The 176,030-nt window shown below is 42.6% G+C and carries 157 protein-coding genes, 11 tRNA genes, 1 rRNA gene and 3 pseudogenes; 65 read left to right on the forward strand and 107 right to left on the reverse strand.

Annotated elements, in window-relative coordinates; translation table 11 throughout:
• Window positions 1-200: 200 nt before the first annotated feature.
• From EAE89_RS06820 to EAE89_RS06830, 3 genes are read right to left on the reverse strand one after another with little or no spacing between them, the layout of a single operon-like run.
• Window positions 201-1,346: an ABC transporter permease gene (locus EAE89_RS06820; protein ID WP_214085590.1), complete on the reverse strand. Its 1,146-nt coding sequence runs from the start codon at window positions 1,344-1,346 to the stop codon at window positions 201-203.
• Window positions 1,346-2,491, reverse strand: a complete 1,146-nt coding sequence (locus EAE89_RS06825) for an ABC transporter permease (RefSeq protein WP_214085591.1) — start codon at window positions 2,489-2,491, stop codon at window positions 1,346-1,348. Before EAE89_RS06825 ends, EAE89_RS06820 begins: the two co-directional genes overlap by 1 nt.
• Window positions 2,492-2,498: 7 nt before the next feature.
• Entirely contained in the window at window positions 2,499-3,470 is a 972-nt protein-coding gene (locus EAE89_RS06830) for an HlyD family secretion protein (RefSeq protein WP_214085592.1), read from the reverse strand.
• A gap of 234 nt (window positions 3,471-3,704) precedes the next feature.
• Between EAE89_RS06830 and EAE89_RS06835 the strand changes: the two genes are divergently transcribed.
• The 3 genes from EAE89_RS06835 (at window position 3,705) to EAE89_RS06845 (ending at window position 8,101) form a co-directional block, all read left to right on the forward strand.
• On the forward strand, window positions 3,705-5,390 hold the full coding sequence (locus EAE89_RS06835) for a sensor histidine kinase (RefSeq protein WP_054480205.1): 1,686 nt from the start codon (window positions 3,705-3,707) through the stop codon (window positions 5,388-5,390).
• 15 nt (window positions 5,391-5,405) lie between these two features.
• Window positions 5,406-6,122, forward strand: coding sequence for a two-component system response regulator BtsR (btsR, locus tag EAE89_RS06840; RefSeq protein WP_054480206.1), 717 nt, complete (start codon window positions 5,406-5,408; stop codon window positions 6,120-6,122).
• 176 nt (window positions 6,123-6,298) lie between these two features.
• Entirely contained in the window at window positions 6,299-8,101 is a 1,803-nt protein-coding gene (locus tag EAE89_RS06845; protein WP_054480207.1) for a carbon starvation CstA family protein, read from the forward strand.
• A 66-nt stretch (window positions 8,102-8,167) separates the two neighbouring features.
• Here the strand turns inward: EAE89_RS06845 and EAE89_RS06850 are convergent, their stop codons facing one another.
• The 17 genes from EAE89_RS06850 to rlmE form a co-directional block, all read right to left on the reverse strand.
• Window positions 8,168-10,084 (reverse strand): DEAD/DEAH family ATP-dependent RNA helicase, encoded by a 1,917-nt coding sequence (locus tag EAE89_RS06850; RefSeq protein WP_054480208.1) that lies wholly within the window; start codon window positions 10,082-10,084, stop codon window positions 8,168-8,170.
• On the reverse strand, window positions 10,074-10,154 hold the full coding sequence (gene yrbN, locus EAE89_RS24350) for a protein YrbN (RefSeq protein WP_110882688.1): 81 nt from the start codon (window positions 10,152-10,154) through the stop codon (window positions 10,074-10,076). The genes EAE89_RS06850 and yrbN overlap by 11 nt, the downstream gene beginning before the upstream one ends.
• Before the next feature lie 103 nt (window positions 10,155-10,257).
• A complete protein-coding gene (gene nlpI / locus EAE89_RS06860; protein ID WP_054480209.1) occupies window positions 10,258-11,142 on the reverse strand; it encodes a lipoprotein NlpI in 885 nt (294 codons plus the stop codon).
• A 125-nt stretch (window positions 11,143-11,267) separates the two neighbouring features.
• On the reverse strand, window positions 11,268-13,397 hold the full coding sequence (gene pnp / locus EAE89_RS06865; RefSeq protein ID WP_149617247.1) for a polyribonucleotide nucleotidyltransferase: 2,130 nt from the start codon (window positions 13,395-13,397) through the stop codon (window positions 11,268-11,270).
• A gap of 246 nt (window positions 13,398-13,643) precedes the next feature.
• Window positions 13,644-13,913: a 30S ribosomal protein S15 gene (gene rpsO, locus EAE89_RS06870; protein WP_021323310.1), complete on the reverse strand. Its 270-nt coding sequence runs from the start codon at window positions 13,911-13,913 to the stop codon at window positions 13,644-13,646.
• A 124-nt stretch (window positions 13,914-14,037) separates the two neighbouring features.
• Window positions 14,038-14,985 carry a tRNA pseudouridine(55) synthase TruB gene (gene truB / locus EAE89_RS06875; protein WP_214085593.1) on the reverse strand — a complete coding sequence of 316 codons (948 nt, stop codon included), beginning with the start codon at window positions 14,983-14,985 and terminating at the stop codon, window positions 14,038-14,040.
• Window positions 14,985-15,395, reverse strand: coding sequence for a 30S ribosome-binding factor RbfA (gene rbfA, locus EAE89_RS06880; RefSeq protein ID WP_054480212.1), 411 nt, complete (start codon window positions 15,393-15,395; stop codon window positions 14,985-14,987). The genes truB and rbfA overlap by 1 nt, the downstream gene beginning before the upstream one ends.
• 66 nt (window positions 15,396-15,461) lie before the next feature.
• On the reverse strand, window positions 15,462-18,191 hold the full coding sequence (infB, locus tag EAE89_RS06885) for a translation initiation factor IF-2 (protein ID WP_054480213.1): 2,730 nt from the start codon (window positions 18,189-18,191) through the stop codon (window positions 15,462-15,464).
• A 24-nt stretch (window positions 18,192-18,215) separates the two neighbouring features.
• Complete coding sequence (gene nusA, locus EAE89_RS06890; RefSeq protein WP_214085594.1) at window positions 18,216-19,724, reverse strand: transcription termination factor NusA; 1,509 nt, start codon at window positions 19,722-19,724, stop codon at window positions 18,216-18,218.
• A 21-nt stretch (window positions 19,725-19,745) separates the two neighbouring features.
• The gene (rimP, locus tag EAE89_RS06895) at window positions 19,746-20,198 is read right to left on the reverse strand and encodes a ribosome maturation factor RimP (RefSeq protein ID WP_023043415.1); all 453 of its coding nucleotides are present in this window, start codon (window positions 20,196-20,198) and stop codon (window positions 19,746-19,748) included.
• 210 nt (window positions 20,199-20,408) lie between these two features.
• Window positions 20,409-20,485: transfer RNA gene (locus EAE89_RS06900), tRNA-Met, on the reverse strand.
• Window positions 20,486-20,543: 58 nt separating this feature from the next.
• A tRNA-Leu gene (locus tag EAE89_RS06905) sits at window positions 20,544-20,632 on the reverse strand.
• A gap of 58 nt (window positions 20,633-20,690) precedes the next feature.
• On the reverse strand, window positions 20,691-21,035 hold the full coding sequence (gene secG / locus EAE89_RS06910) for a preprotein translocase subunit SecG (protein ID WP_054480215.1): 345 nt from the start codon (window positions 21,033-21,035) through the stop codon (window positions 20,691-20,693).
• A gap of 177 nt (window positions 21,036-21,212) precedes the next feature.
• Entirely contained in the window at window positions 21,213-22,550 is a 1,338-nt protein-coding gene (glmM, locus tag EAE89_RS06915) for a phosphoglucosamine mutase (protein WP_214085595.1), read from the reverse strand.
• On the reverse strand, window positions 22,543-23,391 hold the full coding sequence (folP, locus tag EAE89_RS06920; RefSeq protein WP_054480217.1) for a dihydropteroate synthase: 849 nt from the start codon (window positions 23,389-23,391) through the stop codon (window positions 22,543-22,545). Before folP ends, glmM begins: the two co-directional genes overlap by 8 nt.
• A 76-nt stretch (window positions 23,392-23,467) precedes the next feature.
• Window positions 23,468-25,429: an ATP-dependent zinc metalloprotease FtsH gene (ftsH, locus tag EAE89_RS06925; RefSeq protein WP_054480218.1), complete on the reverse strand. Its 1,962-nt coding sequence runs from the start codon at window positions 25,427-25,429 to the stop codon at window positions 23,468-23,470.
• A gap of 48 nt (window positions 25,430-25,477) precedes the next feature.
• Complete coding sequence (gene rlmE / locus EAE89_RS06930; protein WP_054480219.1) at window positions 25,478-26,107, reverse strand: 23S rRNA (uridine(2552)-2'-O)-methyltransferase RlmE; 630 nt, start codon at window positions 26,105-26,107, stop codon at window positions 25,478-25,480.
• A 137-nt stretch (window positions 26,108-26,244) separates the two neighbouring features.
• On the opposite strand from rlmE, the gene yhbY reads away from it, so the two are divergent.
• Window positions 26,245-26,538, forward strand: coding sequence for a ribosome assembly RNA-binding protein YhbY (gene yhbY / locus EAE89_RS06935; protein ID WP_054480220.1), 294 nt, complete (start codon window positions 26,245-26,247; stop codon window positions 26,536-26,538).
• Window positions 26,539-26,674: 136 nt separating this feature from the next.
• On the opposite strand, the gene greA is transcribed toward yhbY, so the two are convergent.
• Window positions 26,675-27,151, reverse strand: coding sequence for a transcription elongation factor GreA (greA, locus tag EAE89_RS06940; protein ID WP_036770424.1), 477 nt, complete (start codon window positions 27,149-27,151; stop codon window positions 26,675-26,677).
• 275 nt (window positions 27,152-27,426) lie between these two features.
• On the opposite strand from greA, the gene dacB reads away from it, so the two are divergent.
• Window positions 27,427-28,860 carry a serine-type D-Ala-D-Ala carboxypeptidase gene (gene dacB, locus EAE89_RS06945; RefSeq protein WP_161804236.1) on the forward strand — a complete coding sequence of 478 codons (1,434 nt, stop codon included), beginning with the start codon at window positions 27,427-27,429 and terminating at the stop codon, window positions 28,858-28,860.
• Between the two features lie 56 nt (window positions 28,861-28,916).
• Here dacB and cgtA read toward each other — a convergent pair whose 3' ends face one another.
• The 3 genes from cgtA to rplU form a co-directional block, all read right to left on the reverse strand.
• Window positions 28,917-30,092, reverse strand: a complete 1,176-nt coding sequence (gene cgtA, locus EAE89_RS06950; protein WP_054480222.1) for an Obg family GTPase CgtA — start codon at window positions 30,090-30,092, stop codon at window positions 28,917-28,919.
• Between the two features lie 252 nt (window positions 30,093-30,344).
• Window positions 30,345-30,602 (reverse strand): 50S ribosomal protein L27, encoded by a 258-nt coding sequence (rpmA, locus tag EAE89_RS06955; RefSeq protein ID WP_214085596.1) that lies wholly within the window; start codon window positions 30,600-30,602, stop codon window positions 30,345-30,347.
• Between the two features lie 19 nt (window positions 30,603-30,621).
• A complete protein-coding gene (gene rplU, locus EAE89_RS06960) occupies window positions 30,622-30,930 on the reverse strand; it encodes a 50S ribosomal protein L21 (protein ID WP_054480224.1) in 309 nt (102 codons plus the stop codon).
• Between the two features lie 251 nt (window positions 30,931-31,181).
• Between rplU and ispB the strand changes: the two genes are divergently transcribed.
• The gene (ispB, locus tag EAE89_RS06965; RefSeq protein WP_054480225.1) at window positions 31,182-32,153 is read left to right on the forward strand and encodes an octaprenyl diphosphate synthase; all 972 of its coding nucleotides are present in this window, start codon (window positions 31,182-31,184) and stop codon (window positions 32,151-32,153) included.
• A gap of 22 nt (window positions 32,154-32,175) precedes the next feature.
• Here ispB and EAE89_RS06970 read toward each other — a convergent pair whose 3' ends face one another.
• Together EAE89_RS06970 and EAE89_RS06975 are read right to left on the reverse strand one after the other, a co-directional pair.
• Window positions 32,176-32,556, reverse strand: coding sequence for a DNA-binding protein (locus EAE89_RS06970; RefSeq protein ID WP_054480226.1), 381 nt, complete (start codon window positions 32,554-32,556; stop codon window positions 32,176-32,178).
• Window positions 32,557-32,632: 76 nt separating this feature from the next.
• Complete coding sequence (locus EAE89_RS06975; protein WP_054480227.1) at window positions 32,633-32,980, reverse strand: DNA-binding protein; 348 nt, start codon at window positions 32,978-32,980, stop codon at window positions 32,633-32,635.
• A gap of 185 nt (window positions 32,981-33,165) precedes the next feature.
• Here EAE89_RS06975 and EAE89_RS06980 point away from each other — a divergent pair, with 185 nt between their 5' ends.
• Window positions 33,166-33,432, forward strand: coding sequence for a helix-turn-helix domain-containing protein (locus EAE89_RS06980; protein ID WP_054480228.1), 267 nt, complete (start codon window positions 33,166-33,168; stop codon window positions 33,430-33,432).
• A 99-nt stretch (window positions 33,433-33,531) separates the two neighbouring features.
• Here EAE89_RS06980 and mdh read toward each other — a convergent pair whose 3' ends face one another.
• Window positions 33,532-34,470 carry a malate dehydrogenase gene (mdh, locus tag EAE89_RS06985; protein ID WP_054478315.1) on the reverse strand — a complete coding sequence of 313 codons (939 nt, stop codon included), beginning with the start codon at window positions 34,468-34,470 and terminating at the stop codon, window positions 33,532-33,534.
• A gap of 456 nt (window positions 34,471-34,926) precedes the next feature.
• Here mdh and argR point away from each other — a divergent pair, with 456 nt between their 5' ends.
• Window positions 34,927-35,397, forward strand: coding sequence for a transcriptional regulator ArgR (gene argR / locus EAE89_RS06990; protein WP_054478317.1), 471 nt, complete (start codon window positions 34,927-34,929; stop codon window positions 35,395-35,397).
• A gap of 44 nt (window positions 35,398-35,441) precedes the next feature.
• Here the strand turns inward: argR and mpl are convergent, their stop codons facing one another.
• Window positions 35,442-36,812 carry a UDP-N-acetylmuramate:L-alanyl-gamma-D-glutamyl-meso-diaminopimelate ligase gene (gene mpl / locus EAE89_RS06995; RefSeq protein ID WP_054478318.1) on the reverse strand — a complete coding sequence of 457 codons (1,371 nt, stop codon included), beginning with the start codon at window positions 36,810-36,812 and terminating at the stop codon, window positions 35,442-35,444.
• Between the two features lie 165 nt (window positions 36,813-36,977).
• Between mpl and fbp the strand changes: the two genes are divergently transcribed.
• A complete protein-coding gene (gene fbp, locus EAE89_RS07000; RefSeq protein WP_054478320.1) occupies window positions 36,978-37,982 on the forward strand; it encodes a class 1 fructose-bisphosphatase in 1,005 nt (334 codons plus the stop codon).
• A 789-nt stretch (window positions 37,983-38,771) separates the two neighbouring features.
• A complete protein-coding gene (ppa, locus tag EAE89_RS07005) occupies window positions 38,772-39,302 on the forward strand; it encodes an inorganic diphosphatase (protein ID WP_054478323.1) in 531 nt (176 codons plus the stop codon).
• Between the two features lie 102 nt (window positions 39,303-39,404).
• On the opposite strand, the gene EAE89_RS07010 is transcribed toward ppa, so the two are convergent.
• Genes EAE89_RS07010 through tamA form a run of 3 tightly spaced genes read right to left on the reverse strand, consistent with a single transcriptional unit; the run spans window position 39,405 to window position 45,267 of the window.
• Window positions 39,405-39,752, reverse strand: a complete 348-nt coding sequence (locus tag EAE89_RS07010) for a gamma-glutamylcyclotransferase family protein (protein WP_054478325.1) — start codon at window positions 39,750-39,752, stop codon at window positions 39,405-39,407.
• Between the two features lie 2 nt (window positions 39,753-39,754).
• On the reverse strand, window positions 39,755-43,528 hold the full coding sequence (tamB, locus tag EAE89_RS07015; protein ID WP_214085597.1) for an autotransporter assembly complex protein TamB: 3,774 nt from the start codon (window positions 43,526-43,528) through the stop codon (window positions 39,755-39,757).
• Window positions 43,525-45,267, reverse strand: coding sequence for an autotransporter assembly complex protein TamA (gene tamA, locus EAE89_RS07020; protein ID WP_054478329.1), 1,743 nt, complete (start codon window positions 45,265-45,267; stop codon window positions 43,525-43,527). The genes tamB and tamA overlap by 4 nt, the downstream gene beginning before the upstream one ends.
• A 115-nt stretch (window positions 45,268-45,382) precedes the next feature.
• Between tamA and msrA the strand changes: the two genes are divergently transcribed.
• Both msrA and paeA read left to right on the forward strand, forming a co-directional pair.
• The gene (msrA, locus tag EAE89_RS07025; protein WP_054478331.1) at window positions 45,383-46,030 is read left to right on the forward strand and encodes a peptide-methionine (S)-S-oxide reductase MsrA; all 648 of its coding nucleotides are present in this window, start codon (window positions 45,383-45,385) and stop codon (window positions 46,028-46,030) included.
• A 156-nt stretch (window positions 46,031-46,186) separates the two neighbouring features.
• On the forward strand, window positions 46,187-47,509 hold the full coding sequence (paeA, locus tag EAE89_RS07030) for a polyamine export protein PaeA (protein WP_054478333.1): 1,323 nt from the start codon (window positions 46,187-46,189) through the stop codon (window positions 47,507-47,509).
• Window positions 47,510-47,625: 116 nt separating this feature from the next.
• Here the strand turns inward: paeA and EAE89_RS07035 are convergent, their stop codons facing one another.
• Window positions 47,626-47,832 carry a DUF1107 domain-containing protein gene (locus EAE89_RS07035; RefSeq protein WP_015836134.1) on the reverse strand — a complete coding sequence of 69 codons (207 nt, stop codon included), beginning with the start codon at window positions 47,830-47,832 and terminating at the stop codon, window positions 47,626-47,628.
• 289 nt (window positions 47,833-48,121) lie between these two features.
• Between EAE89_RS07035 and EAE89_RS07040 the strand changes: the two genes are divergently transcribed.
• Window positions 48,122-48,676: a YtfJ family protein gene (locus EAE89_RS07040; RefSeq protein ID WP_054478334.1), complete on the forward strand. Its 555-nt coding sequence runs from the start codon at window positions 48,122-48,124 to the stop codon at window positions 48,674-48,676.
• Window positions 48,677-48,757: 81 nt separating this feature from the next.
• Here the strand turns inward: EAE89_RS07040 and cysQ are convergent, their stop codons facing one another.
• Together cysQ and bamJ are read right to left on the reverse strand one after the other, a co-directional pair.
• Window positions 48,758-49,501, reverse strand: a complete 744-nt coding sequence (cysQ, locus tag EAE89_RS07045) for a 3'(2'),5'-bisphosphate nucleotidase CysQ (protein ID WP_214085633.1) — start codon at window positions 49,499-49,501, stop codon at window positions 48,758-48,760.
• Window positions 49,502-49,765: 264 nt separating this feature from the next.
• Entirely contained in the window at window positions 49,766-50,386 is a 621-nt protein-coding gene (gene bamJ / locus EAE89_RS07050) for a BamJ family beta-barrel-assembly machinery protein (protein ID WP_054478337.1), read from the reverse strand.
• A gap of 324 nt (window positions 50,387-50,710) precedes the next feature.
• Here bamJ and EAE89_RS07055 point away from each other — a divergent pair, with 324 nt between their 5' ends.
• Entirely contained in the window at window positions 50,711-51,421 is a 711-nt protein-coding gene (locus tag EAE89_RS07055; RefSeq protein ID WP_054478339.1) for a helix-turn-helix domain-containing protein, read from the forward strand.
• A 232-nt stretch (window positions 51,422-51,653) separates the two neighbouring features.
• Here the strand turns inward: EAE89_RS07055 and EAE89_RS23520 are convergent, their stop codons facing one another.
• The 20 genes from EAE89_RS23520 to tsaE all read right to left on the reverse strand — a co-directional run bounded on the left by EAE89_RS23520 (window position 51,654) and on the right by tsaE (window position 72,717).
• A complete protein-coding gene (locus EAE89_RS23520) occupies window positions 51,654-51,824 on the reverse strand; it encodes a hypothetical protein (RefSeq protein ID WP_235525437.1) in 171 nt (56 codons plus the stop codon).
• Between the two features lie 331 nt (window positions 51,825-52,155).
• Window positions 52,156-53,853 carry a carbamoyltransferase family protein gene (locus EAE89_RS07065; RefSeq protein ID WP_214085598.1) on the reverse strand — a complete coding sequence of 566 codons (1,698 nt, stop codon included), beginning with the start codon at window positions 53,851-53,853 and terminating at the stop codon, window positions 52,156-52,158.
• 511 nt (window positions 53,854-54,364) lie between these two features.
• Window positions 54,365-55,555 carry an argininosuccinate synthase gene (locus EAE89_RS07070; protein ID WP_054478342.1) on the reverse strand — a complete coding sequence of 397 codons (1,191 nt, stop codon included), beginning with the start codon at window positions 55,553-55,555 and terminating at the stop codon, window positions 54,365-54,367.
• On the reverse strand, window positions 55,545-56,216 hold the full coding sequence (locus tag EAE89_RS07075) for a pyridoxal-phosphate dependent enzyme (RefSeq protein ID WP_235525438.1): 672 nt from the start codon (window positions 56,214-56,216) through the stop codon (window positions 55,545-55,547). Before EAE89_RS07075 ends, EAE89_RS07070 begins: the two co-directional genes overlap by 11 nt.
• Before the next feature lie 756 nt (window positions 56,217-56,972).
• Window positions 56,973-57,425 carry a 50S ribosomal protein L9 gene (gene rplI / locus EAE89_RS07080; RefSeq protein ID WP_054478344.1) on the reverse strand — a complete coding sequence of 151 codons (453 nt, stop codon included), beginning with the start codon at window positions 57,423-57,425 and terminating at the stop codon, window positions 56,973-56,975.
• Between the two features lie 38 nt (window positions 57,426-57,463).
• Window positions 57,464-57,691 carry a 30S ribosomal protein S18 gene (gene rpsR / locus EAE89_RS07085; RefSeq protein ID WP_000135199.1) on the reverse strand — a complete coding sequence of 76 codons (228 nt, stop codon included), beginning with the start codon at window positions 57,689-57,691 and terminating at the stop codon, window positions 57,464-57,466.
• Window positions 57,692-57,695: 4 nt separating this feature from the next.
• The gene (gene priB / locus EAE89_RS07090; RefSeq protein ID WP_214085599.1) at window positions 57,696-58,013 is read right to left on the reverse strand and encodes a primosomal replication protein N; all 318 of its coding nucleotides are present in this window, start codon (window positions 58,011-58,013) and stop codon (window positions 57,696-57,698) included.
• Between the two features lie 5 nt (window positions 58,014-58,018).
• Window positions 58,019-58,414, reverse strand: a complete 396-nt coding sequence (rpsF, locus tag EAE89_RS07095) for a 30S ribosomal protein S6 (RefSeq protein ID WP_015836147.1) — start codon at window positions 58,412-58,414, stop codon at window positions 58,019-58,021.
• Window positions 58,415-58,570: 156 nt separating this feature from the next.
• Window positions 58,571-59,308, reverse strand: coding sequence for a 23S rRNA (guanosine(2251)-2'-O)-methyltransferase RlmB (gene rlmB, locus EAE89_RS07100; protein ID WP_054478347.1), 738 nt, complete (start codon window positions 59,306-59,308; stop codon window positions 58,571-58,573).
• 116 nt (window positions 59,309-59,424) lie between these two features.
• Window positions 59,425-61,866 carry a ribonuclease R gene (gene rnr / locus EAE89_RS07105; RefSeq protein WP_054478405.1) on the reverse strand — a complete coding sequence of 814 codons (2,442 nt, stop codon included), beginning with the start codon at window positions 61,864-61,866 and terminating at the stop codon, window positions 59,425-59,427.
• Between the two features lie 47 nt (window positions 61,867-61,913).
• A complete protein-coding gene (nsrR, locus tag EAE89_RS07110) occupies window positions 61,914-62,339 on the reverse strand; it encodes a nitric oxide-sensing transcriptional repressor NsrR (protein ID WP_054478350.1) in 426 nt (141 codons plus the stop codon).
• Between the two features lie 191 nt (window positions 62,340-62,530).
• The gene (locus tag EAE89_RS07115) at window positions 62,531-63,829 is read right to left on the reverse strand and encodes an adenylosuccinate synthase (protein ID WP_054478407.1); all 1,299 of its coding nucleotides are present in this window, start codon (window positions 63,827-63,829) and stop codon (window positions 62,531-62,533) included.
• Between the two features lie 148 nt (window positions 63,830-63,977).
• Entirely contained in the window at window positions 63,978-64,988 is a 1,011-nt protein-coding gene (gene hflC / locus EAE89_RS07120) for a protease modulator HflC (protein ID WP_054478353.1), read from the reverse strand.
• A 2-nt stretch (window positions 64,989-64,990) separates the two neighbouring features.
• Window positions 64,991-66,205 (reverse strand): FtsH protease activity modulator HflK, encoded by a 1,215-nt coding sequence (gene hflK / locus EAE89_RS07125; protein WP_054478355.1) that lies wholly within the window; start codon window positions 66,203-66,205, stop codon window positions 64,991-64,993.
• Window positions 66,206-66,310: 105 nt separating this feature from the next.
• Window positions 66,311-67,591, reverse strand: coding sequence for a ribosome rescue GTPase HflX (gene hflX / locus EAE89_RS07130; protein WP_214085600.1), 1,281 nt, complete (start codon window positions 67,589-67,591; stop codon window positions 66,311-66,313).
• A 97-nt stretch (window positions 67,592-67,688) separates the two neighbouring features.
• Window positions 67,689-67,997, reverse strand: coding sequence for an RNA chaperone Hfq (gene hfq, locus EAE89_RS07135; protein WP_054478358.1), 309 nt, complete (start codon window positions 67,995-67,997; stop codon window positions 67,689-67,691).
• A gap of 110 nt (window positions 67,998-68,107) precedes the next feature.
• On the reverse strand, window positions 68,108-69,049 hold the full coding sequence (gene miaA / locus EAE89_RS07140; RefSeq protein WP_054478360.1) for a tRNA (adenosine(37)-N6)-dimethylallyltransferase MiaA: 942 nt from the start codon (window positions 69,047-69,049) through the stop codon (window positions 68,108-68,110).
• Complete coding sequence (gene mutL, locus EAE89_RS07145; RefSeq protein WP_214085601.1) at window positions 69,042-70,943, reverse strand: DNA mismatch repair endonuclease MutL; 1,902 nt, start codon at window positions 70,941-70,943, stop codon at window positions 69,042-69,044. The genes miaA and mutL overlap by 8 nt, the downstream gene beginning before the upstream one ends.
• A gap of 11 nt (window positions 70,944-70,954) precedes the next feature.
• A complete protein-coding gene (gene amiB / locus EAE89_RS07150) occupies window positions 70,955-72,256 on the reverse strand; it encodes an N-acetylmuramoyl-L-alanine amidase AmiB (RefSeq protein ID WP_244866256.1) in 1,302 nt (433 codons plus the stop codon).
• A complete protein-coding gene (gene tsaE, locus EAE89_RS07155; protein WP_054478364.1) occupies window positions 72,253-72,717 on the reverse strand; it encodes a tRNA (adenosine(37)-N6)-threonylcarbamoyltransferase complex ATPase subunit type 1 TsaE in 465 nt (154 codons plus the stop codon). Before tsaE ends, amiB begins: the two co-directional genes overlap by 4 nt.
• Window positions 72,718-72,888: 171 nt before the next feature.
• On the opposite strand from tsaE, the gene queG reads away from it, so the two are divergent.
• Window positions 72,889-74,046: a tRNA epoxyqueuosine(34) reductase QueG gene (gene queG, locus EAE89_RS07160; RefSeq protein ID WP_214085635.1), complete on the forward strand. Its 1,158-nt coding sequence runs from the start codon at window positions 72,889-72,891 to the stop codon at window positions 74,044-74,046.
• A 643-nt stretch (window positions 74,047-74,689) separates the two neighbouring features.
• Here queG and EAE89_RS07165 read toward each other — a convergent pair.
• Window positions 74,690-75,145 carry a hypothetical protein gene (locus EAE89_RS07165; protein ID WP_214085602.1) on the reverse strand — a complete coding sequence of 152 codons (456 nt, stop codon included), beginning with the start codon at window positions 75,143-75,145 and terminating at the stop codon, window positions 74,690-74,692.
• A 239-nt stretch (window positions 75,146-75,384) separates the two neighbouring features.
• A complete protein-coding gene (locus EAE89_RS07170) occupies window positions 75,385-76,302 on the reverse strand; it encodes a LysR family transcriptional regulator (protein ID WP_054478368.1) in 918 nt (305 codons plus the stop codon).
• A gap of 145 nt (window positions 76,303-76,447) precedes the next feature.
• On the opposite strand from EAE89_RS07170, the gene EAE89_RS07175 reads away from it, so the two are divergent.
• From EAE89_RS07175 to EAE89_RS07190, 4 genes are all read left to right on the forward strand, one after another.
• Complete coding sequence (locus EAE89_RS07175; protein WP_054478371.1) at window positions 76,448-77,638, forward strand: tetratricopeptide repeat protein; 1,191 nt, start codon at window positions 76,448-76,450, stop codon at window positions 77,636-77,638.
• A gap of 18 nt (window positions 77,639-77,656) precedes the next feature.
• A complete protein-coding gene (locus EAE89_RS07180) occupies window positions 77,657-78,652 on the forward strand; it encodes a DMT family transporter (protein WP_214085603.1) in 996 nt (331 codons plus the stop codon).
• 333 nt (window positions 78,653-78,985) lie between these two features.
• Window positions 78,986-79,261, forward strand: coding sequence for a type II toxin-antitoxin system Phd/YefM family antitoxin (locus EAE89_RS07185; protein ID WP_214085604.1), 276 nt, complete (start codon window positions 78,986-78,988; stop codon window positions 79,259-79,261).
• Entirely contained in the window at window positions 79,261-79,593 is a 333-nt protein-coding gene (locus EAE89_RS07190) for a type II toxin-antitoxin system RelE/ParE family toxin (protein WP_054478377.1), read from the forward strand. The genes EAE89_RS07185 and EAE89_RS07190 overlap by 1 nt, the downstream gene beginning before the upstream one ends.
• Before the next feature lie 12 nt (window positions 79,594-79,605).
• On the opposite strand, the gene EAE89_RS07195 is transcribed toward EAE89_RS07190, so the two are convergent.
• The 4 genes from EAE89_RS07195 to orn all read right to left on the reverse strand — a co-directional run bounded on the left by EAE89_RS07195 (window position 79,606) and on the right by orn (window position 80,708).
• Window positions 79,606-79,681: transfer RNA gene (locus EAE89_RS07195), tRNA-Gly, on the reverse strand.
• A gap of 69 nt (window positions 79,682-79,750) precedes the next feature.
• Window positions 79,751-79,826: transfer RNA gene (locus EAE89_RS07200), tRNA-Gly, on the reverse strand.
• A gap of 50 nt (window positions 79,827-79,876) precedes the next feature.
• Window positions 79,877-79,952, reverse strand: a tRNA-Gly gene (locus EAE89_RS07205).
• 210 nt (window positions 79,953-80,162) lie between these two features.
• Window positions 80,163-80,708: an oligoribonuclease gene (orn, locus tag EAE89_RS07210; protein ID WP_054478379.1), complete on the reverse strand. Its 546-nt coding sequence runs from the start codon at window positions 80,706-80,708 to the stop codon at window positions 80,163-80,165.
• 94 nt (window positions 80,709-80,802) lie between these two features.
• Between orn and rsgA the strand changes: the two genes are divergently transcribed.
• The 3 genes from rsgA to mscM all read left to right on the forward strand — a co-directional run bounded on the left by rsgA (window position 80,803) and on the right by mscM (window position 86,187).
• Window positions 80,803-81,858: a small ribosomal subunit biogenesis GTPase RsgA gene (rsgA, locus tag EAE89_RS07215; RefSeq protein ID WP_214085605.1), complete on the forward strand. Its 1,056-nt coding sequence runs from the start codon at window positions 80,803-80,805 to the stop codon at window positions 81,856-81,858.
• 76 nt (window positions 81,859-81,934) lie between these two features.
• Window positions 81,935-82,828 (forward strand): archaetidylserine decarboxylase, encoded by an 894-nt coding sequence (gene asd, locus EAE89_RS07220; protein ID WP_054478383.1) that lies wholly within the window; start codon window positions 81,935-81,937, stop codon window positions 82,826-82,828.
• A 26-nt stretch (window positions 82,829-82,854) separates the two neighbouring features.
• A complete protein-coding gene (mscM, locus tag EAE89_RS07225) occupies window positions 82,855-86,187 on the forward strand; it encodes a miniconductance mechanosensitive channel MscM (RefSeq protein ID WP_214085606.1) in 3,333 nt (1,110 codons plus the stop codon).
• Between the two features lie 79 nt (window positions 86,188-86,266).
• Here the strand turns inward: mscM and EAE89_RS07230 are convergent, their stop codons facing one another.
• Window positions 86,267-86,530, reverse strand: coding sequence for a PAAR domain-containing protein (locus EAE89_RS07230; protein WP_054478389.1), 264 nt, complete (start codon window positions 86,528-86,530; stop codon window positions 86,267-86,269).
• A gap of 277 nt (window positions 86,531-86,807) precedes the next feature.
• On the opposite strand from EAE89_RS07230, the gene EAE89_RS07235 reads away from it, so the two are divergent.
• From EAE89_RS07235 to EAE89_RS07330, 20 genes are all read left to right on the forward strand, one after another.
• Entirely contained in the window at window positions 86,808-88,541 is a 1,734-nt protein-coding gene (locus EAE89_RS07235) for a type VI secretion system baseplate subunit TssF (protein WP_054478391.1), read from the forward strand.
• A 14-nt stretch (window positions 88,542-88,555) separates the two neighbouring features.
• Window positions 88,556-90,532 (forward strand): type VI secretion system tip protein TssI/VgrG, encoded by a 1,977-nt coding sequence (tssI, locus tag EAE89_RS07240; RefSeq protein ID WP_214085607.1) that lies wholly within the window; start codon window positions 88,556-88,558, stop codon window positions 90,530-90,532.
• Entirely contained in the window at window positions 90,529-91,020 is a 492-nt protein-coding gene (locus tag EAE89_RS07245) for a DUF4123 domain-containing protein (protein WP_149617184.1), read from the forward strand. Before tssI ends, EAE89_RS07245 begins: the two co-directional genes overlap by 4 nt.
• 2 nt (window positions 91,021-91,022) lie before the next feature.
• Window positions 91,023-91,367 (forward strand): hypothetical protein, encoded by a 345-nt coding sequence (locus tag EAE89_RS07250; RefSeq protein WP_149617173.1) that lies wholly within the window; start codon window positions 91,023-91,025, stop codon window positions 91,365-91,367.
• A gap of 1 nt (window position 91,368) precedes the next feature.
• Window positions 91,369-92,001 carry a restriction endonuclease fold toxin 5 domain-containing protein gene (locus EAE89_RS07255; RefSeq protein WP_214085608.1) on the forward strand — a complete coding sequence of 211 codons (633 nt, stop codon included), beginning with the start codon at window positions 91,369-91,371 and terminating at the stop codon, window positions 91,999-92,001.
• 31 nt (window positions 92,002-92,032) lie between these two features.
• Window positions 92,033-92,788 (forward strand): immunity 52 family protein, encoded by a 756-nt coding sequence (locus EAE89_RS07260; protein ID WP_214085609.1) that lies wholly within the window; start codon window positions 92,033-92,035, stop codon window positions 92,786-92,788.
• Between the two features lie 2 nt (window positions 92,789-92,790).
• On the forward strand, window positions 92,791-93,054 hold the full coding sequence (locus EAE89_RS07265; RefSeq protein ID WP_214085610.1) for a PAAR domain-containing protein: 264 nt from the start codon (window positions 92,791-92,793) through the stop codon (window positions 93,052-93,054).
• Between the two features lie 162 nt (window positions 93,055-93,216).
• Window positions 93,217-93,825, forward strand: a complete 609-nt coding sequence (locus tag EAE89_RS07270) for a restriction endonuclease fold toxin 5 domain-containing protein (protein ID WP_214085611.1) — start codon at window positions 93,217-93,219, stop codon at window positions 93,823-93,825.
• A 23-nt stretch (window positions 93,826-93,848) separates the two neighbouring features.
• The gene (locus EAE89_RS07275; protein ID WP_214085612.1) at window positions 93,849-94,571 is read left to right on the forward strand and encodes an immunity 52 family protein; all 723 of its coding nucleotides are present in this window, start codon (window positions 93,849-93,851) and stop codon (window positions 94,569-94,571) included.
• 2 nt (window positions 94,572-94,573) lie between these two features.
• Window positions 94,574-94,753 (forward strand): PAAR domain-containing protein, encoded by a 180-nt coding sequence (locus EAE89_RS07280; RefSeq protein WP_214085613.1) that lies wholly within the window; start codon window positions 94,574-94,576, stop codon window positions 94,751-94,753.
• Window positions 94,754-94,915: 162 nt separating this feature from the next.
• Window positions 94,916-95,542 (forward strand): restriction endonuclease fold toxin 5 domain-containing protein, encoded by a 627-nt coding sequence (locus EAE89_RS07285; RefSeq protein WP_214085614.1) that lies wholly within the window; start codon window positions 94,916-94,918, stop codon window positions 95,540-95,542.
• Window positions 95,543-95,589: 47 nt separating this feature from the next.
• Complete coding sequence (locus tag EAE89_RS07290; RefSeq protein WP_149617171.1) at window positions 95,590-96,324, forward strand: immunity 52 family protein; 735 nt, start codon at window positions 95,590-95,592, stop codon at window positions 96,322-96,324.
• Window positions 96,325-96,326: 2 nt separating this feature from the next.
• Entirely contained in the window at window positions 96,327-96,590 is a 264-nt protein-coding gene (locus tag EAE89_RS07295; RefSeq protein ID WP_113041686.1) for a PAAR domain-containing protein, read from the forward strand.
• 30 nt (window positions 96,591-96,620) lie between these two features.
• Window positions 96,621-98,516 carry a hypothetical protein gene (locus EAE89_RS07300; protein WP_214085615.1) on the forward strand — a complete coding sequence of 632 codons (1,896 nt, stop codon included), beginning with the start codon at window positions 96,621-96,623 and terminating at the stop codon, window positions 98,514-98,516.
• Window positions 98,513-98,836 (forward strand): hypothetical protein, encoded by a 324-nt coding sequence (locus tag EAE89_RS07305; RefSeq protein WP_214085616.1) that lies wholly within the window; start codon window positions 98,513-98,515, stop codon window positions 98,834-98,836. Before EAE89_RS07300 ends, EAE89_RS07305 begins: the two co-directional genes overlap by 4 nt.
• On the forward strand, window positions 98,833-99,801 hold the full coding sequence (locus tag EAE89_RS07310; RefSeq protein ID WP_214085617.1) for a hypothetical protein: 969 nt from the start codon (window positions 98,833-98,835) through the stop codon (window positions 99,799-99,801). Before EAE89_RS07305 ends, EAE89_RS07310 begins: the two co-directional genes overlap by 4 nt.
• On the forward strand, window positions 99,798-100,766 hold the full coding sequence (locus EAE89_RS07315; protein ID WP_214085618.1) for a hypothetical protein: 969 nt from the start codon (window positions 99,798-99,800) through the stop codon (window positions 100,764-100,766). The genes EAE89_RS07310 and EAE89_RS07315 overlap by 4 nt, the downstream gene beginning before the upstream one ends.
• Entirely contained in the window at window positions 100,763-101,731 is a 969-nt protein-coding gene (locus EAE89_RS07320) for a hypothetical protein (RefSeq protein ID WP_214085619.1), read from the forward strand. The genes EAE89_RS07315 and EAE89_RS07320 overlap by 4 nt, the downstream gene beginning before the upstream one ends.
• Window positions 101,728-102,696 carry a hypothetical protein gene (locus tag EAE89_RS07325; protein WP_214085620.1) on the forward strand — a complete coding sequence of 323 codons (969 nt, stop codon included), beginning with the start codon at window positions 101,728-101,730 and terminating at the stop codon, window positions 102,694-102,696. Before EAE89_RS07320 ends, EAE89_RS07325 begins: the two co-directional genes overlap by 4 nt.
• Window positions 102,693-102,989, forward strand: a complete 297-nt coding sequence (locus EAE89_RS07330) for a hypothetical protein (protein WP_214085621.1) — start codon at window positions 102,693-102,695, stop codon at window positions 102,987-102,989. The genes EAE89_RS07325 and EAE89_RS07330 overlap by 4 nt, the downstream gene beginning before the upstream one ends.
• A gap of 778 nt (window positions 102,990-103,767) precedes the next feature.
• Here EAE89_RS07330 and yigL read toward each other — a convergent pair.
• The 3 genes from yigL to recQ are packed head-to-tail and all read right to left on the reverse strand — an operon-like array spanning window position 103,768 to window position 107,429.
• Window positions 103,768-104,568: a sugar/pyridoxal phosphate phosphatase YigL gene (yigL, locus tag EAE89_RS07335; protein WP_054480805.1), complete on the reverse strand. Its 801-nt coding sequence runs from the start codon at window positions 104,566-104,568 to the stop codon at window positions 103,768-103,770.
• A 21-nt stretch (window positions 104,569-104,589) separates the two neighbouring features.
• Window positions 104,590-105,588 (reverse strand): lysophospholipase L2, encoded by a 999-nt coding sequence (gene pldB / locus EAE89_RS07340; RefSeq protein ID WP_149616834.1) that lies wholly within the window; start codon window positions 105,586-105,588, stop codon window positions 104,590-104,592.
• A 14-nt stretch (window positions 105,589-105,602) separates the two neighbouring features.
• Complete coding sequence (gene recQ, locus EAE89_RS07345; RefSeq protein ID WP_054480809.1) at window positions 105,603-107,429, reverse strand: ATP-dependent DNA helicase RecQ; 1,827 nt, start codon at window positions 107,427-107,429, stop codon at window positions 105,603-105,605.
• Between the two features lie 413 nt (window positions 107,430-107,842).
• Between recQ and EAE89_RS07350 the strand changes: the two genes are divergently transcribed.
• The 3 genes from EAE89_RS07350 to EAE89_RS07360 all read left to right on the forward strand — a co-directional run bounded on the left by EAE89_RS07350 (window position 107,843) and on the right by EAE89_RS07360 (window position 109,626).
• Window positions 107,843-108,313, forward strand: a complete 471-nt coding sequence (locus EAE89_RS07350; protein ID WP_054480811.1) for a thioesterase family protein — start codon at window positions 107,843-107,845, stop codon at window positions 108,311-108,313.
• A 120-nt stretch (window positions 108,314-108,433) separates the two neighbouring features.
• Window positions 108,434-109,324, forward strand: coding sequence for an EamA family transporter RarD (rarD, locus tag EAE89_RS07355; protein ID WP_054480813.1), 891 nt, complete (start codon window positions 108,434-108,436; stop codon window positions 109,322-109,324).
• An 8-nt stretch (window positions 109,325-109,332) separates the two neighbouring features.
• Window positions 109,333-109,626: a GNAT family N-acetyltransferase gene (locus EAE89_RS07360; RefSeq protein ID WP_149616833.1), complete on the forward strand. Its 294-nt coding sequence runs from the start codon at window positions 109,333-109,335 to the stop codon at window positions 109,624-109,626.
• Between the two features lie 365 nt (window positions 109,627-109,991).
• Here the strand turns inward: EAE89_RS07360 and EAE89_RS07365 are convergent.
• The 8 genes and pseudogenes from EAE89_RS07365 to lptM all read right to left on the reverse strand — a co-directional run.
• Window positions 109,992-110,713: pseudogene (locus EAE89_RS07365) on the reverse strand (IS630 family transposase); the annotation flags it as partial.
• A gap of 227 nt (window positions 110,714-110,940) precedes the next feature.
• Window positions 110,941-111,891, reverse strand: coding sequence for a magnesium/cobalt transporter CorA (corA, locus tag EAE89_RS07370; RefSeq protein WP_054480821.1), 951 nt, complete (start codon window positions 111,889-111,891; stop codon window positions 110,941-110,943).
• 95 nt (window positions 111,892-111,986) lie between these two features.
• Entirely contained in the window at window positions 111,987-114,149 is a 2,163-nt protein-coding gene (gene uvrD, locus EAE89_RS07375; RefSeq protein ID WP_214085622.1) for a DNA helicase II, read from the reverse strand.
• A 66-nt stretch (window positions 114,150-114,215) separates the two neighbouring features.
• Complete coding sequence (yigB, locus tag EAE89_RS07380) at window positions 114,216-114,932, reverse strand: 5-amino-6-(5-phospho-D-ribitylamino)uracil phosphatase YigB (RefSeq protein ID WP_054480823.1); 717 nt, start codon at window positions 114,930-114,932, stop codon at window positions 114,216-114,218.
• Entirely contained in the window at window positions 114,932-115,843 is a 912-nt protein-coding gene (gene xerC / locus EAE89_RS07385) for a tyrosine recombinase XerC (RefSeq protein ID WP_214085623.1), read from the reverse strand. Before xerC ends, yigB begins: the two co-directional genes overlap by 1 nt.
• Window positions 115,840-116,544 carry a DUF484 domain-containing protein gene (locus EAE89_RS07390; RefSeq protein ID WP_054480827.1) on the reverse strand — a complete coding sequence of 235 codons (705 nt, stop codon included), beginning with the start codon at window positions 116,542-116,544 and terminating at the stop codon, window positions 115,840-115,842. Before EAE89_RS07390 ends, xerC begins: the two co-directional genes overlap by 4 nt.
• A gap of 33 nt (window positions 116,545-116,577) precedes the next feature.
• On the reverse strand, window positions 116,578-117,402 hold the full coding sequence (gene dapF / locus EAE89_RS07395) for a diaminopimelate epimerase (RefSeq protein WP_054480829.1): 825 nt from the start codon (window positions 117,400-117,402) through the stop codon (window positions 116,578-116,580).
• 45 nt (window positions 117,403-117,447) lie between these two features.
• Window positions 117,448-117,633, reverse strand: a complete 186-nt coding sequence (lptM, locus tag EAE89_RS07400; protein ID WP_149616829.1) for an LPS translocon maturation chaperone LptM — start codon at window positions 117,631-117,633, stop codon at window positions 117,448-117,450.
• A gap of 78 nt (window positions 117,634-117,711) precedes the next feature.
• On the opposite strand from lptM, the gene cyaY reads away from it, so the two are divergent.
• A complete protein-coding gene (cyaY, locus tag EAE89_RS07405; protein WP_054480833.1) occupies window positions 117,712-118,032 on the forward strand; it encodes an iron donor protein CyaY in 321 nt (106 codons plus the stop codon).
• Window positions 118,033-118,061: 29 nt separating this feature from the next.
• On the opposite strand, the gene EAE89_RS07410 is transcribed toward cyaY, so the two are convergent.
• Window positions 118,062-120,644, reverse strand: a complete 2,583-nt coding sequence (locus tag EAE89_RS07410) for a class I adenylate cyclase (RefSeq protein ID WP_054480837.1) — start codon at window positions 120,642-120,644, stop codon at window positions 118,062-118,064.
• A gap of 596 nt (window positions 120,645-121,240) precedes the next feature.
• Here EAE89_RS07410 and hemC point away from each other — a divergent pair.
• Genes hemC through hemY form a run of 4 tightly spaced genes read left to right on the forward strand, consistent with a single transcriptional unit; the run spans window position 121,241 to window position 125,285 of the window.
• Window positions 121,241-122,182, forward strand: a complete 942-nt coding sequence (hemC, locus tag EAE89_RS07415) for a hydroxymethylbilane synthase (RefSeq protein WP_054478941.1) — start codon at window positions 121,241-121,243, stop codon at window positions 122,180-122,182.
• Window positions 122,179-122,919 carry a uroporphyrinogen-III synthase gene (gene hemD, locus EAE89_RS07420; RefSeq protein ID WP_054478940.1) on the forward strand — a complete coding sequence of 247 codons (741 nt, stop codon included), beginning with the start codon at window positions 122,179-122,181 and terminating at the stop codon, window positions 122,917-122,919. Before hemC ends, hemD begins: the two co-directional genes overlap by 4 nt.
• Before the next feature lie 20 nt (window positions 122,920-122,939).
• The gene (gene hemX / locus EAE89_RS07425) at window positions 122,940-124,073 is read left to right on the forward strand and encodes a uroporphyrinogen-III C-methyltransferase (protein ID WP_054478938.1); all 1,134 of its coding nucleotides are present in this window, start codon (window positions 122,940-122,942) and stop codon (window positions 124,071-124,073) included.
• Between the two features lie 3 nt (window positions 124,074-124,076).
• Window positions 124,077-125,285 carry a protoheme IX biogenesis protein HemY gene (gene hemY, locus EAE89_RS07430; protein WP_054478936.1) on the forward strand — a complete coding sequence of 403 codons (1,209 nt, stop codon included), beginning with the start codon at window positions 124,077-124,079 and terminating at the stop codon, window positions 125,283-125,285.
• A 93-nt stretch (window positions 125,286-125,378) separates the two neighbouring features.
• Here hemY and EAE89_RS07435 read toward each other — a convergent pair.
• The 20 genes and pseudogenes from EAE89_RS07435 to trxA all read right to left on the reverse strand — a co-directional run bounded on the left by EAE89_RS07435 (window position 125,379) and on the right by trxA (window position 143,918).
• A pseudogene (locus tag EAE89_RS07435) lies at window positions 125,379-125,682 on the reverse strand (NINE protein).
• Between the two features lie 766 nt (window positions 125,683-126,448).
• Window positions 126,449-126,525: transfer RNA gene (locus EAE89_RS07440), tRNA-Pro, on the reverse strand.
• Window positions 126,526-126,542: 17 nt separating this feature from the next.
• Window positions 126,543-126,629, reverse strand: a tRNA-Leu gene (locus EAE89_RS07445).
• A gap of 15 nt (window positions 126,630-126,644) precedes the next feature.
• Window positions 126,645-126,720: transfer RNA gene (locus EAE89_RS07450), tRNA-His, on the reverse strand.
• Between the two features lie 71 nt (window positions 126,721-126,791).
• Window positions 126,792-126,868, reverse strand: a tRNA-Arg gene (locus EAE89_RS07455).
• A gap of 153 nt (window positions 126,869-127,021) precedes the next feature.
• A complete protein-coding gene (thrP, locus tag EAE89_RS07460) occupies window positions 127,022-128,401 on the reverse strand; it encodes a bifunctional threonine/serine APC transporter ThrP (protein ID WP_054478934.1) in 1,380 nt (459 codons plus the stop codon).
• 242 nt (window positions 128,402-128,643) lie between these two features.
• On the reverse strand, window positions 128,644-129,381 hold the full coding sequence (gene wecG, locus EAE89_RS07465; RefSeq protein WP_054478932.1) for a lipopolysaccharide N-acetylmannosaminouronosyltransferase: 738 nt from the start codon (window positions 129,379-129,381) through the stop codon (window positions 128,644-128,646).
• Between the two features lie 15 nt (window positions 129,382-129,396).
• Window positions 129,397-130,752 carry an ECA oligosaccharide polymerase gene (gene wzyE, locus EAE89_RS07470; protein WP_214085624.1) on the reverse strand — a complete coding sequence of 452 codons (1,356 nt, stop codon included), beginning with the start codon at window positions 130,750-130,752 and terminating at the stop codon, window positions 129,397-129,399.
• Window positions 130,749-131,834 (reverse strand): TDP-N-acetylfucosamine:lipid II N-acetylfucosaminyltransferase, encoded by a 1,086-nt coding sequence (locus EAE89_RS07475; protein WP_054478928.1) that lies wholly within the window; start codon window positions 131,832-131,834, stop codon window positions 130,749-130,751. The genes wzyE and EAE89_RS07475 overlap by 4 nt, the downstream gene beginning before the upstream one ends.
• A complete protein-coding gene (gene wzxE, locus EAE89_RS07480; RefSeq protein ID WP_214085625.1) occupies window positions 131,831-133,081 on the reverse strand; it encodes a lipid III flippase WzxE in 1,251 nt (416 codons plus the stop codon). The genes EAE89_RS07475 and wzxE overlap by 4 nt, the downstream gene beginning before the upstream one ends.
• Before the next feature lies 1 nt (window position 133,082).
• Complete coding sequence (gene rffA / locus EAE89_RS07485) at window positions 133,083-134,213, reverse strand: dTDP-4-amino-4,6-dideoxygalactose transaminase (protein WP_214085636.1); 1,131 nt, start codon at window positions 134,211-134,213, stop codon at window positions 133,083-133,085.
• Complete coding sequence (gene rffC, locus EAE89_RS07490) at window positions 134,200-134,940, reverse strand: dTDP-4-amino-4,6-dideoxy-D-galactose acyltransferase (RefSeq protein WP_214085626.1); 741 nt, start codon at window positions 134,938-134,940, stop codon at window positions 134,200-134,202. Before rffC ends, rffA begins: the two co-directional genes overlap by 14 nt.
• Window positions 134,918-135,799 (reverse strand): glucose-1-phosphate thymidylyltransferase RfbA, encoded by an 882-nt coding sequence (gene rfbA, locus EAE89_RS07495; protein WP_054478920.1) that lies wholly within the window; start codon window positions 135,797-135,799, stop codon window positions 134,918-134,920. Before rfbA ends, rffC begins: the two co-directional genes overlap by 23 nt.
• 17 nt (window positions 135,800-135,816) lie before the next feature.
• The gene (gene rffG, locus EAE89_RS07500) at window positions 135,817-136,887 is read right to left on the reverse strand and encodes a dTDP-glucose 4,6-dehydratase (RefSeq protein WP_149616821.1); all 1,071 of its coding nucleotides are present in this window, start codon (window positions 136,885-136,887) and stop codon (window positions 135,817-135,819) included.
• On the reverse strand, window positions 136,884-138,146 hold the full coding sequence (gene wecC, locus EAE89_RS07505; RefSeq protein ID WP_214085627.1) for a UDP-N-acetyl-D-mannosamine dehydrogenase: 1,263 nt from the start codon (window positions 138,144-138,146) through the stop codon (window positions 136,884-136,886). The genes rffG and wecC overlap by 4 nt, the downstream gene beginning before the upstream one ends.
• Window positions 138,147-138,150: 4 nt before the next feature.
• On the reverse strand, window positions 138,151-139,272 hold the full coding sequence (wecB, locus tag EAE89_RS07510) for a non-hydrolyzing UDP-N-acetylglucosamine 2-epimerase (RefSeq protein ID WP_054478914.1): 1,122 nt from the start codon (window positions 139,270-139,272) through the stop codon (window positions 138,151-138,153).
• A 126-nt stretch (window positions 139,273-139,398) separates the two neighbouring features.
• Entirely contained in the window at window positions 139,399-140,454 is a 1,056-nt protein-coding gene (wzzE, locus tag EAE89_RS07515; RefSeq protein ID WP_054478912.1) for an ECA polysaccharide chain length modulation protein, read from the reverse strand.
• A gap of 26 nt (window positions 140,455-140,480) precedes the next feature.
• Window positions 140,481-141,566 carry a UDP-N-acetylglucosamine--undecaprenyl-phosphate N-acetylglucosaminephosphotransferase gene (gene wecA / locus EAE89_RS07520; RefSeq protein WP_054478911.1) on the reverse strand — a complete coding sequence of 362 codons (1,086 nt, stop codon included), beginning with the start codon at window positions 141,564-141,566 and terminating at the stop codon, window positions 140,481-140,483.
• 291 nt (window positions 141,567-141,857) lie between these two features.
• Window positions 141,858-143,117, reverse strand: a complete 1,260-nt coding sequence (gene rho, locus EAE89_RS07525) for a transcription termination factor Rho (protein ID WP_015836218.1) — start codon at window positions 143,115-143,117, stop codon at window positions 141,858-141,860.
• 474 nt (window positions 143,118-143,591) lie between these two features.
• Window positions 143,592-143,918 carry a thioredoxin TrxA gene (gene trxA / locus EAE89_RS07530; protein WP_054478909.1) on the reverse strand — a complete coding sequence of 109 codons (327 nt, stop codon included), beginning with the start codon at window positions 143,916-143,918 and terminating at the stop codon, window positions 143,592-143,594.
• Window positions 143,919-144,036: 118 nt separating this feature from the next.
• On the opposite strand from trxA, the gene rhlB reads away from it, so the two are divergent.
• Together rhlB and gppA are read left to right on the forward strand one after the other, a co-directional pair.
• Window positions 144,037-145,323, forward strand: a complete 1,287-nt coding sequence (gene rhlB, locus EAE89_RS07535; protein WP_054478907.1) for an ATP-dependent RNA helicase RhlB — start codon at window positions 144,037-144,039, stop codon at window positions 145,321-145,323.
• An 8-nt stretch (window positions 145,324-145,331) separates the two neighbouring features.
• Complete coding sequence (gppA, locus tag EAE89_RS07540) at window positions 145,332-146,834, forward strand: guanosine-5'-triphosphate,3'-diphosphate diphosphatase (protein ID WP_214085637.1); 1,503 nt, start codon at window positions 145,332-145,334, stop codon at window positions 146,832-146,834.
• Between the two features lie 60 nt (window positions 146,835-146,894).
• On the opposite strand, the gene rep is transcribed toward gppA, so the two are convergent.
• Both rep and ilvC read right to left on the reverse strand, forming a co-directional pair.
• Window positions 146,895-148,922 (reverse strand): DNA helicase Rep, encoded by a 2,028-nt coding sequence (rep, locus tag EAE89_RS07545; protein ID WP_149616820.1) that lies wholly within the window; start codon window positions 148,920-148,922, stop codon window positions 146,895-146,897.
• Window positions 148,923-149,109: 187 nt separating this feature from the next.
• Complete coding sequence (gene ilvC, locus EAE89_RS07550; RefSeq protein WP_054478903.1) at window positions 149,110-150,588, reverse strand: ketol-acid reductoisomerase; 1,479 nt, start codon at window positions 150,586-150,588, stop codon at window positions 149,110-149,112.
• 190 nt (window positions 150,589-150,778) lie between these two features.
• Here ilvC and ilvY point away from each other — a divergent pair, with 190 nt between their 5' ends.
• Window positions 150,779-151,660, forward strand: coding sequence for an HTH-type transcriptional activator IlvY (gene ilvY, locus EAE89_RS07555; protein ID WP_054478902.1), 882 nt, complete (start codon window positions 150,779-150,781; stop codon window positions 151,658-151,660).
• Window positions 151,661-152,248: 588 nt separating this feature from the next.
• A complete protein-coding gene (locus EAE89_RS07560; RefSeq protein ID WP_054478900.1) occupies window positions 152,249-153,085 on the forward strand; it encodes an AraC family transcriptional regulator in 837 nt (278 codons plus the stop codon).
• 230 nt (window positions 153,086-153,315) lie between these two features.
• On the opposite strand, the gene EAE89_RS07565 is transcribed toward EAE89_RS07560, so the two are convergent.
• Window positions 153,316-154,392, reverse strand: a complete 1,077-nt coding sequence (locus EAE89_RS07565) for a flavin-containing monooxygenase (protein ID WP_244866263.1) — start codon at window positions 154,390-154,392, stop codon at window positions 153,316-153,318.
• Window positions 154,393-154,789: 397 nt separating this feature from the next.
• Between EAE89_RS07565 and EAE89_RS07570 the strand changes: the two genes are divergently transcribed.
• From EAE89_RS07570 to EAE89_RS07610, 9 genes are all read left to right on the forward strand, one after another.
• Window positions 154,790-155,968, forward strand: coding sequence for a LuxE/PaaK family acyltransferase (locus EAE89_RS07570; RefSeq protein WP_214085629.1), 1,179 nt, complete (start codon window positions 154,790-154,792; stop codon window positions 155,966-155,968).
• 25 nt (window positions 155,969-155,993) lie between these two features.
• Window positions 155,994-156,350 carry an iron-sulfur cluster assembly scaffold protein gene (locus EAE89_RS07575; RefSeq protein ID WP_054478896.1) on the forward strand — a complete coding sequence of 119 codons (357 nt, stop codon included), beginning with the start codon at window positions 155,994-155,996 and terminating at the stop codon, window positions 156,348-156,350.
• The gene (locus tag EAE89_RS07580; RefSeq protein ID WP_214085630.1) at window positions 156,347-157,531 is read left to right on the forward strand and encodes a cysteine desulfurase family protein; all 1,185 of its coding nucleotides are present in this window, start codon (window positions 156,347-156,349) and stop codon (window positions 157,529-157,531) included. The genes EAE89_RS07575 and EAE89_RS07580 overlap by 4 nt, the downstream gene beginning before the upstream one ends.
• 122 nt (window positions 157,532-157,653) lie before the next feature.
• Complete coding sequence (locus EAE89_RS07585; protein WP_054478893.1) at window positions 157,654-157,890, forward strand: acyl carrier protein; 237 nt, start codon at window positions 157,654-157,656, stop codon at window positions 157,888-157,890.
• 154 nt (window positions 157,891-158,044) lie between these two features.
• Window positions 158,045-159,310, forward strand: a complete 1,266-nt coding sequence (locus tag EAE89_RS07590) for a beta-ketoacyl-[acyl-carrier-protein] synthase family protein (RefSeq protein WP_054478891.1) — start codon at window positions 158,045-158,047, stop codon at window positions 159,308-159,310.
• Complete coding sequence (locus tag EAE89_RS07595) at window positions 159,307-160,125, forward strand: MaoC/PaaZ C-terminal domain-containing protein (protein ID WP_054478889.1); 819 nt, start codon at window positions 159,307-159,309, stop codon at window positions 160,123-160,125. The genes EAE89_RS07590 and EAE89_RS07595 overlap by 4 nt, the downstream gene beginning before the upstream one ends.
• Before the next feature lie 55 nt (window positions 160,126-160,180).
• Window positions 160,181-160,924, forward strand: coding sequence for a 3-oxoacyl-ACP reductase FabG (fabG, locus tag EAE89_RS07600; RefSeq protein ID WP_054478887.1), 744 nt, complete (start codon window positions 160,181-160,183; stop codon window positions 160,922-160,924).
• A 329-nt stretch (window positions 160,925-161,253) separates the two neighbouring features.
• Window positions 161,254-162,426, forward strand: coding sequence for a multidrug efflux MFS transporter periplasmic adaptor subunit EmrA (emrA, locus tag EAE89_RS07605; protein WP_054478885.1), 1,173 nt, complete (start codon window positions 161,254-161,256; stop codon window positions 162,424-162,426).
• 7 nt (window positions 162,427-162,433) lie between these two features.
• Window positions 162,434-163,951 (forward strand): DHA2 family efflux MFS transporter permease subunit, encoded by a 1,518-nt coding sequence (locus EAE89_RS07610; protein ID WP_214085631.1) that lies wholly within the window; start codon window positions 162,434-162,436, stop codon window positions 163,949-163,951.
• Window positions 163,952-164,065: 114 nt separating this feature from the next.
• Here the strand turns inward: EAE89_RS07610 and ilvA are convergent, their stop codons facing one another.
• The 6 genes from ilvA to ilvL all read right to left on the reverse strand — a co-directional run bounded on the left by ilvA (window position 164,066) and on the right by ilvL (window position 170,656).
• A complete protein-coding gene (gene ilvA / locus EAE89_RS07615) occupies window positions 164,066-165,640 on the reverse strand; it encodes a threonine ammonia-lyase, biosynthetic (protein ID WP_214085632.1) in 1,575 nt (524 codons plus the stop codon).
• Window positions 165,641-165,644: 4 nt separating this feature from the next.
• Complete coding sequence (gene ilvD / locus EAE89_RS07620) at window positions 165,645-167,495, reverse strand: dihydroxy-acid dehydratase (protein WP_054478880.1); 1,851 nt, start codon at window positions 167,493-167,495, stop codon at window positions 165,645-165,647.
• 71 nt (window positions 167,496-167,566) lie between these two features.
• Window positions 167,567-168,493 carry a branched-chain-amino-acid transaminase gene (locus EAE89_RS07625; protein WP_149616815.1) on the reverse strand — a complete coding sequence of 309 codons (927 nt, stop codon included), beginning with the start codon at window positions 168,491-168,493 and terminating at the stop codon, window positions 167,567-167,569.
• A 24-nt stretch (window positions 168,494-168,517) separates the two neighbouring features.
• Window positions 168,518-168,775, reverse strand: a complete 258-nt coding sequence (ilvM, locus tag EAE89_RS07630) for an acetolactate synthase 2 small subunit (protein WP_054478877.1) — start codon at window positions 168,773-168,775, stop codon at window positions 168,518-168,520.
• Window positions 168,772-170,418: an acetolactate synthase 2 catalytic subunit gene (gene ilvG / locus EAE89_RS07635; RefSeq protein WP_054478876.1), complete on the reverse strand. Its 1,647-nt coding sequence runs from the start codon at window positions 170,416-170,418 to the stop codon at window positions 168,772-168,774. Before ilvG ends, ilvM begins: the two co-directional genes overlap by 4 nt.
• Window positions 170,419-170,557: 139 nt before the next feature.
• A complete protein-coding gene (gene ilvL, locus EAE89_RS07640) occupies window positions 170,558-170,656 on the reverse strand; it encodes an ilv operon leader peptide (protein WP_072161874.1) in 99 nt (32 codons plus the stop codon).
• Between the two features lie 638 nt (window positions 170,657-171,294).
• Between ilvL and EAE89_RS07645 the strand changes: the two genes are divergently transcribed.
• Complete coding sequence (locus tag EAE89_RS07645) at window positions 171,295-172,818, forward strand: YifB family Mg chelatase-like AAA ATPase (protein WP_149616813.1); 1,524 nt, start codon at window positions 171,295-171,297, stop codon at window positions 172,816-172,818.
• 47 nt (window positions 172,819-172,865) lie between these two features.
• On the opposite strand, the gene EAE89_RS07650 is transcribed toward EAE89_RS07645, so the two are convergent.
• Window positions 172,866-173,204, reverse strand: coding sequence for a MaoP family protein (locus tag EAE89_RS07650; protein ID WP_054478872.1), 339 nt, complete (start codon window positions 173,202-173,204; stop codon window positions 172,866-172,868).
• Window positions 173,205-173,329: 125 nt separating this feature from the next.
• Between EAE89_RS07650 and hdfR the strand changes: the two genes are divergently transcribed.
• The gene (gene hdfR, locus EAE89_RS07655; protein ID WP_054478870.1) at window positions 173,330-174,166 is read left to right on the forward strand and encodes an HTH-type transcriptional regulator HdfR; all 837 of its coding nucleotides are present in this window, start codon (window positions 173,330-173,332) and stop codon (window positions 174,164-174,166) included.
• A 940-nt stretch (window positions 174,167-175,106) separates the two neighbouring features.
• Here hdfR and EAE89_RS07660 read toward each other — a convergent pair.
• The 4 genes and pseudogenes from EAE89_RS07660 to rrf form a co-directional block, all read right to left on the reverse strand.
• Window positions 175,107-175,476: pseudogene (locus tag EAE89_RS07660) on the reverse strand (IS630 family transposase); the annotation flags it as partial.
• Between the two features lie 223 nt (window positions 175,477-175,699).
• Window positions 175,700-175,775, reverse strand: a tRNA-Trp gene (locus EAE89_RS07665).
• A gap of 8 nt (window positions 175,776-175,783) precedes the next feature.
• Window positions 175,784-175,860 (reverse strand) — tRNA-Asp (locus EAE89_RS07670).
• Between the two features lie 50 nt (window positions 175,861-175,910).
• Window positions 175,911-176,026: ribosomal RNA gene (gene rrf, locus EAE89_RS07675) — 5S ribosomal RNA — on the reverse strand.
• Window positions 176,027-176,030 lie beyond the last annotated feature (4 nt).

Consider the following 176,030-nt stretch of genomic DNA (forward strand, 5'->3'; position numbering starts at 1 on the left):
ACGCCCGGTGTGAACGGAAGGCATCAGTTGTCGTAGGAATGTGGTCATAATAGAAGTTCTGAATTTGGAATGGGAACCAAGATATTAACTGATAAGGGATAACTTTTGCGACACCCTCGCACTGGGCGAGGGTTTACGGCGTTTTTCGCTAAGCGATATTTCAATGGAATTGAATCAGATTACAAAGGAAGCATAAACCATCACTTAAACATCCTGCGCAAATAATAAGTTATTCTCCTGAATCCACCATTACGCACCCTCCCGATCAGAATCCCCAGCAACGTATAAACCACGCCAAGGATCAGCATCATGGCAATATCTCCCAATACATTCTGTAATGGCAGCCCCATTTGGTTAACACCTGCAATCGCTTTTGTCGCCCAAGTAGACGGTAAAGCAAAAGAGATTGCCCTTACCCAATCAGGCATTGCCTGTACCGGCCAAATGGTGCCGGAAATATAGAATACCGGCGTTGTAAGAAGAGAGAGCGTTAAATAGATCATTTCTACGCTGCGCATACATTCTGTCACCAGTTTCCCCAATCCAAACACCGACAACATAAACAGGAAAGTCAGCATTAATAACAGAGGAATAGACGCTTCCTGACGGTATCCCAATACCCACGGCCAAAGAACAAAAAATATGATGGAGAGAAAAAGCCAGATGGGTAATAGCGCCGATAATGCCCCTAAATAGACGGGTAATGGTGGTTTACCTTTCGGCGTACTACGCATCGTAATACTAACCCGCACACAAGATATCAGCAAGGAGTGTTGCAACAACATCACCAACAAACCAGGAAAGGTAATTGCAGCAAAGCTAACACCTGGGTTGAACAACCCAACAGTTTCACTACGAATTGGCATCAGTAATAGCTTTACCTGTTCAGGACTGAAACCATATTTCAGTAGTAATTTGCTGTTATATTCACTCAGCAATTGCCGGTGGGCTGAGGTCAACTCTTGTTGAATTTGTCCATTGGCAAGACGGCTTGTTGCATCTCCATAAATCGGGAAGGTGATATTTTTTCCAGTAAGGATATTTTTCTCCAGATCCGCCGGTATGATGATGATCGCAAAAATTTCACGTAATAGCAGATCGCGACGGGCATCCGCCAGATTGTCATAGCTGTAGGCAGCAATTTTAGCCGTGGAATTAAGCTGACGTATCAGAGCACGACTGGCGAAGCTGTGATCCTGATCGATCACGGCAACGGGTAGATCCCATACTGTTGGCCGAACATACACCAAACTCATCAGACACAGGGAAGCCAGCATCAACATCCACATAGGTTTTTCCAGCATTCCCATTAACACCCGGCGAAAAGTCTGCCAATACATCCGCATCATTCACCACCTTGTGGCAGTCTAAGCCGTTTCAATAACCGGTTACGCACTAGCAGGGAACAAACGAGCGGATAAATCAGTAACGAAGCACAAACAGATAAAATACCCAGTAAAGAAACCTCACGCAGAAAAATATCAAACATTGCATTCAAGGCGTGGGTCAAAGGCTCAAGATTGGCAATTATCCTCGCCGGCAATATCATTGATAATTCGGGTACTGACATACCTGAAAAGGTCATCGCGATACTTACCAGCACCCCAATCAGGCTATAAGCTGTCAATGCGCTATTGGTGAAAGTAAATAGCAACAGACCAATACTTTGAGCGGCAATCACATAGAAGAAACCTACTATCACCATATATATTGGATTACCATTCACTTTTGCATCAAATACTCCAATCAGCGCCGCCAGTTCTACAATTAACAACAGAGTAAAAAACAGGGTATAAGGCGCCAGTTTTCCCAACAAGGCGAAGGTAAACGGTTTCATTGTCATCAGCGTACTGCTACGGGCCATACTGTAAATCGTACAAGTCACAACAAAAAGCTGTAACAAATGGATAGTGGCCGCAAACTGCTGATAATAAATGTAACTACCACTGGCATTGAAAAGACTGTCATAAGCGAGTGTGACATTGGCTAACGGAGGTAACTGGCGCCCCATCTCCGCTGCCAGTACGGAACGGTATTTCGCATTAATCTCCGCCATTACTCCACTGAAATCCTGAATAGAATAACTTCCGGCACCATAAAACAATGCGTTGTAATACATACGAACTGTTGGCTGGTACCCCTGGAGAGCATCAGCCTCAAAATCATTCGGGATATAAAGCAGAGAGTAATCCTTAGCGTTGCCAAGCCGTTCAAGAGATTCATGCAATCCACCATCGTAGGATTTAATCTGCGCATGAGAAGCGGCATCTAGGTTACGGATCAAACTACGTGACAATGGACTATGATCATTATCTACCACCGATACTGGCAAATTGAGCAACGTCCCTTCTGAGAAATTAGCGCTGATCAGCACAAATAGCATCAAAGGGAATAGCCAGCTTAGCCAGTGAAAAACCGGACTAAGGATCGTAGCCCGAATCTCTTGACTAAAAGCGCGTTCGAAACTACGCCATGCAACTTTGCTTCGCATCAATCACCTATTCATCCCAACGCCACAAGGCACTCATGCCAGGACGCAAACCTTCAATAGGCTGTACGGGATACAAGCGAACTTCAAAAGTTCTTAAATCGAAATCACCAGTCGCACGAGTTGCTCGTTTGGTCGCATAATCTCCCATCGAGGAGATATAACGAACTTCTGCTTCAATCTCTTTATCTCCCAACGCCGGAACACGAAGTTTGAATTTATCCCCTTTATGTACTTTTGCCAGAATATCTTCCCGCAGGTTATAAACAAAATAAGCTTCTGGTACACGGACTAACGTCACCAGCGGGCTGTTGGCATTAAATAATTCACCCACTTCTGCCGGAATCGGCCCAACTTCACCCTCGACTGGCGCTTTAACCTGTAAATCATCCTTCTGGGTTTGTAACTCAATGAGTTGCTGTTCAGCCTGACGCAGAGCCGCCGCATATTTCTGGCGTAGCTCAATCCTGTCACCATGCACACCTTCATCTAACGCGGCTTTTGCTCCCTGCATTTTTTGATAGGCAACATCCCTGTTTCTGCGGGCGTTATCCAGTTCATTTGGTGAAACGTAGCCTTTAGATGCGATGTTCTGGATACGGTTATATTCACGTATCGCATTATCATATTCAGCCTGAGCTTGCGCTAAAACCGCCTCCAAATTTCGAATACTTTCTTCACGCGTACCATGCAAAGATTGCTCTAACTGGGCCTTAGCCTGATCACGGACAGCTTCCAATGAAGCGACTTGAGCCAGTAACTCAGGGCTTTCAAGTGTGATCAGGAGCTGACCGATTTTAACATCATCTCCCCGCTCGACATGACGTTCAATCACCCGGCCCTTGGCTTTGGATGCCACAATCACTTCCGGCGCATCAACTTCACCTTGCAACAACAAATATTGGTTATGAGAACGAAATAACACAGCCATTGCTGTGAGCAGAATAACCAGTAAGATCGTAAAAAGTGTTCTTTTTTTCATTATGTCTTACACACCCAAAATTGCTCAATCTGAAACTAATAGCATCTTCACATTATTCTATAGAAAATTTCTTATATATTTGTGCGTATAATTACTGGCAGAAAGAATAAGTCTTTATAATAGTGTAGTGGTTTATGATTCTTGTCAAATATTGCTCTACTTAAACCAAATTGTTAATAATATCATTAACGATTTCTGTAAACTGGTAGCACTAACAATCTTCCCAGAAAGCCTATGTACGAATTTAACCTCGTGTTGTTATTACTACAGCAGATGTGTGTCTATTTAGTCATTGCCTGGCTGCTAAGTAAAACACCCCTATTTATTCCACTCTTACAAGTCACGGTGCGCTTACCTCACAAGTTATTATGCTACGTCATTTTTTCCATTTTCTGCATTATGGGAACTTACTTTGGTCTACACGTAGGTGATTCAATCGCCAATACCCGTGCTATTGGTGCTGTCCTTGGCGGACTGTTAGGCGGGCCAGGCGTTGGCGCGCTGGTTGGGTTAACAGGTGGGCTACACCGTTATTCTCTTGGTGGGATGACTGCTTTCAGCTGTATGATATCAACAATTGTTGAAGGTTTGATCGGTGGGGTCATTCACAGTTACCTAATAAGGCGTGGTCAAATAAATCGGCTGATTAATCCCTGGACCGCCGCTGTCGTAACGTTTTGTGCTGAAATGATACAAATGGGAATTTTACTCTTACTTGCCCGTCCATACAGTGAAGCATTAGCGTTAGTCAAAAATATCGCCGCCCCAATGATGGTCACCAATAGTATCGGCTCAGCAATGTTCATACGTATTCTGCTCGACCGGCGCGCTATATTTGAAAAGTATACCAGTGCATTTTCTGCTCAGGCACTGAAAATTGCTGTCTATACTGAAGGTATTCTGCGGAAAGGATTTAATGAAAATAACAGTATGCGAGTAGCAAAAGTTATTTATCAGCAATTGGAAATTAGCGCAGTTGCCATTACAGATAGGGAAAAACTGCTGGCATTTATTGGTATCGGTTCAGATCACCATCTTCCCGGAACACCTATTGCCTCAGCGCTATCCCGTCGGGCAATTGAAAATAACGAAGTAGTTTATGCCGACGGCAATGAAATACCTTACCGCTGTTCAATCAACCCAACCTGCAAACTAGGCTCTACCTTGGTCATTCCACTACGGGGAGAAAATCAACAAGTGATCGGAACGATTAAACTTTACGAAGCTAAAAATCGTCTGTTCAGCTCAATCAACCGAACTCTAGGAGAAGGTATTGCCAGCCTACTATCTGCCCAAATCCTCGCCGGACAATATGAACGGAATAAACAATCACTTCTCCAATCAGAAATTAAGTTGCTTCACGCGCAAGTGAACCCTCACTTTTTATTCAATGCCCTAAATACACTGCAAGCCGTGATCCGCCGGGACAGTCATCAAGCCGGTCAGTTAGTTCAATATCTCTCAACCTTCTTCCGTAAGAATTTGAAACGATCGGAAAAAATTGTCAGCCTGACTGATGAAATAGAACATGTGAATGCTTACTTACAAATTGAGAAAGCTCGATTTCGTGATCATCTGCAAATACATATTGAACTGCCGGATGCTCTACTTCACGCCAAACTACCGGCTTTTTCTCTCCAGCCGATAGTAGAAAATGCCATCAAACACGGCACATCACAATTGCTGGAAACCGGCAGAATTACTATTCGTGCTCATCAGCAGGATCAATTGCTGATACTGGAAGTGGAAGATAATGCGGGTCTTTATAAACCCGCTTCCATAGGGGATGGATTAGGCATGAGTTTGGTAGATAAACGGCTGCGACTTCGCTATGGTGAAAATTATGGAGTGCAAATAGATTGCCAGCCAGAACAATCTACCCGCGTAATTTTATGCTTACCACTAGAATACAGAGGCTGATCAAACTGTGTGAATATGAATATATTAATTGTTGATGACGAACCGCTAGCGCGAGAGAATCTGCGTTGTTTGCTAGAAGAAGAGCAAGATATCCAAATTATTGGCGAATGCCCCAACGCCATTGAAGCTATTGGTGCCATCCATCGTCTAAAGCCAGATGTTGTGTTTTTGGATATCCAGATGCCACGTATTACCGGATTAGAAATGGTTGGGATGCTCGATCCAGAACATCGTCCCAATATTGTTTTCCTGACGGCATTTGATGAATACGCAATACAGGCGTTTGAAGAGCACGCATTCGATTATTTGTTAAAACCACTGGAAAAAAACCGGCTGACCAAAACCTTACAACGATTACGCCAAGGGTATCAGAAACAGGATATTTCAGTACTAAAAGCCGAAGAGCCTTTGAAATATATTCCATGCACAGGACACAGCAGAATCTGGCTTGTTCAACTGGATGAAATACTTTATGTCACCTCCCGCCCAAGCGGAGTCTATGTTATGTGTACCAGCGGACAAGAAGGATTTACTGAACTGACTCTTCGCACACTGGAGACCCGTACTCCACTGATGAGAAATCATCGTCAATATTTGGTCAATATGTCCCATCTGCGTGAAATCCTGTTTGGTGATAATGGACAAGCTGAACTGGTGTTACGTAATGGTAAAACTATTCCTGTTAGTCGCCGCTATTTGAAACCGCTCAAAGAAGCGTTAGGGTTGAAGTAATGCGTGATATTCATCACATTTTTAGCAGGTTAGTGAATTTTTGCCGACCACTTACCTGCTAAATCTAACCACTTAACTCGCCATATAACCACTCACACACTCACACCCCTATTAGCTTTCTTTACCTGTGACAAGATAGGCGTAAAAACTTATCGATCTCACTCAGGAGAAAAGAAATGCAACACGCTCTCACATTTATTATTGCGACGTTGTGTATCCTGGTTATCTGCTACCGCTTGTACGGTGTATTTTTCGTTAAAAAAGTACTGAAAGCTGATGACAGTGAAGTTACACCTTCGCATTTACTGGAAGATGGCAAAAATTATGTACCCACAAAGAAATGGGTCAATTTCGGCAGCCACTTCGCTGCAATTGCGGCGGCAGGTCCGTTGGTCGGCCCCGTATTAGCAGCTCAGTACGGTTATCTGCCCAGCATGTTATGGCTATTAATCGGCTGTGTCATTGGCGGTGCGGTACATGATACCGTTATTCTGTTCGCTTCAATGAAACATAGCGGCAAATCTCTGTCAGAAGTTACCAAAGCAGAGCTTGGCCCGATCGCTGGCTGGTGTACCGGTCTTGCTATGTTGTTCATTATCACTATCACTATGTCAGGTCTTTGCATGGTGGTAGTTCACGCTCTAGAACGTAACCCCTGGGGTACATTTGCAGTACTTATGACCATTCCGGTAGCGATTGGTGTCGGTCTTTGGGAACGCTTTACCGGTAATATGCGGGGTGCAACCTGGGTAGGTATTATCACCATTATGGTATGCGTGATCGCCGGTCCTTACATTCAGACATCCGCTTTCGGTGAATGGTTAAGTCTGCGTACATCAACCGTCAGCATGGCATTACCAATCTACGCATTCTTTGCAACTGCTCTGCCAGTATGGATGCTACTGACTCCACGAGGCTATCTTTCCAGCTTTATGAAAATCGGTGTATTCGGTGCGTTGGTTATAGGTGTGATCTTTATTAACCCAGAGATACAATTCCCAGCAGTCACTGAATTTATTCATGGCAATGGCCCTGTACTGGCAGGTCCAGTATGGCCGTTTATCTCTATCACTATCGCTTGTGGTGCAATTTCTGGTTTCCACGCATTTATCGGCTCTGGTACAACGCCCAAACAGATCGATAAATGGAGTGATATCCTGCCAGTTGGCTTCGGTGCAATGCTAGCAGAATGTGTCGTTGGTGTAATGGCACTGATCGCTGCCACTTCCCTGTATCCTGCTGACTACTTCGCGATTAATGCCTCTCCAGAAGTCTTTGCCACATTAGGTATGGATGTTGTCCACCTACCCGCACTGAGTCAGGAAATCGGCCTCGATCTGAATGGCCGTACGGGTGGTGCAGTAACGCTGGCAGTGGGTATGGCTGATATATTCACTCGTATTCCTTGGTTCAACCAGTTAACGTCCTACTTCTTCCAGTTCGTTGTCATGTTCGAAGCGGTATTTATCCTGACAGCTGTTGACTCTGGTACACGTGTTGCCCGTTACCTGCTACAAGATTTCCTAGGTGATATCTGGGCACCTCTGAAACGCATCGACTGGTTACCAGGTTCCATTGGTTGCAGTATTGTCGCCTGTTTACTGTGGGGCTACCTATTGAATTCCGGCGATATCAACTCAGTCTGGGCGCTATTCGGTGTATCCAATCAGCTAATGGCGTCTATCGGTTTGATGATTGGCGCAACAATTATTCTGCGCCTGTCTGAAAAACGCTGGTATATGCTGACTTGCCTGATACCACTTGCTTACCTGTACGTTACCGTGAACTACGCTGCTTACTGGATGGTGAAACATGTTTACTTCAACTCCGCCGCAAAAGGTTTCAACATCTTCAACGGTACTATTTCCATTGTGATGGTTATCCTTGGCGCCGTAATTCTGGTTTCTTCTATTATGCAATGGCTGAAACTGTGGCGCACACGCAGCGTAAGCAATCCAGTTAAGGTACTAAGCAATTGATCTATTCCATAGATCAAAAACGGCTCCTGTAAAAAGGAGCCGTTTTATCACTTAAATATCAGTCAATTACTGCGCGTTACTATTGCTATAACGGCGGCGTGGAGCAGCAGATGGACCATGGTCATCACTACGGCCACGGAAACTACTACGGCTTTGGCCTTCACCACCGCGACCTTCACCACTGCGGCGCTCGCCACTGAAGCGACGACCACCACCAAAGTTTTCACGATCACGGCGAGGGCCGTTACCGTTACCATTACCGTTATTACGACCACCACCACGACGCTCCCGGCGTTCAAATGGCTGTGCATCACCCAATAACTGCATATTCATTGGCTTATTTAGAATGCGGGTACGGGTAAAGTGAGACAGCAAGTCGCCAGGCATACCTTTTGGTAGCTCAATAGTAGAGTGAGTTGCAAACAGTTTGATATTACCAATATAACGGCTACTGATATCACCCTCATTAGCAATCGCACCAACGATATGGCGAACTTCAACACCATCATCACGGCCCACTTCAATACGGTACAACTCCATTTCACCAACATCACGGCGTTCACGACGAGGACGATCACCGCCACGTTCGCCACGATCATCAAAGCTATTACGACGACGATCATCACGTTCGTTGAATTCACGGCGAGGACGACGAACCGGATCTGGTGGCAGAATCAACGGACGTTCACCCTGTGCCATTTTCAATAATGCTGCCGCCAGCGTTTCTATATCCAGATCTTCCGCCGGTTGCAATTTAGACAATAGAATACGGTACTGGTCCAGATCGCTACTTTCCAATTGCTGCTGTACATTAGCTGCAAATTTCTCCAAACGACGCTGACTCAACAACTCAGCATTTGGCAATTCAACTTCTGGAATAGTCAACTTCATTGTACGTTCAACGTTACGTAACAAGCGGCGTTCACGGTTTTCTACAAACAACAACGCACGACCAGCACGCCCCGCACGACCAGTACGACCAATACGGTGAACATAAGATTCTGCATCCATTGGAATATCATAGTTAACAACCAAGCTGATACGTTCTACATCCAAGCCACGCGCAGCAACATCAGTTGCAATCAAAATATCCAAACGCCCATCTTTCAAGCGTTCCAGAGTCTGTTCACGCAGAGCCTGGTTCATGTCGCCGTTCAAGGCTGCGCTGTTGTAACCATTACGCTCCAGTGCTTCTGCCACTTCCAGAGTTGCGTTTTTGGTACGCACGAAAATAATCGCAGCATCAAAATCTTCAGCCTCAAGGAAACGCACCAGTGCTTCATTTTTACGCATACCGTAAACAGACCAGTAACTCTGGCTGATATCAGGACGAGTAGTTACGCTAGCCTGAATACGCACTTCCTGCGGATCATTCATAAAACGGCGAGTAATACGGCGGATAGCTTCTGGCATAGTTGCAGAGAACAACGCAGTTTGGTGCTCAGCCGGAATTTGACTCATGATGTTTTCAACATCTTCGATAAAGCCCATGCGCAGCATTTCGTCAGCTTCATCCAAAACCAAGCCGCTCAGGTTAGACAGATCTAAAGTACCACGCTTCAGATGGTCCAAAAGACGACCTGGTGTACCCACAACAATTTGTGGTCCCTGACGCAAAGCGCGTAATTGAACGTCATAACGTTGTCCACCATATAGTGCAACAACATTCACATTACGCATATGTTTAGAAAAATCTGCGCATGCTTCAGCTACCTGTACCGCCAGTTCACGGGTCGGTGCCAGCACAAGGATCTGCGGAGCTTTCAGCTCAGCATTAATGTTATGCAATAAGGGCAAGCTAAATGCTGCCGTTTTACCACTACCAGTCTGTGCCATACCCAGCACATCACGACCGTTTAATAAGTGAGGAATACATTGTTGCTGAATTGGAGATGGCTTTTCATAGCCAAGATCTTCCAGTGCAGAAAGAATAGGTGCTGATAAACCCAGATCAGCAAAAGAGATTTCAGTCTCAGTGGTCATGTAATGGTGCCTCATTAGTTATGGCGGCCAGTCTACATAACGCATCGAAAAGAATTTCGGTCATTTTCATTTAAAATGTGAACTGGCTCAAAGTATGTAATTAAACGAACAAATAAGCCCTCATCGGTCAAGATGATGGACTTTGTTAATCGATCTCGAAAAATGTTCGTCAGCTATTGCTGGTCCGATTCTGATAGGTCGTCTTGTTCCTGGCCTAACAGCGCCAACTCCAACAATGCATAGCGGTGCTCAACAAAGTTATGTGCATTATTAGCTACCGTCAGCTTGAATAACGCAGATGCGCTATCCTTGTCCCCCAGACTTAGGTAATGTTTACCTAAATAGAAGTCAGTTTCACTGAGATGCTCAGCGAGCGAAGTGTTATCCGTTGCATTCTCTTTTAAGCGATCCATCAATGTATATTCACTGATTTTACCTAAGTAGAATTCAACTATATTCCAGCCCCATTGCCCCCGGTTCGCTTTTTCGTAGTGTTGCGACAAATTTACCATCGCTCCTTTAGGATAAAATTCTTTTTCCACTAGGTACAACCACAACGAACGAAAAGGATCATTTGGATCGTCTTGATAAAACGCCTGCAGATCATCCTGCGCTAACTTATACCGGCCACCGTAATACAACGCGATGCCGCGGTTCAGACGCGCGTAATTGTAAGTTGGATCAAGCTCTAATACAGAATCAAACGCTTCATAGGCGGCATCAAAATTGCCAGCCTGCGTAAAGTAAATCCCCAGATAATTAAAAATCTCTGGAATATTAGGGCGAATAGATAAGGCAATAGAAAAATCATTCCGTGCCAAAGCCCTCAGCCCGAGACTATCATACAGCACACCTCTCTCATATAAAAGCTGTGCGTACTCATCTTCTGTCAATGACCGACTCGCGAGAATCTGTTCCATACGAGCCAGAATAACTTCCTGCTGCAATGAAGGTTGTAACGGAATAGCAAAAACTTCGTTTTTACGCCAATCCTTGCTGCTGCATCCTGTTAAAATAAGTATTGCTACAGCATAACACCAGCGCAGAAAAAAATTCATTTCCTACTCCCGAAAGTCAGACATTGATAAGAATGACCTATCACCCATCTTGCATTTATTGGGCCTCCTGCCCTCGAGTCTATTAAACGGCGCTTTTTTACAAGACACCGTTTATGACATCAAATTTATTCTGCTGATTGTGGTACCTGTGATGCTTCCTCAACAGTTGTACCCGCTGTTGCTTCTTTAATGCTCAAACGAACACGGCCCTGGCGATCAACTTCTAGTACTTTAACTGATACTTCCTGACCTAGCTGCAAATAATCAGCCACTTTCTCAACACGTTTATCCGCAATCTGAGAAATATGTACCAGACCTTCTTTACCACCACCGATAGCAACAAATGCGCCGAAATCAACGATACGGGTTACTTTACCAGCGTAAACACGCCCAACTTCAATCTCCGCAGTAATTTCTTCAATACGACTGATTGCATGTTTTGCTTTTTCGCCATCAGTTGCAGCAATCTTCACTGTTCCATCATCTTCGATTTCAATAGTAGTACCGGTTTCTTCAGTCAGCGCACGGATAACTGAGCCTCCTTTACCGATAACATCTTTGATCTTGTCAGGATTAATCTTGATAGTGTGAATGCGTGGTGCAAATTCAGAAATATCATTACGTGGGCAATGAATTGCCTGCTCCATTACACTCAGGATATGCAAACGTGCACCTTTTGCTTGATTCAGAGCAACTTGCATAATTTCGCGAGTGATACCTTCAATTTTGATATCCATTTGCAGAGCACTAACACCTTCACGGCTACCTGCTACTTTAAAGTCCATGTCTCCCAAATGATCTTCATCACCCAGAATGTCAGACAGAACAACAAAGTTATCCCCTTCTTTCACCAGCCCCATTGCAATACCAGCAACAGCAGCTTTAATCGGTACACCTGCGTCCATCAGTGCAAGAGATGCACCACAAACAGATGCCATTGAAGATGAGCCGTTTGATTCAGTAATTTCAGAAACTACACGAACAGTATATGGGAATTCATTAGCTTTCGGCATGACTGCCAATACACCACGTTTAGCCAGACGGCCGTGACCAATTTCACGACGTTTTGGCGAACCAATCATACCCGTCTCACCAACAGAGTATGGAGGGAAGTTATAGTGCAGCAGGAAGCGATCTGTGCGTTCACCCATCAGCTCATCAATGATTTGTGCATCACGTTCTGTACCCAAAGTCGCAGTAACCAAAGCCTGAGTTTCACCACGAGTAAACAGTGCAGAACCGTGGGTACGAGGCAGAACACCAGTACGTACGTCCAACGCACGAATCATATCCTTTTCACGACCATCAATACGTGGTTCACCACGTAAAACACGACTGCGAACAACATTTTTCTCTAAGCTACCCAAAATCTCATGGATTTCGGCTTCATCCAGAGTTTCATCCTGTTCCAACAATGCTGCTGAAACTTCATCTTTGATAGCATCAACTTGAGCATAACGCTCTTGTTTCTCAGTGATACGATAAGCATCACCCAGACGGCTTTCTGCCAATGCGGCGACCCGATCATGTAATTCTTGGTTAACAGGTTCTGGTGCCCAATCCCATTTTTCTTTGCCCGCTTCCGCAACCAATGCATTAATGTTATCAATAACCACCTGTTGTTGATCATGACCAAACACCACCGCGCCCAGCATTTGCTCTTCAGTTAACAGATCCGCTTCAGATTCAACCATCAGTACAGCGCCAGCAGTACCTGAAACCACGAGATCCAAACGGCTATTTTTCAGCTCATCACTAGTTGGGTTCAGTATATATTGATCATTGATATAACCAACACGAGCAGCGCCAATTGGACCATTGAATGGAATACCAGAAAGTGCTAGTGCAGCAGAAGCACCAATCATTGCAACAATATCAGGATTAACTTGTGGATTAACAGAAACAACAGTTGCTACAATCTGAACCTCGTTCAGGAAACCTTCTGGGAATAGAGGGCGCAGAGGACGATCAATCAAACGAGCTACCAGCGTTTCACCTTCTCCCGGGCGGCCTTCGCGACGGAAAAAACTACCTGGAATACGGCCAGCAGCGTAAGTACGCTCCTGATAGTTAACAGTCAGTGGAAAGAAATCCTGACCAGCTTTTACTTTCTTCTGACCAACAACAGTTACGAATACAGCAGTGTCATCCATATTTACCATAACAGCAGCTGTGGCCTGGCGAGCCATCATACCTGTTTCGATAGTAACGGTATGTTGACCATATTGAAATTTACGAACAATCGGACTCAGCAAAATAATATCCTTTCGTTAACATTGCCTTTTATATTCAGCAGGCAACAATGAATGATCTCTTCATGCCACATCCTCGCGACTAATGACAGCTCTTACTCCATTAAAAACTCTCATTAGCCGCGCGAACCTCTGTAACCGAAGAGCCTTACCAAAAACCACCATCAGCATTCTTATACTGTTACATAATGATGGCTTTTCAGAAGAAAAGGGGCCATATATGGCCCCTTTCCGCTGAAACTTGCTTGATTAGCGACGCAGGCCGAGACGCCCAATCAGCGCAGTGTAACTTGTTACATTTTTACGCTTCAGATAGTCCAGCAATTTGCGGCGCTGAGAAACCATGCGCAGCAGACCACGACGGCTGTGGTGATCTTTTTTATGCTCTGAGAAATGGCCCTGCAAGTGATTAATCTGCGCAGTCAGCAGAGCAACCTGTACTTCACTAGAACCACTGTCATTCGCATCACGACCAAATTCCGCAATAATTTGCGCTTTTGCTTCAGTACTTAGAGACATATTATAACTCCAAAAAAATATATAAATTAAAATCACGGGTGCCGATCTCTAATTCAGCCGCCCAACATATAGCTGCGCCATTCTACGCCGCAAATAAGTTAAGCGCAAGATGACCCCAAATACCCTAGTCCCTGATTTCAACAACCAAACGACGGGGAGCAACAAGCCCATCATCATTAATAGCAGCAATGCCGATGAATTTCCGCTCATCACCTTCAGTTACGCGTACCATACTTTCAACCAGTGCCAAAGATTTGGCACTTCGCACTGCTTGGCCTTGTTTAAAATAAGACGCAACGACTGGAAGTAAATTAACTTCTGGAAAATGAGCAACTGCACTATCCATTGGCAATAACAATGGATCAATTAATTCGCCCACAGGTATTTCCCGATCTTCGGCCTGCTTTTGCAATTCATATAATTGCTCAAGTGTCACCATTCGATCATTTGGGTAATTCGCTACCTGCAAACGGCGTAAATAAATAACGTGAGCACCACAACCTAATAACTCGCCTAAGTCATCAATAATGGTACGAATATAAGTTCCTTTCGAGCAGTGTATCTCCAATTCCAGCTCATCCTCTTCCCAACGGATAAACTGTAATTCATAAACCGTAATTGGCCGAGCTTCTCGTTCTACGTCAATACCCTGACGGGCATATTCATACAATGGTTTTCCCTGATGTTTCAGTGCAGAATACATGGAGGGAATTTGCATGGTATTACCACGGAATTTATTCAAAGCATCATCAAGCTGAGCTTGATCTAGCTGAATTGCTCTCTCACTAATGATCTGCCCATGTGAATCAGATGTGTCAGTTCGCTGACCAAGACGGGCCACTACCCGGTAACGCTTATCGGAATCAAGTAAGAACTGGGAGAATTTAGTCGCTTCACCGAGACAAACCGGTAGCATACCCGTTGCCAATGGGTCCAACGCACCAGTGTGGCCAGCTTTGCTGGCATTAAAAATACGTTTTACTTTTTGCAGTGCATCATTAGAAGAAATATCTTGCGGCTTATCCAGTAACAGCACACCATGTATATCACGACCGCGACGACGACGCCCCATTAGTTCTCCTCTTTGCGATCCGCAGAAGCCCGACGTTGTTCATCATCCTTCACGACATTAGTAACCAGATTAGACATTCTCATCCCCTCTACCAAGGAATTGTCATAGGAAAATGTCAATTCCGGTACAACACGCAAACGCATTGCTTTACCCAACAGAGAACGTATAAAACCAGATGCTTCATTCAATGCCTTAATACCATTTTTCACCACATCAGAATCATGCTCTTCAGTTAGCACATTTAGAAAAGTGACGAAAACTTTGGCATAAGCTAAATCACGTGAAACTTCAACACCAGAAACAGTTGCCATACCGATCCTTGGATCTTTTACTTCTCGCTGCAAAATGATGGCAATTTCTTTTTGCATTTCCTGTGCAACACGCTGAGTACGACTGAATTCTCTTGCCATTTTGTTGTATCTCCTGACATTGGGGGGCATAAGCCCCCCAACAATGAAATTAACCAGCGGTAGGAATTAAGCGATAGAACGTTTCACTTCAATTATTTCAAATACTTCTATCATGTCACCAACACGAACGTCATTGTAGTTCTTAACACCAATACCACATTCCATACCATTACGAACTTCGTTAACGTCATCCTTAAAGCGGCGCAGGGATTCCAGCTCACCTTCGTAGATTACCACGTTATCACGCAGTACGCGGATTGGGTTATTACGCTTAATAGTACCTTCAGTCACCATACAACCGGCTATCGCACCGAATTTCGGTGACCTAAACACATCGCGAACTTCTGCTAAGCCCATGATCTGCTGTTTATATTCAGGTGACAACATACCACTCATCGCCTGTTTAACTTCATCAATCAGGCTATAGATGACAGAGTAATAACGCAGATCCAGGTTTTCATTTTCAACGACACGGCGCGCAGAAGCATCGGCCCGAACGTTGAAACCTAGAATAATTGCATTAGAAGCAGCTGCCAGTGTTGCGTCAGTTTCTGTAATACCGCCTACACCAGAACCAATAATTTTTACTTTCACTTCATTAGTAGACAGTTGTTCCAATGCTTCGCGAATTGCTTCACATGACCCCTGAACGTCAGATTTCAGAACGATATTCAGCTCAGAAACCTCACCTTCTTCCATGTTAGCAAACATGTTTTCCAGTTTAGATTTCTGTTGACGAGCCAGCTTAACTTCACGGAATTTACCCTGACGATACAGAGCCACTTCACGGGCTTTTTTCTCATCACGTACAACGGTTGCTTCATCACCAGCCGCAGGTACGTTGGACAAACCAAGGATTTCCACTGGAATAGATGGACCCGCAGAAAATACTTCACGACCCAGTTCATCGCGCATTGCGCGAACTCGTCCATATTCAAAACCACAAAGTACGATATCGCCTTTGTTTAAAGTACCTTCTTGAACTAGTACTGTTGCAACTGGACCACGACCTTTATCCAGGAATGATTCAATGACAACGCCGCTAGCCATACCAGAACGAACAGAGTTCAGTTCAAGAACTTCAGCCTGCAATAAGATTGCGTCTAGCAGCTCATCAATACCGATACCGGCTTTAGCAGATACATTGATAAACTGAGTTTCACCGCCCCACTCTTCAGGTTGAACACCATGCTGAGAAAGCTCGCTTTTCACACGATCTGGATCAGCTTCTGGTTTATCGATTTTGTTAACCGCAACAACCACAGGAACATTCGCGGCTTTTGCGTGCTGGATAGCTTCAATAGTCTGAGGCATCACACCATCATCAGCAGCAACAACCAGAACCACGATGTCAGTAGCTTTCGCACCACGTGCACGCATTGAAGTAAATGCAGCATGCCCCGGAGTATCTAAGAAAGTGATCATGCCGCTTTCAGTCTCAACATGGTAAGCACCGATATGCTGGGTAATCCCGCCGGCCTCACCAGAAGCAACCTTCGTAGAACGAATGTAATCCAGAAGAGAAGTTTTACCGTGGTCAACATGACCCATGATGGTCACAACCGGTGCTCGAGGTTCAGCGACAGCTTCACCTGTATCACGATCGCTCATCAGCGCTTCTTCCAGCTCATTCTCACGACGCAGGATGACCTTATGGCCCATTTCTTCAGCAACCAGTTGTGCAGTTTCCTGATCAATCACCTGGTTGATAGTTGCCATTGCACCCATTTTCATCATGGCTTTGATGACCTGAGAACCTTTAACAGCCATTTTGTTAGCCAACTCAGCAACAGTAATCGTTTCACCAATCACAACATCACGGTTAACAGCTGCTACAGGCTTGTTGAAACTCTGTTGTAATGTACTGGTTTTGCGCTGCTTGCCTTTTGTACGGCCAACTGCACGGGCTTCCTCGCGATCTGCTTTAGATTCTGAATGTTTATTATTTTTCTTCTGACGGGTAGTTTTACCACTACGGCTACGAGCACGACGATCGCCTTCAACTTTGGCATCGTTTTCATCCTCAGCAGCACGAGCATGGCGAGAGGTAGTCACATGATAATCATCGTTATCGCTGGAATCTGAATCACTTGACCATTTATCCTGATTCTCCTCAGCCATACGACGAGCTTCCTCAGCAACACGTTTAGCTTCCTCTTCTACCTTACGGCGCATCTCTTCTTCTGCTTTACGCTTAAGATCAGCAGCTTCTGCTTCGCGACGCGATTTTTCATTTTGAGCTGTTTTATCAGTCTGAGCTGGTTTTTGTCTATGTTCGGTATGTTGATTGGTCACTTTTTCATTTTCCGCTGCCTGGCGTTTAGCTTTTTCAGCTGCTTCACGTTTGGCGTTTTCTTCTGCCTCACGTTTAGCCTGATCATCAGCAAGTTTCCTTGCTGCTATTTCGGCTTCGCGTTGCACTTTTTCTTCTGCTTCACGCCGTGCTTGCTCTTCCGCTTCACGCTTCGCTTGTTCTTCCGCTTTAGCCTGTTCAATTGCATCGCGGTTCACATATGTGCGCTTTTTGCGGACCTCAACGGCTACCGGTTTGCTTTTACCATCGGTGCCTGAAACATTTAGTGTACTACGTGTTTTACGCTGTAATGTTAGTTTATCGGGTTTACCAGCTGAACCACCTTGCTCACGATTCAAATGTGCCAGTAAAGCTTCTTTTTCTTTCTGAGAGACAAAATCAGCTTCGGTTTTTTTAATCCCTGCATCAGCAAATTGCTGTACCAGACGATCAACCGAAGTCTGGATCTCTTCTGCCAGTGATTTTACGGTTACATCTGTCATGCTGTTCCTTCCTGCTACAGTTTATTACGCATCATCGCCAAACCAACAGATATTGCGGGCAGCCATGATGAGCTCGCCTGCTTTCTCATCATTCAAACCTTCAATATCAGATAGGTCGTCGATACCCTGCTCGGCAAGATCTTCCAGCGTACAGATGCCACAGGCAGCTAGGTCAAATGCCAAAGTGCGGTTCATACCAGTCAGATTTAACAACTCTTCAGTTGGTTGTTTATCACTGAGGCTTTCTTTCTGAGCCAGTTCCAGAGTAGTTAAAACAGCTTTCGCACGTTCACGCAGGACTTCGATAGTTTCCTCATTAAGGCCCTCAATTTCCAGAAGCTCATTAATTGGTACATAGGCCAATTCTTCTAGAGTTGAGAAACCTTCTTCGACCAGAACAGTAGCGAATTCTTCATCAATATCGAGATGCTTAGTGAATGTATCAATAGAAGCGTGAGCTTCTGCCTGATGTTTTGCTTGCAGCTCCTCAGCAGTCATGACATTCAATTCCCACTTGTCATCACCACGGTGTTTTTTCAGCAACTGCGCAGCTAGGCGTACGTTTTGACCATTACGACCAATAGCCTGAGCTAAGTTATTGCTTTCCACGGCAACATCCATCGTGCACTTATCTTCATCAACAACAATAGATGCAACATCAGCCGGAGCCATCGCATTAATGACGAATTGAGCTGGGTTATCATCCCACAGTACAATATCAATTCGTTCGCCGCCCAGCTCGCTGGAAACGGCTTGTACCCGCGCGCCACGCATACCAACGCAAGCACCAACTGGATCGATACGCTTGTCATTAGTTTTTACTGCGATCTTAGCGCGGGAACCCGGATCACGGGCAGCAGCTTTAATTTCGATAAGCTCCTCACCAATTTCCGGAACCTCGATACGGAACAGTTCAACCAGCATTTCCGGACGGGAACGGCTGACAAACAATTGCGCACCTCGTGCTTCAGGGCGAACATCATACAGTACACCACGCACGCGGTCACCTGGACGGAAATTTTCCCTTGGTAACATATCTTCGCGAAGGATAACTGCTTCAGCATTATTGCCCAAATCAAGAGTGATATTCTCACGATTTACTTTTTTAACCACACTGGTGATGATCTCACCTTGCTGCTCACGAAACTGGTCAACAACCATAGCGCGTTCAGCTTCACGTACTTTCTGTACGATAACCTGTTTAGCCGTTTGTGTTGTAATACGATCAAATGTTACTGATTCAATTTGATCTTCGGTATAACTACCCAAATCAATTTCAGGCTCTTCAAATCTAGCCGCTTCCAGCGTAATTTCACGAGTCGGCTGAGTTACCTCTTCAACAACTAACCAACGGCGGAAAGTATCAAAATCGCCAGATTTACGATCAATACTGACACGAACATCAATATCTTGTTCATATTTTTTCTTGGTGGCTGTGGCCAGTGCTGTTTCCAGCGCCTCGAAGATTTTTTCGCGTGGAAGGGATTTTTCGTTGGAAACCGCTTCCACAACAGCCAGAATTTCTTTATTCATCCTAGTTGCCTCATCCGAACTTTAAAAGTGGGGTACCAGGTTCGCTTTCTGGATGTTGCTCAGTGCGAACACTTCATCTTTTCCATCCACCGTAACCGTGATCATTTCTCCGTCGACAGTTTTGATAATGCCCAGCCATTTCCGACGGTTTTGCATTGCTATACGTAAAACCAGACTGACTTCCTCACCAATAAAACGCTGGTAATGTTCAGCAGTGAACAACGGGCGCTCCAAGCCAGGTGAAGAAATTTCCAGGTTATAAAGCACTGAGATAGGATCTTCGACATCCAATACCGCACTGACCTGGTGGCTAACATCAGCACAATCATCAACAGTGATACCATTTTCACTATCAATATAGATCCGCAGTGTAGAAACACGCGCACGAATAAACTCTAAGCCGACTAATTCAAAGCCTAAAGCTTCAACTGGTGCTGAAATCATCGCTGTTAATTTTTGTTCTAATGTGGACAAGCCCACCCCCAAGACATAAAAAAAGGGCTTATTAGCCCAGTAGTTCTGTTGTCAAATAACAAAAAACCCCGAAATTCGGGGCTTTGTGCAACTGGACCCTGTTTGCTGCCAGCGGCTTCAACCACTCATTCCACGCACCTTTCAAATCAGGACCAATATCTTAAATATTGCTGAATTATTTCATTTTAAAAGGTGCATCTTATTAAGAAGTGGTTGCGGGAGCCGGATTTGAACCGACGACCTTCGGGTTATGAGCCCGACGAGCTACCATGCTGCTCCATCCCGCGTTCGAAAACGTGGCAAATATTACGCTGATAACTGCGAAAACGCAAGCTATCTGAATAATGGTACCGAGGACGGGACTTGAACCCGTAAGCCCTAGTGTGGGCACTACCACCTCAAGGTAGCGTGTCTACCAATTTCACCACCTCGGCACTGACATGAGGCAATCTACCAACTGACAACCTCACCTTTAATTCTCTTCTGTGACGATTACTGGGGAATGTCACTATTTGGCGTTGCTGGCGCTGGCGCTGTCGGAATTTCTGTTGATTTCTCGACTTTAGCGGGCTCACCAATATTTTCCCACTTACTGCTTGTACCAGTTTGATTGCTAGTCATATTACCAAGCACCAAACTAATAATGAAAAACAGAGTGGCAAAAATTGCGGTCATACGGGTCATGAAGTTACCTGAACCCGACGAACCAAACAGTGTTGCAGATGCACCCGCACCGAAGGAAGCACCCATATCAGCACCTTTACCCTGCTGTAGCATAACCAAGGCAACCAGCCCGATAGCAACTAGCAAGAAAACAATTAAAAGAGCTTCATACATATGTTGTACCTGTATCCTCGTGGGGTTTACCACAATCTAGGTGGTTACCTTAATACTGCATCACCCACTCAAACAGGTTAACCGCCTGACTGAGTGGGTCTGAATACTAACCAAACCACACCTGATACGCAAGGTTAATTTCAATAATCAGAATCACTTGAAGAAAAAAACAACAAATTAACCGGCATGTTTCACTGCATCAGCAATACGATGCGCCAGAGCGGTTACCTGCTCATTATCTTCACCTTCTACCATGACGCGAATCAATGGCTCAGTGCCAGACTTACGTAACAATACTCGTCCACAGCCATTTAATTCAGCTTCAACAGACTTGGTGACATTAATTACATTTTCTGATTGAAGTGGATCATGTGAACCGGAGAAACGAACATTCACCAACACCTGCGGTAAAAGTTTCATACCACTACACAAATCATGCAGGCTCATATGGTTGCGCACCATTGCGCTCAGAACCTGAAGGCCAGCAACAATACCATCACCTGTAGTGGTTTTATCAAGCAGGATAACATGACCAGAGTTTTCAGCGCCTAAACGCCAACCTTCTTCCTGTAGTTTTTCCAATACATAGCGGTCACCCACTTTAGTACGCAAGAATGGGATACCAAGCTGTTTCAATGCCAATTCCAATCCCATATTACTCATCAGCGTACCAACAACACCACCACGCAGTTGTCCCAGTCTCAATGCTTCACGAGCAATAATATAAAGGATCTGGTCGCCATCAACTTTCTGCCCTAAATGGTCAACCATAATAACGCGATCACCGTCACCATCGAATGCCAAACCAACGTCTGCTTTTTCCTCCACAACACGTTGCTGCAACAAACGAACATCGGTAGCGCCACATTTTTCGTTAATATTAATACCGTTTGGCTCGCAGCCAATCGTCACAACGTTAGCCCCCAATTCTCTAAGTACATTTGGAGCAATGTGATAAGTAGCACCATTAGCGCAATCAAGCACAACTTTCAATCCATTGAGACTTTGCTCACTCGGAAATGTGCCTTTACAGAATTCAATATAGCGACCTGCAGCATCGACAATACGGTTTGCACGTCCCAATTCAGCAGATTCTACACAAGTCAGTGGTTTTTCCATTTCAGCTTCAATAGCTTCTTCCACATCATCTGGCAGTTTTGTGCCGTCGATAGAGAAGAATTTAATACCATTATCGTAATAAGGGTTATGAGAAGCAGAGATAACAATGCCAGCTTCAGCGCGGAAAGTACGGGTCAGATAAGCAACAGCAGGTGTTGGCATAGGACCTGTGAATGAAGCTGATAAACCGGCAGCTGCCAAACCCGCTTCTAAAGAAGACTCCAACATATAGCCAGAAATACGGGTATCCTTACCGATAATGATCTTACGAGAACCATGACGGGCCAATACCTTACCTGCAGCCCAACCGAGCTTTAACACAAAATCCGGCGTAATCGGACTGTCACCCACTTTGCCACGGATGCCATCAGTACCAAAATATTTACGGTTACTCATAATTTTTCTCTTCCTTTGCTGAAAGTGTTGCTTCGACAATTCGCATTGCCTGCACAGTTTCTCTAACGTCATGTACCCGGATAATCTGCGCTCCTTGCATAGCAGCAATAACAGCACAGGCCACACTACCGGCAACCCTTTCTTGTGGCGGCACATTAAGCAACTGACCTATCATAGACTTACGAGACATTCCTGCTAGCACAGGCAAGCCAAATTGATGAAATTCGTTTAAATACGCCAATAATTGATAATTATGTGTCAAGCTCTTACCAAAACCGAAGCCAGGATCAAGAATAAGTTTATTTTTTTCTATCCCTGCCGCAACACAACGTTCAATTTGTTTAGTAAAAAATTGTTTCACTTCACCCAATACGTTTTCATAATGTGGCGCATCCTGCATAGTCCGTGGCTGCCCCTTCATATGCATCAAACAAATAGGTAAGCCAGATTGAGCAGCGCTTTCTAAAGCACCAGGCTCTTGCAATGAACGAATATCATTAATCAAACAAGCGCCAGCTCTTGCCGATTCACTCATAACCAATGCTTTTGATGTATCAACAGAAATCCAGATATCAAAGCGCTGAGCTAAAGCCTCAACAATCGGTACAACCCGATCTACTTCTTCCTGTTCACTGATTTCATCAGCGCCCGGACGGGTAGATTCTCCACCGATATCAATGATCGCAGCTCCTTCAGTAATCATCTCTTCCGCATGTCGTAAGGCCATATCAAAAGTATTGTAAGTACCACCATCAGAAAATGAATCTGGAGTAACGTTCAAAATACCCATCACTTGTGGGCGAGAAAGATCGAGAACACTACCTCTGGCTATGAGTTGCATGTTGGTCTGCCTTTAATGTCAAAACCCCAGGGCTTACCTGGGGTTTGATGAGTATATCTGCCAGACTCAGGAACAATTACCGATCATTGTTTCCCGGCTTCCCTGGCTGTTCGCCACTTTGTACCGATGTATCGATATCACCAGTTGGTTTTACAGGCTGTGGCGGAGATGTATTATCTGCTGGACGGCTGTTATTGTTGCTACCATTACCATTTTCCCATCCTGCTGGCGGTCGCACATTTGTACGATTCATTAAATCATCAATCTGAGGTGCATCAATAGTTTCATACTTCATCAATGCATCTTTCATTGAATGCAGGATATCAAGGTTATCCATCAAAATCTGGCGGGCACGTTGATAATTATTATCGATAATTGCCTTAACTTCCTGATCAATCAAACGAGCTGTTTCATCAGACATATGTTTAGCTTTAGCAACTGAACGCCCAAGGAACACTTCACCTTCTTCTTCCGCATAGAGCAATGGGCCAAGCCTTTCCGAGAACCCCCACTGCGTCACCATATTTCGGGCGATTGACGTCGCTACTTTGATATCGTTAGATGCGCCAGTAGAAACATTGTCCGGACCGTAAATAATCTCTTCTGCCAGACGACCACCGTACAGAGTTGAAATCTGACTTTCCAGTTTCTGGCGGCTGGCACTAATCTGGTCACCTTCCGGTAGGAAGAAAGTCACGCCCAAAGCTCGGCCACGCGGAATAATGGTAACTTTATGAACAGGATCATGCTCAGGAACTAGACGACCGATAATTGCATGGCCTGCTTCATGATAAGCAGTTGATTCTTTTTGCTCTTCCGTCATCACCATGGAGCGGCGTTCTGCACCCATCATGATTTTGTCTTTCGCTTTTTCGAATTCAACCATAGACACCACACGTCTGTTGCCACGGGCAGCAAACAGAGCAGCTTCATTCACCAGATTCGCCAAATCAGCACCAGAAAATCCTGGAGTACCACGTGCAATAACCGAAGCGTTAACATCAGTATCCAAAGGTACACGACGCATATGAACTTTTAAAATCTGCTCACGACCACGTACGTCTGGTAGGCCAACAACAACCTGACGGTCAAAACGGCCAGGACGCAGTAACGCTGGATCAAGGACATCAGGACGGTTGGTCGCAGCAATAACGATAATACCTTCGTTACCTTCAAAACCATCCATCTCAACCAGCATCTGGTTTAAAGTCTGCTCACGTTCATCATGACCACCACCCAAGCCAGCACCACGCTGGCGACCCACTGCATCAATCTCATCGATAAAAATGATACAAGGTGCAGCTTTCTTCGCCTGCTCAAACATATCACGAACACGGGATGCACCAACACCAACAAACATTTCAACAAAGTCAGAACCAGAGATTGTAAAGAATGGCACTTTCGCCTCACCAGCAATTGCCTTTGCCAGTAAGGTCTTACCGGTACCCGGTGGCCCGACCATCAGAATACCTTTCGGAATTTTCCCACCCAATTTCTGGAAACGGCCTGGTTCACGTAAGTATTCCACCAGTTCACCAACTTCTTCTTTTGCTTCATCACAACCAGCAACATCAGCAAAAGTGGTTTTAATCTGGTCTTCTGTCAGCATACGGGCTTTGCTTTTACCAAATGACATCGCCCCCTTACCGCCACCGCCTTGCATCTGACGCATAAAGAAAATCCAGACCCCGATAAGCAGTAGCATCGGGAACCAAGAAATAAAAATAGAGGTTAGCAGGCTTGGTTCTTCGGGCGGCTCACCAACTACTTTTACATTCTTATTTAGCAAGGTGTCTAACAGCTTTTCATCCTGCACTGGCAGGTAAGTGGTATATCTACTGTTATCTTTCTTACTAACATTAATCTCACGACCTGAGATACGAACTTCGCGCACCTGATCCTGGGCTAACTCATTGATAAAGGTAGAGTAATCCACCCTACGACTATTGGAATCGCTGGGACCAAAACTCTGGAATAACGACATCAGCACAACTGCGATAACTAACCAGAGAATCAGGTTTTTCGCCATGTCACTCAAGGGATTAACCTCATATTACAACTGTGTTAACAAATAGCATTCAGGGTACTATAGTTTCCGCCCTGTCGCTACAATGTATACTTCACGCGATCGTGCCCGCGAAGCGTCTGGCTTACGAATTTTCACATTCGTAAACAGGGAGCGAATTTCCCTCAGGTATTCATCAAAGCCTTCTCCCTGAAATACTTTGACGATGAAACTCCCCCCGGGGGCCAGCACATCACGACACATATCTAACGCCAATTCAACCAGATACATGGATCGAGGAATATCGACCGCAGGTGTTCCGCTCATATTGGGTGCCATATCCGACATGACTACCTGGACTTTGTTATTACCAACTCGTTCAAGCAATGTTTTCAATACAAGTTCATCACGAAAATCACCCTGAAGGAAATCAACTCCAACAATTGGGTCCATCGGTAAAAGATCACAAGCAATGACCCGCCCATTCTCATTAATTTGACTCACTGCGTACTGAGACCATCCACCAGGGGCTGCGCCTAAATCGACAACGGTCATGCCGGGCTTAAAAATTTTGTCACTTTGTTGAATTTCATCAAGTTTAAACCAAGCGCGAGAACGCAGCCCTTTTTTCTGTGCCTGAAGAACATATTTATCACTAAAGTGTTCTTGTAACCAGCGACTGGAACTTGCCGAACGTTTTTTATTGGCCATTGTCCTTTCCAACTATACTAATAAAGAGCCAGATATCTATTGCTCGACACACCAAAACCACAACACACTATTTATGGTGATAGATATGAGATGGCGGTAGAATGTCCCGTTTTCAATCCTAACTAAGCAAAAAAACAATGACTCTTAACAAAAAACAAGTACAACACCTAAAAAGTCTCGCTCATCCGTTAAAACCTGTCGTTATGATCGGTAACAACGGTCTGACTGAAGGCGTGTTAGCTGAAATTGAACAAACGCTGACACACCATGAGCTTATCAAAGTCAAAATCGCAGGCGAAGATCGTGAAATCAAAAGTTTGATCGCCGATGCAATTGTCCGCGAGACCGGCGCATATAATGTGCAAATTATCGGGAAAATTCTGGTTCTTTACCGCCAATCGGAAGAACGCAAAATTATTTTACCTAAATAATCAAATCACATTTATATAAAAATGCCATGCGCATTATTATGATAAAAAAGGCCGAATCTGGCCTTTTTTACTTTCTATACAATTCTAGTGTAACTTTACCTAACGGAAATCGACAGCAACAAGCTGATCCTGAAGTTTAAATATATTCAACTTTCAAGATTTCATATTCAACTTCACCACCAGGCGTCTTGATAGTCACAACGTCATCAACCTCTTTGCCAATCAGGCCACGAGCAATCGGTGAATTCACGGAAATTAAATTTTCTTTAATATCAGCCTCATCATCACCTACAATCCGGTAAGTCTGCTCTTCGTCAGTATTTACATTCAAAGCTGTAACTGTAGCACCAAAAATAACACGTCCAGTCTTGGGCATTTTTGTAACATCAATCACTTGTGCATTAGAAAGCTTAGCTTCAATTTCCTGGATACGACCTTCGCAGAAACCTTGTTGTTCACGAGCTGCATGATATTCAGCGTTTTCTTTCAGATCACCATGTTCACGCGCTTCAGCAATGTCTGAAATAATTTTTGGACGACGTACGTTTTTCAGATAATCTAACTCTTCGCGCAACTTATCCGCGCCACGTACCGTCATTGGAATCTGTTTCATTATATTAATCCTCTAAATCTTTCCTGAGCAAAAACCAAACATCATCCTGATGTTTTCAGATAACAGCACAATGAGCACACCTTGTCGGGCGGGCTTCCAGACAATAAACAGTAATGTAAACCTCAGGATTACCCAGAGTTCACAATCATTTCTACATATTAATGTGTCATTCTAACGTAGACTTGATGATGGGTCATCGTTTACTTTTCCCCACTTTGCACCTTAGTATTGTGGTATGTCCACATCCACATGTGAAATTTATGTCCCTTTTTAAAATGGCCAGCAGATTAGTTTGCGTTACCACGCTGTATTTGACTATCACCAACGCAAATGCCACACCTGTTGAGGAATATGCACAATATTTGCCTGACGGTACCAATCTGGCGTTAATCGCCCAAAAAGTTGGCGCCAATACACCGTTACTTGATTATCACGGCCAGCAAATGGCTCTACCAGCAAGTACTCTAAAAGTTGTCACGGCCCTTGCAGCATTATTGCAACTAGGCAAAGACTATCGCTTTATCACCACACTAGAAAGTAATGGCAAAATTTCAAATGGTGTTTTAAAAGGGAATTTGACTGCTCGTTTTGTTGGAGATCCAACACTGACCCGTCAACAACTTCGCAATATGGTTACTGTTCTACAACAATCTGGTGTGAAAAAAATTGACGGGGATCTTCTGATAGATGTTTCCGCTTTTGCCAGCCACGATAAAGCTCCCGGTTGGGTATGGAACGACATGACCCAATGTTTCAGTGCTCCACCTGCTGCCGCAATTGTGGATCGAAATTGTTTTTCAGTTTCACTATATAGCGCGGAACGTCCCGGTGATACTGCATTTATCCGTGTCGCATCCTTTTATCCAGTGAATATGTTCAGTGAAGTTAAAACCCTAGCAAAAGGATCACCTGAAAGCCAGTACTGTGAGTTGGATGTGGTTCCCGGAGAACTTAACCGTTTTACGCTAACCGGATGCCTTACCCAACGCAGTGAACCATTACCACTGGCTTTCGCTATTCAGAATGGTGCCAGTTATGCAGGGGCAATTCTCAAAAATGAACTGCAAATTGCAGGAATTGAAATAACAGGCAATCTCAAACGCCAAAGCTTACCAACTGAACCCGGTAAAGTCCTAGCTCTGAATCAATCAGTACCATTACATGATCTGCTGAAAGTCATGCTGAAAAAATCTGACAATATGATCGCTGATACTGTATTCCGAACAATAGGCCAACAGCACTTTAATATACCAGGAACCTGGCGTTCAGGCTCTGATGCTGTGCGGCAAGTATTAAAACAAAAAGCCGGTATCGATTTGGGAAATACCGTTATGGTGGATGGTTCAGGATTATCCCGCCATAATCTGATCACCCCAGCAACCATGATGGAAGTATTACAGTTTATTGCTCAACATGATCAAGAATTAGACTTTATTTCTATGCTGCCATTAGCGGGTCATGACGGCACGCTGAGATATCGGGGAGGGTTAGATGAAGCAGGAGTAAATGGGAAAGTTTCAGCTAAGACCGGTGCCCTGCAAGGAGTTTATAATCTCGCTGGCTTTATAACCACTGCCAATGACCAGAGAATTGCCTTCGTACAGTTTATTTCTGCCTATGCCGTACCACCAAAAGAATATCGTAACCGCCGAATTCCTCTAGTGAGATTTGAAAGCAGGCTATATAAAGATCTATACCAATACAACTAATACAATGAGCGCCACAAACATGTGGCGCCCTTAACTATAATGAAAGAAGGGAAGAATCAGCGTTTATAAATAAACTCAACACCTTCGTTGTCATCTTCGTCCCAATCGTCATCCCAATCATCGTCTGCTTCCGAAACCTGATCCAATTGCTCTTTATGGTAATCATCCCACATGAATTCAACTTTCTCAGGCTGAGCTTCACCTTCTATTGTACTCATATTACGCGGTTGAGTTTTCATAAACTCCATGATATCCCAGCAAAGCTCTTTAACGCCCTGACGATTTACCGCAGAGATCATATAGAAGCCACTTTCCCAACCCAATTCATCAGCAATGGCTTGTGCACGCTGTTTAGCTTCTTCAGGCTCCAACAGATCAACTTTGTTGAATACTAACCAGCGGGGTTTTTGTGCCAGTTTTTCACTGTATTGCTGTAGCTCGTTGACAATAATTCGAGCATTTTCGACAGGATTCGATTCATCAACAGGACAGATATCGATTAAGTGCAGTAATACTCGGCAACGTTCCAAATGCTTCAAGAAACGGATTCCCAAGCCAGCGCCATCAGAAGCTCCTTCAATAAGTCCTGGAATATCAGCGACAACGAAACTCTGCTCGTTATCCATCCTTACTACACCCAAGCTTGGTACCAGAGTTGTAAACGGATAATCTGCAACTTTTGGTTTAGCAGCAGAAACAGCGCGGATAAATGTGGATTTGCCCGCATTTGGCATCCCCAACATACCAACATCCGCTAACAACATCAGTTCCAGCATCAGTTCACGGGTTTCACCTGAAGTTCCCATCGTTTTTTGGCGAGGAGCCCGGTTGACAGAAGATTTAAAACGGGTATTACCGAGTCCGTGAAACCCACCTTTAGCTACCATCAAACGCTGTTCATGGCGCGTCATATCGCCAAGAACCTCACCAGTTGCCACATCGCGCACACGCGTACCTACAGGCACTTTGATAGTGATATCCTGACCACGCTTACCTGTACAATCTCGGCTTTGACCATTTTGCCCACGTTCTGCCCGAAAAGATTTTTCAAAACGATAGTCAATCAATGTGTTGAGATTTTCATCTGCCAATAGATAAACATCTCCACCATCTCCACCGTCACCACCATCTGGCCCACCTTTCGGAATATATTTTTCACGGCGGAAGCTGACACAACCATTGCCACCATCCCCCGCAACAACCAGTATTCTGGCTTCATCTACAAATTTCATATCTTTTCTCCGTATGAGAGCCATATAGTGCTGGACGGCTGTTTTACCCAGAGATGGCGTATTGAGAATAATAAAAAGCCCCGCAACACATTGCAGGGCTTCTGATTCGGTTTATACCCGTTATCTTTCAAGTTGCCTCTTTGTTGGCTGCACTCACTCACCCCGGTCACAGAGTTATCTATGCTCCCGGGAATTCGCTCCTTTGCCGTCGCGATGCATCTTGAAATCCATTAGGTATATAACTCGAAAAACTTATTCAGCTTCGATGCTGATAAATTTGCGGTTTTTCGGGCCTTTAACTTCGAATTTAACTTTCCCGTCAGTCAGTGCGAACAGGGTATGGTCACGACCACAACCAACGTTATTGCCAGCGTGGAATTTAGTACCACGTTGACGAACAATGATGCTGCCTGCTAATACAGACTCGTCACCAAAACGTTTTACACCCAGACGTTTACTTTCAGAATCGCGGCCATTACGAGTTGAGCCGCCAGCCTTTTTGTGTGCCATTAATCTGCTCTCCTAAATCTTAAGCGATGCCAGTGATTTTAACATCAGTGAACCACTGACGGTGGCCCTGCTGCTTACGGCTGTGTTTACGGCGACGAAACTTAACAATTTTAATTTTCTCGCCGCGACCATGAGCAACCACTTCAGCTTTGATTTTAAAGCCTTCAACGACAGGAGCGCCGATTTTGATGTCATCACCATTAGCGACCATCAGAACCTGGTCAAACTCAACAGTTTCACCCGTTGCGATGTCCAGCTTTTCCAGGCGAATTGTTTGACCTTCGCTGACTCGGTGTTGTTTACCACCACTTTGGAAAACCGCGTACATATTAACTCCGCTTTCCGCACGCCCCCTATATATCATTCCAGAGCGCGCTATAAATATTCATAATAGGGCGCGAATTCTACGCAAAAAAGCCCAAGAAGACAAGAGCAGAATTAGAGCAGAAGATAAAAAAACGTAGTTTCTGAATTGTCATTTATTTGAACTGTTTTTCGAGTACAATCAAGACACAGCGATAACTATTGTAATATTAATATGAACACAGCTCTGCATTAGAACCCATAGCCGAAAAAAACATGAATTTAGAATCTATTATCAAGCTAACCGCTGATGATATGGCAGCGGTAAATGAAGCCATTCTTAGTCAGTTAAATTCTGACGTTACCCTTATAAATCAACTGGGCTACTACATAATTAGTGGAGGAGGAAAGCGCATTCGCCCAATAATTGCCATTCTAGCTGGCAGAGCATTGGGTCACCAGGGTGATAAGCATATTACTGTTGCTGCATTAATTGAATTCATCCATACAGCTACCCTATTACATGATGATGTTGTGGACGAATCGGATATGCGACGCGGTAAAGCAACCGCCAATGCCACTTTTGGTAATGCGGCAAGTGTACTGGTTGGTGATTTTATATATACTCGTTCTTTCCAGATGATGACAGCCCTTGACTCTATGCGGGTTCTCAAATTGATGTCAGAAGCCACCAATGTTATCGCTGAAGGTGAAGTTTTGCAGTTAATGAACTGCAATGACCCCAATATCTCCGAAGATGATTATATGCGGGTAATTTACAGTAAAACAGCTCGGCTATTTGAAGTTGCCGCTCACTCTTCTGCAATTCTTTCTAACGCCACACCAGAACAAGAAACCGCTTTACAAAATTACGGACGTTACTTAGGCACTGCATTCCAGCTAATTGATGATTTACTTGATTATGATGCTGATAGCAATACATTAGGCAAAAATACCGGCGATGATCTTAATGAAGGTAAACCTACATTGCCATTATTGCACGCTATGAATCATGGTAATCCAGAACAATCGGCACTTATTCGTGAAGCAATTGAAAAAGGTAATGGTCGCCATTTACTGGAAACCGTACTGACAACAATGAAACAATGCGGCTCGCTGGAATACACCCGTAAACGAGCAGAGGAAGAAGCAGATAAAGCAATTGCTGCTTTGCAGGTGCTAGAAAGCTCCCCATACAAGCAAGCACTTGTGGGGTTAGCTCATATTGCTGTACAACGTCTTTCTTAATTAATAATAACAAAACCTGGAATTAATCTGACTCCAGGTTTTTCTCTATGTCTTCAACACCTACATCAATATAACCAATAAGTTTTGCCAGCCCTTCCCGCAGAATGAATTTCACAACTTTTTCGCGCTCAACTTTCGTCAGTTGATAATAAGCCTCGACCCAAATTAAAAATGGGTCCTGCCTTTTATTTGTGTAATCAATAGTACTTTCCCCTACGGATAACACATTAAGTACATCTTCAGGCAAGCTGTTCATATGATATTCAAGAGCCTTGCCTTGAACACCCCGTTTACGTCTATATTCCCATCCTTCTCGTCTTGCCATCAGGTTTATCCCCTGTGGCGAAGAAGGAAGTCCGGCAATACCAACCAGCTCTTTAGCTGAGTACCATTCTTTTTTCATACTTTTCTTCTCACTTTGCACCGGGATAATGAAGAAGAAGCCAAGTTAGTTGGCATTTTTACTTTCCCAAAATAGGTCAAACAACAGAAAGTTTTTCTAAAAAGCTTCTGATCCCATCCCGTAAAATCATGGCTGTTACTGCCTGTTTCTCAGATTCTGACAACTGGTGGAACGCACCAACCCAAACCGATAACGGATCTTGCTTTTGCACCTGGTATTCAGAAGGTGATTCATGAAGTTCCAGTGCTGCGATAGTCTTTTCCGGAAAACAGGAATAGTGATACTCAACTGCTTTACCTTGTACGCCCCGTCTTTTCTGACGTATCCACTCTTCACGTTTTGCTCTGGCATTAATTCCTTGTGGTGATCCAGGTAACTCACCCACGCCGATTAATTCCTTGGCCGAATACCACTCTTTTTTCATCGCGTTTCTCTATTTTTGTAACCAAGTTCAAAAAAGAAGCTTTTAAGAAAAAATTTGGAAATATTTTCAGAAAAATAATGCTATTTTATTTCCAAATAACAGGTTTAAGTTCGTTATTGCTCTCATGCAGACCCGTTATTTATACCACTAACATAGCATCAAATTTAATAAAAAAAGGATTAAAAATGATTTCAAGGAAATCTGATTGGCATCCTGCTGACATAATTGCAGCTTTACGCAAGCGGGGAACAACCTTAGCTGAAGTATCACGCAAGGCGGGGCTTAGCTCATCAACACTGGCTAATGCACTATCACGCCCATGGCCAAAAGGGGAATGGATAATTGCGAATTATCTGGAAATACACCCCTCAGAGATTTGGCCGAGTCGTTATTTTGATCCAAACACTGGAGAATTATTAGAAAGGAAAACACGCGAACAAACAAATAATTAGCTAACGAATTATATTAGTTAAATAAAAACCGCCGGTAATTGTCATACCAGCGGTTTTTATTGTTTCACGGATATATTTTTTATTTATAAAATATATTAATTAGTTATTAATAAAATTTTCACCTAATTCTATATCTTTTCTCAATACATCCAACATATCTTCCAATGCTTTCTGTTCAAAATCGCTCAGCTTACCGATGTCCAAATGCTCTTCTACACCATTTTTGCCCAAGCGAACCGGCTGAGCGAAGAAACGGGCATACTTGCCATCACCTTCAACGTAGGCACATTCCACAACATTACTTTCGCCTTGTAAGCCACGGACCAAAGAGAGGCCCAGACGAGCAGCAGCTTGTCCCATAGACAAAGTTGCAGATCCGCCACCTGCTTTAGCTTCAACAACTTCAGTACCTGCATTCTGAATACGCTTAGTCAGAGCGACCAACTCTTCATCAGTAAAATTCATACCAGGGATCTGAGACAACAGAGGAAGGATCGTCACACCAGAATGACCACCGATTACCGGCACTTCAATCTCCTGTGGCTTCTTACCTTTCAATTCAGCAACAAAAGTATTGGAGCGGATAACATCCAAGGTTGTTATACCAAACAGGCGGTTTTTATCATATACACCTGCTTTTTTCAGCACTTCAGCCGCAATAGCTACAGTTGTGTTAACTGGATTAGTAATGATACCAACCAATGCCTTCGGACAAGTTTTAGCCACTTGCTCTACCAGGTTACGAACGATACCCGCGTTAACATTAAACAGATCTGAACGATCCATACCTGGTTTACGAGCAACACCTGCAGAAATCAACACAACATCCGCTCCTTCCAACGCTGGAGTAGCATCTTCACCTGCAAAACCTTCAATTTTTACTTCCGTTGGAATGTGGCTCAGATCAACAGCCACCCCAGGGGTAACTGGAGCGATATCATATAAAGAGAGTTCTGAACCTGAAGGAAGCTGGGTTTTTAACAGAAGAGCAAGAGCCTGACCAATACCACCGGCTGCACCGAGAACTGCAACTTTCATCCTGATACTCCTTAAATCGTTTATACTTTAAAATGCTGTGAATTCATCTGGTTACAAACCATAGATTACTACGTTTTGAAAAACAATCTATTAACAGCCAAATTGTGGACTTATGCTCTAATCATGGGACGTCAAAGTCGCGGTATTCTAGGCAAAATGCTTATCTGTTAATGAGATAACGGACACTATTTTAAGAATTGCCCTTTGATTTTATGAAAAAATCGGTTAAATACCTTACATCCAACAACAATACCAAACAACATCATTTGATTAACAATACATTCACCAGATAACCAACTGTAGAAAACAAATTCATCATATTCATATTTTGTGAATTTCTATTTATCATAAGACTAATTTATTCTTCATAACTTAAGTCTAACAATCATTTTGATTGCATAAAAATTCACTAATATGCATAATGCAACTTTCATAATTGATTGAATATGGTGGAATATGCGTACTCCCTCTAAGCAGGAAGATTTAATAAAAGCTTTCAAAGCGTTATTGAAAGAGGAAAAATTTAGCTCTCAGGGCGAAATCGTCACCGCTCTACTGGAAGAAGGTTTTGAGAACATTAACCAATCCAAAGTCTCCAGAATGCTCACTAAATTTGGCGCTGTTCGCACCCGCAATGCTAAAATGGAGATGGTTTACTGCCTGCCTGCCGAGCTTGGTGTTCCTACTGCTACTAGCCCAATAAAAAATCTAGTATTAGACGTTGATCACAACCATTCCATAGTTGTCATTCGCACAAGCCCTGGTGCTGCTCAGCTTATTGCTCGTCAGCTGGATTCTCTTGGCAAGGCAGAAGGTATACTCGGCAGTATTGCAGGTGATGACACCATTTTCATTACACCTGCCAGAGATTTCACCGCAGAACAGCTGCGAGGAACCATCCTCAGATTTTTCGAACAAGAGCTTTAAATGAACGCGCCAACATGGCGCGATTCATTTTCCTGCTGCCATTTTCAGGATTGATAAGCTTTTTGACTCAACTTAGAGAGTAATTTTTCATGAATATCACCAAACCCGCCATTGCTCATAACCAAAATATGATCCCCCTGCTGCGCCTTATCAACAATCATATGTACCAGTGAATCGATATCAGCACTCCAATACGCAGGCTGAACACAATGATCTGCAATTTCTGATACATGCCATTTAATATTCGCTGGCTGGAATAAGAACACTTCATCAGCACGTCCCAACGCTGGTGCGATCTCATTCTTACTTATCCCCATTTTCATCGTATTTGAACGCGGTTCCAGTACGGTAATAATACGGGCAGTTCCTCCAACCTTACTACGCAGGGCCTCGAGTGTTGCCAGAATTGCTGTCGGGTGATGGGCAAAATCGTCATAAACCGTAACGCCGTTTTCCTGACCACGTAGTTCAAGACGACGACGGGCATTAATAAAATCGCTCAAAGCACGACAAGCATCAATTGGTTGGACACCAACATGGTGTGCAGCTGCAATCGCAATCAGCCCATTACGCATATTATGTTCGCCAACTAACGACCAATTCACCTCTCCGACAACTTCACCACAATAAAACACCTGATAATCGCTGCTGTCTGTACTTACCTTTTTTGCCTGCCAGTTACCGGTTTCACCCATCTGTTCCAATTCGCTCCAGCACCCCATAGACAAAACCTGCTTCAGGTTAATATCGTTATCTGGGACAAAGATCTTGCCACTACCGGGAACGATCCTAACAAGATGATGGAACTGTTTTTGAATAGCAGCCAGATCTCCGAAAATATCTCCGTGATCGAATTCCAGGTTATTCATGATCAGAGTGCGTGGGCTGTAATGAACAAACTTAGATCGTTTATCGAAAAAAGCACTGTCATATTCATCGGCTTCTATGACGAAAAACGGGCTTTCCCCGATCTGAGCTGATGTTTCAAAATTACCCGGGACACCGCCGATCAAAAAACCCGGTTTATAGCCACAAGCTTCCAAAATCCAAGCTAACATACCCGCAGTTGTTGTCTTGCCATGAGTACCTGCAACTGCCAGAACCCAACGCTCTGGCAAAACATAGTCATGTAGCCATTGTGGGCCAGAAGTATAAGGAAGACCACGTTCCAACACAGCTTCTACACAAGGATTACCGCGGCTCATAACATTACCGATGATGACCATATCTGGCGCAGGCTCCAACTGTGCCGGGTCATATCCCTGAATCAGACTAATCCCATATTTTTCCAGTAAGGTACTCATTGGTGGATAAACATTGGCATCTGAACCCGTCACTTCATGGCCAAGAGAACGTGCCAGAATTGCCAGTCCACCCATAAAAGTGCCGCAGATACCAAGAATATGAATACGCATTGATTTCCCATTCCATAGCATGAAGTTAATCACTATTCTAACCATCAAAAGCAAGATAAGAAATGGAAGAGCCTATGAATCATCCCTTTCTTTGGCTAAACTGCCCGCGCAAGAGTGCAATGGACACTCAGAAACCACTATCAAATCACATTCAGGACTTTCGTCATGAAAACATTAGGCGAATTCATCGTCGAAAAGCAGCACGATTTTTCTCATGCCACAGGTGAACTCACTGCATTGCTTTCCGCTATTAAGCTCGGAGCAAAGATTATTCACCGTGATATCAATAAAGCCGGTTTAGTGGATATCTTAGGAACCAGCGGCGTATCCAACGTCCAGGGTGAAGTGCAGATGAAGCTGGACCTGTATGCTAACGAAAAACTCAAAGCAGCACTAAAAGCACGCGGTGAAGTTGCCGGTATCGCTTCAGAGGAAGAAGACGATATCGTTATTTTTGAAGGCGACCGCGCTGAAAATGCAAAATATGTTGTTTTGATGGACCCACTAGATGGTTCTTCCAATATTGATGTAAACGTTTCCGTTGGTACTATCTTCTCTATCTATCGCCGTATTACACCTATCGGCAAACCTGTTACTGAAGAAGATTTCCTGCAACCGGGTAACCGCCAAGTCGCAGCCGGATATGTTGTTTATGGCTCTTCAACTATGCTGGTCTATACAACTGGTTGCGGTGTGCATGCCTTTACTTACGATCCATCTCTTGGGGTATTTTGCTTGTCCCATGAAAAAGTACAGTTTCCGCCAAGAGGCAATATGTACTCCATCAACGAAGGGAACTACATCAAATTCCCTATGGGGGTAAAGAAATACATCAAGTATTGCCAAGAACAGGATGAAGCGACTCAGCGTCCTTATACCACTCGTTATATCGGCTCATTGGTTGCTGATTTCCACCGCAATTTACTGAAAGGCGGCATCTACATCTATCCAAGTACCGCCAGCCACCCATCAGGAAAATTGCGCCTGCTGTATGAATGTAACCCAATGGCATTTCTGGCTGAACAAGCCGGAGGCAAAGCTAGTGATGGTGCCAACCGCATTCTGGATATTGTCCCATCCAAACTGCATCAGCGCGTACCTTTCTTTGTTGGCAGTAAATCCATGGTAGAGAAAGCCGAAAGTTTTATGGCTGAATTTCCAGATGAATAATTTCATCTGGAAATGAAGAATTAAGAGGCGGAATTCCGCCTCTTAATTCTATGCCAGTATCTTGAAAAAGAATTTCTACTTACAAACCCCAAACGAGAGTTTTTCTTCGGTAACTCTTCTCGCGAGAATTAGAAAACAGCTAACTTCTTGGAGCGTGCAAAAACATCTTGCCAAGAGAGAATTAGTAAATATTTTGTCAGAATGGCATGAACCAATACACCCGATACAAATAATTCGAACCAAAAGAAATCCAATACCTAGACGTATCTCAATGTTTTCAAATTTTCTTATAGAATATTTCCAATGTAGAATAAGTGATTTTATATAAAATAAATTTCAACGAGTGATAATAATTTAATTGGAAATTTTTACCGAACAAGCAATAATATCATTTTGGAGATTATTACTGCCATAACATATCCATTATTTGGTAATGTAATGTGCAGTTCACTTTACTGGAATTAGTAATTCCATTATTAGTAAAATCGAATTCGTGATAATCAGATTGCTACCAAAAACTTGATAATATCCTTCCACAAAGCAGTTATTCCCCCAGGCTGTAACTCCTACCTTTTCTACACAAATTCCCTATCGAAAGATAGGGAATCAGATTGCTGACAAAGCATTAACTAAAAAACAGCACCTTGTCAGCAATCTACAACGGGATTCCCTCACCTTTCTTATTTTGGAGATTTTTACAGATTAAGGCCATAGAGATAGTGAGATTTCATCACTATTCTGGCTATAATAGCCTCTACTCCATTCTGGTTTGAAATAAAGGAAACTTTCATGAGTCTGAACTTAGTACCGGCAGGGAAAGAACTGCCTGAAGACATTTACGTCATCATTGAGATCCCTGCAAACGCAGATCCAATTAAATATGAAGTTGATAAAGAATCTGGTGCATTGTTTGTAGATCGTTTTATGTCTACCGCAATGTTCTATCCATGCAACTATGGTTACATCAACAACACTCTGTCTCTGGATGGAGATCCAGTTGATGTTCTGGTTCCAACTCCATACCCGCTGCAACCAGGTTCTGTGATCCGTTGCCGTCCGGTTGGCGTTCTGAAAATGACTGATGAATCAGGTGAAGATGCGAAACTGGTTGCGGTTCCACACAGCAAATTGACCAAAGAATATGATCACATTAAAGATGTGAACGATCTGCCAGAATTGCTGCGCGCTCAGATCACTCACTTCTTTGAGCGCTACAAAGATCTGGAAAAAGGTAAGTGGGTTAAAGTTGACGGTTGGGATAATGTCGAAGCTGCTAAAGCAGAAATTATCTCCTCTTTCGAACGTGCTGCTAAGAAATAATTTTTCTCTGCCTGCATAGTTAAAAACCTCTGCCAGAAGATCTCTGACAGAGGTTTTTAATATCACAGCCCCTTTACCTTCAGTATAAAAGGGAACCTCGCTTTACTCTTTTTCGTGGCGTTTCAGCCAATCGCCGCTTTTTATCCGTCGTAAACCCGCTACTGGAAACTGATAAAGATATATCCATGCACTGCCATACGGAGTCTGAATCAATTCCCTTACATATTCCCGAGAATTATCTTTCAAATCATCTAACTCTGTCAGGATAGTAGAATTGATACGATATACCTCACACTCAATACTCCCGTCACCACGGACTACCGCAGGATAATGCCCAAGGTCGTACAACTCATAGCCTTCCAGCTTATGATCCCCTAACCATTGAGCATCAGTCATCCAGTGATGATTGCCCTGTTTGCGCCGTAAGCTGCCATAAACAATAATTCGCATTTTTAAAACTCAAACTGATAGAGCAAATCCAATGCCTGATCAATACCAGACATTGCTTCCAGATACAATCTAGGCATTAACCTATAGCGTAAGGTTAACGTTGCCAGCGAATCAAATATACCAACACCATACTTAACTTGCAGATCTTTTGTAATCCTTCCGCTAACAACCACCTGTGATTTATCGCCAGCCCCTTGTGTATCCAGTGCCAAATCGGAAACACCGAATGTTTCACCGATTTTACCCACCAGCTGACCACTCTGTGCAATTCCTAAGCCTATCAATACTGCCCTCATTTGTGAGTCGTCAGAACCACTGTTCTCTAATCCTTCACCACGCAATAAGTAAGAAAGCACTTCCTGTTGTGATTTAACAGGTTCTGAAAAAATTGCCACTTTGGGTTTATCTGCCAGACCAGTCACTCTTACCCCAGCAATAACACCCCCATCAGTTGACTCTGGGTTACGGATAGCCTCAATGTTAAGCAATGGCTGATCCGGTGGACCAGAGAACATAATCAGCCCTTTACGAACGATCAAATCCTGCCCATAAGCATGAAAACGACCATCAAGAATATCAACTTGTCCATTCAAGCCCAGACCTTGCTTATCTTGAGCAACTTTCAGATCACCTTTAAGTTGAGCTTTGAGGCCAAAAGCACTGAAGCGAACATCCTCCCCTATGTGAATCGTCAAATTGCTTTGAATCGGAATGGATGTTTTTTTCTCTTCTAATGGCTGAAAATTCTCATTCAATATAACCTCATCCGATGAAGCTTCAACCGCCGATTCTGGTAATTCCTTAACTGTAATCAGCGCCCAAGGAATATCAACATTACCATCTAGTTTCAACAACTGAGGTGAAGCCTCAAATACCAGATCAGGGCTAACATCAATTTTTACCATTGGAGGAAAAGTTACCCTCAGCTTATTACCGTTAGCGGCAACTCTTGCATGCCATGTATCCAAATCATGCCAGTCAGCATCACCACTCAGGTTAAGTTGCCCTTTTGGAGTTTTGATAACCCCCTCAAGGGCAGAGCGCACTCCATCAAAATTCACCCCAAGTTGCCCTTGAGTAATATCAAATGGAATCCAATGACCCGAAGCTTGCAGTGAACTTAGAGCCAGTCGGCCAAACAGTAATGGATTTTTGGCATTTCCCCCCAAGCGCAGATTAGCATTCAAATGACCTTCAGCTTTATCGCCTTTATCAAGGATTGGCTTAATCAATGCCAGTGAGATATCCTGAATACCTACATTGCCAGATAGTTTGCGGCGCCCTTCAAGATCTGCAATCTGTACGTCACCGTTAAACTGACCATTTCCCATGATTTTAAACAACCAATCTAGCTCCGCGGTACCATTCTTCAAACCAGCCTTGAGTGTCAGTGTCTGGAAATCTACGGGTAATGCGACGCCATCGACCATCTGTTTAACCTGTACCTCGCTACCGCGCAGATTAACATTAGCTTGAGGCAATCCATGTCCCGCACTCCATTTAACATCTGCGTTACCACTAAATACGCCTTTCAGTTGTGTTTCAGGTCCCAGTAATGGTTGAATCATGGCGAGATCAAAACGTTCAAGAACAACAGATGCGCTGCCGTTAGTACCAGCTTCAATCGGTTTAGGTACGCAGAGTTGCGCATGTGGATTCAGCCAGCAATGAGTACCCACAGTCACTTTCTGCTGCGGGTTGAGGTAATCGATAATAATAGGTTTAGTTAAACGCCATTCTCCAACCGGAGTGTCAAAACGAGTATTATTGATATTACCTTTCCATCGTTGTTGCTTGCGATCAAAACTACCATTAAGTGCAAGCTGACCGGAAACAGGTGCCCCATCGATCTTCAGCTGCAAATCATGCTGCTTTTCATTGCCTTTAGCATTCAGCGTTAGATTACGGATGATCAAGTCAACCTGTTTTAACTGACGGACATTGACAGCAAGATCACCCTGGATCTGCTCAGCAGAACGCACATTCCCTTTCACATTTACGCTATCAATGCGCAAATCTTGCCATTTCAATCCATTAGCATTCAGATCCGCCAAAAGCTGCGGTGCTTGCATACTACCACGTAGTTTCAGTGTTCCATTAACCACACCGCCAAGCCCCGGCAATAGACCATCCAGTCTCGGTGCATTGATATTGCCATCAAGTTTCCATTGTTTGGACAACTGCCCCTGGAAATTCATTTTATTACGCCCCAAAGCCAGCTCAAACTGAGGAATATTCCACTGACCAGCAGCATTACCAGAAACCTTACCTCTGGCTTTTACCAAGTTCTGTTTTACATTGCCATCCAGTGTGATTTCCGGGATCTGGAGCTGCCAACTACCACCGTGCAAACTACCACGGGTAACAATTTTGCCATCTATTCTGGCAGGCCATTCCGGCCACTGTTTCGCAGTATTGATCCCAGAGAGTGTCAGCACCGTATTCCAACTTACCGCTTTACTCCAATCTGCCACACCGGTTAATTCAGCCCTTCCCTGTAAAGCAGACAGACGTAAACGAGTCAACCTGAACTGTTCTTCATTACCTTTAGCATCCAGAACCAGTAATGCCGGTGGAATTTCATTACCTTTAATATCGGAGCGTAATGACAAATCATAACCACTAGCCTTACCATTCAACCGCATTTTTATACTATCAAGCTGATACTCAGGCTCTCCGGTTAAAGGCCAGCTAAATTGCTGGCTTTCAAGCGTTACACGCATCGGCAAACCTGCCCGAGCCAACTCTGCTTGAGCATCAAGTTTAGCACTGACAGGACCAGACAAATTTAGACCCAAGTTGAGTTGTTCCAGCAAGGCACCATCAAGCTTCAAATCAACTTTTTGCCCTTGTATCTCTTGCCGATTCAATTCACCTTTTATTGTCAATTTTACTGGCCATTGCTGTGCCAGAGTCGCTGAGCCATTAATAGCTAAAGAACCTTCCGGCGCATTAATATTCAGTTTATTGAGCTGAATCTGCTGCCCCTGATTGCTCAATTGCAGTAATAAGTCATTGATGGTGATATTGGTATCACTGATCAGCTGTAATTGTTTACCACTGATCTCTTCAACAGTAATATCCAGTGGAATAGGCACTTCCGGTAACTTTGCCAGCAACGGCTGAGAAAACAATTCTTTCAGGATTTCTCCCAGCGACTTTTCCGGTTCAACCTCCTGTTTGACTTTCTTTGCTGCTTCCGCAATTTTCAATTGTTCAGGGGTAGTTTTTGGCAATCCAACTAACAACTTATTAATTTGAGTTGGCTTAAAAGTTAACACCTTTTGCTGCCACTGAGCCGCTGTTCTGAATTCATCAAGGGCAATCACCATATCATCTACGGTAACAGTGGCATTTTTAACAGATAGCAAATCAAGTGAAATCGGATACGGAGTCCTTAGCTCAGTCAGAGGTTCTGATTCTGGTGATGGTTCCTCCGAAACAGGAAATTGTTTAGTGTTAATCGCAACTTTCACTCCTTCCGTCGTCAATGCATTAATACATAAATGACTGTTTTTCAAACAAGAAAGACGTAACGAAAGGTGGAATTGATCCACATTGACATCAACACCGGGCACCTGATACCTAACTTCTTTCAGGGTTAAATCACGCCAACCACCACTAACGCTAGCTATATCCAGCCCCGGAACCCAACGGGCAGCACTGTTAATCATAAAATGCAAGCCAGATTGCGTTCCTATCAACCCAGCCGCAGTAATGACCAACAGAGTAACCATCAGTAAAAAAGCAATACTGATCTTTTTAATCCATCTCATAATTCAGATCCTAATCCAATATAAAACTGGATATCATGGGATTCTGAATCCCCTATTGGCTTGGCAAGATCAAACTTAATTGGCCCGACAGGAGAGGCCCAACGCACACCAATTCCTGCGCCGGTTTTGAAGTCACTGTTTTTAATATTATTGACTGCTTCACCTGTATCAACAAAAACCGCGCTCCACCAATCACCCGTTACGTTATATTGATACTCAAGAGAACCCACTATCAACGCGGATGCCCCCGTTAATTTTCCTTTATCGTCTTTAGGAGAAATTTTCTGGTATTTGTAGCCACGAACACTGTGATCACCACCAGCAAAGAAACGTAAATCAGGTGGAACTTTCTGGAATTCATTAGTTTCTATCCAACCCAGATTACCTCGAACAACAAAGCGATGATTATCCCAGTAAGTTCTTATCCAAACGTTTTTCGCCTGTAATACCAAGAAATCCACATCAGAACCCCAAGTAGTATCAGAAATATCAATGGAATAGCGCTGACTATCGCCCCAAGAAGGCATCGTACCACCACGCTGACGGATACGGCTGACATTCACTCCCGGATACAACAACATCGTGGTGTTAGTGACATCCGCCTGAGTAAAGTGGCTGAGACTCCAACGCAGATTGATTCCATACTGCCAGCCAGTAGAAAGATCCCAATTACGAGAAAGATTCACCGTCGCAGTATCTGATACGGTATCGTTGAGATCCTTGCGTTTATAACCGGTCTGCAACGCATAATACTGCTCCAGAGGGTTCGCTTTTAGCGGCATTTTATAGCTGGCATCAATAATCTGTTCGGGTGCAGAAAGGTTGACGCTGGTGTTAAGGCTGTGTCCACGGGAATTAAGCCACGGTTTTGCCCATTTAGCCTTCACCCGTGGCCCCACATCTGAGCCATAGCCGCCCCCGAGTTCAACATAATTTCCGGAACGTGGTGTTAAGACCGCATCAAGAGGGAGAGTCCTATTACCACTTTTTCTGGCCGGAGCAAAATCAGGTGTCACTAGTGCCGAGTTAAACCAGCCGGTCTCTGCCAATCGCCGGTTCAGCTCTGCCAATTGCTCTGAGGTATAAAAATCCCCTTCTTTGAACGGAACTAAGTTACTCAGATAATCTTCGCGAATCTGTGAGCCTTGATAATGTACCGGACCAAAGCGATAACGTTCCCCACTGTCAAAATCAAAATCCCAGAATGCCTCATGCCGCTCTTTAGAAACACCTAATTGGTTCTTCTTCATGACGGCGTCAAAGTAACCTTTTCTAATAGCAAGTCCAGTTAAAGAGCTTTTGAAGCTTTCATATTCACCATGATTAAGAATTGTCCCCTTTGTCGGACTTTTGCTTTTGACAAGTTTGGCATAATCTCCATCTGTCTTAGCTCCACCTGCCAAAACAACATTAACACCGGCAATCCGTACAGGCTCACCCACGATGACTTTTGCTGTTAATACCGAACGAGTGGGAGGTTTATTTTCCTGATAGGTAAATTCAATGATAGGTTCATAATAACCAAGAGGGCGCAAACCTTCACGAATCGCTTTATCTACGCGAGAGCGGAAACGACCATCAGCAGCAACTTCGTCAGTGCTGATAGTTGAAAGATGAACCCGAGCATTTTTTTCTAAATTGCCTGTTAATCCTTCCATTTTCAGGCGAAGACTAGCACTATGAACGATGGGAGTTGCGACAGACACACAAAGAAAACATAAAACGGGGTATCTCGACACGCGAACTCCTAACCTGATCGGAATAATTTGACTATAATGAAATTTATTTTGATTAAAGTTTATAATATATACAATCTATTAATATCTGAAAACCTAATAATTACGAGAGGGAATTTTGCCAACTTCAACTAACAAGATCCAATCTGTTGATTCTCAACACATACTGTCAGGCAAAACAGAACCACTTAAGGTTTCACCAGGCCATATTGTCACCAATCATGCGATAAAACCTGTTCCAGAAAATATGGAAGTTGCCTATTTTGGTATGGGATGCTTCTGGGGCGTAGAGCGTCTATTCTGGCAGCAACCTGATATTTACACAACCTCCGTGGGTTATAGCGGTGGCACAACACCGAACCCAACTTATGAAGAAGTCTGTAGCGGTCTGACTGGACATGCTGAGGTTGTCAGAATTGTTTATGATCCGGCAACAAATAGTTATGAAAACCTATTAAAGCTTTTCTGGGAAAACCACGATCCGGCTCAGGGAATGCGCCAAGGCGGGGATATTGGTACTCAGTACCGCTCCGCAATTTATACTGTGTCACCTCAACAACATGAACTGGCATTAGCTAGCCGTGAACGTTTCCAAAAGGCAATGCAACAGCAAGGAGATAACCGTGCTGTTACGACAGAAATCACAGAAGCTGGGCCATTCTATTTTGCAGAAGACTATCACCAGCAATATCTGTTTAAAAATCCTGAAGGGTATTGTGGGTTAGGTGGTATTGGTGTTTGCTTGCCACAAATGGATAAAAACTAGTCGATTTATTTAAGTTAATGTTATAATTATTACGATAACAAATAGTTTATCTCTGTATTTATTTCAACTTTTTGTTTTATACGATTTTTACTGTTTCCTCCGGTGTTCTTTCAATGACAATCTACTCTATCACCGGAGGTAAAACATGGATACTTTATGTTAAATAGTCTATTAGTGGTGTTTTTATTGTGTGCAATAAGCGCCTTTTTTTCGTTATCTGAAATTTCTCTTGCCGCCTCAAGGCGGATCAAATTAAAGCTGATGGCAGATGAAGGTAATATCAACGCAGCTTATGTCCTCAAACTACAAGAAACGCCAGGAATGTTTTTCACTGTCGTACAAATCGGCTTAAACGCCGTTGCCATTCTGGCAGGTGTTGTCGGTGAATCTGCATTCTCTCCTTCACTAAAAGCTTTTTTCATTAAATTTATGAACCCAGAATGGGCAGAACAACTCGGCTTTATCTGTTCATTTGCTATCGTGACAAGTCTGTTTATTTTACTTGCTGACCTGACACCAAAGCGTATTGGCATGATCAAACCAGAAGCTGTCGCAGTGAAAATCGTTAACCCAATGCGTTTTTGCCTGGCAATTTGCCGCCCATTAGTCTGGCTGTTTAATGGCCTGGCTGATCTTATCTTTAAGATCTTTAAAATTCCGATGGCTCGAAATGAAGACATCACATCTGATGATATTTTTGCTGTTGTAGAAGCAGGCGCAGTTGCGGGTATCCTTCGTAAACAAGAACATGAACTGATTGAAAACGTATTCGAGCTTGAATCTCGTACTGTTCCTTCGGCCATGACCTCACGAGAAAGTGTCATCTATTTTGATAAAAATGAAAGTGAAGAAAGTATCAAACAACAGGTTTCCACCCAACCCCATTCCAAATATCTGATATGTGATGGAGATATCGATCATGTTATTGGTTATGTGGATTCAAAAGACCTACTTAACCGTGTCCTAAGTGGTCAGAGCCTGAGCTTCAATAAAGGTGTCCAGATCCGCAATGCTCTAATCATTCCAGATACCCTGACGCTCTCAGATACACTAGAAAGTTTTAAAGCTGCTGGTGAAGATTTCGCTATCATCTTGAATGAATACGCACTGGTGATGGGTGTAATTACTCTCAATGATGTTATGACCACACTAATGGGCGATTTAGTTGGTCAGGGACAGGAAGAACAGATTATCGCCCGTGACGAGAATTCATGGCTAGTTGAAGGCGGCACACCTATTGATGATGTGCAACGGGTACTGGATATCGATGATTTCCCTGACTCCAGCAACTACGAAACTATAGCGGGTTTTATGATGTTTCGGCTGCGAAAAATTCCAAAACGTACCGATTCTGTCAAGTTTGCTGGTTATAAGTTTGAAGTTGTCGATATTGATAACTACAAAATCGATCAGCTATTAGTCACAAAAATCACAGATACATTAACCACAGCTCCAATACAAGAATCGCCCATTCGGTGATAATCAATAAGTAAAAACGGTTCATCTATCTAAACCGTTTAATATTTCTATATTAAGCGCCACTTAATTTGTGGCGCGGATTATTCAGTATGCTATTGCTCGGCTTTTCTCGTTATCTATCCTATTTCGGCCTGCAAACGTAACACCTGCTGATTAACTTCGCTCATCACACTAAAATGGCGCTTATCTCTCACCTTCGGTGGTAAAATTTTACCGCAGTCGAACTCAAAAGCCCCCATATCTTTAATGTATAAACGTCCACGGAACAAGGTTTTAACATAGAGAGCAATTTTCAGTGGGTTATATTGGTGAAAAATTTTCATCTCTGCTTTTTTCCTCTTAATGCTTCTTACGGTTACATTTGGTGAACCAATTACATACACCACACCGTTATGTAGAATAATAGACTGAATTTATCGAATTTTGTTCCTCCTATTTTGAGTTTTACTCACTGAATTTACATAAAATGACAGATATTTAGATATACATAACTATGTAACTTTATGTCTTACTTAATGTTAAAAAATTGATCTTCTTTAAAGGGATAAATCCATTAATAACCGCTATGCTAAAAACCCGTGCATCGTCACATTAACCTACAAAGGAAAAATTATGATAAAGAATTTCATGTTATATGCTGCGCTACTTTGCTCTCCCACTTTAGCATTCGCTCACAACATTTCCCTGGAACAACAAGTTCCTGCGGTCAGTATTTCTGATAAAGGAGAATTGCTACTCAATAATAACAAGTTTAGCTACCAAAATTGGGATAGTGAAAAACTGATTGGAAAAGTGAGAGTCATACAACATATTGCAGGTCGCAGTGCAGCTAAAGAGATGAATGCTCCATTGATAGAAGAGATAAAACATGCTGATTTTCCAAAGGAAAAATATCAAACAACCACTATCATCAATACTAATGATGCAATATTCGGTACTGGGCCATTTGTCCGTAGCAGTATTGAAGACAGTAAAAGAGAGTTTCCATGGTCCCAATTTATCGCTGATAGCAATGGCGTAGCCAAAAAATTATGGCAGTTGGAGCCTAAAAGTTCTGCCATTATTGTCCTGGATAAAAACGGCGTAGCGAAGTTTGCCAAAGAAGGGGCATTAAGTGGTAGCGAAGTCAAACACGTCATTGAATTAGTTCGTAAAGAATTACAATAAAAACATTCGTGGTGATAACGACGTGCAGATACGTTTCGATTTGCAATTATCACCACGATCTTTACTAAAAAACCGCCGCAGCTAAAAAATTGTTACTCTAAATCCCGGATTCAAAAATGATTCACGAGGCGTATAATCCAGAGTTTGGCCTTTCCAGTTTGTCACATGAGCACCAGCAGCAATTGCTACAGCATGGCCCGCCGCGGTATCCCAGATATGAGTTGGTCCAAAGCGAGGATAAAGTTGTGCCTTTCCTTCGGCCACCAAGCAGAATTTCAATGAAGAACCAACAGAAACCGTCTGATGTTCACCTAACTGATTGAGATAATCTTCCAATTCTGTATCCCTATGAGAGCGGCTAACAACCACCATCGGGGGATTGGCATCACGAATTTTAATCGGTAGCCACTGACCACCACCGGTTTTTTTCCATGCCTGCCGCCCCAGCCCTGAATAAAGGGTATCCCGCACAGGAGCATATACCACCCCCATCACCGGGATTCCCTCATCAATCAAAGCAATATTAACCGTGAACTCACCATTACGATTAATAAACTCCTTAGTCCCATCCAGAGGGTCAACTAACCAATAACGCTTCCAATAACGCCTTTCTTCCCAAGCAGGCGGCTCTTCTTCCGACAACAGCGGAATTTCCGGTGCAATGAGGGATAATCCAGCTTTAATTATTTTATGAGCCGCAATATCAGCCACAGTAACCGGTGAATCATCCTGCTTATGCTCAACTTTCAAAGGATGTTCATCCTGATAAATTGTCATAATAGCCGCGCCAGCTTCCCGGGCCAGTTGGCAGATTTGTTCTAGCATCATACACCTCTGCGGTTAGTTATCATTTTATACCCGTTATCTTTCAAGTTGCCCTTTGTTGGCTGCACTCACTCACCCCAGTCACAGAGTTATCTATGCTCCCGGAGATTCGCTCCCTTGCTGTCGCGATCCATCTTGAAATCCATAAGGTATAGACTATATTACTGATTGAGCTTTTCTGGAATTGTAAGAATTTTATTACCATCATCAAAACAAAAACAGCCGGATATACCGGCCATTTTTAAGTCATATTCCTGGATAAAATTATAGAATATCCAGTAACTCCACTTCAAAAATCAGCGCGCTGTATGGAGGAATCGATGCACCAGCACCATTCTCACCATAAGCCAAATTATGTGGGATATAAAGTTCCCATTTAGAACCAACAGGCATCAAGGTTAATGCTTCGATCCATCCGGCAATCACACCATTTACTGGAAATTCAGCAGGTTCACCACGTTGAATTGAACTGTCGAACACAGTGCCATCAATTAAGCGGCCAGTATAATGAACACGTACATGGTCAGTACGGGCAGGAATTGCACCATCACCCTGTTTCAGTACAGAGAACTGCAAACCAGATTCTGTCGTACTTATACCATCACGCTGAGCGTTTTCTGCCAGAAACTTCTGACCCTCTTCTGCCATAGCCTGCTGACGTTCACGGCGCACACCATCCGCACGTTCATGCATTTCACGTAAAGCACGATGCAGTGTTTCAACTGGCACCGCTGGAGACTGACTTTCCAACGCATCACATAACCCTGCTAACAGTGCTTCCGGCTCCAGACCTTGCAGGCCAGATTCCAATAATTGCTGACCAACTTGCAAGCCAACCCCATAACTTGCTTGTGCTTCGATAGAGTCAAAAGAAAGTTTTGCCATGAAAATACCTGTGATTAAATCAAATTAGGCTTGCAAGCATAGCAGTGCTATGTAACAGGGTAAACTGTAGATATCATCAGAGGGAAATATTCAAGCCACGATTTTTCACTCTCTGGAGGTAGAACAAAGGATTACGGTAGTTTTTTCACTAAAAAATATAGAGTTCAATTAAGAATATTGCTCAAGATTAGCGTCTTTACTTCTTAAAATTTCAATATAAATACTCTCTTTAAAAATATTTTTACTTATAATTGATTATATGAATAAAATATTACTGATATAAAATTAGTTTTATTGAAAATATTGTTTAATGGGAGAAATCTTATGAATACTTTATTTAATGAAGCCTTATTGGAAATTCAGAAGACCAAAACCATACCAGAATTAGAAGATAAGGTACTAAATGCTATAAATTATCTTGACTTTGAATTCTACTCAATTTATCAAGAAGAAAAATACCCATTCACGACAAAAAAATATGTTCTAATAACCAATTTAAACACAGAATCCATGGGTGGTTATAATAGAAATGACCATCATGACAGTGATCAACTAATGAATGGTGATTTTATTTTCTCTATCCCTTCAATTTGTAATGATAAAACATCAGAGCATACTGATTTCATGATTAAAAAAACCAATCAAAATGAGATTAGAAACAGTATTTCAATTAAAATCAAAGGCTACCATGGAGAAAGATCAATTTTTTCAGTGTCCAGAAAAGAAGGCGCTATCTCCCACAATGAAATACTTAACAAAGCAGGAATGTTAGGAATATTAGCGAATGAATGCATAAAAACGTTTAATAACTTAAAAAATAAAAAGGATAAGATAATCGTTCCAACACTGTCCACAAGAGAAGTCGAAGTAATAAGATGGACTTGCGAAGGAAAAACATCTGCTGAAATAGCCAATATACTGGATATATCAACAAGAACAGTTAATTTCCACATTAATAATGTTATGGAAAAATTAGTTGTCCCCAACAAAGTTGCTGCGGTTGCCAAAGCAATAGCGTATAACCTGATTATATAATAATTATAACCAAATTGAGGCTCTAATCAGATGGAACTATGAAATATAGTTCGCCAAAATGCTTTGACAACCATCATTAATCTCATTCACCAGGGATTCACATTTGATATATTCATCATTAATATGCACACAAATATAATCACAGAAATCATTATTACTCTTAAGTATTTATTAAGTGTATGAATTCTTATCCAAATTAATTTTCATTGCAATTATTTCATAATCTAAATGATCAACCAAAATTTCCTACAAAAATTTGATTGCCGCCACGCTGCGTAACCGATTGAGCAAAAACAACAGGAATTTTACTTCTACCTTTGACAGCCACGACACCAAGATTTCCCCGACCGCAGTTAGGTTTAATCATCACACCATACGGAACAAAATCATAAAACTCTTCCAACTACTGAACTTCATTAAAGATAAAAATGAAGCACTATTGGTCGAGGTATACACTATACAAGCACAGTAAACATAATAATTTTATGAAAATTCTGTGTATCATTAGTATTACCTCAACCTTATTATCTATCCCATTAAGCTATACCCTTCATCCTTCAAGTTACTGCTTTGTTGGCTGCGTTCACTTACCCCGGTCACAAAGTTATCTATGCTCCCGGGGATTCGTTCCCTTGCCGTCGCGATCCATCTTGAAATCCATAGGGTATAACAAATAATTCTCTAATTAACTGAACCAATTACGCCTGCTGGGATAGACTTTTACCACTAAAAAATTAATGAATAGATTTAATCAAATAATTGCCCAGAACTAAATAATCAATATTTGTTTTCATGAAAGTTTTAATAGCATCATCAGGAGAACAAACGATTGGTTCACTATCGTTATAAGAGGTATTCAGCAACATAGGAACACCTGTTTTCCGATAAAATTCTTCAATCAACTGAGCATAACCTGAATTTGACCCGCTATCTACAACCTGAACTCTAGCAGTACCATCCTCATGAACGACTGCCGGAATTTGCAATGCTTTATCTACTTTAGCATCCATCGCCAACAGCATATATTTTGCAGCTTCAGGTAATTCTTTCCGAACATGGAACCAATCAGCCACATGCTGACGTAGTACGCTAGGCGCAAACGGTCTGAACATTTCACGATGTTTAACTTTACGATTCATCAAATCCCGAATATCTTTATTTCTCGGATCTGCCAACAAACTACGATTACCAAGCGCTCGCGGCCCAAACTCCATTCTCCCCTGGAACCAGCCAACCACATTATTTTCAGCCAATAAACCTGCCACTACTTCATAAATATTCTCTTCATATGTCCACTCCAAACCATAGGCTTTCAAACTACGCTGGTAATCATCTTCACTATATTCAAGCCCCCAATATGTGTGAGTCAAAGGATAACGTTGATTATTTCCAAGAATCTGATGCCAAATAAATAATGCGGCACCTGTAGCAGTCCCTGCATCATGTGCGGCAGGCTGAACAAAGATATCTTCGATATCCAATTCCTCATATAATCGTTTATTCGTTATGCAATTTAATGCAACACCACCCGCAAGACAGAGTTTATTCGTTGCTGTTTCCTGCAAATAATGACGAGCCATATTTAAAACTATCTCATCAGTTATTTGCTGAAGAGATGCAGCAATATCATAGTATTCCTGTGCAACTTCTCCACCAGGCACTCTTTTCTCAATACCAAACAGGGATTCTAATTTAGAAAATTCTTCGATGCGGAAATCAAGAATGGTGTGGTCGATAGTAAACTCGCCTTTCTCACCAACCTTAACTAATTGTCGAAACGCCGGCATAAAACCTTCAGGTTTACCATAAGCGGACATTCCCATCACCTTACAAGCATCGTATACAGAGAAACCCAGAAATTCTGCCAATTTCTCCCACATAAAACCGATTGAATTAGGATATTCAATGGTTTTAATTTTTTTCATGCTATTACCATCGCCCAGATATACCCCTGCGGTATTATCCTCTCCAACACCATCCAGTGATAATGTTAGCGCTTTATCAAATGGCGAAACAAAATAAGCAGATGCCGCATGGGCGGTGTGATGTGGAACCCAATGAAATTGACCACGAAATCCCATTGATTGTAAAATCTCTGGCACTGAAGTGATTTTACGATAGAAAATTGATTCACCTGATTCACTTCCCCAGCTTCCTTCATTCGTTACTTCATCAATGAAGATTGACTTTCTTCGTTCTATCGGATCAATAGAATATCCGATATGGCTCACATCTTCCAAACTAATACCTGCAAAGTTTAATGCAACTTCAATGGAAGCTAATGGTAATTCATCTGGATTATCAATATTTGCTGGTTTACCGTGTTTCCTCCTATTCAATCGCTCCTCTTCAATAGCAAAAATAGTTTTTCCATCTTTTAATAAACAAACTGCTGATTCATGGTAAACAGAATTTATACCTAAAACATACATGGCCTATTATCCTCATAGTTATTTTATCTTGAATATCAAGCAGCACAAGCTACCACCAATCGCTAAGAATTTAATCATATTGCATTTGACGAAATTGTAACCATAACGTTCAACATTTACAGAACAATCATGCATTAGAGTATGTTTACCTATTGAAATGTTATTACATGAAAATAATTATTTGGCATCATATTATGACATTGATATTCTTCGTTCAAATGTTTCAGCAATATAATATTAGTTTTCTTTAGTAAGTATTTCTGGGTAATAAATGACAGTGCACTCATCAATAAATTGAAATTCTATGACCATATAAAAAAACATTATCCTGAATATGCAACTAAGATTTATCCCTCAGCTCTGGATACCCTTTTTTATTTATTACTTCTTTATATGATCCAAGACTATAACCCAATTTTTCCAAATAATCTATAGTACTGACTTTCACCCTAACGATCAGCATACCGGAAACTACTGGCAAAAAATTTGTTATTAAGATTCATCAAAAAATTCATCTCATTTTAGGTTTAGCGCTTTGTTTATTATAGATATTAAATTTCTTTTCAAATACCTCGGTATGATTTTGACTATATAACCCTCCCCGGTTATATATTGCTAGATTATGACCATAAATACGGGTCTTTGAAGTACGAAAGCAAACATTGACATACTTATAACCTAACTCAAGCGTAACCTCACCATTGACATTTTGGTTCATGCTATCAATAAAATGGTTTAAATGAGTTAATAAAGGATTATACCAAAGGCCAGAATAAACTAGTTCACCCCATTTTTTATCGATTATCTCTTTAAACCAATTTTCGTTACAATTACTACAATAGCATTCCAAATCACGGTGAGCGGTAATTAAGATATGTGCAGCAGGTGATTGATAAATTGCACGTGTTTCCAAGCCAACAACACCATCTTCAACAATTTCAAAAATACCAATTGATAGTCTTTTACCAATTTCATTTAATATTTCAATAATTTCATATAATGATTTTTTTTCACCATCAAGTGATATAGGTATACCATTCTCAAAATCTAATGACAAAAATATTGGTTCAGTAGCTGATAGTGCACGCTCAAATAATTTCTCTTTGATATCTTCAGGAAGTAACATTTCTGAATTTTCCAACGGACTACACTCGATACTGAATCCGCCTATATTTTCATGGATAGAATAAGGGTTATTACAATCAGATTCTTGAGGAATACCATACCGCATAGCATAATTATATACGATATTTTCATCGTATTTAAACTCTCTCAATGCAGCAATAGGTATTTTATTCAGAATTTCTATATTCATATCTATTCTGACTTGATCATTACCACTGAATTGATGTGCAATATAATCAATATTAAGATCATTTGCCACTTCAACTGCCGCTTCAGCAATTGCTGATCGGGAAAGTTCAGTACTAAGAAAACAACCATTTTGATAAGTAGCATTCGCTTTTATCGCTTTTGAAATAAAATTTTCAACATATTGTATTCTATAATCTTTATAAATAAATTTATCAGCACCCGCAACCATGCACTCCAATTCAATGTCTTCAATATCCTCAATATCTCTTACTTTACCCTCATCAATATAAAGAGAAATCACCTCTTTAAATTCATACTTAAGACTTCTGATGATAAGAGGATTGTAGCGGCGATTATAATAAATCACCAAAACACTATTAGAATTCATTTAGCGAGTCCCCCTCTCTTATAATAATTTCTTCTAAGCCAGGCTCCATTGTGCTTTGCTGAATTAATTCTGAGAAATTACTTTCAGATAACCAGGCGTTGTTATAAATGGTGTCTATGTAACGTTCCCCACCATCAGGAATAATGACAACAATATTATCTCCAGGATTAAAATCATCTAAAGGATCTAATGCAGCATAAACCGAACACGCTCCCGTTTCTCCAATCAAAATGCCTTCACTTCTAGCTAATTTTTTTGCCTTCCCGAATACATCAATATCTGCAACCTTTAAAGTAAAATCGATGTGATTGATATCGAGAATAGAAGGTGTAAATGGCAGCCCCGCTTCCTGTACCAAAAATTTTCCTTGTTCACCACCGAAAATAATAGATCCAACAGGTTCAACACCATAAATTCGCACTTGTGGGTTTTTCTCTTTCGAATAACGGGAGACCCCAGTAAGCGTTCCACAACCTCCTGCCGTCGTAAAACAAGCTGCCAAATTATCACCAAAGGTTTCACACAACTCACGTCCTGTAGAGTGATAATGTTCATCGGGATTAACCGGATTCTCAAATTGCATGGGACTGAACGCATTTGGATATGTTTTTACAATATTTTTGGCTAAATCTATAATATTTCTACCTGTCTTCATACCCATTTTGTCTCTCATTTTCTGACTAATGTGAAAAATATACAACGATGACAAGGTATTTTTATTCTAAAATAAGCAAAGTACTTTTATGTTTCATTAATAGATTAATTCATCAATGAAATTACCTACTTTAGAAATAATCCCATAAAATAATATCATTCCTATTATAAGTAATTTCATTTATCTACGCTCTTATAAAATAATTAATTAACATAGATAATGATTATAAATTCCCGCCCAGAAGTCTACTGTCAATATTGACAGTTTAGTCTAAAAAACCATATAAGTCTTTAAAATTATTATTGGAATATAAAGATTATTAATTTTCTTATTTCTATATAATTATATAAAAATCGATTATTATAAAGATAATAGTAATAATCATATAAAAAAATATTACTAATTAATCTTATATAATAAGAATATAAATTATATTTTCAAGCAGGTAAATTAGAAAATATCCAGCAATAAATCCCCATATTACAATTGGATTGGTAATACCATATTATTAGAGAAGGGAAAAATCAATTCAATTATTACCCACTAATCAACGGTTTTTTTACTAATACCAAGAAATAAAACGAACTAAAAGGTAAAACAATAGTAGAATACTCTGGAAAAAGCATAGGCAGAATAGCAATCAGATTTAACGGAAACTATCAGAGAAAATCTTATAGCCGAATAAGGTAATATTGAATTGGCAAAACAAAAAACGCCAGCATTGCCAGCGTTTTTTACTTGTTTGCATCCGTTAATTAGATATTAAGCTTCAGCAACAATGTTAACGTTCAGTTTCGCGAATACATCGCTGTGTACCTGGAAGTGAACTTCATGTTCACCAGTGGTACGCAGAACACCATTAGGCAAGCGAACTTCGCTTTTAGATACTTCAATACCTGCCGCAGTAACTGCATCAGCGATATCACGAGTACCAACAGAACCAAACAGTTTACCTTCGTCACCTGCTTTAGAAGCAATAGTAACAGAACCCAGCTCACTGATTTTCTCAGCGCGAGCTTCTGCTGCTGCCAGAACATCAGCCAGTTTAGCTTCTAGTTCAGCGCGGCGAGCTTCGAAGAATTCGATGTTTTTCTTAGTCGCAGGAACAGCTTTTCCCTGTGGTACTAAGTAGTTACGGGCATAGCCCGGTTTAACGTTAACTTGATCACCCAGGCTACCCAGGTTAGCTACTTTATCAAGCAGAATAATTTGCATTACCTTATCCTCTCAGAGTCGTTAATGGACTGTGCCGATTACTGATGACGATCAGTGTAAGGCAACAAAGACAGGTAGCGTGCGCGCTTGATAGCACGAGCGAGCTGACGCTGATATTTTGCACGGGTGCCAGTGATACGGCTTGGTACAATTTTACCACTCTCGGTGATGTAATTTTTCAGCGTAGCGATGTCTTTATAATCAATCTCTTGAACGCCTTCCGCGGTGAAACGGCAGAACTTGCGACGACGGAAATAACGTGCCATTTGGCTAGTCTCCAGAATCTATCAATTCAATCTGCTCGGCATGAAGAACCAGTTTGTTAAGACCATTGCGACCTTGATGGCAACTAATGAATCCTGAAACGGTTAATCGACTGCCGACCGTTATACTGTGAATTAAAACTTGTAACGCTTGTCCGCTGGCAATGACTGGCATTCTGCACCATGCTTGCCTGCTTAGACCGGCTTCCTGTTGCTGTGAACGATGCTCAAGTACAAACTGGCAATGAGGGATGCCGGCTGGACTGACTTTTCGAATAGGGGCTTTGCACACTATGCCAGAAAGCACCAAACGATTAGTTGTCACAGTTATTACTCTTCAGAATCCCCAGCTTCTTCAGCATCAACGCCGGCGTCTTCCAGAGAGTAATCGCGGCTGCGACGTTCATCTTTGGCTTTAACCATTGGAGATGCTTCAGTTACCGCGTGCTTAACGCGCATAATCATGCTGCGGATAACGGCATCGTTGAAGCGGAAGTTAGTTTCCAGCTCATCAACCGCTTCCTGCGGAGCTTCAACGTTCATCAGAACGTAGTGGGCTTTGTGCAGTTTGTTGATTGGATAAGCCAGTTGACGGCGACCCCAGTCTTCCAGACGGTGAATCTGACCTTGCGCGTTAGTGATAGTCGCACTGTAACGCTCGATCATGCCCGGAACCTGTTCGCTTTGGTCAGGATGGACCATAAAAACGATTTCGTAATGACGCATTAGTATTGCTCCTTACGGATTATTCAGCCTCCTGTCAGGGTCAACCGCGGCCCGTGGAGGCAAGGAACTTGTTTAAGTGCGGCTGAAAAATTGACGCGTAACTATACCCGCCTCGCATAAAAAACTCAAGGAGCGAACAACGCTTTATATTTTTCGTTACTGCGAACTACGCTGACGCATCGCTTCAAACAGGCAAACACCCGTTGCAACAGACACATTAAGGGATGAGACAGAACCCGCCATAGGAATACTAATCAATTCATCACAGTGTTCACGGGTCAAACGGCGCATACCTTCCCCTTCCGCCCCCATCACCAAAGCAATGGGGCCTGTTAGTTTGCTCTGATATAGCGTATGGTCAGCTTCCCCAGCTGTACCAACCACCCAAATATTATGTTCCTGCAACAAACGCAGAGTTCGGGCAAGATTAGTTACACGAACAAGTGGTACGCTCTCCGCAGCGCCACATGCCACCTTTTTCGCCGTAGCATTAAGCTGAGCGGAACGGTCTCGGGGAACAATAACCGCATGCACACCTGCCGCATCAGCACTACGCAAACAAGCGCCCAGATTATGTGGATCTGTCACACCATCAAGCACCAGCAAAAAAGGCGTTTCCACCTGTGCCAGTAAATCTGGTAAGTCATTTTCCTGATATTGACACCCCGACTTCACTTTGGCGATAATCCCCTGATGCACAGCACCTTCCGTTTGATTATCCAGCCACTGACGATTTGCCAATTGGACAACTATCCCAATGTTTTCCAGTTCATTAATCAGAGGCATCAAACGACGATCTTCGCGCCCTTTCAGTACATAAACTTCTATAAAACGCTGAGGATCGCGCTCCAGTAAAGCTTTAACGGCATGAATACCGTAGATAATTTCACTCATAATCTTCTTATTTCACTGTTATACAGTACTGACTGATACTTTGAGCCTATCCATCAGGCTCTCTGTATTCAAGACACTAAAATATTCAGGCTACCTCGGAAGGAATAGCCCTTTGATTACTTCTCTGCACTTTTCTTAGCCCGTTTCGCTTTGAATTTAGAGGCAATTTTTTGTGTTTCGGCTGAAGGTTTTTTCTTATCTTTTTTCTTATTCCCTTTCGGCTTATCCGCAGGTTTCTTTTTACGGAAAGCACCATCAGGTTCAAAGCGAGTCTCTTTGCTATAACCACGCCCTTTCTTACCGTCCCTACGGCCAGGCTCTGCTTTTTTCAGCTTGTCACGCGTTGTTTTACCTGCATTCCGGGCTTTGCGGGTAGTGGAAAGCAATTTAAAATCAATATTACGCTCATCCATATGGACAGCTTCCACTCGGATTTCAACTTCATCCCCCAACCGGTAAGTTTGACCAGAAGATTCACCAATTAAACGCTGCCCCACATTATCAAAGCGATAATAATCATTATGCAGTGTGGAAACATGTACTAAGCCGTCGATAAACAGATCATTCAAGCGAACAAAGAAGCCGAAGCCTGTCACACTGGTGATAATTCCGGTAAAAATATTGCCCACCTGATCCTGCATGAAATCACACTTAAGCCAATCAGCAACATCTCTCGTCGCTTCATCTGCACGGCGCTCAGTCATAGAACAGTGTTCGCCCAGTTGCAGCATATGCTCCACATCGCTATGCCATCCACCGGTTGCTGTTCCGCACTGCTCAACAATACCTTCCTGTTTTGCCAACAGATATTTTATCGCCCGATGCAGTACCAAATCAGGATAGCGTCGGATAGGTGAAGTAAAGTGCGCATAAGAGTTTAATGACAGGCCAAAGTGACCTCGATTTTCCGGGTCATAAATTGCCTGTTTCATTGAACGCAGCAACATGGTTTGCAGTAATTCACGATCGGGACGTTCCGCCACTTGATGCATCAGTTGTGCATAATCCTTCGGCGTTGGCGTCATGCCACCCGGCAAAGTCAATCCCAATTCGCTAAAAACAGAACGCAGGTTAAGAATGCTTTCTTCTCTTGGTCGATCATGAATACGGTAAAGCACCGGTTCTCTGTTTTTCTCTACGAAACGCGCAGCAGCAATATTCGCCAGAATCATGCACTCTTCAATCAGTTTATGCGCGTCATTGCGAACAACTGGTTCAATCCGCTCAATTCGGCGTTCAGCATTAAAGATAAACTTCGCCTCTTCCGATTCAAAAGAGATCGCACCACGCTGCTCCCGGGCACTTTCCAATGCCTGATAAAGTTCATGTAAGTGCTCAATATGCTGAACCAAAGGCTTATATTGCTCACGCAACTCTTCATCTCCCTGCAACATACGCCATACTTTGGTATATGTCAGGCGGGCATGAGAATTCATGACTGCTTCATAAAATTTATAAGATGACAATTTTCCTTGAGCTGAAACTGTCATCTCACACACCATACAAAGACGATCAACCTGTGGGTTCAACGAACAAAGGCCATTGGAAAGCACCTCTGGCAACATAGGAACAACCTGAGACGGGAAGTAAACCGAGTTACTCCGGTTACAGGCTTCTGTATCCAATGCCGTTTGTGGGCGAACATAGTAACTGACATCAGCAATAGCAACCCATAAACGCCAACCACCGCTTCGCTTCCTCTCGCAATAAACGGCGTCATCAAAATCACGAGCATCTTCACCATCAATAGTCACCAATGGTAGAGCACGCAGATCAACACGGTCTTCTTTCGCAGATTCAGGCACCTGTTCATCCAGAGATGCCACCTGATTTTCCACTTGTGGTGGCCAATTGTGTGGAATTTCATGAGTACGCAAGGCAATTTCCACTGCCATATTCGTTCCCATGGTTTCACCCAACACTTCAACAATTTTACCAACCGCTTTTGTGCGGCGCGTTGGGCGTGCAGTTAATTCCACCACGACCACGTTCCCCATACGAGCACCACAACTCTCATCTCTCGGGATCAAGATATCGAAGCTCAAGCGACTGTCATCCGGTACGACAAACCCCATGTCAGAGTCAAGAAAATAACGGCCAACAATCTGACTGGTCTTAGGTACCAATACACGAACAATACGCGCTTCACTGCGCCCTTTACGATCTGAAGGCAATGGCTGCGCCAATACGACATCACCATGAATAGCCATTTTCAACTGCTCAGCAGAAAGATAAAAATCGTCTTTGTATCCTTCCACCCTTAGGAAACCATAACCATCCCTGTGACCAATAACGCTACCTTTTAATAAATCCAGTCTTTCTGGCAAGGCGTAACATTGACGGCGGGTGAAAACCAGTTGACCATCACGTTCCATTGCCCGCAAACGGCGACGTAATGCTTCAAGATCCTCATCATTGGTCAGATTCAGCTCTTGTGCCAGTTCCTGGCGACTTACAGGTACAGCACATTTAGAGATAATGTCTAAGATGTACTCACGGCTTGGAATAGGCGATTCATATTTTTCCGCTTCTCGTTTCTGAAAAGGATCTTGTGACATGGTAGTTGTTCCTCCGTTGTCATCAGCAAGCTGCTTACGCCATTTCTTCATTCGGTCAGAAGCAGCTTATAAAGGGGGATATTGCCTTCAACCATATCAGCTAAAGTATGCTTATCCAGTTCTTCTAAAAACTTCTCTATTGCCTGATTTAATACCATCTTCAGACGACATGCAGACGTAATATGGCAAGATTCCTGGCTACAGTTAACCAATGACAATGGTTCTAGCGCACGAACTACATCACCAATTCTGATATCTTTTGCCGGTTTACCCAGACGAATGCCGCCGTTTTTACCACGGACAGCGTCCACTAATCCTAAATGGCTCAATTGGTTAATGATCTTTACCATGTGGTTACGAGAAACACCATAAACATCAGTAACTTCAGAAATACTGGTCATCTGGCTTTGCGGTAAAGCAGCCATATAAATTAGCGCGCGCAAGCCATAATCTGTAAAACTCGTTAACTGCACATCAACCTCTGGATAATGAGATATAAGTTAATATATCCGAGAACAAACTGAAAAAATAAGTATTTGTTCAAATTATATACCATGAATTGGCCAAAATTCTGTTGATCTTCTGGTAGTTAAGCAAAAAAGGCCATAATAAATAGCAAAAAACCGGGCTGAAAAGCCCGGCTTTACCTAATTATCTCACATAATCAGGCATCAAACGGATCACGCAGAATCATTGTCTCTGAACGATCTGGACCTGTAGAAATAATATCAACAGGAACACCAGTAAGCTCTTCTACACGTTTGATATAGTCCAACGCTGCCAGAGGCAATTTGCTATGCTCTTTCACACCGAAAGTACTTTCGTCCCAGCCAGGCATTGTCTCATAAACGGGTTCAATACCTTCCCAATCATCTGCTGCCAAAGGGGTCGTTTCAACCACTCGGCCATCAGGCATACGGTAGCCAACACAAATTTTTACTTCTTTTAAGCCATCCAGCACGTCTAACTTGGTCATACAGAAACCTGACAGCGAGTTGATCTGTACCGCACGGCGGATAGCAATGATGTCCAGCCAACCGGTACGACGGCTACGGCCAGTAGTCGCACCAAACTCTTGACCCTTTTCACGCAGGTAGTTGCCAGTTTCATCAAACAACTCCGTTGGGAATGGGCCAGCACCTACACGGGTAGAATAAGCCTTAATGATCCCCAGAACATAATCAACATAGCATGGACCTAAACCGGAACCTGTTGCAACGCCACCAGCCGTAGTGTTGGAAGAGGTCACGTATGGATAGGTACCGTGGTCGATATCCAACAAAGTGCCTTGTGCTCCTTCGAACATAATCAATTCACCTTTCTGAGTTGCTTTGTACAGCAGGTCAGAAACGTCAACGACCATACTCGTCAGGATATCGGCAACAGCCATGATTTCGTCAAGAGTTTTTTGGTAATCAACCGCAGGTTCTTTGTAATAATGAACCAGTTGAAAGTTGTGATATTCGATAATTTCTTTTAGTTTAGCTGCGAATGCTTCTTTATCAAACAAGTCACCAACACGTAAGCCGCGACGTGCAACTTTGTCTTCATACGCAGGACCGATACCACGACCAGTCGTACCAATAGCTTTCGCACCACGGGCTTTCTCGCGGGCATTATCTAATGCAACATGGTATGGAAGAATAAGCGGACAAGCTTCTGAAATAAGCAGACGTTCGCGAACAGGAACACCACGGGACTCTAATGCGTTCATCTCTTTCATCAGTGCATCAGGCGCTAACACGACCCCGTTTGCAATGATGCTAATAACATTTTCACGCAAGATCCCGGATGGGATTAAGTGGAGAACGGTTTTTTCACCGTTAATAACCAGTGTATGACCAGCATTATGGCCACCTTGATAACGAACAACATACTTAGCTCGTTCAGTCAGCAAGTCGACGATCTTGCCCTTGCCCTCGTCACCCCATTGGGTGCCCAATACGACAACGTTCTTACCCATTTCAAAATTCACTCGGTTGCTTAAAAATGGATTCTAACATCTCATTCCACACCTTTCAGTAATTTTTATCACATCGGTTATCTTTGTTAACCACCTGACATGACAAGGCCCGCCTAATGCGGGCCTTACTTATAGATTCAAAAATCTATCAGCGCTGAACTGCACGTTTTTCAGGTGCCTTCATATAACGGAAGAAATCAGTATCTGGACTTAACACCAGAACATCTTTTCCATCTTCACTGAAGCTTTTCTCGTAAGCACGTAAACTACGGATAAAAGCATAGAAATCCGGGTCCTGACTGAATGCATCAGCAAACAGTTTAGCCGCCTCTGCATCACCGGAACCACGCAAAGTACGGGCTTCACGCTCCGCTTTTGCCAACGTTTCGGTGACCTGCTTATCCGCTGCTGCGCGCAATTTCTCTGCTTCTTCCAGGCCCTGAGAGCGATGACGACGAGCTACCGCTTCACGTTCCGCACGCATACGCTGGAAAATAGCTTCTGAAACTTCTAACGGCAGGTTGATCTGCTTGATTCGCACATCAACAACCTCAATACCCAGAGCTGCCATACTGTTCGGATTAATAGCCGATTGTTTACCCGCCGTTTCTTTCTCTACTCGAGCTACAGCAGATGCGATAGCATCATCCGCTTCACTGGTCGTTGCTACTTCACTGTCAGTGGTACCTTTATTCAACGCATCACGAACATCGGTAGTCAATTTGCCACGTGAATCAGTAACAATACCGCGAACATCCAAACGACCAATTTCAGAACGTAAACGGTCACTGAACTTACGTTTCAGCAAAACTTCAGCCTGAGAAATATCACCATTACCAGTAGCCAGATAATAACGGCTAAAATCGATAATGCGCCATTTCAGGTAAGAATCGACAATCAAGTCTTTGTTTTCACTGGTCAGGAACCGATCCGCCTGAATATCCATAGTTTGAATACGGGCATCAAGGGTTTTCACTGTTTCAATGAATGGCACTTTAAAATGAAAACCAGGTTCATACACAATCGGTTTATTTTCCGCATCACGGACAACCTTACTAAAACGTAGAACAATACCGCGCTGTCCTTCATGCACGACAAACACTGAGGTATATAAAACTACCAGTACAGCGACAATAATAACAATGAATGGCTTACGCATGATTATTGTCTCCCTACTCTAACAGTGTCATTACGCAGATTATCTGTCCGGTTCGAACTTAACGGTATTGTCGGACGAGTAACTCGTGGGCTGAGACCTGCTGAATTACCTGGCTGGCTTTCCACGCCCGTTTTACCTTTACCGCTGGCTGTATCGCTGCGGAACATTTGATCCAATGGCAGGACCATCAGATTATTATTATTCTCACTAGCAATAACCTTACGAGTATGACTCAGCACCTTTTCCATAGTCTCAATGTACAGACGCTCACGAGTAATTTCTGGGGCTGCTTTATATTCAGGCAACATTTTGGCAAAACTTGCTACCTCACCCTGTGCCTCCAATACCACTCGAGCTTTATAAGCTTTAGCATCTTCAATTAGCCGCTGAGCCTGACCATTTGCACGTGGCTGAACTTCATTAGCGTAAGCTTCCGCTTCACGAATGTATTGCTGTTCGTTTTCACGGGCGGCAATCGCATCGTCAAATGAAGCTTTTACTTCCTCTGGTGGACGGGCAGTCTGGAAGTTAACATCCAACAGAGTAATACCCATGTTGTATGGACGAATAGTTTCTTCCAGTACCCGTTGGGTATCGCTACGTACAATAGTACGACCTTCAGTCAGAATTTTATCCATGGTGTATTTACCTATCACACCACGCACTGCGCTGTCTGTTGCCTGACGCAAGCTGTTATCAGGGCTTGTTACGCTATAGAGATAAGCAGCTGGATTAGTCACACGGTATTGAACGTTCATTTCTACACGAACAACGTTCTCATCAGAAGTCAGCATCACACCAGATGCCGCCAGCTCACGAACAGACTCTACGTTAACTGGAACAACTTCATCAATGAACGTTGGTTTCCAGTTCAGACCTGGCTGCACAATATGGCTCAATTTGCCCAAACGGGTAACAACGCCACGTTCTGTTTCTTTAATCGTATAGAAACCACTAGCGGCCCAAATAACGACTATAGCAACAGCAGCAAGGCTCATAATACGCCCGCCAAATTTTGTTCCTTGGTCAGAACCATTACCGCCCTTATTCCCACCGAAACCACCAAGTTTACTACTCAGCTTACGGAACAGATCGTCGAGATCAGATGCCCCACGGTTTCGACCACCTTTGTTCCCGCCAGAGTTGCCGCTATTATTATTGCTGCTCCCCCACGGGTCGCGGTCCTGTCCGTTGTTCCCGGGCTGATTCCACGCCATGTTTTAGCTCCATTCTTTTATGATTGGTTTTTCAGGCTAAGAGCTGCTTGTAAACAAGCTAACTCTCAATCACACAAGTTTTCTGATATTCATCTGCCAGACAAATCAGACGATGTAATCAAGCAAATCCTGTTCTTGTTTGCACAGACGGCGCCAGTCAACAATCGGCATTCTCACTTCGATACCAACTTTGCCGCCCTCTTCTATCCACTCTTTCTCTATTGCCTGAAGTTGATAGAAGCGGCTGCGTAAACGGCCCGCCTCTGGCGGCAAGCGCAATTCGTAGTGTGCGATTTCACCCGAAAGGCGCTCCGTCAACGCTTGTAACAACAACGGGATACCTTCACCGGTTTGCGCAGACAACCAAACTCTGACCGGTAAGTTATCTTCGTTGCGATCAATACGCGGTGTAAAATCTCCCAACATATCAATCTTATTCATCACCAGCAGTACCGGAATTTCATGAGCGTCTATCTCTTCCAGTACGCTGTCAACTGCGGCAATATTTTCGTCTATACGACTATCCGCAGCATCAACGACATGCAGCAATAATGTTGCCTGCCGGGTTTCCTGCAATGTGGCTTTAAATGCCGCAACCAGATCATGAGGCAAATGACGGATAAAACCAACAGTATCAGCCAACACAGCAGTGCCAACATCATCAACTTCAATCCGCCGCAGCGTTGGGTCCAGAGTAGCAAATAATTGATCAGCCGCATAAACTTCAGCGGAAGTCATACGGTTAAACAAGCTCGATTTACCGGCATTGGTATATCCCACCAGTGAAATCGTCGGTATATCCGCTTTATTCCGCGCCTGACGCCCCTGCTCTCGCTGTTTCTCAACCCGGTTGAGACGGCTCAAAATCTGGCGAATTTTATCCCGCAATAAACGCCTATCCGTCTCAAGCTGAGTTTCCCCAGGCCCTCTTAGGCCAATCCCACCTTTCTGGCGTTCAAGGTGAGTCCATCCCCGAATAAGACGGGTAGAAAGATGGCGTAACTGCGCCAATTCTACCTGTAACTTCCCTTCGTGAGTCCGTGCCCGCTGGGCAAAAATATCTAGAATCACGCCGGTACGGTCGATCACCCGACATTGACAGAGCCGTTCAAGATTGCGCTCCTGTGCAGGACTGAGTGCATGATTAAACAACACAACATCAGCACCACTGGCCTGTACAGCCTCAGCAATCTCCTCAGCCTTACCTTCTCCGACAAAATATTTCGGATGAGGGGCTTTTCTACTCCCCGTGACAATCTGTACAGGAACTACACCAGCAGAAGTTACCAGTGATTCAAACTCACTGAGATTATCGGTGTCTTTATCCTGCGAGAAGAACACATGCACCACAACGGCTTGTTCACCGCCTTCATAACGCTCAAACAAAGGTGCGACCTCTCAGGCTGAGTCAAAAATTACAGGAAAAAACATAGGTAAAACCTCCCTACCTATGTTTTTCTTCATTCAGTCACTATTCTCAAGCTTATTCAGCGCCATCACTGTCCTGTTGTGCGGCTGGAGCTGAGGCTCCCCCGGAGTGATAATTACCTACACTGGCCCCTACACCTGTATTGCTACTGTGATGAGAAACCGGACGAGAAGGTACAACAGTAGAGATGGCATGTTTATAAACCATCTGGCTAACCGTATTTTTCAGTAAAATGACAAACTGGTCAAAAGATTCAATCTGACCCTGCAATTTGATGCCGTTGACCAAATAAATAGAAACCGGGACCCTTTCACGCCGTAATGCGTTCAGGAACGGATCTTGCAAAGATTGCCCCTTAGCCATTCTATATTTTCCTTATTTTGTTGTTTTTAACTAAGAACCTGGAGGTTCGAAAAAATGAACTACTCAAAAATTGCGCTTTGGTACTCATCAATTGTACACAATCAATAAACCTATGCACTAACAACCTGCATTACTGTGCTTAAAGCCTGTTCAGGTTGGGAACTATCCAACCAATGAACCGACTTCCAACCTCTGAGCCAAGTTATTTGACGCTTTGCCAACTGGCGCGTCGCACAAATACCGCGATAAACCATTTCATCATAGTCAATCTCGCCGGAAAGGTAGGACCACATCTGGCGATAACCAACACAACGAATAGAAGGTAAGTCCACATGCAGATCATTACGAGCATAAAGTGCTTTAGCTTCTTCTTCAAACCCTGATTCAAGCATTTGATGAAAACGCGCTTCAATACGTTGATGAAGGATCTCACGCTTTGCGGGAGCAATAGCAAATTGATGGACACGATAAGGAAGCTCTTCACCTGACAATTTAGTCAGTTCAGTAAGCGTTTTACCTGAAATAAGAAAAACTTCCAACGCCCGGGAAAGTCTTTGCGGATCATTCGGATGAATTCTTAATGCAGCCACAGGATCAATCTTCTGTAATTGTTGATGTAATATATCCCATCCTTGTTCTACCGCCTGTTGTTCTATCTGCGCCCGAATAACCGGATCAGCAGAAGGCAACGGTGATAAACCTTCAAGTAATGCTTTGAAATAGAGCATAGTTCCACCAACCAATAGAGGAATACGGCCGGAAGCTGTAATTTCTGCCATTTCTCTCAACGCGTCACGACGGAAATCAGCCGCAGAATAGGGTTGAGAAGGGTCCAAAATATCGATCAAACGATGAGGTGCCAATGTTTGCTCTTCCGCTGTCGGTTTAGCCGTGCCGATATTCATTCCATGATAAATCAGCGCAGAATCAACACTGATAAGTTCCACAGGAAGATGCTGGCGTAAAGCAATAGATAAGGCTGTTTTGCCAGAAGCCGTCGGGCCCATAACAAAGATTGCCGTCGGCAAATGTTGAGTTTTCTGATCACTCATGAGTAAGGGATGCCACCACTGCTTGTAAATCAATTAATTGTAATAACCCACCTGGCGGAGATTTCACCAGTTGTGGGCAAAGCCGCTCAACATCAGCCAACAACTGTACTGCCTGAGCAACATTCCACGTTTCATGCTCACTACCAATATGGCAAGCAAGCCAAGTTACAACCTGTTCTGCCGATACTGATGGCTGCTGTGCCAAGTAACCCAGCAACTGAGGAATTAATTTAGGCAAATTTTGCTGACGCAATGGTAACGATACCGCACGTAGTGTTGCTTTTCCATGAGATACAGATGCTTCAACACCAAAAGAGCCTAATAAGTCACTATAACGATTTAAAGCACCAGCTTCTTCTTTACTGAGAGAAAGTTTTAGCGGTATCAAAAGTGGCTGTGATTTCAGTCCTTGCTCCGTTGGTGTTAACTGTACTTGTTTTAACCAACGTTCAGCAACTGGTAAGGATAACAAGCCAATGCCTAATGGAGATTCAATCAGAGCATAACATGGCGGATATATGCTTAACACTTTACCAAAACTATGGCTGTTATTTCTAACCGAAACAGGAGCAGAAGTCACCTTTTCCGCCATAACAGGAACGGTTCTTGCCGGAAACAACTCTCTTTTCTCTTCAGTCTCCGGTGCAGATTGCATCATCTTTTGATACAACTCACCCTGACGTTTCTGATAAACGTTCCCATGATACTGGTAGTTTTCACCACTACGAGAAAAACCCGAGCTCCCCTTACCTGACGGAGCTTCTTTTGGTAATGAAGTTGCCACAGATGCAGCGTTATTCTGCCGGGAAAAATGATTTTCTCCCGCTGATGGGCGGTTTTCCGGCTCCCAAACCGGTGCAGGCTCACAGCATGCCATATCCAGTTCAGCACTGCCGCTGCGTTGTTTTAATACGGCTGTCACACCCTGATAAATAAAATCATGTACCAAACGGGCTTGATGGAAACGAACTTCATGCTTTGCCGGATGCACATTAACATCCACCTGATGCGGATCAACTTCCAGATACAAAACATAAGCCGGCTGTTGTTCTCCCCGTATCAAATCTTGATAAGCTTGGCGAATAGCATGATTGATCAAGCGATCACGCATCATGCGTCCATTCACATAACAGTACTGAATATCTCCACTCGCAGTAGCATTCATTGGGTCAGCAACCCACCCTTTGATAGATAAATCTCCGTGTTGCCACGAAAGAGAAAGCGCCTGCTGCATAAAAGCGGTACCACAAATAGAAGCCAACCGCCGTTCATGCTGGGATTCATCTTTTGCTGGCCGGTACTGGCGAACCAGTTTGCCGTTATGATGCAGATTGACTGATACATCCAGACGTGCCAACGCAATACGTCTGATAACTTCGTCAATATGACCAAATTCCGTTTTCTCTGTTCGAAGGAATTTGCGTCGTGCCGGTGTGTTATAAAACAAATCCAACACTTCGACAGTACTGCCCACCGGATGCGCAGCCGGCTTCACAGCCACTTCCATATCCCGCCCTTCAGCGTATGCTTGCCAGGCTTCATTCTGTTCTTCTGTACGAGAAGTTAATGTCAAACGCGATACTGAGCTGATACTGGCCAGCGCCTCTCCACGAAATCCCATACTAATAATAGCTTCCAGATCATCCAGTGTTGCAATCTTACTGGTGGCATGACGAGCCAGAGCCAGAGCAAGATCCTGGTGATTAATTCCACAGCCATTATCACGGACACGAATAAGCTTTACTCCACCGCGCTCAATTTCAATATCAATGCGGCTAGCTCCAGCATCAAGGCTATTCTCCACCAACTCTTTTACTACTGATGCAGGACGTTCTACTACTTCTCCTGCAGCAATTTGGTTTGCTAATTGAGGAGGTAAGATCTTGATCGCCATATTTTTAACCTTTACTTCCCAGCTGTTTTAGGTGCAGCCTGTAATGGATTTTCCAGAAAATAGTTACGCAATCCTCTGTGGATAGCACTTGCCAGCTTATCCTGAAAATCACTAGAACCAAGTAATGTTTCTTCAGCTGAGTTACTGATAAATCCTGTTTCTACCAAAATTGAAGGTATATCCGGTGAACGTAATACACCCAGACTAGCATGTTCTGGCAAACGTTTATGTAATGAACCAATTTTACGCAATTCGCTCAAAACCTGTACAGCAACATTATAACCCACCCGTTGAGAGTGACCGAATTGCAAATCCAACACAGCTTGGCTCAGATAAGGATCAGCCCCATTTGCCAATGCATCACCTGCCCCTCCCAATAACTCAGACTGTTTCTCATGCTGTTCAAGCCAATTACCCAATTCACTGTTTGCACGTTTGTTTGACAATACCCACACCGAGGCACCACGCGCACTGTGATTAGGTGCAGCATCCGCATGAATAGAAACCAGCATATTTGCACTATGCTTACGCGCAACCTCGGAACGACCAACGACAGAAATAAAATAGTCTCCGTTACGGGTCAGAACAGGTTTGAACATAGGATCATTGCGTAACAACATTTCAAGTTTACGCGCTACACTGATAGTAACGTTCTTCTCTTTCAGTCCACGCTGTCCAATTGCTCCAGGATCTTGCCCGCCATGGCCTGCATCAATAGCAACAACGACCTGCTGACGGCCTTTAGGTATTATTTGTGGAGCTGCCTTTTTTGTCGCAGGCAATTTATTGTTAGTAAGTAACGGCTTACTTGCTGCCACCTGTGAACTTTCTCTGAAAACAGGATTGCTAACAGACATGCCGGAAGCCCGTAAGGTAAAGATAACTCGATGTTCACTCCCCGATTTCTGCACTATAGAGTTGACTTTAACTTTATGATTTAGTTCAAGCACGATACGTTTTTTTTGTGGCACTGGTGATTGACTGGATCGGATTTTCCTCACTAAATCCTGTCCCGGCAAGCTCATTGGCAAGCCAATAATATTTCCAGACTGGTGGATATCTACGACTAAACGTTCCGGTGAATGTAGTGGGAAAAAACTATAATCAGGGCGACCACCTGAAAAAACCATGGTCACTTTAGATTCACTTCTACTATTACTGACGTGAATATTGGATAACGTTGCCGCTGTTGCTGTTGTCACCACTAAACTGCTCATCATGACAAATAACCAGCAAATCATCATAAAACGAATTTGCCATCTCTTTATCATTTTTGCGACTAAAGCACGCATCATACTCGGGTGATCTCTCATAAATATTTCAAATTATCTAACAGGCTCTCACCATATTCAGACAAAGCAATAAAATGCGCCTGCCGCCCCTCAGACTGGTAACTCAAATATAATTTAATATCTGCATCCGGTAACACGCCTTCTCCTTGCTGAGGCCATTCAACCAGACAAATAGCATCCTGATGAAAATAATCACGTATTCCCATAAATTCTAATTCTTCTGGATCAGCTAATCGGTAAAGATCGAAATGGTAAACCGGCCTAGGCGTTAAAGCATAAGGTTCAACCAAAGTATAAGTTGGGCTTTTTACATGTCCTTTATGACCCAAAGATTGTAAAAAACCACGACTAAATGTGGTCTTACCGGCACCTAAATCACCATACAAATAAATTACACTGCCACGATTACAGACAACCGCAACCGCACGCCCAAGAGAAACAGTCGCATCTTCATTTTGAAGTGACAAAACAAGTTCTTTCATCGAATAATATCTGCTGTTTTATTAACTCATCAGTTAAAACGATAACCCTAACACAGCCCTATTATCAACATCTAACGTCTTCTACTCAGTTTCATTACCAAACTCATTATTTTTAGCCTGCAACAGATCATGCTACACTGTGGCTCCTTGCAGCATAAACTAATTTCCACCATGGCAACTCCTCTCGACCTCAATCTCCTGACCACAAATATCAAACAATGGGGCCTCTCTCTTGGTTTCCAGCAAGTTGGCATTTGCGATACTAATTTATCAGTGGAAGAGCCAAAATTTCAGGAATGGCTGGATAAGCAGTATCACGGCGAGATGGCATGGATGGAGCGCCACGGTATGATGCGTACACGTCCTCATGAACTACTACCAGGGACATTGAGAGTTATCAGTGTAAGAATGAATTATCTTCCTGCCAGAGCCTCTTTTGCTAGCACGTTAAATGATCCCGAACTCGGCTATGTAAGCCGCTATGCCTTGGGAAGAGATTATCACAAACTACTACGCCAACGCCTGAAGAAATTGGGTGAACAAATTCAAGATTATTGCCATAATTTTGAATATCAGGGAATCCTTAATTTCCGGCCTTTTGTTGATTCAGCGCCGATAATGGAGCGTCCACTAGCCGCTAAAGCCGGATTAGGCTGGGTTGGCAAACACTCACTTATCCTTAATAAAGAAGCTGGCTCATGGTTTTTTCTTGGTGAGCTGCTGATTAATCTTCCCCTGCCTGTAGACGCTCCACAAGAAGAACATTGTGGCCGCTGTGTGGCCTGTATGACAACCTGCCCAACAGGTGCGATTACCGCCCCTTATATCATTGATGCCCGCCGTTGTATTTCCTATCTCTCGATTGAACTGGAAGGTGTTATTCCTGAAGAATTACGCCCACTAATGGGAAACCGCATTTATGGTTGTGATGACTGTCAGATTATCTGCCCATGGAACCGCTTTTCTCAGTTGACAGATGAAGATGATTTCAGTCCACGAGCAGCACTACATGCACCGAAGTTATTGGATTTATTTAATTGGAGTGAAGAAAAATTCCTTCGGATAACGGAAGGTTCCGCAATCCGCCGTATTGGTCATTTACGCTGGTTACGTAACATTATTGTTGCTTTAGGAAACGCGCCATATCAAGACGATATCGTTCTATCTCTACAACAGAAATTAGGATTAAACACCATGCTTGATGAACACATTCATTGGGCTATTGAACAACAAATGACTCGCCGCAAAGCTAACATTATCAATGTACAGACTTCACAACAAAAACGGCTTATTAAAGCGATAATCAAGGGCCTGCCCAGAGACGCTTAATTATTAGCCATTTATCTAATATACAAAAGAGTCAGATAATTCTCCTGTGAATAAAATAAAAACCCCTTGCTGATCAATGTGCAAAAAAAGCGCAAGTGATCAATATGTCATTTCTTAACAAAGGAGCATTCCGAAAAATTATCAATAGGTTACAGAAGAAACATCTGTTTTATAAAATTTAGAATAAGAAAAATCTAAAGGAAACAGCCTGTGGATAAGTCTGTGTGATAATTTTAAGGTGTCGTACTTAGTTATCGGGCAATGACTTTCCACTCTGTGGATAAAAAACAGGAACCTGCACCGAACGGGATAGCCCCAAAATCGAATCAAAATAAGCGAGTATTGTCATTGAGGAAGAAACTTAGGACGAGAGGCAAACCTATCAAATCCCATATAACTCATTGATTAAAAAGATATTTTTATTACTAACAAGCAACGAAAGGAGTGCATTATGTACTACCTTGGAAAATTTGGCAAGCAGAAGTTGAAAAAATCTTTTGGAATTAAGCATAATACCCTTCCCTATACTCTCTACACCAAACAACAATAAACCAAAGTTAATTCCCTCCATTGACAACCTCTTGATATCAGCCCCATAGTAAAAGGGCTGACATTTGTTGTTCAAACTATCTCAGATACACAATTAGTAACTGTAAGTGAACGATACCTGCTCCTGCCCAGCTGGGCTGTGATAATATGAAGGTGTGCCGTTTGTCACCACATGCCGGATGATGACTCTAACGCCATTGTCAAACCGATAGTTGTTGAATACATCCGTACTTCCCGCCGAATTAAGCGCAACGGGAATGCAAAGAATCTCTGTCGAAGAGTAAGGTTGAGAATAACAGAGTTCCGCTCGTTCTCCAGTTGTAGTGGGATAGGACGAAGTCCTCCAGTTAACTGATGATAACTTTTTGGTTGCGTTCAATGTCCCAGAAGGGAAATCTGTCGATAACAATGAAAACTGACTAAGAGAAGAACCGGTACCCGTTGAGAACACCATTAGAATAGGTGGATTCACAGTCTTAACAATAGTGTGTGACACAGCTAATACAGGAGATACTGCCCCCAATAATACTAGGAAAAATAGTTTTTTCATTTCTTACCCCTATTGCTCTTTATTGAAATTAAGTTAGTTACTTTCGAACAAACAACCTTCAACCGAACAACATCTACCTGAAAAAACACAAAACTTCGGCGCACCTAATTTCCACCGAGAATACTCCATACACAACTTCCCGCTTCTTAGCTTATACGTGCGCCTTCAACTAATTATCAACGAAACGATCGATTCCGGCAAAACCTGAGCCATTAGCAACAAAATGACACCACCCGCGCTCATTCGTTGACGAGCACCCTAGAAATTAAAGAGGAAGTCGGACTCGCTACACGAAATTTTTTAGTCATCAATGTGATAAATGCTTTAGTAGCTGGTGACGATTGACGTTCATCAAACACAGCTAATCCAACGCGTCGTTTCACTTTTGGATTCAGAGCTTTCTTGACATAGCGAGCTTCGATAGTCAGCGGCAGAGATGACTCAGCAACAATCGTCACCGCATCCCCACGTGCAACCGTGGCCAAGGTGCTTAACAATTGAGACGTTCGATAACGAATATTGGGTTGCAACTTTGCTGATAAAAAAAGTCTGGAAACCAGTTCAGCCGATCCCGCTTCTGTCAACACGAATGGACCGATACACAGATCCTTCAACGTCACGGCATCTTCCAATGCCAAAGGATGATCTGTCGGCAGCAACGCCACCATCTGATCTTCAAGAATCGGATAGGTATCGAATTGATCTTCCGGTAGCGTCACGAATCCCACATCTACTCGCCTATCCATAAGCCATTGCACAACTTGCCTGTCAGGTCCCTCATCAACATGAATCTCAATACCGGGATAAAGCCTGCGATAGTCAGCTAGTACCTCTGGCAACAGTCGTAGAGATGAGGTTGGACCAAACGATCCGATCCGCAACGTCCCCCACTTCATTCCTCTTACATCAGATGCTTCTTGCTGCATAGTCTCCGCCAGACCAAGAATTGCCTGGGCTTTCCGAAGCAAACTTTCCCCTATATCTGTCAGTTCAATAATTCCTTGATATCGATGAAACAGCTCTACGCCAAGCTCCTGTTCAAGGACTCTGATGGCATGGGAAACCCCAGACTGAGAGATCTTGAGCTGAGCTGCTGCTAAGGTAAAGCCCTTCCGTTCGGCAACAACAGCAAAAATTTCGAGCTGAGTTAAAGTCATTATCTCCCCCTTGAGTAATCACTCATTTCCTCATGATCATACATCTGAATAAGTATATGCAATGCGGGTATAAAGCAATAGGCAAGGCATGCTCGCCAGCACTCAACAGAGTTTCCAAACCATAATTAATTAAAAAGGGGATTTTATGAGTTACCAATGGCCTCCAGACGGAATATCTTCCATATGGCCGGAGATCAACAGAACATTCTTATCTCTCCGTGGATTTTCAGACGAACTCATTCCAATGAATGAGACTCAGAGAACCTACAAAAAACTCCTGATGGGACTTGATGCAATCACCACTTGCGAAATGAAAGAACTTTATAGATTCAAAATCATATTAGCTCAAATGGACGAGCAAGAAATCTCTCGCCCTGAGCTTTGCCTTATCCATAAAGCATTCACTGCCTGGGTGAAATTTGATTACGAGAACGCGAGATCGCTTCTGACACAGCATATTCGAGCATACCCATCGGATATTGTTGCGATCTTCTTTATTCATATGCTTGATTTTTGTACAGGAAAAACAGCCAAACTGAAACCTCTTCTGCTTTATTGTGACGAATACATTCCTAAAACTTATTACCTCTATCCATACTATCTTTCCATAAAATCCTTCGTCCTTTGTGAAGATCAATGTCTTAATGATGCCTTAAAGATTGGTATTGAATCTGTTAAATTAATGCCAAACAACATATATGGCATTCATGCTGTCGCACATGCCTTGCATGAGCTAGGTCGCTGGAAAGACCTTTGCCACTTCCTGACTGACTGCAAAGAGAATTGGATAACCAACGCAGGGATGCGAATGCATGTGTACTGGCATCTGGCTATTGCTTACGAACGATCCAATGAAATCACACTGGCGCTGCAAGCTTTTGATGAATTATATGCGCTAAAAGACAATCCATTCGCCAAACAAGACCTGGACGCCGTAGGATTCTTATGGCGGCTCAGACTCAAATCTGCTGACACCAAGTTCCAACCAATATGGGAGCACCTTGCCATCCTTTGGACAGGAAGCATCAGCGCATCCACATCTTACTTCCACAAGATCCATGCAGCATTAGCTTTTTCTGCAACAAACCAGTCTTTTCTTATCGAGAAGCTAATCGCAGAAAGTGATGGATTTGGCATCGAACCAGACACACATTCCACAGGTATAGACGTCCTTAAAGCGATCTTACTATTCACAGCTAAACACTACGAGGAGTGTCTAAACAAACTCTACCTCAGCCATGAGAAGTGGCCATTATTAGGAGGTAGCCGTGCTCAACGTGAAATATTGGACCAGACCATGGAATACGCTGCCTTAAAAGCATCTCCCATCATATAAATTTCGACACTGACAAACATGAAAAGCAATCACACATTAACGCAGTCGGTCAACAACCATTCAACCTATATCAAGCTGTCTCTTGTCGCTATTATCTGGGGCGGGACATTTGTTGCAGGTCGATATATTTCTGCCGAAACGCCCCCTTTACTCTCAGCGAGCCTGAGATTCATTCTTGCGGCCATGACACTAATCATCTTCCTTATTCTATCGGGAAAAATGTTCGTCAAGATTAATCGACATCAGCTATTGAAAATCATTGGGCTTGGCTTCTGCGGGATATACACCTACAGCCTTTTCTTCTTTTATGGTCTGCATCACACCACCGCATCCAGAGCTTCACTTATCGTAGCGCTGAATCCAGCAATAATGGCGATTTTTTCATATTTCTTTTATAAGGAAAGGCTATCGCCATTAAAAGCACTGGGAATTACGCTTTGCCTGCTTGGTGCAATGATCGTGATCCTCAGTAAAGCACCGCAATTTACTGTTGGAAAAGGGAGCAACTGGTTAGGTGACGCGTTGATCTTCGGCTGTGTTTTAAGCTGGGTTGCTTATAGTGTCTTCTGCAAGAACATCGTAAACCAAATTGGCCCACTACACACAGTGACATACTCCATTCTGGCGGGAGCAATCATGCTGACAGCAACTGCCATTTTCACCGAGCAAATGAATTTATCGGCAATACATGCATTATCCATTACCGATCTCTACAGCGTACTTTATCTTGGCGTAGTGGGTTCAGCAGTAGCCTACATCTGGTATTACGACGGAATCCAAAGAATTGGTTCCACTCGCTCTGGCGTATTCATTGCGCTTAATCCTTTCACTGCGGTATTGCTTGGCGCAGTACTATTAAATGAAGGATTAACGTTCCCAATGTGCGTCGGAGGTGCCCTCGTTATTGGCGGTATCCTGATCTGCAATAAGACATCAACCGAGAAGAAACTTATTCCACCCAAATCTAAACCTAGGATCGGCCATATAGTGAAAACAAAGAATTACAAAAAATAAGCCAGAATCTTACCCTATCGACGCTTTGGTACAGAACAAAAGCGTCGATCTTACAAAGACTGATAGCAAACCTGATTTCTGGACTTAAAAACCGTGAATGTAAGAAACTTCAACGGACATTTGCATATCAAAAATTGGAACGGAGCAATGCAATGTACAACCTCTCTCTAACAAACTCCAAAATAATAATTTTTCCTACATTACCTTATGTCAATAGACTTGTTTGTTCCACTTTTCCAGAATCGGCATTTGCTTAATTGATTAAGTCATTTTATAATCAATTAATTGACTTTTTATAGTCTATATTTAGTCTTTTTTGATATGAGGGATTCTATGCGTTATTCAGAACAGATTAAGCCCATTAGTTACCTAAAAGCCAATGCAGCTACGGTGATGACGACACTCGCTGAGTCCCGCTCACCGATGATTATTACGCAAAATGGCGAGGCAAAAGCGGTGATTCAAGATATCGCCTCTTATGAGCAGACTCAGGAAACTATAGCGTTGTTAAAGATTTTAGCTTTAGGACAACAACAAGTTAAAGCAGGTGAAGTCACACCAGTAAAGGATGTGGTTCAACGTTTAAAGAACAAGAAGAAGTTCTCCTAATGCCATATCATATAGCGCTGACTAAAAATGCCGAAGCGGATTTAGAGGATATTTACGATTACATTGTCGAAAATGACAGTTCAGAGAAAGCCGATTATGTATTGGATCAGTTGCTGAAAACAGCAGACAGTCTGGCTAACTTTCCTGAAAAAGGCAATTATCCCAAGGAGTTGCAGGAGTTAGGGATTCGTGACTTCCGCCAAACATTTTTTAAACCTTACCGGGTCATTTATCAAATCACAGATCAACAGGTGGTCATTTTTGTGATTGCCGATGGTCGACGGGATATGCAAACCCTGCTTACGCATCGGTTGCTAAGTGTATCTGCATGATTAAGGAAGGATTGGAGCGGGAAACGAGATTCGAACTCGCGACCCCGACCTTGGCAAGGTCGTGCTCTACCAACTGAGCTATTCCCGCATTACTGACTGGCTGGTGATAACTTGAGACAAGACATTAATCTCACGATATCGATTTCAGGCTTGAACTTGGAGCGGGAAACGAGACTCGAACTCGCGACCCCAACCTTGGCAAGGTTGTGCTCTACCAACTGAGCTATTCCCGCGTCACTGATGGGCTAATGACAGCCTGAAACAACATACTAACGTCTAAATTTGGAGCGGGAAACGAGATTCGAACTCGCGACCCCGACCTTGGCAAGGTCGTGCTCTACCAACTGAGCTATTCCCGCAATCTTTTTTAGTATGCCATCATACCTTATGAAATTCTTCATCGGTACGGGGAGCGCATTATACGAGAAATCCTTGCGCTCGCAAGCCCTTCAACACAAAAAAATAAACTTTTCGGTTAAATGGTGATTTAAACACCAATGCGGATTAATTAATCATCATACCGGGCTTGCATTATCATACCAGCAAAGGACAAAAATCAAACGTTCTTGTTACGATTGAATAAAATGTTCCCGATAATAAGCCAATTCAGCAACTGATTCGCGGATATCATCCAGTGCCTGATGAGTATTTTGTTTTTTAAATCCAGTCAGGATCTCTGGCTTCCAGCGACGGGCTAACTCTTTCAATGTGCTGACATCCAGATAACGGTAGTGGAAATAGGCTTCCAATTCTGGCATATAACAGAACAGGAAACGGCGGTCCTGACCAACACTATTACCACAAATGGGTGAAACACCCGCCGGAACCCATTTTTCCAGAAATTCAATCGTCGCCTTCTCGGCGCCACGCGCATCAATTTTGCTTGCTTTAACACGTTCAACTAACCCACTGCCAGTATGAGTACGCACGTTCCATTCATCCATCAGAGCAAGTTGTTCATCAGACTGATGAATCGCAATGACAGGTCCCTCAGCCAAGATATTCAAATTTGCATCAGTGACAATTGTCGCAATTTCAATAATGCGATCCCGCTCTGGATCTAAACCCGTCATTTCCAAATCTATCCAGATAAGATTGTGCTCACTTTTTGACATGTTATATCCTAGGTTAGAGAGATAATTCTCATTAATGGTGTATCATAACGCTTTTAAGAAATAGCAGCGATAAATGTGGAACAAGTGAGGTTTGGTGGCTAAACATAAACTATCCAAAGGCCAACAACGGCGGGTACAGGCAAATCATCAGCGCAGACTGAAAACACAGGATAATAAACCTGAAATGGATGACAGCCAGTTAGGTGAACCCCAAGAAGGTCTGGTCATTAGCCGTTTCGGTCAACATGCTGACGTAGAGGCAAAAAACGGTTCTATACAACGCTGTAATATCCGCAGAACTATTCGTTCACTGGTAACCGGTGATCAAGTGGTATGGCGTCCTTCACTACAAACACAAACGGATGTTAAAGTGAATGGCATTGTTGAAGCGGTTCACGAGCGTATTTCCGTACTTACACGCCCTGATTACTATGATGGCATCAAACCTATTGCCGCCAATATTGACCAAATAGTCATCGTTTCGGCAATTCTTCCTGAGCTTTCACTCAATATTATCGATCGTTACCTTGTTGCCTGTGAAACACTGGGTATCGAGCCATTGATTGTACTGAATAAAATCGATCTACTGGACGAAGAAAGCCGTGAGTGGGTCAGCGAAGTGATGTCTACATACCATAATATTGGTTACCGAGTATTACAGCTATCAAGCCATACTGGTGAAGGTATGGAAGAGTTGGTAAAAATGCTCGCTGGCAGAATCAGTATTTTTGCTGGTCAGTCCGGTGTGGGTAAATCAAGCTTACTCAATACACTCCTGCCGGAAGATGAAGAAGAAATATTGGTCAATCAGGTTTCCGATGTTTCTGGTTTGGGTCAGCACACGACGACGGCATCCCGCCTTTATCATTTTCCACATGGCGGTGATGTTATTGATTCTCCCGGTGTACGGGAATTTGGGCTATGGCATTTAACACCAGAACAAGTCACTCAAGGTTTTGTGGAATTCCGTGATTATCTGGGAAGCTGTAGATTCCGTGATTGTAAACATCGGGATGACCCAGAGTGTGCGTTACGAAAAGCGGTAGAAAATAATGAAATAGCTGAAGAGCGTTTTGAGAATTATCACCGTATTCTCGACAGCATGGACCAAATTAAACCACGCAAGACATTTACAAACAACAATAGCTAACTGACATCAAATAAAAGGGCAGGTACAATAGCACCCTTTTGTCTAATTTGCCGATAATAAAATCCAAGAGGTTGACGTGCTGGATAACATTAAAATCAGGTTGCATTATTTACTCCCTAAACAGGGAATTACTAATCTGGCAGGCTGGTTTGCAAACAAAAAGGCTGGCTGGCTCACCCAACTAGCAATCAAGGCGTTTGCCCGTGTTTATAAAGTGAATATGAATGAAGCGAAAGCGCCTGAATTTTCAGCCTATACTACATTCAATGAATTCTTTATCCGTCCGTTAAAAGATGGTATTCGCCCGATTGTCAGCGAAGAACATCAATTAGCGCAACCTGCTGATGGTATCATTAGTCAGTTAGGTAATATCCAATCAGACCAAATTCTCCAGGCCAAAGGTCACCACTATACACTTGAAGCCTTGCTAGCCGGAAATTACCAGTTAGCAGAAATATTCCGTGATGGGCAGTTTGTAACTACTTACTTATCACCTAAAGATTATCACCGTGTGCATATGCCTTGTGATGGATTGCTAAAAGAGATGATCTATGTTCCAGGTGATCTATTCTCTGTAAATCCACTGACTGCCGCCAACGTGCCAAATCTGTTCGCTCGTAATGAAAGAGTTATCTGCCTGTTTGATACTCACTTTGGACCAATGATACAGATTCTGGTTGGTGCAACCATCGTCGGCAGTATTGAGCTGACTTGGTGTGGTACAGTGACACCACCACGGGAAGGCATCATAAAACGTTGGACTTACCCTGAAGCCGGTGCAACTGGCGCGATTTCTTTCAAGAAAGGCGAAGAAATGGGGCGTTTCAAATTAGGTTCTACCGTTATTAACCTGTTTGCACCAAATCAGGTACAGTTAGCCGGGAACTTAAGCAGTGGCTCAACAACCTGTATGGGTGAACTGTTAGCCCAAGCTATCATACCTAACAAACCCACTGACAACATAAGCTAATCCCCTTCCAAGGAGAGCCCTCTATCGTGCGCCTGATTATCTTATTGCTTAGCCTGCTCATTATTGGTCCGGCTTTTGCTGCTATTCAGCTTGATGAAAACCAGCTCAAACAAGAACTGCAACAAATTGAATCCAGCAAAAATCCGCAGGATGCAGAAGTTGCTCAGGCGCTGCAAGGCGCTCTCAGTTGGATTGCCGATACTAAATCTGCTAATGACAGAATGCAAAAGTATCAGACTGCCATCGATGATTTCCCTAAAATAACTAAAGAACTTCGTCAAAAATTACTCTCTGAAAGTGATACTCCCCGTCCAATTCCTGCTAACCAACCCATCGCAAACATTGAGCAACAGATTATTCAGGTCAGTAGCCGGTTAATAGAACAAGGGGGACAATTACAGCAAGAGCAGGATAAAGGACGGGAAATCAGCGACTCTCTGGTACTATTACCACAACAACAATCAGAAGCGCGACGCCTGCTAACTGAAGCATCCTCTCGCCTGCAATCATTAGGAACACCATCCACTCCATTAGGAGAGGCTCAATTTGCCTTTGCTCAAGCCGAAGTTAATGCCCACAAAGCGACAGTCAATGAACTCGAAATAGCTCAACTTTCTGCTAATAATCGGCAGGAAATTTCCCGTATGCGGGTTGAGCTATTCAAAAAGCGGTATCATCGACTTGATCTTGAGCTTCAACAACTCCGCAGTCAACTCAATGCACAACGCCAGCAAAAAGCAGAATTAGCACTGGAACATACAGAGATGCTGGCAGAACAAAGTGATCAACTACCCAAATTTCTGCTTGATGAATTACAACTAAACCGAAATTTATCTCAGGAGCTCAATCAGCAAGCCCAACGAATGAACATCATAGGCTCAAAACAACGCCAGGCAGCCAGTGATATTATTCAGGTTCGGCAGGCATTGAGTACCATTCGAGAACAAGCACAATGGCTTGGTGGCTCCACAACGCTTGGAGAAGCACTCCGAACCCAGCTTGCCCGCTTGCCTGACATGTCTAAACCCCAACAACTTGATCGGAACATTATCAAATTCAGAGTCGATCGACTGAAATACGAAGATATGCTGGAGCGATTACAAAAAGAAGCAAAACCAGCGCTGGGAAATAACACTGCACTGACAATCGAACAAGAACGGATTTACGACTCCCTTATCCGCACCCGTAAAGAATTACTTAATTCATTATTGTCTGGTTATGACAGTGAAATTCTTGAACTGACCAAACTCAAAGTGGCGACCAACCAGTTAAATGATGCACTGACAGAAGTAAAAGAAGCCACACACCGCTACCTATTCTGGGTCGCAGATGTTAATCCAGTTTCTCTCGATTACCCTATCAGTGTTGTGCATGATCTCACCCGTTTATTATCTCTGGATACTTTCTCTCAGTTAAGCGGCGCCCTGATAGTCATGCTGACCACTCAAGATACATTGTTATATCTGCTTGGAACACTATTTCTTGTCATATTCAGTGTCAGTTCTCTCCGCCATTACCACGCATTTCTTGAACGCTCGAGTAATCGCATTGGCAAAGTAACATATGATCACTTTTCCCTCACTTTACGCACTGTGTTCTGGTCGATTATTGTTGCTCTACCTTTGCCAATGCTCTGGTCCGCGGTTGGCTACGGGTTACAAAGCGCCTGGCAATACCCTATGGCAACCGCCATTGGTTATGGTGTCAGCGCGACAACTCCCGTCTTATGGATCTTTATATTAAGTGCCACTTTTGCACATCCAAACGGATTATTCATTGCTCATTTCCGCTGGCCAGAAGAGCGGGTCAAACGGGCACTACGATTCTACCAACTCTCTATCTTTGCTATTGTGCCATTAGTGATGGCATTGATAACTTTCGAACATTACAGTGATCGAGAATTCTCCTCCACACTTGGCAGGCTCTGCTTCCTGGTATTGTGTGTATCATTAAGCCTGATTACCAATAGCCTGAAACGAGCAAAAGTCCCACTTTATCTGGATAAAAACGGTTCTGGTGAAAACGTTATCAATACAGCTCTCTGGTGGATTTTACTCTCTGCTCCGATAATCGCGGCTCTAGCTTCCATCCTAGGATATTTCAATACATCACAAGCATTGCTGGGGCGTTTGGAGACCTCTGTTGCTATCTGGTTCTTCTTACTGGTTATCTACTATATTATCCGTCGCTGGATGTTAATTCAGCGACGCAAGATCGCCTTCGAACGGGCAAAACAGCGACGGGCAGAAATTCTGGCTCAACGTGCCAAAGGAGAAGATGATTCAACGGGGTCAAGCAGCATCGAAGGCGCCATTGAAGTTGACGAACCGATTATTGATTTGGATGCAATTAGTGCTCAATCATTGGGACTGATACGTTCAATTCTAACCATGTTTGCACTGGTTTCATTGATTTGGCTCTGGTCAGAACTCCATTCAGCTTTCTCATTCCTGGAAAACATCCGTTTGTGGGATGTCACCACCACAATGAACAATATAGAAACTATCCAGCCCATCACCATGGGTTCTGTATTGATTGCCATACTGGTCATTATTATCACAGCTCAATTGGTACGTAACCTGCCCGCACTACTTGAACTGGCCTTATTGCAGCATTTGGAACTGACTCCAGGTACTGGCTTTGCCATTACCACACTGACTAAATACACCATTACCTTAATCGGGAGCTTAGTAGGTTTCTCGCTGATTGGTATTGAATGGTCAAAACTGCAATGGCTTGTTGCTGCGCTAGGGGTTGGGCTTGGTTTTGGTTTACAAGAAATCTTCGCCAATATCATCTCTGGTCTGATGATCCTATTTGAAAAACCCATCCGTATTGGTGATACCGTCACCATCCGTAACCTGACCGGAAGCATCACAAAGATCAACACCCGGGCAACAACACTCTCAGATTGGGATAGAAAAGAGATTATTGTTCCCAACAAAGCATTTATCACTGAGCAGTTTATTAACTGGTCATTGTCTGACACGATCACCCGTGTCGTACTGACAATCCCTGCACCGACAGAAAATAACAGCGAAGAAGTCACCCAAATCCTGTTAACTGCGGCTAAGCGCTGCTCTCTGATCCTTGATAACCCTGCACCTGAGGTGTATCTGGTCGACCTACAGCATGGCATTCAGATATTTGAACTCCGAATTTATGCTGCTGAAATGGGGCACCGAATGCCTGTCCGCCATGAAGTCCACCAGCTTATTCTGCAAGAGTTTCATCAACATGGTATTACTCTGCCATTCCCGCCATTTCAGGCTAGCATTGATATAATTGGTCAAAATATCCGCAGCGCTACAACCAATATGTCAGGCCGAAATCCACCACGTCAACCGGGTAGTTTGTAAAAAAATGATGAAGCACTGAACACCCGTACTTGAATCAACCCGCTCTATTTCAGGCAGAATATTACCTTTTACCGCCATCCTATGCCTGAAATAGACTTTGCGAAGCAATCAGTGTCGCCCCACAAGAGGTTTTCATTCCCTCCAGAGCATAGGTTTGCCCATTAGAGCCGACTATGCCAGGCGTTCCTTCCACAATGGTTTGATTGCCACCACATTTTGGACAGGATACCGCATCCCCAACCCGAGCCGCTTTCTTCCCTGACACATCCAAATCGCCATCACCTGTCAGCACCTTGCCACCATGCGAAGTCGAATCTCCAACCAAAATAATGGAACGTAACATATTTCACCCTCTTAACTATTAATTGAATATTAATTTCAGCTTCCGACATCTGGCTATCAAGACGTCATCACTTCTTAATTAAGATTAAGGCAAACCTCCCCCAATCAAATTCATCAAAATAAACTACACAATCAAGTTACCGGAACACCTATAAAATTTACATCACCAACTGTTTTAAACCACAATTTTCATACATTAAAACAATCAACCTTGATATTCATCAGATTGAAATATAAATTTACATTAATTGTTGATCACAAAAGAGACAAGCATAAGTATGAAAAATTTTGAAGACTTCTATCGGGAAGCACTTTCACAAATAAAGCATGATATGCAGAACGCGGCACAAGAGCATCCACACCTTGCCCCATTTACCGCCGAATCGGGTGATCCTGATATTCTCCGATTACTGGAAGGGTTCGCGCTGATGACTGCCGGAATTCAGCAGAAAATTCATGATGGTTTCCCTGAAGTGATTAATCCTCTTTTACGAAAGGTCTGGCCGATACCGCTACATCCTATTCCTTCAACCAGTGTTATTCAGTTAGATATTCAACCTGGCAGCATAACTGAAGCCACACATATTGCCAAAGGCAGTGAAATTTCCGCCATACAGCATAACCAGACCATGACGTTCAGAACCACCCAGGATGTCAGCATTGAGCCGGTCACTCTGCTTCATAAAACTCTGGCGCACAACGAAAACAAAAGCCTTATATCACTGACCTTTCAATATCATGGGCAAACCCGCAACTGGAAGACAGGAAAAATCATGCTTTTTCTGGGAGCAGATCAAAAACTGGCGTCTTTGCTGACGAAATACACCGATCAATCGCTAAATAACACGTATCTAAAAACATCCCTTGAAGAGAAAAACATGTGTCTGGCTATCGAGATCGCTCCACGTCTGAAGGAAAATCTTGTATTGCCGAGACCACATGACTATTTCTGGCCGTTACAGGCACTATACGAATACCTTTATCTCCCACATGTTAATGACTTTATGTCATTTGACTTATCAGAGGAAATCTCTCAGCTCCGTTTGGGGGATGACAAGCAATTTACCCTCATTTTAGAATTCGACAGCAACATTCCTATAGAGGATATTACCCCCGCATTTATTCCCCACTGCGTACCTGTTATCAATCTGGTGTCGGCAAGAACAAAACCGATAGTATTTGAAAAGGGCAAATCGCGTTACGTATTGCCGGCAGATGAAATCTTTAGTCTTGACAGTGTTAAACTCAAATACGAACCTGAGGCAATATCGGGCGGAACTGACCACCGGGTTCCCCTTATCGACAGTGCGCAACTGGCAACTCACCATTTCGCCGAGCCGAGTGACAGAATATTACTTTTTAACCCTATACGGGAAGCAGTGCCATTTGGTGGCAGTCAAATTAATCTCACCTTTTACGATCATCAGGCAAAACCCGTAACGGAACACGATTACCGCGACTTTTACTGCCAATATCAGCGATTTCATCAGCAAGCACGGACACTGGGCATCGGGCAAATCTGCATACCCAGTGAACAGATACCCAGCCATATTCAGGTCAGGAATATCGTGGCCGCTTCAAAAGATTTTCCTGCCATCGTAGACAGTCATCAACATTGGCCGATACTCTCCTTGCTGTCTCTCGGGCCATTTTTTTTCAGTCATATTGACATGGTCAAATCGCTGGTCAAACAACTTGATACCTTTGCCCATCTGGACGCCCCACGTAGTCGGCATATTCAGCGTATGGCCGACGGCCTCAGTCGTATCCGCACCGTTCCATACGACTATCTGGTCAAAGGTATCCCCGTGCGAGGCCAGGAAATCACGCTGCATATGACCCCCGAACATTATGAACATGAAGGAGAAATGTATGCTTTTGCCAAAACATTACACACCGCTTTCTCCCTCTGCCTGGTTGAAACCAGCTTTCACAAATTAACCGTCATCAATAACGACACCAATGAAAACTGGGAATTTTACAACATGCCTGGGCATCAGAAGCTCATGTAACTTAAGGAAACATCATGAAAACCGGACTCTGCTTTTCCTGCACTATCGGCAACCTGGCACCTAAAACGTTTGCGGTCGTTGATTTTACGTTAGATGAGGCGCTTTCATCGTTATTTACCTTATCCCTGACATTGGCGGCCCCGCGTTCAGATATTGATACGGATACACTTCTGCTCCAAACCGCACGGTTCACCGTCACTCGTAACGACATTCTACAACGTGAAGTGAAAGGGGTAATTGAAAGTGCAGTTGTTGGGACCACCAACCGGCATCAAACCCAGTATCATCTGACCATCAGACCAGAAATGTGGCTTCTGACCCTCGACCAAGACAGCCGTATCTATCACCAGACCAGCATTCCCGACATCTTGCAGCAAATCCTGCAACAAAAAAAACTCCGGGCTAATATGCATTTAAATCACGTACATTCAGTGCGGGAATACGTCACCATGAAAAGGGAATCCTCCTATGATTTCTTTACCCGCCTCGCGGCTGAAGAGGGGATTTTCTTCTGGTTCGCCGATGACGGGCTCTATGTGAGTGATAGCCACTTAAATATGAGAGCGCCTGATACGTTGATGTATAACCCGGATGTCACCAGTGCAATAGAAGAAAATGTTATCTACAAATGGTTACTTGGCTCCCACATGCGCCCCGAATCTATCGCCCAGAAAGACCGGAATTATCACAACCCCAATTATGCTTTACAGCATAACGCAACGGATTTTGCGGCAGAGAGCAACACACCCTTTCGTATTTTCGAAAGTTACGGGCGTTTTCTGAAAGATAAAGAGGGCATGCCCTTTACTCAATACAGGCTGGAAGCTTTGCGGGCTGACAGCAAATCAGGGCAAGCGGCCAGTAATTGTATTCGATTAATGCCGGGCAGAATCTTCACATTAACTCACCACCCTATTGACACCATGAATGACCGCTGGCAAGTCATCTCCTCTCAACATAGCGGGCATGTCCCTGCTGTTTTAGGTGATGGCGGAACCGGCACTACGCTACATTCACAGACCCAATTTATTCCAGGCCGTAACGACTGGCGTCCCCTCTACCGTTATAAGCCCCTGGCTGATGGAGATGAAGTTGCCACCGTTGTCGGCCCCGACACAGAAGAAATCTATGTCAATAAAGATGGCGCGGTTCGTGTTCACTTCCACTGGAACCGGTATGATGCCCCCAACGATCAAGCGTCTTGCTGGGTTCGGGTGGCACAAGGTTGGAATGGTAACGGATTTGGCTTTCTGGCGACACCGCGAGTCGGTCAGGAAGTGATTATTTCCTACCTCAACGGGGATATTGACCGTCCGATTATTACCGGATGCACGTACAACGGCCTTAACCGCCCACCGCTGAATTTACCGGCGGAAAAAACCCGTACTACGTTTAGAACCAAAACACATAAAGGTCATGGTTTTAACGAATTGCGTTTTGAGGACGAGAAAGGAAGCGAAGAAGTGTTTATTCATGCTCAGCAGGATATGAATACGCAGGTTCTGAATGATGAAACCCGTAATATCGGGAATAACCAGACACATCATATCAAACATGATGCCCATTTACGCATTGATAATGAGTACCGCGTACAGGCGGGCAATGATATTTCCCTATCTACGGGGCAAAAACTCCATATTAAGGCAGATGACGCCCTGTTAACTCAAAGCGGCAATGAAATTCACCTGAGTTCCGGCGCTAAAGTCGTGATTGATGCCAGCAGTGAACTGACCCTACAGGCCGCTGGGCACTTCCTTAAAATCGATGCGGGCGGTATTACCAGCAGTGCGGGCATTAACTTTGGCAGTGGATCACCCGGCAGCGGCTCAGGTTGGGGTGGCAAACTGCCGGATAGGCTAGATAAGCTGAAACAAGCGAGTGTCGTACAGGCAGAAAAAGCCTTGACGGCACCGTTGAAAGAAATTTGTCTGACCTGTCTGATAAAAGCAGAGCTGAATGGCACGGCAATGGTTATCAGGGGGCAATCATGACACCGGAATTACAGAAAAAATGGAGTGAATACAGAGAAATACATCCCGAAATGAAATGGTATGCCTTAGTCAGTGGCCTACAATATGAACGTCATTTTGCTGAGGAGATTAAGTATATCGCCGACACGAATAATCCCCTGTTCCGGCAATACCCGGATGCCAAAATTGCATTCGCGGGACCATGGTTGTTTGATATGGCTTATGCGAAATCATGGGAAGAAAAGTTATCTACGCTGGAAAAGGTTGCACCTTCGGTGTCCTGGCTACACACCACGCTGTCTTTGGACAAACTGACTCGTCACCTTGAAAACTACCTGAATGTTGAGCTGGAAATGGGAGAAACAGCATTGCTGCGTTTTTACGATCCCCGCATTTTGCATCAAATTCGGGATATTTTCAGCCCAGAGCAATTGGCGGCATTCACTGACGGTATTCATGAGTGGGTGTATTCATTTGATAATAATGATTATTTTGTAAAAGGAGCCTGACGATGATAAAACTCAGCAAGGAGCAGGTCGCTAAATTTATTGATGCGGAAGATGAGGCTTATGTGACCCAGATCCGACAACGTATTCTGGCTGAGCATAGTGAATCAGTCGAAAATGAAAGTGAACACAGCCTGCACAAGCGGTTAAAGAAAACTTATCTGGATTTGATTGTGATGAGGTTTAAAGATGAAGCTTTGATCCGCTCTTATTTATACTTCGTTGCATTTAACCGTGATTTTCACGGCTCATCAGAAATCCAGAACATGTTAAACGCGGGAGATAGCCCGGAACAACAATACCGTGATTATTTGCAGGTCATGGAGAATTTATTGAACAGGAGAAATTGATATGCCATTACCACTTCTTGCGCCAGCGGCTCCTGCTCTTTTAGCTGCCGCTGAATGGACTCTTGCTACCTGTGCAGCAGGATTAGTCGCCATTGGTGTGATGGAAAGCACCAAAGATAAAGAAGGTGAACAAGACAAGGCAAAAGCGGGTACACAAACAATTACGTCATCCCGTACCGAATGTGAAAAATGTCCGGCAATTGGGAAAGTGATGATGGTTTGGGAAAAGACCACATCGTATTCAGAAATAACCATTGCTTATCAAACAAAAATTGCCGGGACGATATACAACCCTGAATTAAACCTAATTGAAACCTGGTTATGCATGGATACAAGTTTTGATGGTTGGAAACCTGCAAAGTGCTTATTTCTTGAGGCTAAGGCGAATTACGATCAATTTTTTAAAAATGGGGAACCTAATGGTTTTTATCGTAAGGTAAAGTTAGGTAAGAAAAAACTGTCTGGACATGATAGCATGTTGAAGCAAGCCAGAAAACAAAACGAAGTATGTATCGCATTAAATAACATTCCAAAATCTCACTGGCATTTTCTACAACCTGTATCTTATTCATATTTTACAGAGGCTTTTGCTCCATATCTCAATATTAAAACTTTTAATACTATGATGTCTTAATAACCAGAATAACTTATAGGAGAATTGAAATATGTTCATTATACACCCAAGAATAAAATTATTTTATGATCTTAGAGAAGCCATCACACCGGAATTAGCATTAGCCGATACGTATCAGTTAATGAATCATATCAATAACCTCAGTAACAATTCAAGTGGTTGGCATTTACCTGGATATAGTGAAGAAGAAATGAGAGAAAATAACGTATTTAATGAAAATGGCATTACTGAGTATGCTTTAAAAGAATTCAGGGGGATTTATGAGGATGACGGAAGATCTATTATAGTGTCACTATTTGATAACCCTATAATTGATAATTATGAAAGTGTAAAATTAGAAAATAATATTACATATATTGGTCAGGATGATATTCATTCCAATCCTAATAGATTGGGGAAAACTAATATATCTATTGACCTTGCACTTGAAAAAGAAAAATTCAACCTTAAAAACTTTATCGGCTTTATTAAACATTTGGTTTCTCATAGATATTCTCCATTTATTATGACAGATACTAGAGGTTATAGATTAAATCAAAAACAAATTTTCCCAGACCGCCTAAGTGCTGGCTGGATGCTCTATTTACCAATAGAAATAGATCCAACTTTAGTTCCAATGGCGGAAGAAATAATACCTGTTTCTGATAAAAATGACAAAAAAGGCTCATTGATTATCACGACAAAAGATATTTTTGATATTGAAAACCAGGAGCATATCAATAAAGCCAATGATATTGAAATCTGCTTGCGGGATCTACAAATACTACCATTGATGACAGAGTTATAAATATGACAAATCGAGCCGTAATCCGATTAAACGACCTCACCGATCATGGTGGTCAAGTCATTACTGCCATTGATAATTACGTGTATCAAGGCGTGCCTGTTGCCGCTAAAGGTGATTTAGTCAGCTGCCCTAAATGCAAAGGGGTTTTCCCTATTGTAGAAGGGAGCAATGACTTAAAGCATCAGGGAAAACCTGTCGCATTAGAAGGTATGCATACGGCATGCGGCGCAAAACTGATTGTCAGTCAGAAAGATTTTCTCGCTTAATGAGACGACAATCATTTTGGCCTATTAGGACAACACTGACGCACTACGCTTGTCTTCTCCATTGTACCGGGCTAATACATGAATCCGGTAAAACGGAGAGCCGAGAAAAACACCGTGATTATTTACAGGTCATGGATAACTTATTGAACAGGAGAAATTAATATGCCATTACCACTCCTTGCGCCAACGGCTCCTGCTCTTTTAGCTGCCGCTGAATGGACTCTTGCTACCTGTGCAGCAGGATTAGTCGCCATTGGTGTGATGGAAAGCACCAAAGATAAAGAAGGTGAACAAGACAAGGCAAAAGCGGACACACAAACAATTACATCATCCCGTACTGAGTGTGAAAAATGTCCGGCTATCGGGAAAGTGATGATGGTTTGGGAAAAAACCACATCGTATTCAGAAATAACTCTTGCTTATCAAACAAAAATTGCCGGGACGATATACAACCCTGAATTAAACCTAATTGAAACCTGGTTATGCATGGACACAAATTTCGATGGTTGGAAACCTGCACAATGCTTATTTCTTGAGGCCAAAGCCAAATATGATCAATTTTTCAAAGATGGAATGCCTATAAGTTGGTGGAAAATAAGTAAAAGCGGGGATAGATCCATGACGACTCAAGTAGAAAAACAGCAAGAAGTATGCACTACATTAAATGGAATCCCAAATTCTCACTGGCATTTTATGCAACCTATAAGCTATGCCTATTATTTAGAGAAATTTTCTATTTATCCCAATATTAAAGTATTTCACACTATTTAACATCTAAGTAAAGGTGAAAAAAAATGACTACATTATCATTAAACATGAAATTATATACAGATTGGAAAGAACCATTAACTCCAACAATAGTTCTTACCGATTTATATAAAATCACACAACAAGTAGATATATTTTTTAGACTCCATAAAACTTGGTATTTACCAGGAGATACTCGTCAAGAATCTTTACAACATATTGCTTTTGATCAGCAAGGAGCAACAAAAGAAGCAATAAAAGAGTTTGAAGAAGATTATACAGAAGAAAATCCTATAGTTATTAAAGGGATTTGGGATGGTGAAGATGATGACCATTCATGTTCAATTTGTTATATGAATTATCGTCGAGATCGGTTAGGACAAACCCAAATAGATTTTCATATATCTATTGAAGAAAATGAATTTCAGCTATCACGATTAATCAACTTTATTAATTTTCTGATTTCTACTCATAATGCACCTTACATTATGGTAGAAAACAATACATATAGAATAAAAAGAAAACACGTTTTCCCAGATCGTTTAAGTGCTGGCTGGATGCTCTATTTACCAATAGAAATAGACCCGGCTTTAGTTCTAATGGCAGAAGAAATAATATCTATTTCTGATAAAAATGACAAAAAAGGTTCATTGATTATTACCACAAAAGATATCTTTGATATTGAAAACCAGAAGCATATCAATAAAGCCAATGATATTGAAATCTGCTTGCGGGATTTACAAATACTACCATTGATGACAGAGTTATAAATATGACAAATCGAGCCGTAATCCGATTAAACGACCTCACTGATCATGGTGATCAAGTCATTACTGCCATTGATAATTACGTGTATCTAGGCGTGCCTGCTGCCGCTAAAGGTGAATTAGAAGGTATGCATACGGCATGCAGAGCAAAACTGATTGTCAGTCAGAAAGATTTTCTCGCTTAATGAGACGACAATCATTTTGGCCTATTAGGACAACACTGACGCACTACGCTTGTCTTCTCCATTGTACCGGGCTAATACATTAATCCGGTAAAACGGAGAGCCGAGAAAAACACCGTGATTATTTACAGGTCATGGATAACTTGTTGAACAGGAGAAATTAATATGCCATTACCACTCCTTGCGCCAGCGGCTCCTGCTCTTTTAGCTGCCGCTGAATGGACACTGGCTGCTTGTGCAGCCGGATTAGCCGCCGTTGGTGTGATGGAAAGTACCAAAGGTAAAGAAGATGAACAAGACAAGGCAAAAGCGGACACACAAACAATTACATCATCCCGTACTGAGTGTGAAAAATGTCCGGCTATTGGGAAAGTGATGATAGTTTGGGAAAAAACCACATCGTATTCAGAAATAACTCTTGCTTATCAAACAAAAATTGCCGGGACGATATACAACCCTGAATTAAACCTAATTGAAACCTGGTTATGCATGGATACAAGTTTTGATGGTTGGAAACCTGCACAATGCTTATTTCTTGAGGCTAAAGCTAAGTATGACCAATTTTTTAAAAATGGAGAGCCTAAAAATTTCTATAAAGATGTAAAATTAAAAGGCGATATGTCTGGGCATGACAGTATGATTTATCAGGCTAAAAAACAAAATTTAGTATGTACAACTTTAAACAATGTACCGAAATCATATTGGCATTTTTTGCAACCTGTATCTTATGCATATTTCTCTAGAGCATTTACTAAGTTTAATAACATTAAAATATTTAATACTGTAATTTGATAGTTGTTTAATTATATTAATTTTGCTTTGCGTAAAAAGGTAAAGATATGACAACAATATACCCAAGAATAGAACTATTTCACGATCTAAACGAGAGCATAACACCTAAGGTGGCATTGAGTGATTTATATCCGGTGGTGCAGCAAGTAAATAAATTATCAAATAAGCAAAGTGGTTGGCATTTACCTGAGAATTCTTTGGAGGAGAGATTGCTGTACCGAGCATTTGATGAAAATGGACCTACTGAGTACGCATTAAAACATTTTGAAGCAACTTTTGATGAAAAGTTTAAACTTATTGTTAAATCTTTATCAGATGGAAATAATGAAGACAATAATAGTATTTTATATACAAGCGAAGATGAAATTCATAATAATCCTGTCCGGTTAGGGAAAACCAATATATCAATTAACATTAGTCTTAAAAAAGAAGATGTTAACTTTGAGAAGTTCATAGTATTCATTAAAAATTTAATATCTAATTGTAAATCTCCATTTGTTTTAGTAGATACAAGAGGTTACTCGTTAAAACAAAAACAAGTTTTTCCAGATAGAGCTTATGTCGGTTGGATGCTCTATTTACCAATTGAAATAGATCCGACTTTAGTTCCAATGGCAGAAGAAATAATATCTATTTCTGATAAAAATGACAAAAAAGGCTCATTGATTATCACGACAAAAGATATTTTTGATATTGAAAACCAGGAGCATATCAATAAAGCCAATGATATTGAAATCTGCTTGCGGGATCTACAAATACTACCATTGATGACAGAGTTATAAATATGACAAACAGAGCCGTAATCCGATTAAACGACCTCACCGATCATGGTGGTCAAGTCATTACTGCCATTGATAATTACGTGTATCAAGGCGTACCTGTTGCCGCGAAAGGTGATTTAGTAAACTGCCCTAAGTGCAAAGGAGTTTTCCCTATTGTGGAAGGGAGCAATGACTTAAAGCATCAGGGAAAACCTGTCGCATTAGAAGGTATGCATACAGCATGTGGTGCAAAACTGATTGCCAGCCAGAAGGATTTTCTCGCTTAATTACAGGAAAGCTATGAAATGGATGCCGACATGATTATCAAGAACATCAATGAATACCTGCACCTGAATGAACAATCGCGGATTGTTATTCTGCACGATCCGGTAGGCCGTCAACGGGATATCGCGGAAGCTTACTCCATCCTGAATCTGTGGCAACAGAGCTATCACGCTTCCAATATCTACCCATTAACCATTGGCTTCTATGTCGAAAAGCTCAAAGCGACGAAAAACCCGGAGCTGAAAAAGAAAATAGATGACAGTATCCATCAGGACCGCTGGAACAACGACTGGCCGAAACTGAAAGAAACCACCGAAGACTTTGAAGCGCGTCAGGCAAAGTTGATGAAACTGTTTGAAGCTTTCGCGGATAACCCGGACCTCAGTTATCAGGTCGGCGGGCTGAAAAATTACTTTCATTACTTCTTTTCATTGCAAGATAAAAAAGAGACGCTGGAAGAAGAGGACGCGCTGGAGTTTCAGTTTTTCAGTGAAATCCTCTCTGGTCTGCTTGGCAATCTGCAATCCTCCCTGCCCGGCCAACAGGTTTTGGCAAAGCTTGCCGCCAAAGCATCAGACAGTGACGGAGACGGTAACTTCTGGCGCACCATTACCACCGGGGTTATCGCCGTGCTGAATAACGACAAAGTAAAATCACCGATGCTTAAGAGCCAGTTTATTCGCGGAGTTGATAATATTTTGCAGGGTATGGGGACCTTTCTGGCCACCGTCTGCGCTAACCCCGATCAGGCGATTTCTCAGGGAGCAAATTATCTCCACCAGCTTCCCCAGAAAGCCATTGACCAGATAACCCAACAATTTGTCCCCGCCCTGTTATCTACGTTGGGTGTAGTGATTGAATCGGATGGCCGGGTGGCACTCAGTGAACAAAGCTATCAGGAAGTGCTCAAGCGACTGGAATCGAAAGCAAATCGTCACCTGCCAGATCCAGCGGTGCGGACACAGGCTATTGGGGAACGGATTATTAACTGGAGTAAACGCCTGGAATCACTTGGCAATAAACCGGTGATGACCCTGCCCGCGGTTAAAACCAGTGCAGACTCGCCGGTTCAGCTTTTTACCTTAGACGGAGCCGGTAAACCATCCATTGGCTTACTGTTTGACTCTTCACTGACTGGTGTCAGCCTATTTTTGAATGCGTTTACCCTATCGGACGTGCTCAAACAGACAGAATATGCCCGCAACAACCCGTTACAACCCGGCCCGACCTATATGAATCTGCTACGCTTTAGTACCGCGGTGATTGGTATGAGTGCTGATTTGGCTTCTATCAGCTCGACGCTGGCGAGCAAAGTGAACTCCCCGATAGTAAAAGCGCTGATGAATGGGATAAAAGTGCCCGCTATCAATGCGGCTATGGTCAGCCAGTTCTCCCGTGTTGCTGGTAGCATAGCGGGTTATTTAGGGGCGCTGGTTTCCTTCTATGATGCGAGTAACGCCTTTAAAGTGGGTAATAGTGTGGAAGGTTATAGCCAAGTAGCGATAGGGACAGGTACGATTATCCTAACAACAGTAGGATTAATATTCTTTGCCGCTGGCTCTGTCATGACAGCAGGCTTGCTAGCATGGCTGGCTGCGGGAATCAGTTTGCTTGTCGGTGGCAGTATTGGACAGGCCACCAGTGCTTGGTCAGATCTCGAAAAAGTGCTGAATAACTGTTTTTGGGGAGCTGGGAAAAAGTATAATTTTTGGGGAGGAAAAGGAAGACCTGACATATCTAGTCAATTCGAAATAGTCAGAGAAATGAATAATGACACACAAAATCATTTTGTTATCGAAAACCAGGAGTTTTTAAATCTGTTTATTCAGCCACAACTGAAAATACATCAGGGTTTGGTGTCACGACCTATTGTTTTACCCTGCCTGCTTTTCAGATGGGTCTCTCAGATATTCGCGGGATCTTTGTGACTCCATTCAGAACTCCCCACTACTGGGAAGGAAAAATAGATTATGTTGAAATTAACCACCGCAAATATATTCCTGATACCTTCCGTAGTACCAAATTCAGGGAAGCTAAGGAGCAGGCCAAACTTACCTTGAATGGCGATACGGCAACGCTGGAAGTAGTCATCGCAGAAACAATGGGCGTTTATCCCCGCAGTAGCGAACTGTACTGGTATTATGAGCAATCAGAAAATGTCATTGCCCCTATGCGTTATATCTTGGGAGAAAAACCCACAGCAGAAAATACCATTAAAGGCAGTTTTGACGGAGAGCGTATATTATGAAGCAACGACTCAAAAATCTACTCAAAAAATGGTTTTCCACTATTCATCCACTGCCAGCCAAACGGCTGGCACGCTGGGAAAAAGAACTTCTGACAGCGCCACCGGATATTAAGGATGTAGAAACTATTAAACATGTAGAAATACTGGATTATCTTGATAATAAGGAATGTCATATCCGTAATCCACAACGCCGTTTTAGGAGTATTAATCTAATCCCAGTAACATTAGGGATTATTAGTAGCCTTATTCTAAATATTAACGGATTTATCGAAGATCGTAAAAATGATGAAAAAGGGATTCATAGTTGGGTGGTATTAGTAAAGAAAAAGTACGGCGAAGAATTTTATTTACGCGATGATCTACCCGATTATATGGAAAGTGCCCGCTATATCGGCAACGATAAAGAGATCTCCCTGAGGAAATACCTGCACTATCGCTATAATTTTTATGAGTATAGCAATGATTTTTTGATAACTGATATGATATTTTTACTGCTTTACCTACTGATTATTCCACCTTTTGTTTATTGTGTATTTTTCTGGCAGAGACAGGCACCATTAATTATCGACCGTGAGCGACAGATTTTTTACACCTGGTATAAAGGCAAAGCCTATACCGCCCGTTATCCACAATTAGGCATGCTGGAAAAAACTAATATTCTGTATCTCAAAGTCTACGGACTAGACGAAAATAATAACCTTATCGAGCGAGTATTTATCCCTAACGTCAGCAGCTATACTTTTGCCTTCTTAAGCAGTGGCAATGATAAAGCGCTGGCAGTCGCCTTTATGGTGAAGTTTTTATTAAACGGTAAAGAAGCAGTCAGTAAAGTAGATTATAAACGTCGTGGACCGCTTATCTGGTGGAGTAAAGATAAAAGACCCGCCGATTTAGACGAACAGATTCCGTTGATTTTGGCCGAACTGGATCGCTTAGGTCCCCCTGATGAAGATCTTTCCGAATGAAAGTGAAATTAAAAAATTTACTTAAAAAATGGTTTCCTACTGTTCATCCACTGCCAGCCAAACGGCTGGCACGCTGGGAAAAAGAACTTCTAGCCGTACCACCAGATATTAAGAATGAAGAAACTATTAAACATGTGGAAATACTGGATCTCCTTAATGATAAGGAGTGCTGGGTTAGAAGTCCCCAGCGCCGTTTTAGAAGTATTACCCTGATCCCGGTAACATTAGGATTAATTACTAGTCTAATATTAACAGTGAATGATTTTATGAAAGAACGAAAGAGTAATGAATCAGAAATTTATCATTGGGTTGATATAGCTAAAAAGGAGTATGGTAAAAAATTTTATTTACGCGATGACCTTCCTGATTATTTGAATGGTATGAACTATATTGGTGATGATAAAGATCTCTCTCTGAAGAAATACCTGTATTATCGATATAACTATTATCTATACAGCGACTACCTTTTAAAAGTCGATATAGGTTTCCTACTACTCTATCTGCTGATTATTCCCCCTTTTGTATGGGCTATATTTTTTTTACGCCGTCAGGCGCCACTAATTATCGATCGTGAACGACAGATTTTCTACACCTGGTATAAAGGTAAAGCCTATGCTGCCCGTTATCCACAAGTGGGTATGGCAGAAAAAACTAATATTCTGTTCCTCAAAGTCTACGGTCTGGACGAAAAAAATCAACTTATCGGACGTGGTTTTATCCCTAACGTCAGCAGTTATACTTTTGCTCTTTTAAGCAATGGCAATGATAAAGCGCTGGCAGTCGCATTTATGGTGAAGTTTTTATTAAACGGTAAAGAAGCAGTCAGTAAAGTAGATTATAAACGTCGTGGACCGCTTATCTGGTGGAGTAAAGATAAAAGACCCGCCGATTTAGAGGATCAAATTCCATTGATTTTGGCCGAACTGGATCGCTTAGGTCCCCCTGATGAAGATCTTTCCGAATGAAAGTGAAATTAAAAAATTTACTTAAAAAATGGTTTCCCACTGTTCATCCACTGCCAGCCAAACGGCTGGCGCGTTGGGAAAAAGAAATTCTAGCCGTACCACCGGATATTAAGGATGCAGAAACCATTAAGCATGTGGAAATATTGGACTACCTTGATAATAAAGAATGTCATATTCGCAATACCCAACGCCGCGCCCGGAGTATCGCTTTAATCCCGGTTACACTGGGAATTATTAGCAGTTTGGCGTTAAACGTTAACGATTTTATAGAGTCACGAAAAAATAATGAAGTATGGATACATGGTTGGGTAAATTTGGCGAAAAAAAAATACGGGGATAAATTCTACCTACGTAATGATTTACCAGACTATATGGAAAATGCCCGCTATATTGGTAACGATAAAGAAATTTCGCTAAGAAAATATTTATATTATCGTTATACTTTTTACCCAAGTAGCACTAAACTTCTCATTATTGATATAAGCTTCCTACTGCTCTATCTGATAATTATTCCACCTTTTGTATGGGCTATACTTTTTTTACGCCGTCAGGCACCATTAATTATCGATCGTGAACGACAGATTTTTTACACCTGGTATAAAGGTAAAGCCTATGCTGCCCGTTATCCACAATTAGGCATGGGGGAAAAAACTAATATTTTTTATCTCAAAGTCTATGGACTGGATGAAAATAATCAGCTTATCGGGCGTGGTTTTATCCCCAATGTCAGTAGTTATTCCTTTGCTTTCTTAAGCAGTGGCAATGATAAAGGGCTGGCAGTTGCCTTTATGGTGAAGTTTTTATTAAATGGCAAAGAGGCGGTCAGTAAAGTAGATTATAAACGTCGTGGACCGCTTATCTGGTGGAGTAAAGATAAAAGACCCGCCGATTTAGACGAACAGATTCCATTGATTTTGGCCGAACTGGATCGCTTAGGTCCCCCTGATGAAGATCTTTCCGAATGAAAGTGAAATTAAAAAATCTACTCAAAAAATGGTTTCCCACTGTTCATCCACTGCCAGCCAAACGGCTGGCACGCTGGGAAAAAGAAATTCTAGCCGTACCACCAGATATTAAGGATGCAGAAACCATTAAGCACGTGGAAATACTGGATCGCCTTAATGATAAGGAGTGCTGGGTTAGAAGTCCCCAGCGCCGTTTTAGAAGCATTACCCTGATCCCAGTAACATTAGGGATTATTAGTAGCCTTATTCTCAATATTAACGGATTTATCGAAGACCGTAAAAATGATGAGAAAGCTATCCATCGGTGGGTCAATCTAGTAAAAGAGGAATATGGCGACGAATTTTATCTGAGAAATGACTTACCAGACTATATGGAAAATGCTCGTTATATTGGCAATGATAAAGAGATCTCCCTGAGAAAATATCTGCATTACCGCTATAATTATTATCTATACAGCGACTATTTCTTTAAAGTTGACATGGGGTTCCTGTTGCTCTATCTGCTAATCATTCCACCATTCATCTGGGGTATTTTTTTTTCACGCCGTCAGGCACCATTAATTATCAATCGTGAACGACAGATTTTTTACACCTGGTATAAAGGTAAAGCCTATGTCGCCCGTTATCCACAAGTGGGTATGGCAGAAAAAACTAATATTCTGTATCTCAAAGTCTACGGACTAGACGAAAATAATAACCTTATCGAGCGAGTATTTATCCCTAACGTCAGCAGCTATACTTTTGCTTTCTTGAGCAGTGGCAATGATAAAGCGCTGGCAGTCGCCTTTATGGTGAAGTTTTTATTAAATGGCAAAGAGGCGGTCAGTAAAGTAGATTATAAACGTCGTGGACCGCTTATCTGGTGGAGTAAAGATAAAAGACCCGCCGATTTAGAGGATCAAATTCCATTGATTTTGGCCGAACTGGATCGCTTAGGTCCCCCTGATGAAGATCTTTCCGAATGAAAGTGAAATTAAAAAATTTACTTAAAAAATGGTTTCCTACTGTTCATCCACTGCCAGCCAAACGGCTGGCACGCTGGGAAAAAGAGCTTTTGGCAGCACCACCGGATATTAAGGATGTAGAAACCATGAGGCCGTTTATCAAACTGGAACTAATAGAAACCGATTTGCTGGAAGCCCCTGAACCACGTGATATTCGATCGTTCGTAACAGAGTTAACACAGGAAGGAAAGATTATTACGGGTTTTCCCTGCGCTACAGTTGTCAGCCTCAGGCTGAAAAACTGGTTGCTATAATGAGAAGGACAGCGGCTGCAATGCGTCATGTTGAGCGAAAAGATGATGAGTCATTGAATAGCTCATTGTATTCATAGTCATTACCTCCCAATGTTGTACCCATAGCTGTACTTGTACAAATATAAGTACGCGAGTGTTGTACTAATGATATTTCTGTGACTCCAATTCAATCTCATGGAGAAAATGACTGAGTGGGAATTTTCAATGATAATTTCATGTTTTCCACCCGGACTTTTCATCTGACAAAACCGACAATAAACTTAAACAGTAAAAAAATAAGAGGTGTTTTTAGGGCTTAAATGACCCTGAAAATTAACTTTTTTATCCATTAAATCGTGCTTAAACACCCGTATTTTCAGATAATTTTTTTACGGGATAATTTCTTTTCAACTTTCTATTAATAGTTGATGGTTTTAATTAAGTCTAAATTAATCACCGATAAAAATAAATTTGTGATTGATATTCTTGTTAGTTAATTCGTCATTTTTAAATAAACTTAAAAACCGCATTTTCTATCTACTTAAAAAACTTTAATCATTTCTATTTTACCTTTAATGATTAAAGCTTTTACCTGTTTCTTCGTGATACGCTTACCCTTTTTCCAGATTTTAAAACCATTCTGATTTTTCCTCAGGACAATAGTAAAAACAAAAAAACCGCGGGATACATCTATCCGCACGGCTTGACTTGAAAAGGCAGTTAATCATTAAGTACCAATTAAAGAACTCACATTTTCACCAGTAATCTGAGTCAATAACGCTTAATGATGACTAACCAATTAAACCTGATACATTTTGCATAAATAGCGGGAAACAGCATCATCCGCATTTGAGCCAATCACATCCATATCTGGCAGGATATCTTTCAAGCGCTGGTGAGCATCCCGCATAATACATCCCTTACCTGCCGCCATTAGCATTTCCAGATCATTCATCCCATCACCAAAAGCTATGCAATCACTTAGTTTATAACCTATAGATTTAGCAACCTGTTCAAGTGCATGACCTTTGGAAACACCACCAGCCATAACCTCCAGACAATTACGCAATGAAAAACTCACATTTACTCTGTCACCCCAACGTGCGTTAATTGCCTCCTCCAAAGTGATCAATAAATCATGATCTTCACAGGTAAAGTAAACTTTGCACACCCCATCAGTCTTAAAACTATCACGCTCAAAAAGCTGATAATGGAATACTGACTCCTGGAAAAATTCTTCCTGCTCAGGGCTTTCACGATTTATATACCAGTCGTCATTACAGTAATAATTCGTCAAAATATTGGGGTTATCAAACTCCATTAAACATAAGTCATGCACAATATCAGGATCAACGTTGTGGCTGAAAACCAGTTCACCCGCAGTGTTGTGTACCCGGGCACCATTGGAAGTAATCATATAGGCATCAATACCAAGACTGTCACGGATTTGCGCAACATCCACATGATGACGGCCAGTAGCAAAAATAAAATGAATGCCTTTGTTTGTCAGTAAATTAAGTGTTTCCTTGGTGTAAGAAGTTAATTTGTGATCAGGAGACAGCAAAGTGCCATCTAAATCTGAAGCAACAATGTGATACATAGTTATGGTTCCTAAATTAAATCAATTTTGATCAAAAAAATCACAAATGGCGTTGAGTGCCTGGCTACGTAATTTATCTTTTTCAAACAGGATTTCATGATGTGCCCCTTGTATAATCAAAGGTAGCTGCTCTTGAACAAGAATCTCTTTTTTCTGACGTGATTTACAAAAAGCCCGTAGTTTCTGATTATTAATGACCTTATCTTCACTGGCTTTTAAAACCATCAGTGGTGTCTCAATTTTTCCTGCTTTTTCTATCAGCATGTCGCCAACTAACATACTTTCCCGCATCCAATGATATGTCGGGCCACCGATACGTAATTCTGGGTCATCCGCGTAATAACGAAGGTAGCGGCAATAACGTTCCTGGCTATGTGTCAGAAGGTTGATCAAATAAGGCAACGGGCGCCATTTCCCGGTTAATACGGCGTAATTGTTGCGTATATCCGGGTGCTTTTCTGCCCGGTTTACCAGAAAGGTTGCCAACCAACGTGGCATGGGTAAGTTAATACCAAACATTGGAGCGCACAGGGCCGCTGCATCAAAAACCTGGCTATGACGTAATAAAAATCCCCCTAATATTGCCGCCCCCATGGAATGAGCCAGCGCATAACAGTGGGAATAGTGACGAGGAATAATTTCTCTTTCTATAAACGTTTCAACATCATCAATATAGTCATTGAATTTTTCTACATGCCCTTTTTGCGGATCTTCAAGCATCCTGCTGGATCGCCCCTGCCCACGATGATCAATAATAAAAACATCGTAACCTAGGTGATAGAAATCAAATGCCACTTCCGGGTATTTGACATAACTTTCACTTCGGCCAGGCAAGATAACAACCGCTCTATGATTCTTTGTGGTTGTACAAAAACGGACATAGCGTATCAGCACATTATCAATACCAATAAACTCATGTTCTTCTCTGATTTGCCAGAAATCTAGCAGAGGCCCGCTAGCAAAAGCAGAGAACTGTATCTCACGATTGAGCCAGCTTTCTTTCAATCTTTCGGGCATCATAAATTATCCTCAAGCTATTCGAATTCCTCCAAATGTTCATGGATCAAAGCCATAAAGACATCACCAAAACGTTCAAGTTTTCGTTGCCCTACTCCGTTAATTAATAACATTTCATCCGCTGTGACCGGGCATTGCTCTGACATTTCAATCAAGGTGACATCGTTAAATACAACAAAGGGAGGGATATTATTTTCGTCAGCAATCGATTTTCGCAATTTACGCAGCTTAGCAAACAGCTTGCGATCGTAATTACCACTATACGATTTACTTTGCTGACTGCGCCCTTTCAGGCTCTGTATTCGTGGAACAGCCAGTTTTAGCGGAACTTCACCACGCAATACTGGCCGCGCAGCTGCTGTTAATTGTAATGCAGAATAATTGGTGATGTTTTGACTAATAAAGCCTAAGTGAATAAGTTGCCGCAATACACTGATCCAATACTCCTGGCTTTGTTCTTTACCGATACCATAAACGGGCAAACGGTCATGCCCCATATCACGGATACGCTGATTATTCGCACCTCTGAGCACTTCAACGATATAACCGATACCAAAGCGCTGACCAACCCGGTAAACACAAGAAAGCGCTTTTTGTGCATCCACCAGACCATCATAATTTTTAGGTGGATCAAGGCAAATATCACAGTTGCCGCAAAGGTTTTGCTTATTTTCACCAAAATAATTCAGCAATACCAGACGGCGGCAAGTTTGTGCTTCGGCAAAAGCGCCCATTGCATTAAGTTTATGCCGTTCAATATCCTGTTGCGTGCCAACAGGTTTTTCTTCCAAACAACGGCGAAGCCATACCATATCAGCCGGATCATAGAATAATACCGCTTCCGCAGGTAGGCCATCACGTCCGGCACGCCCTGTCTCCTGATAATAGGATTCAATATTACGTGGAATATTAAAATGAACCACAAACCTGACATTGGGTTTATTAATTCCCATACCAAACGCGACTGTTGCCACAACAACCTGCAAATCATCACGTTGAAATGCATCCTGTACCCGAGCACGTTGGCTGTTATCTAACCCGGCATGATATGGTGCAACACTTAAGCCACGTTTTTGTAAGCGCTCTGACGTTTCTTCAACTTTGCTGCGGCTGTTGCAATAAATGATGCCACTTTTACCTTTTTGAGCGCGGATAAATAACCATAATTGATCTAATGGCTTGTATTTTTCTATCAAGGTATAACGAATATTCGGACGATCAAAACTGCTGATATGAATAAGCGGATTATTAAGATTTAGTAGACGGACAATATCATTGCGGGTAGTTTCGTCAGCGGTCGCAGTCAACGCAATGACCGGTAATGTTGGAAACCGTTGCCTGAGCTGCCCCAACGCCCGGTATTCAGGCCGAAAATCATGGCCCCACTGTGAAATACAATGTGCTTCATCCACCGCCAGCATAGCCGGTTGCCATTCCAGAAGTTGCTCAAGGAAGTTATCCATCATCAAGCGTTCAGGAGCGATATACAGCAATTTGATCATTCCCTGACGACAACGCCGGATCACATCAATCTGCTGTTCGCGAGCCTGAGTTGAATTCAGGCAATCAGCCGCAACACCATTTGCCTGCAATTGATCCACCTGATCTTTCATCAAAGAGATCAATGGGGAAACAACCAACGTGATCCCATCCTGTACCAGTGCCGGGATTTGGTAACACAACGATTTACCACCACCCGTCGGCATAATGACCAAACAGTCACGCCCTTCAAGAATGGTATTAATGACTTGTTGCTGACCAGACCGAAATTGCTGATAACCAAAGGTTTCCCGCAATACCTGCTCTGTCAGTGATATCGTATTGATGACTTCTGCGGTAGACACGCTTTTCCTCAACCATTAAAAAATCACAGACATTATTCAATAAACGTCTGGGCATTATGCTATCTCACTCTTGGAATAATTACAGCATGTCATTGAACAATCAGTCCGATACCAACACAGTCTGGACAAATCTTTGACTATTTCCTTTCCCCAAAGTTAATCAGTTGACCTCAATACTTTTAAATGTGAAATAGTCTATTTTCAGTCAGTTAAACCCAATATCTGGGTTTCTATCTGCTTCAATTTGCTATGGTGACATCCAATCATATTATTTAGTAATTTGATTTTTTTCAGGTGATTACTCTATATTCCCGGTAAACTGGCAAGGTTAGCAACAAAAGCATAATATTAACAATTAATTAACTATATAAAGTAATGTTAATAACACATACCTTAATTTGGGATTAAATTAAATGCCTACAACTGAAATAACCCTAGAGGAAGCCCGCCAACTGATTGGGGATGCTTTTGTTCATCATATGCCATTTAACCAGTTATTAGGGCTTGAATTACTTCGATTTGAACAGGATTATGCAGAAATACAGTTCCATAATCAGAGTAAACTGGTGGGTAATATCGCGCAGAAGATTTTGCATGGTGGTGTGATTGCCTCAGTATTGGATGTATGTGCCGGATTGGTCTGCATCGGTAATACGTTAAGCCGCCTGACACCTATTTCACGAGAAGAATTAGAAAAGCGATTATCAACAATGGGAACTATCGATTTGCGGGTGGATTATCTACGCCCCGGCAGAGGTGAGGTATTTACTGCCACCAGCAGCATTATCCGTAGTGGAAATAAAGTTTCTGTTGCCAGAGCTGAACTCCATAATGAGCAGAGATCCCATATTGCCGGCGCAACGGCAGCTTATCTGGTTGGCTAATCATATAATTTTAACTCTTTAATCCATTGCGTAATATTCAGCCCGGTGACATATTATTTCCATGTTAACGGGCTAACAGCTCATTACACTTTTTCCACCTTATATTTATATCAGGACAATATGAACAAACCACAAACCACCAAAGGAGTTTTATACGCCTTCGGAGCCTGTTTTATCTGGGGAATTGCTCCAGTTTATTTCAAACATATTCAGCAAGTACCTGCTGACGAAATTTTGACCCATCGTGTCATATGGTCATTTTTCTTTATGTTGTTGCTGGTAACATTAACTCGCCACTGGTCACAGGTAGCCAAAGTTTTTCATCAACCTAAAAAAGTGTTATTGCTGGCCGTGACTGCTACTGTGGTTGCCTGTAACTGGCTGATTTACATCTGGGCGGTAAACCACGGTCATATGTTGGAGGCCAGTTTAGGTTATTTTATTAGCCCACTGGTTAACGTTTTATTTGGTATGTTGTTTTTGAGTGAACGTTTCCGTCGAATGCAATGGACTGCTGTTATTCTGGCTTTTACCGGCGTGTTAATCCAGCTATGGCAATTTGGTTCTATACCAGTTATTGGGTTAAGTTTAGCGGTCACTTTTGCCTTGTATGCCCTGCTTCGGAAGAAGATGAATGTTGATGCGCAAACAGGTATGACGATTGAAACACTGTGGTTACTGCCGGTTGCGGCCATTTACCTGTTTGGTTTTGCCAACAGCTCAACCAGTGATTTAAGTACCAACTCTACGACACTTAATTTATGGCTGATTTCTGCGGGCATTATCACTACTGTACCATTACTGTTATTCACAGAAGCTGCTGCTCATCTGCGTCTATCTACGCTTGGATTCTTCCAGTATGTCGGCCCAACATTGATGTTCTTGCTGGCAACCTTGGTTTACGATGAACAAATAGGCACTGACCGGCTGATTACTTTCGGCTTTATCTGGGCTGCATTGGTGCTATTTACACTGGATGCCGTATATACGCAGCGTAAATTGCAGAGATAACAAAAATAATGAAAATAACCATCAGATTAGCCAAAACAACAGAACAAATTACCCTTGAAGCACTCCAGTTACGTGCCTCTTTGATGTGGGAAGATGATTGCAAGTTATTATTAGCAAATCCTCACATGATAGAACTCCCTACAGAATATATTGCAGCAGGATATATTTATATTGCGGAACAAGCTGGCGTAATTCTAGGGTTCAGTGTTGTATTGCCACAATCTGATGGAAATTCAGAACTTGATGGATTATTTATTGAACCGGCTTTTTGGCATCAGGGTATTGGCAAGCAATTGGTATAGACAGCATTGAATAATGTTCATACAAAAGGAGGAACATCATTGCGAGTTCTGGCTAATCCTCAAGCCGAAGGGTTTTATATTGCTCTTAGCTTTGAACGTTTAGGAAAAGAATACACTCAATTAGGGACAGCAATTTGTATGATTAAGTACATATGATAAAAAAATCACAGGACATAGTTGCAATACAATCATGTTCTTTAAAATTAATGTCTTATATCATCACATTCACTCTATTTTTAATAATTATACCTGTTATCTTTCAAGTTGCCTCTTTGTTGGCTGCACTCACTCACCCCAGTCACATCGTTCTCTATGACATAGTTATCTATGCTCCCGGGGATTCGCTCCCTTGCCGTCGCGATCCATCTTGGAGTTTTTAACACCTGAAAATGGTCGTTAATTCTAGACATCAGTGAGTCCGCTATATCAGGTAGCGTTGTGGTGAAAAATTTGAAGACTTTGTCTCGAAATTCATGTTTATCAGCGAAATAACGGTTATTTCGAACCTGTTCATTCATGACCTTCCATAATCGCTCTATCGGATTTAAATTTGGGCTATAGGGAGGAAGGTAATGTCACTCAATATTGCTCACATAAGCCCACTCCTTCACAAGATGAGCTTTGTTGTAACCCGCCCCATCCACAATAAGATGAATTTTTTGATGATAGTCAGGATAAGACTTTCTTATTTCATTGAAAAAATAGCAAATGTTGTCATCATTGATGGTTTGATATTCTTGGAATGCTAAAAGTAATATTCCAGAGCTGAGCAACATAGGTCACGATTTCATGTGGGTGATGGAAAAGATGTTGAGATAAGTGGTTGATTAAAAAATCAGTTTGCTTTAGAGAAAGTCAACTATCAGCCCCCATTATCAGATTTAAGTTTACCTTGATTAAGGTAATCACTGATATGGCGGTCAACAATGGTCTGATGGAGTCGCAATGCTTGGGCTATCATCACAGCACTCCACCCTTAAGAGGCCAGAAGGATAGCTTTTATTCTGTCTCGCACTTGACCATCACGAGTTGTGTCGTGAAGACGCTCAAGTTTGATTTTTTGTTCTGATGTAATAAATATTTTCATAGCGAGGATAATGATCTCCATTTCGTATAAAATCAAGCATCTTCAATGATCACGGGTATATACCGGATCGATAGCAGGCTGGCCATGATTATGGCAATACAAAAGAGCAACTGATTCGAGGATAAATTCGAAATCAATGGCGGCAAGCTCTGTTCGGTGAACGGAACTAGATTAAAACAAAATGCCGGATAAAAAAACCAGCATTTTGTCGGTAATCTGTAATTAAACTAAAGCCAATTCTTCCGCTTAAAATAGAGATACGGTGCAAGACCAGCCGCAATCATTAAACCAATTGCGCCTGGATAACCAAATGTCCAGTGTAGCTCTGGCATAAATTCAAAGTTCATACCGTAACTGGAAGCCACCAACGTTGGTGGCAAAAATACCACAGAGACAACTGAGAAGATTTTGATAATCCGGCTCTGTTCTATATTGATAAAACCCATTGCTGCCTGCATCAGGAAGTTAACTTTTTGGAACAAGGATTCATTATGTGGCAACAAGGATTCAATATCCCGCAGTATTTCACGGGCTTGCTCAAGCTGATCAGCCGGTAAACGGGCACGTCGCACCAAAAAGTTAAGCGCGCGCTGAGTATCCATAAGGCACAAACGAACCTTCCAACCAATATCTTCCTGCTCAGCAAGACTGGACAAGGCAATATCAAACTCATCCCCCTGTTTCCCTTCCATAATGACCCGGCTCAGGGATTCCAGCACGCTATAAATATTTTCGATAACATCAGCCAGCTGTTCGATTTTTGTTTCAAACAAATCCATCAGCACTTCATAAGCATTACCATCAACTAATATCTGATTACGAGCACGCATACGGTACAATCGGAATGCAGGGAGCTCACGCTCTCGCAATGTATAGAGACGACCATCACGAATAGTAAATGCAACTGTTGCGTTGCCTGCATGGTCTTCTGCGTCTTCAAAGTAAAAAAATGAGTGGACGTGTATTCCGTCTTCATCTTCAAAAAAACGCGCCGATGCCTCAATATCATCCAATTCCGGTCGAGTTGCCAAAATTTGGCCTAATTCATTTTGAACATGAAGCCTATCTTGTTCTTCCGGCTCGACCAAATCTACCCACAAGGAATCGGATAACTTTTCTCCCTCTTCTAATTCAAGACGGAGCAGGCGATTATTCTCTAACTTAAATGCGCTCAGCATGTATCATAAGTCTCCTTTACTCCCTACATGATCGTAAGGCGCGAATGTTACGCTTAGAAGAAAAAGCGTGTCAACATTCAACCTGGATATTATTTTCAGACCGTTTCAAGCCTGGCATAAGCAGCTACCAACCACTTAATCCCTTCGCCCTGAAACGCGATTTGCAACCGGCTGTGTTCACCATCACCCTCCATATTAACAATGGTTCCTTCACCAAATTTAGGGTGACGAACACGTTGTCCGAGAGTATAACCACTATCATTGGAACTTATTGGCGTACCTAACCGACGATGGCTGACTGGACGAGAGACTGTCGCACGTAACCGAACCTCTTCAATACATTCTGGTGGCAGCTCCCCAATAAAACGGGATGGCCGATGATAAACTTCTTTACCATATAAACGGCGGCTTTCTGCATAAGTGATTGTCAATTTTTCCATTGCTCGTGTCAGGCCCACATAAGCCAGACGACGCTCTTCTTCCAAACGTCCACCTTCTTCAATCGACATCTGGCTTGGGAACATACCTTCTTCCATACCAACAATAAATACCTGTGGGAACTCTAACCCTTTAGCCGAATGTAATGTCATCAGTTGCACTGAATCCTGATAGGCATCTGCCTGACTTTCTCCTGATTCCAGCGCTGCATGGGAAAGAAATGCCTGCAATGGCATCAAATTTTCATCCTCACCTTGATAACTGAATTGGCGGGTTGCAGTGACAAGCTCCTCAAGGTTCTCTATACGCGCCTGGGCTTTTTCACCTTTTTCCTGCTGATACATCGCTCGCAGGCCAGAATCACGAATAACCCTGTCAGTCTGAACATGCAATGGCATATCTTCCGTTTCTGACGATAACGCCTCTATCAGTTCAATAAAGCGCTGTAAGGAAGAGGCTGCACGCCCGGCCAGCACTTTCTCCTGAAGCAAAGTTTGACAACTGTCCCACAAAGTTTCCTGTCGTTCACGGGCAGACTGGCGGACAATATCCAACGTTCTGTCGCCAATACCACGGGTAGGCGTATTCACCACGCGTTCAAACGCCGCGTCATCATTGCGGTTAGCAATTAAACGTAAGTAAGCCAGTGCATCTTTAATTTCCTGACGTTCAAAGAACCGCTGACCACCATAAATACGGTACGGCATTGATGCCTGTAATAACGCTTCTTCCAACACACGGGATTGGGCATTGCTGCGGTAAAGTATGGCACAGTTTTTCAACGCGCCCCCGTTTTCGAGCCAGCTTTTAATCCGGCTGACTACATAACGAGCTTCATCCAATTCATTAAATGCACAATAAAGGGAAATGGGTTCACCCTCTATACCATCAGTCCACAGATTCTTACCCAGACGATCACTGTTATTGGCAATCAATGTATTTGCAACCTTAAGAATATTACTGGTAGAACGGTAGTTCTGCTCCAAACGGATAGTTTCAGCGCCAGAAAAATCTTTCAGAAAACGCTGAATATTCTCAACCTGAGCCCCACGCCAGCCATAAATAGATTGATCATCGTCCCCGACAATCATCACTTTTCCCGTTTCCCCCGCCAGCAAATGAATCCAGGCATATTGAATACTGTTAGTATCCTGAAACTCATCTACTAAAATATTAGTAAAGCGACCACGGTAGTGTTGTAAGATCTGCGGTTTATTCAGCCAGAGTTCATGGGCCCGTAGTAGAAGCTCGGCAAAATCTACCAGCCCGGCCCGATCACAAGCCTCCTGATAAGCTTGATAAACTTTCTGCCATGTCATCTCAACAGGGTTGCCATAACTTTCAATATTCTGTGGCCGCAATCCTTCATCTTTTTTGCCGTTGATGTACCACATCCCCTGACGTGCCGGCCATTGTTTATCATCCAAATTCATCGCTTTGATAATACGTTTAAGCAAACGGTGCTGATCTTCGCTGTCAAGAATCTGAAAATCCTGTGGCAGATTGGCATCCAGATGATGTGCCCGTAACAATCGATGAGCCAAACCATGGAATGTACCAATCCACATGCCCCCTTGACTGGTACCGATCAAGTTTTCAATCCGGTGACGCATCTCTGCGGCAGCCTTATTGGTAAAAGTCACTGCCATAATGGAAAATGGTGAAGCATTCTCCACTGATAATAACCAAGCAATCCGGTGTACCAGAACCCGGGTTTTACCACTCCCTGCTCCGGCCAGTACCAACATGTTTGTCCGCGGAGCCGCTACAGCTTCCCGTTGTTTGTCATTCAGACTTTCGAGCAGATAGGAGACGTCCATAATTACCATCAGTTGATTAGACAGCAACCAAAGGATGCTGTGTTTTTATACAGAATAATTTCTTGATTATATCAATGCTGTCAAAGAAGCCAAATCGGAAATCTCAATGTGCGGCAGCAGGCGACTTTCAGCTACCTGCAATAATTTTTTATTTTCTGTATTAATCCAGCAAGCTTGCATACCACTACGAACTGCCCCTTCCACATCGGTATTCAGGTCATCACCGACGTGCAAAATTCTCCCAAGCGGTAAACTCAAGCGATCTGCTGCCAAACGATACATATCACTGTAAGGTTTTGAGCGCCCATCAGGGCCAGCTTTCAACACAAATTTAAAATAACGAGCAAGGCCACAAGCCGCTGGTTCTGCATTACCATTCGTAATAGCTACCAATGGCATCCGTTCAGCAAGTATAGCTAGGGTTTTATGTGTTGCTTCAGGCACATCAATCTGACTGCGCCAGTGTGCGAAATGGGCCGTAATCTCATCTGCCCCCCGACAAGCATCTTCACGGCTAAAACCGTAATGACAAAACATCAGCTCCGCAGACTGCCAACGCAATAAAGTCATGTCATGATAAATGTCAGGATGTTGCTCAAGTATCACTTTACGGAAAACTCTCAGATCCTGATGATCAAGGTGACTAAATTTAGGAGAATATTGCCGCACAAAATTCAGTACTTCTTCTTCTGCCTTATCTAACACTGGGCGATTATCGTAAAGTGTGTCATCCAGATCAAATGTCATTGCTGAGACTGGCGCAAGAGGCCGATAAAAATGCATCACGATTTCCCTCGTTTGGCTCTGGGATGAGCGACATCATACACTTTTGTCAAATGCTGGAAATCCAAGTGGGTATAAACTTGCGTAGTAGACAAGCTGGCATGACCAAGCAGCTCCTGAACCGCACGCAAATCACCACTGGATTCTAGAATATGAGTGGCAAAAGAGTGACGCAATTTATGAGGATGGATATGAGTATTTATCCCTTGGCGTATGCCCCACTGCGCAAATCGCTGCTGTACATTCCGGGTTGATATCCGCCGCCCCCTATTTGAGATAAAAACAGCATTATCCCCCGGTTCGAACAATTCTCGCATCTCCAGCCAGCGATTCAGCCATTCAATCGCAGTCCGTCCCACAGGAACCTTCCGCTCTTTACTCCCTTTACCTAAAACCCATACCTCTCCACTTTCAAGATCCAGATGTTGACAATCAAGACTAACCAGCTCCGATAAACGCAGCCCAGCACCATACATCACTTCCAACATAGTCCGGTCACGCACTGATAATGGATCATTGAAATTGATATTGAGTAATTGGTCGACTTCATCCACATCAATATTTTTCGGCAGGTGGCGCTTAGTTCCCGGGGTACTCACGGCTTTACCCGGGTTAACGGCAATCACGCCCTGAGTAACCAACCAATCAAGGAAACTGCGCAAGGAAGATAAGCGCAAAGACAAGTTAGCTGACTGTAAACCAGCGCGGCGACTACGTGTTACTAACATTCTCACTTTGGCAGGATCAAGATCTTCCCATTGTCTAACATCTATTGCTAAAACCATCTCAGCCAGCGCAGAAAGATGACGACGGTAATTAATGATAGTCACCGGGCTTAGCCGACGCTCTACCCTGAGATACCGCAGAAATACCTCAACCGGTTCCAGTAATAGATCGATTTCTTGCGTCATATCCGTTTAATCCATCGAGACAGTATATCCGGCAATAACTTAGCCAGATGATCAAGCATATCCGTTCCCATGCCCTCCTGATAATGCTGATGATTTCGGCTGTTAAATATTACCACTCCCAACTCTCCCCTAGTGCCCAGTAGAGATACAGCAACTGAACCTACATGACGAACCTGTGGCAATAACAATAAAATTTCCGGCCCGTTCAGCATACCGAGGTAGTGGTTATTATTACCAAAACGCTGAATACGGATTGGTTCGAAAGCATTACGGGAAAGCGCTAAACCAGGCGCATTAAACGGTGCTCCAATATGCCATTTATCACTAAACAGACGGATAGTTGCACTATTTAGCCCCAGATTTTTCGCCCATGAACTCAACCGACCAAGCATATCCTGTAAACTTTCTGCCGCAGACAAATCAACAAGTAATTTAAACAATTGCTCAAACAACCGTTCATTCACTTTGGCCTGCTCCATTAACAGGGTTATCTCTTCTTCCAGATAAGTAGTGCGTGTTCTCTGACGGCTCATATACCATTCAACCAAAGAAATAGCTTCTCTTACCGGGTGAGGAACCTGTAGCTGTTCAATAGCACGTGCATTGCGGATAAAGAAGTTGGGGTTTTCCAACAAATATTCCACAACCGCCTGATCATTAAGTGTACCACTGATGCTTAACGGCTTTTCTTTTTTCTCCATCTTCCGACGCCCCACGGTTCAAAACAGAATCGATTACAAATGAATTGTGCCATCATAAACATGTGTCGCCGGTCCAGTCATATAGAGGGGAGTTCCCGGCCCTGCCCAGCAAATAAACAGCGAGCCTCCAGGCAAATCTACCCGAACATGACTGTCGAGTAGTTGTTGCTGAATGCCGACTGCCACCGCAGCACAAGCACCGCTACCACAAGCTTGAGTTTCCCCAACTCCACGTTCATAAACCCGTAAACGGATATGACCACGATTTAAAACTTGCATGAAACCAATATTAGCCCGTTCAGGAAATCTTTCGTGGCTTTCCAGTGCTGGCCCCAGAATTTCCACTTCGGCAGTCTCCACGTCTGCTACCTGAATCACGCAATGGGGATTCCCCATAGAAACAACACTGCAAAGAACCGTTTTCTCTATCACCCTTAAAATATAGGTTTTTTCTGCTCTTAACGCGCGAAATGGTACATTATGGGGTTCAAATTCAGGTTCCCCCATATTAACGCAAACCTGATCATCATTAGTGATACTCAGCACCATACGCCCTGATTGGGTACTGACTTTTATCTCACGTTTATTAATCAATCCCTTAAGACGGACAAAACGGGCAAAACAACGGGCACCATTGCCACATTGTGCGACCTCACTACCATCGGAATTAAAAATGCGATAATGAAAATCCAAATCCGGATCATAAGGTGCTTCAACAATCAATAATTGATCGAAGCCAATACCCGTATTCCTGTCTGCCAGACGGCAGATCAGTTCTGGTGAGAAATAAACATTTTGGGTCACAGCATCAACGACCATAAAGTCATTACCAAGACCATGCATTTTGGAGAACTGCATATAACGCTCCACCGTAAACCGCGGTAACTACCCGGCTTATCTCGCTTATTTCTGAGAGATGCTGCCCACTTTCTGCTCTTTTTGCGCGCTATCTTCATGCACCTGAGCCGCAGTCGTCGTTTTTTCTGCCGGTGGTTGTTCTGGTGGAAAATAAAGAGGGCCTTTTAGGCCACAACCAGAAAGTGTAAATAAGGTTATGATAGCCAGAAACCCGTGTAATTTTTTCTTCATTGCATTAATGCCTGTAATTCATACGTCAATATTCTCTATAATCGCAGTTAGACCTCGAAAAGCAAATAGGAAATGAAGATGAACGACAGTGAATTTCATCAGTTAGCTGACCAACTAATGCTTTATATTGAAGAGCAACTGGATAACTATGATGGCGATGCTGATATTGACTGTGAAACCAATGGCGGTGTCATGACCCTGAGCTTTGATAACGATAGCAAAATTATTATCAACCGCCAGGAACCTTTCCATCAAATCTGGCTAGCAACTAAAAACGGGGGTTATCATTTTGACTATAAAGATGGTCAGTGGATTTGCGACCGTCGCGGCGGAGATTTCCTCACCATGCTAGCGCAGTCCATCACAGAACAAAGTGGTGAACTGTTCAGTTTTGAATGATTACCCCATACCCCGCGTGGCGGGGTAAATCAATAATGTGATACAGAACGATAAAGTTCCGGCAGCTCTTCTGCGCGATTTTCCCCATCATCAGTTACACATAAATGTGAGAAAGATGATCCGCTGAATGGAATAACCTGAACCAGGCCTCCCATTTGGACAATTTGATAAAACTGTGGCAGGTTAAAATTAATAAAACTTGATCCGTAAGTAAACCGATCATGAGATGAAGAATAAAACCGGCTGACATCGCGCACCAGTTCCTCCTTACTCCCCTCACAATGAGAGTAAATTTCTACCCGATTGGCTTCATCCAGAATATAAATATTAAAGCCTTTGCCATCTTCCGCATTTTCGAAGAAAAATTGAATGATCCCCTCACTGGCAAAACCATCAACCACCGCGGGCAAGTGTGTCTCTTTGGTATTGATTTTTACCGGCAACCCATGCAATTTGTTATTAGAAATTGCCCCATAAAATTCCACCGCATTTTCTAACTTCTGCACAGATACGTTAAGACGTTCAAAGAAAAGCCCCCAGGTCTGTCCTGCAATGCGCAACGCCTTAAAACGGCCCGGGTCCTGACGATTGCTGGACAAACGCAACTCAATACATTCAGATACGAGTTGCTGAATTCGAGTGCGGATAAGTCCACGTAAATGCTGGCTGTAACAGAACACTTCAACCGCTGCTGGTGGCGCAGCATCCTGATGCATTTTGCCCAAAATAGTTTTCAATGCTTCCAGAACAGATTGTTCACCACTAAAATGTAAAGTTCGCACTTCATTCCATGAATTACGGTAAAGCAAGTCAATACTGCCAACCAAACACTGCTGCGATTCACCAAAGCTGAATACATCAAGCTTACGAAAATCAAAATGCACGACCTGATTGGCGAACTCAGCGGTCGGATCTTTCTCCAGATTGACAATAATTGCCAAATGGCGAATCTCACATGGGCTATAAAGGGCCTTTGGCGTCGGGGCTGGCAGACGGATAGGGAAATGAACGGAAATATCGTTAATTAATTCATGCAATTTCAGCTCATCACACTGGGCTTCACCATTATGAATATGAATACAGGATTTTTCTGTCAACAAGCCGTTAAAATAGGTCCACGACACCAGTTTATTCAGATAACGGTTATATTCCAGAGGCTGATGACCAATAATTGATTCAATGGTTGGTGCCTGATTGTAGAGATACCAACCACTACGATTTGCACGCCCTTGAGGAACATAAATAAATGTTAAATTTTTTTCTGATAAGTCTGGAGAAATCTGTGGATTAACCAACGTCACCTTCCCCGGCAACGCTTCAAATGCAGCGTATAGCTTACGGGTCAGTACACCAATATCCTGTGGACTGGCACTGACACTCAGATTATTGCGGCGAGCGAAACGGATTAGGTTACGATAACTCTGCATCATGGTATCAAGCAGCTCATTATGAGCGTCACGAACCTGTTCAATTTTCCATGAATTACGGTTATCCAAGATTTCCAGCCGTTCTGCATCCCACTTCCACTCATATACCAGTTGAGTCAGAACTTGGCACCGCCAGCCGTTATAACCTTTATCATCTTGATCAAGAGAGAGCTTTTCACAAACTTTTAAATAGAAGCATCGACGTATTAGATCCAAACGAGTCGTATCATTAATTTCCGTCAGATAGCGGGTAACACGTTCAAGCATCATGCTATATGCATCAAGGCCAAAGGAGACAATTTCACCCGCGTGCAAACGCTGCTTCATCTCCATTGCCAATAACTTACCGTTAGGATATTCCCAAGAATAGGCTTCTAATAACAGGCTTTTCAATACAGCTTTATAAGGAGAGTCGATACTTTTGTACAGTTGCCATAAACTGGCGCCAAAGTATTCCTCAGCGGATAATTCGCCCAACCCACCAAGATCAAGCCACTCATTTGGAGTCAGAACACCTTGCGCATAAAGCGACAAAACATATTCATCATAATGGCTTTCTTCTTCTACTGGCACCATCTCCCATAGCAAACGCTTACCGGCCATACGTACAGCAGTACGATAAAATTCATCAAGTAACAGAATATGCTGAGTAGAACCACAATCCTCACCACCAAGGCTACCACTGGTATTATGGCGAAATCGGTTTTCATCAATAAGAAAAAAATTAACTTCGATGCCAAGCGCCGCAGCCCACTGTTCAATAAGAGTACATTTACGTTGCAGCAGAAGGCGCTCATCATTATCAAGCCATGACTGATGACATACCCAAATATCCAGATCGGAACAACAGCTTTGCCCGATTGACGAAGTACTCCCCATTGAATAGATACCCGTAATGGGAAGCTCACCATTGGCAGGCGGTTCTATAACGTGATTTAATTTATTCTCTAAATCAATAAGATAAGATTTCTGTACTTCATCATGATCATGCTCGAAAAAACACACGCCATAGGGAACATTACCATTGATGTAACCTGGCATCAGCGGATGATGATAATGCAATAATACTGGCAGTAAACTGTATACCTGTTTGAATTCCGCACTCATGGCGGTAGAGGCGCGTTCTAACCTGAGTTGGTTTATCGCGTCCAGTCTCTGCTTCAGCGTTTCAATATAAAGGTACAAGACGTATCGCCCGATTGAGTTCCAGTGCCCAGATAAATCCCCTGCTTCCGGCTGATATAGCTCAATGGAATTATTTATAATGATTTTTACCAATTTATTACCGGAAACGTGATCAATTTAACACCTTGTAGATAAACCGTAAAGTCAGTAAAGCAATTGAATTGCAATATCCCCCCCAGCAAGAAACCAAGTAACACATTGTTATATATAAAAATAACAATAAAACCCACACCATTTATACTTTCTTTTATATAAGGAAATTTCCCCTATCCAGTTTTCAGGTATTGTATGTAATTCTTTGTTATTAACGACCTGATAGAAATCACCTTATTGGTTATATTTCAATTAGCGATTCTTTCTATTCAGAATTCTCCAATTACAGAAATAATTTACTAGAAAATTTAATTCACATTTAAATCAATCCAATGGCATTGACATAAAAATAATTTAAAAATTAAAATTTATTTTATATTTTAATATAATCTGTATATTATCTTCCCAGGTCTTAGCTGGAAAAAAAACTGTTGAAGTGTTAAAACAGGTATTATGTTTTTCATCTATATGACAACTGCAAAGCCTGAAAAATACAAGCATCTATGTCAACTAAAACTATCCGTATCGCAACCCGCCAAAGCCCTCTGGCTATGTGGCAAGCATTATATGTTCAGAAAAAATTGCAACAATTTCATCCAGATCTGGCAGTTCAACTGGTTCCCATGGTAACCCAAGGAGACATCATTCTGGACACACCTCTGGCAAAAGTGGGTGGTAAGGGGCTATTTGTCAAAGAACTTGAACTAGCTCTGCTTGAAGGTCGGGCGGACATCGCCGTTCATTCGATGAAAGATGTACCCATCTCTTTTCCCGAAGGGTTAGGATTAGTCACTATTTGCAAACGTGATGATCCACGTGATGCTTTTGTTTCTGTCAAATATCACTCTCTCGATAAACTGCCAACAGGCAGCATTGTTGGTACATCAAGCTTACGCCGTCAGTGTCAACTCCGTGAATTACGCCCTGACCTGATTATCCGTGACCTTCGAGGTAATGTTGGAACCCGTCTGAGTAAGCTGGATAATGGTCATTACGATGCTATCATTCTCGCTGTTGCAGGATTGAAAAGGTTAGAATTGCATGACCGTATCCGTACACCATTATCCGCAAAACAGTCATTACCTGCCGTTGGTCAGGGAGCCGTGGGGATTGAATGCCGCCTTGACGACCAGCAAACACGAACTCTACTAGCACCATTAAACCACTATGATACAGAAATCTGTGTTCTTGCCGAACGAGCAATGAACACCCGTCTGGAAGGAGGCTGTCAGGTACCAATAGGTAGCTATGCCATCTGGCAGGATGGAAAAATCTGGCTGCGAGCATTGGTTGGAGCGCCAGATGGCAGCGTTATTATTCGTGGCGAGCGGACAGTTTTACCCAAAGATGCATGTCAAGCAGGCGTTGAACTGGCCAAAGAATTGTTGGAGCGGGGAGCAAGAGAAATTCTGGCGGAAGTTTATCAAGGCAATCCCCCTACATGAGCATTCTGGTAACACGCCCTTCTCCTGCCGGAGAAGAATTAGTTAGAAGATTACAGGCTGCGGGCAAAACTGCTTTCAGCGCACCTTTAATCGATATTCGCCCAGGTTCAGAACTGTCACAACTGGCTGAAAAACTTTGCCATCTGAATACCGGTGATATGGTATTTCTGCTGTCAAAAAATGCAGTGCATTATGCAAACTCAAAGTTAAATCAAATTAATCTATCATGGCCAGACAAGCTGATTTATTATGCTATTGGCAGATCAACCGCTCTGGCTTTTCATCAACTGACTGGTATAAATATTGCCTGGCCATCAGAGGGCGAAACCAGCGAAATCCTGCTAGAACTACCCTCATTATATCAGGTTGAAAATAAACAAGCTTTGCTGCTCAGAGGAAATGGCGGGCGTGAACTTATTGCCCAAACTTTGACAGAAAGAGGTGCCACAGTTAATTATTGTGAATGTTATTTTCGCCAGCGAGTAGATTACTCGGCAGCAGAATTCAGCGCCCGCTGGCAAAGATATGGGGTAAAAACTTTAGTTGTAACCAGCGGCGAAATACTGCAATTGTTATACAACTTAATACCCGACAGTGATCGAAACAGGTGGTTATTGAATTGCCATCTTATTGTGGTAAGCGAACGTCTTGCACATACCGCCCGGAATTTGGGCTGGCAAGATGTCAAAGTTGCTAAAAGTGCAGATAATGATGCCTTAATTCAGGCCCTAGAATAAACTGACATGGGATACCCACTATGACGGAACAAAAACAGTCCGCCGAGACAATTGAAAAAGTAATAGAAAAGGTTGAACCCCCGCAACAGCCCGGAATAGAGCCTCAGAAGCAAAAACGTTCTGGCGTTCTGAGAAACATTATTACTATTGCAATTATTCTGGCAATCGGTGGTGGCCTTTATTACTACGGACAACAGCAAAGCCACTTACTGAGTGCAGAGAACCATGAGCTGCGCCAACAACTGGAATCGCTGAAACATCAACAATCACAAGATCAGCAACGTATTGAAGCTCTGTTCAAAGAACAGGCGAAAGCTTCGAGCAAGGTTGCCACACAAGCCGCACAAAATGAGCAATTGGATCGTCATCTGCAAGAATTACAGGCCAAAATATCTGCGTTATCCAGTTCTGATGTAAAAAGCTGGCTACTGGCACAGGCTGATTTTCTAGTCAAAATGGCTGGACGAAAATTATGGAATGACCAAGATGTCGTCACTGCCGCTGCTCTGCTAAAAAATGCAGATGCCAGTCTTGCTGAAATGAATGATCCAAGCCTAATTGAAATTCGTCGTGCAATTACACAGGACATCAGCGAATTATCCGCCATTAGCCAAGTTGATTTTGATGGCATTATCCTGCGGGTTAATCAGCTCTCTAACCAAGTAGACAACCTGCGTCTGGCTGACAATACCCCCGATGGTTTACCAATGGATGAAGACAATCATGAATTGACCGGCACCTTATCCGAATGGCGCCAGAATCTGAGCAAAAGCTGGAACAGCTTTATGGATAACTTCATTACTATCCGTCGCCGTGATACTGCTGCTGAGCCATTATTGGCACCAAATCAGGATATCTATCTACGGGAAAATATCCGCGCCCGTTTATTGATTGCAGCTCAGGCAATACCGCGTCATCAAGGAGAAGTATTTAAACAATCACTGGAAACGGTTTCAACCTGGGTCAGAGCTTACTTTAATATTAACGATCCAAATACTAAAGCATTCCTGGAAGAAATTGATTCACTGAGTCAGCAACCTATTTCCATTACTGTGCCAGATCATCTTTCAAGCCAGCCTTTACTGGAAAAACTGATGCAAACCCGGGTCCGCAGCTTGCTGTCCCAATCTTCTGCAATCAATCAGGAGGGTTAAGCTATGCTGAAAGTCCTGTTACTGTTTGTTGTGCTGATTGTTGGTATTGTGCTTGGTCCAATAGCTGCGGGTCATCAGGGGTATGTGCTAATTCAAACTGACAACTACAATATTGAAACTAGCGTTACCGGTCTGTTTATTATATTTGTTCTTTTACAGTTAGTACTTTGCTTTCTTGGTTGGTGCTACCGCAGAGTTATGCGCACAAGCTCACGCACTCGAGGTTGGTTCCTTGGGCGCAAACGTAGCCGTGCCCATGCCCAAACAAAAGAAGCACTGATTAAACTGGCAGAAGGTGATTTCAAACAAGTGGAGCAATTGCTGACCCGTAATGCTGATCATGCAGAACAACCTGTAGTCAACTATTTACTGGCCGCTGAAGCGGCCCAGCAACGCGGAGATGAATTCCGTACTAATCAATATCTGGAACGTGCAGCAGAAGTCGCAGACAACAATCAGTTGCCTGTGGATATTACCCGTGTACGTATTCAACTAGCGCAAGGTGAAATTCATGCGGCCCGCCATGGTGTGGACAAACTACTGAATCAAGCTTCACGCCATCCAGAAGTGTTGCGCCTAGCTGAACAAGCTTATACAAGATCAGGGGCTTACCAGTCACTGATTGACATACTACCGACAATGGAAAAAATCCATCTGCATGATGAGTCACAAATTCATAAGCTGCGTCAACAAGCCTATATCGGTCTGATGAATCAATATATGTCAGAACAAGGCAGTGAAGGTTTAAAACGTTGGTGGCATGATCAAGGCCGTAAGATTCGTCATAATGTGGCTTTGCAAATTGCAATATCTGAACATTTGATCGAATGTGACGATCATGAAACTGCACAAAAGATCATCCTGGAAAGTTTAAAACGTCAATACGATGAACGTTTACTACGGCTGATCCCACGGTTGAAAAATGAAGATCCAAAACCGGTACAAAAAGCACTGGACCATCAATTAAAGCAATATGGTGCTACTCCTTTATTGAATAGTACTCTTGGACAGGTTGCTTTACACCACGGAGAATGGGAAAAAGCAACAAAAGATTTTAAAGCAGCATTAGCTCAACGCCCCGATGCTCATGATTATGCCTGGCTAGCAGATGCATTGGATAAGTTACGCAAACCGGAAGAAGCGGCACAGGTTCGCCGTGAGGGATTGGTGCTAACTTTGAAGCGTAAGAGTAACGTAGTTCATAGCAAATAGCTCAGATAACACGGTATCTTCGCTATCCAGTTACCGTTATTCTTTTCGCATTTTTCACACTTCACTAAAAATGCCCCATTCGAGGGCATTTTTCTAGCCATATTTTCTGGCGAAATCTTCATCGGAAGTGCAGAGATAAATAATAAATTCAATAAACGAGATAAGTGAAGGAATGAACATCCAGCAAAATAGTAGGTATAAAATTCCCATGCCTATCTTACCCAAATAAAATTTATGGGCGCCAAAGCTACCAAGAAAAAAATGCCAATAATGCCGCCACAATTCTGTTATTACTACCAGAAGAATGTACCCTTATCATCGCCCCACAATGTGGGCACGACTATGCAGATTCATGCAACATCTTTCCGCAGCCAAAGCATCCAATCATTCTTGATATTTATATATTCCCTTTAAGTAGGTTAAAAAAGTAACCAAGCCTATTTTATAGCGAAACCAGCAATCATATTTTCAGCTTTGCCTATATTAGATATTCATATCTGAACCGTTCATAGATTAAAGATATTCCTAAAGATGGGCCAAAAAAACACCTACCTTAGAAAGATAGGTGTATAAATACAATCAGGTCTACAGACGGATAGTGCCTCACTCAACGTTGAGTCCGGTCGGTGATGAAAAGACAGCTGTATCTTATTCATCGTGACATGGACAATAGGCACCGATAATCGGCTCTGCATCATCCCTGGGTTTATGAAGCTTATGCTGTCATAAGAAATAGGATGAGCATCTACATTTTTATGGCATGCATTTAACGTGCCAGCTTTTATTCAAGTGAATAACTGCCTCGCTTTATCAGCTATTTCTCCATTTATTACAACGAGAAAGCAAACCACGATAAAGCTCGCTTCATTAACTGTCTCTTATTTGAGACAATCCCTCACGCGTTTTAAATTTTTAATTTAAATTCAATATGTTAAAAGTCTCTTATTTGAGACAGTCAATATATCTATTGTCGTCAAAATACAACAAGATAATAAATTACAATATAAAACAAATAGTTAATACCAGAGAAAAGAGTGATTCAATCAACTTAGATCAACAAACCGCATGTTGCGAATAAGAGGCAAAAAAGGAAACAGGAAGAGTGGAAGGGCAAAAAGGTTAAATGCAAAAAAACCCCGCAATGCAGGGTTCTTCCTGGAATCTGGTCGGCGAGAGAGGATTCGAACCTCCGACCCACTGGTCCCAAACCAGTTGCGCTACCAAGCTGCGCTACTCGCCGAAATTTTTTCTTTTTTATGGTGCGAAAGGGGGGACTTGAACCCCCACGTCCGTAAGGACACTAACACCTGAAGCTAGCGCGTCTACCAATTCCGCCACCCTCGCGTGTCACAAAAAAGATGGGGTGGCTAATGGGACTCGAACCCACGACAACTGGAATCACAATCCAGGGCTCTACCAACTGAGCTATAGCCACCATAACAGCTATTTAATAATTCACTACTTACAACAGCAAAATACACCACCGCAGCTCTTGCACGCTATTAATGGCGCGCCCGACAGGATTCGAACCTGAGACCTCTGCCTCCGGAGGGCAGCGCTCTATCCAGCTGAGCTACGGGCGCTTAACGCCGTTGCGGATGGGGATAGTACGGATTTAATGATCTACTGTCCAGTGCTTTTTTTCAGAAATGATGCATTTGATTACACCTTGCTCATTTCGTTGATAAAGCCAGCTCTTAATTTCTCTACCACCCCAGCTATGACAGCAAATTAATCTATCGGACTATTAGCTTTCTGACACTAAAAAGCCTTACCAACCAATAAATAAGCGACACTATTAGCAAAAATCCTCCGCCTACCAACAGTGAAAAACGGGTATCAGGGTTAATCGCCATGCCCACCAACACACAACATAAAAATGCCAGTGTCAGATAATTTACATATGGGAACAAAATAGATTTGAAATTATGTTGTTTCAATGCCGCTTGATGGTGCTGACGAAAACGCAGCTGGCTCACCAGAATAACAAACCACGGAACCATCCCCGGCAGGACACTAGCACTGTAGACATAAACAAAAACCGCCTGTGGGTTTGGGATCAGGTAATTCAAACTGGAACCTACCATCAAACACAAGATCGTAATGGCAATACACGTTACTGGTACACCATTCTTTGACAATTTAGTCAGTGATGAGGGTAACTGTCGATTTTGCGCCAATGCATAGAGCATACGTCCACCACTGTACATACCACTGTTACAACCAGAAAGCGCAGCGGTCAATACGACAAAGTTAATCACGGCTGCTGCTGAAGTGATTCCTACTTTGGTAAATGTCATCACAAACGGGCTACCCTGTGAACCAACTTCTGTCCACGGAAATAATGTAACCACAATGAAAATCGCGCCTACGTAGAAAATCAAGATGCGCCAGAGAATATTGTTAATCGCTTTCTTTAAGGTAACCTGTGGATTTTTAGCCTCCCCCGCAGTGATACCTACCAGTTCCACCCCCTGATAAGATGCAACCACAATACAGAGCGCAAACAAGAACCCTTGCCAACTACCAGCAAAAAAACCACCATGAGCAGTCAAATTACCCAATCCAATAGGTTGCCATTGATTACCGATGCCAAAAAATATCAGCGCCAGACCAACCAGGATCATCACGATAATTGTGGTCACCTTAATCATAGCAAACCAAAATTCTAACTCACCATAAAGACGTACCGCCGCCAAGTTTGCCAAAGCGACCAATGCCACTGCAATTAATGCTGACACCCATTGAGGAAGTTCAGGGAACCAGAACTCGGCATAAACGCCAATAGCTGTTATTTCTGATATCCCTACTGCCACCCACATAAACCAATAACCCCAAGCGGTCAGGCATCCCCAATATGGGCTGAGATATTTATGCCCAAAAGAAGCGAAAGAACCCGTAACAGGCTCAAGAAACAGCATTTCCCCCATGGAGCGCATAATGAAGAAAACAAAAATTCCGGCAATAATGTAAGCCAGCAAAACAGAAGGCCCCGCCCATTTCAGCGTGCTGGCTGAGCCCATAAACAGACCGACACCAATAGTTCCGCCTAATGCGATTAGCTCGATATGACGGGCTTCTAAACCTCGTTGCAGGCCCTGTTGTTGATCTGCCATAAATTCCCTGTCCATTGTTATGTGTTGTAATGTGTAATAGTCAAAATATACAAAACTGGTTTTGACCAGCCATAAAAATGGCAGGGATCAAAACATGTTTTTCCACTCAGTGGAATAAAAAATTACCCAATAATTAGTATTGATAGTAAAAGCCCGGCAGGATCAAACGGTTATATAGACGCTGTGAAATGAATTTTTTGACAACCTGTCGCAAATTGTTATACGACAGGCAGACAACACATTTACAGACGATTGAAGTAGTAATATCCCAAAAACTTCAATAGCTTAAACTGGCGACGGATACGGCTTGGTTGTGATAACAAACGATAAAACCATTCAAGCCCGAGGTTCTGCCATACTTTCGGCGCACGTTTTACATGACCGGTAAATACGTCATAAGTACCACCAACCCCCATATAGAGAGCATCGAAATGAATTTTACGGCAGTCGCGCATGAAAATTTCCTGCTTAGGCGACCCCATTGCAACTGTTACAATTGCTGCTCCGCTAGCATGAATCCGTTCAAAAACAATATTACGTTCTTCTGGTGTGAAATAACCATTCTGGCTGCCAACAATATTGACGTTCCATTGAGTCCGTAATTTGTTTTCCGTTTGTTCCAATATCTCTGGTTTCCCCCCGACCAGAAAAACAGGAGTACCTTCCTTGCCAGCACGTTCCATCATCGCTTCCCACAAATCTGCCCCCGCTACGCGAGAAACTTTAGCATCAAGGTATTTACGGCGGATAGCACGTACAATGCTGATACCATCGGCATACAGATATTCTACTTCACCTAACAAAGTACTCAGAGTATTGTCTTCTTCCGCTGTCAGAACTTTTTCTGCATTAATTGCAACCAAAGTACCCGTCTTTACCTGCCCTCGCTGAAAAATATGGTCAAGAAAGTGCGCCATATCGCGAAAGCCCCAAATATTCAAGCCGCGAATGTTATACTTAGGAATATTGTTTCGCTCCATTTTCTTTCCTTAATATTACAACGGACGTTTTTGCGATAAAGCCCAGTTGCTAGTCAAATATTTTCTGATAAGCCCAGCACTGTCAAACAGCCAATACAACAACTTAGCAACCACCAAACATAAACCAAAAATAATACAGAAAAACACCACTCGGGAAACAAATGAATCCAACCCTTCACGAGCCAGAACTATCATGTTGAAGATCGCTCCGAAGCAAAATGCCTGCAAAATAGCAGCCTTATAACGATTAGTCTCCTGTTTCCCCAACTCATAAATCCAGTCAAACCACTTAATTATCAACCCAACAACAATCGCACCAACCGGAATAAACAGCACTCCCCCCATAACAATCAAAGATCCTATTAAAGTTGGGGAAATTGCTAAGCCGGAGTGGTTATCTAACACTTCCCAAGTAAAGTAATTTGCAGAATTCAACACAGCATCAGGGCGTCCTGGCCAAAGCCAACTTGGAATGAAAACATAGAAATCACGGATAATCGGTGCCAACCCCTGAAAATCGATTTTGTCGTAGTTATTCAACAATAACGCAAAATTTTCCCACGGAGAGAAAGTATCTCTTGTGAGATAAAGGAAAGTATAAAACGCTTCTGCACCACTGACATCCAAACTATAGCGTTTAAGAGCCAACCAGAACATACCAACAATTCCCACTGCTCCCGCAGTTATCAGCATCCACAATGTTATCCAACCACGAACAATGCCGATAAATAGAAACAGCGCAAACGCAATAATAATATTAGCCCGTGTTCCCCCAACAATCACATAAGTCAAAATCCCGAAAGCAACCGTGCTTATCAGAAAAAACAGCCAGCGTAATTGTGTCGGTTTCAGGAAATAAACGACTAGCATGGCTGGAATAAAGAAGTAAAAGAACCGTTTTAAGGCAACACCAGACACCTGACTGGAGAAAATCTGACTATACGACTGTAATTTAAACAATAGAAACCCATTCTGCATGAAGAATAGCCCAACGGTCACAACCGCAACTAATGTCAGTAGTAACCATGTCAAATTAGTTTCTACCCGGTTCATGGTGAATACCGGTGCTTTGGGTTGCCCAGAAGGTCTTTTCAGCCGAGTTTTATAACTGACATAATAAATTGCATAGAAGCACGTTGAAGCCAACAGAGCATGTAACAAAGAGTCTACTGGTACCACCTCAACATCAAACTGAAAAACCAGCAAGCACGTCAGTGGGAAACCGAAATAGAACGTCAGCAAATAAAGTAATGAGAAGAACACATTGAAATTAAAACGTACACGTCGGAATTCCTGATAAGCTAGCGTCAGGATAAAAACCAGTGATATCAGGTAAACAGTAAATAATCCGCCAAATTGCGTTAAACTCATTGCTGCTCTCCTGCCACTTTTGCCAGCGCTTGCCGCCAACCATCAACAACGTTTGGGCTGAAGAAAGCTATTGTATTCCTGTCTAAAGAAAGCATCTGCCGTTGTGCTTCGGCAATCAATTGTCTATCCAAAGGATCGCCGCAGAAAAATACCGGTACCTGCTGTTCTGTCAGATCCTGCCAGAAAAGATTTCGACGACTAAGTACAAATGGCACCCCAAATTGTATCAACAGGCAAATTGTTCCAACCCCTTGCTGGCGGTCAAATATGAAATACCCTAAATCGCAACAACGCAGTAATGCCAGATAGTCATCAAATTCCATCTTTTGCTTAATAATTTTCAAACTTTCTGAGCAAAACAGTGATAAAGCCGTTTGCTCAACCTGATCAATATAAGCCTGATTATTCTCCGGATAACCCATCGGAATGACTATTCGTACCTTATCACCAAATTGCTTATGAATAGCTTTGAGTGCGGCGATATGTCGGTTTGATCGATCACCGGAGTTCCCCAGCAAAATTGTCATTCTGTTATCGTCAGAAGGTGTTTTTTCTACCATCGTCAAAGCTGGCTCCATTCTGGTTGGGAAATAAAGCAACGATGTTGGTACCTTCAGATGATGCTGAGAATAAAAATGTGAATCCCCACGAGTCGCAAATACATGTTCCACTCGATTCTGCGCCAAACGACGTAGAAAATAAAACAGGCGGAATTTCAACTGGCGAGAATCTTCATACAAATCTGCTCCCCAAGCATGCCACCAAAATTGATTGCGTTTAATTTTTCCTGACAACAGTGCCAACCATAAACCTGTATTAAATTGACCATGAAAAAAAAACCGGCAAGCTCTGTCTGACTGCGCTTTAGCAGTAACCGCCTGCGCCAGAGCTTTTTTACTGTCAAAAAATGTCATATCCAACTCCGGACAATCATCCAGAGAAGCTCGATTCCTGGTCACCACCATAAACTTTGGTTTAGCCGAAAAACCCATTTCTTGCGCTAAGACATCATTAAAAAAGCGTAATACCGTTCGATTGTGATGCGGGATATCAGATCCCAGAACGTGAATTAGGGTAGTCATGCTCGCCTGCGGTAAATAAGAAATACACCACAACAAAGGGTGAAATAAACAATATAAGTTGTCATATAGGCTTGTGCTGCGCCTAACGCTCCATTAGCAGGAATAAGCCAGTGGGAAAAACCAGTAAGCAACAAAAACTGACTAACCTCAGTTAGCACATAAAAACGCAACGCAGCTTTGGCAATCACTAAGTAACCAAAAACATAGGCGCCCACTTTCAAGACATCACCAACCAGCTGCCAAGCAAACAAATCACGCATAGCTGTAAATTTGTCGGAAAACAGCAACCAAATGGCAAAATCACGCAACAACCATACAGTAAAACTCGCAACAGCCACCGCTGGCAAAACAAATTTCAACGCCTTGACTATCTCATCTGATATTTCGACCTTACCCTGTAATCGTGAAAGTGTTGGCAACAGATAAACACTGAAAGAAGCTGTAATAAATTGCAGGTAAGCATCGGAAATACTACTTACACCTTGCCAGATACCCACATCATCCCAACTATAATGCGCGGCCAGCAAGTTTCGCATCATAATGTAAGCAACTGGTAAAGTAATAGAAGTCAACAAAGCCATAAGGGTAAATTTGCCGAGTTGACTAGCGAGTACCTTATCCCACATAGGCTTAAGATCTGATAACGGAACCACGTTGCGATACCAAAGCATCAGCCCCGCAGGAAATATTATCAGTGCTGGCACTAAAGCCAAACCAGCCAAAGCACCTTCATACCCTCCAAGAGTAAAGCAAAGATAATAAGCCATCACGCCAATTAAACTACCAAGAATAATAGCCAGGGCATTCCCCAGAGCATCCCTGTATCCTTTCAAAATAGCCAGAAAATAGTTGGCACTGGCAATACCCATTTGAATAAATGCAAGCGCCTGCACAACGGGTTCATAATCTTGATGACCAAATAATCCAATACTGATTGATCCACTGAACAACAAAAAAATTACTGCCAACAGCGTGGAAAATCCCAAGATAATGGCAGAAGACGTTCCTAATACCGCACGCAGCCTTTCCGGTCGCTGCTGATATTCAGCAACATATTTAGTCACACCATTAAAAATACCTGCTCCTGCCAATACCCCCAGCACGGTAATAAGTTGACGGAAATTACCCGCCAGCCCAACACCACTGGGACCGAAAGCAACTGCCAGTAATTTAACAATCAAAAGCCCCACACCGATCTTTATCAGTGTAGAGCCAGCAGTCCATACCGATGCTTTAGCCAGTGACATATCAGGCAAAGAATTCCTTGATATGTTTGATAACAGCTTGTTGCTCAGTCTCTGTTATGTTGTAAAACATTGGCAAACGTACCAAGCGCTCACTTTCACTAGTAGTGAAGCGATCTTCTCCATGGAAGTGACCAAATTTCTCACCACCTGGGCTACTGTGCAGAGAAACATAATGGAATACCGTTAGTACACCTGCATCGTTCATATAGCTATTGAATGCAGAGCGTTCCCCAATATCTTTCAGCTTGATATAGAACATATGGGCATTATGCTCCAATCCTTCAGGTATTACAGGCAATGTCAGACGACCAACATCAGCCAAAGGTTTTAACGCTTGATAATAGGTATCCCACAAGGCAAGACGGCGTTCATTGATTTTCTCAGCAGCTTCAAGTTGTGCCCACAAATAAGCAGCCTGAAGTTCTGACATCAGATAACTGGAACCAATATCACGCCAGGTATATTTATCGACCTGACCACGGAAAAACTGGCTGCGGTTAGTACCTTTTTCACGGACAATTTCCGCACGGGAGATCCGTGACTTGTCATTAATAAGTATTGCACCACCTTCACCACCAGAAGAATAGTTCTTGGTTTCATGGAAACTGTAACAACCGATGTGTCCAAGAGTTCCCAATGCGCGGCCTTTATAAGTGGACATTACGCCCTGTGCTGCATCTTCCACTACAAACAGATTATATTTCTCTGCTAGGGCCATGATTGCATCCATTTCACAAGCCACACCCGCGTAATGAACAGGAACAATCGCACGTGTTCTGTCTGTAATCGCTGCTTCGATTTTAGTTTCATCAATATTCATGGTATCCGGACGGATATCCACAAAAACAATCGTTGCTCCCCGCAGTACAAATGCGTTCGAAGTAGAAACGAAAGTGAAACTCGGCATGATAACCTCATCACCGGGCTGAATATTTAGCAAAATAGCCGCCATTTCTAGCGAAGCTGTGCAGGATGGTGTCAATAGAGCTTTCAAGCAATTGAAATGTTGTTCCATCCACTCTTCACAACGTTTGGTAAAACCACCATCCCCGCAAAGCTTACCGCTCGCTATTGCCTGCTTCATATAATCTAATTCAGTGCCGACTACTGGCGGTCTGTTAAATGGAATCATTTCGCCCCCGGTATAACCAATAAGCAGTGCTTTCAACAAATGCACCACTGCGTTTATAAAGACGCAAAGCAGCGATATTGCTGGTTTGTGTCGCGATTCTTAATCGTTGTATTTGATGGTACTGGCACCACTGTTGCGCCGTCGACATTAATTTTGAACCAATTCCACAACCGGTATTTCCTGGAAACACCGCCAGCAATCCCATGCGGGACTGGCCTTTCTCTAACTCCCGCAAAGTAACAAACCCTGCGGGTTGCCCATTATCTCCATTTACCAGTAAACATTGATGATCAAATGTACCCAACACCGCTTTTTCAACCCAGGTAGCATAGAAACGACCACTATCCTGCGGCTGATACCAAGGGGTACGGAAACGGCTTGAAGAAAATACTTTAGAAGCCACTTCTTTCAACATGGGAATATCTTGCTGTGTTGCCGATATCATCTCCGTCTCAGGATTATCACTACAATTCGTAGTATAAGCATTTTTTGTGCCAATCATTAATGAGAAATCTACTTCCCCTTCCACCAGCGAAAAACCCAATGCCGATAATCCATCAATAATGTCTGGCCGTTGTACTGGCACTTTAGCCTGCACTAAAGAATATTGTTCTAACTGAGATAAAGTTAACAACTTGGAATCAGGTGTAAAATCAAGACGAGCAGTGGAGAATCCAAAATAATGGCTATCCCACTCTAATGGTTCAATATTGGCGCGAACGGACATGGAGCAGATCCAACAGATATTGGCCGTAACCAGTTTTTGACAAAGATTTTGCTGTTTCTCTTAAGTGATCATCATCTAACCAACCATTACGCCAGGCAATTTCTTCAAGACAGGCGACTTTAAAACCCTGACGCTTCTCAACAGTCTGCACAAAAGTGCTGGCCTCAATCAGACTATCGTGCGTGCCGGTATCCAACCAAGCAAAACCGCGCCCTAACAGTTCAATATTCAGTTCACCACGATCCAGATACATCTGGTTAATACTGGTAATTTCTAATTCACCTCGGGCAGAAGGCTTCACCTGTTTGGCAAAGTCCACAACCTGATTATCATAGAAATAGAGACCTGTTACTGCCCAGTTAGATTTTGGTTTTTCTGGTTTTTCTTCAATGGAAAGAACATGAAACTCGTCATCAAACTCCACCACACCAAATCGCTCAGGGTCCATTACCTGATAACCAAAAATAGTCGCGCCATTTCCACGGGAAACGACACTCTTCAGTTTCGGACTGAATGCTTGCCCAAAGTAGACATTGTCTCCCAATACCAAGCAACAGGATTCGCCGTTGATGAACTCTTCACCAATCAGAAATGCCTGAGCTAAACCATCCGGTGATGGCTGTTCTGCATAGCTCAAACGAATACCAAATTTATCACCATTGCCAAGTAGTCGGTGGAAAGAAGGTAAATCTTCTGGTGTGGAGATAATCAAAACATCGCGTATCCCTGCCAGCATCAGTACTGACAAAGGATAATAAATCATCGGTTTGTCATAAATCGGCAGTAATTGCTTGGAAACACCTCGTGTTATCGGATGCAACCGAGTACCCGATCCTCCTGCCAGAATAATGCCTTTCATGTTACCTCCAAAGTAGCTCAGTCTTTACCTAATCCAAGACGCTCACCAGCATAAGAACCATCCTGAACTCTGCGCCACCAGTTTTCATTTTCCAGATACCATTGAACTGTTTTACGAATACCTGATTCAAAAGTTTCTTGGGGCTTCCAGCCCAACTCATGCTCAATTTTCGCCGCATCAATGGCATAGCGCATATCATGACCAGGACGATCTGTAACATAAGTAATCAAATCACGATAATGAGCAATATTTGCTGGCTTCTCTGGGCAAAACTCTTCCAGCAATTCACAAATTGCGCAAACCACATCAATATTTTTTCGTTCATTATGACCGCCGATATTGTAGGTTTTACCCGGTTCTGCTGTTGTTACAACAAGATAAAGCGCCCTAGCATGATCTTCCACATACAGCCAATCACGAATTTGCTTCCCTTCGCCATATACTGGCAGGGACTTGCCCGCTAATGCGTTCAAAATCACCAACGGTATCAATTTTTCCGGGAAGTGGTAAGGACCATAATTATTTGAACAATTAGTGATAATTGTCGGCAAACCATAAGTTCGGTGCCATGCTCTTACCAGATGGTCACTAGATGCCTTGGACGCTGAATATGGGCTGCTTGGTGCATAAGGTGTTTCTTCGGTAAAGAAACCATCCTCACCATGTAAATCACCATACACTTCATCTGTTGAAATATGATGAAAACGGAAAGCGGCCTGTTTCTCTTTACTCAATTTTTGCCAGAAAGCTCGAGCAACTTCTAGCAAAACATAAGTACCAACAATGTTCGTTTCGACAAAGGCCGCAGGGCCATCAATAGAGCGATCCACATGACTTTCTGCCGCCAGATGCATCACACAATCCGGTTGATACTGCTCAAACACCCGGTCCAGCGCTTCACGCTGGCAAATATTAACCTGTTCAAAAGCATAGCGTGAGCTATCCGCAACCGAGGCAAGAGATTCTAGATTGCCAGCATAAGTTAAGCTATCAACCACAACTACACTGTCTTCTGTATTATCAATAACATGTCGCACAACAGCAGAACCAATAAAACCCGCTCCACCTGTGATTAGAATACGTCTCAACGCCAGACTCCTTTTGTATCCACAATCCATTTCTGTTTAATGTCATAACCATTTACCGCTTTAAACTGATTATGGTCCACCAGCATCAACAGGATATCGGCTTCTTCCAAAGCTTTCTCCAAGTTAACCAGTTGAACTATTTCCTTTAAATAAGCGGGTAATTCATGAACATTAGGTTCTACAACCAATGTCTCACCTGCATGCCATTGCGCAATAATACGGGTGATATGCACAGCTGGGCTTTCACGTAAATCATCAATATTTGGTTTAAACGCCAAACCCAAACAAGCAATTTTCACTTCTCCAGCGCGTTTTCCACTTTCAGCCAAACAGTCCGCAACAGCGGCTTTTACTTGATCCACAACCCACAAGGGCTTTCCATCATTAACCAAACGTGCTGTATGTATAAGACGTGATTGTTCCGGGTTTTGGGAAACAATGAACCACGGATCAACAGCAATACAGTGACCACCCACACCAGGCCCTGGCTGAAGAATATTTACTCGGGGATGGCGGTTTGCCAAACTGATAAGTTCCCACACATCAATACCTTGATCAGCACAAATCAGGGAAAGTTCGTTAGCAAATGCAATGTTTACATCTCGAAAGCTATTTTCTGTCAGCTTACACATTTCTGCTGTCCTTGAGTTAGTGATAACACATTCACCTTCAAGGAAAATTTTATACAGCTCGCTGGCTCTGGCTGAAGATTTTTGTGTCATGCCGCCAACAACACGGTCATTCTTAATCAATTCAACCATAACCTGGCCTGGTAACACGCGTTCAGGGCAGTAAGCAATATCAATATCAGATTCCTCACCTACCTGCTGAGGAAAAGTCAAATCGGGACGCGTCGCTGCCAACCATTCTGCCATCTGTTCCGTCGCACCTACTGGTGAAGTAGATTCTAAAATCACCAGATCGCCTTTTTTCAGAATGGGCGCCACTGATTCAGCTGCAGAACACACATACTTCATATCCGGTTCATGATCCCCTTTAAAAGGAGTTGGAACAGCTATCAAAAAAGCATCTGCTGGTAACGGAGAAGTCACTGCTTTTAGGTAACCCTCTTCCACAGCCGTTTTCACCACCTTGTCCAGATCCGGTTCTACAATATGAATTGCGCCACGATTAATCGTTTCCACCGCGTGCTGATTAACATCGACGCCTATGACTTTCTTATTACGGGATGCAAACGCTGCCGCAGTGGGTAAGCCGATATACCCAAGACCGATAACAGAAATAGTTTCAAAACTCATAATGTCACCTGATTTTTTTCAAAGCATCGAGAATACGTTGACAGGCATCACCATCCCCGTAAGGATTATGAGCACGACTCATTTGCTGATAGGCAACATCGTCTGTCAACAATCGTGTCACCTCTTCTACGATAGTTCTTGTGTCTGTTCCTACCAGCCGTACCGTTCCGGCATCCACCGCTTCTGGCCGCTCAGTAGTATTACGCATCACTAAAACCGGCTTTCCCAAAGAAGGAGCCTCTTCCTGAATGCCACCAGAATCCGTCAGGATCATATAGGAATGGTTCATCAGATAGACGAATGGCAAATAATCCTGTGGTTTTATAAGCATGATATTATCTATATTATGCAAAATGCGCTTTACCGGCTCACAAACATTTGGGTTCAAATGAACCGGATAAACTACCTGAACTTCTGGATGAGTACGGGCTATCTGTGCCAAAGCTTCGCAAATTCGTTCAAATCCACCACCAAAACTTTCACGACGATGGCCTGTTACCAGAATCATTTTTTTATTGGTATCAATAAACGGGTAGTGTTCCGCCAACTTACTCCGCATAATCTCGTCATTCATTATTCGATCGCGTACCCACAACAACGCATCAATCACGGTATTACCCGTGACAAAAACCTGATTATCTGCAATCGATTCTTTCTGCAAATTCTTACGAGAGTTTTCCGTCGGAGCGAAATGGTACATTGCCAAGTGCCCAGCAATCTTACGGTTTGCCTCTTCTGGCCAAGGGGAATAGAGATCGCCGGTTCTCAGTCCAGCTTCAATATGACCGACAGGGACACGCTGGTAGAACGCAGCTAAACTGGTTGCCATAGTTGTTGTTGTATCACCGTGAACCAACACAACATCAGGCTTAAATTCGGCCAAAACAGGCTTTAATCCCTCCAGAATACGACACGTAATATCCGTTAAATCTTGCCCTGATTTCATAATATTGAGATCAAAATCGGGAGTAATCTCAAAAAGATGTAATACCTGATCCAACATTTCCCGGTGTTGGGCAGTGACACATACTTTCGCTTCGAAGGCTTCATCCTTTGCCAGCGCATGTACCAGCGGAGCCATCTTGATGGCTTCTGGCCGGGTACCAAACACAGTCAACACTTTCACAGTGACTCTCTTATTGGTCAGTAACTTGCAGATCTTCCTGCAAAAACACTCTTTAATACTATTTATTTCTGCTTCTGGAGTTGCGAAAAATATTTTTCAAAAGCAGTCACTTCTATAACTATTTGGTTACTTACGCGAACGCCGTACCAGTGCTATTCCGGCACCAACTAAAGTGCCAACCGCGCCCCACATGATGACAATAAACATTCTACGTGGACTGTCTCTGGTAACAGGCTCTTCAGGGGTTCTCAGATAACGATAAGTCTGGAATTGATCCTGCAATATCGGGTGAACATTCAATGTCGCTAACATCGCAATATTCTGGTCATAGTCCACATCATAATCAGGACCCGTTGCTTCCAAAGTTTCAAGCTGAGCCTGTAACAACGGCGCACCTAGCATAAACATTTTTGAATCAGGCAACTGATCTATCGGTGTGTCAGTTTGATTGCGCCGAATCCCCTGCTTTTCTGCAATCTTCAAGGATTGTTGCAACACATTCATTTCACGGTTATAAACCGCTTTAGCAACTATTTCTTGCCGCTTAACCAATGCGTTCATAGATTGAGTACGGATAGCCCATGCACCTTTTACTTCATTATTCAAATGAGTACTCGCGCGACTGTTAGCAAAAGCAATGTATTGGCGTAAGAGTTGATTTGCTTGTACAGAAGATTCTGCTGTCAGTTTGATACTGTCATTCAGCACTTTTTTATCATCATGAGGAATGAACTGAATATTATTGATTAACTCATCCAGTAAAGCTGCATCTGCTCTGGCATCACCCTCCTTATGTTGCTTGTAGTAATCAGACTTTAACCAAAATTCACGGCGGGTATCATATGCCGCGAGCTGAGTGACAAGTTCTTTATAAGCTTCTTCTGGAATAGACGGTAACTGAGTTTCCTGTGAAACGTTAATGTGAGTATCCAAGTTGCGTAAAAACTGCTGCCGAGAATAATAACTACCCAAATGATTAGTCGTAGGCAAGTCAATGGTTGCCGTTGCACTCCATTTTTGTTGCATCAGATAAGATGCTCCCAGAGCTATAGCAGCGAAGATTATTGCCAGTACGACAATCCATATTTTTCCACGCCATAGAGCACTACACAAGGCTCCGATATCCAGCTCATGCTCCAGAATCTGTTGATCTTGAATAGATTTCGTTTCTGATTTTATCACTGCACAAAACCTCTGTTGATAGATGTTTAATGGTTAGCAGAATAGCGTATACGACGTTTTTGCCGTTTAATGAAACGAGCCACCCGCCATGCACGTTTGATGCAATAGCCATACAACATAAATGCAAGCAAGAACAATGCCAACATTACCCATTCAGGAACAAACTCCAACCATTCTCCAATCATTCCGGCAGCCGCGAACAAAGCCGCAGCAACAGTGATCAAAACAAATGCCTGACGTGATGAAAATCCAGACCGCATAATCAGGTGGTGAATATGTTGTCTATCTGGAGAAAATGGGCTCATTCCTTTACGCAAGCGACGGTACATGATGGCAACCATATCCATTAAGGGAATGGCAATAATCCACAATGCAGTAACTGGCTTCACAGAAGGTTCATTCCCCTGAGTAGATTCAATAAGTAGCCAGATAATGGTAAAACCAATCAGTGTACTGCCCGCATCACCCATAAATACTTTGAAACGTTGGCTTAAGAAACCAAGATTGAGCAGAATATAAGGAAGAATGGCCGCAATAAATGCAAAACACCATAATGCCAGTGCCGTGTTACCACTTCGATACAGTAAGATCCCCAAAGCACCGAAAGAGACACAAGATAATCCACCTAATAGTCCATCTATCCCATCAACCATATTGAATGCATTAATAGCAGCCCAAACAGCAAATAGCGTCACAACATAACTGAATGGCCCAAGATTCATATCCCAAGGACCAAAAGCATAGCCAAGGCTATTTAATTTCAGGCCAGCAAAATACATCATTGCAATACCAACCAGAGCCTGAATAGTTGCCCGGACCTTAACGCTGATATCAAAACGATCATCCAATGCACCAACAAATACCAGTACAGTGGCACAAATTAAGTACGGCCATTTATGAGGTATAAACTCGTTTGTTATAACAAAAGCAAAACAGATACCAGCAAATACAGTTATCCCACCAACCAGAGGCACTAGTCCCTGATGATGCTTGCGATAATTGGGTTTATCAACGAGGCCAATTTTCCTTCCTGCGATACGCGCCATAAACAGAAACGCAAACGAAAACAGAAAAATGCAAAAAATTTCAATACTCATACTGGGAATATTCACGATAAAAACTCTCCGTGAAAAACAAATATAACCTGGTTATTTATCATCCACAGCCACATGGTTTTTCTGGCCAGGAACCAACCCCATAAATTCTCCATTTTGTGAGGATACTTTTCTTTACTGTAGAAAAATTAATAACCTTTACATCATAATCTACGACGCTTATTGGAAAATGGCAGTATATAAGTTTCATGCAAAATACATACCATATCTATATGGTGCTATAGCACCAGATGCAAAAAACGCCACAGAACTGTGGCGTTGAAAAATCATCATGAACCAAGTTAAAAACTACGAGCGTTTCATCATGTCAAAGAAATCGTCGTTTGTTTTACTCATAGCCAATTTATTGATAAGGAACTCCATCGCATCAATTTCTCCCATTGGGTGAATAATTTTGCGAAGAATCCACATCTTTTGTAGCTCTTCAGATGTGGTAAGTAACTCTTCTTTACGTGTACCGGAACGGTTGTAATCGATAGCAGGGAAGACGCGCTTTTCAGCAATTTTACGTGAGAGGTGCAACTCCATATTACCAGTGCCTTTAAACTCTTCGTAAATCACTTCATCCATCTTCGAGCCTGTATCCACCAATGCAGTAGCAATAATGGTCAAGCTTCCACCCTCTTCTACATTACGTGCAGCCCCGAAGAAACGTTTTGGACGATGTAACGCGTTAGCATCTACACCACCAGTCAGTACCTTACCGGATGCCGGAACAACAGTGTTATAGGCACGTGCCAGACGAGTAATAGAATCAAGCAGGATAATAACGTCTTTTTTATGTTCAACCAGACGCTTAGCTTTCTCAATGACCATCTCTGCCACCTGAACGTGACGGGAAGCCGGCTCATCAAAAGTAGAAGCAATAACCTCACCCTTCACCAAACGTTGCATTTCAGTGACTTCTTCCGGACGTTCATCAATCAGAAGTACCATCAATACACAATCCGGATGATTATGAGCAATGTTAGCTGCGATATTTTGCAGCAACATAGTTTTACCCGCTTTTGGTGGAGCAACAATAAGACCACGTTGTCCGCGACCAATTGGTGCCGCCAGATCCAGAACACGAGCCGTCAGATCCTCAGTGGAACCATTACCACGCTCCATCCGCAAGCGGTTATTCGCATGCAAAGGAGTTAAGTTTTCAAAAAGAATTTTGCTGCGGGCATTTTCTGGTTTATCAAAGTTAACTTCGTTAACCTTCAACAGTGCAAAATAGCGCTCACCTTCTTTAGGTGGGCGGATTTTACCTGAAATTGTGTCACCGGTACGGAGGTTAAAACGGCGGATTTGGCTGGGAGAGACGTAGATATCATCGGGACCGGCAAGGTAGGAGCTGTCTGCTGAACGGAGGAATCCAAATCCATCCTGCAATATCTCCAGCACACCGTCACCGAAGATATCTTCTCCGCTTTTCGCATGCTGCTTAAGGATAGAGAAGATAATATCTTGTTTACGCATACGGGCCAGATTTTCCAGCCCCATATTTTCGCCGAGTGTAATCAGTTCAGATACCGGCGTATTCTTTAATTCGGTAAGATTCATAATGGTGGGTTCTTTAACTCGGGGTATATCTCGAACTATGAACGTGAATAGTATGGCAGCGTCATCGATGCCTGTTTATTTTGTACAAAAACAAATAAGACCTTTAATACATCATTTATATAAAAAGGTAATAATTTGAAGTACCAAGATTGAGCTCAAATAAGACTGACAGGCTGTCAAAAACGCTGTTGAGATAATGCCGAAACATTACTGATTTCTATAAAAAAACTATCTCAACGTAATGAGTTATACACCAGATTATTCCTGCATAACCCATTGGATATTTTAGACTATCCAGAGATAACAGACTTATCAGACACTACAGATTGTTCAGTATGCAACATACTTCTAACATGAGGTATGTGATACAAGCAGTGGCGCTAACTTATCACGCTTCTTTACGGACGTCTAGCGGTCAATGAAATAAATAGTGATATACGCCAAACGTCCGGTATTAGTGTGATCTCACTTCAATCAGAGATTAGCATCCAAAAATTCTTTCAACTGAGTTTTTGACAATGCCCCCACTTTGGTGGCTGCTACCTGACCGTCTTTAAACAGTAGTAGCGTAGGAATACCGCGGATACCATACTTAGGAGCAGTTGCCGGGTTATCATCAATGTTCAGTTTTGCAATCGTCAGTTTACCTAAATATTCCGGTGCAATTTCATCTAAAATAGGTGCAATCATTTTACATGGACCACACCATGCCGCCCAAAAATCGACAAGAACTGGACCCGCTGCTTTCAGAACATCAGCATCAAAGCTATCATCACTCAAATGAATAATTTTATCGCTCATTTTTTACTCCAAAGAATAATTTTTTACCATGCTAGTGTAACATTACTGATATAAGGTTGCTTTTATTTCAGAGGATACACTTCCGTAAAACAACGGTTAACTGATATTCTACCACACTATGAGTAAAACACACTTGACAGAAAAGAAGTTTTCCGACTTCGCCTTGCACCCCAGAGTCATAGAAGCTCTTGATAACAAGGGGTTTTCTAATTGTACGCCTATACAGGCACTGACATTACCTTTCACTGTCGAAGGTCGTGATGTCGCGGGGCAAGCGCAAACTGGTACCGGGAAGACACTAGCATTTTTAGCGTCTGCTTTTCATTATTTACTGACTCATCCCACAACAAAGGGGCGTCAAACCAATCAGCCAAGAGCGCTGATTATGGCCCCTACCCGCGAACTAGCCGTACAGATTTACTCTGATGCAGAAGATCTGGCACAAACAACGGGATTAAAGATGGGTCTTGCCTATGGTGGCGATGGTTATGACAAACAGCTGAAAGTGCTGGAATCCGGTGTTGACATTCTCATCGGCACAACCGGACGTCTGATCGACTATACCAAACAAGGGCATATTAATCTGAATGCCATTCAGGTTATGGTGCTTGATGAAGCTGATCGTATGTACGATCTGGGTTTTATCAAAGATATCCGCTGGCTATTCCGTCGGATGCCACCTGCAAATGAACGCATGAACCTGCTGTTTTCTGCCACTCTGTCTTACCGAGTCCGAGAACTGGCATTTGAGCAAATGAATCATGCAGAATATGTAGAAGTGGAACCGCTACAGAAAACGGGGCACCGTATCCGCGAAGAGCTGTTTTATCCTTCTAATGAAGAGAAGATGCGTCTGCTTCAAACGTTATTGGAAGAAGAATGGCCCGATCGCTGCATTATTTTCGCCAATACTAAATATCGTTGTGAAGATATCTGGGCCCATCTTGCTACTGACGGGCATCGCGTTGGTTTGCTAACTGGTGATGTTGCACAGAAAAAACGGTTACGTATTCTGGAAGAATTCAGCAAGGGCAATATTGATATTCTGGTTGCAACTGACGTGGCAGCTCGTGGATTGCACATTCCATCCGTAACTCATGTTTTTAACTATGACTTACCAGATGACTGCGAAGATTATGTTCACCGCATTGGCCGTACCGGACGTGCAGGTGAAAGTGGCCACTCTATCAGCCTGGCCTGTGAAGAATATGCTCTGAACCTGCCAGCAATCGAAAATTATATTCAGCACCAAATCCCTGTCAGTAAATATAACAGTAATGCATTGCTGAAAGATTTACCGGTTCCTAAACGCCGCCATCGTTCGCGTTCAGGGAACCATCAGCGTCGAAATAATTTGTCGCATCGTAACAATACACCGCGTAATAACCGTAAACGTTCAGGTTAAATTAAATGATGTTGAGTTCCTCTTCTCTCTATGCGGCTATTGACCTGGGTTCAAACAGTTTTCATATGCTGGTCGTGCGTGAAATATCCGGCAGTATGCAGATACTAGCTCGAATCAAACGTAAAGTCAGGTTAGCCGCCGGACTGGATAAAAATAACTATTTATCCCAGCAAGCAATGGAGAGAGGTTGGCAATGCCTCAGAGTTTTCTCTGAACGCTTACAGGATATACCGCCATCACAAATCCGCGTCGTTGCTACAGCAACTTTGCGTATCGCCGGAAATGCTGGTGAGTTTGTGAAAAAAGCATCAGAAATACTTGGTTGCCCAGTTACAGTAATCAGTGGCGAAGACGAAGCTAGGCTTATTTATCAAGGGGTTGCTCATACGACCGGCGGCCCTGAAAAACGCTTGGTTGTCGATATTGGCGGTGCAAGTACAGAACTGATCACAGGAAATGGAGCAAAGGCTAATCAGTTATCCAGCCTGAGCATGGGCTGTGTTACTTGGCTTGAATGTTACTTTAATGATCGTAGCCTGACGGAAGAAAACTTTGCCAAAGCCGAAGCTGCCGCACATGAAACGCTGAAACCTGTTGCTTCAAAGCTTATAGAACAAGGCTGGCAGATTTGCGTCGGAGCTTCCGGCACAGTTCAGGCACTGCAAGAAATCATGATTGCCCAAGGTATGGATGAGCTGATTACTTTGCCAAAACTCCAGGAACTCAGACATAAAGCAATTGAATGCGGTAAGCTGGAAGAATTGGAAATCGAAGGATTGACGCTGGAACGGGCACTGGTTTTCCCAAGCGGTCTTGCTATCCTGATAGCTATTTTCCAGGCATTAAATATTGAAAGTATGACTCTGGCTGGCGGCGCTTTACGGGAAGGTCTTGTTTACGGCATGCTGGATTTACCGATAGAACAAGATATTCGCATCAGAACCTTACGTAATATACAGCGCCGCTTTCAGTTAGAAGTTGAGCAATCTCAACGAGTCAAACAGTTGGCTAGACACTTCTTACAACAGATTGCTAAACCTTGGGAACTTGATAGCCGATGTCATGAATTATTATTCAGTGCTTGTCTGATACACGAAATTGGCCTGAGTGTTGACTTCCATCAGGCTCCATCGCACGCAGCCTATCTTATCAGTTACCTCGATCTTCCCGGCTATACTCCCGCACAAAAACAGCTATTAGCCACATTGCTAAAGAACCAGAGTGCCACAATTGATCCGGTTTCCTTCAGTCAACAAAATGCTTTGCCTCTGATACAGGCCCAACGTTTATGCCGTCTATTGCGATTAGCTATTATATTAGCCAGTCATCACCGAGAGGACACCTTTTCTGCTCTGCGTTTAAAAGTGAGGGGGGAAGAATTGATGATCACCTTACCTCATGGCTGGCTAATGCAACATCCTCTACGAGCGGAGTCTTTACAGCAAGAAATTCAGTGGCAAAACCATGTTCAATGGCCGCTTGTTTTGCAAGAACAAGAATTAGGCGGCTAAAATCTGAACTAAATCACATTTCGCCGTCTCTCTGTAACATAGGGAACTTATATGTATTTTTTACTGCTTATTTTTCTGCCCAAGCCCTAAACGTGACTTGATATCTGCAATACGTGATTGTCCTTTCTGCATTCTCTCTTCAGCAGTCACCACTTTTTTATCTTTTGGCCAATGCAAATCATCCTGTGGCAACTCATGTAAAAAACGGCTTGGTTCTGGACGGATCAATTCACCATATTGACGACGTTCTTTACATAAGGTGAAGAATAACTCCCGTTGTGCACGGGTGATTCCCACATAAGCCAGCCGTCTCTCTTCATCAATATTGTCTTCATCAATACTGCTCTGATGAGGTAATAACCCTTCTTCCATACCGACCAGAAATACATATGGAAACTCCAGCCCTTTAGAGGCATGCAGAGTCATCAATTGAACCTGATCAAACTCCTCACCATCTTCACCACGCTCCATCATATCCCGCAATGTGAAACGTGCTACCACCTGAAGTAAATTCATTGGTTCATTCAGTTCATCACCTTCCAACATTTCACTCATCCAAGTAAATAGTTGATTAATATTTTTCATCCGCATTTCAGCTGCTTTCGGACTCGGTGATGTTTCGTACAACCAACTTTCATAATCCATACCATGCAGTAAATCACGCACAGCCAGCAAAGGTTCCTGTTCAACCTGACGGGCTATCTCATCCATCCAGTGAGTAAAACGCTGCAATGCAACCAGACCGCGACCGGTCAGACTTTGTTCCAAACCAAGATCAAAACTGGCTTGATAGAGACTTTTACTACGTTGATTCGCCCACTCGCCCAGTTTTTGAACTGTAGCCGCACCAATTTCACGTCTTGGCGTATTGACAATCCGCAGAAATGCACTGTCATCTTCAGGATTAGTCAGCACCCGCAGATAAGCCAGCAGATCCTTAATTTCAGGACGAGCAAAAAAAGAAGTACCACCAGAAATCCGGTAAGGAATACGGTTTTGCATCAGCATTTTTTCAAACACTCGGGATTGGTGATTTCCCCGATAGAGAATAGCGTAGTCTTTATATTGGGTTTTATTAATAAAGTGATGTGCAATCAGCTCTCCGACAACTCTTTCCGCCTCATGATCTTCATTATTAGCTGTAATCACTTTCAATGGATCGCCATACCCCAGTTCAGAAAAAAGACGTTTTTCAAATACATGGGGGTTATTGGCGATCAGAATATTAGCTGCTTTCAGAATACAGCCCGAAGAACGATAGTTTTGTTCCAGCTTGATCACATTAAGTTTCGGAAAATCTTGTTTCAATAACACCAGATTTTGTGGCCTTGCTCCGCGCCATGAATAAATCGACTGGTCATCATCACCCACCACAGTAAAACGAGCCCTTTGTCCCACCAGCAATTTAACCAATTGATATTGACTAGTATTAGTGTCCTGATATTCGTCTACCAACAGATAACGGATACGGTTTTGCCAACGTTCCCTGACTTCTTCATCACGCTGCATCAACAAAGTAGGTTTGACAATCAAATCGTCAAAATCCAACACATTACAACTCGCCAGATGTAAATCATAACGGTGATAGCATTCAGCAAATTGATGCTCCTGAGCAGAACGGACCAATGCCGCTGCTTGTTGTGGAGAAAGCAGATCATTTTTCCAGTTTGAAATGGAAGAAATCAGTTTTTGTAGCAGTTCCTTATCTTCTTCTAACAAATCAGCTGTCAGATCTTTCAGCAAAGCCATTTGATCCTGCTCATCAAACAGTGAGAAATTGCTTTTCATTCCCAGCACCTTGTATTCGCGTTTAATGATTTCCAATCCCAAGGTATGGAAAGTAGAAATCATCAGCCCCTTAGCCTCTTTACGCCCCAAAGTCTGTGCTACACGCTCTTTCATTTCCCTTGCTGCTTTATTAGTAAAAGTCACAGCTGCGATATGACGAGGCTGATAGCCACAAATACGGATAAGATGAGCGATCTTATTCGTAATCACTCTGGTTTTGCCGGAACCAGCCCCCGCCAAGACCAGACAGGGGCCGGTAACAAATTCAACTGCTTGTTGTTGGCTAGGATTTAATCGCATAGTATCTAATGAGTTATATCAGGACAGAACTTCAGGGGGTGGAATTGTAGCAGAAAGGGGGGAAGGAAACGCCGTTTTCTTTAAAGCAACAAGCCACCTTTCTCAATCACGATGGCTTGTTACTCAACACATTTTAAATTTAAAGAGGGAAGATTTATCTCCCTCTATCTTTAACTCAAATCTGATATCAATCACCAACAGAAATACGTTTCATATCTGTCATATAGCCACGTAACACACGACCAACAGCCTCAATTGGATGGTTACGAATAGCTTCATTAACATCACGTAACTGGGCGTTATCAATACCACTCTCTGCAACAGACTGACCTAAATCACCTACTTGTAGTGATTTCATGAACTTTTCTTTCAGCAATGGGACCGCAACATGAGAGAACAAATAGTTACCATATTCTGCTGTATCAGAAATAACCACGTTCATTTCATACAGACGTTTACGCGAGATAGTATTAGCAATCAGCGGCAATTCATGCAGAGATTCATAATATGCAGATTCTGCAATAATACCGGTATCAACCATAACTTCGAATGCCAGTTCAACCCCAGCTTTCACCATAGCAACCATCAAAACACCGTGATCAAAGTATTCCTGTTCACCGATTTTACCATCATATTGCGGTGAATTTTCAAACTGAGTGTTACCTGTTTCCTCGCGCCAGCCTAACAGCTTCTTATCATCATTAGCCCAATCCGCCATCATACCGGAAGAGAATTCACCAGAAATAATATCATCCATATGTTTCTGGAACAGTGGCGTCATGATGTCTTTCAATTGCTCAGATAACGCATATGCACGCAATTTTGCCGGGTTAGACAAGCGATCCATCATCAAAGTAATACCACCTTGTTTCAATGCTTCAGTGATGGTTTCCCAACCAAATTGGATCAGCTTTCCGGCATAACCTGGTTCAGCACCTTCCTCTATCAACTTGTCATAACACAGCAATGACCCTACTTGTAACATACCACACAAAATGGTTTGTTCACCCATCAAGTCAGATTTCACTTCAGCAACGAAAGAAGATTCCAGAACGCCGGCACGATGACCACCTGTTGCCGCTGCCCATGCTTTAGCAATCGCCATACCTTTACCTTTCGGATCGTTTTCCGGGTGAACAGCAATCAAGGTAGGAACACCAAAACCACGTTTGTACTCTTCACGAACTTCAGTACCAGGACATTTAGGTGCTGCCATCACTACAGTGATGTCTTTACGGATTTGCTCACCAACTTCAACAATATTAAAACCGTGCGAATAACCTAGTGCAGCACCTTCTTTCATCAACGGTTGAACTGCATGAACAACAGAAGAGTGTTGTTTATCTGGAGTCAGGTTGATAACTAAATCAGCCTGCGGGATCAGCTCTTCATAGGTACCAACTTGAAAACCATTTTCTGTTGCTTTACGCCATGAAGCACGTTTTTCTTCAATTGCCTCTTTACGCAGGGCATAAGCGATATCCAAACCGGAGTCACGCATATTCAGACCTTGATTCAGCCCCTGCGCACCACAACCGACGATGACGACCTTTTTGCCTTTTAAATATCCTGCCTCATCAACAAATTCTTCCCGTGCCATAAAACGACATTTACCTAACTGCGCCAACTGCTGACGCAAGTTCAGCGTATTAAAATAATTAGCCATTAGTAACTCCGTGGTCATGTTGTGTTCAGCAATTAAGTGCTGCGACTATTTTTGATATTTCCTCACCCAGTGAGGTATCTACATATTTTCAATATATGACATGAAAGCTATTGCTTAAATTGATATATTAACAATACTACATTGCATTTTATGCAATACTGATTATAGGATAAGAAAAGGTAAACGGATTATGGACATACGTGATCTCAAACTGTTTCTGCATCTGGCTGAAAGCTGTCATTTTGGCCGCACTGCGAAATCAATGCATGTCAGCCCTTCTACATTATCTCGCCAAATCCAACGCATTGAAGATACTCTGGGTCATCCATTATTTTTACGGGATAATCGCACCGTAAAACTGACATTCGCTGGAGAGCAACTTAAACAATTCGCCCAACAGATACTGTTACAATATCAGCAACTACAACACTCACTGAATCAACAAAGCCCATCGTTAAGTGGCGAATTACGTCTGTTTTGTTCAGTCACTGCGGCCTACAGTCACTTGCCACCGATTCTTGATCGTTTCCGTGCAGAGCATCCCTTGGTTGAAATCAAACTTACCACTGGTGATGCTGCAGATGCAGTAAATAAAGTACAGTCTAATGATGCCGATTTAGGAATCGCTGGTAAGCCAGAAAAACTACCAGATAATGTCAGCTTCACCAAAATCGGTGAAGTACCACTAATACTGATTGTACCGTCCCTCCCCTGTACTGTGCGAACGCTCGTAATGCAAGAGAACCCTGACTGGGATACTATCCCCTTTATTTTGCCGGAACATGGTCCTTCACGTAAGCGCATTGAGTACTGGTTCCGCCACCATCAAATCAATAACCCATTGATTTACGCTACAGTATCCGGCCACGAAGCGATTGTTTCTATGGTTGCGCTAGGTTGTGGCATTGCATTAATTCCCAATGTAGTTGTAGAGAACAGTCCTGAACCAGTGCGCAATCGCATATCTTTACTGGAGAATATTTCTCTGGTGAAGCCGTTCGAATTGGGTATATGTGTACAGAGAAAACGGCTAAATGAACCCTTGATTAAAGCATTTTGGGGATTGCTATAATGAATAGCCTTAGCAGGTATTTTTATTCATTACAAGTCTGATATAACCCACTTCCCGCATTATTCTCATATACTTATGATTGGTGTGACATAATTCACAAAGAATATAAAAAAATAACCATATAGTTTTCATGATAATATGTTTAATATAAGTTATAACTAATCAATAATAATTATATGAAATATTGACTCATCATTAAATTTTTGGTCACTAATTATGTTACTAAAGGAAATATCTATAACTATATCAAGTGGATAATGATTATTTATCACTGAAAAATTCAAATATTGTTAAAATTGACTAGCAAAAGCAAAGCATTTTGAATATTTCATCAGCTAAAAATATAGCTGTGAAAAATTCTCTATGCCATGTCAAAACAATATTTGCCCATAGTGAAATTATTTCTTGAAAGATACCATAGGAAACAATTTCAATTTCATAATAATCATTTATTAATATCAATAAAATATAGTTTCCAATAATAATTATTTAATAGCATTCAATTAAAAAAATAATATCATGAATTTATTGTAATCACAGAAAATAATTAACTCAAACACACACAATAATTTAATAAAGGATAAAATCATGTTACATAAAATACCGTATTTTATTAAATTCTATAAGTTTCATCTGCAAGATTTAGTTTTCTCTTATAATATGAAAACCGAATGGCATCGCCACCCTTGTATACAATTAAGTGTAACACCAAATAATTCACCGATGAGGATTGATACTGACAATGAATCCAGACAAGTACATGGATTTATTATTTCTTCTAATATAAAACATAAATTACACACAGAAGGACAACTCTGTTTTAATTTACTAATAGATCCAGCCAATCCTCTATGCCATTTGTTATCACATCAGATGGGAAACTCAGATATAATATATTTAAGTCAAGAGTCATCCAGTTTGATAGCAAATTATTTTATTAATTGTTTACAATCAGAAACCTCTCCAGATATTTTTATCTTAAATAACCTCTTAGGTGAAATAGAAAATTGTCATTGTTATCAGGATAAAAGGATCATGAAAGCAGCCACTCTTATCACTGAACTGCCGGTTAAATGTATATCTTCCCGAGAAATATCAAACCAACTTTATTTATCTGAAAGTCGATTTTTACATCTATTTCGAGAAAAAATGGGAACAAATTTCCGTAGCTATCTATTATGGAAACGCCTACATCATGCTATTGATGAGATACATTTATCTGATTCTCTTACTCTATTAGCCAATAATAGCGGGTTTTCCGATAGCGCACATTTCAGTCGTACCTGTATGATGCTATATGGATTAAGACCATCTGAGTTAAAAAATGCTTGTATGAATAAATCACAACAAAAACAACTCAATTTTTCATCAACATTAACAGGATTAAATTTTCCAAAGCAAAATACCTATGTCATGCATAAATAGTATTTTTGATAAGTTATTTAAAATAAATAAATCCTATTTATAATTGTTATTATCAAGAGCCAGTATGTTAAAGATTCTGTATCATTCTACACCAATAACATATTTAAATTATGTACTTTTAGTAATGATACAGAATTCAAAATAATTTCATAACAATATCAGCCAATAAGTCACGAATCCATGACAAATAAAACATACAGAGTAAAATATCACTATCCTGTACTAATCATTCATTTTAATGATACATGCTCTTTCAGATAATTTTCTACCCATTTAGCTATCCTGTTTGTATCTTTATAAGCGCCTAATATTAGTTCAGAACCACGGCTACTCAGCCATTTCCGCCCGACGATAAATAACCCTGGGTAAGGTGTTTTTCCACCTTCTGCATAACCACTTTCACAAACAAATCCATTGGTATCCGCAGCGCCAGGAAGAGTCAACCATGCTGTATTATCTTTATAACCCAAGCACCAAATAACAGTATCTGCCTCATATTGATTACCAGACAAATCACATAATTTATTATCTTTTATGTCAACCAATCTATTTGCTATTTTTACACCAAAAGCAGCTAACCGATGATTTTTCAGATCCCCACAAGGAATAGGATTACGCCGGCGCATGATTTTTCCTACCAGACTATAATAATTAGCAAACAACAGACCACTTTTACTCAACCACCAAAAGATATCTTTACCCATTATTCTATTCGGTAAGAGAGGACGAGAAGAACCGCAAAATAACGTCACATTCGTAGTAGCCGCTAAATCTTTCGCAATTTGGCGCCCACTAGCACCATCACCAATGACAGCGACTCTACTACCTTCTTTAATTTGCCTAGGCTCCTGATATTTATCTGCCGCCAGTTGCTGTATATCAGCTGAAAGTTGCTTAGCAAATGCAGGAACATCAGCTAACTGATTAGCACCCGTTGCATTAACCAGACAAGGCGCATTAAATACTTTCCCATCTTTCGTTTTAACACGGTAGCCGTTTTTATCATGCGTCACTTCAACTACTTCGGTTTGAGTATGTATATTAAGGTTATGATGTATAGCATAGCGTTCGAGGTAATCGGCAACTTCATTTTTATCCGGATATCCATCTTCGATTCCAGGAAACGGGAGGCCATGAAGCTGGGTCATACCACGTGAAGTGAATAATAACATATTATCAGGGCGCCTACGCCATACATCACCAATACGCGCATTTCGCTCTAATATGCAGACATTAATATTCTTAGTCGCGAGGATAGCGGCTAAACTTAACCCGGCTTGACCGGCACCCACAATTAAACAGTCCATTTTCACCATGCGTACTCGTTTTTAATTCGTAATTTATCGGTATCTTATTTTTTATCATTATCCCAATCTTAGAACAATAAAAATTTTTATAAAAAAACCATTCAATAGATTAAAAAACAATGAACTCCACGAAAATATAAAAGATAATTAAACAATTTACTTGAATTAACTGGTCATATTCGTATTAAAGTGGATATTTTGAATAAATCAGCTGTTCTTATCATTAATTTATCAATATTGATAAGTCCATATAGTTATCAGCAATAATAATACAGCCGATTTATTCAATAAAATGACATAATTAATAACTATCCTTTTTGCCTACGTAACTTATGCATTATTGCTATAACATATAATAAACAAAGATGAATTCATCTACTCTACCGGAGATGCAAAAATGGAAAATATCAAAAATATATATGATGGTATAAAGTCTCGTGGAGGAAATCCGCTGAAATGGTTAATAGCAGATGTCGACTTTCTCTATAAGCTGTCCAAAGAAGAGCAACAAGAATTAAAAACTTGTTTACTTAAAGATGCTTTTCATTTCCATTACCATAATAATTCTTACTATAAAGATATCTGTGAAAAGCAAAATATTAAACCAGAAGATATCCAGAACTATAATGATTTAGTTCGTATTCCACTGATACCTGTTACAACTTATAAATCAGCCGAAAGTCATCGCTTATTAAGCAAGCCGTTATCTGAAATCGAACATGAAATGCGTTCAACGGGTACAAGCGGAGTTCCCAGTGTTTATCGTCGTTGCCACGATACGATGGATCACACAGTATTGGCTGTTTACTCTAATTATCGCAGCATGTTCAAAGTATCTGGCGGTGCAGGATTATGTTTATGCCCTTCAACAGAAGATATTCCAGAAATGGCGTTGGTCAAGATCTTTAATTTCCTGACAGGTTTATTAGATACTCGACGCTATATGATCAATCAAGATCGGTTTTCCCCAGAAGATGCTCTGGATCAATTAATCCAATGGAAAGGCAAATTCACTCGGCATTTAATTGGCCCTCCATTCATGATCCATCGTTTTATCACGTTCCTAAAAGAAAATAATACCAAGCTCACTTTAGATCGCGATAGCATGGTAATCACAATGGGCGGCTGGAAACGTTTTACCGGAGATATGATCTCCCGCGGTGAACTGAATACAGATATTGAAGAATGGATGGGAATTCCAGCATCCCGGACACGTGATATGTACGGTCTGGTTGAGGCAAACGTTCTTGCTATAGAAGATGAATATAACCATAAGCATATTCCGCCTTATATTCATTTCTCCGTCCGTGATCCTAATGATTTATCGCGCGAGCTACCCGATGGTGAAACAGGGCAATTAGTGATTCTGGACCCACTTTCTGTTTCCACTCCAGGTATGTTACTAACAGAAGATTTGGTCTACTTACGCACTGATCCTAACAAATCCTGGCGTAATTCTCAGAGAATTCAGTTTGTTATGCGCACTGCTGCCGCTAAAGAATTTGGTTGTTGTGCGGTCAATCTTGAGAGAAAAATGTCAAACGACGAAGATTCCTCGGCTACCCCCGCTGTATAAGCTGTATAAATAGCAAGGTGGAATTATGTTTAACAGCATCATTATTGACAATTTTTGTAATCCTGACTGCCAGGGGGAGTTATCCAAACCCACAATTAAGCTGGCGTTAGGCAACCCTGTATGTGGTGACAAGGTTGATATTGACCTGACATTGGATAACCAGGGGCGGATAGATAATGCCTGTTTTCGTGCATGGGGATGCACGGCATCCCTGGCAATGTCTAACCAATTTTGTCGTCACGCTAAAGGCAAAACTCTTGAAGAACTAAACGCATTATCACCTGACGGCATTGATGCGTTATTAGGAGAGTTAGAACCAGCCCAGCAACACTGCCTTGATATGCTGCATAAGCTATTCGAGCAGCTAAAGGGAAAAATATGACAAGCCTATACTTCGACTACAACGCCACAACACCGCTAAGTGTTAAAGCGCAGCTGGCGATTAAAGACGCTTTGTCTGTTTTTGCTAATCCATCCAGTCACTACAGCTTAAGCAACATGGCTAAAAACTTGCTCACCGACGCCAGAAGATCTATGGCGTCATTAATGGGCACGGTACCAGAACACATCCTGTTTACATCAGGAGGAACCGAAAGTAATAACCAAGCGTTGTCCAGCCTGTTAGCGACACTTCCCGGCTCGGATCTGTCTGCACATCATGTCATTAGCTCTTCCATTGAACATCCGTCTGTTCTGGCACCATTACTCTGGTACCAGCAACGCGGACTTCAGTTGACGCTAATCGATCCTGATAATCAGGGACGAATAAGTGTACAAAGCATTGAGAAAAACTTGCGGCCAGAAACACGCCTGATCACATTAATGGCAATTAACAATGAAACCGGAGTGATACAGCCCTATGAAGCCGTCGCCTCTTTGGCAAAAGAGGCCCGTGTTTATCTGCACATAGATGCGGTACAGGCTATTGGTAAACTGCCTTTTAGCTGCGACACGTTTGATGGCATAACAACCGTATCTTTCTCTGGTCATAAATTTAATGGTCCTAAAGGTATTGGTGGTCTTTATCATGCACCAGGCATTCCATTAAATCCTTTACTACACGGCGGAGGACAAGAACAAGGAATACGCAGTGGCACTGAGAACACGCTGGGCCTTGCGGGACTCGCTGCCGCAGCTAAAGAATCTCTGAACGGGTTGAAAGAACGTTTCGATACCTACAAAACACGCAGAGAAACCTTGCTATCTCTGTTGGAACAACATCATGTTAACTATCTGGTTAATGGCAGTACAAACCCAGAGTTTCAAGCCCCCTGGACACTCAATTTAAGTTTCCCTGGGGTCCGAGCTGAATCATTGGCCAGTAGGTTGGATTTATGTCACGGAGTCTCCTTATCTTTAGGATCAGCCTGTAGTAATAACAAATCAACGCAACGTTCTCATGTTCTGGTTGCTATGGGGCTGCCTGATGATCGTATTGATAGCGCGGTACGTATCAGTTTTGGATATACAACAAGCCAAAATGATATTGAAATGCTGGCTAACGCTATCAAACAGGAAACTTATAACTTGCTGAAAATTTCGGGCAAATCTTTAAACGCTTAGGAATAACAGTAAAACAACATTTAAAGACGGCGTAGCAGGAATAATTAACTTATTACCTATTGATACCTATATTCCTGCACCTAAGCTCCGTTAATATTTTTTAGACTTTACGGGATATTAATATGAAACTATTTGAATTACTGCAATCTCAGATTACTGAATTGACTGATATCGAACCAGAGGACATTACTCTTGATACCTTACTTGATGACATTCATTTAGTAAGCTTAGATTTTGTATCCATTCAGGTTGCGTTAAAAAGAGAAATGGGTATTCAACTGAATTTCGATAAATTCCAGAGAGATAATACGACGACAATCGGCGATTTCGTCAATTACGTCAGTGAAGCAACAAAATAATTATTATCAATATACTTGGATGTTAGCTGTCTATGGCATATCACGACACAGCTAACATTTATTTTTGTGATGCTTTTATCTACCAATCCCATTATTTGGTTGTATTAAAAAATAAAGCATGTCACCAGGAACTTACTTTTGGAGATAATGTTTCATGAATTTTCAAACTAACTACCGCCGCGTTGCCATCACAGGCTATGGTTCTATCTGTTCTCTTGGGCAAAATACTCAGGAAATTTGGGATGCAATCCTAAACTATCGTATAGGTTACAAAAAGGAAACCCACCCAGACGCTTCTGTTGTTGCAAAATTCTTCGGCAACATACCTTTTTCTCCTGATGTGTCACGATTTTCCAAAAAGTTGCTAAAGAACCTTCCCAGATTCAGCAAACTTGGGCTGATTGCTGCGGACGATGCAATCAAAATGGCATTTGGTAACGATAAAGCAGCCCTTGACGAAAGTTATTCACCTTTTGAACGAGGTGTCATTTTTGGTACTGGCTGGGGTGGAGAAGATGCAACCGTTGAAAACAGCCATTCCTATGCTACCCAAGGTATTGCCTCACCCATGACAAATATTATGTCCATGCACAGCGTGGGCACGGCAGCTATTTCAATGAATTGGAATTTACGGGGATATCAGAATACCCCAGTTGCAGCGTGTGCAACTGGCAGTATGGCAATAGGAGATGCTTTTGAACTTATTCGAAGCGGACGCACTAAAATGATGCTGGCAGGTGGCGGTGAAAGTATCAGAGATCCTTTCATTGTTTGGAGCATCGACATTCTTGGCGCACTCAGTAAGGAACAGGAATCTGTCGAAAAAGCCTGTTGCCCATTTAGCAAAGACCGTAGTGGTTTTGTGATGTCAGAAGGCGCGGCAGTATTATGCCTTGAAGATTATGACAGTGCCGTTGCCAGGGGAGCCAAAATACTGGCAGAAGTCATCGGCTATGGTAACTGCTCCGATGCATCTGATATGACAGCACCAGCACCAGATTGCAAAGGACGAGTAATGGCGATTCAAACGGCACTGGAACAAGCCCAACTCTCCGCTTCAGATATTCACTATATCAATGCCCATGGGACATCAACCCCATTAAACGATATTAACGAAACTGATGTTCTAAAAATGAGCCTGGGAGAACACGCCTACCATGTTCCTATTTCCAGTACCAAATCCTACACCGGCCATCTTATTGCCGGGGCAGGAGCAATTGAATCCATTTTCTGTATCAAAGCAATAGAAACAGCCACTATTCCCGCAACTATGCACTTGAACAATCCAGATCCGCTATGCGATCTGGATTACGTACCTAATATCCACCGAACTCACCAAGTTATTGATACTGCTTTAAATGTTAACTATGGATTTGGCGGTACAAACTGTGCGCTTATTTTCAGGAAAGCCGACAGATGAATGTTCAATTTAGCAAAGAAGATCTTAAACAGTGGGCTGAATTCTCCGGAGACTACAATCCCATCCATTTTGATGAAAAAATCGCAAGAGAAGTTGGATTGGGTGGCATTGCAGTACACGGCATGTTGGCAATGATCCCGCTTAAAAGTGGATATCACCATTCATCGCAACCGAACGAGAACATTGGCAGGCAATGGCACGTTAACTTACGCAATCCCGTGCCCCTGGATGCTTGCTATTGCATTAAAACTAAGCATATTGACTTGAATGGGAAAACTACTTTTAATCTACAAGATGAAATAACAAACCTAAAACTTTTAGTGGGTCATTATAGTTGCTTCGATTTTTCGCAAAAAACCCGCTTTCTGGAAAAACCACAATGTCAGGTTCCCCTACAAGAAACAATAAGAAAGTCCATTGAATTCAAGAATACCTTTCCTAGGGTCAATGAGTTCTGGATCTTTCTGGATGCCCTGATTTTTTATCTCTTTATGCAACAAAGTGCAAAAACTGCACTAGCAACGGAATTTAAAAACTATTTCGGCAAACAAGGGAGACATGATGAAACATGCCTCAAAGATCTTATCGTCTTACATGTTATGCATACAGTGAGTTTCTCTCCAGCCCTGCTCAATCGCGAAATCCCAGATGAAATGCCAAGCATCGAATATTCGATCCTACCCAAGGATACCTTTGATGTTGATGGCTCATTATACGGTACGTTGGAAATTCCGATCTGGCTAAATGGAGAAATCGTTTTAGTTGTTGAAATGAGTCTGATGGGAACAACAAAAAGAAAACAGATTACCAACTAAGGTTGATGAATTCTGTATTGGCAGACGGATGGCATAAATTTAGAGGAATCGATTAATGAATATCAGCATACCTTGGGTTTTTGTTTCAGGGGGATCTCGTGGTATTGGCAAAGGCATAGTAAAAATGCTAGCCACTCAAAATTATCATGTGATTTTTACCTACAAATCAAGCACAAGTGAAGCTCAAATACTTTGTCAGGAAATTAAGCAACAAGGTTATAGCTGTGAAGGCCATCAATGTGACGTATCGAATGCTAAAGAAGTCGCAACACTATCAGCAAAACTTATCTCACAATATGGCCCTCCCTATGCAATTATCAATAACGCAGGAATTACACAAGATGCATTACTGATAAATATGAAAGAAGAAGAGTGGCACAATGTGATTTCCACCAATCTCTCCTCTGTTTATTTAGTTAATCACGCATTTCTACCTGAAATGCTCACTGCTGGAGAGGGCTGCATTATTCACATGAGTTCAGTCACCGCATTTAAAGCTAATTCAGGGCAAGTTAACTACGCTGCAACCAAAGCCGCTATGATCGGCATTACCCGCTCATTAGCCGTTGAAGTTGGCCGATTTAACATTCGCGTTAATACAGTTGCTCCAGGCTTGATTGATACTGAAATGCTAGATCACATCCCCGCACCACATAAGAAAAAACTATTATCCAATATTCCACTGGGTCGTTTAGGGTCAGCGGAAGATATTGCCCTGACAATCAATTTCCTGCTTAGCCCTGGAGGGCGTTACATCACCGGGCAAACATTCGTTATTGATGGGGGCATGACTGCCTGATCCGTTTAAGCAACTGGCATCAGTGGTCTCGTATCCATAATCCAACAGTTATTTGTACCCAGAAAAATATTCTGGGTACTGACACCCAATGCCATTAGTCATAAATCACATCGTCAGATAGACAACCGGCATCTCAGATAAATGTTAATGACCATGATAAATAATTTCAATGTTAATAATATATTTAGCATTAAGTGCTAAATATCACAAATTTTAAATTTATCAATGCTAATAAAGCTTGACCTTGAAGTCGACTCCAAGGTGTTTAATCAAACACAAATACATTAACAAGAATAATTTATTTTTGATCGCTGTTATGGGAGAGGAACATGGCCGAAGAAATACAATCACCTCCACTTAGTGAGAAAAAGTCAAAACGTAAGTTAGCGCTGATCCTCGCAACTCTCTTATTTGTTTTTGCCGGATTAGGTTACTTTGCCTATTGGTTTATTGCACTGCGTCATTACCAAGCTACTGATGATGCTTATGTTGTCGGTAATCAAGTGCAAGTCATGGCACAAATCACGGGAAGCGTAACCACTATCTATGCCGATAATACCGACTTCGTCCAGCAGGGAGACATTCTGCTGCGTTTAGATAGTATTGATGCAGAACATGCCTTTGAACGGGCAAAAAACACACTGGCTAATCATGTCAGACAAACCCACCAGACCATCATTGATAATGAAAAGTTGCTGGCTAATATTGAGCTAAAAAAAACTGTACTACAGCAAGCTCAGGATGATTTGAAACGACGTGAACATCTGGGAATAACAGGCGCTATCGCCAAAGAAAATCTCATTCATGCCCGTAATAGCGTTCGAATGGCAAAGTCTGAGCTAAATGTCGCCCGGCAACAATACTATGCTAATAAAGCGTTAATTATAGATACCCCATTAGAACAACAGCCAGCCATTAAACTTGCCGCCTCCCAACTCCGTGATACATGGTTAACCTTACAGCGCACCCAAATTACAGCCCCCGTGACAGGCTACGTTTCACGCCGTAGTGTTCAGGTAGGATCACAAATAAAAAGCGGTGCCCCGCTGATGGTTATCGTGCCTGCTAATCAACTTTGGGTCGAAGCTAACTTCAAAGAGGTACAACTTGCCAATGTACGTATTGGTCAACCAGTAACCCTGATTAGCGATTTCTATGGTAGTGATGTTACTTATCAGGGCCGGATCGTAGGTCTTGATATGGGTACTGGTAGCGCATTTTCTTTACTACCCGCACAAAACGCCACCGGTAACTGGATCAAAGTGGTCCAACGTTTGCCTGTCCGTGTTGAACTGGAAGCCCAGCAGCTTATTGATCACCCTTTACGGATCGGTTTATCCATGCATGCCACTGTCGATACCAGAAATCAAGATGGTCTAGTGCTTGCCGACACACCTCGCAATGGCATTGTTTATGAAACCAGCGTTTTGTCTTACAACACAGGAGAAATTGATCGGCTAATTAACGAAATTATTCAAGTTAATACCAGTCAAAATGAGTGAGGTTAACATGCTAAAAGAGCCATTATCAGGAGCCAAACTTGGCTGGCTAACCCTGGCTTTAGCATTAGCCGCTTTTTTACAAATATTAGACCTGACCATTGCTAACGTTGCAATATCGACGATTGCCGGAGATTTGGGTTCATCGGTATCGCAGGGTACTTGGGTTATCACTTCATTTGCTGTTGCTAATGCGATTTCTATCCCATTAACTGGCTGGTTAGCTAAACAGTTTGGAGAAGTTCGTGTTTTCTTAATTTCAATGATCTTGTTTGTGATAACTTCCTGGTTGTGCGGTATTGCTAATAGCTTGGAAATGTTGATTATTTCCCGCATTTTACAAGGTATCTCAGCCGGGCCGATTATGCCCCTTTCACAAAGTTTATTACTAAACAACTACCCTCCACTAAAACGAAATATGGCACTGGCAATGTGGTCAATGACTATCGTTGTCGCTCCAGTTTGTGGTCCCATACTCGGTGGTTGGATCAGTGACAACTATCATTGGGGATGGATCTTCCTTATCAATGTCCCGGTCGGCTGTGCCGTTATCGCTATCACCTGGGCGCTATTAAAAAATCGGGAAACTGAAACAAAGATCAGACCAATTGATGGCGTAGGACTGATTTTATTGATTACCGGTGTCGGCTGTTTTCAGTTATTACTCGATAGAGGGAAGGAACTTGACTGGTTTAACTCAGCAGAAATTATTGCCTTAGCGATTATCGCGATTATTACCATTACTTTCCTGATCATCTGGGAACTGACCGATGATGATCCGATCATTGATTTATCACTCTTTAAATCACGTAATTTTACTATCGGTACTTTATGTATCAGTCTGGCCTTCTTACTCCACATCGGTACTCTGGTTCTACAGCCCCAACTATTACAGATGGTCTTCGGTTATACGGCCACTTGGGCAGGATTGGTAATGGCCCCATTAGGGATAGTGCCGATAATACTTGCTCCACTGATTGGCCGTTTTAGTTCAAAAATCGATATGCGTTATTTGGTGATGTTCAGCTTTATCGTTTTTGCACTGTGTTTTTTTTGGCGGGCTTATACCTTCGAGCTATCAATGGACTTTGCTACCGCTGCCTGGCCACAGTTTATTCAAGGCTTTGCTATTGCCTGTTTAATAATGCCACTAGCCGCCATTATTTTGTCCGATGTCGAACCCGCTAAAGTCGCCTCTGCGGGCAGCCTGTTCAACTTCCTACGCACTCTGGCAACATCCGTGGGCATCTCAATTACCACTACCATGTGGTCCCGCCGTGAAGCAGTCCATCACGTTCAATTAACTGAGTCGATAACCCCACATAATCCCATTGCTCAGCAAGCCTATCAGAAAATGGAGCTGTTAGGGATGTCACAGCCTCAAGCTAGCAGCTCTCTGGCGCGCGAAATCACCAATCAAGGATTGATTATTGCCGCTAACGAGCTTTACTGGCTATTTGGCTTTATTTTTCTCATCTTACTGTTTCTTATCTGGCTGGCAAAACCCACAATTGGAGAGAAAAAATAAAACAATAACAAAGGTGGAAACCTCTGTGCACACTAAACCTTTTTTCAAAATAGCACCCCGAAGGTGCTATTTTGTTGTTCTATAGAATATATCTTTTTCACGTCAAAACACTTACTAGCATCTGTCTGTTTCTGATATCTGGCACATTAAAAAGAATTTAAACGCAGGGGTATCCGTCTCATCGTGATACGCGTAGCCTAATGCATCAAGATGACGTTTAAAACGCACTTCTGCTTCTGAAAATTCAAATGCTGCTAACACCCGACCATAATCTGTACCATAATTGCGATAATGGAATAACGTAATATTCCAGTAAGTTCCCAAAGTTTGTAGGAATTTCAGCAAAGCACCCGGTGATTCAGGAAATTCAAAACTAAACAAACGCTCTTTCAATGGCGTAGATGGTCGTCCCCCAATCATATAGCGGACATGTAATTTCGCCATCTCATCATCTGAAAGGTCTGCAACCTGATATCCTTCGGCACGCAATTCTTCAATGATTTCTCGTCGCTCCACTTCACCACGGCTCAGGCGGACACCAACGAAAAGACAAGCCTGTTCAGGATCAGCATCCGTGTAGCGGTAATTGAATTCAGTTACCGCCCGATCACCCAGTTTCTGGCAAAAACGCAAGAAACTACCTTTCTGCTCAGGAATAGTCACAGCCAACAATGCTTCCCGCTGTTCACCCAATTCACAACGCTCAGAGACATAGCGTAATCCGTGGAAGTTTACGTTAGCACCAGAAAGAATATGCGCCAACCGCTCACCTTTGATCTGATGCCGCTGAACATACTTTTTCAATCCAGCCAGCGCCAATGCACCAGATGGCTCCGCAATAGCACGCACATCTTCAAACAGATCTTTTACTGCAGCACAAATGGCATCACTATCTACCGTAATAACATCGTCCACATATTGCTGACACAAACGAAAAGTTTCATCACCGATACGCTTAACTGCAACACCTTCGGCAAACAGACCTACCCTTGGTAAATCTACCGGATGCCCAACTGCCATGGCTTCTTTCAAGCAAGCGGAATCTTCTGCTTCCACACCAATAATTTTGATTTCTGGCATCAGTTGCTTAATCAACACAGAAACTCCAGCAATCAATCCCCCTCCACCTACAGGCACAAAGATTCGATCCAGATGCACATCCTGTTGCAAAAGTTCCATCGCCAGGGTCGCCTGACCTGCAATGACATCTGGATGATCAAACGGAGGAACAAAGGTATAGCCTTCCTGCTGTGCCATTTCTATTGCTTTGGCTTTAGCTTCATCAAAATTGACACCATATAACAGGACTTCACCACCGAGACTATGGACCGCATCGACTTTGATATCCGCAGTGGCAATCGGCATAACAATCAGGGACTTAATTCCCAGGCGATTAGCAGACAGAGCAACACCCTGAGCATGATTACCCGCAGATGCAGTAATCACACCCTGTTTTTTTTGTTCTTCAGTCAAACCCGCAACCATGGTGTAAGCACCACGGAGCTTGAAACTGTGAACAGGCTGCCTATCTTCCCGCTTTACCAAAATAGTATTTCCCAAGCGGGTCGAAATTTTATTCATTTCCTGTAAGGGAGTCACCTGAGCAACTTCATAAACAGGAGCACTTAATGCAGCTTTCAGATATTCTGCACCGCTTGGTGCAGAAGTTAAGGGAAGAAATGCAGCCATGCGATTATCCCCCTAACTTAGATTTATCGCGAACAGCTCCTTTATCCGCACTGGTCGCCAATGAAGCATAAGCTCGCAAAGCAAAAGATACCTGACGTTCACGGGATTTTGGAGTCCACGCTTTATCACTGCGGACTAGTTCCACCTCTTTACGGGCGACAAGCGTACTTTCATCCACATCAAGCTGAATTTTCCGCTGTGGAATATCAATATCAATAATATCGCCATCTTGAACCAAACCTATCAGTCCACCATTAGCCGCTTCTGGAGAAACATGACCGATAGACAAGCCAGATGTACCACCAGAGAAACGGCCATCAGTAATCAATGCACAACTTTTACCCAACCCCATAGATTTTAGATAAGTCGTCGGATACAACATCTCCTGCATACCTGGTCCACCTTTTGGTCCTTCATAGCGAATGACGACCACATCACCAGCAACGACTCTTCCACCAAGAATCGCATCAACTGCATCTTCTTGGCTTTCATAAACTTTAGCTGGCCCACGGAACGTCAGGCTACCTTCATCAACCCCTGCGGTTTTTACAATGCAACCATCCATAGCCAAATTGCCGAATAAAACCGCAAGGCCACCATCTTGGCTATATGCATGTTCAATGTCACGAATACAGCCTTCTACGCGATCTGTATCCAAAGAAGGCCAGCGACAATCCTGTGAAAACGCCTGAGTAGTACGAATACCTGCCGGACCCGCTGAATACATTTTCTTCACCGATTCATCTGCCGTCTGCATCACGTCATACTGATTAAACGTTTGTAGTAAGTCTAACCCCAAAACATTTTTAACCTGACGATTCAACAGACCAGCTCTATCCAACTCACCTAAAATACCGATCACACCACCAGCACGATGAACATCTTCCATATGGTATTTTTGTGTGCTTGGTGCAACTTTACACAGATGCGGAATCTGACGAGACAAACGGTCAATATCTGCCATAGTGAAATCAACTTCCCCTTCCTGCGCCGCAGCCAGTAAGTGAAGCACAGTATTAGTTGAGCCACCCATTGCAATGTCCAGCATCATCGCATTTTCAAATGCGGCTTTCGTTGCGATATGACGGGGCAAAGCACTGTCATCATTTTGCTCATAGTAGCGCTTAGTCAGCTCAACAATACGTTTGCCCGCGTTGAGAAATAGCGCCTTGCGATCTGCATGAGTCGCCAGCAACGAGCCATTCCCTGGCTGAGACAGACCCAGCGCCTCTGTCAGACAATTCATGGAATTAGCAGTAAACATTCCTGAACAGGAACCACAGGTTGGGCAAGCAGAGCGCTCAATCTGCTGGCTATCTTCATCACTGACATTAGGGTTTGCCCCTTGGATCATGGCATCGATCAGATCAAGCTTGATAATCTGATCCGACAATTTAGTTTTACCCGCTTCCATGGGGCCACCGGAAACAAAAATCACCGGAATATTCAAGCGCAATGCTGCCATCAGCATTCCCGGCGTGATTTTGTCACAATTGGAAATACACACCATGGCATCAGCACAGTGAGCATTCACCATATATTCGACAGAGTCAGCGATCAATTCACGTGATGGCAGAGAATAGAGCATACCACCATGCCCCATTGCGATACCGTCATCTACCGCTATTGTATTAAATTCTTTTGCAACACCACCTGATGCTTCAATCTGCTCAGCAACTAGTTTACCCAAATCCCGTAAATGAACATGTCCTGGGACAAACTGAGTAAATGAGTTAACTACCGCAATAATCGGCTTACCGAAATCTGCGTCAGTCATCCCTGTCGCACGCCATAAAGCGCGAGCCCCGGCCATATTACGGCCATGGGTCGTGGTAGCAGAACGATACTTAGGCATTATTCTTCACTCCCGTGTTATCAAAGCAAACAGGCGGGGAACGAACCGCCTGTAAATTATTTATAGTTCTATTAAGAGTTTATTGGATCTAACCAACCCCATTTATCGTCTGTCTCGCCATTAAACAAGCCAAAGAAAGCTTTCTGAATTTTCTTAGTAATAGGCCCACATTTACCAATACCAACCTGAATACCATCAACACTACGAACTGGTGTGATTTCAGCCGCAGTACCAGACATAAACACTTCATCAGCCAGATACAGAGATTCACGCGACAGTACTTGTTCACGCACTTCCAGTCCCAAATCTTTCGCTAGTTTAATGATGGCATCACGAGTAATCCCCGGCAGTGCAGATGAAGTGAATGGTGGAGTAAACAGTACGCCATTTTTTACTTCAAACAGATTTTCACCGGCACCTTCAGAGATATAACCATAAACATCCAGTGCAATACCTTCTTGATATCCATGACGACGAGCTTCACTCCCCACCAGCAGAGAAGACAAATAGTTACCACCTGCTTTAGCCGCAGTTGGCGTTGTATTTGGCGCTGCACGGTGCCATGAAGAAACCATAGCATCAATTCCTTGATCCAGCGCCCCTTCTCCGAGATAAGCCCCCCATGGAAAAGCGGCAATTATGACATCCGTTTTATAGCCAGCAGGTGGATTAACCCCCATTCCAACATCACCGATAAAAACCAATGGGCGTATATAAGCACTGACTAAATTATTTTTACGTAGAGTTGCCCGGCAAGCTTCCATCAATTCATCGACACTCTGACTTAGTGGCATGCGGTAAATCTTTGCAGAATCATGTAAACGCTGCATATGCTCACGATGGCGGAAAACAACAGGCCCTTTATGAGAGTCATAGCAACGAATGCCCTCAAAGACAGACGTACCGTAATGTAAGGCATGGGACATTACGTGAACTTTAGCATCTGCCCAAGGAACCATCTCACCATTGAACCAAATATAATCGGATTGCTTAGTCATTCTCTTATTCCTTTATTTCTACAATTATGCACGTATTAGTTGTGATTTTTGTTGCAGGATCTTGACACCAGCGACATCCACTAATTTAGTCAATTGCGAAAACAACAAATTAACAGGTCTTTGGCTGGCAACAATTAGTTCGATATTAACATTATCGCCATCCATTGTTTGATCCATATTCATTGAACATATCTGAAATCCACGATGCCGCGTTACTCGTAAGATACGCTCTAATATTTCAGGGCAGAAACGAGCCTGGATTGCAAGTTGATGCTGCATCATAATGATTTCTCCAACATAGTTTCATTGCTTGCACCGGGAGGGACCAACGGCCAAACGTTCTCTAATTCTTCAATGGATACCTGCAGTAAATATGGCCCTTTACTGTTGAACAATGCATCCAGAGCTTCATCAATCTGTGATTTCTCTGTGATATGTTGCCCCGGAATATCAAACGCTTTCGCTAATGCGACAAAATCAGGGTTATCTGTTAATGTTGTTTCGCTATATCGTTTATCAAAAAACAGTTCTTGCCACTGTCTCACCATTCCCAGTCGCTGATTATCCAACAGTAAAATTTTTACTGGTAACTGCTTGCGTTTGATCGTCCCCAACTCCTGAACATTCATCATGAAAGAACCATCACCGGATACGCAGATCACCATATCTTCTGGTCGAGCAATCTGGGCACCTATCGCAGCAGGGATACCCAACCCCATCGCTCCTAACCCACTGGATGTAATGAAATTTTCAGGTCCGTCAAAAGTCATATGCTGAGCGGCCCACATCTGATGCTGTCCAACATCAGTGGTAACAACCGTGTTTAACGCTTTGCGATCTGAAACCTGCTTTAGTAACAAAGGTGCGTAGATGCTCTCGCTCTGATGGTCATAACACGAAGAATATTCAACTTTCATGCGCTGAACGTCTTGTTGCCAAGACATAATTGATAATGGCTGCTGTAAACGAGGTAATAACGCCTTCAAATCTCCGAGTAACGATACATGAGTCTGACGTAATTTATCTAACTCTGCCGGGTCAATATCCAAATGAATAACTTTTGCATTCGGTGCAAAAGTGTTGAGTTTGCCAGTCACGCGATCATCAAAACGAGCACCTGCGGCAATCAGTAAATCACATGACTGAACCGCCAAGTTTGCTGCTTTCGTACCATGCATTCCAAGCATTCCCAGATAATATGGATGTTCTGCATCAGCAGCGCCCAAACCTTTCAATGTGGAAACAACCGGCATACCCGTTTCTGCGACAAAATCACGCAGAACAGAAACGGCCTGTGACATACCTACTCCACCACCAACATACAGTACTGGTTTTACCGCAGCGGCAATTATCTTCCTGGCCTGTTCTAATTCACTTTTTGGACAGAGTATCTCTTGCTCAACAGGAACTAAATATGGTGTCAAACTCCCCTCTTTCAGTTGAATATTTTTAGGAATATCAATCAAAACCGGGCCAGGTCGACCACTGGTTGCAATAGAAAAAGCGTTCGCCATAATTTGAGGCAGATTTTCCAGAGAATCCACTAAGAAACTATGTTTGGTGCAAGCAAGGGAAAGACCTAGAACATCGACTTCCTGAAAGGCATCTGTTCCAATAAATTCAGAACTCACCTGGCCAGTGATAGCCACAATAGGAACAGAATCTAACAGCGCATCAGCTAATCCAGTGATTAAATTTGTTGCTCCCGGTCCCGATGTAGCGATACAAACTCCCGGTTTACCACTAGCTCTCGCATAGCCGATAGCGGCCATAACGGCCCCCTGTTCATGTCGGCAAAGCAAATGTTCCACGCCACCATCGTACAAAGCATCATAAACCGGCATAATCGCGCCACCAGGATAGCCAAAAACCTTATCAACTCCCTGCGTTTGTAATGCCTTTACAACCCACTGTGCCCCATTCATTTTTCATATCCCCTGTGTTTACTCTGTGAGACAAAATTTTGTTCTGTTGTATGTTTTTGCCTCTGCTTGATTTCCACCTGCCGAAAAAAAACCCCCGCGCCTTTCGGTGCGGGGGTCTTCGAGAGATCTGGCTGTTCGTCTAAGCCTGTCTTCGTCCAAGTGCAGCCCCGCACGGTGGGATAATAATCACCACCACGCTGACGATAACTAGGCTAATCACTTGGACGAATGCGTTCATAATTCTGATCGTTTAACTCGTTTGTTTTACGTATATTTAAGAGTTACCATGTTCTTCATAACTAAACAACTTTTATTTTATTTTTTTACTTCATATTAAAAAATATCCTTTGTTTTCAACATAATAATTAAACCCCGAATTATTTACCCAAAAAAAATCATCCTTAAGTGATAAAAACCAACTAATTTTAGATAAGAACGAAATAATCCATAAGAAATAAATCAGAGAATCAAATTATTAAACTGTTATCAGATCAATATCTGATTATTAATCACCTGAGTAACAAAAATTTATAATTATTAATAAAATCGAATTACATAAAACACCAATTTTATTTACCGAAATAATATATTAACTAAAAGTTTAAATATGCTATTTCACTAAAAAATCAGTCTCAGAGCGCTATTTAAAACTTATAAGAAGAATATAAAAACAATAAACATCATGATTAACACCACAAATTAATAAATAGATTAAAATCAATATCTTAATAAAAAATCACAAATCATTTTATGAAGAAGAACTTTAGAACCACTTCGCAAAATATTTCTCAGAGCCATCTCGCAAAAAAATAACAGGACACTATTTATTATCTAATTTCAGGCCATCATATACGCTTTATTATGAAGGAGAATAGAATGGCCCTCTCTGTTATTTATACCAGAGCGACTATTGGTATTCAGGCACCCATTGTTACTGTTGAAGCACATATTAGTAATGGTTTACCTGGATTAACTCTGGTCGGCTTGCCTGAAACAGCTGTCAAAGAAGCCAGAGATCGTGTCAGAAGCGCGTTGATCAACAGCGGATTTACTTATCCAGCGAAAAGAATCACAGTCAATCTTGCACCAGCAGATCTGCCCAAAGAAGGTGGTCGTTATGATTTGCCAATCGCTATCGCTATTCTGGCAGCTTCAGAACAGATACCAGCCAATAAACTGAATCATTACGAATTTCTTGGTGAACTCGCTCTATCAGGAAGTTTGCGGAAAGTCACTGGCGCAATTCCAGCGGCACTCAGCTCAAGAGAAGAAGGAAGGCAACTTATTTTATCGATAGAAAATGAAGCTGAGCTGGCAATCTTATCTCAGAATGAGACCTTAATGGCAAAACACCTCTTACACATCTGCCACTTTCTTCAGGGAGAAAAACAACTACTGACAGCACCGGTCCGACATGAATTCTCAACAGAACAATCACAACCAGATCTACAGGATATTATTGGTCAAGAACAAGCAAAACGCACACTAGAAGTCGCAGCAGCAGGTGGACATAATCTTCTACTACTTGGCCCACCGGGGACAGGAAAAACAATGCTAGCAAGCCGCCTGTGTAGTTTATTGCCGCCATTAACAAACAAAGAAGCCCTTGAGGTTGCCGCTATCAATAGCTTAATGGACACCTACCTTCCACCTGAACAATGGCATATACGCCCATTCAGAGCGCCTCATCACAGCTCTTCAATGGCAGCACTAGTTGGCGGGGGTGGACTTCCTAAACCCGGTGAAATTTCGCTTGCTCACAATGGGGTGCTGTTTCTAGATGAACTACCAGAATTTGAACGCAGAGTCCTTGATGCTCTCCGGGAACCATTGGAATCAGGGGAAATCATCATATCCCGAGCTAGAGCAAAAGTTTGTTTTCCTGCACAGGTTCAATTGATAGCAGCAATGAATCCCAGTCCTACAGGCTACCATCAAGGAATTCACAATCGGAGTAATCCTCAGCAAATCCTTCGATACCTGGCAAAACTATCCGGACCTTTTTTAGATCGTTTTGATCTCTCAATTGAGGTTCCTTTATTACCCATTGGCACATTGAGTAGCCCAGTGAGATTAAGCGAAAGCAGCAAAGATGTAAAATTAAGAGTACTGACAGCACGGGAAATACAACTGAAACGTTGTGGTAAAATTAATGCACGCCTGAACAGTAAAGAAACAGAATCATTTTGTAAACTCAAACCCAATGATGCGGTATTTCTAGAAGAAACACTCGTAAAACTTGGGCTTTCAATTCGAGCATGGCACCGAATTCTCAAAACATCCCGGACACTTGCTGACTTAGAAGAAAAAAAAGAGATAGAAAAACCGCATATCATGGAAGCCTTAAGCTACCGTAGTATGGACAGACTATTAATACAGTTACAAAAGCAATCAAGTTAAAAATAAAAAAGGGGCAAAGCCCCCTGTATTTATAACTTGTGATGATATTAATCATCAGTGTCGGTATAGTCATCAGAAGAATCAACCTGAGGCTTACCACCTGAAAGAGTATGAAAACGCTTTGGACGACTAATCCTTGTAAGATACTTAGTCCAAACCTTTTCTTCCATTGTCACAGGCTGACGTTCACCCCGGCAAACAGCAACAAACAGTTTTTCTATTTCTGTTTGAGGCTCGCGTTTACCGAGATCTAACTCATTAAACGCATAGCCATGGCGCTCTAGCAATTGCGCCTCTTTAATGGTGAAATCGCCATGACGGGAAAACCCGCGAGGATAATGTTTGTTATCAAAAAAACGATTAGTCGTGATGAAGCTTTCAGCCATCTGACACACTCCTAATTCTAGTACTGTTACTATCATGCCAATTATGGCGCGGAGTATTAGATAGGCCCGGCATTCTGTAAAACAAAAAATTTAAATCTTAACGATAAAAATTATTGGAGATATACGTGGACACTGAATTACTGAAAACCTTTCTGGAGGTCAGTAAAACTCGTCACTTTGGCCGTGCAGCCGAATCACTGTACTTGACACAGTCAGCAGTCAGCTTTCGCATACGCCAATTAGAAAATCAATTAGGTGCTAATCTTTTTACTCGTCATCGTAATAACATCCGCCTTACAGCTGCTGGCGAGCGACTTGTTCCCTATGCAGAATCACTGATGAATACCTGGCAGTTGGCTAAAAAAGAGATAACACATGCATCTCAGCATACTGAATTAACAATTGGCGCTACTGCATCACTATGGGAAGCTTATTTAACACCCTGGCTACAGGATTTCTATAAAAAACATCAGGGACTAAGATTGGAATCCCGGGTTTCTACACGGCAATCCCTTATTAAACAACTTCATTCACGTGAATTAGATCTTTTAATAACCACTGAACCACCTAAAATGGATGAATTCCAGAGCCTGTTGTTAGGGAATATTCGCCTGAAATTATTAACGACGGAAGAAAATCTGAAATACCAAGTTAAAAATTACATCAAACTAGAATGGGGAGCTGATTTCCATCATCAGGAGCAACAGATTTTAAAAAGTGAGCAGTTACCTATCATCACAACCACTTCAGCACATATAGCCCGTCAACTACTCGATAGTGTAAGAGGGGCCGCCTTCTTACCACTACACTGGCAAAATGAGTATTCAGAACTTGTTTCTTACCCAAATACTGAGCTGATTGAACGCCCATTATACGCTATATGGTTACAAAAAAATGATCAGCAAGCCTTCATTCAGCAGCTATTAAAAATAGCTGTCATAAATACCTCAATAAGAGGTTAAGGAACATTTTATGCAAAATAAATCCACTTTTATTCGATGAACAAATATGTATTTGCTCTATTCTTACTGTTCTTGATTTAGTACCCACCTTATTTTCAGATCAATCAACAAAGGCGAGGAAGGCACATGATAAGACAACAATATGCTCTAGAGTTCAAACGCAAAGCTGTCGCTCGGTTACTCGAAAGAAGCGAATCCGTGCCCACATGGCGCAAGAAACCGATATCAAAGAGAATACAACTCTACAACTGGAGAACCGTCGTGCCTTAAAACCAAAATAGTCAAGCTGGAAAGTAAATAACATTATCCTGAAAAAAGGACTGCGTTCTTTACACAGGAAAGCCTCTGAAAAATGTCATAGTTTCTCAATTATCAGCTCTCCATTTAGTTAATCAGATCTAACTGTTACTCAAGGACAGCATGCAGGGGTTATCCGAGTGATATAGTTGCTTGCCTTGTCAGCTCAATAGCAGAATGAAGTGATTAACCAGCGGATAATTCAGCTTCAGGGGACCTACAGTATCCGATGTTTGCAAAGTGATTTGTACAATTGAGCCGCATTTTCATGGTAAAGTCCGTATCAGTAGGCTAATGAAGCTGACCGAGTTGAAAACCACTAATCAGCCACGATATAAAATGATGACTAACAGTCAACATCATTATACGGTAACACCCAATATCGCCTGGATAACAGAATAGAGGTAAACCGGCGTCAGATGTAGGAAAGAGTCATTATCCATTCAGATAATAAGAAATTACGTTATGAATCTAGATTTTCTGCGTTATGTGATGTCAATCCACATACTGTGCCTCGAGTAAACCCAATTGCCGCAAGCTTAATAGCGAGTGGGAGATCGTACAGCAAACAAATAGCGTATTTCGTATCATAGCCATTATAATCCTCACAGACTTGAAGTAATAAGTATACAGAGGACTTTTATCTCCAAGCCCCCACTTGAGCAAAGTAACGATAGAGTACATTTTGTGTCAGAGAGATGTTGAGTCATTCATTGAGGGTATGAGTCATGATCTCAAGGCTCCAACGAGAGCGAAGATAACCTAACTCCTGAAGGGATTGCTAATAGGTTATAAAGAGGCGTGAGAGGCGTGAGATCCCAGACAGCCGGTAAACTTTTGGCTCCTTCGAGTCCATATAATTTAAACCACTCAACCCAACGATTGATGGAAAAGCGTGCGGCACGAAGAGTTTTGGCGACATAAGTCACCGTTAATCCCTCATTGAGCATCAATAACTCCGTTAATCAACGGGAATAGTTCTTATCACGGGTTTTATGGATAAGTTTTCTCATTTTCTGGCATTCATCTTAAGGTATAGGTGCTATGATTGGCATAACTCAGTCCGTGTTAGGGTTTGTGATTTTTTGCGATTGATCAGATCGCAAAAATCGGACTGAATTCCCTTCTAGAGATCTACAATTTTGAAAATTTATTTAGCACACATAAGAAAAAACCCAGCTAAATAGCTGGGTTATCAATATCAGGAACTACTTTCGTTATTACTTAGTTTGTAATTGGCAGGGGCGGAGAGACTCGAACTCCCAACACCCGGTTTTGGAGACCGGTGCTCTACCAATTGAACTACGCCCCTAAATTAGGTGGCGGTGCGGACGGGACTCGAACCCGCGACCCCCGGCGTGACAGGCCGGTATTCTAACCAACTGAACTACCGCACCACCGAATTCCTTGTGTCCTATGTCGCTACAACATAAAACTTTAATTTAAAGCCTGGCAGTGTCCTACTCTCGCATGGGGAGACCCCACACTACCATCGGCGCTACGGCGTTTCACTGCTGAGTTCGGCATGGGGTCAGGTGGGACCACCGCGCTATCGCCGCCAGGCATA

This window comes from Photorhabdus heterorhabditis (assembly GCF_018448905.1).
GTDB classification, from domain to species: Bacteria; Pseudomonadota; Gammaproteobacteria; order Enterobacterales; family Enterobacteriaceae; genus Photorhabdus; species Photorhabdus heterorhabditis.

Bases quoted from the DNA above. Each gene is read 5' to 3' on its own strand.
- EAE89_RS06820 (WP_214085590.1), bottom strand. From the start codon at position 1,346: ATGCGGATGTATTGGCAGACTTTTCGCCGGGTGTTAATGGGAATGCTG.
- EAE89_RS06825 (WP_214085591.1), bottom strand. From the start codon at position 2,491: ATGCGAAGCAAAGTTGCATGGCGTAGTTTCGAACGCGCTTTTAGTCAA.
- EAE89_RS06830 (WP_214085592.1), bottom strand. From the start codon at position 3,470: ATGAAAAAAAGAACACTTTTTACGATCTTACTGGTTATTCTGCTCACA.
- EAE89_RS06835 (WP_054480205.1), top strand. From the start codon at position 3,705: ATGTACGAATTTAACCTCGTGTTGTTATTACTACAGCAGATGTGTGTC.
- btsR (WP_054480206.1), top strand. From the start codon at position 5,406: ATGAATATATTAATTGTTGATGACGAACCGCTAGCGCGAGAGAATCTG.
- EAE89_RS06845 (WP_054480207.1), top strand. From the start codon at position 6,299: ATGCAACACGCTCTCACATTTATTATTGCGACGTTGTGTATCCTGGTT.
- EAE89_RS06850 (WP_054480208.1), bottom strand. From the start codon at position 10,084: ATGACCACTGAGACTGAAATCTCTTTTGCTGATCTGGGTTTATCAGCA.
- yrbN (WP_110882688.1), bottom strand. From the start codon at position 10,154: ATGAAAATGACCGAAATTCTTTTCGATGCGTTATGTAGACTGGCCGCC.
- nlpI (WP_054480209.1), bottom strand. From the start codon at position 11,142: ATGAATTTTTTTCTGCGCTGGTGTTATGCTGTAGCAATACTTATTTTA.
- rpsO (WP_021323310.1), bottom strand. From the start codon at position 13,913: ATGTCTCTAAGTACTGAAGCAAAAGCGCAAATTATTGCGGAATTTGGT.
- truB (WP_214085593.1), bottom strand. From the start codon at position 14,985: ATGGGGCGTCGTCGTCGCGGTCGTGATATACATGGTGTGCTGTTACTG.
- rbfA (WP_054480212.1), bottom strand. From the start codon at position 15,395: ATGGCAAGAGAATTCAGTCGTACTCAGCGTGTTGCACAGGAAATGCAA.
- infB (WP_054480213.1), bottom strand. From the start codon at position 18,191: ATGACAGATGTAACCGTAAAATCACTGGCAGAAGAGATCCAGACTTCG.
- nusA (WP_214085594.1), bottom strand. From the start codon at position 19,724: ATGAATAAAGAAATTCTGGCTGTTGTGGAAGCGGTTTCCAACGAAAAA.
- secG (WP_054480215.1), bottom strand. From the start codon at position 21,035: ATGTATGAAGCTCTTTTAATTGTTTTCTTGCTAGTTGCTATCGGGCTG.
- glmM (WP_214085595.1), bottom strand. From the start codon at position 22,550: ATGAGTAACCGTAAATATTTTGGTACTGATGGCATCCGTGGCAAAGTG.
- folP (WP_054480217.1), bottom strand. From the start codon at position 23,391: ATGCAACTCATAGCCAGAGGTAGTGTTCTCGATCTTTCTCGCCCACAA.
- rlmE (WP_054480219.1), bottom strand. From the start codon at position 26,107: ATGGCCAATAAAAAACGTTCGGCAAGTTCCAGTCGCTGGTTACAAGAA.
- yhbY (WP_054480220.1), top strand. From the start codon at position 26,245: ATGACTCTTAACAAAAAACAAGTACAACACCTAAAAAGTCTCGCTCAT.
- greA (WP_036770424.1), bottom strand. From the start codon at position 27,151: ATGAAACAGATTCCAATGACGGTACGTGGCGCGGATAAGTTGCGCGAA.
- dacB (WP_161804236.1), top strand. From the start codon at position 27,427: ATGGCCAGCAGATTAGTTTGCGTTACCACGCTGTATTTGACTATCACC.
- cgtA (WP_054480222.1), bottom strand. From the start codon at position 30,092: ATGAAATTTGTAGATGAAGCCAGAATACTGGTTGTTGCGGGGGATGGT.
- rpmA (WP_214085596.1), bottom strand. From the start codon at position 30,602: ATGGCACACAAAAAGGCTGGCGGCTCAACTCGTAATGGCCGCGATTCT.
- rplU (WP_054480224.1), bottom strand. From the start codon at position 30,930: ATGTACGCGGTTTTCCAAAGTGGTGGTAAACAACACCGAGTCAGCGAA.
- ispB (WP_054480225.1), top strand. From the start codon at position 31,182: ATGAATTTAGAATCTATTATCAAGCTAACCGCTGATGATATGGCAGCG.
- EAE89_RS06970 (WP_054480226.1), bottom strand. From the start codon at position 32,556: ATGAAAAAAGAATGGTACTCAGCTAAAGAGCTGGTTGGTATTGCCGGA.
- EAE89_RS06975 (WP_054480227.1), bottom strand. From the start codon at position 32,980: ATGAAAAAAGAGTGGTATTCGGCCAAGGAATTAATCGGCGTGGGTGAG.
- EAE89_RS06980 (WP_054480228.1), top strand. From the start codon at position 33,166: ATGATTTCAAGGAAATCTGATTGGCATCCTGCTGACATAATTGCAGCT.
- mdh (WP_054478315.1), bottom strand. From the start codon at position 34,470: ATGAAAGTTGCAGTTCTCGGTGCAGCCGGTGGTATTGGTCAGGCTCTT.
- argR (WP_054478317.1), top strand. From the start codon at position 34,927: ATGCGTACTCCCTCTAAGCAGGAAGATTTAATAAAAGCTTTCAAAGCG.
- mpl (WP_054478318.1), bottom strand. From the start codon at position 36,812: ATGCGTATTCATATTCTTGGTATCTGCGGCACTTTTATGGGTGGACTG.
- fbp (WP_054478320.1), top strand. From the start codon at position 36,978: ATGAAAACATTAGGCGAATTCATCGTCGAAAAGCAGCACGATTTTTCT.
- ppa (WP_054478323.1), top strand. From the start codon at position 38,772: ATGAGTCTGAACTTAGTACCGGCAGGGAAAGAACTGCCTGAAGACATT.
- EAE89_RS07010 (WP_054478325.1), bottom strand. From the start codon at position 39,752: ATGCGAATTATTGTTTATGGCAGCTTACGGCGCAAACAGGGCAATCAT.
- tamB (WP_214085597.1), bottom strand. From the start codon at position 43,528: ATGAGATGGATTAAAAAGATCAGTATTGCTTTTTTACTGATGGTTACT.
- paeA (WP_054478333.1), top strand. From the start codon at position 46,187: ATGTTAAATAGTCTATTAGTGGTGTTTTTATTGTGTGCAATAAGCGCC.
- EAE89_RS07035 (WP_015836134.1), bottom strand. From the start codon at position 47,832: ATGAAAATTTTTCACCAATATAACCCACTGAAAATTGCTCTCTATGTT.
- EAE89_RS07040 (WP_054478334.1), top strand. From the start codon at position 48,122: ATGATAAAGAATTTCATGTTATATGCTGCGCTACTTTGCTCTCCCACT.
- cysQ (WP_214085633.1), bottom strand. From the start codon at position 49,501: ATGCTAGAACAAATCTGCCAACTGGCCCGGGAAGCTGGCGCGGCTATT.
- bamJ (WP_054478337.1), bottom strand. From the start codon at position 50,386: ATGGCAAAACTTTCTTTTGACTCTATCGAAGCACAAGCAAGTTATGGG.
- EAE89_RS07055 (WP_054478339.1), top strand. From the start codon at position 50,711: ATGAATACTTTATTTAATGAAGCCTTATTGGAAATTCAGAAGACCAAA.
- EAE89_RS07065 (WP_214085598.1), bottom strand. From the start codon at position 53,853: ATGTATGTTTTAGGTATAAATTCTGTTTACCATGAATCAGCAGTTTGT.
- EAE89_RS07070 (WP_054478342.1), bottom strand. From the start codon at position 55,555: ATGAATTCTAATAGTGTTTTGGTGATTTATTATAATCGCCGCTACAAT.
- EAE89_RS07075 (WP_235525438.1), bottom strand. From the start codon at position 56,216: ATGGGTATGAAGACAGGTAGAAATATTATAGATTTAGCCAAAAATATT.
- rplI (WP_054478344.1), bottom strand. From the start codon at position 57,425: ATGCAAATTATTCTGCTTGATAAAGTAGCTAACCTGGGTAGCCTGGGT.
- rpsR (WP_000135199.1), bottom strand. From the start codon at position 57,691: ATGGCACGTTATTTCCGTCGTCGCAAGTTCTGCCGTTTCACCGCGGAA.
- rpsF (WP_015836147.1), bottom strand. From the start codon at position 58,414: ATGCGTCATTACGAAATCGTTTTTATGGTCCATCCTGACCAAAGCGAA.
- rlmB (WP_054478347.1), bottom strand. From the start codon at position 59,308: ATGAGTGAAATTATCTACGGTATTCATGCCGTTAAAGCTTTACTGGAG.
- rnr (WP_054478405.1), bottom strand. From the start codon at position 61,866: ATGTCACAAGATCCTTTTCAGAAACGAGAAGCGGAAAAATATGAATCG.
- EAE89_RS07115 (WP_054478407.1), bottom strand. From the start codon at position 63,829: ATGGGTAAGAACGTTGTCGTATTGGGCACCCAATGGGGTGACGAGGGC.
- hflC (WP_054478353.1), bottom strand. From the start codon at position 64,988: ATGCGTAAGCCATTCATTGTTATTATTGTCGCTGTACTGGTAGTTTTA.
- hflK (WP_054478355.1), bottom strand. From the start codon at position 66,205: ATGGCGTGGAATCAGCCCGGGAACAACGGACAGGACCGCGACCCGTGG.
- hfq (WP_054478358.1), bottom strand. From the start codon at position 67,997: ATGGCTAAGGGGCAATCTTTGCAAGATCCGTTCCTGAACGCATTACGG.
- miaA (WP_054478360.1), bottom strand. From the start codon at position 69,049: ATGAGTGATCAGAAAACTCAACATTTGCCGACGGCAATCTTTGTTATG.
- mutL (WP_214085601.1), bottom strand. From the start codon at position 70,943: ATGGCGATCAAGATCTTACCTCCTCAATTAGCAAACCAAATTGCTGCA.
- amiB (WP_244866256.1), bottom strand. From the start codon at position 72,256: ATGAGAGATCACCCGAGTATGATGCGTGCTTTAGTCGCAAAAATGATA.
- tsaE (WP_054478364.1), bottom strand. From the start codon at position 72,717: ATGAAAGAACTTGTTTTGTCACTTCAAAATGAAGATGCGACTGTTTCT.
- queG (WP_214085635.1), top strand. From the start codon at position 72,889: ATGGCAACTCCTCTCGACCTCAATCTCCTGACCACAAATATCAAACAA.
- EAE89_RS07165 (WP_214085602.1), bottom strand. From the start codon at position 75,145: ATGAAAAAACTATTTTTCCTAGTATTATTGGGGGCAGTATCTCCTGTA.
- EAE89_RS07170 (WP_054478368.1), bottom strand. From the start codon at position 76,302: ATGACTTTAACTCAGCTCGAAATTTTTGCTGTTGTTGCCGAACGGAAG.
- EAE89_RS07175 (WP_054478371.1), top strand. From the start codon at position 76,448: ATGAGTTACCAATGGCCTCCAGACGGAATATCTTCCATATGGCCGGAG.
- EAE89_RS07180 (WP_214085603.1), top strand. From the start codon at position 77,657: ATGAAAAGCAATCACACATTAACGCAGTCGGTCAACAACCATTCAACC.
- EAE89_RS07185 (WP_214085604.1), top strand. From the start codon at position 78,986: ATGCGTTATTCAGAACAGATTAAGCCCATTAGTTACCTAAAAGCCAAT.
- EAE89_RS07190 (WP_054478377.1), top strand. From the start codon at position 79,261: ATGCCATATCATATAGCGCTGACTAAAAATGCCGAAGCGGATTTAGAG.
- orn (WP_054478379.1), bottom strand. From the start codon at position 80,708: ATGTCAAAAAGTGAGCACAATCTTATCTGGATAGATTTGGAAATGACG.
- EAE89_RS07230 (WP_054478389.1), bottom strand. From the start codon at position 86,530: ATGTTACGTTCCATTATTTTGGTTGGAGATTCGACTTCGCATGGTGGC.
- EAE89_RS07235 (WP_054478391.1), top strand. From the start codon at position 86,808: ATGAAAAATTTTGAAGACTTCTATCGGGAAGCACTTTCACAAATAAAG.
- tssI (WP_214085607.1), top strand. From the start codon at position 88,556: ATGAAAACCGGACTCTGCTTTTCCTGCACTATCGGCAACCTGGCACCT.
- EAE89_RS07245 (WP_149617184.1), top strand. From the start codon at position 90,529: ATGACACCGGAATTACAGAAAAAATGGAGTGAATACAGAGAAATACAT.
- EAE89_RS07250 (WP_149617173.1), top strand. From the start codon at position 91,023: ATGATAAAACTCAGCAAGGAGCAGGTCGCTAAATTTATTGATGCGGAA.
- EAE89_RS07255 (WP_214085608.1), top strand. From the start codon at position 91,369: ATGCCATTACCACTTCTTGCGCCAGCGGCTCCTGCTCTTTTAGCTGCC.
- EAE89_RS07260 (WP_214085609.1), top strand. From the start codon at position 92,033: ATGTTCATTATACACCCAAGAATAAAATTATTTTATGATCTTAGAGAA.
- EAE89_RS07265 (WP_214085610.1), top strand. From the start codon at position 92,791: ATGACAAATCGAGCCGTAATCCGATTAAACGACCTCACCGATCATGGT.
- EAE89_RS07270 (WP_214085611.1), top strand. From the start codon at position 93,217: ATGCCATTACCACTCCTTGCGCCAACGGCTCCTGCTCTTTTAGCTGCC.
- EAE89_RS07275 (WP_214085612.1), top strand. From the start codon at position 93,849: ATGACTACATTATCATTAAACATGAAATTATATACAGATTGGAAAGAA.
- EAE89_RS07280 (WP_214085613.1), top strand. From the start codon at position 94,574: ATGACAAATCGAGCCGTAATCCGATTAAACGACCTCACTGATCATGGT.
- EAE89_RS07285 (WP_214085614.1), top strand. From the start codon at position 94,916: ATGCCATTACCACTCCTTGCGCCAGCGGCTCCTGCTCTTTTAGCTGCC.
- EAE89_RS07290 (WP_149617171.1), top strand. From the start codon at position 95,590: ATGACAACAATATACCCAAGAATAGAACTATTTCACGATCTAAACGAG.
- EAE89_RS07295 (WP_113041686.1), top strand. From the start codon at position 96,327: ATGACAAACAGAGCCGTAATCCGATTAAACGACCTCACCGATCATGGT.
- EAE89_RS07300 (WP_214085615.1), top strand. From the start codon at position 96,621: ATGATTATCAAGAACATCAATGAATACCTGCACCTGAATGAACAATCG.
- EAE89_RS07310 (WP_214085617.1), top strand. From the start codon at position 98,833: ATGAAGCAACGACTCAAAAATCTACTCAAAAAATGGTTTTCCACTATT.
- EAE89_RS07315 (WP_214085618.1), top strand. From the start codon at position 99,798: ATGAAAGTGAAATTAAAAAATTTACTTAAAAAATGGTTTCCTACTGTT.
- EAE89_RS07320 (WP_214085619.1), top strand. From the start codon at position 100,763: ATGAAAGTGAAATTAAAAAATTTACTTAAAAAATGGTTTCCCACTGTT.
- EAE89_RS07325 (WP_214085620.1), top strand. From the start codon at position 101,728: ATGAAAGTGAAATTAAAAAATCTACTCAAAAAATGGTTTCCCACTGTT.
- EAE89_RS07330 (WP_214085621.1), top strand. From the start codon at position 102,693: ATGAAAGTGAAATTAAAAAATTTACTTAAAAAATGGTTTCCTACTGTT.
- yigL (WP_054480805.1), bottom strand. From the start codon at position 104,568: ATGTATCACATTGTTGCTTCAGATTTAGATGGCACTTTGCTGTCTCCT.
- pldB (WP_149616834.1), bottom strand. From the start codon at position 105,588: ATGATGCCCGAAAGATTGAAAGAAAGCTGGCTCAATCGTGAGATACAG.
- EAE89_RS07350 (WP_054480811.1), top strand. From the start codon at position 107,843: ATGCCTACAACTGAAATAACCCTAGAGGAAGCCCGCCAACTGATTGGG.
- rarD (WP_054480813.1), top strand. From the start codon at position 108,434: ATGAACAAACCACAAACCACCAAAGGAGTTTTATACGCCTTCGGAGCC.
- EAE89_RS07360 (WP_149616833.1), top strand. From the start codon at position 109,333: ATGAAAATAACCATCAGATTAGCCAAAACAACAGAACAAATTACCCTT.
- corA (WP_054480821.1), bottom strand. From the start codon at position 111,891: ATGCTGAGCGCATTTAAGTTAGAGAATAATCGCCTGCTCCGTCTTGAA.
- uvrD (WP_214085622.1), bottom strand. From the start codon at position 114,149: ATGGACGTCTCCTATCTGCTCGAAAGTCTGAATGACAAACAACGGGAA.
- yigB (WP_054480823.1), bottom strand. From the start codon at position 114,932: ATGCATTTTTATCGGCCTCTTGCGCCAGTCTCAGCAATGACATTTGAT.
- xerC (WP_214085623.1), bottom strand. From the start codon at position 115,843: ATGACGCAAGAAATCGATCTATTACTGGAACCGGTTGAGGTATTTCTG.
- EAE89_RS07390 (WP_054480827.1), bottom strand. From the start codon at position 116,544: ATGGAGAAAAAAGAAAAGCCGTTAAGCATCAGTGGTACACTTAATGAT.
- dapF (WP_054480829.1), bottom strand. From the start codon at position 117,402: ATGCAGTTCTCCAAAATGCATGGTCTTGGTAATGACTTTATGGTCGTT.
- lptM (WP_149616829.1), bottom strand. From the start codon at position 117,633: ATGAAGAAAAAATTACACGGGTTTCTGGCTATCATAACCTTATTTACA.
- cyaY (WP_054480833.1), top strand. From the start codon at position 117,712: ATGAACGACAGTGAATTTCATCAGTTAGCTGACCAACTAATGCTTTAT.
- hemC (WP_054478941.1), top strand. From the start codon at position 121,241: ATGTCAACTAAAACTATCCGTATCGCAACCCGCCAAAGCCCTCTGGCT.
- hemD (WP_054478940.1), top strand. From the start codon at position 122,179: ATGAGCATTCTGGTAACACGCCCTTCTCCTGCCGGAGAAGAATTAGTT.
- hemX (WP_054478938.1), top strand. From the start codon at position 122,940: ATGACGGAACAAAAACAGTCCGCCGAGACAATTGAAAAAGTAATAGAA.
- hemY (WP_054478936.1), top strand. From the start codon at position 124,077: ATGCTGAAAGTCCTGTTACTGTTTGTTGTGCTGATTGTTGGTATTGTG.
- thrP (WP_054478934.1), bottom strand. From the start codon at position 128,401: ATGGCAGATCAACAACAGGGCCTGCAACGAGGTTTAGAAGCCCGTCAT.
- wecG (WP_054478932.1), bottom strand. From the start codon at position 129,381: ATGGAGCGAAACAATATTCCTAAGTATAACATTCGCGGCTTGAATATT.
- wzyE (WP_214085624.1), bottom strand. From the start codon at position 130,752: ATGAGTTTAACGCAATTTGGCGGATTATTTACTGTTTACCTGATATCA.
- EAE89_RS07475 (WP_054478928.1), bottom strand. From the start codon at position 131,834: ATGACTACCCTAATTCACGTTCTGGGATCTGATATCCCGCATCACAAT.
- wzxE (WP_214085625.1), bottom strand. From the start codon at position 133,081: ATGTCACTGGCTAAAGCATCGGTATGGACTGCTGGCTCTACACTGATA.
- rffA (WP_214085636.1), bottom strand. From the start codon at position 134,213: ATGATTCCATTTAACAGACCGCCAGTAGTCGGCACTGAATTAGATTAT.
- rffC (WP_214085626.1), bottom strand. From the start codon at position 134,940: ATGTCCGTTCGCGCCAATATTGAACCATTAGAGTGGGATAGCCATTAT.
- rfbA (WP_054478920.1), bottom strand. From the start codon at position 135,799: ATGAAAGGCATTATTCTGGCAGGAGGATCGGGTACTCGGTTGCATCCG.
- wecC (WP_214085627.1), bottom strand. From the start codon at position 138,146: ATGAGTTTTGAAACTATTTCTGTTATCGGTCTTGGGTATATCGGCTTA.
- rho (WP_015836218.1), bottom strand. From the start codon at position 143,117: ATGAATCTTACCGAATTAAAGAATACGCCGGTATCTGAACTGATTACA.
- trxA (WP_054478909.1), bottom strand. From the start codon at position 143,918: ATGAGCGATAAAATTATTCATTTGAGTGATGATAGCTTTGATGCTGAT.
- rhlB (WP_054478907.1), top strand. From the start codon at position 144,037: ATGAGTAAAACACACTTGACAGAAAAGAAGTTTTCCGACTTCGCCTTG.
- gppA (WP_214085637.1), top strand. From the start codon at position 145,332: ATGTTGAGTTCCTCTTCTCTCTATGCGGCTATTGACCTGGGTTCAAAC.
- rep (WP_149616820.1), bottom strand. From the start codon at position 148,922: ATGCGATTAAATCCTAGCCAACAACAAGCAGTTGAATTTGTTACCGGC.
- ilvC (WP_054478903.1), bottom strand. From the start codon at position 150,588: ATGGCTAATTATTTTAATACGCTGAACTTGCGTCAGCAGTTGGCGCAG.
- ilvY (WP_054478902.1), top strand. From the start codon at position 150,779: ATGGACATACGTGATCTCAAACTGTTTCTGCATCTGGCTGAAAGCTGT.
- EAE89_RS07560 (WP_054478900.1), top strand. From the start codon at position 152,249: ATGTTACATAAAATACCGTATTTTATTAAATTCTATAAGTTTCATCTG.
- EAE89_RS07565 (WP_244866263.1), bottom strand. From the start codon at position 154,392: ATGGACTGTTTAATTGTGGGTGCCGGTCAAGCCGGGTTAAGTTTAGCC.
- EAE89_RS07570 (WP_214085629.1), top strand. From the start codon at position 154,790: ATGGAAAATATCAAAAATATATATGATGGTATAAAGTCTCGTGGAGGA.
- EAE89_RS07575 (WP_054478896.1), top strand. From the start codon at position 155,994: ATGTTTAACAGCATCATTATTGACAATTTTTGTAATCCTGACTGCCAG.
- EAE89_RS07580 (WP_214085630.1), top strand. From the start codon at position 156,347: ATGACAAGCCTATACTTCGACTACAACGCCACAACACCGCTAAGTGTT.
- EAE89_RS07585 (WP_054478893.1), top strand. From the start codon at position 157,654: ATGAAACTATTTGAATTACTGCAATCTCAGATTACTGAATTGACTGAT.
- EAE89_RS07590 (WP_054478891.1), top strand. From the start codon at position 158,045: ATGAATTTTCAAACTAACTACCGCCGCGTTGCCATCACAGGCTATGGT.
- EAE89_RS07595 (WP_054478889.1), top strand. From the start codon at position 159,307: ATGAATGTTCAATTTAGCAAAGAAGATCTTAAACAGTGGGCTGAATTC.
- fabG (WP_054478887.1), top strand. From the start codon at position 160,181: ATGAATATCAGCATACCTTGGGTTTTTGTTTCAGGGGGATCTCGTGGT.
- emrA (WP_054478885.1), top strand. From the start codon at position 161,254: ATGGCCGAAGAAATACAATCACCTCCACTTAGTGAGAAAAAGTCAAAA.
- EAE89_RS07610 (WP_214085631.1), top strand. From the start codon at position 162,434: ATGCTAAAAGAGCCATTATCAGGAGCCAAACTTGGCTGGCTAACCCTG.
- ilvA (WP_214085632.1), bottom strand. From the start codon at position 165,640: ATGGCTGCATTTCTTCCCTTAACTTCTGCACCAAGCGGTGCAGAATAT.
- ilvD (WP_054478880.1), bottom strand. From the start codon at position 167,495: ATGCCTAAGTATCGTTCTGCTACCACGACCCATGGCCGTAATATGGCC.
- EAE89_RS07625 (WP_149616815.1), bottom strand. From the start codon at position 168,493: ATGACTAAGCAATCCGATTATATTTGGTTCAATGGTGAGATGGTTCCT.
- ilvM (WP_054478877.1), bottom strand. From the start codon at position 168,775: ATGATGCAGCATCAACTTGCAATCCAGGCTCGTTTCTGCCCTGAAATA.
- ilvG (WP_054478876.1), bottom strand. From the start codon at position 170,418: ATGAATGGGGCACAGTGGGTTGTAAAGGCATTACAAACGCAGGGAGTT.
- ilvL (WP_072161874.1), bottom strand. From the start codon at position 170,656: ATGAACGCATTCGTCCAAGTGATTAGCCTAGTTATCGTCAGCGTGGTG.
- EAE89_RS07645 (WP_149616813.1), top strand. From the start codon at position 171,295: ATGGCCCTCTCTGTTATTTATACCAGAGCGACTATTGGTATTCAGGCA.
- EAE89_RS07650 (WP_054478872.1), bottom strand. From the start codon at position 173,204: ATGGCTGAAAGCTTCATCACGACTAATCGTTTTTTTGATAACAAACAT.